The 224,539-nt window shown below is 67.8% G+C and carries 212 protein-coding genes, 2 tRNA genes and 3 pseudogenes (1 of these 217 only partly in view); 145 read left to right on the top strand and 72 right to left on the bottom strand.

The window, feature by feature from the left end; all coding sequences use genetic code 11:
• On the top strand, positions 1-2,769 hold a 2,769-nt coding region (locus ACFOLC_RS09880; RefSeq protein ID WP_386759086.1), incomplete at its 5' end, for an autotransporter domain-containing protein.
• 121 nt (positions 2,770-2,890) lie between these two features.
• Positions 2,891-4,504: a flavin monoamine oxidase family protein gene (locus tag ACFOLC_RS09885; protein WP_386759087.1), complete on the top strand. Its 1,614-nt coding sequence runs from the start codon at positions 2,891-2,893 to the stop codon at positions 4,502-4,504.
• Positions 4,505-4,518: 14 nt separating this feature from the next.
• Here the strand turns inward: ACFOLC_RS09885 and ACFOLC_RS09890 are convergent, their stop codons facing one another.
• The 3 genes and pseudogenes from ACFOLC_RS09890 to ACFOLC_RS09900 all read right to left on the bottom strand — a co-directional run bounded on the left by ACFOLC_RS09890 (position 4,519) and on the right by ACFOLC_RS09900 (position 6,195).
• Positions 4,519-4,791, bottom strand: a complete 273-nt coding sequence (locus tag ACFOLC_RS09890; RefSeq protein ID WP_386759088.1) for an AprI/Inh family metalloprotease inhibitor — start codon at positions 4,789-4,791, stop codon at positions 4,519-4,521.
• 70 nt (positions 4,792-4,861) lie between these two features.
• Positions 4,862-5,146 (bottom strand): annotated as a pseudogene (locus ACFOLC_RS09895) (IS1595 family transposase); the annotation flags it as partial.
• A 116-nt stretch (positions 5,147-5,262) separates the two neighbouring features.
• Positions 5,263-6,195, bottom strand: a complete 933-nt coding sequence (locus ACFOLC_RS09900; RefSeq protein ID WP_386759089.1) for a carbohydrate kinase family protein — start codon at positions 6,193-6,195, stop codon at positions 5,263-5,265.
• Positions 6,196-6,415: 220 nt separating this feature from the next.
• Here ACFOLC_RS09900 and ACFOLC_RS09905 point away from each other — a divergent pair, with 220 nt between their 5' ends.
• The 5 genes from ACFOLC_RS09905 to rodA all read left to right on the top strand — a co-directional run bounded on the left by ACFOLC_RS09905 (position 6,416) and on the right by rodA (position 12,665).
• Positions 6,416-7,462, top strand: coding sequence for a rod shape-determining protein (locus tag ACFOLC_RS09905; protein ID WP_386759090.1), 1,047 nt, complete (start codon positions 6,416-6,418; stop codon positions 7,460-7,462).
• Between the two features lie 174 nt (positions 7,463-7,636).
• On the top strand, positions 7,637-8,923 hold the full coding sequence (mreC, locus tag ACFOLC_RS09910; RefSeq protein ID WP_386759091.1) for a rod shape-determining protein MreC: 1,287 nt from the start codon (positions 7,637-7,639) through the stop codon (positions 8,921-8,923).
• Positions 8,920-9,396, top strand: a complete 477-nt coding sequence (gene mreD, locus ACFOLC_RS09915) for a rod shape-determining protein MreD (protein ID WP_386759092.1) — start codon at positions 8,920-8,922, stop codon at positions 9,394-9,396. The genes mreC and mreD overlap by 4 nt, the downstream gene beginning before the upstream one ends.
• Positions 9,397-9,399: 3 nt before the next feature.
• Positions 9,400-11,556, top strand: coding sequence for a penicillin-binding protein 2 (gene mrdA, locus ACFOLC_RS09920; protein WP_386759093.1), 2,157 nt, complete (start codon positions 9,400-9,402; stop codon positions 11,554-11,556).
• Positions 11,553-12,665, top strand: a complete 1,113-nt coding sequence (gene rodA / locus ACFOLC_RS09925; protein WP_386759094.1) for a rod shape-determining protein RodA — start codon at positions 11,553-11,555, stop codon at positions 12,663-12,665. The genes mrdA and rodA overlap by 4 nt, the downstream gene beginning before the upstream one ends.
• A 90-nt stretch (positions 12,666-12,755) precedes the next feature.
• Here the strand turns inward: rodA and arsB are convergent, their stop codons facing one another.
• On the bottom strand, positions 12,756-13,814 hold the full coding sequence (gene arsB / locus ACFOLC_RS09930) for an ACR3 family arsenite efflux transporter (protein ID WP_386759412.1): 1,059 nt from the start codon (positions 13,812-13,814) through the stop codon (positions 12,756-12,758).
• Between the two features lie 47 nt (positions 13,815-13,861).
• Complete coding sequence (locus ACFOLC_RS09935) at positions 13,862-14,227, bottom strand: ArsR/SmtB family transcription factor (protein WP_386759095.1); 366 nt, start codon at positions 14,225-14,227, stop codon at positions 13,862-13,864.
• 42 nt (positions 14,228-14,269) lie between these two features.
• Here ACFOLC_RS09935 and arsH point away from each other — a divergent pair, with 42 nt between their 5' ends.
• The 5 genes from arsH (at position 14,270) to ACFOLC_RS09960 (ending at position 19,508) form a co-directional block, all read left to right on the top strand.
• Positions 14,270-15,085: an arsenical resistance protein ArsH gene (gene arsH / locus ACFOLC_RS09940; RefSeq protein WP_386759096.1), complete on the top strand. Its 816-nt coding sequence runs from the start codon at positions 14,270-14,272 to the stop codon at positions 15,083-15,085.
• A gap of 13 nt (positions 15,086-15,098) precedes the next feature.
• Positions 15,099-15,518, top strand: coding sequence for an arsenate reductase (glutaredoxin) (arsC, locus tag ACFOLC_RS09945; RefSeq protein ID WP_386759097.1), 420 nt, complete (start codon positions 15,099-15,101; stop codon positions 15,516-15,518).
• Positions 15,519-15,654: 136 nt separating this feature from the next.
• Positions 15,655-16,815 carry a lytic murein transglycosylase B gene (mltB, locus tag ACFOLC_RS09950; RefSeq protein ID WP_386759098.1) on the top strand — a complete coding sequence of 387 codons (1,161 nt, stop codon included), beginning with the start codon at positions 15,655-15,657 and terminating at the stop codon, positions 16,813-16,815.
• On the top strand, positions 16,812-18,218 hold the full coding sequence (locus ACFOLC_RS09955; protein WP_386759099.1) for a septal ring lytic transglycosylase RlpA family protein: 1,407 nt from the start codon (positions 16,812-16,814) through the stop codon (positions 18,216-18,218). Before mltB ends, ACFOLC_RS09955 begins: the two co-directional genes overlap by 4 nt.
• A 63-nt stretch (positions 18,219-18,281) precedes the next feature.
• Positions 18,282-19,508, top strand: a complete 1,227-nt coding sequence (locus ACFOLC_RS09960) for a D-alanyl-D-alanine carboxypeptidase family protein (protein ID WP_386759100.1) — start codon at positions 18,282-18,284, stop codon at positions 19,506-19,508.
• Between the two features lie 121 nt (positions 19,509-19,629).
• Here ACFOLC_RS09960 and ACFOLC_RS09965 read toward each other — a convergent pair whose 3' ends face one another.
• Positions 19,630-19,977, bottom strand: a complete 348-nt coding sequence (locus ACFOLC_RS09965; protein WP_386759101.1) for a hypothetical protein — start codon at positions 19,975-19,977, stop codon at positions 19,630-19,632.
• 266 nt (positions 19,978-20,243) lie between these two features.
• On the opposite strand from ACFOLC_RS09965, the gene ACFOLC_RS09970 reads away from it, so the two are divergent.
• The 5 genes from ACFOLC_RS09970 (at position 20,244) to ACFOLC_RS09990 (ending at position 25,895) form a co-directional block, all read left to right on the top strand.
• The gene (locus ACFOLC_RS09970) at positions 20,244-20,522 is read left to right on the top strand and encodes a DUF493 family protein (RefSeq protein WP_386759102.1); all 279 of its coding nucleotides are present in this window, start codon (positions 20,244-20,246) and stop codon (positions 20,520-20,522) included.
• A complete protein-coding gene (lipB, locus tag ACFOLC_RS09975; protein WP_386759103.1) occupies positions 20,510-21,220 on the top strand; it encodes a lipoyl(octanoyl) transferase LipB in 711 nt (236 codons plus the stop codon). The genes ACFOLC_RS09970 and lipB overlap by 13 nt, the downstream gene beginning before the upstream one ends.
• Positions 21,221-21,360: 140 nt before the next feature.
• Positions 21,361-22,374, top strand: coding sequence for a lipoyl synthase (gene lipA, locus ACFOLC_RS09980; protein WP_386759104.1), 1,014 nt, complete (start codon positions 21,361-21,363; stop codon positions 22,372-22,374).
• Between the two features lie 252 nt (positions 22,375-22,626).
• Positions 22,627-24,867 carry a carboxy terminal-processing peptidase gene (locus tag ACFOLC_RS09985; protein WP_386759105.1) on the top strand — a complete coding sequence of 747 codons (2,241 nt, stop codon included), beginning with the start codon at positions 22,627-22,629 and terminating at the stop codon, positions 24,865-24,867.
• 197 nt (positions 24,868-25,064) lie between these two features.
• The gene (locus ACFOLC_RS09990; RefSeq protein ID WP_386759106.1) at positions 25,065-25,895 is read left to right on the top strand and encodes a bifunctional transcriptional activator/DNA repair enzyme AdaA; all 831 of its coding nucleotides are present in this window, start codon (positions 25,065-25,067) and stop codon (positions 25,893-25,895) included.
• A gap of 14 nt (positions 25,896-25,909) precedes the next feature.
• Here ACFOLC_RS09990 and ACFOLC_RS09995 read toward each other — a convergent pair whose 3' ends face one another.
• Positions 25,910-26,419: an Lrp/AsnC family transcriptional regulator gene (locus tag ACFOLC_RS09995; protein ID WP_386759107.1), complete on the bottom strand. Its 510-nt coding sequence runs from the start codon at positions 26,417-26,419 to the stop codon at positions 25,910-25,912.
• Positions 26,420-26,535: 116 nt separating this feature from the next.
• On the opposite strand from ACFOLC_RS09995, the gene ACFOLC_RS10000 reads away from it, so the two are divergent.
• Genes ACFOLC_RS10000 through ACFOLC_RS10015 form a run of 4 tightly spaced genes read left to right on the top strand, consistent with a single transcriptional unit; the run spans position 26,536 to position 29,560 of the window.
• Complete coding sequence (locus ACFOLC_RS10000) at positions 26,536-27,174, top strand: LysE family translocator (RefSeq protein WP_386759108.1); 639 nt, start codon at positions 26,536-26,538, stop codon at positions 27,172-27,174.
• Positions 27,175-27,190: 16 nt separating this feature from the next.
• Complete coding sequence (gene yedA / locus ACFOLC_RS10005) at positions 27,191-28,126, top strand: drug/metabolite exporter YedA (RefSeq protein WP_386759109.1); 936 nt, start codon at positions 27,191-27,193, stop codon at positions 28,124-28,126.
• Positions 28,123-29,031: an EamA family transporter RarD gene (rarD, locus tag ACFOLC_RS10010; RefSeq protein ID WP_386759110.1), complete on the top strand. Its 909-nt coding sequence runs from the start codon at positions 28,123-28,125 to the stop codon at positions 29,029-29,031. The genes yedA and rarD overlap by 4 nt, the downstream gene beginning before the upstream one ends.
• 25 nt (positions 29,032-29,056) lie before the next feature.
• Positions 29,057-29,560 carry a DinB family protein gene (locus ACFOLC_RS10015; protein ID WP_386759111.1) on the top strand — a complete coding sequence of 168 codons (504 nt, stop codon included), beginning with the start codon at positions 29,057-29,059 and terminating at the stop codon, positions 29,558-29,560.
• Positions 29,561-29,567: 7 nt separating this feature from the next.
• On the opposite strand, the gene ACFOLC_RS10020 is transcribed toward ACFOLC_RS10015, so the two are convergent.
• From ACFOLC_RS10020 to ACFOLC_RS10050, 7 genes are all read right to left on the bottom strand, one after another.
• Positions 29,568-30,662, bottom strand: a complete 1,095-nt coding sequence (locus ACFOLC_RS10020; protein WP_386759112.1) for an alpha/beta hydrolase — start codon at positions 30,660-30,662, stop codon at positions 29,568-29,570.
• Entirely contained in the window at positions 30,659-31,984 is a 1,326-nt protein-coding gene (locus ACFOLC_RS10025) for an ABC transporter permease (protein ID WP_386759113.1), read from the bottom strand. Before ACFOLC_RS10025 ends, ACFOLC_RS10020 begins: the two co-directional genes overlap by 4 nt.
• Before the next feature lie 10 nt (positions 31,985-31,994).
• Positions 31,995-33,161 carry an ABC transporter permease gene (locus ACFOLC_RS10030; RefSeq protein ID WP_386759114.1) on the bottom strand — a complete coding sequence of 389 codons (1,167 nt, stop codon included), beginning with the start codon at positions 33,159-33,161 and terminating at the stop codon, positions 31,995-31,997.
• Positions 33,162-33,176: 15 nt separating this feature from the next.
• Positions 33,177-33,869 (bottom strand): ABC transporter ATP-binding protein, encoded by a 693-nt coding sequence (locus ACFOLC_RS10035; protein WP_386759115.1) that lies wholly within the window; start codon positions 33,867-33,869, stop codon positions 33,177-33,179.
• Positions 33,870-34,074: 205 nt separating this feature from the next.
• Complete coding sequence (locus ACFOLC_RS10040) at positions 34,075-35,328, bottom strand: efflux RND transporter periplasmic adaptor subunit (protein ID WP_386759116.1); 1,254 nt, start codon at positions 35,326-35,328, stop codon at positions 34,075-34,077.
• A gap of 88 nt (positions 35,329-35,416) precedes the next feature.
• Positions 35,417-36,802 carry a leucyl aminopeptidase family protein gene (locus tag ACFOLC_RS10045; RefSeq protein WP_386759117.1) on the bottom strand — a complete coding sequence of 462 codons (1,386 nt, stop codon included), beginning with the start codon at positions 36,800-36,802 and terminating at the stop codon, positions 35,417-35,419.
• On the bottom strand, positions 36,799-37,515 hold the full coding sequence (locus ACFOLC_RS10050) for an HAD family hydrolase (protein ID WP_386759118.1): 717 nt from the start codon (positions 37,513-37,515) through the stop codon (positions 36,799-36,801). Before ACFOLC_RS10050 ends, ACFOLC_RS10045 begins: the two co-directional genes overlap by 4 nt.
• 227 nt (positions 37,516-37,742) lie before the next feature.
• Here ACFOLC_RS10050 and ACFOLC_RS10055 point away from each other — a divergent pair, with 227 nt between their 5' ends.
• Entirely contained in the window at positions 37,743-37,961 is a 219-nt protein-coding gene (locus ACFOLC_RS10055; RefSeq protein WP_386759119.1) for a DUF6289 family protein, read from the top strand.
• Between the two features lie 55 nt (positions 37,962-38,016).
• On the opposite strand, the gene ACFOLC_RS10060 is transcribed toward ACFOLC_RS10055, so the two are convergent.
• The 7 genes from ACFOLC_RS10060 to ACFOLC_RS10090 all read right to left on the bottom strand — a co-directional run bounded on the left by ACFOLC_RS10060 (position 38,017) and on the right by ACFOLC_RS10090 (position 44,016).
• Positions 38,017-39,147, bottom strand: coding sequence for an AI-2E family transporter (locus ACFOLC_RS10060; protein ID WP_386759120.1), 1,131 nt, complete (start codon positions 39,145-39,147; stop codon positions 38,017-38,019).
• Positions 39,144-39,551 carry a hypothetical protein gene (locus ACFOLC_RS10065; protein WP_386759121.1) on the bottom strand — a complete coding sequence of 136 codons (408 nt, stop codon included), beginning with the start codon at positions 39,549-39,551 and terminating at the stop codon, positions 39,144-39,146. The genes ACFOLC_RS10060 and ACFOLC_RS10065 overlap by 4 nt, the downstream gene beginning before the upstream one ends.
• Positions 39,548-40,051: a phage holin family protein gene (locus tag ACFOLC_RS10070; protein WP_386759122.1), complete on the bottom strand. Its 504-nt coding sequence runs from the start codon at positions 40,049-40,051 to the stop codon at positions 39,548-39,550. The genes ACFOLC_RS10065 and ACFOLC_RS10070 overlap by 4 nt, the downstream gene beginning before the upstream one ends.
• A gap of 9 nt (positions 40,052-40,060) precedes the next feature.
• On the bottom strand, positions 40,061-40,423 hold the full coding sequence (locus ACFOLC_RS10075) for a hypothetical protein (protein WP_386759123.1): 363 nt from the start codon (positions 40,421-40,423) through the stop codon (positions 40,061-40,063).
• 191 nt (positions 40,424-40,614) lie between these two features.
• The gene (locus tag ACFOLC_RS10080) at positions 40,615-42,039 is read right to left on the bottom strand and encodes a trypsin-like peptidase domain-containing protein (RefSeq protein ID WP_386759124.1); all 1,425 of its coding nucleotides are present in this window, start codon (positions 42,037-42,039) and stop codon (positions 40,615-40,617) included.
• Between the two features lie 287 nt (positions 42,040-42,326).
• Positions 42,327-43,310: a hypothetical protein gene (locus ACFOLC_RS10085; RefSeq protein WP_386759125.1), complete on the bottom strand. Its 984-nt coding sequence runs from the start codon at positions 43,308-43,310 to the stop codon at positions 42,327-42,329.
• Positions 43,311-43,515: 205 nt separating this feature from the next.
• Complete coding sequence (locus tag ACFOLC_RS10090; RefSeq protein ID WP_386759126.1) at positions 43,516-44,016, bottom strand: hypothetical protein; 501 nt, start codon at positions 44,014-44,016, stop codon at positions 43,516-43,518.
• 120 nt (positions 44,017-44,136) lie between these two features.
• On the opposite strand from ACFOLC_RS10090, the gene ACFOLC_RS10095 reads away from it, so the two are divergent.
• The 7 genes and pseudogenes from ACFOLC_RS10095 to ACFOLC_RS10125 all read left to right on the top strand — a co-directional run bounded on the left by ACFOLC_RS10095 (position 44,137) and on the right by ACFOLC_RS10125 (position 52,794).
• On the top strand, positions 44,137-45,999 hold the full coding sequence (locus ACFOLC_RS10095; RefSeq protein ID WP_386759127.1) for a winged helix-turn-helix domain-containing protein: 1,863 nt from the start codon (positions 44,137-44,139) through the stop codon (positions 45,997-45,999).
• A 423-nt stretch (positions 46,000-46,422) separates the two neighbouring features.
• Positions 46,423-48,585: an adenosylcobalamin-dependent ribonucleoside-diphosphate reductase gene (locus tag ACFOLC_RS10100; RefSeq protein ID WP_386759128.1), complete on the top strand. Its 2,163-nt coding sequence runs from the start codon at positions 46,423-46,425 to the stop codon at positions 48,583-48,585.
• Positions 48,586-48,815: 230 nt separating this feature from the next.
• The gene (locus ACFOLC_RS10105) at positions 48,816-49,520 is read left to right on the top strand and encodes a hypothetical protein (RefSeq protein WP_386759129.1); all 705 of its coding nucleotides are present in this window, start codon (positions 48,816-48,818) and stop codon (positions 49,518-49,520) included.
• Between the two features lie 108 nt (positions 49,521-49,628).
• Complete coding sequence (locus ACFOLC_RS10110; RefSeq protein ID WP_386759130.1) at positions 49,629-50,420, top strand: TSCPD domain-containing protein; 792 nt, start codon at positions 49,629-49,631, stop codon at positions 50,418-50,420.
• Between the two features lie 130 nt (positions 50,421-50,550).
• Positions 50,551-51,189, top strand: a pseudogene (locus ACFOLC_RS10115) (IS1595 family transposase); the annotation flags it as partial.
• A 494-nt stretch (positions 51,190-51,683) separates the two neighbouring features.
• Positions 51,684-51,953 (top strand): hypothetical protein, encoded by a 270-nt coding sequence (locus ACFOLC_RS10120; RefSeq protein ID WP_386759131.1) that lies wholly within the window; start codon positions 51,684-51,686, stop codon positions 51,951-51,953.
• A gap of 157 nt (positions 51,954-52,110) precedes the next feature.
• Positions 52,111-52,794 carry a hypothetical protein gene (locus ACFOLC_RS10125; RefSeq protein WP_386759413.1) on the top strand — a complete coding sequence of 228 codons (684 nt, stop codon included), beginning with the start codon at positions 52,111-52,113 and terminating at the stop codon, positions 52,792-52,794.
• Between the two features lie 904 nt (positions 52,795-53,698).
• Here the strand turns inward: ACFOLC_RS10125 and ACFOLC_RS10130 are convergent.
• Entirely contained in the window at positions 53,699-54,430 is a 732-nt protein-coding gene (locus tag ACFOLC_RS10130; protein ID WP_386759132.1) for a ThuA domain-containing protein, read from the bottom strand.
• Positions 54,431-54,591: 161 nt separating this feature from the next.
• Between ACFOLC_RS10130 and ACFOLC_RS10135 the strand changes: the two genes are divergently transcribed.
• Together ACFOLC_RS10135 and ACFOLC_RS10140 are read left to right on the top strand one after the other, a co-directional pair.
• Positions 54,592-55,569 (top strand): Vgb family protein, encoded by a 978-nt coding sequence (locus tag ACFOLC_RS10135; protein ID WP_386759133.1) that lies wholly within the window; start codon positions 54,592-54,594, stop codon positions 55,567-55,569.
• Between the two features lie 158 nt (positions 55,570-55,727).
• Positions 55,728-55,937, top strand: a complete 210-nt coding sequence (locus tag ACFOLC_RS10140; protein ID WP_386759134.1) for a dodecin — start codon at positions 55,728-55,730, stop codon at positions 55,935-55,937.
• 22 nt (positions 55,938-55,959) lie between these two features.
• Here the strand turns inward: ACFOLC_RS10140 and ACFOLC_RS10145 are convergent, their stop codons facing one another.
• Positions 55,960-56,889: a dienelactone hydrolase family protein gene (locus tag ACFOLC_RS10145; RefSeq protein WP_386759135.1), complete on the bottom strand. Its 930-nt coding sequence runs from the start codon at positions 56,887-56,889 to the stop codon at positions 55,960-55,962.
• Between the two features lie 225 nt (positions 56,890-57,114).
• Between ACFOLC_RS10145 and ACFOLC_RS10150 the strand changes: the two genes are divergently transcribed.
• The gene (locus ACFOLC_RS10150; RefSeq protein ID WP_386759136.1) at positions 57,115-57,501 is read left to right on the top strand and encodes a tautomerase family protein; all 387 of its coding nucleotides are present in this window, start codon (positions 57,115-57,117) and stop codon (positions 57,499-57,501) included.
• A gap of 4 nt (positions 57,502-57,505) precedes the next feature.
• On the top strand, positions 57,506-58,150 hold the full coding sequence (locus ACFOLC_RS10155; protein ID WP_386759137.1) for a 2'-5' RNA ligase family protein: 645 nt from the start codon (positions 57,506-57,508) through the stop codon (positions 58,148-58,150).
• Between the two features lie 6 nt (positions 58,151-58,156).
• On the opposite strand, the gene ACFOLC_RS10160 is transcribed toward ACFOLC_RS10155, so the two are convergent.
• On the bottom strand, positions 58,157-59,698 hold the full coding sequence (locus tag ACFOLC_RS10160) for a phospholipase D-like domain-containing protein (RefSeq protein ID WP_386759138.1): 1,542 nt from the start codon (positions 59,696-59,698) through the stop codon (positions 58,157-58,159).
• Between the two features lie 233 nt (positions 59,699-59,931).
• Here ACFOLC_RS10160 and ACFOLC_RS10165 point away from each other — a divergent pair, with 233 nt between their 5' ends.
• Together ACFOLC_RS10165 and gnd are read left to right on the top strand one after the other, a co-directional pair.
• Positions 59,932-61,569, top strand: coding sequence for a mechanosensitive ion channel family protein (locus tag ACFOLC_RS10165; RefSeq protein ID WP_386759139.1), 1,638 nt, complete (start codon positions 59,932-59,934; stop codon positions 61,567-61,569).
• A 115-nt stretch (positions 61,570-61,684) separates the two neighbouring features.
• Positions 61,685-62,593 (top strand): phosphogluconate dehydrogenase (NAD(+)-dependent, decarboxylating), encoded by a 909-nt coding sequence (gene gnd / locus ACFOLC_RS10170; RefSeq protein ID WP_386759140.1) that lies wholly within the window; start codon positions 61,685-61,687, stop codon positions 62,591-62,593.
• A gap of 11 nt (positions 62,594-62,604) precedes the next feature.
• On the opposite strand, the gene ACFOLC_RS10175 is transcribed toward gnd, so the two are convergent.
• Positions 62,605-63,795 carry a M23 family metallopeptidase gene (locus ACFOLC_RS10175; RefSeq protein WP_386759141.1) on the bottom strand — a complete coding sequence of 397 codons (1,191 nt, stop codon included), beginning with the start codon at positions 63,793-63,795 and terminating at the stop codon, positions 62,605-62,607.
• Between the two features lie 168 nt (positions 63,796-63,963).
• Positions 63,964-65,226: a ferredoxin reductase family protein gene (locus ACFOLC_RS10180; RefSeq protein WP_386759142.1), complete on the bottom strand. Its 1,263-nt coding sequence runs from the start codon at positions 65,224-65,226 to the stop codon at positions 63,964-63,966.
• A gap of 360 nt (positions 65,227-65,586) precedes the next feature.
• Between ACFOLC_RS10180 and ACFOLC_RS10185 the strand changes: the two genes are divergently transcribed.
• The 3 genes from ACFOLC_RS10185 to ACFOLC_RS10195 all read left to right on the top strand — a co-directional run bounded on the left by ACFOLC_RS10185 (position 65,587) and on the right by ACFOLC_RS10195 (position 68,166).
• Positions 65,587-66,096, top strand: a complete 510-nt coding sequence (locus ACFOLC_RS10185; protein WP_386759143.1) for a DUF1993 domain-containing protein — start codon at positions 65,587-65,589, stop codon at positions 66,094-66,096.
• 151 nt (positions 66,097-66,247) lie between these two features.
• A complete protein-coding gene (locus tag ACFOLC_RS10190; RefSeq protein WP_386759144.1) occupies positions 66,248-67,366 on the top strand; it encodes a winged helix DNA-binding domain-containing protein in 1,119 nt (372 codons plus the stop codon).
• Positions 67,366-68,166: an N-acetylmuramoyl-L-alanine amidase gene (locus tag ACFOLC_RS10195; protein WP_386759145.1), complete on the top strand. Its 801-nt coding sequence runs from the start codon at positions 67,366-67,368 to the stop codon at positions 68,164-68,166. The genes ACFOLC_RS10190 and ACFOLC_RS10195 overlap by 1 nt, the downstream gene beginning before the upstream one ends.
• Positions 68,167-68,238: 72 nt before the next feature.
• Here ACFOLC_RS10195 and ACFOLC_RS10200 read toward each other — a convergent pair whose 3' ends face one another.
• Together ACFOLC_RS10200 and ACFOLC_RS10205 are read right to left on the bottom strand one after the other, a co-directional pair.
• The gene (locus ACFOLC_RS10200) at positions 68,239-69,540 is read right to left on the bottom strand and encodes an APC family permease (protein ID WP_386759146.1); all 1,302 of its coding nucleotides are present in this window, start codon (positions 69,538-69,540) and stop codon (positions 68,239-68,241) included.
• Between the two features lie 197 nt (positions 69,541-69,737).
• Entirely contained in the window at positions 69,738-70,271 is a 534-nt protein-coding gene (locus tag ACFOLC_RS10205) for an outer membrane beta-barrel protein (RefSeq protein ID WP_386759147.1), read from the bottom strand.
• Between the two features lie 441 nt (positions 70,272-70,712).
• On the opposite strand from ACFOLC_RS10205, the gene ACFOLC_RS10210 reads away from it, so the two are divergent.
• From ACFOLC_RS10210 to ACFOLC_RS10220, 3 genes are all read left to right on the top strand, one after another.
• Positions 70,713-71,198 carry a hypothetical protein gene (locus ACFOLC_RS10210; protein ID WP_386759148.1) on the top strand — a complete coding sequence of 162 codons (486 nt, stop codon included), beginning with the start codon at positions 70,713-70,715 and terminating at the stop codon, positions 71,196-71,198.
• Between the two features lie 344 nt (positions 71,199-71,542).
• On the top strand, positions 71,543-71,695 hold the full coding sequence (locus tag ACFOLC_RS10215; RefSeq protein ID WP_386759149.1) for a hypothetical protein: 153 nt from the start codon (positions 71,543-71,545) through the stop codon (positions 71,693-71,695).
• 342 nt (positions 71,696-72,037) lie between these two features.
• Positions 72,038-72,820, top strand: coding sequence for a lytic transglycosylase domain-containing protein (locus ACFOLC_RS10220; protein WP_386759414.1), 783 nt, complete (start codon positions 72,038-72,040; stop codon positions 72,818-72,820).
• 100 nt (positions 72,821-72,920) lie between these two features.
• Here the strand turns inward: ACFOLC_RS10220 and ACFOLC_RS10225 are convergent, their stop codons facing one another.
• Complete coding sequence (locus tag ACFOLC_RS10225) at positions 72,921-73,418, bottom strand: hypothetical protein (RefSeq protein WP_386759150.1); 498 nt, start codon at positions 73,416-73,418, stop codon at positions 72,921-72,923.
• A gap of 168 nt (positions 73,419-73,586) precedes the next feature.
• Here ACFOLC_RS10225 and ACFOLC_RS10230 point away from each other — a divergent pair, with 168 nt between their 5' ends.
• The 8 genes from ACFOLC_RS10230 (at position 73,587) to ACFOLC_RS10265 (ending at position 78,644) form a co-directional block, all read left to right on the top strand.
• Positions 73,587-74,096: a hypothetical protein gene (locus ACFOLC_RS10230; RefSeq protein WP_386759151.1), complete on the top strand. Its 510-nt coding sequence runs from the start codon at positions 73,587-73,589 to the stop codon at positions 74,094-74,096.
• 33 nt (positions 74,097-74,129) lie between these two features.
• Positions 74,130-74,318 carry a CPXCG motif-containing cysteine-rich protein gene (locus tag ACFOLC_RS10235; RefSeq protein ID WP_386759152.1) on the top strand — a complete coding sequence of 63 codons (189 nt, stop codon included), beginning with the start codon at positions 74,130-74,132 and terminating at the stop codon, positions 74,316-74,318.
• A gap of 285 nt (positions 74,319-74,603) precedes the next feature.
• Entirely contained in the window at positions 74,604-74,960 is a 357-nt protein-coding gene (locus ACFOLC_RS10240; protein WP_386759153.1) for an EF-hand domain-containing protein, read from the top strand.
• Between the two features lie 125 nt (positions 74,961-75,085).
• Positions 75,086-75,805, top strand: a complete 720-nt coding sequence (locus ACFOLC_RS10245) for an HAD family hydrolase (protein WP_386759154.1) — start codon at positions 75,086-75,088, stop codon at positions 75,803-75,805.
• 130 nt (positions 75,806-75,935) lie between these two features.
• On the top strand, positions 75,936-76,394 hold the full coding sequence (locus ACFOLC_RS10250) for a hypothetical protein (RefSeq protein WP_386759155.1): 459 nt from the start codon (positions 75,936-75,938) through the stop codon (positions 76,392-76,394).
• A 210-nt stretch (positions 76,395-76,604) separates the two neighbouring features.
• Positions 76,605-77,288 (top strand): hypothetical protein, encoded by a 684-nt coding sequence (locus ACFOLC_RS10255; protein ID WP_386759156.1) that lies wholly within the window; start codon positions 76,605-76,607, stop codon positions 77,286-77,288.
• Positions 77,289-77,371: 83 nt separating this feature from the next.
• Entirely contained in the window at positions 77,372-77,875 is a 504-nt protein-coding gene (locus tag ACFOLC_RS10260) for a GNAT family N-acetyltransferase (protein ID WP_386759157.1), read from the top strand.
• Between the two features lie 190 nt (positions 77,876-78,065).
• Positions 78,066-78,644, top strand: coding sequence for a cupin domain-containing protein (locus ACFOLC_RS10265; protein WP_386759158.1), 579 nt, complete (start codon positions 78,066-78,068; stop codon positions 78,642-78,644).
• Positions 78,645-78,665: 21 nt separating this feature from the next.
• On the opposite strand, the gene ACFOLC_RS10270 is transcribed toward ACFOLC_RS10265, so the two are convergent.
• Positions 78,666-79,319: a response regulator gene (locus ACFOLC_RS10270; protein ID WP_386759159.1), complete on the bottom strand. Its 654-nt coding sequence runs from the start codon at positions 79,317-79,319 to the stop codon at positions 78,666-78,668.
• Between the two features lie 12 nt (positions 79,320-79,331).
• Here ACFOLC_RS10270 and ACFOLC_RS10275 point away from each other — a divergent pair, with 12 nt between their 5' ends.
• The 6 genes from ACFOLC_RS10275 to ACFOLC_RS10300 all read left to right on the top strand — a co-directional run bounded on the left by ACFOLC_RS10275 (position 79,332) and on the right by ACFOLC_RS10300 (position 86,308).
• The gene (locus ACFOLC_RS10275) at positions 79,332-81,113 is read left to right on the top strand and encodes a hybrid sensor histidine kinase/response regulator (RefSeq protein ID WP_386759160.1); all 1,782 of its coding nucleotides are present in this window, start codon (positions 79,332-79,334) and stop codon (positions 81,111-81,113) included.
• A gap of 422 nt (positions 81,114-81,535) precedes the next feature.
• Positions 81,536-82,603, top strand: a complete 1,068-nt coding sequence (dusA, locus tag ACFOLC_RS10280; protein ID WP_386759161.1) for a tRNA dihydrouridine(20/20a) synthase DusA — start codon at positions 81,536-81,538, stop codon at positions 82,601-82,603.
• Between the two features lie 7 nt (positions 82,604-82,610).
• Positions 82,611-83,522: an arginine deiminase-related protein gene (locus ACFOLC_RS10285; RefSeq protein ID WP_386759162.1), complete on the top strand. Its 912-nt coding sequence runs from the start codon at positions 82,611-82,613 to the stop codon at positions 83,520-83,522.
• Positions 83,523-83,643: 121 nt separating this feature from the next.
• Positions 83,644-84,030 carry a PepSY domain-containing protein gene (locus ACFOLC_RS10290; RefSeq protein WP_386759163.1) on the top strand — a complete coding sequence of 129 codons (387 nt, stop codon included), beginning with the start codon at positions 83,644-83,646 and terminating at the stop codon, positions 84,028-84,030.
• Positions 84,031-84,095: 65 nt separating this feature from the next.
• The gene (locus tag ACFOLC_RS10295) at positions 84,096-84,779 is read left to right on the top strand and encodes a response regulator transcription factor (protein WP_386759164.1); all 684 of its coding nucleotides are present in this window, start codon (positions 84,096-84,098) and stop codon (positions 84,777-84,779) included.
• A 128-nt stretch (positions 84,780-84,907) separates the two neighbouring features.
• Positions 84,908-86,308, top strand: coding sequence for an ATP-binding protein (locus tag ACFOLC_RS10300; RefSeq protein WP_386759165.1), 1,401 nt, complete (start codon positions 84,908-84,910; stop codon positions 86,306-86,308).
• 129 nt (positions 86,309-86,437) lie between these two features.
• Here ACFOLC_RS10300 and ACFOLC_RS10305 read toward each other — a convergent pair whose 3' ends face one another.
• Positions 86,438-87,205, bottom strand: a complete 768-nt coding sequence (locus ACFOLC_RS10305) for a M90 family metallopeptidase (protein ID WP_386759166.1) — start codon at positions 87,203-87,205, stop codon at positions 86,438-86,440.
• Between the two features lie 102 nt (positions 87,206-87,307).
• The gene (locus ACFOLC_RS10310; protein WP_386759167.1) at positions 87,308-87,568 is read right to left on the bottom strand and encodes a hypothetical protein; all 261 of its coding nucleotides are present in this window, start codon (positions 87,566-87,568) and stop codon (positions 87,308-87,310) included.
• Between the two features lie 514 nt (positions 87,569-88,082).
• On the opposite strand from ACFOLC_RS10310, the gene birA reads away from it, so the two are divergent.
• The 9 genes from birA to ACFOLC_RS10355 all read left to right on the top strand — a co-directional run bounded on the left by birA (position 88,083) and on the right by ACFOLC_RS10355 (position 92,800).
• Positions 88,083-89,087 carry a bifunctional biotin--[acetyl-CoA-carboxylase] ligase/biotin operon repressor BirA gene (gene birA / locus ACFOLC_RS10315; protein ID WP_386759168.1) on the top strand — a complete coding sequence of 335 codons (1,005 nt, stop codon included), beginning with the start codon at positions 88,083-88,085 and terminating at the stop codon, positions 89,085-89,087.
• Complete coding sequence (locus ACFOLC_RS10320; protein WP_386759169.1) at positions 89,084-89,824, top strand: type III pantothenate kinase; 741 nt, start codon at positions 89,084-89,086, stop codon at positions 89,822-89,824. The genes birA and ACFOLC_RS10320 overlap by 4 nt, the downstream gene beginning before the upstream one ends.
• Positions 89,825-89,833: 9 nt before the next feature.
• On the top strand, positions 89,834-90,553 hold the full coding sequence (locus ACFOLC_RS10325; RefSeq protein ID WP_386759170.1) for an SPOR domain-containing protein: 720 nt from the start codon (positions 89,834-89,836) through the stop codon (positions 90,551-90,553).
• A gap of 49 nt (positions 90,554-90,602) precedes the next feature.
• A tRNA-Thr gene (locus ACFOLC_RS10330) sits at positions 90,603-90,678 on the top strand.
• 14 nt (positions 90,679-90,692) lie between these two features.
• Positions 90,693-91,616: an arginase gene (gene rocF, locus ACFOLC_RS10335; RefSeq protein ID WP_386759171.1), complete on the top strand. Its 924-nt coding sequence runs from the start codon at positions 90,693-90,695 to the stop codon at positions 91,614-91,616.
• 109 nt (positions 91,617-91,725) lie between these two features.
• Positions 91,726-91,860 (top strand): entericidin A/B family lipoprotein, encoded by a 135-nt coding sequence (locus ACFOLC_RS10340; RefSeq protein ID WP_386759172.1) that lies wholly within the window; start codon positions 91,726-91,728, stop codon positions 91,858-91,860.
• Positions 91,861-92,081: 221 nt separating this feature from the next.
• The gene (locus ACFOLC_RS10345) at positions 92,082-92,219 is read left to right on the top strand and encodes an entericidin A/B family lipoprotein (protein WP_386759173.1); all 138 of its coding nucleotides are present in this window, start codon (positions 92,082-92,084) and stop codon (positions 92,217-92,219) included.
• A 10-nt stretch (positions 92,220-92,229) separates the two neighbouring features.
• Positions 92,230-92,382 (top strand): entericidin A/B family lipoprotein, encoded by a 153-nt coding sequence (locus ACFOLC_RS10350; protein ID WP_386759174.1) that lies wholly within the window; start codon positions 92,230-92,232, stop codon positions 92,380-92,382.
• A 217-nt stretch (positions 92,383-92,599) separates the two neighbouring features.
• Positions 92,600-92,800, top strand: coding sequence for a CsbD family protein (locus ACFOLC_RS10355; protein ID WP_386759175.1), 201 nt, complete (start codon positions 92,600-92,602; stop codon positions 92,798-92,800).
• Positions 92,801-92,888: 88 nt separating this feature from the next.
• On the opposite strand, the gene ACFOLC_RS10360 is transcribed toward ACFOLC_RS10355, so the two are convergent.
• Positions 92,889-93,683 carry a hypothetical protein gene (locus ACFOLC_RS10360; RefSeq protein ID WP_386759176.1) on the bottom strand — a complete coding sequence of 265 codons (795 nt, stop codon included), beginning with the start codon at positions 93,681-93,683 and terminating at the stop codon, positions 92,889-92,891.
• A gap of 105 nt (positions 93,684-93,788) precedes the next feature.
• Between ACFOLC_RS10360 and ACFOLC_RS10365 the strand changes: the two genes are divergently transcribed.
• The 4 genes from ACFOLC_RS10365 (at position 93,789) to ACFOLC_RS10380 (ending at position 97,691) form a co-directional block, all read left to right on the top strand.
• Positions 93,789-95,129: a tryptophan--tRNA ligase gene (locus ACFOLC_RS10365; RefSeq protein ID WP_386759177.1), complete on the top strand. Its 1,341-nt coding sequence runs from the start codon at positions 93,789-93,791 to the stop codon at positions 95,127-95,129.
• Complete coding sequence (locus ACFOLC_RS10370) at positions 95,126-95,443, top strand: hypothetical protein (RefSeq protein WP_386759178.1); 318 nt, start codon at positions 95,126-95,128, stop codon at positions 95,441-95,443. Before ACFOLC_RS10365 ends, ACFOLC_RS10370 begins: the two co-directional genes overlap by 4 nt.
• 79 nt (positions 95,444-95,522) lie before the next feature.
• Positions 95,523-96,455: an MBL fold metallo-hydrolase gene (locus ACFOLC_RS10375; RefSeq protein ID WP_386759179.1), complete on the top strand. Its 933-nt coding sequence runs from the start codon at positions 95,523-95,525 to the stop codon at positions 96,453-96,455.
• 129 nt (positions 96,456-96,584) lie between these two features.
• Positions 96,585-97,691: a GGDEF domain-containing protein gene (locus tag ACFOLC_RS10380; protein ID WP_386759180.1), complete on the top strand. Its 1,107-nt coding sequence runs from the start codon at positions 96,585-96,587 to the stop codon at positions 97,689-97,691.
• Between the two features lie 132 nt (positions 97,692-97,823).
• Here ACFOLC_RS10380 and ACFOLC_RS10385 read toward each other — a convergent pair whose 3' ends face one another.
• The 6 genes from ACFOLC_RS10385 to ACFOLC_RS10410 all read right to left on the bottom strand — a co-directional run bounded on the left by ACFOLC_RS10385 (position 97,824) and on the right by ACFOLC_RS10410 (position 106,127).
• Positions 97,824-98,210, bottom strand: a complete 387-nt coding sequence (locus ACFOLC_RS10385; protein WP_386759181.1) for a VOC family protein — start codon at positions 98,208-98,210, stop codon at positions 97,824-97,826.
• 109 nt (positions 98,211-98,319) lie between these two features.
• Positions 98,320-99,708 carry a dihydrolipoamide acetyltransferase family protein gene (locus ACFOLC_RS10390; protein ID WP_386759182.1) on the bottom strand — a complete coding sequence of 463 codons (1,389 nt, stop codon included), beginning with the start codon at positions 99,706-99,708 and terminating at the stop codon, positions 98,320-98,322.
• Positions 99,709-99,842: 134 nt separating this feature from the next.
• Entirely contained in the window at positions 99,843-100,229 is a 387-nt protein-coding gene (locus tag ACFOLC_RS10395) for an SH3 domain-containing protein (protein WP_386759183.1), read from the bottom strand.
• 17 nt (positions 100,230-100,246) lie between these two features.
• A complete protein-coding gene (locus ACFOLC_RS10400) occupies positions 100,247-101,278 on the bottom strand; it encodes an alpha-ketoacid dehydrogenase subunit beta (RefSeq protein ID WP_386759184.1) in 1,032 nt (343 codons plus the stop codon).
• The gene (gene pdhA / locus ACFOLC_RS10405) at positions 101,278-102,348 is read right to left on the bottom strand and encodes a pyruvate dehydrogenase (acetyl-transferring) E1 component subunit alpha (protein ID WP_386759185.1); all 1,071 of its coding nucleotides are present in this window, start codon (positions 102,346-102,348) and stop codon (positions 101,278-101,280) included. Before pdhA ends, ACFOLC_RS10400 begins: the two co-directional genes overlap by 1 nt.
• A 185-nt stretch (positions 102,349-102,533) precedes the next feature.
• Entirely contained in the window at positions 102,534-106,127 is a 3,594-nt protein-coding gene (locus ACFOLC_RS10410; protein WP_386759186.1) for a lamin tail domain-containing protein, read from the bottom strand.
• A 193-nt stretch (positions 106,128-106,320) separates the two neighbouring features.
• Between ACFOLC_RS10410 and ACFOLC_RS10415 the strand changes: the two genes are divergently transcribed.
• From ACFOLC_RS10415 to ACFOLC_RS10425, 3 genes are read left to right on the top strand one after another with little or no spacing between them, the layout of a single operon-like run.
• Entirely contained in the window at positions 106,321-107,202 is an 882-nt protein-coding gene (locus tag ACFOLC_RS10415) for a tryptophan 2,3-dioxygenase (protein ID WP_386759187.1), read from the top strand.
• A gap of 4 nt (positions 107,203-107,206) precedes the next feature.
• Positions 107,207-107,443 (top strand): NUDIX domain-containing protein, encoded by a 237-nt coding sequence (locus tag ACFOLC_RS10420; protein WP_386759188.1) that lies wholly within the window; start codon positions 107,207-107,209, stop codon positions 107,441-107,443.
• A complete protein-coding gene (locus tag ACFOLC_RS10425; protein ID WP_386759189.1) occupies positions 107,328-107,621 on the top strand; it encodes an NUDIX domain-containing protein in 294 nt (97 codons plus the stop codon). The genes ACFOLC_RS10420 and ACFOLC_RS10425 overlap by 116 nt, the downstream gene beginning before the upstream one ends.
• Here the strand turns inward: ACFOLC_RS10425 and ACFOLC_RS10430 are convergent.
• Positions 107,538-107,714, bottom strand: coding sequence for a hypothetical protein (locus ACFOLC_RS10430; protein ID WP_386759428.1), 177 nt, complete (start codon positions 107,712-107,714; stop codon positions 107,538-107,540). The two genes, ACFOLC_RS10425 and ACFOLC_RS10430, sit on opposite strands and share 84 nt — an antisense overlap.
• A 100-nt stretch (positions 107,715-107,814) precedes the next feature.
• On the opposite strand from ACFOLC_RS10430, the gene ACFOLC_RS10435 reads away from it, so the two are divergent.
• From ACFOLC_RS10435 to ACFOLC_RS10445, 3 genes are all read left to right on the top strand, one after another.
• The gene (locus ACFOLC_RS10435; protein ID WP_386759190.1) at positions 107,815-109,317 is read left to right on the top strand and encodes a peptide MFS transporter; all 1,503 of its coding nucleotides are present in this window, start codon (positions 107,815-107,817) and stop codon (positions 109,315-109,317) included.
• Between the two features lie 159 nt (positions 109,318-109,476).
• Positions 109,477-110,955 (top strand): peptide MFS transporter, encoded by a 1,479-nt coding sequence (locus ACFOLC_RS10440; RefSeq protein ID WP_386759191.1) that lies wholly within the window; start codon positions 109,477-109,479, stop codon positions 110,953-110,955.
• Positions 110,956-111,071: 116 nt separating this feature from the next.
• Positions 111,072-112,580: a M14 family metallopeptidase gene (locus tag ACFOLC_RS10445; protein WP_386759192.1), complete on the top strand. Its 1,509-nt coding sequence runs from the start codon at positions 111,072-111,074 to the stop codon at positions 112,578-112,580.
• Positions 112,581-112,707: 127 nt separating this feature from the next.
• Here the strand turns inward: ACFOLC_RS10445 and ACFOLC_RS10450 are convergent, their stop codons facing one another.
• Positions 112,708-113,190 (bottom strand): MarR family winged helix-turn-helix transcriptional regulator, encoded by a 483-nt coding sequence (locus tag ACFOLC_RS10450; RefSeq protein ID WP_386759193.1) that lies wholly within the window; start codon positions 113,188-113,190, stop codon positions 112,708-112,710.
• A gap of 101 nt (positions 113,191-113,291) precedes the next feature.
• Here ACFOLC_RS10450 and hppD point away from each other — a divergent pair, with 101 nt between their 5' ends.
• From hppD to ACFOLC_RS10490, 8 genes are all read left to right on the top strand, one after another.
• Positions 113,292-114,383 carry a 4-hydroxyphenylpyruvate dioxygenase gene (gene hppD, locus ACFOLC_RS10455; RefSeq protein WP_386759194.1) on the top strand — a complete coding sequence of 364 codons (1,092 nt, stop codon included), beginning with the start codon at positions 113,292-113,294 and terminating at the stop codon, positions 114,381-114,383.
• A 65-nt stretch (positions 114,384-114,448) separates the two neighbouring features.
• Positions 114,449-114,889: an endonuclease domain-containing protein gene (locus ACFOLC_RS10460; protein WP_449284295.1), complete on the top strand. Its 441-nt coding sequence runs from the start codon at positions 114,449-114,451 to the stop codon at positions 114,887-114,889.
• 14 nt (positions 114,890-114,903) lie between these two features.
• Positions 114,904-116,208, top strand: coding sequence for a homogentisate 1,2-dioxygenase (gene hmgA / locus ACFOLC_RS10465; protein WP_386759195.1), 1,305 nt, complete (start codon positions 114,904-114,906; stop codon positions 116,206-116,208).
• Between the two features lie 76 nt (positions 116,209-116,284).
• Positions 116,285-116,917 (top strand): hypothetical protein, encoded by a 633-nt coding sequence (locus ACFOLC_RS10470; protein WP_386759196.1) that lies wholly within the window; start codon positions 116,285-116,287, stop codon positions 116,915-116,917.
• A gap of 67 nt (positions 116,918-116,984) precedes the next feature.
• Positions 116,985-117,941 (top strand): sodium:calcium antiporter, encoded by a 957-nt coding sequence (locus tag ACFOLC_RS10475; protein ID WP_386759197.1) that lies wholly within the window; start codon positions 116,985-116,987, stop codon positions 117,939-117,941.
• Between the two features lie 51 nt (positions 117,942-117,992).
• Entirely contained in the window at positions 117,993-119,243 is a 1,251-nt protein-coding gene (gene nhaA / locus ACFOLC_RS10480; protein ID WP_386759198.1) for a Na+/H+ antiporter NhaA, read from the top strand.
• Between the two features lie 3 nt (positions 119,244-119,246).
• Positions 119,247-120,122 (top strand): NAD-dependent epimerase/dehydratase family protein, encoded by an 876-nt coding sequence (locus ACFOLC_RS10485; RefSeq protein ID WP_386759199.1) that lies wholly within the window; start codon positions 119,247-119,249, stop codon positions 120,120-120,122.
• A gap of 424 nt (positions 120,123-120,546) precedes the next feature.
• Complete coding sequence (locus ACFOLC_RS10490; protein WP_386759200.1) at positions 120,547-121,098, top strand: MarR family winged helix-turn-helix transcriptional regulator; 552 nt, start codon at positions 120,547-120,549, stop codon at positions 121,096-121,098.
• A 36-nt stretch (positions 121,099-121,134) separates the two neighbouring features.
• Here the strand turns inward: ACFOLC_RS10490 and ACFOLC_RS10495 are convergent, their stop codons facing one another.
• The 4 genes from ACFOLC_RS10495 to ACFOLC_RS10510 form a co-directional block, all read right to left on the bottom strand.
• Positions 121,135-122,022, bottom strand: a complete 888-nt coding sequence (locus ACFOLC_RS10495; RefSeq protein WP_386759201.1) for a DMT family transporter — start codon at positions 122,020-122,022, stop codon at positions 121,135-121,137.
• Between the two features lie 85 nt (positions 122,023-122,107).
• Positions 122,108-122,611 carry an Mpo1 family 2-hydroxy fatty acid dioxygenase gene (locus ACFOLC_RS10500; protein ID WP_386759202.1) on the bottom strand — a complete coding sequence of 168 codons (504 nt, stop codon included), beginning with the start codon at positions 122,609-122,611 and terminating at the stop codon, positions 122,108-122,110.
• 31 nt (positions 122,612-122,642) lie between these two features.
• Complete coding sequence (locus ACFOLC_RS10505; protein WP_386759203.1) at positions 122,643-122,978, bottom strand: DMT family transporter; 336 nt, start codon at positions 122,976-122,978, stop codon at positions 122,643-122,645.
• A 165-nt stretch (positions 122,979-123,143) separates the two neighbouring features.
• A complete protein-coding gene (locus tag ACFOLC_RS10510) occupies positions 123,144-124,085 on the bottom strand; it encodes a phosphoribosylaminoimidazolesuccinocarboxamide synthase (RefSeq protein WP_386759204.1) in 942 nt (313 codons plus the stop codon).
• 315 nt (positions 124,086-124,400) lie between these two features.
• Between ACFOLC_RS10510 and ACFOLC_RS10515 the strand changes: the two genes are divergently transcribed.
• The 3 genes from ACFOLC_RS10515 to rraA are packed head-to-tail and all read left to right on the top strand — an operon-like array spanning position 124,401 to position 125,904.
• On the top strand, positions 124,401-124,733 hold the full coding sequence (locus ACFOLC_RS10515; protein ID WP_386759205.1) for a J domain-containing protein: 333 nt from the start codon (positions 124,401-124,403) through the stop codon (positions 124,731-124,733).
• Between the two features lie 11 nt (positions 124,734-124,744).
• Positions 124,745-125,434, top strand: coding sequence for a ribulose-phosphate 3-epimerase (gene rpe / locus ACFOLC_RS10520; protein ID WP_386759206.1), 690 nt, complete (start codon positions 124,745-124,747; stop codon positions 125,432-125,434).
• On the top strand, positions 125,431-125,904 hold the full coding sequence (gene rraA / locus ACFOLC_RS10525; RefSeq protein ID WP_386759207.1) for a ribonuclease E activity regulator RraA: 474 nt from the start codon (positions 125,431-125,433) through the stop codon (positions 125,902-125,904). The genes rpe and rraA overlap by 4 nt, the downstream gene beginning before the upstream one ends.
• Before the next feature lie 297 nt (positions 125,905-126,201).
• On the opposite strand, the gene ACFOLC_RS10530 is transcribed toward rraA, so the two are convergent.
• On the bottom strand, positions 126,202-126,768 hold the full coding sequence (locus tag ACFOLC_RS10530; RefSeq protein WP_386759208.1) for a hypothetical protein: 567 nt from the start codon (positions 126,766-126,768) through the stop codon (positions 126,202-126,204).
• Between the two features lie 308 nt (positions 126,769-127,076).
• Here ACFOLC_RS10530 and trpE point away from each other — a divergent pair, with 308 nt between their 5' ends.
• The 8 genes from trpE to ACFOLC_RS10570 all read left to right on the top strand — a co-directional run bounded on the left by trpE (position 127,077) and on the right by ACFOLC_RS10570 (position 134,803).
• The gene (gene trpE / locus ACFOLC_RS10535; protein WP_386759209.1) at positions 127,077-128,597 is read left to right on the top strand and encodes an anthranilate synthase component I; all 1,521 of its coding nucleotides are present in this window, start codon (positions 127,077-127,079) and stop codon (positions 128,595-128,597) included.
• Positions 128,598-128,834: 237 nt separating this feature from the next.
• Positions 128,835-129,536: a hypothetical protein gene (locus tag ACFOLC_RS10540; protein WP_386759210.1), complete on the top strand. Its 702-nt coding sequence runs from the start codon at positions 128,835-128,837 to the stop codon at positions 129,534-129,536.
• A 380-nt stretch (positions 129,537-129,916) separates the two neighbouring features.
• Positions 129,917-130,498 (top strand): anthranilate synthase component II, encoded by a 582-nt coding sequence (locus tag ACFOLC_RS10545; protein ID WP_386759211.1) that lies wholly within the window; start codon positions 129,917-129,919, stop codon positions 130,496-130,498.
• A gap of 35 nt (positions 130,499-130,533) precedes the next feature.
• Positions 130,534-131,580 carry an anthranilate phosphoribosyltransferase gene (trpD, locus tag ACFOLC_RS10550; RefSeq protein ID WP_386759212.1) on the top strand — a complete coding sequence of 349 codons (1,047 nt, stop codon included), beginning with the start codon at positions 130,534-130,536 and terminating at the stop codon, positions 131,578-131,580.
• Position 131,581: 1 nt separating this feature from the next.
• Positions 131,582-131,941, top strand: coding sequence for an antibiotic biosynthesis monooxygenase family protein (locus ACFOLC_RS10555; protein ID WP_386759213.1), 360 nt, complete (start codon positions 131,582-131,584; stop codon positions 131,939-131,941).
• 91 nt (positions 131,942-132,032) lie between these two features.
• Positions 132,033-132,824, top strand: a complete 792-nt coding sequence (gene trpC / locus ACFOLC_RS10560) for an indole-3-glycerol phosphate synthase TrpC (RefSeq protein WP_386759214.1) — start codon at positions 132,033-132,035, stop codon at positions 132,822-132,824.
• Between the two features lie 2 nt (positions 132,825-132,826).
• A complete protein-coding gene (locus ACFOLC_RS10565) occupies positions 132,827-133,555 on the top strand; it encodes a haloacid dehalogenase-like hydrolase (protein WP_386759415.1) in 729 nt (242 codons plus the stop codon).
• Positions 133,556-133,681: 126 nt separating this feature from the next.
• Entirely contained in the window at positions 133,682-134,803 is a 1,122-nt protein-coding gene (locus ACFOLC_RS10570; protein ID WP_386759215.1) for an alpha/beta fold hydrolase, read from the top strand.
• Between the two features lie 171 nt (positions 134,804-134,974).
• Here the strand turns inward: ACFOLC_RS10570 and ACFOLC_RS10575 are convergent, their stop codons facing one another.
• The 3 genes from ACFOLC_RS10575 to crp are packed head-to-tail and all read right to left on the bottom strand — an operon-like array spanning position 134,975 to position 136,495.
• Positions 134,975-135,418 (bottom strand): zf-TFIIB domain-containing protein, encoded by a 444-nt coding sequence (locus tag ACFOLC_RS10575; RefSeq protein ID WP_386759216.1) that lies wholly within the window; start codon positions 135,416-135,418, stop codon positions 134,975-134,977.
• Complete coding sequence (locus ACFOLC_RS10580; RefSeq protein ID WP_386759217.1) at positions 135,367-135,828, bottom strand: GNAT family N-acetyltransferase; 462 nt, start codon at positions 135,826-135,828, stop codon at positions 135,367-135,369. Before ACFOLC_RS10580 ends, ACFOLC_RS10575 begins: the two co-directional genes overlap by 52 nt.
• A 1-nt stretch (position 135,829) precedes the next feature.
• On the bottom strand, positions 135,830-136,495 hold the full coding sequence (crp, locus tag ACFOLC_RS10585; protein WP_386759218.1) for a cAMP-activated global transcriptional regulator CRP: 666 nt from the start codon (positions 136,493-136,495) through the stop codon (positions 135,830-135,832).
• A 232-nt stretch (positions 136,496-136,727) separates the two neighbouring features.
• On the opposite strand from crp, the gene speD reads away from it, so the two are divergent.
• Positions 136,728-137,522, top strand: coding sequence for an adenosylmethionine decarboxylase (gene speD, locus ACFOLC_RS10590; RefSeq protein WP_386759219.1), 795 nt, complete (start codon positions 136,728-136,730; stop codon positions 137,520-137,522).
• 124 nt (positions 137,523-137,646) lie between these two features.
• Here the strand turns inward: speD and coq7 are convergent, their stop codons facing one another.
• Positions 137,647-138,291, bottom strand: a complete 645-nt coding sequence (gene coq7, locus ACFOLC_RS10595; protein WP_386759220.1) for a 2-polyprenyl-3-methyl-6-methoxy-1,4-benzoquinone monooxygenase — start codon at positions 138,289-138,291, stop codon at positions 137,647-137,649.
• 9 nt (positions 138,292-138,300) lie between these two features.
• On the bottom strand, positions 138,301-139,473 hold the full coding sequence (locus tag ACFOLC_RS10600) for a (Fe-S)-binding protein (RefSeq protein WP_386759221.1): 1,173 nt from the start codon (positions 139,471-139,473) through the stop codon (positions 138,301-138,303).
• A 170-nt stretch (positions 139,474-139,643) separates the two neighbouring features.
• Here ACFOLC_RS10600 and rplM point away from each other — a divergent pair, with 170 nt between their 5' ends.
• From rplM to ACFOLC_RS10625, 5 genes are all read left to right on the top strand, one after another.
• The gene (rplM, locus tag ACFOLC_RS10605; protein WP_386759222.1) at positions 139,644-140,072 is read left to right on the top strand and encodes a 50S ribosomal protein L13; all 429 of its coding nucleotides are present in this window, start codon (positions 139,644-139,646) and stop codon (positions 140,070-140,072) included.
• A gap of 13 nt (positions 140,073-140,085) precedes the next feature.
• Positions 140,086-140,478, top strand: coding sequence for a 30S ribosomal protein S9 (gene rpsI, locus ACFOLC_RS10610; protein ID WP_386759223.1), 393 nt, complete (start codon positions 140,086-140,088; stop codon positions 140,476-140,478).
• Positions 140,479-140,502: 24 nt separating this feature from the next.
• Positions 140,503-140,577: transfer RNA gene (locus tag ACFOLC_RS10615), tRNA-Gln, on the top strand.
• Between the two features lie 183 nt (positions 140,578-140,760).
• The gene (locus tag ACFOLC_RS10620; protein ID WP_386759224.1) at positions 140,761-141,312 is read left to right on the top strand and encodes an ECF-type sigma factor; all 552 of its coding nucleotides are present in this window, start codon (positions 140,761-140,763) and stop codon (positions 141,310-141,312) included.
• A gap of 24 nt (positions 141,313-141,336) precedes the next feature.
• A complete protein-coding gene (locus ACFOLC_RS10625) occupies positions 141,337-144,087 on the top strand; it encodes a tetratricopeptide repeat protein (RefSeq protein WP_386759225.1) in 2,751 nt (916 codons plus the stop codon).
• A 361-nt stretch (positions 144,088-144,448) separates the two neighbouring features.
• On the opposite strand, the gene ACFOLC_RS10630 is transcribed toward ACFOLC_RS10625, so the two are convergent.
• Together ACFOLC_RS10630 and ACFOLC_RS10635 are read right to left on the bottom strand one after the other, a co-directional pair.
• Positions 144,449-146,368, bottom strand: a complete 1,920-nt coding sequence (locus ACFOLC_RS10630) for a hypothetical protein (protein ID WP_386759226.1) — start codon at positions 146,366-146,368, stop codon at positions 144,449-144,451.
• A 376-nt stretch (positions 146,369-146,744) separates the two neighbouring features.
• Complete coding sequence (locus ACFOLC_RS10635; RefSeq protein WP_386759227.1) at positions 146,745-148,529, bottom strand: serine hydrolase domain-containing protein; 1,785 nt, start codon at positions 148,527-148,529, stop codon at positions 146,745-146,747.
• 205 nt (positions 148,530-148,734) lie between these two features.
• Between ACFOLC_RS10635 and ACFOLC_RS10640 the strand changes: the two genes are divergently transcribed.
• Positions 148,735-149,724, top strand: a complete 990-nt coding sequence (locus tag ACFOLC_RS10640; RefSeq protein ID WP_386759228.1) for a fumarylacetoacetate hydrolase family protein — start codon at positions 148,735-148,737, stop codon at positions 149,722-149,724.
• A gap of 98 nt (positions 149,725-149,822) precedes the next feature.
• Entirely contained in the window at positions 149,823-150,488 is a 666-nt protein-coding gene (gene maiA / locus ACFOLC_RS10645) for a maleylacetoacetate isomerase (protein ID WP_386759229.1), read from the top strand.
• A 19-nt stretch (positions 150,489-150,507) separates the two neighbouring features.
• Here maiA and ACFOLC_RS10650 read toward each other — a convergent pair whose 3' ends face one another.
• Complete coding sequence (locus tag ACFOLC_RS10650) at positions 150,508-151,620, bottom strand: PilT/PilU family type 4a pilus ATPase (protein ID WP_386759230.1); 1,113 nt, start codon at positions 151,618-151,620, stop codon at positions 150,508-150,510.
• A 186-nt stretch (positions 151,621-151,806) separates the two neighbouring features.
• Here ACFOLC_RS10650 and ACFOLC_RS10655 point away from each other — a divergent pair, with 186 nt between their 5' ends.
• The 16 genes from ACFOLC_RS10655 (at position 151,807) to ACFOLC_RS10730 (ending at position 173,071) form a co-directional block, all read left to right on the top strand.
• The gene (locus tag ACFOLC_RS10655) at positions 151,807-152,109 is read left to right on the top strand and encodes a DUF4398 domain-containing protein (RefSeq protein ID WP_386759231.1); all 303 of its coding nucleotides are present in this window, start codon (positions 151,807-151,809) and stop codon (positions 152,107-152,109) included.
• Positions 152,106-152,993 (top strand): hypothetical protein, encoded by an 888-nt coding sequence (locus ACFOLC_RS10660; RefSeq protein WP_386759232.1) that lies wholly within the window; start codon positions 152,106-152,108, stop codon positions 152,991-152,993. The genes ACFOLC_RS10655 and ACFOLC_RS10660 overlap by 4 nt, the downstream gene beginning before the upstream one ends.
• A 391-nt stretch (positions 152,994-153,384) precedes the next feature.
• On the top strand, positions 153,385-153,603 hold the full coding sequence (locus ACFOLC_RS10665; protein WP_386759233.1) for a YdcH family protein: 219 nt from the start codon (positions 153,385-153,387) through the stop codon (positions 153,601-153,603).
• Positions 153,604-153,783: 180 nt separating this feature from the next.
• Positions 153,784-155,160 (top strand): pyridoxal-phosphate dependent enzyme, encoded by a 1,377-nt coding sequence (locus tag ACFOLC_RS10670; protein ID WP_386759234.1) that lies wholly within the window; start codon positions 153,784-153,786, stop codon positions 155,158-155,160.
• Positions 155,161-155,339: 179 nt separating this feature from the next.
• Positions 155,340-156,521 carry a cystathionine gamma-synthase gene (locus ACFOLC_RS10675; protein ID WP_386759235.1) on the top strand — a complete coding sequence of 394 codons (1,182 nt, stop codon included), beginning with the start codon at positions 155,340-155,342 and terminating at the stop codon, positions 156,519-156,521.
• Positions 156,518-157,309, top strand: coding sequence for an ABC transporter permease (locus tag ACFOLC_RS10680; RefSeq protein WP_386759236.1), 792 nt, complete (start codon positions 156,518-156,520; stop codon positions 157,307-157,309). The genes ACFOLC_RS10675 and ACFOLC_RS10680 overlap by 4 nt, the downstream gene beginning before the upstream one ends.
• Position 157,310: 1 nt before the next feature.
• Positions 157,311-158,096 carry an ABC transporter ATP-binding protein gene (locus ACFOLC_RS10685; RefSeq protein WP_386759237.1) on the top strand — a complete coding sequence of 262 codons (786 nt, stop codon included), beginning with the start codon at positions 157,311-157,313 and terminating at the stop codon, positions 158,094-158,096.
• Position 158,097: 1 nt separating this feature from the next.
• On the top strand, positions 158,098-159,534 hold the full coding sequence (locus ACFOLC_RS10690; RefSeq protein ID WP_386759238.1) for a hypothetical protein: 1,437 nt from the start codon (positions 158,098-158,100) through the stop codon (positions 159,532-159,534).
• Complete coding sequence (gene wecC, locus ACFOLC_RS10695; protein WP_386759239.1) at positions 159,531-160,862, top strand: UDP-N-acetyl-D-mannosamine dehydrogenase; 1,332 nt, start codon at positions 159,531-159,533, stop codon at positions 160,860-160,862. The genes ACFOLC_RS10690 and wecC overlap by 4 nt, the downstream gene beginning before the upstream one ends.
• A 76-nt stretch (positions 160,863-160,938) precedes the next feature.
• Positions 160,939-164,106, top strand: a complete 3,168-nt coding sequence (locus tag ACFOLC_RS10700) for a glycosyltransferase family protein (protein ID WP_386759240.1) — start codon at positions 160,939-160,941, stop codon at positions 164,104-164,106.
• Positions 164,107-164,112: 6 nt separating this feature from the next.
• Complete coding sequence (locus ACFOLC_RS10705) at positions 164,113-166,671, top strand: glycosyltransferase family protein (protein ID WP_386759241.1); 2,559 nt, start codon at positions 164,113-164,115, stop codon at positions 166,669-166,671.
• A gap of 3 nt (positions 166,672-166,674) precedes the next feature.
• Positions 166,675-168,621, top strand: coding sequence for a glycosyltransferase (locus ACFOLC_RS10710; RefSeq protein ID WP_386759242.1), 1,947 nt, complete (start codon positions 166,675-166,677; stop codon positions 168,619-168,621).
• A 74-nt stretch (positions 168,622-168,695) separates the two neighbouring features.
• Positions 168,696-169,175: a hypothetical protein gene (locus ACFOLC_RS10715; RefSeq protein ID WP_386759243.1), complete on the top strand. Its 480-nt coding sequence runs from the start codon at positions 168,696-168,698 to the stop codon at positions 169,173-169,175.
• A gap of 34 nt (positions 169,176-169,209) precedes the next feature.
• Positions 169,210-171,639 (top strand): acyltransferase family protein, encoded by a 2,430-nt coding sequence (locus tag ACFOLC_RS10720; RefSeq protein WP_386759244.1) that lies wholly within the window; start codon positions 169,210-169,212, stop codon positions 171,637-171,639.
• 26 nt (positions 171,640-171,665) lie between these two features.
• Positions 171,666-172,364, top strand: coding sequence for a class I SAM-dependent methyltransferase (locus tag ACFOLC_RS10725; RefSeq protein WP_386759245.1), 699 nt, complete (start codon positions 171,666-171,668; stop codon positions 172,362-172,364).
• Positions 172,268-173,071 carry a DUF6270 domain-containing protein gene (locus ACFOLC_RS10730; protein WP_386759246.1) on the top strand — a complete coding sequence of 268 codons (804 nt, stop codon included), beginning with the start codon at positions 172,268-172,270 and terminating at the stop codon, positions 173,069-173,071. Before ACFOLC_RS10725 ends, ACFOLC_RS10730 begins: the two co-directional genes overlap by 97 nt.
• A 9-nt stretch (positions 173,072-173,080) precedes the next feature.
• Here the strand turns inward: ACFOLC_RS10730 and wecB are convergent, their stop codons facing one another.
• The 3 genes from wecB to ACFOLC_RS10745 all read right to left on the bottom strand — a co-directional run bounded on the left by wecB (position 173,081) and on the right by ACFOLC_RS10745 (position 176,014).
• On the bottom strand, positions 173,081-174,223 hold the full coding sequence (wecB, locus tag ACFOLC_RS10735; RefSeq protein ID WP_386759247.1) for a non-hydrolyzing UDP-N-acetylglucosamine 2-epimerase: 1,143 nt from the start codon (positions 174,221-174,223) through the stop codon (positions 173,081-173,083).
• Positions 174,223-175,161, bottom strand: a complete 939-nt coding sequence (locus ACFOLC_RS10740) for an electron transfer flavoprotein subunit alpha/FixB family protein (RefSeq protein ID WP_386759248.1) — start codon at positions 175,159-175,161, stop codon at positions 174,223-174,225. The genes wecB and ACFOLC_RS10740 overlap by 1 nt, the downstream gene beginning before the upstream one ends.
• 106 nt (positions 175,162-175,267) lie before the next feature.
• Positions 175,268-176,014, bottom strand: coding sequence for an electron transfer flavoprotein subunit beta/FixA family protein (locus ACFOLC_RS10745; protein WP_386759249.1), 747 nt, complete (start codon positions 176,012-176,014; stop codon positions 175,268-175,270).
• A 241-nt stretch (positions 176,015-176,255) separates the two neighbouring features.
• Here ACFOLC_RS10745 and ACFOLC_RS10750 point away from each other — a divergent pair, with 241 nt between their 5' ends.
• Positions 176,256-177,668 carry a mannose-1-phosphate guanylyltransferase/mannose-6-phosphate isomerase gene (locus ACFOLC_RS10750; protein WP_386759250.1) on the top strand — a complete coding sequence of 471 codons (1,413 nt, stop codon included), beginning with the start codon at positions 176,256-176,258 and terminating at the stop codon, positions 177,666-177,668.
• A gap of 3 nt (positions 177,669-177,671) precedes the next feature.
• Here ACFOLC_RS10750 and ACFOLC_RS10755 read toward each other — a convergent pair whose 3' ends face one another.
• Positions 177,672-178,592, bottom strand: coding sequence for an ATP-grasp domain-containing protein (locus ACFOLC_RS10755; RefSeq protein WP_386759251.1), 921 nt, complete (start codon positions 178,590-178,592; stop codon positions 177,672-177,674).
• A 142-nt stretch (positions 178,593-178,734) separates the two neighbouring features.
• Here ACFOLC_RS10755 and ACFOLC_RS10760 point away from each other — a divergent pair, with 142 nt between their 5' ends.
• The 3 genes from ACFOLC_RS10760 to galE are packed head-to-tail and all read left to right on the top strand — an operon-like array spanning position 178,735 to position 181,158.
• Complete coding sequence (locus tag ACFOLC_RS10760; protein ID WP_386759252.1) at positions 178,735-179,490, top strand: CoA transferase subunit A; 756 nt, start codon at positions 178,735-178,737, stop codon at positions 179,488-179,490.
• A 30-nt stretch (positions 179,491-179,520) separates the two neighbouring features.
• Positions 179,521-180,153, top strand: coding sequence for a CoA transferase subunit B (locus ACFOLC_RS10765; RefSeq protein ID WP_386759253.1), 633 nt, complete (start codon positions 179,521-179,523; stop codon positions 180,151-180,153).
• Between the two features lie 30 nt (positions 180,154-180,183).
• The gene (gene galE / locus ACFOLC_RS10770; RefSeq protein ID WP_386759254.1) at positions 180,184-181,158 is read left to right on the top strand and encodes a UDP-glucose 4-epimerase GalE; all 975 of its coding nucleotides are present in this window, start codon (positions 180,184-180,186) and stop codon (positions 181,156-181,158) included.
• 87 nt (positions 181,159-181,245) lie between these two features.
• Here the strand turns inward: galE and ACFOLC_RS10775 are convergent, their stop codons facing one another.
• Positions 181,246-182,868 carry an electron transfer flavoprotein-ubiquinone oxidoreductase gene (locus ACFOLC_RS10775; RefSeq protein ID WP_386759255.1) on the bottom strand — a complete coding sequence of 541 codons (1,623 nt, stop codon included), beginning with the start codon at positions 182,866-182,868 and terminating at the stop codon, positions 181,246-181,248.
• A 90-nt stretch (positions 182,869-182,958) separates the two neighbouring features.
• On the opposite strand from ACFOLC_RS10775, the gene ACFOLC_RS10780 reads away from it, so the two are divergent.
• On the top strand, positions 182,959-183,549 hold the full coding sequence (locus ACFOLC_RS10780; RefSeq protein WP_386759256.1) for an alpha-ketoglutarate-dependent dioxygenase AlkB family protein: 591 nt from the start codon (positions 182,959-182,961) through the stop codon (positions 183,547-183,549).
• An 11-nt stretch (positions 183,550-183,560) separates the two neighbouring features.
• Here ACFOLC_RS10780 and ACFOLC_RS10785 read toward each other — a convergent pair whose 3' ends face one another.
• The 4 genes from ACFOLC_RS10785 to ACFOLC_RS10800 all read right to left on the bottom strand — a co-directional run bounded on the left by ACFOLC_RS10785 (position 183,561) and on the right by ACFOLC_RS10800 (position 187,229).
• Positions 183,561-184,220: an ABC-type transport auxiliary lipoprotein family protein gene (locus ACFOLC_RS10785; RefSeq protein WP_386759257.1), complete on the bottom strand. Its 660-nt coding sequence runs from the start codon at positions 184,218-184,220 to the stop codon at positions 183,561-183,563.
• The gene (locus ACFOLC_RS10790; protein WP_386759258.1) at positions 184,217-185,143 is read right to left on the bottom strand and encodes an MlaD family protein; all 927 of its coding nucleotides are present in this window, start codon (positions 185,141-185,143) and stop codon (positions 184,217-184,219) included. Before ACFOLC_RS10790 ends, ACFOLC_RS10785 begins: the two co-directional genes overlap by 4 nt.
• Before the next feature lie 119 nt (positions 185,144-185,262).
• Entirely contained in the window at positions 185,263-186,096 is an 834-nt protein-coding gene (locus ACFOLC_RS10795; RefSeq protein WP_386759416.1) for an ABC transporter ATP-binding protein, read from the bottom strand.
• 14 nt (positions 186,097-186,110) lie between these two features.
• Positions 186,111-187,229, bottom strand: coding sequence for an ABC transporter permease (locus ACFOLC_RS10800; protein ID WP_386759259.1), 1,119 nt, complete (start codon positions 187,227-187,229; stop codon positions 186,111-186,113).
• A 559-nt stretch (positions 187,230-187,788) separates the two neighbouring features.
• Here ACFOLC_RS10800 and ACFOLC_RS10805 point away from each other — a divergent pair.
• A complete protein-coding gene (locus ACFOLC_RS10805; RefSeq protein ID WP_386759260.1) occupies positions 187,789-189,039 on the top strand; it encodes a threonine/serine exporter family protein in 1,251 nt (416 codons plus the stop codon).
• 71 nt (positions 189,040-189,110) lie between these two features.
• Here ACFOLC_RS10805 and ACFOLC_RS10810 read toward each other — a convergent pair.
• From ACFOLC_RS10810 to ACFOLC_RS10820, 3 genes and pseudogenes are all read right to left on the bottom strand, one after another.
• Positions 189,111-189,473, bottom strand: a pseudogene (locus ACFOLC_RS10810) (H-NS histone family protein); the annotation flags it as partial.
• A 132-nt stretch (positions 189,474-189,605) separates the two neighbouring features.
• On the bottom strand, positions 189,606-191,348 hold the full coding sequence (locus ACFOLC_RS10815) for a proline--tRNA ligase (RefSeq protein ID WP_386759261.1): 1,743 nt from the start codon (positions 191,346-191,348) through the stop codon (positions 189,606-189,608).
• Positions 191,349-191,508: 160 nt separating this feature from the next.
• A complete protein-coding gene (locus ACFOLC_RS10820) occupies positions 191,509-191,931 on the bottom strand; it encodes a DUF4124 domain-containing protein (protein ID WP_386759262.1) in 423 nt (140 codons plus the stop codon).
• A gap of 85 nt (positions 191,932-192,016) precedes the next feature.
• On the opposite strand from ACFOLC_RS10820, the gene pssA reads away from it, so the two are divergent.
• From pssA to rimI, 3 genes are read left to right on the top strand one after another with little or no spacing between them, the layout of a single operon-like run.
• On the top strand, positions 192,017-192,793 hold the full coding sequence (pssA, locus tag ACFOLC_RS10825) for a CDP-diacylglycerol--serine O-phosphatidyltransferase (RefSeq protein ID WP_386759263.1): 777 nt from the start codon (positions 192,017-192,019) through the stop codon (positions 192,791-192,793).
• A complete protein-coding gene (locus ACFOLC_RS10830; protein WP_386759264.1) occupies positions 192,790-193,101 on the top strand; it encodes a hypothetical protein in 312 nt (103 codons plus the stop codon). The genes pssA and ACFOLC_RS10830 overlap by 4 nt, the downstream gene beginning before the upstream one ends.
• 53 nt (positions 193,102-193,154) lie before the next feature.
• Positions 193,155-193,592, top strand: a complete 438-nt coding sequence (gene rimI / locus ACFOLC_RS10835; RefSeq protein WP_386759417.1) for a ribosomal protein S18-alanine N-acetyltransferase — start codon at positions 193,155-193,157, stop codon at positions 193,590-193,592.
• 118 nt (positions 193,593-193,710) lie between these two features.
• Here rimI and ACFOLC_RS10840 read toward each other — a convergent pair whose 3' ends face one another.
• From ACFOLC_RS10840 to ACFOLC_RS10850, 3 genes are all read right to left on the bottom strand, one after another.
• A complete protein-coding gene (locus ACFOLC_RS10840) occupies positions 193,711-196,608 on the bottom strand; it encodes a valine--tRNA ligase (RefSeq protein ID WP_386759265.1) in 2,898 nt (965 codons plus the stop codon).
• A 138-nt stretch (positions 196,609-196,746) separates the two neighbouring features.
• Entirely contained in the window at positions 196,747-197,169 is a 423-nt protein-coding gene (locus ACFOLC_RS10845) for a DNA polymerase III subunit chi (protein WP_386759266.1), read from the bottom strand.
• A 4-nt stretch (positions 197,170-197,173) separates the two neighbouring features.
• Entirely contained in the window at positions 197,174-198,652 is a 1,479-nt protein-coding gene (locus tag ACFOLC_RS10850) for a leucyl aminopeptidase (protein ID WP_386759267.1), read from the bottom strand.
• A gap of 179 nt (positions 198,653-198,831) precedes the next feature.
• Here ACFOLC_RS10850 and lptF point away from each other — a divergent pair, with 179 nt between their 5' ends.
• Together lptF and lptG are read left to right on the top strand one after the other, a co-directional pair.
• The gene (lptF, locus tag ACFOLC_RS10855) at positions 198,832-199,926 is read left to right on the top strand and encodes an LPS export ABC transporter permease LptF (RefSeq protein WP_386759268.1); all 1,095 of its coding nucleotides are present in this window, start codon (positions 198,832-198,834) and stop codon (positions 199,924-199,926) included.
• Complete coding sequence (gene lptG, locus ACFOLC_RS10860; RefSeq protein WP_386759269.1) at positions 199,923-201,023, top strand: LPS export ABC transporter permease LptG; 1,101 nt, start codon at positions 199,923-199,925, stop codon at positions 201,021-201,023. The genes lptF and lptG overlap by 4 nt, the downstream gene beginning before the upstream one ends.
• Before the next feature lie 557 nt (positions 201,024-201,580).
• Here lptG and ACFOLC_RS10865 read toward each other — a convergent pair.
• On the bottom strand, positions 201,581-202,054 hold the full coding sequence (locus tag ACFOLC_RS10865; protein ID WP_386759270.1) for an RDD family protein: 474 nt from the start codon (positions 202,052-202,054) through the stop codon (positions 201,581-201,583).
• Between the two features lie 29 nt (positions 202,055-202,083).
• Here ACFOLC_RS10865 and xerD point away from each other — a divergent pair, with 29 nt between their 5' ends.
• The 17 genes from xerD to ACFOLC_RS10950 all read left to right on the top strand — a co-directional run bounded on the left by xerD (position 202,084) and on the right by ACFOLC_RS10950 (position 221,879).
• On the top strand, positions 202,084-203,043 hold the full coding sequence (gene xerD, locus ACFOLC_RS10870) for a site-specific tyrosine recombinase XerD (protein ID WP_386759271.1): 960 nt from the start codon (positions 202,084-202,086) through the stop codon (positions 203,041-203,043).
• Between the two features lie 506 nt (positions 203,044-203,549).
• Complete coding sequence (locus ACFOLC_RS10875) at positions 203,550-204,407, top strand: thioredoxin fold domain-containing protein (protein ID WP_386759418.1); 858 nt, start codon at positions 203,550-203,552, stop codon at positions 204,405-204,407.
• Positions 204,408-204,543: 136 nt separating this feature from the next.
• Positions 204,544-208,512, top strand: a complete 3,969-nt coding sequence (gene purL, locus ACFOLC_RS10880) for a phosphoribosylformylglycinamidine synthase (RefSeq protein ID WP_386759272.1) — start codon at positions 204,544-204,546, stop codon at positions 208,510-208,512.
• 85 nt (positions 208,513-208,597) lie between these two features.
• Positions 208,598-210,316, top strand: a complete 1,719-nt coding sequence (gspE, locus tag ACFOLC_RS10885) for a type II secretion system ATPase GspE (protein ID WP_386759419.1) — start codon at positions 208,598-208,600, stop codon at positions 210,314-210,316.
• A gap of 72 nt (positions 210,317-210,388) precedes the next feature.
• Positions 210,389-210,700, top strand: a complete 312-nt coding sequence (locus ACFOLC_RS10890; RefSeq protein WP_386759273.1) for a GIY-YIG nuclease family protein — start codon at positions 210,389-210,391, stop codon at positions 210,698-210,700.
• 51 nt (positions 210,701-210,751) lie between these two features.
• Entirely contained in the window at positions 210,752-211,969 is a 1,218-nt protein-coding gene (gene xpsF / locus ACFOLC_RS10895) for a type II secretion system protein XpsF (protein ID WP_386759274.1), read from the top strand.
• 371 nt (positions 211,970-212,340) lie between these two features.
• The gene (gspG, locus tag ACFOLC_RS10900) at positions 212,341-212,775 is read left to right on the top strand and encodes a type II secretion system major pseudopilin GspG (RefSeq protein WP_386759275.1); all 435 of its coding nucleotides are present in this window, start codon (positions 212,341-212,343) and stop codon (positions 212,773-212,775) included.
• Between the two features lie 18 nt (positions 212,776-212,793).
• Positions 212,794-213,264 (top strand): type II secretion system protein XpsH, encoded by a 471-nt coding sequence (gene xpsH / locus ACFOLC_RS10905; protein WP_386759276.1) that lies wholly within the window; start codon positions 212,794-212,796, stop codon positions 213,262-213,264.
• Positions 213,261-213,707 (top strand): type II secretion system protein XpsI, encoded by a 447-nt coding sequence (gene xpsI / locus ACFOLC_RS10910; protein WP_386759277.1) that lies wholly within the window; start codon positions 213,261-213,263, stop codon positions 213,705-213,707. Before xpsH ends, xpsI begins: the two co-directional genes overlap by 4 nt.
• Positions 213,704-214,405 (top strand): prepilin-type N-terminal cleavage/methylation domain-containing protein, encoded by a 702-nt coding sequence (locus ACFOLC_RS10915; protein WP_386759278.1) that lies wholly within the window; start codon positions 213,704-213,706, stop codon positions 214,403-214,405. The genes xpsI and ACFOLC_RS10915 overlap by 4 nt, the downstream gene beginning before the upstream one ends.
• Positions 214,402-215,292, top strand: coding sequence for a type II secretion system minor pseudopilin (locus ACFOLC_RS10920; protein WP_386759279.1), 891 nt, complete (start codon positions 214,402-214,404; stop codon positions 215,290-215,292). Before ACFOLC_RS10915 ends, ACFOLC_RS10920 begins: the two co-directional genes overlap by 4 nt.
• Positions 215,289-216,479 carry a PilN domain-containing protein gene (locus ACFOLC_RS10925; RefSeq protein WP_386759280.1) on the top strand — a complete coding sequence of 397 codons (1,191 nt, stop codon included), beginning with the start codon at positions 215,289-215,291 and terminating at the stop codon, positions 216,477-216,479. The genes ACFOLC_RS10920 and ACFOLC_RS10925 overlap by 4 nt, the downstream gene beginning before the upstream one ends.
• Entirely contained in the window at positions 216,469-217,107 is a 639-nt protein-coding gene (gspM, locus tag ACFOLC_RS10930) for a type II secretion system protein GspM (protein ID WP_386759281.1), read from the top strand. The genes ACFOLC_RS10925 and gspM overlap by 11 nt, the downstream gene beginning before the upstream one ends.
• Positions 217,097-217,915: a hypothetical protein gene (locus ACFOLC_RS10935; RefSeq protein ID WP_386759282.1), complete on the top strand. Its 819-nt coding sequence runs from the start codon at positions 217,097-217,099 to the stop codon at positions 217,913-217,915. Before gspM ends, ACFOLC_RS10935 begins: the two co-directional genes overlap by 11 nt.
• Before the next feature lie 10 nt (positions 217,916-217,925).
• A complete protein-coding gene (gene gspD / locus ACFOLC_RS10940; protein WP_386759283.1) occupies positions 217,926-220,169 on the top strand; it encodes a type II secretion system secretin GspD in 2,244 nt (747 codons plus the stop codon).
• Between the two features lie 2 nt (positions 220,170-220,171).
• The gene (locus tag ACFOLC_RS10945) at positions 220,172-221,008 is read left to right on the top strand and encodes a glycosyltransferase family 2 protein (protein ID WP_386759284.1); all 837 of its coding nucleotides are present in this window, start codon (positions 220,172-220,174) and stop codon (positions 221,006-221,008) included.
• Complete coding sequence (locus ACFOLC_RS10950) at positions 220,992-221,879, top strand: glycosyltransferase family 2 protein (protein WP_386759285.1); 888 nt, start codon at positions 220,992-220,994, stop codon at positions 221,877-221,879. Before ACFOLC_RS10945 ends, ACFOLC_RS10950 begins: the two co-directional genes overlap by 17 nt.
• 545 nt (positions 221,880-222,424) lie before the next feature.
• Here ACFOLC_RS10950 and ACFOLC_RS10955 read toward each other — a convergent pair.
• Both ACFOLC_RS10955 and pyrF read right to left on the bottom strand, forming a co-directional pair.
• On the bottom strand, positions 222,425-223,759 hold the full coding sequence (locus tag ACFOLC_RS10955) for an NCS2 family permease (RefSeq protein WP_386759286.1): 1,335 nt from the start codon (positions 223,757-223,759) through the stop codon (positions 222,425-222,427).
• Positions 223,760-223,777: 18 nt separating this feature from the next.
• Positions 223,778-224,539, bottom strand: partial view of an orotidine-5'-phosphate decarboxylase gene (gene pyrF / locus ACFOLC_RS10960; RefSeq protein ID WP_386759287.1) — the 3' portion only. The gene runs 69 nt beyond the window's last position; the window shows 762 of its 831 coding nt (coding positions 70-831); the start codon falls outside the window, past its right edge; its stop codon occupies positions 223,778-223,780.

Genomic DNA, 224,539 nt, shown 5'->3' on the forward strand with positions numbered 1-224,539 from the left:
GCGGGCTTCAATGCCACGGCCAGCTACACGGTCGTGATCACCGCGCCGGCCATCACCATCACGCCGGCCACCCTGCCGGGCGGCACCGCCGGCGTCGCCTACAGCCAGACGCTGAGCAGCAGCGGCGGCATCGCGCCTTACAGCTACTCGATTCCATCGGGCAACCTGCCGATCGGCATGTCCTTCAGTTCGGCGGGCGTCCTCAGTGGCACGCCGACCACGGCCGGCAGCTACACCTTCAGCGTCCGCTCCACCGACGACGCGGGCTTCAATGCCACGGCCAGCTACACGGTCGTGATCACCGCGCCGGCCATCACCATCACGCCGGCCACCCTGCCGGGCGGCACCGCCGGCGTCGCCTACAGCCAGACGCTGAGCAGCAGCGGCGGCATCGCGCCTTACAGCTACTCGATTCCATCGGGCAACCTGCCGATCGGCATGTCCTTCAGTTCCGCCGGTGTCCTCAGCGGCACGCCGACCACGGCCGGCAGCTACACCGTGAGCATCCGCTCCACCGACGATGCCGGTTTCAACACCACGGCCAGCTACACGATCGTGATCACCGCGCCGACCATCACCATCACGCCGGCGACGCTGCCGGGCGGCACCGTGGCGACGGCCTACAGCCAGACCCACAGCGCCAGCGGTGGCACCGCGCCCTACAGCTTCTCCCTCGTCAGCGGCGCCTTGCCGATCGGCACTGCGTTCAGCAGTGCCGGCGCACTGTCCGGCACACCGACCACGAGCGGCAGCTACACCTTCACCGTGCGCGTGACCGACCACCTGGGCTTCAACAGCAGCCAGGCCTACACGGTCGTCATCGCTGACGGGGTGCCGGTCGCCAGCGACGACAGCGCGACCACGCCCGCACAACACCCGATCACGATCGCCGCCACCGGCAACGACACGGGCGTGATCAGCGCGATCGCGATCGCGGCGCCACCGGCGCATGGCACCGCCGTGGTCAATGGGCTCAACGTGGTCTACACGCCGACGGGCGCGTACTTCGGTCCCGATTCGCTGACCTACACCGCGACCGGTCCGGGCGGCACGTCGGCGCCGGCCACGGTTTCGATCGCGGTCACGCCGCTGCCGGTGCCCGTCGGCCAGCCGCACCGCGTGTCCACCCTGGCCGGGCAGGCGGTGACCATCGACACCACCGTGGACGCCAGCGGCGGTCCGTTCACCGGCGTCACCCTGGTCACGCCGCCGGCCACCGGCACCGCCGTTGTCGCCGGGACCCGCATCACCTACACGCCGACGGCCAGTGCCGCGGGCACGGCGTTGATCGTCTACACCTTGAACAACGCCTTCGGTGCGTCGGCACCGATCACCTCGACGGTGGCGGTCAACCCGCTGCCGGTCGCGGTGGCGCAAACGGTGACCACCGTGGCCGGGCTGGCCACCACCGTCGAGCTGACCCAAGGAGCGAGTGGCGGTCCGTTCACCGCGGCGACACTGGTCGCGCTGACGCCTGCCGGTTCGGGCACGGCCGTCATCGCGCCCGCGAGCGGCGGCTACCGGCTGACCTACACACCGGCCATCGGCTTTTCCGGCCAGGCCGTGGCGCAGTTCACCCTGGCCAATGCCTTTGCGACGTCAGCGCCGGCGGGCATTACCTTCGAGGTGGCCCCGCGTCCGGACCCCACCCGGGATGAGGAAGTGCGCGGCCTGCTCGAGGCCCAGTCCGAGTCGGCCCGTCGCTTCGCACAAGCTCAGATCGGCAATTTCCAGCAACGCATGGAGGGCTTGCATGGCGCCGGCGCCCGCGATGCGCGCTTCCGCAACAGCCTGTCGTTCGCGACCAGCCGACCCTGCCTGGACAACCGCCGCCATGGACCGGAGGAGGACTGCCAGCTGGTCGCTTCCAGCGACGATGTCGCCGCTGCCTCGCGCAAGGCCGACAGCGCGAGCGGGTCGACGTCCGAAGGGGCGTCGGACTACACGATCTGGACCGCCGGCGCGGTCCGGTCGGGCAACTACGACGGTCGCGGCGGCGGTGGCGGCCTCGATTTCGAGACGGACGGCATCAGCGTGGGCGCCGACTTCCGCGTGAATCCCGCCTTCGCGCTGGGCGCCGGCCTGGGCTACGGCCGCGACGACAGCGACATCGGGTCGCACGGCAGCCGCGTCGAAGGCGATGCGTACACGGCCGCCCTGTATGGCAGCTACCACCCCGGCGAGACGTACTTTCTCGACGCGCTGGGCGGCTACCAGAAACTGTCGTACGACCTGCGCCGCCACCTCACCGTCAATGGCGGTTCCGTGGCTGGTTCACGCGATGGCTCGCAATGGTTCGTATCGTTGTCCACGGGTGCGGACATCCAGCGTGGCGCGTGGCAATACACGCCCTACGCGCGGCTTGATGTCGCGCGGGCCACGCTGGATGGCTATGCCGAACGGGGCGATCTGGTCTACAGCCTGGTCCATGCCGACCAGGACGTGGATACCAGTACCGGCAATGTCGGCGTTCGCTTCGAGTTCCGTCGCGATACGGCGTGGGGCATGTTCTCGCCGCAGTTGCGCGTGGAATACCAGCGCGACTTCGAGGCCGACAGCAGCGCGACGATGCAGTACCTCGACCTGCTCACCGGCCCGGTGTATCGCGCGGACCTGGACGGTTTCGATCGCAGCCGCTTCATGCTGGGCCTGGGCGCGATGTTCTTGATGGATCGGGACTTCTCGCTGCGCGTTGAATACCGCGGCCTGTTCGGCAACGGCGGCGACCGCGACAACGCACTGCTGTTGAACTTCCAGAAGGGGTACTGACTCTCGCTGGACTCGCCGCGTTTGGCGCTAGTACCTGTCCGGTAATGGGGTTGCCGCAGGCGATCGGACGGGCCGGTCACAACATTGCTGCATAGGGGGAGCTATGAGTCGCACTGGCATGATGGCGCAGCTGCTGCGCCTTGCGCGCTTGGCGGAACGCTGCGAGCGCACCGGAGAAAACGCACAGGAAGCGATCGGGCAGGAATCACTGCACGACGGAGGGCGTCGCCGCCTGATGCAAGGTGCCGTTGCCGGTGTCGCGACCGTCGCTGCGGGAATGATGGCGCCGCCGGCCTGGGCGGCCGCCGCGAAGCTGACGCGCACGGCCTATGCGCGCATGACGAAGACGAGGGGCGTGGCGGTCGTCGGCGCGGGATTGGCTGGCTTGGCCTGTGCTGCCGAACTTGCCCGCAATGGCGTGGCCGCCAAGGTCTACGAAGCGGGCGGTCGCGTCGGTGGCCGCTGCTGGAGCCTGCGCGGTTTCTTCCCGGGGCAGGTGGCCGAACGCGGCGCTGAGTTCATCGGTGCCTCGCACCACACGATGCTCGGGTATGCGCGCGCGCTGGATCTTCCCCTCGAGGAGTTCTCCCGGTATCCAGGCAAGCCGTACTACCACTTCGAAGGTCGCGTCTACACCGAAGCGCAGGTGGTGGAGGAGTTTCGTGCGTTCGCCGCCTGCATTCGCGAGGATCTGTCTGCGCTGAGCTATCCCACGGCCGACCGTTACACCGAGGCCGACAGCCTGTTTGATTTCATGAGCCTGGACGACTACCTGCTCCTCTACGGTGCCGGTGGCCTGTTGCGCGGAATCATTGGCGCGGCCTACGCAGCCGAGTTCGGCGCGGGCCTGGATGAGCTGAGCGCGATCAGTTTCCTGCGTTTCGTTTATGGCGACCGGCGCAGCAAGTTCGGTTCCTACGGTGCTCATGGCAGCGATCATTTCCATGTGGTCGACGGCAACGACCGCATCGCCACCGGGCTTGCCGAGCGGTTGCCGACGCCAGTGCAACTGGGGCACAGGCTGATAGCGGCCCACAAGCTCGCCAGCGGCCGGGTGCGCCTGAGCTTCGACCTTGGCGGGCGCAGCGTGCAGGCCGACCATGACGCGGTCGTGCTCGCGCTGCCCTTCAGCGTGCTGCGCGATGTGCATCTGGACGCGAGCCTCGAGCTGCCGCCGTGGAAGCAGTTGGCCATCGGCAATGCGGCGATGGGCGACAACAGCAAGACGATGGTCGGCTTCAAGCAGCCGTACTGGTATGTCCGGCATGAGTCCAATGGCAGCGGTTGCAGCGACCTCAAGCACCTGCAGAACACCTGGGAAACCAATCCCATCAACGGCAGTGACGGCCGTGCCGTGCTGACCCACCAGAGCGGCGGGGCGCTGGCGCGCCTGCTTCTGCCGACCACCGTGCAAGCCGATGCCAGCGCCTTCCTCGGCGATCTCGAACGAGTGCTGCCGGGCGCGAACGAAACGGTGCGGCGTAACGAACATGGCCAGGTGCTGGCCTTTACCCAGAACTGGTCGCTCAATCCGTTGAGCAAGGGTTCCTACTCGTGCCCCCGGCCGGGCTACTTCACGACCGTGGCCCACAACGAAGCCAAGCCGGTGGATAACGTGCTTTTTGCCGGCGAGCACACCAGCAGCTTCTACGAGTGGCAGGGCTTCATGGAGGGCGCCGCGCTCTCCGGGCTGCGGGCCGCGAACGAGGCGTGCAACCTGATGTGGGGGCGATGACGCACCTAAATCACTCAGCGCCTGTTGAGGTAGAGGCGGGCTCCGTCGGACGCGCGCCGCCCACTCCAGCGGTCGGGGCCGGCAGGCGAGAAGCTGCCCACGACCCGGTTGTCGGAGTCGGTGATCAGTAACCGGTTGCCAGAAATCACCCAGCGGTTAGCGCTGAAGAAGTCCTTGGGGCAGCCCGCCGGCATGTAAGCTTTGTACCCGCCGAACCAGCTGAAGTTCTGCAGCTCGACAGTGCAGGTATCGCCGTTCTCTTCGCCCAGCGTCCATCGGCCGAACATCGCCTCGTCAGGCGGAATCGGGAAATTATTGCCCCATCAACTGTCATTAAGGGGCTGTCCTAGATAAGCATTAGAAGTTCAGCCACAGGCGCAGGGTAGCAAGTTGTTGCCTTGGTGTTCCGTAGTTGAAACGGAACTTGCATTCCTTGAGGAACAGGAAGAAGTGTTTGCGCGGTACGCCGTTGTACTTGCGCAGCACGCGCTTGGATTGGTTCCAGAAGTTCTCGATCCCGTTGATGTGGTTGCCACGTGTGTTCACGAACGTCTTGCTGTGATTGACGCGCCGATGCTTGAAGCCCGACACGTCCAGGATGCTGTAGCTGGCCAGGCTGTCGGTATAGATCACGGAATCGGCCTGCACACGCGTAATGGGAGGGGGGATTACCACCAAACCAGGTAAGGGCGGAGGTCGACATGAAAAAGCCCCGCTCTTGGCGGGGCTTTTTCAGACCGCGGTACTGCAGGCCGTGATCAGAGCGCGTAACCGAACTGCTGCTTGAACTGCTCGGCGAACTCGTCGTAATCGAAGCGCTGGTTCTGCGTGCCGGGGTGCTCGACCTTGAGCGCGCCCATCAGGTTGCCCATGCGGCCGACGGTGAGCCAGTCGTAGCCCTTCTCGATGCCGAAGATCAGGCCGGCGCGGAACGCGTCGCCGCAGCCGGTCGGGTCGGTGACGCGGCGCTCGTGCGCGGGCGGAATGTCGTAGGTCTTGTCCGGGGTGTGGATCAGCGAGCCGTGCGGGCCGCGCGTGGTGATGTAGGCCTTGACCCGCTTGACGATGTCGTTCTCGTTCCAGCCGGTGCGTTCCTGCAGCAGGTTGGACTCGTAGTCGTTGACGGTGACGTAGTCGGACTGCTCGATGAAGTGGCGCAATTCTTCACCGTTGAACAGCGGCATCGCCTGGCCCGGATCGAAGATGAAGGGAATGCCGGCTTCGGCGAACTCGGTCGCGTTCTGCAGCATGCCTTCGCGGCCGTCGGGGCTGACGATGCCGAAGGTCACGCCTTGAACATCGCGCACGTGGTTTTCGTACGAACGCATCATCGCACCGGGATGGAACGCGGTGATCTGGTTGTTGTCGTGGTCGGTGGTGATGAAGGCCTGCGGCGTGAACAGCTCGTCGATCACCTTGACCTGGTCAAGGCGGATGGCCTGCTCCTCGAACCACTCGCGGTACGGACCGAAGTCCTGGCCGACGGTGGCCATCGGGATCGGGTCGCCACCGAGCAGCTTGAGGTTGTAGGCGATGTTGCCGGCGCAGCCGCCGAATTCGCGGCGCATGCGCGGCACCAGGAACGACACGTTCAGGATGTGCACCTTGTCCGGCAGGATGTGGTTCTTGAACTGGTCCGGAAACACCATGATGGTGTCGTAGGCCAAAGAGCCGCAGATCAGCGCAGACATCGGTCGCATACCCCAGAAAAAAAGCGGCCCAGTGCCGCGCGGGCGCTAGGGTAGCCGCTGGCGCCGCGGCGGGCCAGCCGAGCGCTCGGGCAGATTGGCTGGGCGTTGACCCGGAGGGGCAAGAAATGCCCGGAAATGCTGGATTCTTCCTTGCCCGGCGGGGGGGCGGTTGTTAGGCTAGCGAACCCCTCGCACCACCCTTTTGACGGCCCATTCCCCGATGTTCAAGAAGTTCCGCGGCATGTTCTCCAATGACCTGTCCATCGACCTGGGCACGGCCAACACCCTCATCTATGTCCGCGGCCAGGGGATCGTCCTGAACGAGCCGTCGGTGGTCGCGGTCCGCCAGGACCGCCTGATCGGCGGCAACCGCACCGTGGCGGCGGTCGGCGGCGAGGCCAAGCAGATGCTCGGCCGCACCCCCGGCCACATCACCACGATCCGGCCGATGAAGGACGGCGTCATCGCCGACTTCACCTACACCGAGGAAATGCTCAAGCACTTCATCCGCAAGGTGCACAAGTCGCGCTTCCTGCGCCCCAGCCCGCGCGTGCTGGTGTGCGTGCCCTGCGGTTCGACCCAGGTCGAGCGCCGCGCGATCAAGGAATCGGCCGAGGAGGCCGGCGCCCGCGAGGTCTACCTGATCGAGGAGCCGATGGCGGCGGCGATCGGCGCCGGCATGCCGGTGACCGAGGCGCGCGGCTCGATGGTGGTCGACATCGGCGGCGGCACCACCGAGGTGGCGGTGATCGCCCTCAACGGCATCGTCTACTCGGCCTCGGTGCGCATCGGCGGCGACCGCTTCGACGAGTCGATCATCAGCTACGTGCGCCGCACCTACGGTACGTTGATTGGCGAGGCGACCTCCGAGCGCATCAAGATCGAGATCGGCTGCGCCTACCCGCAGACCAAGGCGGCCTCGATCGAGGTCTCCGGCCGTAACCTCGCCGAGGGCGTGCCGAAGATGATCACCATCAACTCCAACGAGGTTCTCGAGGCCCTGCGCGAGCCGCTGGCCGGCATCGTCTCGGCGATCAAGCTGGCGCTGGAGCAGACCCCGCCGGAGCTGTGCGCCGACGTCGCCGAGCGCGGCATCGTCCTGACCGGCGGCGGCGCGCTGCTGCGCGACCTCGACCGCCTGATCAGCGAGGAGACCGGCCTGCACGTGCAGGTCGCCGACGACCCGCTGACCTGCGTCGCCCGCGGCGGTGGCCGCGCGCTGGAGCTGGTCGACATGCACGGCAACGAGTTCTTCGCGCCGGAATAAGCGGGAATGGGGAATCGGGATTGGGGAATCGCAGCGCTCGATAGCTGGCGCGTGACGGATTCCCTGAAGCCGGTTCCCTTCCGGCATTAGTCTGGCGGCGGGCGAGCGGCGTTTCGCAGATCGATTCACGCGCCTTTCCGATTCTCCATTCTCCACTCCCGATTCCCGGCCTCCATGCCTCCTTACGCCGGTCCTCCCACCGCCGCCCGCACGGGCGATGTCGCCGGAACCCTGAAGTTGCTGGCCTATCTGGCCCTGGCGGTGGTGCTGATCGTGCTCGATCACCGCGGCGGCTGGCTCAGCCAGGCGCGCAGGCAGGCCAGCGTGCTGGTGCAGCCGCTGTGGATGGTGGCCGGCTGGCCCGGGCGCATGGTCGAGCGCATCAGTGACGACGCCGGCACACTGACCCAACTCACCGCCGACAACCGTCGCCTGCGCGAGCAGCTGCTGCTCAACCAGGCGCGGATGGCGCGGCTGCAGACCGTCGCCGCCGACAACGCGCGCCTGCGCGGCCTGCTCGACGCCGCCGAGCGCGGCAAGCTCGACGTGGTGCTGGCGCCGATCCTCGACATCGACCTTGACCCAACCCGGCAGCGGTTGGTGCTCGATGCCGGCCGCAGCGACCGCGTCGAGGTCGGGCAGAGCGTGATCGATGCCGGTGGCCTGCTCGGCCAGATCATCGGCACCACGCCGATGCACGCCAGCGTGTTGCTGCTGACCGATCCCTCGCACGCGGTGCCGGTGGCGGTGGCGCGCAACGGCGTGCGTCTGGTGGTGTACGGCGACGGCCGCCGCGATGCGCTGCGCCTGCCGAGCGTGCCGCTGTCCAGCGACGTCAAGGTCGGCGACCTGCTGGTGACCTCGGGGCTGGGCGGGCGTTTCCCGCCGGGGTTCCCGGTCGGCACCATCGCCGGACTGCGGCCCGACGACAGCCGTGCCTTCCTGGTCGGCGAGGTCACCCCGGCGGCGCAGCTCGACCGCGGCCGCGAGGTGCTGGTGCTGCTGACGGTGCCGACGCAGATGCCGGGTCCGGCGGCGCTGATGCCGGCGCCGGCCGACGGTGCCGGGGGCGCGGTGGTGACCACTGCCGTCTCGCCGGCAGGCGCGGCCGCGCAGGGCCCGGCCGCGGCGCCGGTCCAGGCCGGCAGCGCCACGGCGGCCGCTGTTGCGACGCCAGACCGTGCGGCCCGCCCGCCATCGAGTCGGCCGACTACCGGCGCGCCGGCGTCCAGTGCGCCTGCCGCGAGCGCACCGCCCGCGTCGTCCCCGACACGCGCGCCTGCCACCAACGCCCGCCGTCGGCCGGCCGAGGCCGCGCCGGCTCCGGCACCCACCCCGTCCGTGCCCGCGCCCGCGCCCGCGCCGTCGGGTCCGGTCCCGACGGGCACAAGTCCGGCCAGCACGAGTCCGACCGGACCGGTGCCGGCCGGCGCCGCATCGCCACGTGAGGCCCAACGATGACCCGCGTGCGTCCGCAATGGGTGTTGCCGCTGAGCCTGGTGGTGGCGTTGCTGCTCGGCCTGCTGCCGTTGCCGCCGGCGCTGCAGCCGCTGCGGCCGTACTGGCTGGCGCTGGTGCTGGCCTACTGGGTGATCGAGGACCCCGACCACGTCGGCCTCGGTGTCGCGTTCCTGGTCGGCCTGGCCGGCGACCTGACCTTCGGTGGCCTGTTCGGCGAGCAGGCGCTGCGGCTGGTGGTGATGACCTTCATCCTGCAGCGCTTCCGTGCGCGCCTGCGTTTCTTCCCGCTGTCGCAACAGGCGCTGGCCATCGGCGGCCTGCTGCTCAACGACCGCATCGTCACCGCGGCGATCCATGTCGCGCTTGGCGAGCCAACGCTGCCGGGCGCGTTCTGGCTGGCGCCGTTGTCGGGAATGCTGCTGTGGCCGGTGGTGTTCTGGGCCCTGGACACGCTGCGTCAGGGCAGGCCGTAAGCGATGGGTCCGCGTCGCCGCGTCCTCAAGAATGCCGCCGCCGAGGCCAACCAGTTCCGCAGCCGCTCGGCGATCGCGTTCGCCTGCGTGCTGCTGGCGCTGGCCGGGCTGGCGCTGTGGTACTTCCGCCTGCAGGTCTGGCAGCACGCCGACTACGCCACGCGCTCGGAGGCCAACCGCATCAAGCTGCGGCCGGTGGTGCCGGGGCGCGGGCTGATCTTCGACCGCAAGGGCCGGGTGCTGGCCGACAACGTGCCGGCCTACCGCATCGAGGTCACCCCGTTCGAGGCTGGCAAGACCGCGGCCTGGCTGCCGGCGCTGTCGCAGATCATCGCGCTGACGCCGGAAGACATCGAGCGCTTCGAGGACGAGCGCCGCGCCTCGCGCGGCTTCAAGCCGATCACGCTGAAGCTGCGCGTCAGCGAGGACGAGGCGGCGCGCTTCGCCGTCGACCGCTGGCGCTACCCGGGCATCGACCTGGTGTCCTACCTCAACCGCCGCTACCCCCAGGGCGAGCTGATGTCGCACGTGGTCGGCTATGTCGCCCGCATCGACGCCGAGGACATGAAGACCCTCGGCGAAGGCAACGCCGCGCTGACCCATATCGGCAAGACCGGGCTGGAGCGTTATTACGAGGAGGCGCTGCGCGGCAAGGTCGGTTACGAGCAGATCGAGACGAATGTGGACGGCCGGCCGATGCGCCAGGTCGGCCACGTGCCGGCGTCGCCCGGCACCGACCTCAGGCTCAGCATCGACCTGGACCTGCAGCAGGCCATCGTGACCGCCTTCGGCGAGTTCGAGGGCTCGGCCATCGCGGTGGATCCGCGCAATGGCGAAGTGCTGGCCATGGTCAGCCTGCCCAGCTACGACGCCAATCTGTTCGTCAACGGCATTTCCAGCCACGACTTCAAGGCGCTCAACGAAAACCCGTCGCGCCCGCAGTTCAATCGCCTGGTGCTGGGCGGCGTGGCGCCGGGTTCGACCCTGAAGCCGCTGATCGCGCTGGCCGGCCTCGACAGCGGCCTGCGCAAGCCGGAGGACCGGGTGCTGTCCACCGGCATGTTCTACCTGCCCGGCACCAGCCGCGGCTGGGGCGATGCCGCGCGCGGCGGTCACGGCTGGACGGACCTGCGCAAATCCATCTCGCAATCGGTCAACACCTATTACTACCGGCTGGCGCTGGACATGGGCATCGAGCGTTTCGACGACTACATGAGCCGTTACGGGTTCGGCGAGCCGACCGGCATCGACCTGACCGGCGAGATCGGCGGCATCCTGCCTTCGCCGGCGGCCAAGGCCAAGGCGCGCAAGGAGCGCTGGTACCCCGGCGACACCGTCAACGCCAGCATCGGCCAGGGCGACTGGAAGGTGACCCCGCTGCAGCTGGTGCGCGCGGTGGCCGGCATCGCCGACGGGCAGTTGCATGGCCCGCACCTGGTGCGCGAGCAACGCCTCGGCTTTGAAGGCGCCTGGACGCCGGTGGCGCCGCCCCCGGCCCAGCCGATCAGCCCGAATCCCGCCAACGTGCAGGTGGTGCGCGAAGGCATGATGGCGGCGATGCAGCCCGGCGGCACCGGCGCGGCCGTGGCGCGCGGCGCGCCGTACCTGATGGCCGGCAAGACCGGTACCGCGCAGGTGGTCAGCCGGCGTGGCACTGCCGCGGTGCATCCCAAGAGCCTGCCGATGCACCTGCGCCATCGCGCGCTGTTCGTCGGGTTCGCGCCGGCCGATGCGCCGACCATCGCGGTGGCCATTGCGGTGGAAGGCGGCGGCTACGGTGGCAGCACCGCCGCGCCGATCGCGCGCAAGATCTTCGACGCCTGGCTGCTCGGCAAGATGCCCGAGCCGATGCCGAGCGACCCGGCGAGCGGGCCGTCGCCCGCTACGCCAGCGACGGTGAGCCCCTATCCCGCCGGGAGAGGGGCTGGGGTGAGGGCCGAACGAAATGATGGCGCGGCAGGTCCTGCAACGCCGGCGGAGACTGTTGCTTCTGGATCGAACGTACCGGCACATAACGTGAGCGTTGATCCGGCTGTTGAGCGCTCCGCCGTACCCTCATCCGCCCTTCGGGCGCCCGTCGACAACGCTCAGGGCAGGCCTTCTCCCGGAGGGCGAAGGGAACCGCCTGCGCAGCCGCAGGCCCCGGAGCCGACGCGATGAGACTGATCCTGCGCTGGCTGTTCGACCTGCTGCTGCGCTTCGCGCGCACGCTCGACCTGCTGCTGCTCGCCGCGCTGCTGGCGCTGATGGGCATCGGCCTGGCGGTGCTGTACAGCGCCGCCGACCATTCGCTGGGCCTGGTCGTGCGCCAGGGCAGTTTCTTTGCCGTCGGCCTGGGCGTGATGTGGGCGCTGTCGCGGGTGTCGCCCCACCAGTTGCGCAACTGGACGCCGCTGGTGTTCGGCCTGTCGCTGATCCCGTTGCTGCTGGTGCTGGTGATCGGCACCGGCAAGCACGGTCGCCACTGGATCAACCTCGGCGTGTTCTACGTGCAGCCGGCCGAGCTGCTCAAGCTGAGCCTGCCGATGATGGTGGCCTGGTACCTCGACCGGCAGGCGCTGCCGCCGCGGCTGCGCGCGGTGCTGGTCGCCGCGGTGCTGATCGCGGTGCCGACCGTGCTGATCCTGCTGCAGCCGGACTTCGGCACGGCGATGCTGGTCGCGGTCAGCGGCGCGTTCGTGCTGTACCTGGCCGGGCTGCCGTGGTGGTGGTTCGGCGCCGCGTTCGGCGCGGTCGCGGCGGTGGCGCCGGTGGCCTGGTTCTGGTGGCTCAAGCCGTACCAGAAGGACCGCATCCTGACCTTCCTCAACCCCGAGTCCGACCCGCTCGGCACCGGCTGGAACATCATCCAGTCCAAGATCGCGATCGGCGGCGGCGGCTTGACCGGCAAAGGCTGGGGGCAGGGCTCGCAGTCGCACCTGAACTACCTGCCCGAGCACACCACCGACTTCATCTTCGCCGTGCTCAGCGAGGAGTTCGGCTGGGTCGGCGTGGCGGTGACCCTGGCGCTGTACCTGTTCGTGGTCGGCCGCTGTCTGTGGATCGCCGCCGATGCCCGCGACGGCTATTCGCGCCTGATCGCCGGCGCGCTGGGGCTGGCGTTCTGCGTCTATGTAATCGTCAACGGCGGCATGATCGCCGGCCTGCTGCCGGTGGTCGGCGTGCCGATGCCGCTGCTGAGCTACGGCGGCACCTCGGCGGTGTCGCTGCTGGCCGGGCTGGGCGTGGTCATGGCGGTGCGCGCGCACCGGCCGATCTACGCGCGGTGAGTCGCGTTTCCTGTCTAGGGCAACGCTGATCAAATCGCTTTTGCTCGTCATTCCCGCGAAGGCGGGAATCCAAGGACCTTGTTGCTCGGTTTAACGTCCATGATCCCCGCCTTCGCGGGGATGACGATGCTTGGCCTCGTACCAGCCCTTCGAGGCATTGACGATCCGCACCACCGACAGCATCACCGGCACCTCGACCAGCACGCCGACGACGGTGGCCAGGGCGGCGCCGGAGTGCACGCCGAACACGCCGACCGCGGTCGCCACGGCCAGTTCGAAGAAGTTGCTGGCGCCGATCAGCGCCGACGGCCCGGCCACGCAATGGGCGACACCGAGCCGGCGGTTGAGCCAGTACGAGACGCCGGAGTTGAGGTAGACCTGGATCAGGATCGGCACCGCCAGGATCGCGATGATCAGCGGCTGCGCGACGATCTGCCGGCCCTGGAAGCCGAACAGCAGCACCAGCGTCAGCAGCAGCGCCGCCAGCGACAGCGGCCCCAGCCGGGCCAGCAGGCGCTGCAGCCTGGCTTGGCCGCCGCGCGCGAGCAGCACGCGCCGCACGATCACCGCCACCAGCACCGGCACCACGATGTACAGCCCCACCGACAGCAGCAGCGTCGACCACGGCACCGTGATCGCGGAGAGGCCCAGCAGCAGTGCGACGATCGGCGCGAACGCCACCACCATGATCAGGTCGTTGAGCGCGACCTGGCTCAGGGTGAACTCCGGGTCGCCGTCGCACAGCTGGCTCCACACGAACACCATCGCCGTGCACGGCGCCGCCGCCAGCAGGATCAGTCCGGCCACATACGAGTCGATCTGCGCGGCCGGCAGCCACGGCGCGAACACGTGGCGGATGAAGACCCAGCCCAGCAATGCCATCGAGAACGGCTTGACCGCCCAGTTGACGAACAAGGTGACGCCGATGCCGCGCCAGTGCCGGCGCACCTGGCCCATCGCGCCGAAGTCGATCTTCAGCAGCATCGGGATGATCATCAGCCAGATCAGCAGCGCCACTGGCAGATTGACCTGGGCCACCTCCATCGCGCCCAGCGCGGCGAAGGCGCCCGGAAACAGATAGCCCAGCGCGGTGCCGGCGACGATGCAGGCCAGCACCCACCAGGTCAGGTGGCGCTCGAAACCGCCCATGCGCTGCGACAGCGGGGCCGCCTGCGCGGCCAGGGCGATGCTTTCGTTCATGCGCTGCGCTCCGGGTCGATTGCGGCGATGGCCGGTGGCGGCGCGCACGCGACCGCGCCCGGCGCACAGGCCTGGGCGTCGCCGCCGCAGCAATTGCGGGTCAGGAAGCCGATCAGCTCGTTCATGGCGGCGAAGTCGGCGCGGTAGTTGACGTGGCGGCCGCGGGCCTCGCCGTGGATCAGGCCGGCCGCGCCGAGTTCCTTGAGGTGGAAGGACAGGGTGGCGCCCGGCAGGGACAAGGCTTCGGCCAGCTGCCCGGCCATCCGGCCGTCCGGCCCGGCCTCGACCAGTTGCCGGAAGATCGCCAGACGGGTGGTTTGACCCAAGGCGGCGAGCGCGCTGGTTGCGTCTTTTATTTCCATGATTCTAGAATAGTGGAAACATTGGCAACGCAGCAACCTTCAATGACCCTCGACCACTTGCCCCACCTCGCGCCGGCCGCCCTCGAGCGGCCCGACCCCGATCGCCTGGCCGACACCGCCGCCCACCCGCCGCGCATCCTGGTCCTGTACGGCTCGTTGCGGCCGCAATCGTTCAGCCGCAAGCTCGCGCTGGAGGCGGAGCGGTTGCTGCAGCACTTCGGTGCCGAGACCCGCGTGTTCGACCCGCACGGGCTGCCGCTGCTCGACAGCGTGCCGGCCGATCACCCCAAGGTGCAGGAGCTGCGCGCGCTGTCGCTGTGGTCGGAGGGCCAGGTCTGGGTCAGCCCGGAGCGCCATGGCACGATCACCGCGGTGTTCAAGAACCAGATCGACTGGCTGCCGCTGGAGGAGGGCGGCGTGCGTCCGACCCAGGGCCGCACGCTGGCGGTGCTGCAGGTCTGCGGCGGCTCGCAGTCGTTCAACGTGGTCAACGCGCTGCGCGTGCTCGGCCGCTGGATGCGCATGCTCACCATCCCCAACCAGTCCTCGGTGCCGAAGGCTTGGCAGGAGTTCGACGAGCACGGCCGCATGAAGCCGTCGCCGTACTACGACCGCGTGGTCGACGTGATGGAGGAACTGGTCAAGTTCACCCATCTGGTGCGCGGCCGCAGCGACTACCTGACCAGCCGTTACAGCGAGCGCAAGGGCGACCTGGCCGCGCAGGCGCTCGCGGCCGAGTCCGGCGCCGTGGCATTGCCGCCGGTGACGCCGGTCGCCATCGCGCCAGCCAATACCGCCCCCGCCAACGCCGAACGCGCCAGCCCGGCATGTGGCTGCTGCAACAACGCCCAGCGCTGAAGGAACCCTCGCCATGGACGCCGTGATCTACCACAACCCCGCCTGCGGGACCTCGCGCAACACACTGGCGCTGATCCGCCACGCCGGCATCGAGCCGCAGGTGATCGAGTACCTGCTGCAGCCGCCGACGCGCGCGCGCCTGATCGAGCTGATCCGCGACGCCGGCCTGAGCGTGCGCGAGGCGATCCGGCAAAAAGGCACGCCGTACCTGGAACTCGGTCTGGACGACCCGGGCCTGAGCGACGACGCCCTGCTCGACGCGATGCTGCGCGAGCCCAGCCTGATCAACCGGCCGTTCGTGGTCACGCCGCTGGGCGTGCGCCTGTGCCGGCCGTCGGAGGTCGTGCTCGACCTGCTGCCGCCGCTCACGCGTCCCTTCGCCAAGGAAGACGGCGAGGTGGTGATCGACGAAGCGGGGCGGCGCGTGCGCTGATCCGTCGCGAACGCTTTGATACTTCGCCGCAGCGGGCGAAGGCCCGAGTGATCAGCGCAACCCAAGCTGACTCGCGGTTCAGCAGCGCCTGAACACGCGGTTTTTGCGCCTGTATCTGCGTGCTACCCTCGCCGCGATGACCCGACGCCACTTCGCCCGTCGCGCCGTGATCAGCGCGCTCTCGCTCGCGTTGGCCGCCTGCGCCACCCAAGCCACGCCGCCGGCGTCCCAGTCCGCCAAGCCGACCGCCGCTCCCGCTCCCGCGATCGTGGTGCCGGGCACGCAGGCCTTGCCCGCGCCGGTCACGCCGATGCCGCTCGAACAGGCGCGCGCCGCTTTCGTGCGCGACACCGCGGCCCAGTACGGCATCGATCCGGCGACCATCGAGTCGGTGCTGGCGCGCGCGCAGATCCGCGACAGCATCATCACCGCGATGTCGCGACCGGCCGAGGCCAAGCCCTGGCGCGACTACCGGCCGATCTTCATCACCCAGGCGCGCATCGATGGCGGCCGTGCCTTCCTCGCCGAACACCGCGACGCGCTGGCCAAGGTCGAGGCGCAGACCGGCGTGCCGGCGCAGATCATCGTCTCGATCATCGGCGTGGAGACCAGCTTCGGCGCCAATACCGGCAAGTACCCGGTGCTCGACGCGCTGTACACACTGGCCTTCGCCTACCCGCGCACCGGCGACCCGGCCAAGGCCGATCGCGAGAACCGCCGCGAGGCGTTCTTCCGCGGCGAGCTGGGCCAGCTGTTCGCGCTCGGCAAGGAAACCGGCCTCGACATCACCACGCTCACCGGCAGCTACGCCGGGGCGATGGGCTGGGGCCAGTTCATGCCGTCGAGCTACCGCGAGTTCGCCGTCGACGGCGACGGCGACGGCAAGCGCGACCTGTTCAACAACCTCGACGACGTGTTCGCCTCGGTCGCCAACTACTTCGTCAAGAAGGGCGGCTGGGTGCGCGGCGGCCCGGTCACGGTGCGCGCCAACGTCGCCGCCCACGCGCGCCCGATCGAGCCCGAGAACCTGGAGCCGGTGTACACGCTGCCCGACCTGGCCGCGCGCGGCTACCGCCCGCTCACGCCGGTCGCGCCGGGCGAAACCGCCACCGTGCTCAACTTCGACGGCGTCGACGGCAGCGAGTCGTGGTTTGGTTTCCGCAACTTCTACGCGATCACCCGCTACAACATCTCCAAGCACTACGCGATGGCGGTGTACCAGCTCAGCGAGGCGATCGCCGGACGGGAGAATCCCATGGCCAGCCCCAGCAGCAACGCCGGGCAACCGCCGGCATGACGCCGCGGCCGATCGCCGCGACGCTGACCCGGCTCGTCATCGCGGCCCTGCCACTGGCCTTGGCGGCCTGTGCCAGCGCGCCCAGGAAACCCGCGTCCGCGTCCGCGTCCGTCGCCCTGCCGGACCGCGGCAAGGTCCACGGCACGGCGCTGCCGGGCAGCAAGAAGAAGTCGCCGTACGCATCGGCGCAGGAAGACCCGCGCACGCGCGGCGATTACACCGCCGGCGGCCTGTACAAGCCCGGCGTCGCCGACACCACGCCCGATTACGTGCCCGACGTCGACGCCATCCCCGAGCCGGACGTCACCGCCGAGCCGCGTTCGAAGGTCGGCAACCGCCCCAGCTACACCGTGCTCGGCAAGACCTACCGCGTGCTTGCTGACCATAGCGACTACCTCGAACGCGGCACCGCCTCGTACTACGGGCAGAAGTTCCACGGCCGCCGCACTTCCAACCTGGAGGTGTACGACATGTACGCCTTCACCGCCGCGCACAAGACGCTGCCGCTGCCGAGCTTCGCCCGTGTCACCAACCTCGACAACGGCAAGTCGGTGACCGTGCGCGTCAACGACCGCGGCCCGTTCCACGACGGCCGCATCATCGACCTCAGCTACGCCGCCGCGGTCAAGCTTGGCATCACCCAGCGCGGCACCGGCCGCGTCGAAGTGCGTGCGCTGACCGCGGACGAGTCGGGCAAGTCGCGCTACGGCCGCGCCGCGCCCAGCCCGCCGCCTTCCGCCGCGCCGAGCGCGATGGACACGCTGGTCGCGGCGATGCCGGTGGCCAGCGCCAATGCCGGCGAGCTGCCGCCGGGCGTGCATGTCGCCACCGGCAAGCCGGCCCGGCTGAGCGCGGCCCCGACCGCCGCCGCGGCCAAGCCGGTGGCGGGCTCGGAGCACCGCTTCGACATGCTGCAGAACGGCAAGGCGATGACCGCCGAGGAGTTCGATGCCTGGATGAAGGCGCGTCAGGTGCGCGTCGCCACCGGCCAGGCCACCCCGGCCGCGCCGCCGCGCAAGCTGACCCGTGCCGAAGCCCGTGCGCTGGCCAAGCGCGAGAAAGCCGCGGCGCGCGCGCTGGTCGCCGCCGAAGGCGCACCGGCCCAGGCCCCGCCGCCGCCGAGCCCGGCCAAGGCTGCCGCCGTGATGGCGGCCGCCGCGCCGGCCAGCGCCGCCGACGTGGTGCTGCAGGTCGCCAGCTTCTCCGCCCGCGCCAACGCCGACCGCGCGCTGTCGATGTTGCGCGGCGCCGGCATCAACGACGCCCAGTTGCACGACGCCAGCGCCAACGGCCAGAAGGTCTGGCGCCTGCGCGTCGGCCCGCTGCAGGCGACGCGTGCACCGGAACTCGCCGCCCGCATCGTCGGTCTGGGTTTTGGCCAGCCGCAGCGCGTGCGTGACTAGAATTTCCCGCCTCTTTACTTTGACCTTGGCCGGTACGACACCGGCAACCGGAGCAGTTGAACGATGAACCTCAGTTTCACCCGCAAGGCCGTGGCCTTCGCCGCGCTGACCACCTTCGCGGTCGGTCTCGCCATCGCCCAGACCCCGACGCAGCCCGCCACGCCGTCCGCGCGCACCGCGCAGGCACCGGCCAGCGACGCCCTGCCGGTGCCGCCGCCGCCGAAGATCGTCGGCACCGCCTGGGTGCTGATGGACGCCGCCAGCGGCAACATCCTCGCCGGTGAGAACTATGACCAGCAGGTCGAGCCGGCCAGCATCACCAAGGTCATGACCAGTTATGTCATTGCCGCCGAAATGGCCGGTGGCAAGGTCAAGGACACCGACCAGGTGATGATGAGCGAGAACGCCTGGCGCGCCGGCGGTGCCGGCACCGACGGCAGCTACTCCGGTTTCGAGGTCAACAAGACCGCGCCGTTGCTGGAGATGGAAAAGGGCATGGTGGTGCAGTCCGGCAACGACGCCGCGATCGCCCTGGCCGAGCACGTCGCCGGCAGCACCGACGCCTTCGCCGCGCTGATGAACCAGTACGCCGCGCGCATCGGCATGAAGCAATCGCACTTCGTCAACCCGCACGGCCTGTCGGCCGAAGGCCATGTCTCGACCGCGCGCGATCTGGCCCTGCTCGGCCGCGCCCTGATCCACGACTACCCGGTCGCGTACTCGTACAACAAGATCAAGGAATTCACGGTCGGCCCGATCACCCAGCCCAACCGCAACCTGCTGCTGTGGCGCGACCCGTCGGTCGATGGCATCAAGACCGGCCACCACTCCGGCGCCGGCTACTGCCTGATGGCGTCGGGCAAGCGCGGCGACCAGCGCCTGATCTCGGTGGTGATGGGCTCGACCTCCGAGGCGCAGCGCGCCACCGACAGCCAGGCGCTGCTCAACTGGGGTTTCCGTTTCTTCGAGACCCACAAGCTCTACGACGCCGGCAAGCAGGTCGCCAAGCAGAAGGTATGGAAGGGCGCCAGCGACGAAGTGCAGCTCGGCGTCGCCGAGCCGATGCTGGTGACCGTGCCGCGCGGCAAGTACGCCCAGCTCAAGCCGAGCATGGACGTGCCCAAGACCCTGGTCGCACCGATCGCCAAGGGCCAGAAGATCGGCACGGTGAAGGTGATGCTGGACGGCAAGGTCGTCGCCCAGCGTCCGCTGGTGGCGATCAACGCGGTCGAGCAGGGCGGCTTCTTCAAGCGCCTGTGGGACGAGTTCTGGATGTGGTGGGGTGAGTAACCGCGTTCGCAAGCCACTGGCTTGCGCGGTTGCTAACGCCCGATCGCCAGGCGATCGGGCCGGGGCGTGATCCGACGCGATGTTGCATCACGAAAGGCCGGCGCAAGCCGGCCTTTTGTTTTCAGCCGCAGGTGCCCCGGTCGTGTGCGACGAGGTCAACTGAAACGACCCGCCAGCCAGTGGTGTCTCGTCGCATGACCGCCGCGCTGTCCCACCCGTGGTACCCGCCGCTACGCAGGCAGGTGTTATAGGAAAAGGAGACGTCGACATCGCTGTCGGCGCGTGCTTGTGGTGCCTGGATCGATACCGTCGACAGGTCCATCTGCGGGTGGCCCGGTTCCGGGGTATCGATATCGACGAAGACTGTGCCCGGACCCGTCGCTTCTTTCAGCACGGAGGCCGGGATCCGTGTGCGGCCCCCCAGCCCGGTAGCGGCGTAGACGCGATACGAGAACGCGTTGGCAGTCATGTATGAATCCCGGTGGGCTTCGTGGGCTATCAGCGCCAAGGCCAGCTCCAAGCCTTCGCCTGGAGTGGGCGTCGAGGCGCATGACGTGCACGAGGCGAGCAGCAGCACAGCGGATGCAAAGTGGCGCATTCGGACCTCTCCATGGCCTCACGGGTATTGGCTGAGTGTGGCATGCAGCACCTTCCGCACCCATCGTTCCATCACGCGGCCGCCTGTGTCCCACGCCTACGCTTGGGTTCACCCACCCCCGCACCCATAATTCGCCCATGGAAATCAAGTCCGACAACCCCGAGCACGGCTTCCAGTTCCCCGGCACCTTCGAGCTCAGCGCCATGGGCGCGGCCGAGGCTGGCCTCGAGCGCGAACTGCCGCAGCGCCTGACCGACGCCGGCATCGAGGTCGAGTCCGAAACCATCCAGTGGAAGCACTCGTCCAGCGGCAAGTACGTATCGGTGCGGCTGCGTTTCCGCGCCGACAGCCGTGAGCAGTACGACCTGGCGCACCAGCTGCTGCGCGACCATCCGGAAGTGAAGTGGACCCTGTAAGCGCCGGTACCCTGGCCGCGGCCACCGCCGATGACGCGGCCGTGCCACCCGGTCCGCCGCCGACCGCCCGGGTGCGCGACCTCGGCCGTCAACCCTACGAGCCGGTCTGGCGTGCGATGCAGGCTTTCACCGACGCCCGCAGCGCCGACACCCCCGACGAGCTGTGGCTGGTCGAGCACGATCCGGTGTTCACCCTCGGCCAGGCCGGCAAGGACGAGCACGTGCTGATGCCGGGCGACATCCCGGTGGTCCACGTCGACCGCGGCGGCCAGGTGACCTACCACGGCCCCGGCCAGATCGTGTTGTACCCGCTGCTGGACCTGCGCCGGCTCAAGCTCGGCGTGAAGGAGTACGTCAGCCGGGTCGAGCAGGCGATGATCGACACCCTGGCCGACTGGAACATCCACGCGCAGCGCCGCGACGGCGCCCCCGGCGTCTATGTCAACGACGCCAAGATCGGCGCGCTCGGCATCCGCGTGCGCCACGGCTGCACCTTCCACGGCCTGGCGTTCAACATCGCCATGGACCTGGGACCGTACCAGCGCATCAACCCCTGCGGCTTCCAGGGGTTGCAGGTGACCTCGATGCTAGACTTGGGCGGCCCGTCCGGCCTGGATGCGGTCAAGCCGGTGCTGGTCGGACACGTTGCCCACCTGTTCGGGTTGACGGTCGAGCCGGCACCTGCCCCCAGTTTTTGATTCCCCTTCTCCCCTGGTGGGGGAAGGTGCCTCGCAGGGGCGGAAGAGGGCGCTTTTGATTGCTGCCGCAGATCGGAAGCGACCCCTCTCCCCAGTCCTCTCCCACCAGGGGAGAGGGAGTTCAAAGCAGAGCACACACCATGACCGACACCGCCGCCAAGACCATCCCGCTCGCCGTCGTCGGTGGCGATGCCGCCGCATCGCTGCAGCCCGGGGTGAAGCAGCTCGGCGGCGACAAGATCCAGCGTTCGCCGGTGCAGTTCGCCGACGCGCCGGTGCTGCGCAAGCCGTCGTGGATCCGCGTGCGCATCCCGTCCGGTAACTCGGTGGCCCAGCTCAAGGCCAAGCTGCGCGAGAACCGCCTGGTCACGGTCTGCGAAGAGGCCAGCTGCCCGAACATCCACGAGTGCTTCAGCCACGGCACCGCCACCTTCATGATCCTCGGCGAGGTCTGCACGCGCCGCTGCAGCTTCTGCGACGTCGCCCACGGCCGCCCCAAGCCGCCGGATGCGAGCGAGCCGCTGCACCTGGCGACCACGGTCGCCGACATGGGCCTGAAGTACGTCGTCGTCACCAGCGTCGACCGCGACGACCTGCGCGACGGCGGTGCCCAGCACTTCGCCGACTGCATCGGCGCGATCCGCACGCACAGCCCGCGCACCAAGATCGAGGTGCTGACGCCCGACTTCCGCGGCAAGGGCCGCATGGAGCGCGCGCTGGAAATCCTCGCGACCGCGCCGCCGGACGTGTTCAACCACAACATCGAGACGGTGCCGGACCTGTACCGCAACGTGCGTCCGGGCGCCGACTACCAGTGGTCGCTGACGCTGCTGCGCAAGTTCAAGGCCCAGCACCCGGACGTGGCGACCAAGTCCGGCATCATGCTCGGCCTGGGCGAAACCATGGAGCAGGTGCAGGCGACGCTGCGCGACCTGCGCGCACACGACGTCGACATGATCACCATCGGCCAGTACCTGCAGCCGACCCCGCACCACCATCCGGTGCTGCGTTACTGGACGCCGGACGAGTTCAAGGCGCTGGAGGAATACGGCCTGGCGCTGGGCTTCAGCCATGTCGCCTCCGGCCCGCTGGTGCGCTCCTCCTACCACGCCGACCGCTCGGCGATCGAAGCCGGCGTCGTCGCTTCGGCCTGAGTTCAACGCACGTCACGCGCTCATGACCGGGCTTGCCGGAGGCTAACGCTTGCCTAACGGATCCCCGTCGCCCAGCTGAACGCCGGGCATGAATGCGCGATGTTGCGGCGATTGGCACGCTATTTCCCACTGCCGGTGGGGTGACAGCCGCTGCAACTTTCGGCACTGTGAGGCTGTCGGATAACGGTCCATGCTGCTTTCGACTCCCATGACTCAAGATCAGGTCGCATCGGCGGCCGCGAAGCCCCCGCGATGAATGCCAAAACCACGCTGTTTGCGTTCCTGCTGACCATGCCGCTGGCGCTGTTGGCGGCCGACGACGTCAAGAAGACGACGCAGGTCGAATTGCCGCGGCAGGACAAGCCGAGCCTGATCCGCTCGGTCGAGCCGTCGCCGCTGCCGACCGCGCCGACTACCGACCAGACCACCGCCGCCAAGCTGGTCTACGGCCTGCTCTCCGACAGCCGTTACGCCTACCGGCCGCGCGCGCTCGACGACGTGCTGTCGGCCGACATGTACAAGCGTTACCTGGAGTCGCTCGACGGCGGCAAGCAGTTCTTCACCGCGCAGGACATCGCCAAGTTCGACGCCTACAAGACCAAGCTCGACGACGCGATCAAGAGCGGCGACCTTGCGCCGGGCTACGCGATCTTCGCCACCTACAAGCAGCGCGTCGACCAGCGCGTCGGCTACGCGCGCAACCTGCTCAAGCAGGACCTGTTCGACTTCACCGGCAACGACAGCTACGAGTACGACCGCGAGGACGCACCGTGGGCTGCCGACAACGCCGCGCTCGACACGCTGTGGAAGCAGTCGGTGCGCAACGACTGGCTGCGCCTGAAGCTGGCCGGCAAGAAGCCCGAGGACATCCGCAAGACCCTCGACAAGCGCTACGCCAACATGGGCAAGTCGATCGCCGAACTGAAGGGCGAGGACGTGTTCCAGACCTTCGTCAACAGCTACGCCAACGCGATCGACCCGCACACCGACTACTTCACGCCCAAGTCGGCTGACAACTTCAACATGTCGATGTCGTTGTCGCTGGAAGGCATCGGCGCGGTGCTGCAGAAGCAGGACGACGTGGTCGCGATCCGCGAGATCGTGCCCGGTGGCCCGGCCGGCAATTCCGGCAAGCTCAAGCCCGGCGACCGCGTGGTCGGCGTCGGCCAGGGCGACAGCGGCACGATGGAAGACGTGATCGGCTGGCGCATCGACGACGTCGTCGCCAAGATCCGCGGCGCCAAGGGCACCAAGGTGCGCCTCGACGTGATCCCGGCCGAGGCCGGCCTCGACAGCCAGCCCAGCCGCATCGTGCTGGTGCGCGACAAGGTGCGCCTGGAAGACCAGGCCGCCAAGTCCAAGACCCTCACCATCCCGGGCGTCGGCGATGCCCCGGCCAAGCGCATCGGCGTGATCGAACTGCCCGGCTTCTACCAGGACTTCGAAGGCCGCCGCAAGAACGCCAACGACTACGCTTCGGCCACACGCGACGTCGCCAAGCTGCTCACCAAGCTGCGCGCCGACAAGGTCGACGGCGTGGTGCTGGACCTGCGCAACAACGGCGGCGGTTCGCTGACCGAGGCGATCGAGCTGACCGGTCTGTTCATCGATCGCGGCCCGGTGGTGCAGGTGCGCGAATCCGGCGGCCGCGTCAGCGTCGAGGGCGACAGCGACACCGGCATCGCCTGGGAAGGCCCGCTGGCGGTGCTGATCAACCGCGGCTCGGCCTCGGCGTCGGAGATCTTCGCCGGCGCGATCCAGGACTACGGCCGCGGCCTCGTCATCGGCGAGACCAGCTTCGGCAAGGGCACGGTGCAGAACCTGGTCGACCTCGACCGCTGGCCGGCCAACGAGGAAGCGCGCTTCGGCCAGGTCAAGCTGACCATCGCCCAGTTCTTCCGCGTCAGCGGCGGCTCCACCCAGAACAAGGGCGTGGTGCCGGACATCGCCTACCCGGTCTCGGTCGACGCCAGCGAGTACGGCGAGAGCACCTACGACAACGCGCTGCCGTGGACCAAGATCTCGGCGGTGCCGCACACCCGCTACGGCAATTTCGCGCCACTGCTGCCCAAGCTGGAGACGCTGCACACCGCGCGCATCGCCAGCGACAAGGAGTTCGGCTGGTGGTCGGACGACGTCGCGCAGTTCCGCGAGGAGCGCGCCAAGAAGTCGATCTCGCTCAACGAGGCCGAGCGCCGTGCCCAGCGCGATCGCGAGGACGCCAAGCGCAAGCAGCGCCAGGAAGCACGCAAGACGCTCGGCCTGGACCTCGACCCGCTGGCCGACGACTACAGCGACGACGGCCTGGCCGCAAACGAGCGCGACATCGCCAAGGACGCCGAGCGCGAGAAGCTGGCCGACAAGCGTCCGGACCCGCTGCTGCGCGAATCGGCGGCGATCCTGGCCGACGCGGTGCGTCTGCTCAACGCCGACCGCCAACTGTCGGCGCAGGTGCTGCCGACCGCGACGACGGCCGGGCACTGGGCCGACTGAGGCGTTTCCCAGGCCTGCGCCTGGGAAACCCCAAAGTTTGCTTGCGCAAACCTCGGGCCCCGCCACGCGCTGCCACACCCCATTCGCGCCTGCGGCGCGAATCGCCCCCTGACTCAGGGGGCTGTGCGAAGCGGTACAGCAGAGCAAAGCAAGGATCGGATAGCGGGCACCCGCGGGTGCCCGTTACGCTTTGGGCCATGAACACCGCCCGCCAACTGCGCGACAAACTCGACCGGGTCCGCGCGCTGCTCGATGCCGGCGAGCCGACCCTGTCCGAACTGGCCGTATCGGTGGGGCTCAGCGCCTCGCATCTGCAGCGCCGCTTCACCGACAAGTTCGGCCTGAGTCCCGCCGAATACCTCGCCCAGCGCAAGCTCGGCGCGCTCAAGTCGGCGTTGCGCGACGGCAGCGACGTCAGCGCGGCGCTGTACGACGCCGGTTACGGCTCGCCCTCGCGCGTCTACGAAGGCGGCGCCGCGAAGCTCGGCATGACCCCGGCACGCTATCGCGCCGGCGGTGCCGGCGAGCAGATCCGCTGGAGCATCGCCGACACCGCGCTCGGCACCGCGCTGGTGGCGACCACCGTGCGCGGGGTGTGCATGATCGAGCTCGGCGACGACCCGGTCGCGCTGGAGACGCGCCTGCGCCAGGAGTTTCCGCAGGCGCTGCTCGAGCGCGTCGACAGCGGCCGCGACGAGTTCCTCGCACCGCGCCTGCGCGCGGTCGCCGATGCGTTGGCCGGCAAACAGGCGCAGGTACCGGTCGACCTGATCGGCACCGCCTTCCAGAAGAAGGTCTGGGACGCGCTGATGAAGATCCCGCGCGGGCAGACCCGCAGCTACGCGCAGGTCGCCCGCCAGATCGGTCAGCCACGCGCGACGCGCGCGGTGGCGCGTGCCTGCGCCGGCAACCACGTCGCGATCGTGGTGCCGTGTCACCGCGTGGTGCGCGGCGACGGCTCGCTGGGTGGCTATCGTTGGGGGCTGCCGCTGAAGCAGCAGGTGCTGCAGCGCGAACGCGCGGCGTAACGGCCGCGCCCGCGTCAACGGTCGGAGGAGCGCCTGCGCCGACGTGGCGACTGGCGGGTCGGCAGGTTGAGGCCGATCTTGACGGTGTCGAACACCAGGCGCGTGTCGTAGCGCTTGACGTTGCCTTCGTCGACGAACAGGCGCTCGGCCACCTCGCGATAGTGCGCCACGCTGCTGGCAACGAGGATCACCAGGTAATCCCACTCGCCGGCGAGCGCATAGCACTGCTGGACTTCGGGCGCGGCGCGCATGCACGTGCGGAACGCAGCGTGCTGGCGGCGAGTGTCGCGTTCCATCGTCACCCAGACCGTGGCCAGCGTGGTGGCGGGCAGGGCGTTGGCATCGAGCACCGCGATCTCGCGCAGCAGGCCGTGCCGGCGGTAGCGGGTGATGCGCCGCTGCACGGCGCTCGCGGACAGGCCCACCGCCTCGCCCAGGGTCGTCAGCGTCACGCCGCTATCGCGCTGCAGCAGGTCGAGCAGGCGATGATCGAAGTCGTCTAGCGCGAGCGGTGCGGCGGCCATGCAAAAATTTTGCGTGCAGGCGCATTAATTTTCAAGCGTGATGCTGATGCCACGACTAATCTTTTGCCTGCGATCCACGCGCCGGGACGCGGCGCACCTCTCCCCCAGGAGTCCCGATGGTTCCGCTGAGCCAATGGCTGCTGTTCGCTGGCGCCGCACTGTTGATGGTGCTCACGCCCGGGCCAAACATGATCTACCTGATCTCGCGCTCGATCAGCCAGGGCTGGCGCGCCGGGCTGGTGTCGCTGTTTGGTGTCGTGGCGGCGTTCCTGGTGCACATGAGTGCGGCATCGATCGGAATCACCGCGCTGTTCATGGCCGTGCCGCTGGCCTACGAGGGGCTGAAATGGGCTGGCGCGCTGTACCTGCTGTATCTCGCGTGGCAGGCGGTGAAGCCGGGCGCACGCTCGCCGTTCGAGCCCATGGCATTGCCACCGGACTCGCCGGCGAAGCTGTTCCGCATGGGTTTTCTGACGTGCGCGCTCAATCCAAAGGCCGCGCTGCTGTACCTGTCGATCCTGCCGCAGTTCGTGTCGCCGCAGCACGGCTCCGTGTTCGCGCAGAGCATCCTGCTGGGGCTGACCCAGATCGCGATCAGCTTCACCTTAAACCTGCTGATCGCGATGTCCGCGGCCGGCATCGCCTCCTGGTTTGCGCACCGACCGGTATGGCTGGCGACGCAACGCTACTTCATGGCGTCCGTGTTGGGCGGATTGGCGGTGCGCATGGCGCTCGAGCAGCGGCGGTCGACATGAAGACGGAGACGCAACGATGAACACGATTTCTCCGATGGCTTCCCGCGCCGTTCCCGGCGCCCTGGCCGTCGCCTTCGCCCTGGCCTCGGTCTACATCCTCTGGGGCTCGACCTACCTGGCGATCCGCTTCGCGCTGGAGAGCTACCCGCCGTTCCTGCTCGGCGCCGGTCGCATGTTCCTGGCCGGCGCGCTGATGTACGCGGTGCTGCGCTGGCGTGGCGTCGCACCGCCGACCGGCAGGCAGTGGCGCACGCTGTGGCTGCTGTCGATCTGGATGGTGCTGCTGTCGAACGGCCTGGTGAACCTGGCCGAGACCGAAGTCGGCTCCGGCCTGGCCGCGATCGCGGTGGCGTCGATGCCGCTGTTCGCCGGCGTGTTCGCGATGCTGCGCGGCCGCCACCCCTCGAGGATTGAATGGGTCGGCCTGGTGGTCGGTTTTGTCGGCGTGCTCTGGCTCAACGCCGGCAGCGAGCTGTCTTCGTCCACGCTCGGCCTGGTCTGCCTGATCATCGCGCCACTGGCCTGGGCCTGGGGCTCGATCTGGAGCCGCGACCAGGACCTGCCCGAGCCGTTCATGGCCGCCGCCGCGCAGATGTTGACCGGCAGCATCTGGATGCTCGGCGCCGCCGTCGTCACTGGCGAACGCATCACCACCTTGCCGACGATGAGCGCGACCGCGGCGTTGCTGTACCTGGTCGTGGCCGGCTCGATCTTCGGCTTCACCGCCTACATCTGGCTGCTGCACCACGTGCGGCCGGCGTTGGCGACCAGCTATGCCTACGTCAACCCGCCGATCGCGGTGCTGTTCGGCGCGCTGATCGCCGGCGAGCGCTTCACCGCGCACGACCTTGGCGCGATGGCGGTGATCCTGCTCGGCGTCGGCATCATCACCCTGGCCAAGGCGCGCGCGAGCAAGCCCGTGCCATCGCCCGAGACGGAGCAGGCGGCATGAACGACCCAAGTCATGTGCGCAGTGGCCTGTGGGCCGCCGCGGGTTCGTTCGCGCTGTGGGGGCTGATGCCGCTGTACTGGCACTTGCTCAAGACGGTGCCGTCGCTGCAGATCGTCGTGCACCGCGTCGTCTGGAGCGCGCTGTTCGTCGCCGGCTGGTTGCTGTGGAAGAACGGCCGCGGCTGGCTCCGCGCCGCGCTGGCGCGTCCGCACGCGGCGTGGATGCTGGCGCTCAGCGGCACGCTGATCGCCTTGAACTGGGGCCTGTACGTCTGGGCGGTGAACGCCGGGCACGTGGTCGAAACCAGCCTGGGTTACTTCATCAATCCGCTGCTCAACGTGGTGCTGGGCGTGGTGTTCCTGCACGAGCGGCTCAACCGCGTGCAGTGGTTGTCGGTGGCGCTGGCGCTGATCGGCGTGGCCTGGCTGACCTGGCAATACGGCCGGCTGCCGTGGATCGCGATCGGGCTGGCGCTGACGTTCGGCCTGTACGGGTTGCTGCGCAAGCTGCTCCCGATCGAGGCGGTGACCGGGCTGGGCGTGGAGAGCGTGTATCTGTTCCTGCCGGCGCTGGCGGTGCTGGCCTGGGGCGAGACTCACGGCAGCGGCGGCTTTTTCGGTGGTTGGGGACTGGGCGTCGACGTGCTGCTGGTCCTGGCCGGGGTGGTGACCGCATTGCCGCTGGTCGGTTTCGCCTACGCGGTGCGACGGGTGCAGCTGTCGACCATCGGCCTGATGCAGTACATCGCGCCGACGTTGCAGTTCCTGCTGGGCGTGTGGTTCTTCCACGAAGCCTTCGACTACGAGCGCGCGATTGGTTTCGCCTTCATCTGGGTGGCGCTGGTGATCTTTGCCGGCGATGGCCTGTGGCGTTCGCGGCGGGCGACCGCGCTGGCGACTGCCTGACGATATCTGTGAGGTTGCCATGACAATGAACAACACGACCCTCAACGCGCTGGCGCTGTTCCCGTTGCAGCTGGAAGCGCACTACGCCGCCATTCCCGCGCAGTTCAAGCACTGGGCGCCGCCGAGTTGGGACGGCATCCCCAGCGAACCGTTCACGGCCATCGAACAGGTCTGCCATGTGCGTGACATCGAGGTCGAGGGCTATCACGTCCGCTTCCGGCGCACCCTGCAGGAGGCCAACCCCATGTTGCCGTCGATCGACAGCGAGGCGGTCACACGCGAACGAAACTACGCCGCGGAAAACGCCGACGACGCGCTGGCCGCGTTCCGCCAGGCGCGTGCCGGAACGATCGAGCTGATCTCGAGCCTGAGCGCGCAGCAACTCGCGCGCACGGCCGTGTTTGAAGGCTACGGTCCGCTGACGCTGCGCAGCCTGGTGCACTACCTGTGCAGCCACGACCAGCAGCATCTGGCCGGTTTGCAGTGGCTGCTGGGCCAGATCGAGGCCACGCGCGCTGCGCCGAATTGACGCCGCGCTAGTGCCGTGACACCCGCGTTGGATTGCTGATGGCGGGGTCTTCAGGAAGTGCCAGATCGCCGCAGTGGCCCACGTCGGCGATCTGATGCATCCAGTCGACGATGGGTGTGGCCAGCCAGTCCACGCGCACGGCGGCGGTGAGATGATCGTCGTCGGGCAGCTCGGCGTACCGCAGCATCGGCCCACCTGCCAGACCGCGCGCCTGCGCGACAGGAATCGCGCGGTCGTTACGGCCGTGGATCAATGCGGTGCACACACTACTTGCTGCAACCGTGGCGGTGATGTCGACCTGGTGCAGGTCCAGACCGAGCTGGCGGCCGGCATCGTCGATGGCTTGATCGATCGCTGCCGCGTCATAACGCCAGCGCAGCGCGGTACTAACCCAGCGGGCGGGCAGATTGCTGGATGGAGCGTTCAGCAGGAAATCGATCATCCCGCGCACGCCGTCAGCGGCGTTCGCGTACGGCGCGATAGCAATGACCCCGGCCACCATCGGCGCAACCCGATTGGCGGCAAACACAGCCGCAACCGCGCCGTAGGACACACCGAACAGGTACAGCGGGCCCTGGATCGTGCCGTCGGCGCGCCATTGGTGTATCAGGTCGACGATGTCGTCGGCTTCGCGCGTGCCATAACCCGCGGGCGCACGCGAAGAGTGTCCGTGATTGCGTAGATCGACCACCAGACCGCGGTAGCCCTCCTGACCCAGGGCGAGCGCCCAAGGCAGCATGCTGGCGCCGTCGAGGCTCCATCCATGCAGATAGATCACCGTACCGCGTGCCGGAAGCGGTATTGGCGATCGGTAGTCACCGCTATCGAATTTGAATGTCCAATGCTCGGAGTCGCGCTCGAATCGGTATTGCAGGCCACGGTCGGCCGGGTCGACGACGCGATATCCGATGGTGACGCCATCGCGTGTGCGCAGTTGCTCTTGGCGCAACTGCAGCGCACGCTCGAAGTCATTCTGGCCGCATACTCGCAGAGCAGTTGAGTGTGGTGGCTCGGCAATGCGATCGGCCAGGGTGGTGCAACCAGTGCATGCGACGATGCATGCCAACAGCATCGTCACGTAGGTGCAGCGTCCAGGACTCATGCCGCGCGCAACGCCTCCGTCACCGGCAGCCGCGCTGCGCGCAGCGCCGGGAACAGGCCGCCGACGAAGCCGATCGCCAGCGCCCATTTCAGGCCGGTCCACAGCACGGCCGGGGAGACCTTGAACTCGAAGCTGAGCTGGCCGATGCCGCCGGCGATGGTCGAGGCGGTGTAGCCGTTGAAGATCAGCCAGGCCAGCAACCCACCGATCAGGCCGCCGATCAAGGCCAGCAGCATCGTCTCCAGCATCACCGCGACCACCACCGGCACGCTGCGGAAGCCGAGCGCGCGCAGCGTGGCGATCTCGCGCGCGCGCGTGGCGACGGTGGCGAACATGGTGTTGAGCGCACCGAACACCGCGCCGATGGCCATGATCGATCCGACCACGATGCCGATGATGCGGATGATCTTGGTCATCTGCTCGGACTGCTTGCTGAAATAGTCGAGCGTGGTGCTGGCATCGACGTCCAGGCGCGGGTCGGCGGCGAGCGCGGCCTTGAAACCTTTGAAGGCCTGGGCGTTGTCCAGTCGCGCGGTCACCGATGTGCGGGAGCTGCCGCGGCGATAGGTCGTGGCGACGACGTCGGCATCGGCCCACACTTCCGATTCCATGGCATCGCCGGAGCGGAACACGCCGACCACGGTCCAGGTCTCGCTGCCCAGGCGGATCGGTTGACCGACCTCGAGGCCGCGGAACTGGCGCTGCGCGCCGACGCCGACCACCACTTCGCGCATTCCGGTATTGAAGCGGCGGCCTTCGGTGATCTTGACGTCGGGCCGCACCGCCCAGGCCTGCGCGCCGACGCCGCGCAACTGCACGCTGCCGTCCTCATCGGGGGCGCCGTTGCGGATCGGCAGGTTGGCCGCGACGACCAGCTCGGACGAGGCGATCGGGCGGCCCTGCGCGTCGCGGGCAATGCCGGGCGTCTGCGCGACCACGTTGACGCTGTCGTGGCCGAGCGTCGACATCACCTCGGCGGCGGACGCGCCACGCATGACGATGGCGGTGTCCTGGCTGCCGCTCCTGCGCAAGGTTTCGCGATAGCCCTCGGCCATGGCCAGCATAGCCACCAGCACGGCGACGACGCCGGCGATGCCGATCACGATCACCGACGAGGCGCCCAGGCGTTGGGCAATCGTGCTGACACCGACCTGCGTCACCGATCCGGCCTGGCGGCCGCGCCGGGTGAGCAGCATCCACACCGCGAAGGCCAACGCCAGCGCCAGCAGAACGAACCACGGCAGCGACAGCCAGGCGGCGATGCCCAGCACGACCAGCAGGAACAGGCCCAGGCCGCGCAGGAAGGATTTCAATTTGTTCATGAGGTTCTCCCTAGCGCCCGGACAGCGCGTCGACGATGTTCAGGCGCATCGCCCGCATCGCGGGCAGCGAACCGACCAGCAGGCCAATCGCGGCCATCAGGCCCAGCCCGAGCAGCCAGCTGTTCCATCCCACCGGTGGCATGTTGATCATGCCGCCGCTGCCGACGTTGATGATCGGTCCCAGCACGGCCGCCAACGCCAGTCCCAGTACGCCGCCGATCAGCACCAGCAGCACCGACTCGGCCAGCACCAGGCCGAGCACGCTGCGGTTGCTGAAGCCGATGGTCTTGAGCACGGCCAGCTCCGGGATGCGCTCGCGCACCGCCTGCGCCATGGTGTTGCCGGTGAGCAGCAGCAGGGTGAAGAACACCGCGCCCATGATTGAACCGACGATCAGGCCGATGTTGGCGGTCTGCTTCATCCAGTTGGCGAAGGCCGCCTGCTCGGTCATGGTCTTGGTCTCGTACGCGGAGTTGGCCGAGAGCGTGTCGATGGCCTTGGCCACGCGGTCGGCCTGCGCGGGATCGGACACGCGCACCACGTACCAGCCGGTCTCGCCGCGGTTGTAGGACGTGGACTCGTCGAAGTACTTCCACTGCATCAGCACCAGGTTGTCGTACCAGCCGCCGCTCTTCTTGTCCTTGGAGCGCAGGGTGCCGACGATGTCGAAGCTCCAGTTCTTGCTGCCGTCGCGGTTGGGGAAGATGGTCGACTGCAGCGGGATCTTCTGCCCGACCTTCCAGCCGAATCGCTTCATCAGCAGTTCGCCGACCAGGATGCCGGTGCGGGTGTTGTTGAAGGCTTCGCGCTGCGCGGGTGCGACTTCGATCTCCGGATACAGGTCGAGATAGTTGGGGGCGACCGCAAAGCTGAAGATCTGGTTGCGCGGGTCCTGGTAGGCGCCGCCGAACCAGTTGGCGTAGGTGACCGTATCGACACCGTCGACTTGTTTGATGCGCTCGTTCAGCGACAGCGGCAAGGTCTGGATGAAGGACAGCTTGGAGCCGGTCTGCAGGCGCGAGGCGCCGGCGGCGCTCTTGCCGGCTTCGGCGAAACTCTCGCGCACGCCGTTGAGCAGGCCGAACAGCAGGAACGCGGCCAGGATCGACAGCAGGGTCAGGATCGTGCGCGTCTTGCGCCGGAACAGCTCGGCCCAGATCAGGTGCAGGTATTTCATGGCATCGCTCCTCGGTTACGCCGCGCGCTCGACCTGCTCGACCAGCGTGCCCTTGTCGAGATGCAGGGTGTGGGAGGCGTACTCGGCGGCCTTGGGGTCGTGGGTGACCATCACGATCGTCTTGCCGTGTTCGCGGTTGAGCGTCTGCAGCAGCCGCAGAATCTCCTCGGCCGACTGGCGATCGAGGTCGCCGGTGGGCTCGTCGCAGATCAGCAGCTGCGGGTCGGAGACGATCGCGCGCGCGATCGCCACGCGCTGCTGCTGGCCGCCGGACAGCTCGTTGGGCTTGTGCGACTTGCGATCGGCCAGGCCGACCAGGGTGAGGGCGATCTCGGCGTTGCGCTTGCGCTGCGCGCTGCCCAGGCGGGTGAGCAGCAGCGGCAGCTCGACGTTGCGCTGGGCGCTGAGCATCGGCATCAGGTTGTAGAACTGGAACACGAAGCCGACGTGGTCGCTGCGCCATTGCGACAGCTGCCCGGCGCTCATGCGGTCGATGCGCTGGTCACCGACCGCGATCTCGCCCGAGGTCGGCGAATCCAGCCCGCCGATCAGGTTGAGCAGCGTGCTCTTGCCCGAGCCCGACGGTCCCATCAGGGCGACGAAGTCACCCTGGGTGATGTCGAGGTTGATGCCGTGCAGCACGTCGACCTTTTCCGGGCCGCGCTGATAGGTCTTGTGCAGGTTGCGGAGCGAAACCAGGGATGCCATCGCGATACCTCGTGATTCGCCGGGCGACGTCCCGACGGGTTGGAAGACGCTACGGGGACGTCGCCCCGGCCTGCGCTTGCACACTCACGACTGCTCACTGCGACTTGCTTGATACGTGCGTTACACGACTACACGTTTGTTACACGACAACATGTTTGTTACACGACGAATGGGCAGGCCGGTTTTCGACACGCCTGCTGGCGCGCTATGGGCTGTCCGCGGCCGTGCCGATGCGGACACGGGCGCCATCGTGCAGCTCGACCGGTGGATCGAGTACCACGCTGTCGCCGGCGGCGACGCCGCCCAGCACCTGACGGCCGTCGGCCAGGCGGCGACCCAGCTTGAGCGTGCGCTGTTCGACGCGGGGGGCCGAGTCCTCGTCGGCGACCACGAAGGCCACCTCGACGCCGTCGCGCTCGGCGATCGCCGCCTCGACCACGCGCACGCCCTGCGGCTGTGGTGCGGTGGCGGGGCGTGCGGCTTCGAGGAAGCGCACGTTCACGCCCATGTCCGGCACGATGCGCGGGTCTTTCAGTTTCAGTGCGACGCGCACCTTGACCGTGGCCTTGCCGCGGTCGGCGGCGGGGATGATTGCGATCACCTCGGCCGGGATCTTCCAGTCCGGATAGGCGTTGAGCGTGGCCTCGACCGGCATCTTCGGCTGCACGCGGCCGATGAAGGCCTCGCCGACCTCGACTTCGATCTCCAGCGAGTCCATGTCGACGATGGTGCCGATGCCGGTACGGGTGAAACCGCCGCCGGCCGACAGCGGCGAGACGATCTCGCCCGGTTGCGCCGCCTTGGCGGTGACCACGCCGGCAAATGGCGCGCGCACGATGGTGTTGTCGACGCCGATGTCGGTGATGCGCAGGCGATCGCTGGCGACCTTGGCATTGCGTTGCGATGTGGTGAGTTCGGCCCGCAGCGAGTCACGTGCGGCAATGGCCTCGTCGTACTGCGCCTTCGACACCAGCTGCTGGTTGACCAGCGTGGACAGGCGATGGGCGTTGGCTTCGGCTTCGGCCAGGCGCGCGCGCACGCTGTCGACCTGGCTGCGCGCGGCGCCGGCCTGGGCGTTGGCGAGTTCGCGCTCGGCATCGGCATCGATCGGATCGAGTGTGGCCATGACCTGGCCTTGCTCGACGCGCTGGCCTTCCTCGATCAACACCTCGCGCACCTTGCCGGTGATCTTGGCCGAGACCGTGGCCATGCGCCGGGCCACGACATAGCCGGTGGCGTCGAGTACCGAGGCGTTGCCGCCGTTGCCGAGGGCGGTGACGGTGGCGGTCTTTACCTCGACCGCGTCCGCGCGGCCGAACACGGCCCAGCCGGCGAGGCCGAGCAACAACAGCGCGCCGACGACGGCGAGCGCGATCCACAGCCCGCGCCGCGAAGGCGGCGGGGGCGGGGCGCTACGGTCTATGCGCAATTCCCTGAGCAGGTCGGACGAGGCAGTCATATGCAACACCAGACGCAAGACGGCGCCTAGTGTGACCGCAGCTCGCCTCGCGCGCCAACCTGCCGGAAGTCAGCAGACGCAGCGTGGTCTATGCAGACAGTGCCTTGAGCAGCGCGTAGGCGGCACGCAGGCCCTGCGCCTCGCCACCGGCGGGACGGCCGGGGCGGTCGCTGTCGTTCCAGCTGTACACGTCCAGGTGCGCCCACTTCTGCTGCGCCGGTACGAAGCGTTCGAGGTAGATCGCCGCGGTAATCGAGCCGGCCATGCGCGACGGACCACCGTTGGCGATGTCGGCGATCGTGCTGGTCAGGTAGCGCAGGTACGGGCGCCACAACGGCATGCGCCACAACGGATCGCGCTGCTGCATGCCGGCGTCGAGCCACTGCTGGGCGAGGGTGTCGTCGTTGCTGTACAGCGCCGGCAGGTCCGGGCCCAGGGCGATGCGCGCGGCGCCGGTCAGGGTGGCGAAGTCGAGCAGCAACGCCGGCTTGAGCTCGCCGGCGTAGGTCAGCGCATCGCACAGGATCACGCGGCCTTCGGCATCGGTGTTGTCGATCTCCACCGACAGGCCCTGGCGCGTGGCGATCACTTCGCCGGGGCGGAACGCATTCGGGCCGATGGCATTTTCCACCGCCGGCACCAGCAGCGTGATGTGCAGCGGCAGCTTGCGCGTCATCACCAGCTCGGCCAGGGCGATCGCGTGCGCGGCGCCGCCCATGTCCTTCTTCATGTTGCGCATGCCGTCGGCGGGCTTGATGTCGAGGCCGCCGGTGTCGAAGCACACGCCCTTGCCGACGATGGCGACGTGCGGGTGCGATTCGTCACCCCAGCGCAGCGAGATCAGGCGCGGCGCACGATGGCTGGCGCGGCCGACCGCGTGGATCGCCGGGAAGTTGTGGCTGAGCAGGTCTTCACCGCTGACCACCTCGATGTGCGCGCCGAAGCGTTCGGCGATCTCGCACACGGTCTGTTCGAGCTGGTCCGGGCCCATGTGCTCGGTCGGCGTGTTGACCAGGTCGCGCACGCGCACGCACGCCGCGAGCTGGGCGAAGGCGTCGCCGTCGCCATCGACCTGCAATTGCGCCGGTGCGCGCAGCGGTTGCTTGTAGCGGCTGAAGCGGTAGCTGCCCAGGCCCCAACCCAGTTGCAACGCCGACTGCGCACCGGCATCGAGCGCGCCGGCCAGCGTCCATGCGCGCGCTGGCAAGGCGTAAGGCGCGTGGGCATAGGCGTACGGGTCGAGCGGGTCGCCGATGCCGATCACCGCCGCGGCGATACCGCCCTGCGCGCCGGGCAACGTCAAGACGGTGCTGGGCGAGCCGTCGAAGCCCTGCGCGTCGAGCCAGGCGTTGACCGCCGCGCTCTGCGTCGTGCGCCAGTCACCGATCGTGGCACGGGTGACGATGTGCAACGGCAGCGCATCGCTGGCAGTGGCGGCGAATCCAGGGGGCAAGCTGGCAGACGGCAGGTTCATGCGGCAACAGGTTCCGGGTGATGCGACGCGTCCAGCCAGTCGGCCAGCGCGGCGAGGGTGGTGAATTCGAGGTCGGGGCGAAGCTGCGCGTGCGGCCAGGTGGCGCCGTCGCGATTGAGCCAGCAGCTGCGCAGGCCGGCGTGATGCGCGCCGACCACGTCGAGATCGACGTGGTCGCCGACGTGCAGCACCTGGTGCGGGGCGACGCCGAGCTGGGCGCAGGCGGCGTGGAAGATGCTCGCGTCCGGCTTGGCCGTGCCGTGCTCGCGCGATCCGAGCTGGAAGGCGAAGTGATGGGACACGCCGATGCGCGCCAGGTCGGCGTTGCCGTTGCTGACCGCCGCCAGCGGCACGCGCGCGGCCAGCCGTGCCAGCGCCGGCAGGGCATCGGGATAGAACTCGACGCGATTGCGCTCGCTGTAGAAGGTCTCGAATGCGGCCTGCGCGTGCACCGGGTCGTCGCCGCTGAGCTCCATCGCCCGCACCAGGCTCAGCTTGCGCAGCTGGCTGAGGTCGTGCGCCAGCTGCGGGTGCTCGGCGTACACGGCGGCGCGCAGCTCGCGCATCGCCTCGACCGGGAAGCGCTGCGCCGTGCGCGGGCAATGCTGCAGCAACCACGCATGCAGGGTCTGCTCGATCCGGGCGCCGATCGGCGCGAAAGGCCACAGGGTGTCGTCGAGGTCGAGGGTGATCGCGCGGATGGGGAAGGACATGGCGATATTTTAGCCTGCCCGGAGTAGCGGGCCGTGAGCTGGCGGCAATCGGCGAATGTGGCGGGTGTCCCGGTTCGCGGGCGGGCACGGGTGTATGGATGGCGCGGCACGCGCGGAGCCGGCCGTTGTTGCGCACGCGTGCCGCAGGCCTTGATCCACCGGGTGAGCCCAGGACGGCTCGCGCACCCGGTTTCCCGGCGGCTTCGACCGCCCACTGGAGGAAATGTATGCGTCGCGCAAGCAGATTCCTGATCGCAGTCGCCGTGCTGGCCGTCCTGGCAGCCGGCATGGCCACGGCCGGTCGCTGGCCGTACGTGATGACCTTCTATGACGCCGCCGGCACCGCCGTCGGCTGGCAGATTGGCCATTGCGACAACAGCTACAGCTTCCACGGGCAGCGCACCGAGGTGTACACCATCGAACGCCTGCAGTGCCGGGACGACTGAGCGCTCCCTCGCGGAAGTCCCGAAACCCTTCGGGGCTTCCGCGTTGCCTTGGCGGTCACTCCAGCAAGCGCGCCCAGCCTTCCAGGCCCTCGATCCGCGCCAGCACCAGCTTCACGCACACCAGCAGCGGCACCGCCAGCAGCAGACCGACGATTCCCCACAGCCAGCCGAACAGCATCAGTGCCAGGATCAGCAGCAGCGGCGACAGCCGCATGCGTCGGCCGAGCACGATCGGCGTGACGATCTGGCCCTCGATGGTGTGCAGCAGCAGGTACAGCCCGGCCGGCAGCAGCGACGGCCACAGTTCGTCGAAAGCGACCACGCCCATCAGCAGCATGATGACGATGCCGATCAGCGGGCCGACGTAGGGCGCGAAGTTGAGGATCGCCGCCATCGTGCCCCACAACAGCGCCTCGTTGAGCGGCACGCCAAGCCAGTACAGCGCCGCGGCCAGCACCAGGCCGAGCGCGGTGTTGATGATGCTGATGGTCAGCACGTAGCGCGAGATCTCGCGCTCGATCGACTGCAGGATGTCGACGGTGAGTTTCTTCTGCTGGCGCGTCGGCAGCAGCGCGATCGCGTTGCGCTGCAGGCTCTCGCCATAGACCATGAAGAAGAACGTCAGCAGCACCACCGCCAGGATCTGGGCGATGGTCTTGGGCGTGGTGGTCAACGCGCCATAGGGGTCGTTGAGTTCGGTGCGGATCACCTGCACCGGCTTGCCGGTGCTCTCGCCGCCGGCGGCGCGGGCGATGTTCTGCGCGGCCTTGTTGGCGTCGAGCATCGGCTTGGTCAGGTTGCGCAGCTTCGGCGCGATCTGCTTCATCTCGCGCGGCACCTGCCGCACCCATTCGCTGGCCGGCTCGATCAGCTGGTTGCCGAGCGCGCCGGCCGCAGCCAGGCCGCCCAGCAGCACCAGCAGCGCGCCGAGGACGCGCGGCAGGTACAGCCGCTGCAGGCCGCGGAGGATCGGGTTGCCGACCAGAGCGAAGAACCCCGCCAGCAGGATCGGCAGGATCAGCGCCTGCGCCGCCCACAAGGTGTAGCCGACGGCGAGCGTGGCCAGCACCACCAGTGCGGCCGAGGCGCGCGGGCGTGGCGCCGGGGCCGGCGCCAGGCCGGGTTCGTCATCGCCGTCGTCGGACGGCGCGGCGGAGTCGGTGTTCGGCGGAGGCGGCGTGCTCAAGGCTCGGTGGGTTCGACGGCGGCGGCGCGTGCAGCTTGCGCCGTCGCCTCCGTGCGCGCCAGCGCTTCCACCTCGGAGTCGGTGTCGGCTGCGACGACCTGCTCGGCGCTGGCCGCGGCGCGCTCGGCTTCGTCGGCCGCGGCCTGGGCACTGCCGCCGGCGAACAGGCCCGCCAGCGCCGACACGATCTGCACCAGGTTGCCGCTGTTGGCCACGGCGCGCAGCGGTTCGGCGCGACCGACCATAAAGCCGCTGGCCAGACCGGCGATGACAATGCGACCGGGTGTCCAGGCCTCGCGCCAGGAGCCCTTGAGTTGGCGCACGTCGGCGGCGACGCGACGCTCCTGCGACTCGAGCGAGTCCTCGGCCTGGCGGACCTTGGCGATGAGTTGCTCGAAGCTCATGGCGGGGTGATGTCGGCCTCGCGCGCCGATCCGGCGGCGTCGGGCGTGGGTGCGAGGTCGGCCAGTTCGCCGATGCCGAGCCGCGCCAGTTGCCGGCGCGTGGCCTGCAGGCGGGTGTGCTCGAAATAGCGCATCGCCTGCCAGCCGGCGTAGGCGGTCACGGCCAGGCTCAGCGCCGCGCCGATCAGCATCGCCGCGAACCACGACAGGCCGAGGCTGCTGAGGAAGGCGATCAAGGTCGCCACCAGCAGCAGCCAGCTCGACGCGCCGAACGCGATCGCCACGCCGACGAAGGCCAGCGCACGGCCGAAGGCGCTGCGGGCCAGCGACAGGTCGGCGGCGACCAGGCTGCGCAGCGCCCTGGCGGCGCCAGCGGCGGCGCCGAGTCCGGCGCGGCCGTTGGCACCGATCTGGCGCAGCGATTCGGCCAGGTCCGGCGCCGGCCCGCTGTCGGCGGGCCCGGACGTGCCGCGCTCGCCGGCTTCCCCGGTTTCGCTCACGACGCGTGCTTACTTGTCGCCGCTGCGGGCGAGCTTGGCGATGATCCAGCCGGCGGCGAAGGCGACGCCGAACGAGGCCAGCGGCCGCTCGCGGATCAGCTCGGCGGCGCTGTCGATCAGGTCGCGGCCCTTGTCCATCAGCGCATCGACCTGCTCGCGCGCCGCACCGCCGGCTTCTTCGGCTGCGGCGAGGCCGGCCAGTGCGCCGTCGGCCAGGTCGGCCTTGACGTTGGCCTTGCCGAGCTTGAGTTCATCGCCGGCCGCGCTGGCGGCACCGCGCAGGGCCTCGCCGGCGTCGCTGGCGGCCTGCTTGAGGTGGCCGCCGGCCTCGCTGATGTGGGACTTCATGCCGTCGGTCGAGGTGGGATTCATCAAGTGCTTCTCCTTACGAGTGGTGCCGGCGGTGGGCCGGCTTGCGGAGCGGACGTGCGCCCGACCCGCAGGAGCGCGCCCGCGGTGGCGGACGCCCGGTCTACGGTAGCGCGGCCAGCGGCCGTGTCGACCCGCAATCGCGCGAATCGACATCGCGCGAATCGACCGCCACGACCGCAGCAACGCGCCGATCACTGCATCGGCAGGTCGCCGCGTCGGTTGCCGCGCATGATGCGCAGCACCAACTGTGCCGGAGCCTGCGTGAAGCTCGCGCGGAAGCCGGGCAGGTCGGCGAACGAGCCGGTGCTGGCGGCCACCACGACATCGCTCTTCTGCAGGCCGTTCTGCGCGGCCCGGCTGCCGCGCGCGACCGACTCGACCAGGACCCCGGCATAACCCGACTGGCGCAGCTGCTCGGGCAGCTCGGCGAACACCGCACCGGCCAGGCGCGGGTCGAGCTCGAGGCCGGCCAGCGACTTGGGCTGCTCGCGCAGCGTCGCGCTCAGCTGCAGCGGCTTGCCGTCGCGGCGCACGTCAAGCGCGATGCGGCTGCCGACCGCCTGCAGGCCCTCGAAGTTGCGCAGGCCGTCGCGGCCGTCGATGCGCTCGCCGTTGGCGGCGACGATCACGTCGCCCGGCTTGAGGCCGGCGCTGGCCGCGGCGCCGCCGGCAAACACCTGCGTGACCAGCGCGCCGCGCGCCTCGTCCAGGCCCAGGCCCTGCGCCAGGCGCGCGTTGACGTCCTGCGACTCCAGGCCGAGCGTGCCGCGGATCACCACGCCGTTGTTGGCGATCAGCTGGCCCATGATGTTGCGCGCCAGGCTGGTCGGGATGGCGAAGCCCAGGCCGATGTTGCCGGCCATCGAGCCGCGCGGGTTGAAGCTGGCGGTGTTGACGCCGACCAGCTCGCCGTTGAGGTTGACCAGCGCGCCGCCGGAATTGCCCGGGTTGATCGAGGCGTCGGTCTGGATGAAGTGCTGGAAGCCCAGCCCGCGCAGGCCGCTGCGGCCGACCGCGGAGACAATCCCCGAGGTCACCGTCTGGCCGATGCCGAACGGGTTGCCGACCGCGACCACGAAATCGCCGACGCGCAGCGCGCTGGAGTCGGCCAGCGGCAGCGCGCGCAGGTTCTGCGGCGGGATCTTCATCACCGCGATGTCGGTGTCCGGGTCGGAGCCGACGAAGTCGGCCTTGAGCGTGCGGCCGTCGCTGAGCGTCACCGAGACCTCGTCGGCGCCCTCGATCACGTGGTGGTTGGTCAGCACCAGGCCCTGTTGGGCGTCGACGATCACGCCCGAGCCCAGCGACTCGTTGATGCGCTCCTGCGACAGCTCCGGAAACATGCGGCGGAACATCGGGTCGTTGCCGAACGGGCTGACCCGCACCCGCTGCTTGGTGTGCACGCTGACCACCGCCGGGGTGACCTTGGCCAGCATCGGCGCCAGCGAGGGCAGCGGCTGCCCGCCGACCGCGGTCGGCAACGCCGCCATCGGCGTGGCGGCGGCCGGTGCGGCCTCGGCCGGGGTCTCGAGGCCGTCGCGCATCACGGTGGCGGCAAAGCCGCCGAACGCGGCGGCGGCGGTCAGGGCGAGCAGGGTCTTGGTGGCGGTACGCATCGATCCGTTCCGAAGGGTTTGTGTGCTGATCAGTGTTCTAAGTCGTGCCCGTGAGCCGCCTATTCAAGAACCGCGCGGCTGCAAGCCGCCAAGCGTGTCAGGAAACAAGAGCCCGATCCAGACGACGTGAGCCTGCAACTGCGGGCGGGCCGATCGCTGCAGTGTCGGCGACGGCCGTTAAACCGCTGATGAAATCGTGCCGCCCAGCCGTCCACGCAGTCGCGCCGGCGTGCATCGGCACGCCGGCGGCATCAATGCATCAAGACCTCTTGACCGGCCCGAACCGCTTACCACAGCGGTATGAGGTTGAACGGGTAAGTGCGCCAGCGGATGGCGTTGTCGACGCTGGGCGGCGCGTCACCGCCGCCGTGGAGGCACAGCGTCCCATCGCCTTCCAGCTGGAAATCGAAGCGAACCTCCAGCTGAACCAGCAAGGACGCGTTGCGGTCCGGTAAGTCGAAATCAACGCGCGGCATGACGCGGCAGCCCTCCAGCACCGCATCGGCGCAGCCGACGATGAACTCGTTCTCGAGCTTGAACAGCTCCACCACGTGCTCGCCGAAATTAAGCACCTGCGCTGGTTGCCCGGCAGGCTGACGCAGCACGGTGACGCGGGTGACCAGCCAGCACTTGGACCACTTGTCGTCGGCGCCCCACAGCGGGTGGTAGTAGCCAGTGGAGCCTTGCACCATTCCGACCAGTTCAATACTCGGCGTTACGGTGAAGCGGGTCGCGCCGAGCGGAAAGCGACCCGACGGCAGCCCATAGTCGTCGAACCCGCCGGCGCTACAGGAGAACAGTGGATCTTGGGTGTAGCGGATGTGGCCGAAGAGCCGCAGCTCGTCACCGACCACGTCGATGCCGATCTGCGGGGAACAGCAGAACGTGCTGGTGCCGAGATAATCGAAGGTCGTGTCGGGGCTGATCAGGACCGGGCCACCCTCGGGAAAGCGCAGGTAGGGTGGGGTGTAGGCGATCGCTTCCTGCCGCCACTCGCTCAGTGCCGCAATCGCCGGGGCCATGCGCTCACGCTCGGCACCCAGGTCCGGATAGCGCTCCAGCAACTCCGCAAGGGCGCGGCGCTGGGATTGGATGAGCGCTGCCGGACGCAGCGCCGCTTGGCGGCGGAGGTGTGTCTGCAATGCATCAAGCCGCTGTTGCCGCAGCGGCTGCGACGCGGACGTGTCCCCGGCCGCCTGCGTATAGACAATGCGGCGGCTCAGATCCTGCACTTTGAACCCATGGGGCGCTGTGTGCTGCTGGTCGTTCATTTCGTGGCTCCTTGTCGGTAGCTGTGCATCCCCCTCCTAGTCAACGCCGTCGTCAGGTCAGCCGTGCACAGCACGGCGATGCGGTGACGGATAAGGGCGAGTGGCGCCGGTTCACTCGGCGCTGGGCATCAAAGCCGTGGTGCGCAAATGTGGTGCCCGGTACGCGACCGGGCGGCTGCCGTGCCGCCCAGAGCTGCGAGCGCGATTACAGCGAGCGCGTACCGACCTCGTTGCCGCAGGTGTTGGCCAGCACCTCTTCGTTGGGCCCGAGGATCTGTCCCCGGAATTCGCCGGCCATGCCATCGCCGTCGGCGCTCAGCGTCAGCGTCCGCCGGACCTGGTTGACGCCGGCGAAGCCGCCATCCGGGTGGTAGCGGTACAGGCGCATTTCCGTGACGTGCTGGCGCGCACGCGGGTCGTAACTCCACACGCCGAACGCCGGTCCGCGCGAGGTCGGTGGCGTGTTGTTGGTGTCGAGCATGGTGCCGCCGGCATTGAACACGCTGCTGGCGCGGAATCGGCGTAGGGTCTGGCCGGTGTCGCAGCTGAATATGTGGACCTGGAAGTCCCAGACGCCGACGATGCGGTTGGCCGGGGGCAGCAGGAGCAGGGGGCTGCGCTCGGGTAGCGGCGCGGCCTGCGTGGCGCCGGCGAGGACGGCCAGGACGACAGCGAGGAAGGGAGCGGTGTTCATGACGGATTTCATGGCGGATCTCCTTGAGTCAGGGCGTGGCCAGGCGTGCAGCCGCGGTGGCCACCCTCGCCGGCACTGGCCTGAAAGTCCTTGGCCATCCGCTGAAAAAAGCTGAGAACTGCTGAAGGCCCCATGCCCGAGCCCGCCCGCCGCCACTACGCTTTTGCTGGCTACCGTGTCGACACGCAGACCCGCGAGCTGCGCGCCGGCGCCGGCGCGCCGGTGGCGCTGACCGCCAAGGCCTTCGACACGCTGTGCTACCTGATCGAGTATCGCGGCCGCGTGGTCGGCAAGGACGAACTGCTGGCGGCGCTCTGGCCCGGGCGCGTAGTCGAGGAGAACAACCTGACCCAGGCGGTGTCGGCGTTGCGGCACGCGCTCGGTACCGGCGCTGGCGATCACCGCTATATCGTCACCGTGCCCGGCCGCGGCTACCGCTTTGTCGCCGACGTGCTGACCGACGCAGGCGCGGTGGCCGAACCGGGTCCCACTCAGCGAGCAACGGCCACGCATCGCCCCGAATGGGCCGTGGGTGCGTTGTTCGCGCTACTGGCGGTAGCCGCCGCGCTGGCCTGGCGCTGGCAGACGTCCCCGCCGCCGCAGGCCGCACTGGCGGTGCTGCCGTTCCGGGCGCTGTCGACGGGGCCGCGTGACGAATTGCTTGAGCTCGGCCTCGCCGAAACCCTGATCGCCCGACTGAGCCGATCGAGCGCATTGCGGGTCCGCACCCTGGCGTCGGCGCAGCGCGCCGCCGGCGAGCAACCTGACGCGCTTGCTGCCGGCCGCGCGCTGGGCGCCGCCTACGTCATCGAAGGCTCCACCCAGCGCCGCGGCGATCACGTGCGCGTCAACGCCCGCCTGTTGACCGTGCCCGCCGGCGAGACCGTCTGGGCCGACACCTTCGACGAGCGTCTTGATCGCGCGTTCACCCTGCAGGACGGCATCGCCCGTGCGGTTCTGTCGGCGCTGGCACTGCGCGGCGAGGCCGAGTCGCACCGCAGCGGGTGTGACGGTGCCGACGCCGAGGCCTACCGCGCCTACCTGACCGGCCACTATCTGAGCCAGCGCCCCAGTTCCGTGCGATTGCCGCAAGCACTGGCCGCGTTCCGCCGCGCGATCGATCTCGATCCGACTTGCGCGCGCGCCTACGCCGGCCTGGCACATGTCTACCGGTCGCTGGTCATCAGCGGCGACCGCGACCCGCGGCAGATGTTTCCGCTCGCCCGCGCCGCCGTCGAGCAGGCGCTGCGGATCGATCCCTTGTCGGCGCAGGCGCATGGCGCCAAGGGCTACCTCCAGTATTGGTACGACTGGGACTGGGCCGGTGCCGAGGCCTCGACGAAACGCGCGATCGAACTCAACCCGAGCCTGGCCGAGGCGCATTTCGCCTACGCCCACCTGCTGGTCAACCGTGGCCGCTTCGACGAAGGTCTGCGCCACGCCCGGCAGGCGCGCGAACTTGATCCGCTGTCGCCGCTGATTGATGCGATCGAGGCCGGTTTCCTCGGTGCCGCGCGCCGTCCGGACGAAGCCCAGGCACGACTGGCCCACGCCTTCGAGCTGGAGCCGGATTTCTGGATCGCCCTGCTGTTGCGCGGCAGCATGGCCCTGGACCGCCACGATTACCGCGCCGCGATCGCTGACCTTGGCCGCGCCAGCGAGCGCTCCCAGCGCAACAGCCAGGCGCTGGCCATGCTGGGCGTGGCCCGTGCCGCGGACGGTGACCGCGCCGGTGCCGAGACGGTGCTGGCGGCCCTACAGGCACGCGATGCTGCCGGCTACGTGCCGGCCTCCAGTCTGGCGGCGGTACAGGCCGCGCTCGGCCGCGACGATCAGGCGCTCGACCTGCTCGAGCGCGCCTACGACGAGCGCGACGTGCGCCTTATTTTTCTCAAGATCGACGCACGCTGGAACGGCCTGCGCGCGCAGCCGCGTTTCCGCGCCCTGGCGCGGCGCCTCGACCTGGAATCCGAGATCGCCCACGGCCGCTATTGAGTGCCGTCGGCCGCGGCCGGCGATCGTGCCCGTGCGTGCGGGGCTGACGCACTGCACACCGCTTTGCCGATGCCCGTCACATGATGTGACTGCCATCAAAAAAGCGTTGACACTTTTCGGGGGCGGGGGTAGCTTGGACCTTCGCTTTCTCCACTACATCTAGTGGTCATGATGGCGACAGGAGCCCAGATAAGGGCATTCCTGGCTTGGATTTGCTGTACGACGGGCGTCTTTCGGGGAAGGCGCGCAACGGGAGCAAGATGGGCCGAGATCGAGCACAACGTATTGGAACGCGGGCGCGGAAGACGCGCTCGCGGGCATAGCCGTCGGCGGCCGTTACCCGGCCGTTGACGGAGCAGGGCACACCATAAGAATCCACCGGCCGCATGCCCCTGCGGCCCGCAACAAGGAGACAGGACAGGCATGAGCACAGTGCGCCTCGAGGCGGTCAAGACAGCCGGACAAACGGACCTCAACCGGGACATCCCGTTGCAGCCCGCGTCGCAGGACATCTGGGACAAGAAGTACCGGCTCAAGACCAAGACCGGCCAGGCCGTCGACACCGACATCGACGGCACCTACCAGCGCGTCGCCAAGGCGCTGGCCGACGCCGAGCCCACGCCCGAGAAGCAGCAGTACTGGAACGAGCGTTTCGTCTGGGCGCTGCGCCGCGGGGCCATCCCCGCCGGCCGCATCACTTCCAACGCCGGCGCGCTCGAGCACAAGCCGGCGACCTCGACGATCAACTGCACCGTGTCGGGCACCATCGAAGACTCGATGGACGGCATCCTCGAGAAGGTCCACGAGGCCGGCTTGACCCTGAAGGCCGGTTGCGGCATCGGTTACGAGTTCTCGACGCTGCGCCCGCGCGGCGCGTTCGTCGCGGGCGCCGGTGCGTACACCTCCGGGCCGATGTCCTTCATGGATATCTACGACAAGATGTGCTTCACCGTGTCGTCGGCCGGTGGCCGCCGCGGCGCGCAGATGGGTACGTTCGACGTCTCGCACCCGGACGTGAAGGACTTCATCCGCGCCAAGCGCGAAGACGGCCGCCTGCGCCAGTTCAACCTGTCGCTGCTGATCACCGACGGCTTCATGCAAGCCGTCGCCGACGACGGCGACTGGCCGCTGGTGTTCCCGGTCAACATCAAGGAGCGCGGCGACCTCAACCTGGATAACGCCGAACAGGTCGTGTGGCGCGAGTGGCCGAGCCACCGCAACTACATCGTCCGCGACGACGGCCTGGTCGCCTGCAAGATCTACGGCCACATCCGCGCGCGGCACCTGTGGGACATGATCATGGTCTCGACGTACGACTACGCCGAGCCGGGTTTCATCCTGATCGACCGCGTCAACGAGATGAACAACAACTGGTGGTGCGAGACGATCCGCGCGACCAACCCCTGTGGCGAGCAGCCGCTGCCGCCGTACGGCGCCTGCCTGCTCGGCTCGGTGAACCTGACCAAGTTCGTGCGCAACGCCTTCACCGACCAGGCCGAGTTTGACTGGGAGGAATACAAGGAAGTCGTGCGCGTGTTCACCCGCATGCTCGACAACGTGGTCGAAGTTAACGGCCTGCCGCTGGAACAGCAGCGCGCCGAGATCATGCGCAAGCGCCGCCACGGCATGGGCTTCCTCGGCCTGGGCAGCACCGTGACCATGCTGCAGATGAAGTACGGCTCCAAGGCCTCGTGCGAGTTCACCGAGCGCATCGCCCGCGAGATGGCCGTGGCCGGCTGGGAGATGGGCCTGGCGCTGGCCAAGGAAAAGGGCGCCGCGCCGATCATGGAGGAACGCTTCGCCGTCACCGCCGAGATGCTGCGCAAGCGTCCGGAGATGAAGAAGGACGGCTGGAAGGTCGGCCAGGAGATCCCCGGCAAGCTGCTGCACGCCAAGTACAGCCGCTACATGCAGCGCATCGCCTCGGTCGCGCCGGAGCTGGTCGACGAGCTGGCCGACATCGGCGCGCGCTTCACCCACCACAGCTCGATCGCGCCGACCGGCACCATCTCGCTGTCGCTGGCCAACAACGCCTCCAATGGCATCGAGCCGTCGTTCGCGCACCACTACAGCCGCAACGTCATCCGCGAAGGCAAGAAGTCCAAGGAAAAGGTCGACGTCTGGTCCTACGAGCTGCTGGCCTATCGCGAGCTGATCAACACCAAGGCGATGCCGTTCAGCGACGAAGCCGATGCCAGGTTGCCCGACTACTTCATCGCCGCCGACGACATCACGCCGAAGGAGCACGTCGACGTGCAGGCCGCGGCGCAGAAGTGGGTCGACAGCTCGATCTCCAAGACCGCGAATGTCCCCACCGACTACCCGTACGAGGACTTCAAGGACATCTACCGCTACGCCCACGAGCAGGGCCTCAAGGGCTGCACCACGTTCCGCTTCAACCCGGCGGCCTTCCAGGGCGTGCTGGTCAAGGAAGCGGATCTGGAGAACACCACCTACCGCTTCGAGCTGGAAGACGGCAGCGTGCTGGAAGTGAAGGGCAACGAGCAGATCGAGTACGACGGCGAGATGCACACCGCCGCCAACCTGTTCGACGCGCTCAAGGAAGGTTATTACGGCAAGTTCTGATCCATGCTGTCATTCCTGCGTAGGCGGGAATCCATGGACTTTGGAGTTTTGCATCACGGCGGGGGCGACCGCGTCGCCCCACGCGGAGTCCGGGCCGGCTCCGCGCCTTACGTGTCGGCCCCGTGCAGTCGGCGCCACGGCGTATTGATTGCGCGTGCAGCAGGTATAGCATCGCTCCCGTAACACCCAGTAGCGCCCGATTACCTACAAGACGCCCGTCAGGAGGGCACATGAGCAATGGCAATGGAGTGACGGCGACCCTGTCGCAGGCCGCTGAAAACGTCAAAGAAACCGCATCCAACTTTGGCAGCGCCATCGTGCATCGCGCCGAGGACGCCGTGCAGACCGTGAAGAAGACCGCCACCAAGGCGCGCAAGGCCGCCAAGAAGGCCGTCGGCACCGCCAAGAAGAAACTTGCCACGGCCAGCGCCAAGGCCAAGAAGGAGGCCGCTGCGCTCAAGCGCGAGGCCATTGCCGTCGAGAAGAAGGCCAAGAAGAAGCTCGCCGCCGCCAGTGCCAAGGCCAAGAAGGAAGCCGCCAAGCTCAAGCGCGAAGCCAGCGTCGCCAAGAAGAAGGCCGCGAAGAAGGTCAAGGCTGCGCGCAAGACCGGCCAGACCGCCATCGCCAAGGCCAAGGGCACCGTCAAGCGCGATGTCGCCGCCGCCAAGCGCAAGGTCGCCAAAAAGGCGACCAAGGCCACCAAGGCGGTGAAGAAGGCGACCAAGAAGGTCGCCGCGAAGAAGGCCACCAAGAAGACGGTCGCCACCAAGCGCGTTGCCACCCGCAAGGCCGCCGTGCGCAAGGCCGTGAAGAAGTCCGCCGCAACGACGGCGAAGAAGGCGCCGGCCCGCAAGGCCGTTGCCAAGAAGGCAGCCAAGCGTCCCGCCAAGCGCGTGTCCAACAAGAGCGGCGCGAAGAAAGTTGCCAAGAAGTAAGGCCCCGATTGGTCGCCGCGCCCACGCGGCGCGGCGACCGCATTGGCAACACCCATAACTAGAACCACACAGAACCACCGCACCGCGAAGCGGGTCAGGAGCAGGCCGATGGCCGTCAAGATCGACAAGAAAATCAAGGGATACAGCGTTGTCACCCCGGAAGACAAGGCGAAAGAGGCTGCGAAGGTTGCCGCGCCGGTCGCCGTGACGGCCGTAGACGCGTTGCCCACGGCCGACGTCATCCAGATGCACGAGCGCATCGAGCGCCCCGAGATCCTGATCGGCAGCACCTACAAGATCAAATCACCGTTGTTCGAGCACGCGCTGTACGTCACGATCAACGACATCGTGCTCAATGCCGGCACCGAGCACGAGCTGCGCCGTCCCTTCGAGATATTCATCAACTCGAAGAACATGGACCACTTCCAGTGGATCGTCGCGCTGACCCGCATCATGTCGGCGGTGTTCCGCAAGGGTGGCGACGTCACCTTCCTGGTCGACGAGATGAAGGCCGTGTTTGACCCCAAGGGCGGCTATTTCAAGGCCGGCGGCGTGTACATGCCGTCGCTGGTGGCCGAGCTGGGCAGCATCGTCGAGGACCACCTCAAGTCGATCGGCCTGATGCACGACCCGGAAATGAGCGACGCCCAGCGCGCGCTGATTGCCGAAAAGCGCGCCGCTTACGAGCAGCGCTCAAAAAAAAACTCTGACGTAAGCGCGGACTTGTTTCCATCGCCGAAGGTGAAGGGCGACGAGCGCGTCGAGGATGTCGCCGTGACCGGCGAGGGCGCCTCGTTCCCGCCCAGCGCCACCATGTGCCACAAGTGCAGCACCAAGGCCGTGGTGATCATGGATGGGTGTGCGACTTGCTTGAATTGTGGGTATAGCAAGTGTGGCTAATCGCAAAGGCTGAGGCCTTCCAAATCTAGTTGTCCGGGCGCGTAAAAGCTTGGATTCTTAGCCCAAAAGTATGGATTCTTCGCTTAAAACTTTGGGCTGTCCTAGATAAGGAACCGATCTAGGATGGCAAATGATGCTAAGCCGTTGTCGGATTAGCAAAAACCAGCAGTTGAAGCTGCTGGATATGTTTGTGGCACAAGCCACGGCCAGAACGGCAGCCGACCTGGTCGGTATCCATCGCAATTCTGCGGCGCTCTACTATCACAAGCTTCGTATGCTCATTGCCGAGAAGATGGGCGAAGTCGCGCCGGAGCTTGCCGTGTTCGAGTGCGACGAGAGCTATTTCGGCGGCGTGCGCAAGGGCAAGCGCGGACGTGGCGCCGCAGGCAAGGTCTGCGTGTTCGGCATCCTCAAGCGCGGTGGCCGGGTGTATGCCCTGCCGGTGGCTGACGCCACCAGCCAAACCCGGCTGACCGCCCTGAAAACGCGTGTGCAGGCCGATTCCGTGATCTATACCGACAGCCTGGCCAGCTACAACATCCTGGACGTGTCGGGCTTCAAGCATCGGCGCGTCAATCACAGCAAGACGTTCGTGAACACACGTGGCAACCACATCAACGGGATCGAGAACTTCTGGAACCAATCCAAGCGCGTGCTGCGCAAGTACAACGGCATACCGCGCAAACACTTCTTCCTGTTCCTCAAGGAATGCGAGTTCCGTTTCAACTACGGAACACCAAGGCAACAGCTTGCTACCCTGCACCTGTGGGTGACTTCTAATGCTTATCTAGGACAGCCCCAAAACTTTAGAAGGACCTTTCGGGGGCCTTCTGTTCTATGCGTGCGGTCCGGAGAGCCGTTCCTGGCTTGGAGCGCCAAGAGCTACAGGGCTCCTCTAGGGCCAGCGCACAAGTTGTTAAGAATCAGTCGGGGAGTTCGCCGCCGTTACATCGTTGCCTGCTTCCGGCGTGGTGACCGACAGGCACATGGTGAGGCTCAGGAGGAGGCTTTCGCGGCCGAACTGCTGGATGCGTGCGCTGGTATCGAGTTTCAGGACCAGCCGGCCATCATCAGATTCGAAAGGTTGTGATAGTCGATCACATGCTGGCGAGTTTTCGTGGAGACTGATGGATTCAAGCTGCAACTCTCACTAGTTGCCACGTTCACAATCCATCCACGTATTCCAACGTCAGCTGAATACGGGTCATGACTCCGGCAAAAAGACGGCTATATTTCCAACACCCCAGACGAAGGAGGATTGGCATGTTTCTGACCAAGCAACATCTAATGATGGCGCGTCCGCTCGTTGTGGCGATCGTCGCCGCCGTGTGCCTTGGCGCTTGCGCCACCTACAAAGAGGAATTTGCAACGATCAACTCGCGCCTCGATTCACTCGACGCGAAGGTCCAGGGTGCGGCCCAGAGTGCCGAATCCGCCAATCAGTCCGCGCAGCAGGCCAACCAACGGCTGGATCAAATCGAAAGCCGCGTCCAGCAGCTCGAAACGAAGCCGGGCCGCCCGCCGCGCGGTTAGTCGCTTTTGCACTATTTGTGACGAACGGTTTGAATCCGGGACCCGGTGGCCTTTGCTGGCCATCGGTCCCCTTATCTTCACCCCAGTCTTCGTTCTAAGGAATCGTCCCATCCGTACGTGCACACACCCTACAATCCGGGCTGTTAATGGTGCGGCACTGGCGCTGGTGCTGGCATTCGCGAGCTTCGGCGTGGCCAGCGCCGAGGATGCCGCCGCGCAACCTGTCGCCGCCGTCGACCAGCTTCCGCGAGGCCAAGATGTGTCCGGCACGGTGATTGAGCTCGCGGGCTGGGTTGTCTCGGCCAATGACAGTCAAGGCTATCCGTTCGCGGTCATAGACAAGGCCGCCGCACAGATCCTGGTGTTCGGCGGCGACGGCCGGCTTCGCGGCGCGGCACCTGGGCTCTTTGGCTCGGCGGTCGGCGATCATACGGCCCCCGGCATCGCTGGTCTCGCGCTTCGCGAGATTCCGGGGCGGGATCGCACGACGCCTGCTGGTCGCTTTGTGGGCGGTTTCGGTCCGTCAATCGACGCTGGGCGCGTGCTGTGGGTGGACTACGATTCCGCGGTTTCCATCCACCCTACCGCTAACGTCCCGGCCGAGAGACGCGCCGAACGCCTTGCATCGCCTTCGCCGGACGACAACCGCATCACTCACGGCTGCATCAACGTCTCGCCCGAGTTTTACGAGCGGATCATCCGTCCGACGTTCGAGCGGGGCGGGGTGTTCTACATCTTGCCGGATGCGGCGCCTATATCGGAGACGTTCCCGGAGTTCGCGCAAAGTCGCGCGACTACGCAACGCAGTGATGGAAGACGTGCACGGTCCGCCCGCCAGTGAAGGGCGCGTCGGCGTGTTGCCATTGGTATGCGAGGCAGCGCAGCGGATGACGCTGCTCGTGGCCCGGCCTCTTTTGCCAGTGTGCAGCACAATGCCGTGCCTTCCATGCAGTGGGGATCCGGTCAGGCGTTACGTCTGATCTGGGCAGCTCCTCGACCCACCAGGGTCCAGGAGCATGCGTCCTTAACTCAGACATCCGTCTCCTCGGCATTGCTCCGTCCAGTTTGCTCAGTCAGTGTAGCCCGGGCAAGCGAAGCGCACCCGGGGCTTTCCGTGATGTGACGACGTGACCCCGGGTGCGGCCTTTGGCCTTACCCGGGCTACATTAAGGTCGGCGCTGGGATGCGCCGACCGATGAGGGGCCAGGGATGGTGCGCTATCGACGCAACCGCGTTCCGATAGGGCGTATTTCTTCACCGTGACCTTTGCGCAACCGGCGCAGCGATGTGCTGGTTCGGCACGTCGAGGCGCTGCGCGCGTCGTGGCGTGCGGCCAAGGTTCGGGTGCTGTACGAAGTGATCGTGGGGTGATGTTGCCCGATCACCTGCATGCGGTGATCGCGATGCGCGATGGGCCGGCGACTACTCCCGACTGTGGCAGGAAATCAAGAATGGTTTCACCCGCCGCGTGTCGCCTGGTGGGCCGTCGCCGTGGCAGGCGCGGTTCTGGGAGCACACGCTTCGCGATGAGGTCGATCTGCAGGCGCATGTCGACTACGTCCATATCAACCCGGTCAAACATGGCCTGGTGCCGCGTGTGGCGGAATGGCCGCACTCGTCCTTCATCGCTACGTGCGTTGTGGAGATCTGCCGGAGGATTGGGGCGGGAGGCGTAACGACGGCCACGTGCTGGTGATGCGAAGCTGATACGGCCTGGACGCGGCGGATTGAAACGCCGCGTCCGTTCAGCACTCGTCCGATTGCCCAGCCGAATAGCGCAGCCCGCGCCGCAGCTGCGCCAGGAAATTCGGATCGGCGTAGACCGCGGTGTCGTGGCCGAGGCCGGTGTACCAGCTGCGTCCGCCGTCGAAGGCGTGGCACCAGGTAATCGGATGGTCCGCGCCCATGCGTCCGCCGTCGTAGCGGCGTTCGTCGATGGTGGCGACCACCTGCACCTGTTCGCGCGGATTGCTGAGGTAGTTGTAGAGCTCGTCGCGGATTGGCCAGGACGCGCCGACCGCGCGACCGCGGCGCTCGGGCTGCACGCGGGTGGATTGCAGGCCCGGTGGATGGTTGTCGAAGTACGCGCCGGCCAGGCGTCCGTACCACGGCCAGTCGTACTCGGTGTCGGCGGCCGAGTGCACGCCGACGAAACCGCCGCCGCGGCGCACGAACTCCTCCAGCGCCCGCTGCTGCGTCGCATCGAGCACATCGCCGGTGGTGCTGGTGAACACCACCACGCGGTAACGGGCGAGGTGGGTGGCGTTGAAGTCGCCGGCGTCCTCGCTGTGGTCGGCGGCGAGTCCGGCTTCGCCCGCCAGCCGTTGCAGCGTCGCCACCGCGGTGGGAATCGAGTCGTGCCGAAAGCCGGCGGTCTTGCTGAATACCAGCACGCGTTCCGAGGCGGGCGCGCACGCGGCGGCTCCGGCAACAAGCACGGCGAGCGAGCACAGCCACGTCAGGAACGGTCGGCGCATGCCCGGATTCTGCCACTGTCGCGCGCAGCGATGCGAAGCAACTGCCGCTGGCCAGGCGTGGTCTGTGATGCAACTCCCGCTCTGCTGTGGCTGCGTGCTGTGTTGCACCTGCGGCGACTCGGGTCCACGATGCGCCCGGTAATGGCCATGGGAGGACGTCGATGAACCACCTGCTCCTGTCATTCGCGCTGCTGTTGGCTGGCGGCTTCGCGCACGCCGCGGAAGTGAAGTACGACGTGAAGTACTTCGATGTGCCCAAGGGCGCGCATCCGCATGACGTCGCGGCCGACCCGGCGCCGGACGGTCCGGTCTGGTACACGGCGCAGCATCAGGGTGCATTGGGTCGGCTCGATCCGCGCATCGGCAAGGTCGAGCAGATTCCGCTCGGCGAGGGCTCGCGCCCGCACGGCGTGATCCTCGGCCCCGATCGCGGCGTGTGGATCACCGACGGCGGCCTAAACGCGATCGTGCGTGTCGATCCGGTCACGCGTGCCGTCAAGCACTATCCGCTGCCGATCAGCGAGAACGCCAACCTCAACACCGCGACCTTCGACAAGGCCGGCCGTCTGTGGTTTACCGGCCAGGCCGGTTACCACGGCCGGCTCGATCCCAAGACCGGCAAGGTCGAGGTGTGGCCGTCGCCGCGCGGCCGCGGTCCCTATGGCATCACCACCACGCCGGCGGGCGATGTCTATTACGCCTCGCTTGCCGGCAACCACATCGCGCGCATCGACCTGCGCAGCGGCCAGGCCACGCCGATCGATCCGCCGACGCCGCAACAGGGCGCGCGCCGCGTGTGGAGCGATGCGGCGGGGCGGATCTGGGTCAGCGAGTGGCTGTCGGGGCAGGTGAGCGTGTTTGATCCAAAAAGCGCGAAAGACAAGGCGTGGCGCGCGTGGAAGCTGCCGGGCAGCAAACCGCAGGCGTACTCGGTGTGGGTCGACGAACGCGGCAAGGTCTGGCTCACCGACTTCGCTGCCAACGCGATCGTCCGCTTCGATCCGGACAGCGGGCAGTTCGAGAGTTTCCCGAGCGACCGACGCAACGCCGCGGTGCGCCAGATGCTCGGGCGCAAGGGCGAGGCCTGGGGTGCGGAATCGGGTACGGACCGGCTGGTGGTGGTGAAATATTCGCAGTGACGCTGCGGTGACAGCGAGCGGGTCACCTCACCCTGTGTTTGCACGCGACGGCTGTCGCTTGTGCGTGCTTTCCGTCCGGGCTCGCGCCGCTTTACCGTTCTCGAGGACGAAAAAACGAGTGGGCACCGCCGTGGCGCCCGCACAACGGAGCGCCGACCGTGACCGACCACGTCTATAAATCCCTGGAGCTGACCGGCTCGTCCAAGCACAGCAGCGACGAGGCCGTACGTACGGCGATCGAGCGCGCTTCCAAATCGATCCGTGACATCCGCTGGTTCCAGGTCACCGACGTGCGTGGGCACGTGGTGGACGGCGCGGTTGCGCATTGGCAGGTCACGCTGAAGGTGGGCTTCACCCTCGAGGAGTGAGCGGCGTCGCGCGCGGCTGCGGCTATGTCCTGGCCTTTCCTTTGCTGGCGTCACTGCCCCGCAGGCGTCGATCGAACAGCGCCAGCGTGCGCCGCCAGGCGTCGCGGGCGGCGGCCTCGTCGTAACGCGGGGTGGTGTCGTTGTGGAAGCCGTGCTGGGTGTCCGCGGGCTGGTACAGCGTGTAGTCGACGTCGGCGGCTTTCAGTGCGGCCTCGTAGGCGGGCCAGCCGGCGTTGATGCGCTCGTCATGGGCGGCCAGCACCACCAGCAGCTCGGCGCGGATCCTGGGCACGTCCTCCAGCGGTGCGGCGCTGCCATAGAACGGTGCGGCGGCGGCCAGGTCGGGCAGGCGCGTGGCCAGGTAGTTGGCCATGCCGCCGCCGTAACAGAAGCCGATCACGCCGAGGCGGCCGTTGCCGCCGTCGAGGGTCTTGAGCATCTGCGCGGCGGCGAGGAAATCCTCGCGCGTGCGCGCCTGGTCGAGCTTGGGGAACAGCGCGCGCGCCGCGTCCTCGTCGCCGGGATAGCCGCCGAGCGGAAACAGCGCGTCGGGAGCGAAGGCGATGTAGCCGGCCACGGCCAGCCGGCGCGCCACGTCCTCGATGTGCGGATTGAGGCCGCGGTTCTCGTGCACCACCAGCACCACCGGCAGCGGGTCTTTACCGGCGGCCGGCCGGGCCAGGTAGCCACGGCCGCGACCATAGCCCTGCGGCGATGCGAACTCGACGTATTTCGCCGCCAGGCGCTTGTCGTCGGGTTTGATCTGCTGCGCGATCGCGAACTGCGGGGTCAGCGCCGCCAGCAGGCCGGCGGCACCGCTGGCGCCGACTGCGAAGCGCGCGGCGCCGGCCAGGAAGCCGCGGCGGTCGATGACGCCGTGCACGTACTGATCGAACAGCTGCAGCACCTCGGGATCGAAGTCGCTGGCCTTGGAGCGGGGAGTGTTCGGCATGGCAGCCTCCGCAAGATGGAGTGCGCGACGGCCGGGCCGCCGGGCGATGGGAAAGCCGGGACGTGCAGTGCAGTGGACCGGGCTCGTATACACCGCGGCGATGGCGCGGTCAAAACCGCGCGGCGACAGGCCCGGGTCGCTGCGCATCCCGTTGTACGCGCAGCGCACTTGGCGGGTCTGAGCGCAGGTGCTACATCTGCGGCCCCTCACTGCCTAGGAAACGTCATGCCGCTGGTCCGGATCGATCTGCTTGAAGGGAAGTCGGATGCGTATTGCGCCGGTCTCGGCGAGGTCATCTACGAGGCGATGCGCGCGACGCTCAACGTGCCAGAGAACGACCGCTTCCAGATCGTCAACACGCACCCGGACGGGGCCATGGCCATCGACGGCACGTACCTGGGCATCGAGCGCAGCCGCGACTGCGTGGTCATCCAGGTGACCTTGAACCACGGTCGCAGCGTGGCGATGAAGCGCGCCTTCTACCGCGCCGTCGCCGACGGCCTGCACGCGCGGCTGGGGCTGCGCCGGGAGGACGTGTTCATCAGCCTGGTCGAGGTGGCCAAGGAAAACTGGTCGTTCGGCAACGGCGAGGCGCAGTACGCGGATCCGTAATCCGATGAACGTCGAGCCGGCGATCACGCTGACCACGCCGCACGAGGATCGCGATTTCAGCGAATGGCACGGGGGCATCGCGCAGTACGCGTTCTGGGCGGTGCCGGTCGATGGCCCGGCCTGGCACGCGCTGTTCGAGGCCGCGCGGGTGCACGTGGCGCCATTCGTGCACGACAACTACCGGCGTGCACCGCACATCACCCTCGCCGCGGCCGGTCTGCTGGACGAGCGCGATGCCGCGCCGGCGCGACTGCAACGCCAGGCGGCGGCGCTGCGGCAGGCACGAATCGCCGCGTTCGACCTGCACGCCGGCCCGATGGACAGTTTCACGTCGTCGCCGTACGTGGCGATCGAGGACCCGATGGGCGCGCTGCACGCGATCCGTGAGGTGTTGGCCTCGGTGTCCGCCGAGGACAGCCCGTCACGCTATCGCCCGCACCTCACGGTCGGTCTGTACGCTGCGGCGTACGAGTTCAAGTCAGTGATGCGGCTTGTGCAGGCGTTTGAACATCGCGACCTGCCGCCACTGCGGGTCGACGAGGTGATGTTGTGCGCGTACGCGACCCACGACATCCAGGGGCCGTATGCGGTGCTGGAGCGTGTTGCCTTGACGCCGCCATGCGCAACGGCGATGTCCTCCCGCCGGTGAGTCCGCTTACAGCTGCGACTCCACCGGCAGCAGCTTGGTCAGCCAAGCCTGCACGCGGCGGCTGGTGCTGGCCTGCGGGTCGTGGGTCCAGGTCTGGCTGCCGTCGCTCCAACGCAGCCGGCCGTCGACGCGCTGCACGTGCCAGGCGTGCTGGCCCTGCAGGCGCTCCTCGAAGATGCGCGTCAGTTCCTGCGCCAGGCGCGGGTCGGTGATCAGCACGCCCTGCTCGGTGTTGAGCGCGGTCGAGCGTGGGTCGAGGTTGTAGGAACCGACGAACGCGCGGTGTTGGTCGATCACCAAGGCCTTGGTGTGCAGGCTGGAACCGGACGAGCCGCGCAGGCTGAAGCTTGAGGACGCGGTGCCGTCCGGCTTGAGTTCCCACAGTTGCACGCCGCCGGCGAGCAGTTCGTCGCGGTAGCGTGCGTAGCCGCCGTGCACCGCGGCCACGTCGGTCGCGGCCAGCGAGTTGGTGAGGACGCGCACATCGACGCCGCCCCTGGCGGCAGCGAGCAGGTCGTCGGTGCCCTTGCGGCCGGGAACGAAGTAGGGCGAGATCACGCCCAAGGTCTGCCGTGTACCGCGTATCGCCGGCAACAACGTCGCCAGCACCGCCGAGCGTTGCAGCGGTTCGTGCTCATCGTCGAGCTTGAGTGGATCGTCGCTGACGAAGGTCCACTCGCGCGTCCAATGCAGCGCGGTGTCGCCGATGATCAGGCGCTGCACGTCGGCGTCCTCGCGCAACACCTGTGCGTAGGGACTGGCGGCGAGTTCGGCAGGCGTGGCTTCCAGCACGGCGCGCACCTGGGCCAGCGCCTCTGGCGTCGCCGGACCGGCGTTGAGTGCATCGATGGGGTAGTTGCTGGGCGCGTTCCAGAAGCGGTCAAAGCTGGCGCTGACCTCGCGCACCACCGGACCGGCCATCAGCACGTCGAGGTCGACGAAATTGCTGTTCTCGCTGGCGCCGAAGTACTCGTCGCCGAGGTTGCGTCCACCCACCAGCGCGATGCGGTTGTCGGCAATCCAGCTCTTGTTGTGCATGCGGTGATTGAGCCGGCGAAAGCCGGTGCCGAGTTCGCCGATGCGGCTGAGCGTGCCGCTGCGGCTGGCGAAGGGGTTGAACACCCGCACCTCGATGCGCGGGTGCGCGTCCAGCGCGGCGAAGCCGGCGTTCTTGGCGCGTGCGTCCATGTCGTCGACCAGGATGCGCACCTGCACGCCGCGGTCGGCGGCAGCGAGCGCACGCTGGGCGAGCATCTTGCCGGTCATGTCGGCGTGCCAGATGTAGGTCTGGATATCCAGGCTGCGCGCGGCGACCTGCGCGCTGAACATGCGGCTGGCGTAGGCCTCGGTGCCGTTGCTGAGCAGGCGGAAGCCGGATTTGCCGGCGTGGCGTGCTTCGGCCGGTGCCAGGTGCTGCGCCAGCACGCCGTCGGCGGCGGGCGGCGCGGCGTAGGCGGCGGACATCGGCGGCCGCGGCGGCAGCGTGCTGCACGCCGTCAACAAGACCAGCAGGTACGCGCTAAGGGCCGCCAACGTCTTGCGTGTCATCACCGCGTTTCCCCTGGATGGCTCGGGCAACGGATACCACAGGCACGCGGCGCGGACAAACCGCGCCGTGCCGGCGAAACAGCGCCCTGGCCCAAGGGGGCGATCCTTGCCGGCCGCCGCGCCCCGCCGTTACCCTGCGGGCACTGGCGTATGTCCACACACTGCCGCCAACACAGCGTCTGCTTCCACACAGTGTCTACTTGGGGATAAGGATGAGCGGGATGAGAGCGTGTGTGCACAATTGGTGGTCGGTGCTGTGGGTGTTGTTGGCGTGCCTGTCGTGGTCGCCGTGGCTGCATGCGCAGGCATCGGCGGAGCCCGCCACCGAGGCGGCGACGCTGCACTACGCCAACCGCGAAATCGCCACCTTCCATGCCCGGGTAGCCGGGGTGTCACCGCAGGACCGCGCCGAGCGCGCCGCTGACGTGTTGCGAGCGATGGGCGACACCGGACGCCGCGGTGCCGTGACCGTGCAGCGCTTCGTCCACGCGGGGCAGCCGGCCGTGGCGGTGAGGGTCGGCGACCGCGTCGTGTTCTCGCTGCTGCCTGGCGACACCCGCGTCGAGGGACGACCGCTGGAGCAGGAGAGCGAAGTCGTCCGGCAGGCACTGGAAGCGGCGCTGATGGCCGAGCGCGTGCAGCGGCGGCCGGACGTGCTGCTGCGCGGCATCGGCCTGACCGTGGGGGCGGCCGCGCTGGCGCTGCTGTTGTTGTGGGTGGTCGGCCGCGCCGCCAATGCACTGGAGGCCTGGCTGTTGGCGCGGATCACGTCGCAGACGCAAACGCCGGGCGACCATTTCCGCTGGCGTGAGTATGCGCGGCCGCTGCTGATCCGGGTGATCGGCCTGCTGCGCTGGGTGATCTACTTCCTGCTGGTGCTCGGCTGGCTGGTGATCGCACTGGAGGCGTTCCCGCTGACCTACCCCTTGGGTAGCCAGCTGCAGGCCTTCTTCGGCGACAAGCTGCATGAGTTCGCACGTGCCGCGGTCAGTGCCATGCCCGGACTTGTGACCGTGCTGCTGATCCTGTTCCTGACCCGCGCCGTGTCCGAGGGCGTGCAGCTGTTCTTCGACAACGTGCAGTCGAGCCGCATCCGCGCGCCGTTCGTGCACCGCGAGACGGCCTCGGCGACCAAGCGCCTGGTCAAGATCGTGATCTGGGGCATGGGGGTGGCCATCGCCTACCCCTACATCCCCGGTTCGAGCAGCGACGCGTTCAAGGGCGTGTCGGTGATGTTCGGTCTGGTGTTGACCTTGGGTTCGGCCGGCATCGTCAACCAGCTGATGAGTGGGCTGGTGGTGGTGTATTCGCGCGCGCTGCGTCGCGGCGACTTCGTCGAGGTCGACGGCATCGAGGCGCGCGTGGTCGAGGTCGGCGGCCTGGCGACCAAGCTGGTCAACCTCAATCGTCAGGAGATCACCATTCCCAACTCGGTGCTGATCGCCAACTCGGTGCGCAACTACACCAAGCGGGCCGAGTCCGAGCCAATCTACCTGTCGGTCAAGGTCACCATCGGCTACGACGCGCCGTGGCGGCAGGTGCACCAGATCCTGCTCGATGCGGCCGCGGCCACGCCGGAGCTGGCCAAGCAGCCGTCGCCGTTCGTGCTGCAGCGCGCGCTTGGCGATTTCTATGTCGAGTACGAGGTTTTCGCGGCGTTGGACGACCCGATCACGCAGCTGCAGCGCAAGCCGATGGTGATGTCCGGGTTCAACGCCAACATCCAGGACTCGTTCAACAGCCAGGGTGTGCAGATCATGTCGCCGCACTTCGAGGCGCAGCCCGAGCAGGCGGTGACGGTGCCGCGCACGAAGTGGTTCGCCAACGCCCCGGAGGCGGTGCACGCAGCCTCGGAAGACGGCAAGGCTTGACCACGGGGCTGACCCCGAGGCGTGACGGCGACATGCTCGCGTCGTCAGGCCCGGCTTCCCCTGCACGGTGCCGTGCGCCATGCTGGGCCGACGCAGTGATCGAAGGAGCCGTTTCATGGAACTGGGCATGGTGGGTCTGGGCCGCATGGGCGCCAACATGGCGGAGCGGCTGGTGCGCAGTGGCCACCGCGTGGTCGGCTTCGACCCGGGCGCACCGGCCCGCGAACAGGCCGCGGGCCGCGGCATCGAAGCGGCGTCGTCGCTGGCCGAACTCGTCGAACGCTTGCCGTCGCCGCGCGCGGTCTGGCTGATGGTGCCCGCCGGCGAGATCGTCGACCGCACCCTTGCCGATCTGCTGCCGTTGCTGTCGCCCGGCGACGCGGTGATCGACGGCGGCAATTCGTTCTACAAGGACACGATGCGCCGTGCCGCGATGCTGGCCGAGCACCGCATCGAGTGCCTCGACTGCGGTACCAGCGGCGGCGTGTGGGGGCTGGTCGAAGGCTACAGCCTGATGGTCGGCGGCGACGCGGTGGTCGTTGAGCGGCTGCGGCCGATCTTCGCCGCGCTGGCGCCCGCGCCCGACCGGGGCTGGGGGCGGGTTGGCCCGAGCGGCGCCGGCCACTTCACCAAGATGGTCCACAACGGCATCGAGTACGGAATGATGCAGGCCTACGCCGAGGGCTTCGCGATCATGCAGCGCAAGGACGACTTCGCCCTGGACCTGCCGCAGGTCGCCGAAATCTGGCGCCACGGCAGCGTGGTGCGCTCGTGGTTGCTGGACCTGAGCGCGGATGCGCTGAGGAAGAACCCCGCGCTCGATGGCATCGCGCCGTACGTGCAGGACTCCGGCGAGGGCCGCTGGACGGTGGCCGAGGCGATCGACCTCAACGTGTCGGCGCCCGTGATCACGCTGTCGCTGCTGGAGCGGTTGCGCTCACGCGAGGACGATTCGTTCGCCGACAAGTTGCTGGCGGCGATGCGCAACGAGTTCGGCGGGCACGGCATCAAGAAGTCCGGGTAGCGCTGCCTGCTTCACTGGTCGATCGGCTCCGCTGGAAATTCGACCACGGCATTGGGCGCCGGCAGTTCCGCGTGACGACGAGCGTCGTCCGCATTGTCGAGAGATGGCCACCGCCGATTGCCGAATGTATCGAGCGTGTCGTAGCGTCCCAGCAGGTCGAAGCGTTGCAGCACGTACGGCAGGCCTTCGGCGGCCAACGGCGAATTACCGTCGGCCACGTGGAAATGCAGGTGCGGTCCGGTGGAGTCACCGGTAAAGCCGAGCGCGGCGAGCACTTGGCCACGGCGGACCCGATCGCCGGGCTTCACGCGCAAGCTGCCGGGCTTGAGGTGCTCGTAGAACGCATGGCGGCCATTACCGAGATCGAGTGCGATGTAGTTGCCGCTGGCGTCCGCCATGGTGTGCTTGGGATGGGCGGCTACCGAGGCACTTTCCGTGATGCTGTCACGGGTGGCGGCAATCACCCCGTCCGCCACCGCCAGTACGTCCTCGCCGTAGCCGAGCCAGTTGCTGACCTTGTCGTCGTCACCATTGGCGTAGCGGCCATTGGCATCTAGCTTGACCCAGTCGATCGCATGGCGGCCGGGGATGCGCACGCGTCCGTCGACGGCGTAGAGGACACGGCGATGACCGCGCTCCCAGGACGGCTCGTGGATCGCCGCCCATGGTCCACCACGCAGTGGAGGGCCCAGCACCGGGAGTGTTCCGGACTGCACCGGAGTGCGCGCGCCCTCGACCACTTCCGGTTCGCGCGTGCCGGTGTCGGCAGCGGTGTACTCAACGCGATGCTTCAGCGTGCGCGGCAGCACACGCGCATCGAGCACGGGCTCCAGATAGATCACGGCGCGCATGCCGGAAGCAATAACGCGTCTGTCCGTAGCGGCCACTGGCAGGCCAGGTCGACCCAAGCGACGATCCAATTCACCATCGTCGACATCGGCAATGGTGTTGCCATGCTCGGTATCGATGATCTGCACGCGCCTGAGCGTCAGCGCGTCCTGGGCGAAATTGCTCAGGTGCAGCTCATAGAAGAGCCGTGGCGTGCCTGCGACCGTTACCACCGTCGGTGGCATGGGCACCTGGAGGTCGAATGACGAGCGCAGCGGTGGTGCTGCGCCAGCGTTCACGGGGCTGGTGCATGCAAGCACCAGCATGAGTGTGGGCAGGTAACGCTGCATCGTGTCGATGTTGATCGCTCTCATCGGTGGGGGCGTCAGGGGCGGCGATGCGCAACGAGTTCGGCGGCACGCGATAAAGCGCAGCGAGTGAGACAGGCCGCGTGCGCTAGCCGCCTAAGGCAATGCTGAACAAGTGTCGTCATTCCCGCCTTCGCGGGAATGACGAGCAAGGGCGACCTATTCAGCGATGCCTTAACGGAACTCGAACTGTTCGTAGTGCAGTTGCGTGTCGGCGACGCCGTGCTCATGCATGAGCGAGCGCAGCCGCTTCAGAAGCCCTTTGGGCCCGCAGAAGCTGATGCGCACCGGGCTGGCGCCGTCGTCGCCGACGATGCGGGCGAAGCGCTGCACGAAAGACGGAGTGCCGGGTCCGGTCGTTATCGGTATGTACTCGACGCCGCGACGTTGGGCGAGCGTTTCCAGATCGACCGTTTCCGGCAGGCCACGCCCGGGCGTGTAGAAATAGAACAGTGTGACGCGATCCAACCCGTCGGCGCGCTCGTCCTGCAGCCAGGCCAGGAACGGCGTGATGCCGACGCCGCCCGCGACCCAGATTTCACGGGCGCCGTTGCCCGCGCGCTCGAAGCGTCCGAACGGGGCATAGACGCTGGCACGCATGCCCGGGGTCGCTTCGGCCAGCAGCCGCCCGGTGTAGTCGCCGAGCGCGCGGATGACGAAAGCGATGTGACCGTCGGGACGGTCCGCGCTGGCGATCGTGAACGGATGCGGTTCGCGCAGGCCAGGGTGTTGCCACGCCACGAACGCAAACTGCCCGGGTGCGAAGTCGAGCCCGCGTTTGACCGGTGCCAGTTCCAGTCGCGCCGCTGAATCCGATGGCGACACCGCGACCAGACGGTATTCGGCGTGGTTGGACAGCAGCGGATACAGCAGCAGCTTGTACAGCGCGGCCGCGGCACCCAGTGCGCTGACCGTCGCCAGCCACAATCCGGCCGGGCTAAGCAACGCGATCGGCGACTTGAAGGTCAGCCAGTGTGCGATGACCACCAGCAGCGACGGTCCCGACAGTTTGTGCCACCAGCGCCAGACGCTGTAGGGGATCTTGCGGTTGAGCGCCAGCAGCACGATCAGCATCAGCACGACGAAGCTGAGCTGGCGGATCAGACGCGTGGCCGGCCGCGGCAACGGGACGATCGCCGCCGAAGTCCAGGCATCGCTGCTGGCGCTGAACACCAGGTGGAACGACGCGAGTCCCAGCGCCCACACGCCCAGCCATTTGTGCGTCTCGTAGACACGGTCGAGCCCGCCGAAGGCGGCCTCGACGAAGCGCCAGCGTCCGCCGAGTACGGCAGCCCACGCCATCAGCGACAACGCCGCCACGCCCGAGCCCAGGCTCAATGCGGCCGTCGATGCCCACGCGTCGCGCGGAATCTGCAACGCGACCGTGAGAAAACTGATGGCGACCAGCGCAGTAACGGTGGGCCCGGTCTTCAGCATGAGCGGCTTCCCGAACGTGGGGCACCGGCATTGTGGCAGCGATCGGGCAGGCGCGCTTGCGGCCGATCCAACCGCGTCAGCGCGACCGTATTTGTCGAATCGATGCACGGCTGCGCCGTTCTTCCGTGGCTTCAAGCCGTGTCGGTTTCGCCGAGGCCGCACTGGCATTGGCCAGAGCGCGGGAGGCGCGCAGACCGGGCAAACCTATCGCGTCGGTTGGCCGTCGACTACTGCCGCCGTTGGCCCATCCGCGGGACGCGGTTTCCCGTTCGCGCCGGCTAATCGGCGGCGACCGGGGCGACTAACCTGTGCCTGCCCTTTGCGGCGCCACCCTTGTCTTCGTTATTGCCGGAACCCGTCATGTCCCTGTCGATGCACCAGGCCACCGTGCCCGTCTTTGTCCGCTCGCTCAAGAATCTGCGCCGTGTACTGGAAAAGGGCGAGGCCCATGCCCGCGCCAAGAACATCACCCCCGATGCCTTGCTCGAATCACGCCTGATCGACGACATGCTGCCGTTGCGGCGCAACGTGCAGATCGCCACCGACATGGCCAAGAACGGCAGCGCGCGCCTGGCGGCGGTCGATCCGCTGAAGTTCGAGGACAACGAGACTACCTTCGACGAGCTGTACGTGCGCATCGATCGCGCGATCGACTACATCGGCAGCTTCGACACCCAACAGCTGGGCGGCAGCGAACAGCGCACGGTCAGCTTCCGCACGCAGACCTGGGGCGAGTTGCGCTACGAGGGGCCGGCGTACCTGACCGAGTTCCTGCTGCCGAACTTCTTCTTCCACTGCACCACCTGCTACGCGATCCTGCGCAAGGCCGGCGTGGAGCTGGGCAAGAAGGACTATCTGGGCCTGGCCTGATCGCGGTGGTGGTGATGCAAATGGCCGGTGGCGGATAGGGCGGCTGCAACCGGTCGATTGCCGCCGCCGGCGACCCTGCGCGACAGGGGACTTTGGTCTGGCGGCGTGAACGGGCACACTCGACAGCCCTGTCCTGCCCCGGCGACTGCAGATGACGGCTGACACGCTCGACACGCGCCAATTGAACCGCGCCCTGCTTGCACGGCAGGGGCTGCTCAAGCGTCGCCGCACGCCGGTGGCGCAGGCGGTGCACGCGTTGGCGGGATTGCAGTCGCAGGAGCCCAAGGATCCGTTCGTGGCGCTGTGGTCGCGACTGAGCGGCTTCAAGGGCGAACAGTTGCGCGCCGCCGCGCAGCGCCACGAGATCGTGCGCGGCAGCTACCTGCGCGCGACGATCCACACGGTCAGCGCCAGCGACTACCTCGCCTTCCGCCCGCTGTTGCAGCCGGTGATCGATCGCGAGCTGACCAGCGTACACCGGCGCTCGATCAGCGGTGGCTTCGACGGCGCGCAGGTCGAGCCGTTGGCACGTGCGCTGATGGCGCAACGGCCGATGAGCGCGCAGGCGTTGGGTGAGGCCTTGTTGCCGCAGTTTCCCGGGGCCAACAAGGCCGGGCTCGGGCATTGGGTGCGCACGCGCGTGCCGCTGGCGATCGTGCCCAGCGATGACCGCTGGGGTTTCCCGCGGCCGCCGCGCTTCGTGCCGGCCGAGCAGTGGCTGCAGCGGCCACTGGCGCCGGCCTCGCTTGCGCAGTTGCTGCTGCGTGGCATCGCCGCGATCGGCCCGGCCAGTTCCGCCGACCTGCGCGCGTGGTCGGCGCTGGGCGGGATCAAGCCGGTGCTGGAATCGCTGCGGCCGCAACTGCGCGTGTTCCGCGACGAGCGCGGGCGCGAACTGTTCGACCTTTCCGATGCGCCGCGCCCGCGCGAGGACACGCCGGCGCCGGTGCGCTTCCTGCCCGAGTACGACAACGTGTTCCTGTCGCACGACGACCGTGCCCGCATCCTGCTGTCCCGGCACAACCCCCATTTCACCCAGACCAGGAACGGCCGCCGCTTGCGCGCGGTGCTGGTCGACGGCTTCGTGCGCGCGGCTTGGAGCTGGCAGCGCGTGCGCGATGCGGCGACGATCCGGGTGCAGATGTTCGAGACGTTCGCCAAAGCGACGCAGCACGAGATCGGCACGGAGGCCGAGGCGCTGCTGCGTTTTCTGGAACCGGACGCCGACCGCCATGCGGTCGAACTGATTGACGTGACAGGGAGCCGATGATGACCGCACGCACCGCAACCCATCTGCTTGGCCTGCTGTTGCTGGTGGGCCTGACCGCCTGTGCCAGCGCGCCACCGGTGGCGCGCAACCCGCTCGCCGACTGGCGGCCGTCGCCGAACCACAACCCACGCCAGGCATCGCTGATCGTCGTTCACCACACCGAGATGGACAGCGCCGAAGCAGCGCTGCGGACCCTGCAGACGCGCAACTCCGGTGGCCGGGTCAGCGCGCATTACCTGATCGGCAACGATGGCCGGTTGTACCAGCTGGTGGCCGACGGCGAACGCGCCTGGCACGCCGGCGCTTCGCGCTGGGGCGGGCTGGCTGATCTCAATTCGGCCTCGATCGGCATCGAGCTGGACAACGACGGCCGCTCGCCGTTCAGCACCGCGCAGATCGACAGCCTGCTGCGGCTGCTCGACGACCTCACCCGCCGCCTCGACATTCCGCGCCAGCTGGTGGTCGGGCACGGCGACATCGCGCCGACGCGCAAGAGCGATCCGAGTGTGCTGTTCCCATGGCAGCGCCTGGCCGAGGCGGGCTTCGGCCTGTGGCCGCGCGCGCCGCTGGCGCCGGCGCCGGCCGGGTTCGATCCGTGGGCGGCACTGCGCCTGATCGGCTACGACCTGAGCGACCCCGCGGCGGCGCTGCGTGCGTTCCACCGTCACTACCGCGGCCACGAGGCCGAGCAGTGGCAACCGGGGGATGCCGACCTGCTCCACGACCTGCAGCGGCAGCTGATGGCGATGCCGGCCATGGCGCCGGCCGACACCGTCGGCGCCGCGGCCGTCACGCCGTAACGCGGACGGCGGGACTGCCTGGGGGCTTGCACGAACTCCCGTTTTCATCGCACGGCAAAAGCGACAATCCCGCTACGCCCGATCATGCCCACCGGCCGGCTGGCGCCGGAACCGGTAGATCACCGCGCCCAACAGCAGCGCGACCACCGCGGCCAGGAGGTTGACCGCGCTGGCGCTGGCGAGCAGGCCCAGCGCCAGCACGATCGCGGCCACCGGGATCAGCGCGCCGCCGGGCAGGCGCAGGGCCTCGGCGCGATCGCCGTGGCGCGTGCGCAGCACCAGCACCGCACCGGCGGTGCCCAGGTAGGTGCACAGTCGCGACACCACCGACAGCAATGCCAACTGCACGAACGAACCCGACAGCGCCAGCGCCAACGCAATCGCGCCGAGCACGAGGATCGCCACCACTGGCGTGTGGAAGCGCGGGTGGATCGCGGCGAGTGCGCGCGGGCCGTAGCCGTCATTGGCCAGCGCCAGCAGGTAGCGCGGCGCCAGCATCACCGTGTTGCTGCTGGTGCCCAGGATCGACACGCTGGCGCCGATCGTCATCAGCAAGGCCAGGCCGGTGCCGCTGAAGCGCGCCGCGGCCTCGGCCAATGGCGTCGGCGACGTGGCCAGGTTGGGCAAGGTGTTCAGCGCCACCCACTGCACGCTGACATAGACCAGCGTGACCGTGACGATCATCGTCAGCAGCGCAAACGGCACGTCACGGCGCGGATTGCGGTACTCGCCGGCTGCGGCCGGCAGGTTCTCGAAGCCGGCGTAGGCGAACAGCAACAGCAGCGCTGCCTCGCCCAGGGTCTTCGGCGACAGCGGCGCGTGCGCCAGCGCGGCGTCGACAGGCTGCGTGCTGATATGGAGCGCGCCGATGACGACGAACAGCAGCAACGGCAGCAGCTTGGCGATTGCCAGGAACACGCCGGTGCGTGCCGCGGCGCGCACGCCGATCACGTTGATCGCGACCAGCAGCCCCAGCGAGCCGGTGATGATCGCCACGCGCGGTGCGCCGGAAGTGGCCGCCGGCCAGAAGTGCGCAACCGCCGCGGCCAGGCCGTTGCTCAACGCGGCCGCGGTGGCGATGCGGGTCAGCAGCAGCATCCAGCCGACCTCGAAGCCGATGAACGCTCCGAACGCTTCGCGCGCATACAGATAACCGCCACCGGGCTGGTCGAAGTAGCTGGCCGCCTGCGCGTAGCACAGCACCAGCAGGCTTACCGCGAGCCCGGCCAGCAGCACCGCCCACAGGCTGGCCGGGCCAAGCAGCGCGGCCGCGGCCGCCGGCAACAGGTAGATGCCGCTGCCGATCACGTCGTTGATGGAGAGGCCGACGATCTGCCAGCGGCTGACGGCACGCAGCGTGCCGGGCGCGGGCAACGAGGGGGCGGAACGGGGCGGTGTCGGCAGAGCCAAGCGGTCACCCGCGCGGTGGTCTGACCGCGAGAGTGCCTGAGCCGGCCCCTGCGTACCACGACCGGGTTCAACTTCTGGCGGGCGGTGGCGCGACGATGGAAACGACGAAGCCGCCGGCTTGCGCCGACGGCTTCGTCTGAACGGCTTGGTCCGTCAGGCCATCAGAAGTCGTAACGGACCTGCAGCTGCGCCAGGTCGAGGTCGGTGTCCTCGACTTCGAAGCGGCTGTACTCGCCACGCAACGCGATGCTGTCGTTGAAGCGGTATTGCAGGCCGACGCCGTAGGTCGGGTCGGTGCCGTTGTCGTCGTTGTTGCCGACCAGCCCCGGGATCGCCGTGTCCAGGTCCCAGCGCTGGAAGCCGGCCTTGGCATAGGCCGAGAACTTGTCGGTGAAGGGCACGCTGCCGACCGCGGTCAGGTAGACCGAACTGGCTTCCAGATCTGTGCCGGTGCCGCGCGGCTCAAGCTTGCCGAAATCGGCATAGCCGCCTTCGAGGCCGAAGTAGCGATTGAACTGGTAGCCGCCGAACACCGAGAACGCGGTGTCCTCGTCGTCGTAATCGCGCTCGTCGACATAGGACTGGCCGACACCGGCACCGGCATAGAAGCCTTTGTCTGCGGCCTGCGCGCCGAACGCGGCGGCACCGGCCAGGACGGCGATGAGGGCGCTGAAAAGCATTTTGTTCTTGCTCATTGCTGTTTTGACTCCTGCAACGGACACCGCGACCAATCGGGGGAGGGAGCGGTGGCGTCTAGGGCGAAGGGCCCCGGCGGAATGCCTGGACTGCCATCGCTGCAGGACAAAAGTGGGTTCGCCAAATCCAGAACAAAGCCGGATTTCGGGCGATACACAATCCCGCATGTGGAACAAATGCGGCGCCTCGCGTGCCGCACCTTCGGGGCCGACTTGACCGAATCTGGCGAAACGCTGCGACCCGATACGCAAGCGATTGCGGCAGTTTTACGATCGCCATCGCGCGATCGTGATGGGGGGCACGATCGCGAGGGGCCGCCCAGGTGCCGGATCGAATCCTCCGTGACGTGTTTCAAGGGTGGTGCTCGTCTGCGCCGCCCTTCCATGGTTCGTTCGCGGCGCAGTGCTGCGGTCGAACCCTCCATCAGCAGCAAGGGACTCATGCGCATGGTTTCGAAAAATCGGATTTTCAGCGGGCTGTTGCTGGCCCTTGCCCTGTCGTTGTCCTTCGCCGTCGCGGCGGTCGAGACGGCCCAGGTTTTCGATGTGGCGACGGTGAAGGCCAAGCAGGACAAGATCCGTCGCGCGATGCAGTCGGGCACGGGCGGCTACCAGGACCTGCCAGCCGAAACCCGCAGCGAACTGCAAACGCGCCAGGGGGCATTGCTGCAGACCATCGACGGACGCACGTACGCCGACCTCAGCGAGCAGCAGCGTGCCGAAGCGTCACAGAACATCGCCTGGATCGACAAGGTGTCGCAGCAGGCTGAAGACGGCCGCATGATCTGCGAGCGCGTCAAGCCAGTGGGCAGCAACCGCACCGAGCGGGTCTGCAAGACCGCGAAGCAACGGCGCGAGGAACGCGAAGCAGCGCGCGGGTCGGTGGAGAATGCGGGGCGGGGGATCGAGAGAGCCAAGTTGGATTAATTCCGCATGGCGGCTGTTCCAGGAACCGCAGTGCCTCCTGTATGGCATGCAGTGCGCACCGCTCCCATCAAACGCTCCCATCAAAGACGGCGCGAACCTGCCGGTTCGTAAACGTTGTGTTGGGTTCACGCGCAACGGCGTGCGACAGAAGGCGAAGCTTTGATCAGAGTCACGTTTTAATGAAACGTGCTGCCAAATAACGCGTGTGCCTAAAGCCTGCGGCGGATTGGTTGGTTAACTCTCTGTGATTCGTGCAGTTGCAGTGTGGTTCGGGTTCATCACCGTGACGGCAGTGTGCGGTGGTGCGGCCATGACGAGGCACACATCCATTCTTGGAGAGACTCATGAAGACAACCGTTCGCACTGCTTTCTTCGCCCTGCTGACGTTGAGCGTACTGACGCTGGCGGCCTGCGCCACCAAGGAGCCGGCCTCGGAGGCGGCGCCGGCAGCCGAAGCCGCGGCGACCGGCGACGCCAGTGCCACCCCCACGCCGTAACAGGCCTGCCGTAATCGTTATCCGCGACAAGGCACCGTCGCGACAAAGTGACCGGCCCCGCTAGAGGGCAGGCCTTCGAGTTGTTGGTGCGAAAGGCGGCTACGGCCGCCTTTCGCTTGTCCAGCATGCGGAAAATGTGCCCGGCGAAGGCCGGGCCGGTCGTAGCGGTGCAGCAGCTGCGCGGGGAAGCGGGAAGCGGTCGACATGGGCGGGCAGCCTGGGCAACGGCTGCCGCGCCCGCCTTGACCTGGATCAAGGCGACAGGCCGTCACCGCACCATTGCACCGGCGCTCAGCCATCAGGCCTAGAATCCGCGGCATGGTCCGGTTACGCCCTGGTGCGATGATCGCGCTGGCCGTCATGGCGATGGCGAGTACGCCGGTGCAGGCGCGCACGGTCTACCGTTGTGTCCGCGACGGCACGGTCAGCCTGGCCACCGCCCCGGAGCCGGGCTCGCGCTGCACCGCCCGCGAGATCGACGACAACGCGGTCAAACTGCCCAACCTGTGGGGCGCGATGGGCGCAGTCAGCGGCACGCTGTACGAGCGCCAGCAGGACGGCAAGACCGTGTACAGCACGCGCAAGCTGCCCGGCTCGGTGAAGGTGCTGTCGTTCACCGTGCAAACGCCGCCGGGCGAGCCCGCGCACCCTGGCCTGGGCCGCATCGGCCGGCCGCAGTTGGACAAGTACCCGGCGCAGTTCCGTGCCGCGGCCCGGGCCACCGGCGTCGACGACGCCTGGTTGCGTGCGATCGCCCATGCCGAGAGCGGCTTCGACGCCGCCGCGGTGTCGCCGAAAGGTGCCCAGGGCGTGATGCAGCTGATGCCGGCGACGAGTCGCGAGTACGGCGTGGCCGATCCGTTTTCCTCCAGCGAATCGATCAACGCCGGCGCGCGTCATCTCCAGCTTCTGATGAAGCGCTACCGCAACGACCTCACCCTGGTCGCGGCGGCCTACAACGCCGGCATCGGTGCAGTCACCCGCTACGGCGGCGTGCCGCCGTACGCCGAAACCCAAGTCTATATCGCCAAGGTGCAGGCACTGCACGCCGGCTACCGTGCCGCGCTCACCGGCAAAACGGCACCCTCGGCCAAGACCGCGGCCAAGGCCACGACGGCGCCGTAGCCGGCTCGGCTGCGGTTGATCCGAACAGCCGTTGCAACCGCCCACGCGGCACGTATCCGATGCTTGCTGCGCGACTCCTCGCCGCGTGATCGGCGCGAACTCAGGCCATCGCCTTGGTGGCCTCGTACGGCAACGGTGTCGCGCCCGCCTGCACCAGGCTGGGCTCGATCTGCGTGAGCAGTTCCTTGCTGCCGTCCAGGACTACCAGGATGCGGCCGGCCTGGATCTCGGCGTCGAACTTGCGACGGATCGGATCCGGCAGCGACGACCCCACCAGCGCCGATGCCCAGCTGCCGACCAAGGCGCCGGCCACGGCCGCGGCGGCGGCACCGGCCAATGTCAGCCCGATCGGTGTCAGCACCACCGCGGCCAGTCCGGCCAGCAGGCCGGCGCCGCCGCCGTACGCGGCGCCACGCAGGGCTGCGGGTAGCAGATCGGTGTCGGCTTCCTTGCGTTCGTTCGGGATCGCGTCGAGTTCGATGTCGGAGCGCGCGACCAGCAGGATGTCGTCGTCGCGGATGCCGGCGTTGCGGGCGGTGTTCATGACTGCCTGCGCGGCGTCCAGGTCGGGCGTGCTGAAGACATGGCGGAGTTTCATCGTCGCTCCCGGTTGCGATGGGCCGGGCGCGTCGGCACGCGGTGCATGACCACCGTGACGAGTCGACGGTCCAGTCGTTACAGCTTTGTCCGCCTGCGGTTACCGGCGCGTGATGGGGTCCACCGGCGTGGTGCTAAGGTGCTTGCGCCCATCGCACGAGGTTCGGCCATGACCGCATCGCGCAAGCCCTGCCTGTGGACGGCCAGCCTCGTACTGGCCCTGGGGGCGTGCCAGCAGCAGACTCCGCCGACCGAGCCCAACTCGCCCATCGAGGCGCAGACCACGGCCGACACTTCGGCGCAACCGGCGCGGTCGACCGACGCGCCAACGCCGATGGCGGAAACCGCAACGGCGACGCCCGCCGCTGCAGTCGATCCGGCCGCGTTTGTCGGCAAGGTCTGGCGGGTGAAGGAAGCCTCGGCGGTCGAGCCGGGCACCACCTACGCCTTCCTCGCCGATGGCACGCTGGTGATCGATTCACCCAACGGCACGCCGTTGTACGGCCAGTGGACCTTCGCCGACGGCGCGCTGACGCTGGTCGAGGAAGGCCTCTCGTACCCGGCCGACATCCTCAAGCTCGATGCCGGTGCGTTCCACCTGCGCAGCCACAACCCGGGGGGTGCGGTCGATATCCAACTGGTGCCCGCGCCGGACGTGGCACTGCCGACCAGGAAATAAACACGCGGCGTGTCATGCGCGCGAGTCGAGACCATGCTGCCTTCAGCGGAAGTCCAGTGCCCGTACTGCGGCGAGTCGATCGTCCTGATGATCGACGACTCCGCCGGCGCGCAGCGTTACATCGAGGACTGCCAGGTCTGTTGCCGGCCGATCACCGTGGCGGTGCGCTTCGACGAGGACGGCGTGCCGCAGGTCGCGGTGTCGTCCGAGGACGAGGCGTAGCGCACGTTTCGCAGCGGTTGACACGCCGGTTCGTAAACGTTGTGTTGTGTTCAGTGATGCGCGGCCGGTGCATCAAGTGCGAATGACGCTTTGCGTCACGTTTCGACGCGACTGTCATCACCGATTGCCCTGCGGCTTAGCGTCATTGCCGGCCACGGTGGTTAAGCCAACGTAGCTTTAACGCTTGTGACCTCCGGTTCGTTCATGCGTGCGCCGGCAAGGTGCCTGCGTGCGGTACGCAACAGGCAAACAGGCCGCGCAGCACATTCATTCCAGGAGACACGCATGAACCACCTTTCCCGCAAGTCGCTGATCGGCACCTTCGCGCTGGTCGCCACGCTGTCGGCACCGCTGGCCTTCGCGCAGGCGCAATCCGCCGACGCAGCCGCCGAACAGGCCGCCCCGGCCGCGCAGGCCGACACCGCAGCCGCTGGGCCGCAGAAGAAGAGCTGGGCCGACGTTGACGTCGACAAGGACGGCAAGCTGAGCAAGACCGAAGCCGGCACGGTGCCGGCGCTGGGCCAGGTGTTCGACCAGGCCGACGCCAACGCCGACGGTGCGCTCACCGCCGACGAGTACAAGGCCTATGTCGCCAAGGCCCAGACCGGCGGGGCCAAGGTCGGCAGCGGTGGTCAGCGCTAAGCGCTAAGCAGGGCCAGGACTCTTTGCACAGGAAAGGGCGGCCCATCGGCCGCCCTTTCCGTTTCCAGGTGCCACGCTCCAGGCGCCACGTTCTGGACGACACCACGACGCTTCATAATGTGCCGATGAGCATTCAACTGATCGGCTTCGATGCCGACGATACCCTCTGGCGCAGCCAGGACTATTTCGACCAGGCCCAGCTCGAGTTCGAGCGCATCGTCGGCGGTTACGTCGACCTGCGCGATGCGCGCGTGCACGAGCGGCTGTACGACGTCGAGAAGCGCAACATCGCCCTGTTCGGCTACGGCGTGAAAGGCATGGTGCTGTCGATGATCGAGGCGGCGGTGGCGATCACCGGCGAGAAGATCAGCGCCCAGGACGTGCACCGCATCGTCCACCTCGGCAAGGACCTGCTGCAGCACCCGGTCGAGTTGCTGCCCAGCATCCGCGAAGCAGTCGAGGCGATCGCCGCCGATTACGAGGTGGTGCTGATCACCAAGGGCGACCTGTTCCACCAGGAGGCCAAGGTCAGGCAGTGCGGCTTGGCCGGACTGTTCCGTCGCATCGAGATCGTCAGCGAGAAGGACACCGCCACCTATGCGCGCCTGCTCGAGGAGTTCGCCTTGCCGGCCGAGCGCTTCGTGATGGTTGGCAATTCGCTGCGTTCGGACATCGCGCCGGTGCTCGCGCTCGGCGGCTGGGGCATCCACATGCCGTATCACACCGTGTGGGCGCACGAGAACGAGGCTGAGGTGGCCGAGGATGCGCCGCGCCTGCGTCGGGTCGACTCGGCGGCCGGGTTGCCGGCGGCGGTGCGCGATCTGGCGGCCGCGGCGCAGCCCTGAAGCAGCCCGGCAACCCCAACGCCGGCTAAGTGGCCGCGGCGGGCGGCGGCTGGATTAAAAAATGGTTCACGCACGCGGCCGCATCTTCGCTCCGTGCCTGCCGTGGTGCAGGCGATCAAGGAGAGAAGAAATGGCCACTGCCCTGTCCCGCTGGCTTGCCCCGATTGTCCTGGCTGCCGGCTTTGGCGTGGTCGCGTTGTCACCGGGCACCGCCCGCGCCAACGACGGCGATGAGCTGGCCCGGGTCATCGTCGACGTCGCCGACGTGATCTTCCGCAGCGGCACGCCGTACTACCGCCATAGCGATTACGGCTACAACGATCGCCTGGTCGTGGCCCGTGACCGCTACGGCCGCCCGATCTACTACCGCAACGTCTATCGCAACGGCCCGCCTTACGGCAATGCCTATGGCTATTACCGCAACGGCCCCGGCCGCCATGGCAAGTGCAATCACCACGGCAAGTGCAAGACGCAGTACTACGACGCCCGTTACGACCGTCGCTACGACAATCGCTACTACGGTTATGACCGCTACGATCGTCATGATTACCGCGGTGACCGCCGCTGGCGCGATCACGATGACGATTGACACGCAGATGATCGATCTGCACGGATGGCCCGCCCGCGACGGCATCGGCATGTTCGCCGGTGCCGTCGCCAGGGGCATGCGTTGCTATACCCGCAACGGTCTAGACTCGGTCGATCCGATCGGCACCGCAGACCCGCACCGCGCATGGCATTCACCGCCGCCGGCCCCATCCGACGCGGCCGGCCGGCGCCGGTCACAGGAGAAAGCACCATGTCCAGCAAGCTGAAATCCCGCGTCTTCGCGTTTGCCGCCGGGCTGGCCACGCTCGCCGGCGCGGGCGCGGCGAGCGCACAGGATTTCACCTTCGGCTGGAACCCGCGCAGCGGCGACGTCTGGGTCGATACCTGGCTGAGTGACGTCAACCGCTACGGCACGCGCTACCGCGAGCCGTTCGTCGACGAGATGGTGCGCTACTACGGCGCGCCGCGCGATCTGGTCAGCGAGTTGCTGGTGCGCCGCCACTGGGCGCCGGGCGATGTCTACTACGCCTGCGCGATCGCGCAGATCCTCGGTCGCCCGTGCCGGTATGTGGTCGACGAGTGGGACCGCAACCACGGCCAGGGCTGGGGCGCGGTCGCCAAGAACCTCGGCATCAAGCCGGGCTCGCCGGAATTCCACCGCCTCAAGCGCGGCTTCGTGCCGACCTACGACCGCTGGGCGCGGCCGATCACCATCGATGCCGACCTCCACAACGACTTCCCGAACCGGGCCAAGGCCGGCAACAACGGCAAGCTGCCGGATCGGGCGAAGGTGTCGCCGCAGAAGGGCAAGCCGGCGCAGGCGGCCAAGGGAGCGGACAAGAAGTCGACCGGTTCCCAGAAAGGTCCGGGCGACAAGGGGCAGGGCGGCAGCAAGGGCAAAGGCAAGGACAAGGGCGGCAGCGACAAGCATTAGGCGCCGCGGCGAGGCCGGCCGCATCCGCCTTGTCGACACCTATGGCGCGTTGACGTCGCGCCACCCGCCTATCATGGGCGGGCATGGACACCTTGCCTCCCGATATCCGCATCGTCGATTTCGCACTGGCCTGGCGTGCCGACTTCGCCCGCCTCAACCTCGAATGGCTGGAGCGCTGGTTCACGGTCGAGCCGATCGATCGCGAGGTGCTGCACGACCCCGAAACCCATCTGCTCGCCGGCGGCGGCCGCATCGTGTTCGCGATCGCGCGCCAGGCCGACGGTCGCGAGTACGCCGTCGGCACGGTCGCGCTCAAGCACGAAGGCGACGGCGTGTACGAACTGACCAAGATGGCGGTGACGCCCGGATTGCGCGGTGCCGGCGTCGGCCGCCAGCTCATGCAGGCGGCATTGGCCACGTTTCACGCGCTCGACGGCCGCGAGCTGTTCCTGGAGTCGAGCAGCAAGCTCGGCCCGGCGCTGGCGCTGTACGAGAGCGTCGGTTTCCGGCACCGTCCGGCGCCGCGGCCGGGATCGCATTACGCGCGTGCCGACGTCTACATGGTGTGGGAGCCGGTCGCCCCCTGAGCCCACGGCCGACCGCGCCGAGCGCCGCCGTTGGCTCGGACAGGTGAGGTCGGCGCGAATGCCGCGCCGGTCCCGGGACGCGGAGGGTGCGCGCATGTCGTCGGTCACGGTACGAAGGCTCCTGCTGGCGGCATCCGTGCTCATGGCCGCCTGCATGCCGCGGCCGCAGGCGCAGCCCACGGAGCAGCTCGTGCCGGGCGGGTGCCAGCCACTCGGCCTGCAGCGCAGTGGCGAGGTCGGTTGCTTCATCATCGCCAGCCAACCGCTGGGGCGCGTGTCGTTGTCGCCGCTGTACTGGCACATCGACGCCTTTGCCACGCCGCACGCCGCGCGCCTGGCGATGTCGTCCTCCAGCACCGTGGTCGAGGCCTTCGACCGTGTCTGGTTGATGACCATTGCCGCACCGGACTGGCGGGCACGGGATGGGGCGCGCATCGCCCGGATCGGGCCGCTGCCGCGTGGCAGCGCGCAGGACTACACCGCCACCTACATGGAAACCACGTTCGCTCCCGGCATGCAGTCGCGCGTGCATTGGCATCCCGGTCCCGAGGCGTGGTGGGTGCTGGAAGGCGCGCAATGCCTGGAGACTCCGGAAGGGCGGATGGAGGCCAAGGCCGGCGAGGGCATGCTGGTGCACGGCGACCTGCCGATGGTGCTGCACGGCGTCGGCGCGCAACGCCGCCGCTCGCTGGTGCTGGTCCTGCACGACAGTGCCGAGGCGCCGGTGCAACCGGAACGACAGTGGCTGCCGAAGGGGCTGTGCGGTTAGCTGTGAGGTTTCACCCTGCGCCTACCCGGCGGGCAAGCCCAGGCGCACCGCGTATGCGGTCAACTCGGCGGCGCTGTGCAGTTCGAGCTTGCGCATCAGGTTCTCGCGGTGCTTGCGCGCGGTGAGGAGGCTGATGCCCAGCCGCGCGCCCATGTCCCGCGCCGTCACGCCGTGGGCGACCAGGGCCAGCACCTGCAGTTCGCGCGGGGTCAGCGGCACCGGCGACGTGGCCTCGGCCACGGGAGGCTCGCTTGCGCTGTGCAAGGCATCGGACCCGGCAGTCGCGTAACGCATCGACGCGGCGATCACGACATCGCCTTGCTGCACCGCCTCGATGGCGGTGACGAGTTCGGCAGGGTCGCCGTGCTTGGTGAGGTAGCCGGCCGCGCCGGCGTCCAGCGCCGCGCGGATCACCCGCGGTTCGATGTTCGCGGTCAGCACCAGGATCTTCAGCCGCGGAAAGCCGGCCAGCAGCTCGCGGATGAAAGGTGCGCCGGTGACACCGGGCATGCCCAGGTCGAGTGTCAGCAGGTCGACGTCGTGCGTGCGCAGCTGCGCATGGATGTCCCGCGCGCTGCCTGCTTCGCCGACGACACGCAGGTGCGGCAGGGTGGACAGCAACAGCTTGAGGCCTTCGCGCACAATGGCATGATCGTCGGCGAGCAGGACGTTCAAGGGGCGCAATCCATGCAGTCGTACCTCAAGGCCGAAGGGGGCGGTCGGCAGCGCGATGCGCGCACGCACGATGCACTGGTCGGATTGCTGTACCGGCAATCTTACGCGGTCCTGTTCGCCAACCTCGTCATCCCGGCGCCGGTCGCCTATGTGCTGTGGGGGGCGGTGCCCGACGCGTTGCTGCTGGGCTGGGTAGCGCTGATCTTCGCGCTGACGCTGGTACGGATTGGCTTGTCGCGGCGCTATTTCACCGCCGGTACGGCCACGCTCGACACGCCGGCCTGGACGAGGAGTTTCACCGTGTTGTCGTGGTTGTCGAGCGCGCTGTGGGGTGCGCTGGGCTGGTTCGGTTTCCTGCCGGACGCGCCGCACCTGCTCGCCTTTGTCTGCATCGTGTTCACCGGCATGTCCTGCGGCGCGGTGCCTTCGCTGTCGGCGTACCCGCCGGCGTATGCCGGGTCACTGGTGGCGATGCTGGCACCGTTCATGCTGCGCTGCCTGCTTGCCGGCGAGGCGATCTACCACGTCTATCTGGCATTCGCGCTGTGCCTGATCGGCGCCAATCTCTACTACAGCCGCATCACTTACCGGACGCTGCGCGAAAGCGTGCGCCTGCGCTTCGAGAACCTCGCGCTGATCGGTGACCTGGAGCAGGAACGCGACAAAGCGCAGGCCGCCGACCGCGCCAAGTCGCGCTTCCTCGCCGCCGCCAGCCACGACCTGCGCCAGCCGATCCACGCGCTGAGCCTGTTCGTCGCCGCATTGGGCGCGATGGCGCAGCGCGGCGACCTGCGTGCGGACGAGGCGCGCGGCATCGCCGACCGGCTGCGTGCGGTGGTCGGCAACGTCAGTGGCTTGTTGAATGGCCTGCTCGACATCTCGCGTCTGGATGCCGGCGTGGTGGCCGTATCGCGTGAGCCGGTGTCGCTGGCGCGCCTGTTCGACGACCTGCGCCACCAGTACGCCGCGCAGGCGCAGGAACGCGGCCTCGACTGGCAGGTGGTCGGCAGCCGCGTTTGGGTCGACAGCGACCCGGTGCTGCTCAAGCGCATCCTCGACAACCTGCTGTCCAATGCCTTCCGCTACACCAGGCACGGCCGGGTGCTGCTGGGCGTGCGGCGTCGCGCCGGTCAGGTCGAGATCCAGGTCATCGACACCGGCTTGGGCATTGCCGCCGAGCAGCAGGCCGTGGTGTTCGACGAGTTCGTGCAGTTGCACACCTCCGGGCACGACCGCGACCGCGAGCAGGGGCTCGGGCTGGGCTTGGCGATCGTGCGCCGTACCGCCGACTTGCTGGGGCATGAGGTCAAACTGCATTCGCGCGCGGGACGCGGCACGCGGTTCTCGTTGCGCGTGCCGCTGGCGGTGCCGACCGTGCCGGCGAAGCCGATGCCGGCGGCATCTGCGACCCGCACCGCGCTGGGCATCGTGGTGGTGGATGACGAGCGCGACGTGCTCGATGCCGTCGGCCGGCTGCTGCAGGTGTGGGGGCACCGCGTGTACGCCGGGCGCAGCGCGCAGGAGGCGCGCGACGTGCATGCCGCGGCACTGCGCACTGGCCAGGCGCCGGTGCACCTGATCATTGCCGATCACCACCTCGGCGACGGCCACAATGGTGTCGAGGCGATCGGCATCCTGCAGCGCCACCTGGGCGCGGCCGTGCCGGCCATCATCCTCACCGGCGACACCTCGCCGCAGGGGCTCAAGGACATCGCCATCAGCGGCCATCGCCTGTTGCACAAGCCCGTCGACAGCGACGACTTGGAGGCGGCGATCGATGCGGCGAGCGGCTGATCTTCCCGCAGCATTCGACGAAAAGCAGGCAACTACGGCATTTGCCGTTATTACCTCTCGCGGTTCCCGGAAGACCGATCCGGAGCTTCGTCCGAACCGGGCGTGGCGGGACGACGCGCTGTGCGTGGAGATTCGGTGGGTGTGGGATGAGAGCAAGAAGGTTTGCAGCTCGACGACGGTGAGCCTTCTCCAAGAGGTTTCCCGCGGGCGCGCTGCTGATCCAGTTCCGCTTCCCGGCGGTGCATCAGTTGGCGGCGGCCGAGGGTCTCCGACTCGGCATGGATGCGGATCCGGGCCGTGTAATCTAGTGATCCGTCCTTGCGGCGGCGACTGATGATGGCCCTATGTGGCCGATGCTATGCGGCCGTTCGCGTAGCATCCAGCGTAGTAACGAGAGCCCGAAAACTCGCGAGTGGCCGATCATGAGCGCAACTGAGGCGCACGAAAACGCGGGTAAGTCCTTGGATTTGCGCAAAAAATCGCGCTATGAGGCGTCCCTGCGTCTTTCGGTAGCCCCGATGATGGACTGGACCGATTCGCACTGCCGCGTCTTCCATCGCCTGTTGGCGCCGCACGCGCGGCTGTACAGCGAGATGGTCCACGCCAACGCGGTGATCCACGGCGACCGTGATCGCTTGCTGGCCATGGACCCGGTCGAGCACCCGGTCGCGCTGCAACTCGGTGGCAGCGAGCCGGAGCTGCTGGCGCAGGCCGCGAAGATCGGCGCCGAGTACGGCTTCGACGAGATCAACCTCAATTGCGGCTGTCCGTCCGACCGCGTCCAGGCCGGGCGTTTCGGCGCCTGCCTGATGCGCGAGCCAGCACTGGTGGCCGCGTCGGTCGCGGCGATGGTTGAAGCCTGTGACGTGCCGGTCACGGTGAAGTGCCGGCTCGGTGTCGACGACGATCATGACTACGGCACGTTCAGCGCCTTCGTCGACACCATCGCGCAGGCCGGTTGCCGCATGTTCGTGGTCCACGCGCGCAATGCCTGGCTCAAGGGCCTGTCGCCGAAGGAAAACCGCGAGGTGCCGCCGCTGCGTTACGACTGGGCCTACCGGCTCAAGCGCGAGCGGCCGGACCTGCAGATCGTGGTCAACGGCGGCATCGCCACGCAGGACGAGGCTACGCAGCACCTGCAGCACGCCGACGGCGCCATGCTCGGCCGCGCCGCCTATCACGATCCTTACTTGCTGCACCGCCTGGACGTCGCCTGGTTTGGCGGCGAACTGCGCACGCGTGGCGAGTTGCTGCGCGCGCTGCGTCCCTACGTCGAAGACCAGCTTGCGCGTGGGCCGCTGCAAAAAGGCGTGTCCCTCAAGCACATCACCCGCCACCTGCTCGGCCTGTTCGCCGGTGAGCGCGGCGGTCGCGCGTTCCGTCAGGTGCTCAGCGAAGGCGCACACAAACCCGGCGCGAACTGGTCGCTGATCGAGCAGGCATTGGCGCTGACCGAATCGTTCGCCGACGCGCAGGTCGACGCGGCCTGATGCGGCGATGATCACCCGCGACCACGCCGCCTTCCTCGCCTTCGCCCGCGGCGTGCCGGCGGACTTCGGCCCGGCCACCGCGCGCGCGGCGTTTCTGGTCGCGCCCGACGGTTTCCGTCTGGCCGAACAGTCCGCGGCCGACAACCGCTACATGGGGCAGACCATTGCGTTCGACGCCGCGCGTGCCTCCAGCCAGCACCGCGAACTGCAGCGCGCGCTGGCGCAGGTGCTGCCGACCCTGTGTTTCGCCGGCGACCCGGCCACGCCGGACGCGGTGTTCCCGAACAACGTGTTCGCCACCGCCGCCGGTCGCTACCTGATCGGCCGCATGCGCCACCCGGTGCGCCAGCGTGAGGCCGATCGCGCCGACATCCGCGGCTTCTTCGGCGGCGTGCTCGACTACGCCGAGATCGACCTGTCGACGCAGGAGCACCCGTGCGAGCTGACCGGTGCGCTGGTGATCGACCGTGCCCGCGGGCTCGGTTTCGCCGGCCTGTCCGAACGCTGTGACGAAGTCGGTGCGAAGTTGATGCACGACGCGCTCGGCCTGCGCGCGACGCTGCTGTTCGATCTGGCACCGGGCGAGTACCACACCAACGTGGTGCTGGCCGTGCTCGCCGGCCGCGCCGCGTTGATCTGTCCGGGCGGTTTTGCCGATGCGGGCGTGGTCGCGGCGATCGCCGAACTGTACGCGCCGCATGCGTTGCAGCTGGCGCCGGGCGAGCACGCCGCGTTTGCCGGCAATGCGATCGCGCTGTCGGACGAGGCGGTGTGGATGAGTGCGCGGGCCGCGCAGTCGCTGACGGCCGCCAGTCAGGCTGCCCTGGCCGCCGCCGGTTTTGCGGTGCGCGCGGTCGAACTCGACGCGATCGAGGTCGGCGGCGGCTCGCTGCGCTGCTGTGTCGGCGAGATCTTCTGAGCGTGCCCGGCTGCGCTGGGCACGGCAACGGCTGCCGGACTGAATGTCGGCCAGAACCCTGCGGAAAAGTTCAGACCGGATTCACTGCGGCGTTTCGAAAATGCACCCTCGCCGTACGACCGTGCCATATTGTTCCGCCGAGGACACCCGCCAGGCCATGAAGACGCTGTTCGCCCCTGCCATTGCGCTGTCGCTGCTGGCCGTGTCCGCGGTCGCGGGTGGCGATGCCTGGGCGCAGGATCGCGGTCAGGACCGCAGCCGCGACCGCGACCGCAGCGGCAGCGGCCACGATCGGCGTGAGGACCAGCGCGAGCTGTCGGATGCCGTGCGCCGGGTCGAGCGCCGCACCGGTGGGCAGGTACTGAGCGCCGAGCGGGTGCCGTACGATGGGCGCGACGTCAACCGGGTCAAGGTGGTCGACTCCAGCGGGCGCGTCCGGGTCTACATGGACGACCCGCAGTCGCGGGGCCGCGGCGACGACAACCGTACACGCCGCGACGACGACTGACCCGCCACGCTCTGGGGCGACGCTCCCCGGGCGATCAAGACAGACCGACTGACAATGGAGTCCCCATGCGTATTCTGCTGGTCGAAGACGAAGCACCGCTCCGCGAAACCCTGGCCGCGCGCCTGAAGCGCGAGGGCTTTGCGGTCGACGCCGCCCAGGACGGCGAAGAGGGCCTGTACATGGGCCGCGAGGTGCCGTTCGACCTGGGCATCATCGACCTGGGCCTGCCCAAGATGTCGGGCATGGAGCTGATCAAGGCCCTGCGCGACGAGGGCAAGAAATTCCCGGTGCTGATCCTGACCGCGCGTTCGAGCTGGCAGGACAAGGTCGAGGGCCTCAAGCAGGGGGCCGACGACTACCTGGTCAAGCCCTTCCATGTCGAGGAGCTGCTGGCGCGCCTCAACGCGCTGGTGCGCCGCGCCGCCGGCTGGAGCAAGCCGACGCTGGAGTGCGGGCCGGTGACGCTCGACCTGGCTGCGCAGACGGTCAACGTCAACGGTACCAACGTCGACCTGACCAGCTACGAGTACAAGGTGCTCGAGTACCTGATGATGCACGCCGGCGAGTTGGTCTCGAAGGCCGACCTCACCGAGCACATCTACCAGCAGGACTTCGACCGCGACTCCAACGTGCTCGAAGTCTTCATCGGCCGCTTGCGCAAGAAGCTTGACCCGGATGGCGCGCTCAAGCCGATCGAGACCGTGCGCGGCCGCGGCTACCGGTTCGCCATCCCGCGCAGCGGCGAATAAGCCAACACCGTTGCAGAACGGATGACAGGGGCGCGCCGCGCGATGGCGAGTGATCGCCAACGCGCGGTCGCGTTAGTACCCTGCCGGCGCATGTCGATTCCTGTGTTCACCTCCGTCGGGCTGACCCCATGAGCTGGGGCCAGCCGCGCTCGCTGCAGGCCCGCCAGTTGCTGGCGGCCAGCCTGGGCCTGCTCGCGTTCCTGGCTCTGGCCGGCTACGCGCTCGACCGCGCGTTCCTCGAGACCGCCGAAAGCAACCTGCGCCAGCGCCTGCGCAGCTTCGCGCTGTCCTACGCCGACGACATCGACTTCCTGCGCAGTGGCGAGCTGTACTACGAACCCGCGGCCCTGCCGGACCCGCGTTTCGAGCGCCCGGGCAGTGGCCTGTATGCCGAGGTGGTTCTGCCCAGCGGCCATTGGGACTCGCCTTCGGCGCAGGGGCCGCAGCTGCCGGCCGGCAAGATGCTCGCGGCCAACGACGAAACCTTCGAAGGCCCGTTGCCGATCACCGAGATCAACGGCAAGCCCGGCCAGGCCTATCGCTACGGCCGCGGCCTGATCTGGAGTGTCGACGGCCACGCCCAGTCCGAGTTCCCGTACACGATCTACATCCTCGAGGACACTACCGCGCTGAGCCGCCAGGTCAGCGTGTTCCGCGAGGCGTTGTGGCGTTACCTCGGTGGCGCCGGTTTCATCCTGCTGCTGTTGCAGGCGCTGATCCTGCGCTGGAGCCTGCGCCCGCTCAAGCGCGTGGTCGACGAACTCAAGCGCGTGCAGCGCGGCCTGGCTTCGCGCATGAGCGGGCGCCACCCGCGCGAACTTGAACCACTGACCGAAAGCATCAACGCCTTCATCGAGAGCGAGCGCGAGAACCTCGATCGCCAGCGCAACACCCTGGCCGACCTCGCCCACAGCCTGAAGACGCCATTGGCGGTGCTGCGCGCGCGGCTGGACGATCACGCGCCCGAGAACGAGCTGCGCGAGGACGTCGACCTGCAGCTGCGGCGCATGAACGACATGGTCTCCTACCAGCTCGCGCGGGCTGCCAGCGGCGGCCATGCCCTGTTTGCCGCGCCGGTGGCGATCGAGCCGCACGCCGAGCAGATCGTGCGCGGGCTCGAGAAGGTCTACGCCAGCAAGGGCGTGCTGTGCGAGTTCGACATCGCCGACGGCGTGCAGTTCTACGGAGAAGCCGGCGACCTGCAGGAGCTGCTCGGCAACCTGCTCGAAAACGCCTTCAAGTGGGCGCGCTCGCGCGTGCTGCTGACGGTGAAAGTGGGCGAGATCGCGGTCGGCCGCCGCCCCGGCCTGCTGCTGGCGGTCGACGACGACGGCCCCGGCATTCCGCCGGAGAAGGTCGCGCTGGTCCTGCAGCGTGGCGTGCGTGGTGACGAGCGCGTGCACGGCCACGGCATCGGCCTGGCGATCGTGCAGGACCTGGTGCGCGGCTACCGCGGCACCCTCGACGTGCAGGCCTCGGAAGAGCTGGGCGGTGCCCGCTTCGAAGTGAAGCTGCCGCCGGGGCTTTGAAGCTGTGATTCGTGATTGGTGATTTGCAGAAGGCGTGTCTGCGAGCATCGAATCACGAATCACGAATCACGAATCACGAATCACGAATCACGAATCACGAATCACGAATCACGAATCACGAATCACGAATCACGAATCACGAATCACGGCCTCAAACGGTGACGGCCCGTAAAAGCGATCCAGGTGCGCGGCGATGGCCGGCATCGCCTCGCGCAGCCGCTGCGGGTCGCTGAAGTGGTACTCGGTGACCACGGCGAAGAACTCTTCCGGTGCTTCGGCGGCGTAGCCGTCGATGGCGCTGTCCCCGCCAGCGTCGACCTGCGCAGCCAGCGCGTCGTAGGCGGCCTGGAAATCGCGCGCCCACTCGCGCTGCCACGGCCGTGGCAGTGGCGGCGTGCCATCGAGCACACCGTCGAGGACGTCGAGCTTGTGCGCGATCTCGTGCGCGGCGACGCAAAAGCCGGCGCGCGGGTCGCCGCAGTCGGCGACGACGTCGGCCCAGGACAGGATCACCGGCCCCATCTCCCAGGCTTCGCCGATCAATTCGTCCTGCCACTCGTGCAGCACGCCGGCGGCGTCGATGTGGCTGCGATTCACCCGGAACGCGTCGGGGTAGACGATCAACTGCGACCAGCCGCGCAGGCCCTCGTCACCGAAGGCGAGCAGGGGCAGGCAGCACAGCGCGGCGAGGCTGCAACGCTGGGTGGCGTCCAGCGTCAGTTCGCCGATCGGGCTGATGGTCTTCTCGTCGAGGAAGCGCGCGCTGAGTTCTCGCAGGCGGGCCCGACGGGTGTCATCCAGCGCTGGCAGCCACGGCACCGCGGCACACGTGGCGCGCCAGGTCTCATCGGGAATTGCCGCGGGGCCACGTCGCAGGCGCCGGAATAGTCCTAACAAAAGCCGGTCCTAAACGAAGCGGGTTCTGACGAAGCGAGCCTATCGAAATACGGCCTGACGAGATAAGGCCCTAACGAACCCGCCAGCAACGCGAGCATTCGCTCAGCGGAACATGCCCGGCAGGAAGCTGTGCCAGCGCGGCGACTGCATGCGACCACTGCTGCCGGCATCGCTGTGCACGCTGGGTTTGGCTTTGACCTCGCGGGCCGGGGCCGTGGTGCGAGGGGCGGTGCGCACGGTTTCCTTGTTGAGCGAAACCGCGTCCGGGCAGCTGCCGCCATTGGCGGAGCTGAGTTTGATCTCGCGCGCGGCCACGGTCGTGCTGGCGACGACGATCAGCAGGCACAGGCAGATCCGGAGCATGGCGGAATCCTCGGACGGGCCCGGCAATGGTGCTCCCGGGCGATTTCGGACTATAGCGCGAAAACAGGCAGACACTGGGACTGACGGGTGGTGCATTGCAGCAACTCTCCCTGTACGTGCGGATACCGCTCGGGGCGACCCGGTGACCGGGGCGACGCCCCGGATGGCGCCTGCAAAGCGCATCATCTCCTATCGATGCACGCCGATGGCGAAGCGTTGCAACCGTTTGGCGTGCTTTGCCACCGCCCTGCCGATTCCCGGGTCGATGGCGCCCATCCACACTGTGGCGACCCTCGTTGACGTGGCTGCTGCGCGGCTTACGGCGCGATCGCGGGCGTACGGCCAGACGTCGATGGGGCCGGTTCATCGCCGGGCGGTTCGCCATGGCCGGCTCCGGCTCACGCATAATTCGCGCCATGACGCCTGCCGCCCGTTCACCGCTTCAGGAGCGGTCCCACCACGCCCTGTCCGTGTCCGATCGCCGTGCGTTTCAGCGACGGTCGGAACGCGGTTGATGGATGACCGCGCCCTGCTGCTGCAGCTGATCGCCGGCCCGGTCTCGGGCGACGCCCTGGCGCGTGCCAGTGGCCAGACCCGGGCTGCGGTGTGGAAGCGGATCCAGGCCCTGCGCGAAGCCGGGCTGCCGATCGAGGCCCAGGCCGGGCGCGGCTACGCGCTGGCGCAGCCGCTGGACCTGCTGGATGCGACCGCGATCCGGGCGGCGTTGCCGGCCGGCGTGCAGACCGGCCTGGCTGGGCTGGAGGTCGCCTGGACGCTGGATTCGACCAATACCGAGCTGCTGCGCCGACTGGCACCCGAGCACGGTGCCGTGGCCTTGCTGGCCGAGCGCCAGACCGGCGGCCGCGGCCGTCGCGGTCGCGAATGGGCCTCGCCCCTGGCCGCGCATGTGTACCTGTCGGTGGCGCGCCAGTTCAGTGCCGGCCTGGCCCGGCTCGGCGGGCTCAGCCTGGTTGCCGGTATTGCCGGCGCCGAGGCCTTGCAGGCGCTGGGTTTCGGCCGGGTACGCCTGAAATGGCCGAACGACCTGGTCGCGGTCGACGGCGACGGCGGGTTGCGCAAGCTCGGTGGGGTCCTGGTCGAGGGCGGCGGTGAGCACGCCGGCCCGGCGCGGGCCGTGATCGGGCTGGGCATCAATGTGCGCATGCCGGCGGCCGTGGCCGCACGCATCGACCAACCCTGGTGTGACCTGGCCGGGCTGGCAGCCCCGGCGTCGGCGCCGACGCGCAACGCCGTTGCCGCGGCCGTGCTGGCGCGCTTGCTGCCGGCGCTGGAGGAGTTTGACGCCACCGGGCTGGAGCCGTTCCGCGCGCGTTACGCCGCGCTCGATGCGTTGGCCGGCCAGCCGATCAGCGTGCACGGTGCGACGGCCACGCAGCACGGCGTCGCATTGGGCCTGGCCGATGACGGCGCACTGCGCGTGCGCCTCGACGATGGCCACGAGCGCCATTGCCATTCCGGTGAGGTCAGCGTGCGCCGCCATCCCGGGAGCGGCGCATGAATGCCTGGCTGTTCGATCTGGGCAATACCCGGCTGAAATGTGCGCCGCTTGGTGCCGACGGGCGCGCGGGCGCGGCGATCGCCTTGCCGCACCGCGAGGAAGACGTGGCCGAGGCCTTGGCGCAGGTGCTGCCAGAGCGCATCGAGGTGGCCTACATCGCCAGCGTCGCCGGCCCCGGCCTGCGCGTCGCCGTGCTTGACGCGCTGACGGCGCGCAGCCGGCGCATCGCGGTCGCGCGCACGCAGGCCCGCTTCGGCGCGGTGCGCATCGCCTACGCCGACCCGCGCAAACTCGGCGTCGACCGGTTTCTGGCGTTGCTGGCAACGCACGCACGCGGTGCCGGCGCGGCGCTGGTCTGCGGCGTCGGCACGGCCCTGACCGTCGACCTGATCGACCACGACGGCCGTCATCTCGGCGGCCGCATCGCGCCGTCACCGGCATTGATGCGTGAGGTCCTGCACGCGCGCGCGCCGCAGCTGCCGGCCAGCGGCGGTGACTACGTCGACTTCGCCGTCGACACCGAGGATGCGCTGGCATCCGGTTGCGACGGCGCCGCGCTGGCCCTGATCGAGCGCAGCCTGGACGCGGCGCGCGAACGGCTCGGCCAGGCACCGCAGCTGATCCTGCACGGCGGCGGTGCCGACGCATTGGCCGCGCAGCTGCCGAACGCGACGCAGGTCGCAACGCTGGTGCTCGAAGGGCTGGCGCTGTGGGCCGGGGTCGAGGGCGCCGCTTAGAATCGCCGCATGTTCGTCCGCGCACTCCTGGTCCTGCTGCTCGTGCTCAACCTCGGCGTCGCCGCGTGGTGGATGCTGCGTGCACCGCCGCCGGTGCCGGCCGCGATCGAACCGCCGCTGGGCGTGGCCCGCCTGCAGTTGCTCAGCGAGGTGCGGCCCACGCCCGCGCCCACGATCGACGCACCGCCGCCGGCCTCACCGACTGCACCGGCCGCCGCACCGGATGCGCCGGTCTCCGCTTCCGTGGGCACACCGGTGGCACCGGCTGTGCCAGCGCAGTGTTTCAGCTTCGGCCCCTTCGCCAGCGCCGAGGCCGCCGAGGCCGCGCGGGCCCTGCTGCAGCCGGTGGCGCAACGGGTGGTCGCGCGCGCGCAGCGCACCACGCCGGCGCGCGGCTGGCGCGTGTACCTGCCGCCGGCCGCCACCGTGGAGGAGGCACAGGCCAGCGTGCAGCGCATCGCCGCGGCCGGTTTCAGCGATTACTTCATCGTGCGCCAGGGCGCCGAGGCCAATGCGATCGCGCTGGGCCGCTACCGCAACGAGGACGGTGCCCGCAAACGTGCCGAGACCCTGGCCGCGGCCGGTTTCCCGGCGCGCGCCGAGGCCTTGGGCGACGCACGCGCGCCGACCTGGCTCGACGTCGTCGCCGGCAAGGGGTTCGATCCGGTGCGCGCGCAGGCCGCGGTCGTGGTGCCATATCGATCTCTCGACTGCGCTCGGTTGCGCTAGTGCGGTCGATGCCACGCGTCTTGCGCGCGCAAGCTAGAATGTCCGTCTCGCCGGCATAGCTCAGTTGGTAGAGCAACCGCCTTGTAAGCGGTAGGTCGTCAGTTCGATTCTGACTGCCGGCACCAGACGAGGACACAGCATGAGTCGCAGCTATCCCCCGGTCTCGCTCATCGGTGCACCGACCGATGTTGGCGCCGGTCATCGCGGCGCGCGGCTCGGGCCGGAGGCGTTGCGCATTGCCGGCATCGGCGAGGCGCTGATCAGGCGCGGCATCGACGTGGTCGATCGCGGCAATCTCGACGGGCCGCGCAACCCGTGGCAGAAACCGGTCGACGGCTACCGTCACCTGCCGGAAGTCGTCGCCTGGAACCGCGCGGTGATGGACGCGGTCGCGGCCGAGTTGCGGGCGGGCCGGCTGCCGATCCTGCTCGGCGGCGACCACTGCCTTGGCCTGGGCTCGATCACCGCGGTCGCGCGCCATTGCCGCGATACCGGCAAGCAGCTGCGCGTGCTCTGGCTCGACGCCCATGCCGACTTCAACACCAGCCAGGTCACGCCGTCGGGCAACGTCCACGGCATGCCGGTCGCCTGTCTGTGCGGCATGGGCCCGGAAGCACTGACCCGGCTCGGCGGCGAGGCGCCGGCACTGCGGCCCGACGAAATCCGCCAGATCGGTATCCGCTCGGTGGACGAGGGCGAGAAGCGGCTGGTCCAGAAGTACGGCCTCGACGTGTACGACATGCGTTACATCGACGAGATCGGCATGAAGCGGGTGATGGAGGAGGCGCTGGAAGGCGTCGACGGCAACACTCATCTGCATGTCAGCTTCGACGTCGACTTCCTCGACCCGAGCATCGCCCCCGGCGTCGGCACCACCGTGCCGGGCGGACCGAACTACCGCGAGGCGCAGCTGGTGATGGAGATGATTGCCGACAGCGGCCGCATGGGCTCGCTCGACATCGTCGAACTCAATCCGATCATCGACAAGCGCAACCGCACCGCACGGCTGGCGGTGGACCTGGTCGAGAGCCTGTTCGGCAAGTCGACGCTGATGCGCGATTGAGCCTGGCGGGCGCGTGGCTGAATGGCAGCCGATGGCAGTGCGACGCCGGCCACTGCCCGCGGCGTGTCCGTCATGCGATCCTTGTGCCAAACCGATCGCAGGAAAGCCCATGAAACGTGTGATTGTCTTGTTGCTGCTTGTGCTGTTCTCGACCGCGACCCTGTCCGCCTGCAACACCATGGAGGGCCTCGGCAAGGACGTGCAGAAGCTGGGTGGCAAGGTCGAGCAGAAGGCCAAGAATTGATCGGCATCGCCGATCCCATTGCGTGATATGGACAAGGCCGGAGCGATCCGGCCTTTGTTCGTTGTGGCGACGGGTTGGTCGAACGCCCGCTGACCAGCAAGCCGTGCCGTGCACCGGATTGCACACCGGCTTCACATCCGCTCGCGTCTGATGCGGTCAGGGTCGCGCGGCCCCATGGCGCGGACCAGGATACGTGTCCTCAACCGTCCCAGGAGAATTTCATGAAGCGTTTGATTGCCCTGATGCTGTTGGCCCTGTTCTCGATAGGCACTCTGAGTGCCTGCAACACGATGGCCGGTGCCGGCAAGGACGTGCAGAAAGCCGGCGAAAAGGTCGAGGACGCGGCGACAGGTAACTGAGGAGATTCCCATGAAGCGTTTGATTGCCCTGATGCTATTGGCCCTGTTCTCGATGGGCAGCTTGAGCGCCTGCAACACCGTGGCCGGCGCCGGCAAGGACGTGCAGAAGGCCGGTGAAGCGGTTGAAGGCGCGGCCAAGGATTGCAGCGACGGCAAGTGCTGATAGCAACCAACGCGCAAGCAGCAAAAAAAGGCCGGAGCAATCCGGCCTTTTTGTTGGCATTTGTTTGCGCCACTCGCTGAAGCGTTCACCCTGTTCATCGACATCAAGCTGTGCCTAACGCAAAAGTGACCCTGTGCGAATGGCGATGCTGCGAATCTGCGCAGGCGGTGCCGAAGCGATTCGGCGATCCGCTCTCCCCACTAGAGGAATGCATGAGATGAACAAAGACATCATTGCCGGCAAGTGGACGCAGCTGAAAGGCAAGGCCCAGGCTCGCTGGGGCGATCTGACCGACGACGACTTCGATGTCGTGGAGGGAAATTCCGAATACCTCGCGGGTAAATTGCAGGAGCGCTATGGCTGGGAGCGTGATCGTGCCGAAAACGAGGTGCGCGATTTCGAGAAGACGCTCAACTGATTTCATGTGACTTTGCGGCGGCGCGCGCGCCGACAGTGACACAAGCGAGGAGAACGGGCCGGCCCTGCCGGCCCGTTGCCTGTGGCGATCAACCGCCGGGTGGATCGGCGACGAAGCCGTCCGGGAACGCGCGCGGTTCGCCATGGGACACGTGCGGATACGGTCGCAGCACGCCGCGCGCAACCAGGCTGGTGTAGTCGTCGTAACGCAGCTTGCTGAGCTGCGCCGGCCTGCGCGAGGCGCGGACGAAGCCGGTGCGAGCGACCGGTGACCATTCGCGCGCGCCATGACCGGTGCCGATCGACTGTGGCGCGGGTTGCATTGCCCGGTCGGCGTGTGTTTCGGCCGCAGCCGGCGCCTCGGCGCGGCTGCTGGCGCGTTCGCGTTCGTCGCGCGGGTAGGGGGCCGGGTAAGGCGGCGGTTCGAAATAGGTCGGCCGTGCCTCCTCGAACACGGCCACGCCGATCACGCCGACGTGGTCGGGGCGGCCGGTGCGGGCGGCATAACTGTCGGCCAGGTCGGTGAAGACGAACTGGGCGACATCGTCGAGCGACTTGCGCCAGCCGTGGATCTGCGTGCTTTGCCACGGGCCGAGCACGTAGCCGGCCTGCGACGGATGCGCGGTCTCGCCGCTGACCGCGTTGACACCGTCCACCGCCAGCACCGCCAGCACGCGGCGACTGCTGGTGTTGGTCAGCCGCACCGAATAACGGTGGCCGGGCGTGCCGGTGATCCAGTGCTGGCCGCGGTGCGGATGGGGCGGCAACCAGTCGCCACGGTCGCGATCGATGACGGCGACCTCGACCAGCGGCCGCGCGCTCAGCGGCGCGCAGGCGGCGGTGGCGGCCAATACGGCAAACGTTGCGAACAAGGTGCGGAACATGCGGGCTTCTCCGGGGGGCTCGCCGTATTCAACGCCTGGAGGCCGGCCGCGGGGTTGGCGCACGGCGGGTACACTGTCGGGCCGTTTCCGCAGCGTCAGAGTTCGATGAGCCCCACCCGCATCCTGACCGGCATCACCACCTCCGGCACCCCTCATCTGGGCAACTACGCCGGCGCGATCCGCCCGGCGGTGACCGCCAGCCGTGCGCCGGGCGTGGAGAGTTTCTACTTCCTCGCCGACTACCACTCGCTGATCAAGGCGCAGGATGCGGCGCGCGTGCAGCGCTCGACGTTGGAGATCGCCGCCACGTGGTTGGCGTGTGGCCTGGAGCCGGACAAGGTCTGGTTCTACCGCCAGAGCGACATCCCGGAAACCACCGAGTTGATGTGGTTGCTGACCTGCGTGGCCGGCAAGGGCATCCTCAACCGCGCCCACGCCTACAAGGCGGCGGTCGACAAGAACCGCGTCGAGGGCGAGGACGACGATGCCGGCGTCACCGCGGGCTTGTTCATGTACCCGGTGCTGATGGCCGCCGACATCCTGCTGTTCAACGCCGACAAGGTGCCGGTCGGCCGTGACCAGATCCAGCACATCGAGATGGCGCGCGATTTCGGCCAGCGCTTCAACCACCTCTACGGCGAACCGGTTGGCAAGGAGTACTTCACGTTGCCGGAGGTGGTGATCGAGGAGAGCGTCGCCACCTTGCCGGGCCTGGACGGCCGCAAGATGAGCAAGAGCTACGACAACACCATTCCGTTGTTCGCGCCGCGCGAGACCTTGAGGAAACTGATTTTTTCGATCGTCACCGACTCGCGCGCGCCGGGCGAGGCCAAGGACGCCGACAGCTCCAACGTGTTCCAGCTCTACCAGGCGTTTGCCACGCCAGCCGAAACGGCCGAGATGCGTGCCGCGTTTGCCGGCGGCATCGCCTGGGGCGATGCCAAGCAGGCCTTGTTCGAGCATATCGACGCCGAGATCGCCCCCAAACGCGAGAAGTACGAGGCGCTGATGGCCCAGCCTGCCGCGATCGAGGCGGTGTTGCGCGATGGTGCGCAGCGGCTGCGCGAGCGTTACGCGACTGCCACCATGCGCACGCTGCGCGAGGCGGTCGGCCTGCGTGACCTGTCGCAGGTCAGCGTCGGGCCCGACAAGAAAACCACCCGTGGTGCCCTGCCGGTCTTCAAGCAGTACCGCGAGGCCGACGGTCGCTTCTATTTCAAACTCGTCGATGGTGACCGGGTGCTGCTGCAGAGCGTTGGCCACGAATCGGCGCGCACCGCTGGCCAGCTGATCGGCCGCCTCAAGCAGGAAGGCGGCGCCGCGCTGCGCCACGCCGAGGCCAGCGCCGTGCACCTGGGCGATGAGTTGATCGGTCATCTGCACGAGGGCACCGAACTGGTCGACGTGGTCGAGGCGCTGGCGCAGTTCGCGGCCGAGGACGCATGAACCCGCTGGTCGAACTCAACCTGGCACTGATCCTGTTCCTGCCGTGGTTCGCGATCCTGGGCGTGTTGTACTGGCTGTTTCCGCGTCAACCGCGGTTCCTGGCGCGCACGCTGTTCGATAGCGGCGCGCTGATCGCGGCCTTGCTCGCCTTCGTTGCCAGCATGTACTGGTCGCACGCCAACGCCGATCCGGTCTACGGCAAGATGTGGCAGCAGATCCTCGCTACCGCGCTGGGGTATGGCGTGTTTCTCGCGGTGCTGACGCTGGCTTTTTTCGTGCGCCGGTACTGGCTGCGCGGGCGTGCGGCACGCTGACCCGACCAAAGCCGCATCGTCGTCGCTGCGGGCGATGGCTAGACTGGGCACGGATCTCGCAGCAGGGCACGCGTCACGCATGAACGCAGCACACGGCATCGTCACCGTCGACACCGGCTTCCAACGTCCGCAGTTCGACGCGGCGTACCTGATCGTCGAAGCCGGCCGTGCCGCATTCGTCGACTGCGGCACCCAGCACTCGATTCCGGCATTGCTCGCCGCGTTGGCGGGGCAGGGCCTGACGCCGGCATCGGTGGACTGGTTGATCCTCACCCATGTCCATCTCGATCACGCCGGCGGCGCCGGGGCATTGATGCGGCAGTTGCCGAACGCGACCCTGGCGGTGCACCCGCGTGGCGCGCCGCACATGGTCGATCCGGCGCGGCTGGTGGCCGGCGCGACCGCGGTCTACGGCGAGGACGAAATCGCACGCAGCTACGGCGAGATCGTGCCGATCGCGGCCGAGCGCGTGCGCGTCGTCGAGGACGGCGACACGATCGACCTGGCCGGGCGGGCGCTGCAGTGCCTCGATACCCCCGGCCACGCCCGCCACCACCTGTGCGTGTGGGATGCGCGCAGCCGCGGCTGGTTCACCGGCGACACCTTCGGCCTGTCGTACCGCGAGTTCGACAATGCCGACGGCGCACCGTTCGTGATCCCCACCTCCTCGCCGGTGCAGTTCGAGCCGGAGCCGCTCAAGGCCTCGATCCGCGCCCTGCTGGCGCGCGATCCGCAGGCGATGTACCTGACCCATTACGGCCGCGTCGGCGACGTGGCGCGCCTGGCCGATGAGTTGATCGTGCAGATCGATGCGATGGTCGCGTTGGCGCGCGCGGCCGACGGCCACGCCGATCGCCACGCGCGCCTGGTCGCCGCGCTGACCGCGCTGTACACCGAGCGCGCGTTCGCGCACGGCAGCCGCCCGGACGCGGCGCAGGTGCAGGAGTTGCTGGCCATCGACATCGAGCTCAATGCGCAGGGCCTGGCGGTCTGGCTGGACCGCGGCGGTTGAGCTGAACGAAGTGGGGCGACGACCGCAGCTGCTGGCTGAACGAAGGCTTGGAGAGTCCGTAGCTGTGGAGACCGTCACAGGTTGCCCGAGGGCAGCGGGGTAGCCTGAGCCGCCCCGAATACCGCCCCGATGTCCGCCGTACGCCCCCTGCCGCTGCCGCCCCCAGACGACGACGAAGCCCGCCGCCAGGCCGCGCTCGATGCGTATGCGATCGTGGACACGGTGCCGGAGTTGGCCTATGACGACATCGTCCGGCTGGCCGCGACCCTGTGCGACGTGCCGGCGGCGGCGATCTCGCTGATCGACCATGAGCGCCAGTGGTTCAAGGCGCAGTACGGTTTCGACCGATGCCAGACCCCGCGCGAGGAGGCGATCTGCGACCGCACAATCCGCCATCCCGGGCAGATGCTGGTGATCGAGGACCTGCGCGCGCAATCGGAATTTGCGCCGCCGTCGCTGCGGATCGGTGAACAGTCGCTGCGGTTCTATGCCGGGATGCCGTTGCTCAGCCCGGACGGCCACGCGCTCGGTGCGATCTGCGTGCTCGACAGCAAGCCGCGGGCACTGAGCGCCGCGCAGCGCGAAGGGCTCGAGGTGCTGGCGCGGCAGACCCAGCACCTGTTCGAACTGCGCCGTTATGCACTGGAGCAGCGGCGCCTGCTGTCCGAGCGCGAAGCGTTCGCGCAGCGCCTGGAGGATGCGCGCGCCGACCTGCAGCGTCGCAACGACCAGCTCGAGCACAACGCCACCCACGACGCGCTGACCGGCCTGCTCAATCGCGCCGCGCTGGCGCAGCTGCGCGACAATCCGGCCGCGATGCGACAGCTGCAGCACGCGCCGTACACGCTGATGCTGCTCGACATCGACCACTTCAAGCAGGTCAACGACCGCCACGGCCACCTGCTCGGCGATCGCGCGCTGCGCGCCGTCGCCGACGCGGTCGCCGCTTCGATCCGGCAGCACGACATCGCCGTGCGTTATGGCGGCGAGGAGTTCCTGGTGCTGTTGCCCGACACGCGTCTGGCGACGGCGGCGCAGGTCGCCGAGCGTATCCGCCAGCGCATTGCCCACGTGGCCTTGCCGTTTGCGCTGACCGTGTCGATTGGTCTGGCCGCCAGCGAGCCGACGCGCGACTGGTCGGAGCGGGTGTTCGACCGCGCCGATCAGGCGCTGTATCGGGCCAAGTCCGCCGGCCGCAACCGCGTGGTGGTCGACGACACGCCGTTGCACGAGTGAGGCAGGCCGCTCACGCGGCAGTGCTGTGTAGCCGGATGCGTCGCGCCATGGATGGCGGTGTGAGCATCGGCGCTCACCACCTCAACGATGAAGACGGCCGACGAAGCCGGCCATGGAAGGACACGGTGGTCCTCAATCCCATTGCTTCGCCGGCGTGCCGCGCTCCGGGTGCTTCATGCGCACCACGCAGAAACGCTGGCCGGTTGGTGCTTCCATCACCCACCAGCGCTTCACGAACGCGATCTTCCTGGCGCCCAGTGTCTCCAGGCGCGTAGCTTCGGCGTCGATGTCGTCGGCTTCGATGTCCAAGTGCACGCGCGAGGGGTGGTCGACCTTCTGCACCTCGATGTGCAGGTCGTCGCGGGTGTCGCCGAATTGCTGGTACTCGACGGTGTCGTCGCCGGCATGAGGATCGGCGATGGTCACACCGAGCGCCTGGCTCCAGAACGAGGCGGCGGCATCGAGATCGTCGGTCTGGCAGTCGATGATGAATCCGGCGAGGCGGCTGCGGTGGGGCATGGGAAAGGCCGTGATTGGTGAATCGTGATTTGTGATTCGAGTCGGACGTGAAGGTGATGGAGAGGCGTCCTGCTCCAGCTTCTCCCAATCACGCATCACCTATCACGAATCACTGCGGTAATGCCATGTCGTCGAGCAGCGCCTTGAGGAAGCGCGCAGCCTCGCCACCGGTGCAGGCGCGGTGGTCGAAGGTCAGCGAGATCGGCATGCGCCGGTGCACCTCGATGCCGCCGATCACCGCCACCACGTCATGGCTGAGCTTGCCGGCACCGACGATCGCCACCGTCGGTGGCACCACCACCGGTGTGGCATAGCGGCCGGCGAACATGCCGAAGTTGGACAGCGAGATCGTGAAGCCGCTGAGCTCGCTGGCCGGGATCGAACGGTCCTCGACCTGCGCGCGCAGGCGCCCGATGGCGGTGCGGATGCCGGCGCCGTCGAGCATGTCGGCATTGCGCAGCGCCGGTACGAACAGGCCGTCGTCGGTGTCCACGGCAATCCCGATGTCGACGTGTGGGTGCAGCGTGCGCAGCAGTTGCTCGCCGTCGAACCAGGCGTTGAGCGCCGGCACGGTCTTGCAGGCGGTGACGATCGCACGCACCAGGCGCGCGGTGATGTCCTGCTTGCCGAGCCAGGCGTGCAGGTCGGCGTCGTCGCACAGCGTGGTCGGCACGACCTTGGCGTGCGCGTCGGCCATCACCCGCGCCATGTTGCGACGCACGCCCTTGAGCTGCTCTGGTTGGCCGCTGGTGGCCACGCCCGGTGGCTGCGTGCGCATCGGCTTGCCGGCCTGCGACAGCGTGCTGCGGGACGGCGCGGCCGTCGGGGTCGCCGATGCGGCCGGTGCGCCCGCGGCCACCACACGCGCGGTCGGCGCGCTGCCGGCCTTGGCCGAGCCGTCGGCGGCGGCGCGCTTGACGTCGTCCATCGTCACCACGCCTTCGCCACCGCTGGCACGCACGCGCGACAGATCGACGCCGAGCTTGCGCGCCAACGCGCGCACCGCCGGCATCGCCTTGACGCCACCCACTGCCACCGCCTGCTCGCTGCGCACCGCGTCGGAGGACTGCATGGCGCCGACCACGGTGCCGGCGTCGTCGCGCTTGGCCTCGCCCTGCGGCGCAGCCGTGCCGGCGGCACTGATCGTGCCGCCGTCGTCGGAAGCGATCACCTTGTCGCCGTCGCTGGGCGCGTGGCTGCCGGCACCGTGGTGGTGACCGGTGTCCTGGCCCTCGGCGCGCTGCGGCTGCGACGGGTCGATCTCGAATTCGGCCAGCACCGTGCCGGTGACGATCACGTCGCCGGCGCCGCCGGCGAGCCGCAGCACCTTGCCCGAGACCGGCGACGGCACCTCGACCACGGCCTTGGCGGTCTCCATCGACACCAGGTTGTCGTCGAGGCGGATCGTGTCGCCGACCTTGACGAACCATTCGACGATGGTCGCGTCGGGCAGGCCCTCGCCGAGGTCGGGAAGCAGGAAGCTCTTCTTTGCGGTCATGACTGCGTTGTCTCGTCTTGAATACAGTGGTGTTTGAATGGGTCAGGTGAGGCGATGGTGGCTTCCCTCAGGTCCGATCGCTCGGATCCCTGCTCGGCGCGGATGATCGTGCCGACGCGTGGGGACGCCGGGGCTCATGTCGGTGGGCCATCGTCGTCGAACAGGTCGTCGTCGGGCAGGTCGTCGAGCAGTTCGAGCGCGCGGGCCGGCACCCAGCCTTGCTCGCCGCGCGCGTTCTCTGCCCACCACCACTGAGCGAGCTCGTAATGCAGGCGCAGGACTTCGTCGGCGTCGGCATCGAGTTCGCGCGTGTCGTAATCCGACAGCGCGGTCGCGTGCCCGTGTTCGCGGTCGAACAACGCCGCCGGCACCCAGCCGCCATGGCCTTCGGCAAGCGTGGTCCAGACGAACTGCGGCCAGTCGACGTCACGGTTGCCCAGCGTCACCGTGGCGCCGCGCGCGACCTGGATCGCGGGGCGGTCCGGGGCGCGGTGCGCGACGACGACGCGGGCGCGACGCATGGCTCAGCGGCTCCTCTTCAACTGCCGGCCAACGCCCGCCTGGCCGCCGCGACGATGCGGTCGACGCTGGGCAGGTACTTCATCTCCAGCCGGAACAGCGGGATGTGCGTGTCGTAGCCGGTGACGCGTTCGACCGGCGCGAGCAGGTCGTACATCGATTCCTCGGCCAGGCGCGCGGCGATCTCGGCACCGAAGCCGGCGGTCTTGGGCGCCTCGTGCACGATCACGCAGCGGCCGGTCTTGCTGACCGACTCGGCGATGGTGACGAAGTCGAGCGGTTTGAGCGTGGCGACGTCGATGACCTCGGCGCTGATGCCTTCGCTGGCGAGCTTCTCGGCCGCCTCCAGCGTCTCCTTGACCTGCGCACCCCAGGTGACCAGGGTGATGTCGCTGCCGTCGCGCAACACGTAGCACACGTCCAGCGGCAGCGCTTCGCCGTCGTCGGCGACGACTTCCTTGTACTGGCGGTAGATGCGCTTGGGCTCCATGAAGATCACCGGGTCCGGGTCGCGGATCGCGGCGAGCAGCAGGCCGTAGGCGCGCGCCGGCGACGACGGCATCACCACGCGCAGACCCGGCACGTTGGTGAAGATCGCTTCGTTGGCTTCGCTGTGATGCTCCGGCGCGCGGATGCCGCCGCCCCACGGCACGCGCAGCACCATCGGGCAGGTCAGGCGCCCGCGCGTGCGGTACCGGAAGCGCGCGGCGTGGCAGATGATGTGGTCGACCATCGGGTAGACGAAGCCGTCGAACTGCGATTCGGCGACCGGCTTCATGCCCTGTGCGGCCAGGCCGACCGTGAGTCCGGCAATCGTGGTCTCGTCCAGCGGCGTGTCGAGCACGCGCTCGGAGCCGAACTGCTGTTGCAGGCCGGCGGTGGCGCGGAACACGCCGCCGTTGACACCGACGTCCTCGCCGAGCACCAGCACGGTGCTGTCGTGCCTCATCTCGTACGCCAGCGCCTGGGTGATCGCTTCGATCAGGGTGATTGCAGCGGGCGCGGCAGCGGACTTGCTCGTATCGAGCTTCGGAGTGTTCTCGGCGTTCATCAGCGGCCCTCCTGAGCGAGTACGGCGGCGCGTTGCGCGGCCACGTCCGGTGGCATGTCGGCGTAGAGGAAGTCGAACATCGCCTCGACCGGCTGCACCGGCGTTTCCAGGTAGGCGTTGATCTCGACGTCGACCTTCTTGCCGCATTCCTCGGCCCAGGCCTTCTCTTCGGCTTCGCTCCACAGACCCTGCGCGGTCAGGTAGGCGCGCAGGCGCGGGATCGGGTCACGCGTCCAGGCATCCTTGACCTCGGCCTCGTCGCGGTAACGGCGCGCATCGTCGGCGGTGGTGTGGTCGTGCAGGCGGTAGGTCATGAACTCGATCACGCTGGCACCGATGCCGTTGCGCGCGCGCTCGGCGGCGCGGCGCATGCCTTCGAGCACCGCGATCAGGTCGTTGCCGTCGACCTGCAGGCAGTGCAGGCCACCGGCCAGGCCCTTCTGTGCCAGCGTTTCGGCGCCGGTCTGGGCCGAGCGCGGCACCGAGATCGCCCAGCCGTTGTTGATCACGCACAGGACCAGCGGCAGCTTGTAGGCGCCGGCGGAATTCACCGCGGCGTAGAAGTCGGTCTTGGACGAACCACCGTCGCCGCAGCAGGCCACGGCGAGGTTCTCTTCCTTGCGCAGCTTGAACGCCAGCGCCGCGCCGGCGGCGTGCAGGCATTGGGTCGAGATCGGCACGCACCAGGAGAAGTCTTTCTTCGGTCCGGAAAAATCGTTGCCGCGTTCGTCACCGCCCCAGTACAGCAGCACTTCGCGCGGCAGCACGCCGCGCATGAACTGCGCGCCGTACTCGCGGTAGCTGGGGGCGAATACGTCATCGGGCTGCATCGACGCGCCAATGCCGACGTGGGTGGCTTCGTGGCCGAGGCTGGCGGCATAGGTACCAAGCTTGCCGGTGCGCTGCAGGGCGATGGCCTTGCTGTCGAAGGTGCGCACGAACAGCATCTGCTTGAACAGCGGCAACAGCGCCTTGGCATCGCGGAACGCGGGCGGCAGCTCGGCGACCGGCGTGCCGTCGGGGCCGAGGTATTGCAGATATTCGATTTCGAAACGTGCGGCGACAGTCATCGCGTGGAAATCCTGGCGGTCGATCAAGCCCTAAATCATACCCACGCGGTGTAAATCTCCCGTTGCGCGCTGCGGCAAAGCGGCGGCGTACGGTCGAAAAAAAGCGCGGCCGAAGCCGCGCTTTGCAGATGCTGGCAACTGGCTGCACCGAGCGCGGGGGCGTGGGCCGCCCGCGTCGGTGGCGGTCAGTGCGGGCGACCGATCAGCCGCACGCTGTGACTCGCGTGGTTGTTGTGCGCATGCGGGTCGCGCACCGGCGCGGAGACCTGCGCGGTCACGGTCAGGCGCTCGTCGCCCTCGCGCGGGGGCGCGACGATCGCCAGCGCGAACGGGCGGATGGTATTCGCCGCGAGCGTCGCGCCGCTGCAGCTGGCCTCGAAGCCGGCGCCGGCCGCTGTGACGTCGCAGGTCCAGCCTTGTGGTGCGTCGATCGCGACATTCGCTGCCGGCGCGTCGCCGCTGAGGGTCAGGCGGGTTTGCGGGGCGATGTCGGCCCCGGCGTTGCCGAGCGTCACCAGGTACGAGCCGACGGTGCCGCTGCGCAGGTGCTTGCCCGGGCCGAGCAGGCTGACGGCGAGGTCGGCGACGGCGAACACTTCGGCGCTGGTGCTGGCCTGGTCATTGCTTGCCACCGGGTCGAACGACTGCGCGTCGGCGGCGACGGCCAGGGCCACGGTGGCGCCGACCTGCGCCTCGGTGGCGGTGGCGGTGACCACGAACGTGGCGGCCGCGCCGTCGGCCAGTGTCGACGCGGTGCAGGCGACCGAGGTCTTGCCGGCGTCGACCTGCGGGGCGTCGCAGTTCCAGCCAGCCGGCGCGACCACTGCCATCGTCGGCAGCGCGCCGTCGAGGACGAAGCCGATGCCGGGGAAATCGGCGGCCTCCGGGCCGTGGTTGGCCAAGGTGGCGTCGAAAGCGATGGCTTCACCGACGCGGGTCGCGGCGCTGGTCGCCGTGGCGGTCACGCCTAGATCGGCGTGGCTGCGCGGGACGAACGTGGCCAGCACCGGGTCGTGGTCGGACAAGCGCGACGGCGATGCGGCATCGTTGCGATTGATCTCCGGGAAGTCGGCGTTGATGCGTGCATGGTCGAGCGCGATGCTGCTGGTGTGGACGACCAGTTCCTCGTTGACCAGCACGTGATCCAGCGTCTGCGCGTTGCCACCGAACAGGAACGAGTAGCGCTCGGCGGCCGGTGTCAGTCCACCAAGATTGACCAGGTTGGGCTCGACCAGGTCCGCACCATCGCCGGGCACCGCCGTGGCCTCGTCGGCGCTGGGGGTACCGGTCACCACGTTCATCGCATCGACCAGGCCGTCGTTGAACTCGAAGGCGTTGAAGTCGCCCAACACCACCAGGCGCGCGCCCGGCGTATCGGCCTGGCGTCGGTTGAGGTCAGCGGCGAGGAATTCGGCCTGGTATTGGCGCTTGTGGCGGATGCGGTCGCCATCGGCATCGTTGGCATCCGCGCCGCTCAGCGAGCGCTGGTGCACCAGCACCACGCCGAGCGGGAACGCGCGGCCTTGAGCGTCGTGGATCATCGCCTCCAGCACCAGCGGCGGGCGGTCGTTGAGCAGGCTGCTGGAGCCGTTCGGCTCGACCCAGGTGGTGTCCTTGCCAATCTGGGCGACCGACTGCACCTCGACCCGGGCGACGCCGGCCTGTACGTCGGCGGTCTTGACCAGGAAGCCGACGTCGATGCCGCCGACGTCATTGCCTTCGAGCAGGTAGGGGACGTAGCGCGGATCCGGGTCGCCGGCAGCCACGGCGTCGGCGTTGATGCGCGAGGCCAGGGTCTGCAGCGTCGACAGGTTCTCGACCTCGATGGCGCCGAGGATGTCCGGTGCGTGCAGGTACTTGCGGATGCCCAGCGAGGCCTTGGCCAGGCGACGTTCGAACGCCGCCGCGGTCAACACCGGTTCGCCGATGGATGGATCGTTGGTGGTGTCGAAGAAGCGTTCGAGGTTGTAGCCGGCAACGGTGAACGCGGCCGGGTCGGCAGATGCGGCGGCTGGACGTGGTGCGAACTCCGGTGACCGAAGAATGGTGGTTGGCAACAACTGGTCGGGGAGGAGGGTGTAGCGGCGGAAGCCGTAATCCAGTGGGCCGATCATATTGCCGATCTGGGCGCCGAACGAGACGTCCCAGCGCTCGCCGCCGAGCGCATCGCTGTCGACGGTAAGCAGTTCGGGGTTGAAGTCCCAGCGCGGGATCGGCGGTGCGGTGCCGCCGTCGGGCGGGTTGTCGGGCGCCTGGATGCCGGGCTCGCGGAACGGGCGTGGCACGCCAGCGACGACCACGTTGAACACGCCGTTGCTGCTGCCGGTGGCGTTGGGCTCATTGGTGCTGCCCTGGGTCGGTGCGACCACGGTGGCGCTGGTGATCTGCACGCGCATGCCTTCCACGCGCTCGAGCTGGTCGAGCGGACCGTTCGGGTCGGGGAAGGTGGATGTCAGCTGGACCGGCGCCGGCAGCGAGAACCACGGTGGCAGGTCAGGGTTGGCGACCGCGACCAGCGCCACTACCGGCGAGCCGCCGATTTCGGTCAGCGGCGCCTGGCCGGGGTCGGCCGACGGCACGAACTCGAACACGGTGCCGGTCACCCGCACGCGGTTGCCGATCGCGGCGACGGCCGGCGCAGCGGCGCCGGTGAACACGAACACGCCCTCGGAAGTTGTCGGGTCGGCGTCGGGCTGGGTGGACTGGATGAAGAAGCCGTTGTTCTTGCGGCCGGTGACGACGCCTTCGGTGGAAACCATCTGACCGACCATCGGCGAGCTCGCACCGTTGCCCTGGATGTGATGGATCGCGCTCAGCGCGAGCAGGTCGTCGTTGTCAATGCTGCCCTCGGCCTGCGCATCGCCGGCGATGGCGCCGGCGATGTTGGTCAGGTTCAGGAGCACGATTTCGCTGGGTTCGTAGCGCGTGTCGCCGTTGACGGTGATCGCGATCACCGCCTGGCGACCGGCACCCCCAAGTTGCAGGCTGCCGCTGGCGGCCGAGTAGTCGCCGTCGGCCACGGTGGCGGTGCCATCGACCGTGGCGTAGTCGAAAGTGACTTGGCGATTGTCATCCGGCGTGCCCGACAGGGTGACGGGGAAGTGCAGCGTGGCCTGGCCATCGTTGCCTTCGACGACGACGGCATCGCCGACGCTGAGCACCGGCAGGTCCGACGCGATGCAGACATGCAGCGGGCTTGCACCGTTGCGAGGCAGCGGGGTGCCGGCCACGAGGTCGGCGCCGTTGTTGTTGGTGTCGATGCAGCCGCTGTCGCCGCGCAGGGCGGCGGTGGCATTGCCCAGGTTGGCGGTCGGCGCTGCGCCTTCGGCGCAGGTGGCGGTGGCGCCGAAGCCGACGAAATCCACGTTGCCGGTCGGGCAGGCACCGCTGAGGACGGCGGTGCTGTTGACCAGCGCGACCTTGCCGGCGCTGCCGGCCATCGGGATGGTGCCGACCGCGTCGGGTGTCGGCAGCGTCGGCGCATCGGCGTTGGCGCCGGCGGCCTGCTGGATCAGGTAATAGGCGCCCGGGGCGATGCTGCCGCTCAGCTCGGTGCGCTGCCAGCTGGTACCGGCGGCGGAGGCGTACTGCACCGACCAGCCGCTGAGGTCGACCGCACTGGCGCCGTTGTTATGCAATTCGATGAAGTCGTTGCGCAGCGGCGCACCGTTGTTGCCGCCGCCGCCGTACACCTGGCTGATCACCACCTGCGCGGGCGACGCGCCAGCCAATGCGAACGCCAATACCCCGGCCGCGATGCGGCCTGCGAACTTGTCCATAAGTTTCCCCGTGTGAGGCCGTTGTGGTGAGCGCTGCCGGACTCCCGTGCGGGTGTGCCCGCGTCCGTGAGCGCGATTATGGGGGCAATCCTGCCCGCGCGGGATTGCAGGCCGGTGACGCCGTCAGCGTTGCGGCCTGTGGCTGGCAGGAGGCGATGCGCTACCCTTTACAACTTGGCCGAGAGAGCGATTGATGACCGTCGAGAAGAACCAACGCGAGCTGGAAACCGGCATCCACACCGACCTGTCGGGGCGGATGACCTACTCCGGCTACCTGCACCTCGACCGCCTGCTGTCGGCGCAGCAGGGCCTGTCGAACCCGCCGCATCACGATGAGCTGCTGTTCATCGTCCAGCACCAGGTGTCCGAGCTGTGGATGAAGCTGCTGATCCACGAGCTGCGCGCGGCGATCGGCCACCTGCAGCGCGACCAGGTCTGGCAGTGCGGCAAGACCCTGGCCCGCTGCAAGCAGGTGCTGCGCCTGTTGACCGAGCAGTGGTCGGTGCTGGAGACGTTGACGCCGTCGGAGTACATGGGCTTCCGCGACACGCTGGGGCCGTCGTCGGGCTTCCAGTCGCTGCAGTACCGCACCATCGAGTTCATGCTCGGCAACAAGAACGCGGCGATGCTCAAGGTGTTCGCCTACGACCCCGCCGCCCAGACCGGGCTGGCCGAGGTGCTGGCGCTGCCGAGCCTGTACGACGAATTCCTGATGTACCTGGCGCGCTTCGGCCACGCAGTGCCGGCGCAGCACCTGCAGCGCGACTGGGGCCAGGCGCACGTGTCCGACGCGGCGCTGCTGCCGGTGTTCGAACGGATCTACGAGGACACCGCCCGTTACTGGCGCGAGTACGAGCTGTGCGAGGACCTGGTCGACCTGGAATCCCAGTTCCAGCTGTGGCGCTTCCGCCACATGCGCACGGTGATGCGCATCATCGGCTTCAAGCGCGGCACCGGCGGTTCCAGCGGCGTCGGCTTCCTCAAGCAGGCGCTGGAGCTGACCTTCTTCCCGGAGCTGTTCTCGGTGCGCACCTCGATCGGCACCGGCAGCGACTACGGCGCCACGCCGGAGTAACGTCGTGACGGCGCGCGTGCACGATTGTGTCGGCGCGCTCATCGTCCACGACGGCAAGGTGTTGCTGGGCCGGCGCAGTGCCGACCGAGAGTGGCTGCCGGGCGCTTGGGACGTGTTCGGCGGCCATGTCGAGGCCGGCGAGAGCGGGCCGCAGGCGCTGTGCCGTGAGCTGGACGAGGAACTCGGCATTGTCCCCACCCGGATCGAGTACCTGGCCAGCCCTCGACGGCACCGCGCCTGAGCCATGGCGGCTGCGCCTCTACACCGTGACTGCCTGGCAAGGCACGCCGGAAAACCGCCAGCCGCAGGAGCACGAGCGACTGCGCTGGTGCGCGCTAGATGAGGCGCAGCGGCATCTGAGCGCGGCTCATGCCGAATTCCCGCGCCTGCTCGCTCTCGCGGTTGGCCAGCGTGGCTGAATAGGGCGCAGTGACCCATCCACGTGGCCCAGGCAGCAGATGCGGCAAAAAGCCGGACAATGCTGCATCGCAGCAAGAGGTGTCGGCCTTCACGCCGGTTTGACGTGACCGACCTGTGTCGGTAAATCTCCCCGGTCCCGTGCCACCCGGCGTGGGTTTCCATCAGTACTCGAACCACACGGGGGCACACCGCATGAGCGGAACCGCGACACCTACGCCGGCCATTCCGGAATTCAAGCAGACCCTGGGGCATCCCAAGCCCTTGTGGATGCTGTTCATGACCGAGTTCTGGGAACGCTTCGCGTTCTACGGCATCCGCTGGGCGCTGGTGCTGTACATCGTCGCCCAGTTCTACGGCGGTGATGCCACTGGCGAGGCGCCGGCCAACCGTGTCTACGGCGCCTACCTGGCGCTGGTCTACGCCGCGGCGATCTTCGGCGGCTACATCGCCGACCGCGTGCTCGGCTACCAGCGCTCGATCCTGCTCGGCGCGGTGATCATGGCCGCCGGCCTGTTCATGATCGCCTTGCCCAACGAGCAGATCTTCAAGCTCGGCCTGGCCACGATCGTGGTCGGCAACGGCCTGTTCAAGCCCAACATCTCGACGATGGTCGGCAAGCTCTACAGCACCGGTGACGAGCGCCGCGACTCGGGCTTCACCATCTTCTACATGGGCATCAACGCCGGCGCCTTCATCTCGCCGATCCTCACCGGCTTGCTCGCCGAAAAGGTGTTCGGCACCAGTGTCATGCCGGCCTACAAGATGGTCTTCATGGCCTCCGGCATCGGCATGCTGATCAGCCTGGTGTGGTTCTGGTTCGGCCGGCGCGAACTCGCCGGCATCGGCCGGCCGCCGGCCGACAGCAGCGAGAAGCGCAAGGTGCTGTACGTGCTGATCGGCGCGCTGGTGGCGATCCCGGTGGTGTACCTGCTGCTGGCGGTGGGCGCGACCACGCTGCAGTGGATCCTGCTGGCGATGTTCGTGGCGTTGTGCGCGATGCTGCTGGTCGAGGCCTTCCGTGAGGGCTCCGTGCAGCGCGACCGCTGCATCGCCATGCTGATCATCTTCACCTTCAACATCCTGTTCTGGATGTTCTTCGAGCAGGCCGGTAGTTCCTTCACCTTCCTCGCCGACAAGATCGTCGACCGCGACCTGTTCGGTGCCGGCGGCTTCGTGTTCCCGAATGCGTGGTTCCAGTCGGTGAACTCGCTGGCGATCATCACGCTGGCGCCGATCATCGCCTTGATCTGGGTGAAGATGCGCTCGGCCAACCCGTCGATCCCGCGCAAGTTCGGTCTCGGCCTGATCTTCAACGGTCTGGCATTCCTGCTGTTGATGTTCGCGCTGTCGAGCCTGGTCAACGACGCCGGCAAGATCCCGTTCTGGACCCTCTTCATGGTCTACGTGATCCAGTCCATCGGCGAGCTGTGCCTGTCGCCGATCGGCCTGTCGATGGTGACCAAGCTGGCACCGATGCGCCTGGTCGGCTTCGGCATGGGCGGCTGGTTCCTGTCGACCGGCATCGGCAACAACCTGTCGGGCATCTTCGCCGGCATCGTCAGCGGCGAAGGCGGCATGACGGTGCAGTCGGCGCACTCGGGCTACACCTTCGGCTTCTGGGCCCTGGTCGGCGCGGGCGTGTTGCTCTTTCTGATCGCGCCGCTGGTGCAGAAGCTGATGCACGGCGTGAAGTGACGCATCGGCCGGCCCGCGCGACGCGCGGGCCGCTTTGCCGATGCGTCATCCCCGCGAAGGCGGGGATCCAGTGACTTCGCTTTCAAGCGCCTTGCTGTTTTCCTGCACGCCACGGCCCGGCCGGCCCGGTCCGTGGCGTTGCTGCATCTGGAGACGAGAATGACCGAGAAACCACACGTCGAGCCCGCCTTCCTGCCACCGCCGCCCGGCGAATTCGTCGGCCACCCGCGTCCGCTGTGGATGCTGTTCGGCGCCGAGTTCTGGGAGCGCTTCGCCTACTACGGCATGCGCGCGCTGCTGGCGGTGTACGTGGCCACCACCTTCTTCGGCCTGCTGCCCGAAGGCGAGGCGCGTGCCCAGGCCAGCCTGACCTACGGCGCCTACACCGCGCTGATCTACGCCACCGGCCTGTTTGGCGGCTTCGTCGCCGACCGCTATCTGGGGTACCGCTCGTCGATCATGCTCGGCGGCACGTTGATGGCGGGCGGCCTGTTCCTGCTGCTGATTCCGGACCTGACCTGGTTCCTGTTGGGCCTAGCGGTGATCGTGGTCGGCAACGGCCTGTTCAAGCCGAACATCTCGACCATGGTCGGCCAGCTCTACGCGCCGGGCGACGCGCGCCGCGACTCGGGCTTCACCATCTTCTACATGGGCATCAACGCCGGTGGCGCGGTCGCGCCGTTGATCTGCGGCACGCTGATCGGCGCCAGGTACGGCTACGAGTGGGGCTTCTTCAGCGCCGGGCTGGGCATGATCGCCGGGCTGATGCTGTTCCACTGGCTGCGCGGCTGGCTCGGCCACGTCGGCGAGGCACCGGTGCCGGCGCGCAATGCCTCGCGCGTGTTCAAGGTGCTGCTGGGCTGCATCGCCGCGGTGCCGGTGGCCTACCTGATGCTGAGCCAGGCCAAACTCGTTGGCTACATCCTGCTGGCGCTGTTCGTGGTGCTGGCGGTGTACTTCATCGGTAGCGGCGTGCGCAGCGGCGACAAGGTGCAGATGCACCGCTACATGGCGATGCTGCTGCTGTTCCTGGCCAAGATCCTGTTCTGGGGCATGTTCGAGCAGGCCGGTACGTCGCTGAACTTCTTCGCCAAGGACCACGTCGACGCGCCGTTCGATTTCACCTTGTTCCAGTCGGCCAATCCGATCTTCATCATCGCCCTGGCGCCGCTGTTCGCCTGGCTGTGGCCAAAGCTGGAGGCGAGCCGCCTCAACCCCTCGATCCCGCGCAAGTTCGCGCTGGCGCTGATCCTGGTCGCGATCGGCTTCACCACGCTGGTGCTGAGCATCGGCCACCTGCAAGACAGCGCGGAGCGCATCCCGTGGGGGATGCTGGCGTTGGCTTATGCGATCAACACCATGGGCGAGCTGTGCCTGTCGCCGATCGGCCTGTCGATGGTGTCCAAGCTGGCCGCGCCGAAGGAAACCGGCATGGCGATGGGCGCCTGGTTCATGTGCTCGGCGATCGGCAACTACGTCGCCGGCGTGATCGCCTCGGTGGCCTCCGGCAGCACCGGCGCCGGCATCGCCCAGTACGCCGAGACCTACACCCACATCGCCTGGGCCGGTTTCATCATGGGCGCGGCGTTCCTGTTGTTTGCACCGTTGATCAACCGGTTGATGCACGGGGTGAAGTGACGCAAGGGCAAGCGGCGGCCTGCGGGCCGCCGCTTGTGTTGCGCTGTCACCACAGCGCCAAGGCAAAGCGCGGGGAGGGGCGGTAAGGTAGCCGCTTCGCCTTCACGGACCTCGCCATGACCCAGCCGGCTCCGATCACCCGCGCCGAAAGCAGCGACTACAGCGAAACCTCGCGCCATGCCGACGTCATGGCGTTCATCGACGCGCTGGCCGCGCACAACGACCCACGGCTGCATATCACCGACTTCGGTGTCACGCCAGAAGGACGCACGCTGCCGCTGCTGGTGCTGTCGGCCAGCGGCGTCACCACTCCGGAGCAGGCGCGCGCTGCCGGCCTGCCGGTGGTGCTGGTGTTGTGCGGCATCCACGCCGGTGAAGTCGAGGGCAAGGAAGCCGGCCTGATGTACGTGCGCGACCTGCTCGATGGCCGGCACGGCGACGTGCTGACGCGCATGACCCTGCTGCTGGTGCCGCTGTTCAACGCCGACGGCAACGATCGCATCGACCCGGCCAACCGCAAGCTCGACATCGCCCACCTCAGCGGCCAGCTCGGCCCCAACAGCGGCGTCGGCACGCGCGTCAACGCCGCCGGCATCAACCTCAACCGCGACTACATGCGCCAGGACGCGCCGGAGATGCGCCTGCTGCAGACACGGGTGATGCACCCGTGGAGCCCGCACCTGACGATCGATTGCCACGCCACCAACGGCTCGATCCACCGCTTCGCGTTGACCTACGACATTCCACACACCGTGCACAGCGGCCGGGCCGAGCCGATCGCCTACCTGCGCGAGCAACTGCTGCCGGCGGTGAGCGCGGCGGTGAAGGCCAACGACGGCCTCGACACGTTCTACTACGGCAACTTCCTGCGCGACGAGGGCGGGCAGGGCATGGGCTGGATCACCTATACCCACCACCCGCGCTTCGGCGGCAACTACCGCGGCCTGACCAACCGCCTCGACCTGCTGCTGGAGACCTACGCCTATCTCCCCTTCGCCGAGCGCGTGCGCACCACTTACGCGTTCGTGCGCGAGGCATTGGCCTACGTCGCCGCACACGCAGAGGAGATCGTCGAGTTGCTGGCCGGCTGCGAGATGCCGCCGGACGAGATCGCGGTGCGTTATCGGCTGGACGCTTTCCCCGATCGCGAGGTCGAGATCCTCACGCGCGAGCCGTACACGCTGCAGGGCGACCCGATCAGCGTGAAGGTGCCCTACCTCGGTCGCTTCGTCGCCGAGCACGCCGTGCAGCGTCCGCTGGCCTATGCCGTGCCGGGCGACATCGCCGATCGCCTGGAAGGCCACGGCCTGGTGATCGAGCGGCCGCCGCTGCCGCCGACGTTGGATGCCGAGATCGCCACGGTCACCGCGCACGAGGTCGAAGCGGGCCGCGACATCCTCGAAGCGAACGTCACTGCGTTCCTGCAAACCGAGCACCGCCGCGAGAAACGACCGCTGCCCGAAGGTTGGGCGCTGGTGCGCACCGAGCAGCAGCGCGGCGCGATCGCGGTGTACCTGTGCGAGGCCGGCAGCGACGACGGCCTGCTGGCCTGCGGCTGGATCGACACGCCGGCGGTGGGTGCGGAGTTCCCGGCCTGGCGCGTGCTGGTGATCGAGCATGCGTAGCGGCCAGGAACCGCTTGAAGCCGCGCTCGAATGAGCGCCGTCATTCCCGCCTTCGCGGGAATGACGAGTAAAACGACTTCAGTCAGTGGTTACCGCGCGCCAAGGATGACGCGCCCGCGAAACTGCCCTAGGGCGACGACGGTGACTCCGTCTCGGCGCGCAATTCCAGCTCGTCGAGGCGATCGAGCAGGCGGAACAGCACGGCGCGCTCATCGGCGTCGATGCCGTCGAGCAGGCGCCGTTCAAATGCCAACGCCAGCGGCGCGACCTCGTCGTAGATCCGGTAACCGGCCTCGGACAGACACAGCACCGAGCGGCGGCGGTCATCGCCGTGGGTTTCGCGCTGCAGGCGGCCGGCCTCCAGGAGCCGCGCCACGGCACGGCTGACTGCCACCTTGTCCATCGCCGTGCGCTGAGCCACCTCGTTGGCCGACAGGTCCGGGTAGCGGCCGAGCACGGCCATGACCCGCCATTCGGTGATGCCCAGGGCGAAGCGTTCGGTGTAGATGCGGGCGATCGTGCCGCTGACCCGGTTGCTCAGCACCGACAGGCGGTAGGGCAGGAAATGCTCGAGGTCGAGTTCGGCGTGGCCCGGGCGGGGCTGGTTCATGTTGCGCTGTACCTTGATTATGGTTTCATTTGAAACTATAAAGTGGCCTTCTGATCCAAGGCCGTCCGCAGCGGGCGTCGCCGCTATCTGAGAACAATGCCATGAATGCGCAGCCCAACCTCGGCATGCAGGTCACCACGTTCGAGAACCCGCTCGGCATCGACGGGTTCGAGTTCGTCGAATTCGCCGCCCCGACCGGCCAGGGCGAACTCCTGCACGACTATTTCCGCAAGCTCGGCTTCACCGCCGTGCTGCACCACAAGACCCGGCCGATCACGGTCTACCGCCAGGGCGGCGTCAACTTCCTGGTCAACGAGGATCCGGACAGCTTCGCCGCCGATTTTGCCGCCCAACACGGCCCCTGCGCCTGCGGTTTCGCGATCCGCTTCAAGAAGCCGGCGCAGGAGGTGTTCGACGCGGTCATCGGCAACGGCGGCGAAGCCATCACCGACCAGGCCGCCACGCGCGCCGTCGACGCGCCGGTGGTCAAGGGCATCGGCGATTGCATGCTGTACCTGGTCGACCGTTACGGCGACACGGGCAGCGTCTACGAGGACTATCTGCCGGTGCAGGGCGCGCAGCAGAACCCGGTCGGGTTCGGCCTGACCTTCATCGACCATCTGACCCACAACCTGTTCTTCGGCAACATGCAGAAGTGGTCGGATTACTACGAACGCCTGTTCAATTTCCGCGAGATCCGCTACTTCGACATCAAGGGCGCCAAGACCGGCCTGGTTTCGAAGGCGATGACCGCGCCGGACGGCATCGTGCGCATCCCGCTCAACGAGTCGAGCGACCCGAAGTCGCAGATCAACGAGTACCTCGACGCCTACAAGGGCGAGGGCATCCAGCACATCGCCTGCTTCACCGACAACATCTACGACACCGTCGAGGCGATGCGTGCGCAGGGCGTGGAGTTCCTCGACACGCCCGAGACCTATTTCGACGTGATCGACCAGCGCGTGCCCAATCACGGCGAAGACGTGCCGCGTTTGGCCCGCAACAAGATCCTGATCGACGCCGACCTGGAAACCCACCAGCGCAAGCTGCTGCAGATCTTCACCCAGAACGCGATCGGCCCGATCTTCTTCGAGATCATCCAGCGCAAAGGCAACGAAGGTTTCGGCGAAGGCAACTTCCAGGCGCTGTTCGAGAGCATCGAGCGCGACCAGATGCGTCGCGGCGTGCTGTAAGCGGCTTTGAGCCCCTCTCCCGCCGGGAGAGGGGTTGGGGTGAGGGTTCGGCGAAGTCATGATGCTTGGCTTACGATCTGCCAACAGGACTCGCGGAACTGAAGTGCCGTGCCAAGGACGATCAAGCCGCCGTTGCCGACCGTTTCACTGACGCGTGCCAGGTCGCTGCGCAAGGAAATGACGGAGGTCGAACACAAGCTCTGGCGATGCCTGCGGGGTGGCCAGCTGGGGAATTCAAGTTTCGCCGGCAACACCCGGTTCCCCCGTACATCGTCGATTTCTGCTGCGCCGACGCAAGGCTCATCGTCGAACTGGATGGTTCGCAGCATTCGCACGAAGTGAACGCTGCGAGAACGAAGTATCTGGAATCGCAAGGCTGGCGTGTGATCCGCTTCTGGGATAACGACGCGCTGACGGCGACCGAAGCGGTGATCGAGGCGATCTTCGACGCACTCGGGCACCGTACCCTCACCCCAACCCCTCTCCCGATGGGAGAGGGGCTTTGAGCAAAGCGCTGCATATGACGATCACCAGCAACGGCTTCCAATCCGGCTTCGGCAACGAGTTCGCGACCGAGGCGGTCGCCGACAGCTTGCCGCAAGGGCGCAATTCGCCGCAGCGGGTGGCCCACGGGCTCTACGCCGAGCAGTTGTCGGGCACGGCGTTCACCGCGCCGCGTGGCGCCAACCGCCGCAGCTGGCTGTACCGGGTCCGGCCGGCGGCGATGCACGGCACGTTCGAGCGTTACGAGCAGCCGCATCTGCACAGCGACTTCGGCGATGGCCCGGTCACCCCCGACCAACTGCGCTGGAACCCGCTGCCGCTGCCGCAGGCCCCCACCGATTTCGTCGACGGCCTGTACACCATGGCCGGCAATGGTTCGCCGGCCGCCCAGCACGGCGTCGGCATCCACCTGTACGCCGCCAACCGCGACATGCAGGGGCGTTACTTCTACGACGCCGACGGCGAATTGCTGATCGTGCCGCAGCTCGGCCGCCTGCACATCGCCACCGAGCTGGGCGTGCTCGCGGTCGAGCCGCAGCAGATCGCGGTGATCCCACGCGGCGTGCGTTTCACGGTGTCGCTGCCGGACGGGGAAGCGCGCGGCTACGTCTGCGAGAACTTCGGCGCGTTGCTGCGCCTGCCCGACCTCGGCCCGATCGGCAGCAACGGCCTGGCCAATCCGCGCGACTTCCTCACGCCTCATGCCGCGTATGAGGACCGCGAAGGTCAGTTCGAGCTGATTGCCAAGTTCCAGGGCCACCTGTGGCGCGCTGACATCGGCCACTCGCCGCTCGACGTGGTTGCCTGGCACGGCAACTACGCGCCGTACCAGTACGACCTGCGCCGCTTCAACACGATCGGCTCGATCAGTTTCGATCACCCCGATCCGAGCATCTTCCTGGTGCTGCACTCGCCCAGTGACACGCCGGGCACCAGCAACCTCGACTTCGTGATCTTCCCGCCGCGCTGGCTGGTGGCACAGGACACGTTTCGGCCGCCGTGGTTCCACCGCAACATCGCCAGCGAGTTCATGGGCCTGGTGCACGGCGCCTACGACGCCAAGGCCGAGGGCTTCGCGCCGGGCGGCGCGTCGCTGCACAACTCGATGACCGGGCACGGCCCGGACGCGGCCACGTTCGAGAAAGCCAGTGCCGCCGACCTCGCCAGGCCGGACGTGATCGCCGAGACCATGGCCTTCATGTTCGAGACGCGCGCGGTGATCCGGCCGACGCAGCAGGCGCTCGATGCCGCGCACCGGCAGCGCGACTACCAGGCCTGCTGGGCCGGCCTGCAGAAGCACTTCGCGCCGCCGCGGGGCTGATTTGCGACACAGTTCGCATCGTTTTCACGGCTTCGGGTTAGGCTGCGCCCCCGACCTTGACGCGAAAACAGGCGAGATGACGGGCCGAATCAAGCTGTGGTTGCCGACGATGCTGTTGGCGCTGGCTGCCTGCGGCGGCGACCGCGCCGGCGACGCGCCGAGCGCGGCCGTGCCGGCGCCGGAGCAGGAGCAGGACGCGCCGGTGCAGGACGTGCCGCCGGCGACCGCGCCGCAGACACCCGGTGCGATGCCGGCGCCGGGTACGATCGGCTTTGCCGGTTTCGGCCCGGCCCGATTCGGTGCCGATCAGGAGCAGGTGCGCATGGCCTGGGGGGCCGACCTCGGCGATGCCAAGCCGGCTGAGCCCGGCGGCTGCTATTACCTGATGCCACGGCCCGTGCCTGCCGGTGGCTACCGTATCGCCTTCATGATCGAGCACGACAAGTTCGCCCGCATCGACGTTGAAAGCACCGACATCATCGCGCCCGGCGGAGGCAAGGTCGGCATGAGCGCCGACGAGATCGGCAAGCTTTACGCCGGCCGCATCCAAACACGACCGCACAAGTACGCCGAGGGCGGCCAGTACCTGCGCATCCAGGACGCGGCTGCCGGCAACGGCGTGCTGCTGTTTGAAACCGATGCCGGCAAGGTCACCGGTTGGCGCATCGGCGTGCCACCACAGATCGACTACGTTGAAGGTTGCTCCTGATCGGCGCGGAACGCGCGCCATCAGGGCAGGCATAGAATCACCGGCTTGACCGGGGAGGGGGGATGCAATGCTCGAAGCCATCGGTTTATTCGTGCTGGGTCTGGTGCTGTTGGCGCTCGGCGGCGATTCCATCGTCAAGGGCGCCGCCGGATTGGCGCAGCGCTTCGGCGCCTCGCCGTTTGTGGCTGGCCTGGTCCTGGTTGCGTTCGGCACCTCGCTGCCGGAACTCGCGGTCAACCTGCAGGCGGTCGCGCGCGGGCAGCAGGCGCTGGCGCTGGGCAACGCGGTTGGCAGCAACGTCGTCAACTTCGGTCTGACCCTGGGCCTGGCGGCGATGGCCGCGCCGCTGCTGGTGCGCTGGCGGGCGTTATCGCCGCTGCTGCTGGTGCTCATCGCCGGCACGTTGCTGGTGATCGCGCTCGGCCTCGATGGCGTGCTGACCCGGTTTGAAGGCTTTGGCCTGTTGATCGTCTTCGTCGCGGTGGTGGCCTTTGCCGCGGTGCGCACGCGCCGCGAGGCACCGGAGTTGCAGGACGCGATCGCCGCGTTCGCGCGCACCAGCACCGACCTCGGCCTCAACCTGCTGCGTTTCGCCATTGCCGCGGTGCTGCTGTCCTACGGCTCCAAGCTGGTGGTAGGCAGCGCCCCGGCGCTGGGCGCCGGATTCGGGCTGACCCCGTTGCTGACCGGCCTGTTGCCGGTGGCGATCGGCACCGCACTGCCGGAAGCGGCCGCTGCCATCGCCGCAGCACGGCGCGGGCAGAGCGACCTGGTTGCCGGCCATGTGATCGGCTCGAGCCTGTTCAACCTGCTGGTGGTGGTTGGCGGCATGGCCGCGCTCGATGGCGCGTTGCCGTTGCCGGAGTCGTTCGTTCGATTTGAACTGCCGGCCGCCGCGGTGTTCGCGCTGATGCTGTACCCGATGCTGCGCGGCGACCTGCGCGTCAGCAAGACCGAAGGCGCTGCGCTGCTCATCGCCTTGCTGGCCTGGGTCGCGTTCGAGTTGCTGATGCTGCAACACTGAGTGCAGCGATTCTCGGCCCGGTCGTAAAAATCGTGTCGGTATACTGAGCGTATGACCGAGCACCGACCCTCGCTGACGCGGCCCCTGCCGCGGCGCGCACTGCGCGCGCTGAGCGAATTCTTCCGGCTCGAAGCCGCCGGCGGCATCATGCTGATCGCCGCCGCGGCACTGGCGATGATCGCCGCCAACTCACCACTGTCGCCGGCCTACGAGGCGTTCCGCGAGCTGCCGGTGCAGGTGCGCATCGGTGAGCTGGAGATCGCCAAGCCGCTGCTGCTGTGGATCAACGACGGCTTGATGGCAGTGTTCTTCCTGCTGGTGGCGCTGGAGATCAAGCGCGAGACGTTGAGCGGGCAGTTGGCCAGCCGCGACCAGTTGATCTTGCCGCTGGTCTGCGCCATCGCCGGCGTGGCCGTGCCGGCGTTGTTGTTCACCGCATTCAATCGCGGCGATGCCGGCGCGATGCGTGGCTGGGCGGTGCCGACCGCGACCGACATCGCCTTCGCCTTGGGCGTGCTGGCGCTGCTCGGTTCGCGCGTGCCGGTCGGTATGAAGCTGCTGCTGTCGACGATCGCGGTGGTCGACGACCTGATCGCGATCCTGATCATCGCGCTGTTCTACTCGCACGGCATGTCGCTGGCCGCGCTGGCCTGGGCCGGTGCCGCGCTGGCGGGCATGTGGCTGCTCAACCGCCGTGGCGTGACCCGGTTGGCGCCGTACCTGGTGCTGGGCGTGGTGCTGTGGGTGTGCGTGCTGAAGTCCGGCGTCCACGCGACCCTGGCCGGCGTTGCTACCGGCCTGATGATTCCGCACACTCAGAGCAGGCACATCGACAAACACAACGCGGTGCCGGACGAGACCGAGCATTCGCCGCTGGAAACGCTCGAGCATGCGCTGCACCCGTGGGTCGCCTACGCGATCCTGCCGGTGTTCGCCTTTGCCAACGCCGGCCTGGTGCTGCATGGCTTGAGCATGGACGACATGCTCTCGCCGCTGCCGATGGGCGTGGTGATCGGCCTGCTGCTCGGCAAGCCAGTGGGTATCGTCGGCGCGGCCCTGGCGATGCGCGCGCTGGGCTGGGCGCGCTTCCCTGACGGCATGGACCTGCGCGCGATGCTCGGCCTGGGTTTGATGTGCGGCATCGGCTTCACCATGAGCCTGTTCATCGCGTCACTGGCCTACAGCGAACCGCTGCACTACGAAGAAGCCGTGCTCGGCATCCTCGCCGCCTCGGTGTTGTCGGCGCTGATCGGCTACGGCTGGCTGCGTGCCGTACTGCCGACCCGATCGAAGGTCGACTGATCCATGCGACATGCCCTGGTGTTTGGCGGCAGTGGCCAGATCGGGCGGCCGTTGCTGGGCCTGTTGCAGCGCAACGGATGGCGCGTGACTGCGGTGTCGCGCCACGCGCAATCCGATCAGCCCGGCTTGCAGTGGTTGCGCGGTGATCTTGCCGGCCTGGGCGGCGCGCCGACGCGGGTTGACGCGATTCTCAGCTGCGGGCCGCTCGACGGATTCGCGCGCTGGTACGCCGCGGCCACGATTGAATGTGGACGCGTGATCGCGTTCGGTTCGACCAGCGTCGATACCAAGCGCGGCTCGGCCGATGCCGCCGAGCGCGATGTCGCCCGGCGTCTGCGCGAAGGCGAGGACGGCGTCTTCGCCACCGCGCGCGCGCGCGGTGCGGCGGCGACACTGCTGCGGCCAACGCTGGTATACGGCGCCGGCCGCGACGCGACCTTGACCCGGATCGCGCAACTGGCGCAACGCTGGGGGCGCTTCCCGCTGCCGCGCAACGCCAACGGCCTGCGTCAGCCGGTCCATGTCGACGACCTCGCCGCGGCCGCGTTCGCCTGCCTCGGCAGCGCTGCCGCGCACGGCCAGGCGTATGCGCTGCCTGGTGGCGAGACCCTGGGTTACCGCGACATGGTCGCGCGCGTGCTGGCGGTGCTGCAGCCGCCACCGACGCTGATCGAGCTACCGTCGCCGTTGTTCAACGCCGCGTTGCTGGCGGCCCAGCTGACCGGCCGCGCTACCGGACTCGGCGAGGCCGCGGTGCGGCGCATGCGCAGCGATCTGGTGTTCGACCTGGCGCCGGCGCAGCGCGATTTCGGCTATGCGCCACGGCCGTTCCGGCCGCGCGCGGACATGTTCGCGCTCGATCCGGTCGCCGGGGACTAGTCGAAGCGACTGGCGCCGGGCACCGATCGTCCTCCTGTGAGGACAGCGGGGAGTGTGGCCACTGCGCCGATAGCCCGCATGCCCACCCGGGCGCATGACCGATCCGGTGCCCGCCAGAAGCAGAATTCATATCGTCGGCAACGGTTGACAGCGATGAGCGCGGCATGGTGTTCTCACCGGCAATGAATCTCTCTTTCGCCCCGCGCAAACCGGTCGCCCCTGCGTCGTACGACGCGGCGACTCCGTGCGGGCGTGCCCAGCCCGCAGGTTCGATTGGGTTTATTACCTTTACCTGGGCATATCGCGCGGGGATCGGGCACGTGTAGGCAACGCCAACAGCCCAGCAACAGACCGAACCCCGCGGCCGACACCGCGGGGTTTTTTGTTTTTGGGCCTGACATCCATTCAACCGAGGAAGCCGTCCATGACCATCACCGCTGCACACGACAGCCCACCGGCAAGCGCGGGTTGCGTCGCCGCGCCGCACAGGCGCACGAACTGGGCGCCGGCCTTGGCGCCGTTGCGCGCTGTCGAGGCAGTGCCCACCCTTGCCGGCGAGCCGTTGCTGGGCCACTGGCTGGCCCTGGTGTCGCGCAGCCGTCACCTGCGGCTGGAGCGCGCCGCACGCAAGCTGCGCATCACCGTCACCGAATGGGTAGCGCTGAAGCAGCTGCAGCACGGCAGCGGCATCAGCCAGTGCCGGCTGGCCAGCGCGGCCGGGCTCACCGCGCCGTCACTGTCGCGCGCATTGGCCTCGCTCGAGGACACGGGATATGTGACCCGCAGTGCCGATGCCGGTGACCTGCGTTCGGTGCGCGTCGACATCACCGACGCCGGCCGCGCGTTGGTGCCGCGATTGCTGGAAACCGAAAGCGAGGTCGATCGCGAGCTGTTCGCTTGCCTGGGACCGGTCGCACGCGAGGAGCTGGCGACGGCGCTGCGTGCGGTGGCCGCAGTGCGCGGCGGCGCGGCCTGAGCGAGGAGCGAGGTTCGGTGGTGGGGCAGGGCCGCCTTACAGCTCTTCCGCCGGCGCAGCGGTGCGCGACGTGATCAGCGTGCGCAGTGCGATCACCAGTACCCCGCCGAGCACCATCGCGCCGCCGAGCAGCAGGCGCGGGCCCGGCCGGTCGCCCCAGAACGCGATGCCCAGGCCGATCGCGAACACTGGCACCAGCAGCAGCCACGGCGTCACCTGCGCCACCGGGTGGCGCTGCACCAGCACGTAGTACAGGCCATGGCCGAGCAGTGAGGAGATGAAGGCGGCGTAGACCGCGCCGAACCAGCCGACCCCGCTCACCGACGGCAGGCGCGCCAGTCCACCGGGTTCGAACGCCACGCTGAGCGCGAGCAGCGGCAGCACGCTGAGCAGCGCGGTCCAGCCCTGCTGGCTGTAGGCATCGAGCCCACGCAGGCCCTTCATCAACACCGTGCCGACGGCGAGGAACGCGGCCGAGACCAGCATGGTGACCAGCGCCATCGGCCGGTCCAGCACCAGCGGGTCGAAGCCGAGCACCAGCACGCCGGCGAAGCTGATCGCGATGGCGACGCCGGTGCGCCAGGCGAAGCGTTCGCCGAGCCACCACCAGGCCAGCAACGTGGTCATCGGCACGTAGCTCTGCATCACGATCGCCGGCGAGGACAGGTCGCCGGCCAACTTGAGCGCGGTGAAGCTCAGGCCGAAGTGCAGCACGCCGATGCACAGGCACACCGCGACCAGGCGCGGCCACTGGCCTGGAGCCGGCCGCTTGAGGAAGAACGCCAGTGGCAGCGCCAGCAGGGCGAAGCGCAACGCGGTGAACAGGATCGGTGGGATCTCGCGCAACGCCAGCGCCGAGGTCAGGAAGTTGCCGGCCCAGGCGAGCACGACGAGCAGGACGAGGACGAGATCGCGGGCGGGCATGGACGCTGGTTCTTGAAATGCAATGCACCGCCGTCCCCGCTTGCACGGGAGCAACGGCCGGGAAACACACACGGTTACCGGTGCGTCAGTACGACCAGCCCAGCTTGCGGTACAGCTTGGACAGCACCCAGGCCGGGCCGATCAACAGGTAGGTGAGGTCGGTAAGGAAGCTCGGGCGCTTGCCCTCGAAGCGCTTGCTGTGGCCGATGAACTGGCCGATCCAGGCGATCACGAACACGCCGATCGCCAGCGCCAGCAGCGCCTGGGTGCCGTAGCTGTCGTGCAGCCAGCGCGTGAGCAGGCCCATCAGCACAAACACCACGACCATGCCCAGGCCGAGTGCGCGCGAGGCGCGGTAGTAGAACAACGCCGTGGCCAGCATCGCCAGGCCGGCCCAGAAGCCGGCGCGGAACCAGGTGCCCGGTGCCGGGATGCACCACAGCAGGGCGATCACGCTCCACAGGATCGCCGGCACGCAGATCACGTGGAGAAGTTGGTTGGTGGCATTGCGGTGGTCGCCGGAGTAGTGGGCGAACCAGCGGTCGATCGGGCGTTGCGCGGAATGCGAGGACTCGGCGACGGTGCTCATGGCAGTCTCCCCCGGTACGGTAGCCGGCCGCTCAGTGTGCGGCCGACTGGGAGAATAGCTGGATTACGGCCACGCCGGCGACGATCAGGGCGATGCCGGCCAGGGCGGCCGCGTCGAGCGGCTGCTTCAGCACCAGCCAGCCGATCAACGCGATCAGCACGATGCCGACGCCCGACCAGACCGCGTAGGCGATGCCGACCGGCACGCTCTTGAGCACCAGCGACAGGAAGTAGAAGGCGACGCCGTAGCCGGCGGCGACGATCAGCGACGGGCCCAGCCGGGTGAAGCCTTCGGAGGCCTTGAGCGCGCTGGTGGCGACCACTTCGGCGGCGATCGCGATGCCCAGGTAGAGGTAGCCGGGGTTCATGTCTGCTCCTGCGATGTGGGGTGCCGATGTCGTCGATGCGGCACGCCATGCGCACGCGGCTGATCGCGTGCAGCCGTCGGTTGCATGCATCCGCCCGGCGGTGCGCCACTGCCTCGCACAATCGCCACCGGCAAGGCGGGCCTTGCCGGTGGGACGCGCTTGCGCTCAGTCGATCGAGATGCCGGCGAGCTTCTGCAACGCCTCGGCGTACTTGGCGCGCGTGCGTTCGATCACTTCCGCCGGCAGCCTCGGGCCGGGCGGGGTCTTGTCCCAGTCCAGCGTCTCCAGGTAGTCGCGCACGAACTGCTTGTCGTAGCTCGGCGGGCTGGTGCCGACCTCGTACTCGTCGGCGGGCCAGTAGCGCGAGGAGTCCGGCGTCAGCATCTCGTCCATCACGTACAGGTGGCCGTCGGCGTCGAGGCCGAACTCGAACTTGGTGTCGGCCAGGATGATGCCGCGCTGCGCGGCGTAGTCGCGCGCGTAGCTGTACAGCCGCAGCGTGGCGTCGCGCACCTGCTCGGCCAGTTCGGCGCCGACCGTGCGCACCGCGGTGTCGAAGTCGATGTTCTCGTCGTGGTCGCCGACGGCGGCCTTGGTCGAGGGGGTGAAGATCGGTTCGGCCAGTTGCTCGGCCTGGCGCAGGCCGGAGGGCAGGCCGATGCCGCTGATGCGGCCGGTGCGCTGGTAGTCCTTCCAGCCGCTGCCGATCACGTAACCGCGCGCGATGCACTCGATCGGCACCGGCTTGAGGCGCTTGGTCACCACCGCACGCCTGGCGTACAGCGCGGCGTCGACGCCGGCCGGCAGCACCGCGGCCACGTCGATGCCAGTGAGGTGGTTGCGGACGATGTGCTCGGTCTTGCCGAACCAGAAGTTGCTGATCTGGCAGAGCATCTCGCCCTTGCCCGGAATCGGGTCCGGGAGGACCACGTCGAAGGCGGAGAGGCGGTCGGTGGCGACCATCAGCAGGTAACCGAGTTCAGAGGCGGCGCCAGCGGCCGGGCCGGGCGGCAGGTGTTGCGCGGGCAGGTCGAAGACGTCGCGGACCTTGCCGCGATGGCGCAAAGGCAGGCCGGGCAGGTCGGACTGGAGCAGTGTCGTGGACAACGCAAAACCCCCAAGGTGTGCACGGATCGCCCCCGCCGCACCGTCGCCTTGGATCGCGCGCGGGCGCGACAGGGCCGGGCAGTGTACGCCGGCCGGGCGCGGGCTGCAGGTAAACTGTGCATCTAGAGGGCCTGAACAAATCCATCCTGGATTTTTCAGGCCTCGCCCGTCCGGTGCACGCCCGGACGGGCTCACGCGGATCAAGCACTTGCGTGCATGATCCGCGAGCGCGCCATCCTTGGCGCGCGAACCTCTGAACAGGTTCAAAGGTTCCTAAACCCACGGAGACGGCCGCATGACGCAGCGGGGATGGCGATGAAACGCTGGTACGGCAAGCTACTGGGCTTCTTCGCCGGGGCCGCGCTGATGCGTGCCAATCCGTTCCTGGGCGCCATGATCGGGCTGCTGATCGGCCACGCCTTCGACACCGACTGGTTCAAGCTGCGCCGCGACAACCCCTATGCCACCCTCGGCCTGACCGCCGACGCCAGCGATGCCGAGGTCGACCAGGCCTATCGCCGGCTGATCTCGCAATACCACCCGGACAAGCTGGCTGGCGCCGCCACCGAGCTGCGCCAGCACGCCGAGGTCAAGGCGCGCGCGATCAACAACGCCTACGACCGCATCAAGACCCTGCGCAAGAAGTGAGCCCCAACAGCATGCAGCCCACCGTCATCGCCCCGTCCATCCTCTCGGCCAACTTCGCCAAGCTCGGCGAAGAGGTCGACCACGTCCTGGCGGCTGGCGCCGACTGGGTCCATTTCGACGTGATGGACAACCATTACGTGCCCAACCTGACCATCGGCCCGATGGTGTGCGAGGCGCTGCGCAAGCACGGCGTGACCGCACCGATCGACGTGCACCTGATGGTCGAGCCGGTCGACCGCATCGTTCCCGACTTCGCCAAGGCCGGTGCCAGCATCATCAGCTTCCACCCCGAGGCCAGCGCGCACGTGCACCGCACCGTGCAGCTGATCAAGTCGCACGGCTGCCAGGCCGGCCTGGTACTGAACCCGGCCACGCCGATCGAGGTGCTGGACTGGGTGCTGGAAGACCTCGACTTGGTGCTGCTGATGTCGGTCAACCCGGGCTTCGGTGGGCAAAGCTTCATCCCTTCCGCGCTGGAAAAACTGCGTCGCGTGCGCGAGCGCATCGACCGCAGCGGCAAGGCGATCCGCCTGGAGATCGACGGCGGCGTCAAGGCCGACAACATCGCCGAGATTGCTGCCGCCGGCGCCGACACCTTCGTGGCCGGCTCGGCGATTTTCAATGCGCCGGGCTCTGGCAAGCATGGATACGCAGAGGTGATCGGACGGATGAAGGCGGCCGTGGCCGCGGTGCGGGGATGAACACCTGCGACCTGTGCGATCTGCACGACGCGCAGGTCCGCGTGCTCGACCTGCCGCTGCGCGACTACGGCGGGCGGCTGGCGTTCAACGGCCTGGTCAGCACCGTGCGCGCGTTCGAGGACAACTCGCGCGTGCGCGAAGCGGTGGCCGAGTCCGGCCAGGGCCGCGTGCTGGTGATCGACGGCAACGGCTCGACCCGGCGCGCGCTGCTCGGTGACCTGCTTGCCGCACAGGCGGTGGAGAACGGCTGGGCCGGCGTCGTCGTGTTCGGCGCGATCCGCGACAGCGGTGCGATCGGCGCGCTCGACTTCGGCGTCAAGGCGCTGGCGACCTGCCCGCGCAAGACCGACAAGCGCGGCCTGGGCGAGCGCGATGTCGAGGTCGGGTTCGGCGGGGTGACCATCCGCCCCGGCGACTGGCTGTGCGCCGACGAGGACGGCGTGGTGATCGCCGACACCGATCTGCGCTGACGGCGCTCTTTCCCTTCTCCCATCGGGAGAAGGTGGCCCGCAGGGCCGGATGAGGGTGCGCAGACGCGATGACGCTTGAACCTCTCTCGCTTCGCCGAACCCTCACCCCAACCCCTCTCCCGGCGGGAGAGGGCTTTAAAAGTCGAAAACGGAAACGGCCAGCCGTTGCCGGCTGGCCGTTGGAAGATTTGGAGGCAATCCCGCCTCCGCCCGTCGTCCTTGGTATGGACTCCCATGTTCCGGGACGACGATGACGAAATGATGACCTGCGGGTAACTCGGACGAGTTGCGGCGAATTCAGTCGCTCGCGATCGCGATCACCCGCAAGCCGGCGGCTGCGATGTCGCCGCGCACCCAGCCGCTCCAACCGTGTGGTGCGGTGCCGCGATCGGGCACGGCCAGGCCGATCGCACGGCCACCGGCATCGACGATCACCAGCCTCTGCGCCGGCGTGTCGGCCGCAAACGTGACGTGCGCGCCGGGGCCGTCCAGGCGGTTCTCGACGGGCTGCACCTGCCAGTTGCGGGCCGCAATCACCGTGCCCTCGTCGCGGCCCGGTACGCGGCCGAGCAGGCGCGTCTGCGGCCACGCGTACATGGCCGCTTGCCGCGCGCGCAACGACGGCAGCGCGGCGGTCACCTCCTCGGGCAGTGTTTCTCCCAGCGGCTGCGTGGTCGCCAGTACGCCGACGGCGACGCCGAGCGCGGTCTGGTCGGCGATCTGTTGGGTGTGCCGCGCCAGCTGCCCCATCCACAGTTGGCTCGGCAGCATCGCGATGGCCAGCACCGCGACCGCGCTGCGCGCCAGCCGCGGGCGTGCGGTCATGGCTACGGTGGCCAGCAGGGCACCTTCGGTGACAGCCACAGCATCGCCGCCATGCCACTGGCGACATAGCAAGCGGCGAGGAAGAACAGCAGGAAGGCAAGGCGGGGCGAAGGCGCGGGTCGGGCGTCCATGCAGGCAGATGCGAGGGAAGGCCGGAATCTTAGCCGCAGCCGGTCGGCTGTGGTCGAGAGCAGCCTGTCCAGCCATCGCGTCGCCCGCGCGAAGCCGCTACAGTAACCGCATGAAGTTCCGGGCGAACCCGCAATTCCTTGCTGCCGACGTGGGTTGGCGATGGTGGCCGTTGGCTGTCGTCGTCCCTGCCCTCCCGTCTTCCAAGGAAACGCCGCGTGATCTCCGCAGAACAGTTCCAGCAGCAGGCCGCTGACGGCCACACCCGCATCCCCGTCGTCCGCGAGGTGCTGAGCGACCTCGACACGCCGCTGTCGGTCTACCTCAAGCTGGCCGACGGCCCGCACACCTACCTGTTCGAGTCGGTGGAGGGCGGCGAACGCTTCGGCCGCTACTCGATCATTGGCCTGCCGGCGCGGCGCGTGTACGCCTTCGCCGGGCACACGCTGTTCGTCACCGAGGACGGCGAGCTGGTCGAGTCGCGCGTGGTCGCCGACCCGTTCGCCGAGGTCGAGCGCCTGCGTGCCGCGCATTCGGTGCCGAAGATCGACGGCCTGCCGGGTTTCACCGGTGGTCTGGTCGGCTGGTTCGGCTTCGAGTGCATCCAGTACATCGAGCCGCGCCTGGCCGGTTCGCAGGCAGACGGCACGTACAAGCCGGACGAGCTCGGCACGCCCGACATCCTGCTGATGCAGAGCGAGGAGCTGGCGGTCTTCGACAACCTCAAGGGCCGCCTGTACCTGATCGTCCACGCCGACCCGCGCGAGCCGCGCGCGTATGCGCGTGCCAGCCGCCGTCTCGACGAACTCAGCCATCGCCTGCGCCACGGCGGCGCCGGTTACCCGGAAACGCGCGATCCGAACGGGCTGGAGGAGGGCGACTTCGTTTCCGGCTTCACCAAGGACGGCTTCATCAAGGCGGTCGAGCGGTCCAAGGAGTACATCCGCGCCGGCGACATCTTCCAGGTGGTGCTGAGCCAGCGCCTGAGCGTGCCGTTCAAGGCGCGACCGGTGGACGTGTACCGCGCGTTGCGCGCGCTCAATCCCTCGCCATACATGTATTTCCTCGATGTCGGCGACACCCAGGTGGTGGGCTCGTCACCGGAAATCCTGGTGCGCTTGCAACACACCGAGTCGGGGCAGGGCCAGATCACCGTGCGCCCGATCGCCGGCACGCGTCCGCGCGGCGCCACACCCGAAGAAGACGCCGCGCTCGAGGCCGAGCTGTTGGCCGACCCGAAAGAGCGCGCCGAGCACCTGATGCTGATCGACCTCGGCCGCAACGACGTCGGCCGCGTCAGCGAACCGGGCACGGTAGAAGTTGGCGAACAGTTCGTGATCGAGCGCTACAGCCACGTCATGCACATCGTCAGCGAGGTCACCGGCACACTGAAGCCGGGCCTGAGCTACGCCGACGTGCTGCGCGCGACGTTCCCGGCCGGCACGGTCAGCGGTGCGCCGAAGATCCGCGCGCTCGAGGTGATCCGCGAGCTCGAACCGATCAAGCGCAACGTCTATGCCGGCAGCATCGGATACCTGGGCTGGAGCAGTCCGGGCCGGAGCGGCGACGCCGACACCGCCATCGCCATCCGCACCGCGGTGATCCAGGACGGCCGTCTGACCGTGCAGGCCGGCGCCGGCATCGTCTACGACTCCGACCCGCAAAAGGAGTGGGAGGAGACGATGAACAAGGGCCGGGCGCTGTTCCGCGCGGTGGCGGAGGCGGCGCGAGGGTTGTGAACTCGGATTAGCCGTTCATCGCGCGCTTGCCGGCGCGCGTCCGCGCACTGCGTGGACGCTGCAGTTGCGTCACCACACCATCACACGCATTGCGCAGGCCGTGTCCGCACGGTCGCGCGCTGTCGGCGTGGCCGTGGACATTTGCTCTCAACGTTTTATTCACAAGACCCGGTATTCACTGGGGGCCATAGGTCGGGTGCCTCAAGGATCCGGGATTCCAGCGAGGAGAAAGCCGCGATGCAAGTCGTCCATGACAGCCAGGTGCAGTCCCGGTTTTCCAATACCTTCCCGCGCACGGTCGAGATGATCTGCCCGCATTGCCTGAAGGAGGCGCTGTTCGAGGCGCGCTCCTGGCAGGAACACGGGCGCCAGGTCTCCGCCAGCGAGCTGTTGTGCTCGCGCTGCGAGGAAGCGGTGCTGTTCGTGCAGTTGCTCGACCGCGACGGTGTCAGCAAGGCCGGGGCCTTGTACTGCCACCCGCGTTCGGGCGGACGCGAGACCATGGCCGGAGTCGGTCACTTGCAGGCGTTGTCCGGGCCGCTGGCGCGGACCTACGACTCGGCGGTCAAGCTCTACAACCGTGCCGAATGGGGGGCGGCGGCGTTGACCGTGCGCCACCTGCTTGAAGGCCTAGCTGCGCGCCTGATCGCCGACGACAAACGCGAGCTGCCGCTGATCCGCCAACTCGAGGCGCTGCCGCACGAGATGGATCTGGCGCGGCCGTTGCAGGACATCGCGCAATTGCTCGCGCCGGCCGGCACCTTCGGCCGCCAGTTCGAGGACGAGGCGACCATCGACAAGGTCACCGCCGAACAGCTGCTGGAACTGGTCGAGCAGCTGATCACCTACCTGGTGGTCCTGCCCGGCACGATGGCCGAGCTGAAGAGCCGCATCGCCACCGCACCGGTGCCGCTGCGGCGCGGCAGCGGCACTGCTTGATCGCGGCCTGCACGCGCTGCCACCGGTTGCGCTGGACGATCGTGTCGAAGCGCGGTCGCGTCGAAGCGGGCGAGCCGGTACAGTAGGGCCATGATCGCGCGCACGACCCCGCACTTCCTTGCTGCCGACCTGGGTTGGCGATGGTGGCCTCTGGCTGCCGTCTCCGTTGCCCCGTCGTTCTCCAAGGAAGCCTTGCGTGACTCCCGCGTTCCCAGCTGATCTGCCCCCGGCCTGCGTCCGACACCGTCCCGCCGCCAGCGGCGACATGATTTCCTCTCCGTCACGATCCCCTCGGCCCAGCCGAAGGCGGGATAATCGTGCGTTGATGGCGGTCCGGCGGCGGGCGCGATCCTCCCTACGAATCCAGCGAGTCAGCCCCGATGCTGCTGATGATCGACAACTACGACAGCTTCACCTACAACCTCGTGCAGTACCTGCAGGCGCTCGGGGCTGAAGTGAAAGTGATCCGCAACGACGAGTTGTCACTGGCGCAGATCAAGGCGCTGGCGCCCGAGCGCATCGTGATCTCGCCGGGGCCGTGCACACCCAACGAGGCCGGTGTCTCGGTCGAGGTGATCCGCGAGCTTGGCCCGCGCATCCCGACCTTCGGCGTGTGCCTCGGCCACCAGAGCCTGGGCCAGGCCTACGGCGGCGACGTGGTCCGCGCCAAGACCATCATGCACGGCAAGACCTCGCGCATCCGCCACGAAGGCCACGGCGTGTTCGCCGGCCTGCCGGACGGCTACGAGGCCACGCGCTACCACTCGCTGGTGGTGTCGCGCGAGACGCTGCCGCCGTGCCTGGAGATCACCGCCTGGACCGATCATGAGGACGGCTCCTTCGACGAGATCATGGGCCTGCGCCACCGCGAGCACCCCGTCGAGGGCGTGCAGTTCCACCCCGAATCGATCCTGACCGAGCACGGCCATGCCCTGCTCAAGAACTTCCTGGAGCGGGCGTGAGCCGTCCGGGCGCGCGCCAAGAGGTCATCGTCCCCATGCCCATCACCCCACAAGAAGCCCTGCAGCGCAGCATCGAACACCGCGAGATCTTCTTTGATGAGATGGTCGAGCTGATGCGCATGATCATGCGCGGCGAGGTCTCGCCGACCATGACCGCGGCGATCCTGACCGGCCTGCGCGTCAAGAAGGAAACCGTTGGCGAGATCGCCGGCGCGGCGACGGTGCTGCGTGAGTTCGCGCGGCCGGTGGTGGTGGCCGACCGCAGTCATCTGGTCGACATCGTCGGCACCGGCGGCGACGGCGCGCATACGTTCAACATCTCCACCGCCAGCATGTTCGTGGTCGCTGCGGCCGGGGCCAAGGTCGCCAAGCACGGCAACCGCAGCGTGTCGTCCAAATCGGGCAGCGCCGATGTGCTGGAAGCGCTGGGCGCGGCGATCGAGCTGCAGCCCGAACAGGTCGCGCAGTGCATCGACGGCTGCGGCATCGGCTTCATGTTCGCACCGGTGCACCATCCGGCGATGAAGGTGGTGGCGCCGGTGCGACGCGAGATGGGCGTGCGCACGCTGTTCAACATCCTCGGGCCGCTGACCAACCCGGCCGATGCGCCGAGCATCCTGATGGGCGTGTTCCACCCCGACCTGGTCGGCATCCAGGTGCGTGTGCTGCAGGAGCTGGGTGCACAGCGTGCGCTGGTGGTGTGGGGCCGCGACGGCATGGACGAGCTTTCGCTCGGTGCCGGCTCGCTGGTCGGCGAGCTGCGCGACGGTGTGGTACGCGAGTACGAGGTGCATCCCGAGGACTTCGGCATCCCCATGGCGCACAGCCGCAACCTGCGCGTCGGCGATGCCGGCGAATCCCGGGCCATGCTGCTGCAGGCGCTGGACAACCGCGACGGCCTGCCGCGCGAGATCGTCGCGCTCAACGCCGGCGCGGCGATCTACGCCGCCGGCGTCGCCGACAGCATCGCCGAGGGCATCGAGCGCGCGCGCGCGGCGCTGGCTTCGGGCGCGGCCCGGGCCAAGCTGGACGAGTTCGTCGCTTTCACCCGACAGTTGGCCGGCGTGCCGGCAGGCGTCTGAGATGAGCGATGCCTTTGCCGCCCTGCCCAAGCCGCCGTATTACGCGGTGATCTTTTCCTCGCAGCGCAACGGCGAGGACGATACCGGCTACGCCGCGGCCGCGCAGCGCATGGTCGAGCTGGCCGCGCAGCAGCCGGGCTACCTCGGCGTCGAATCCACCCGCGGCAGCGACGGCTTCGGCATCACCGTGTCGTACTGGGACAGCGAGGCGGCGATCGCCGCCTGGCGCCAGCATGCCGAGCACGCGGCGACGCGCGCCCACGGCCGCACGCACTGGTACGACCATTACGAACTGCGCGTGGCGAAAGTCGAGCGCGCCTACGCCAAGTCCGCCCTCGACCCAGCGAGGCAACGGGATTGACGAATGCCGCGCGCGCGGCTGGCCAAGTGGGCCAGCAGGGCTTTACCGCAAGCAACCCGTAAATCTTCAGCACGGCCTTAGAATTCTCCCCATGAGCGACATCCTCCACACCATCCTCGCCCGCAAGGCCGAGGAGATCGAACAACGCAGCCGCGTGCGTTCGCTCGCCGACCTGCGCGCGCGTGCCGCCAACCAGCCGCCGACGCGCGGTTTCGTCAATGCGATCCAGCGCAAGCTCGGCGCCGGTGGCGCCGCGGTGATCGCCGAGGTCAAGAAGGCGAGCCCGTCGAAAGGATTGATCCGCAAGGACTTCCATCCCGCCGATATCGCCCGCAGCTACGAGGCCGGCGGCGCGGCCTGCCTGTCGGTGCTGACCGACGTGGATTTTTTCCAGGGCAGCAATCTCTACCTCGGTGAGGCACGCGGCGCCTGTTCGCTGCCGGTGCTGCGCAAGGATTTCACCATCGATCCGTACCAGGTCTACGAGGCGCGCGTGATTGGCGCCGACGCGATCCTGCTGATCGTCGCCGCGCTCGAGGACGCCCCGCTGGTCGAAATGGCCAACCTGGCGATGGAGCTGGGCATGGACGTGCTGGTCGAGGTCCACGACATCGACGAGCTCGAGCGCGCGCTGCAGACCGGTTGCGAGCTGATCGGCGTCAACAACCGCAACCTGCGCAACTTCGAGGTCTCGCTCGACACCACGCTCGCGCTCAAGGATGCGGTGCCGCGCGACCGCACCCTGGTCACCGAGAGCGGCATCGCCACCCCCGCCGACGTGGCCAGGCTGCGCGCAGCCGGCATCGATGCCTTTTTGATCGGCGAGTCGTTCATGCGCGAGCGCGACCCGGGCGCGGCGCTGCAGCGGCTGTTTGCGGTATGAGCATGCCGGATGAGGGCGCACCGGACGAGTGCGCACGGCCGTACGCGCCGCTGGTGGTGTTCGACTTCGATCACACGCTCTATGACGGCGACTCGGGCAGCCACCTGGTGCTGTGGTTGATCCGCCGGCATTGGGCGCGCCAGCTGGCCGCGTTGCTGCTGATGCCGCTGCTGCTGCCGATGATTGCCTGGCTGCCGACGCGGCGCCGCGCGATCTCGGTGTTCGTGTGGATCGGCACGGTCGGTACCCACCGCCGGCGCGACATGGACCGCTTGATCGACCGCTACGTGCAGACCCACGCCGCGCAGATCCGCCCCCGGCTGCTGCCGGCCGCGCTCAAGGTGTTGCAGGCGCACCGTGACGCTGGCGACCGCGTGATCATCGCCACGGGTGCCTCGCCCGAGCTGGCGCGCGCGATCCTCGACTTCGTCGCCCACGAGGACCTGCCGGTGATCGGCAGCATCAGCGGGCCGTTCCTCGGCGGCATGATCACCGTCGAGCACTGCCACCACCAGAACAAGATGCGGATGATCTGGGATGCCGGCTACGACCAGATCGCGATCGCCTATTCCGACAGCAGCGCTGACCTGCCGCTGCTCAAGGCCGCGCGCCGGCCGGTGGTGGTCAATCCCAAGCGCAGCCGCGTGGCGATGTTCCGGCGCGTGCTGCCGGAAGGCACGCCGATCCTCAACTGGGGTTGTGTCGGCCGGGGTGGCGATCCGGTCGCGTAGCGGGCTCCGCTCGTTCCGGCTCGTGGGCACACCGCAATCGGCCATGCCACTCCGACGGGATCCGCCGGAACCAACCAAACAACGAGGCGACGCGCGGCAGACGCCTGCAAGGGGAAAGTGTCGATGATGAGAGTGCTGTTCGTCGTCCTGATCTTCATCGTCGGGTGCCTGCACGCGAATGCGCAGGACTGTCCGGACCGCTCGTCCTACCAGCCGGCGCGGGAGGTCATCCAGGACCTGGGCAGGATCGTCGCGCCGTCAGGCGTGCAGGAGGCCTACAAGACCCGCATCGGCGGCATCGATCAATGGCTCAACGTCCGCGGTCAGGACCGCGACAACCCCGTCATCCTGTTCGTCCACGGCGGCCCGGCATCGCCGGTCACGCCGACGCTCTGGCAGTTCCAGCGCCCGCTCGAGGAGTACTTCACGGTCGTCAACTGGGACCAGCGCGGCGCTGGCAAGACCTACAACGAAGCCAGCCCGCCGGAGTCCATCGCCGACAGCATCCACATCGCGCGCTACGCCGACGATGCCATCGAAGTGGCCGAGTACGTCCGCAAGCGCTACGGCAAGGGCAAGCTGATCCTGATGGCGCACAGCTGGGGCACCATCCCGGGCATGACGGCCGCGCTGAAGCGTCCGGACCTGTTCCATGCCTACGTTGGCATCGGACAGGTCATCAACGTCCGCGACAACGAGCAGATCAGCTTCGACTACGGGCTCAAGCAGGCCCAGGCACACGGCAACCAGGAAGCCCTGCGCGAACTGAATTCGATCGCGCCGTACCCGGGCGATCAGCCGATCACGCGCGAGCGGATCATCCTGGCCCGCAAGTGGCCCCAGTTCTACGGCGGCTTGACGGCGTTCCGCGACAACTCCGACTACTTCTACCGTGGGCCGCGCCTATCGCCGGAGTACGACGACCGCGACCGTTGCGCCATCAACCTCGGCAGCATCTTCACCCTCGGAAGGGTGCTGGACGAGTTCCTCAAGGTCGACTTCAAGGGCGTCCGCTCGTTCCCCATTCCCGTGGTGATGTTCATGGGACGCCACGACTACACCACGCCATCGCAACCGACCGAGGCTTGGCTCCAGCGCGTGGATGCGCCGTACAAGCAGGGCGTCTGGTTCGAGCGCTCCGCCCACATGATGCCGTGGGAAGAGCCCGGCAAGGTGCTGACCAGCCTGCTGCAGTACGTGCGGCCCCTGGCCGCTGAGGGCGGCGCCCCGGGCCGACCAGATCGCTGACGGACAACGTTTACCGTCATCTCCGCGAAGCGGAGATCCTTCGACGCCTTGCCAAAACCCGAAGTCGCGGGTTCCCGCCTGCGCGGGAACGATGGGCCAGGGCAAGGTCGGTGTTCAGGTGGCCGGAGCCGCGGGCAGGTCCCGGGTCGTGCTCGCGTATGGCCGCGCCGGTCAGTCGCGCGCGGGTGCGTCGAGGTCCTGGAAGAACTCGAGCAGGGTGTGTTCGGCGTAGTCGCGGAACTCACCGGCGTCGTAGAAGCGGCCGAAGCAGAACTTGCAGCTCTCGAACCAGATGTGCGGCTGCTGCGGGTCGACCATGCGGATCAGCTGGCTGTCGACGCAGCTCGGGCACTTGATGCGCTCGACGCGGTTGTAGCGCTCGCCGGCCGCGGCGTCACCGCTGTCGATGATGTCGGCGGCGTCCTTGAGCAGGCGGTAGTCGCCCAGCGCGAACCACAGCCCCCGGCACTGGGTGCAGCGCTGCGCGTGGGCAGCCAGGTGGTCGATCCGTTCCATCGGTGAGCTGCATTTCGGGCACTGCATGGGGCGTCCTGTGGGGTGGGTCAGTCGCCGAGCGCCTTGAGGAAGCGCAGCGAGCTGTCGGCATAGCCGCATTGGCGGTAGAAGGCGTGGGCGTCGGTGCGGCGGGCGTTGCTGGTGACCTCGATGCGGGCGACGCCGTTGCGGCGCGAGATCAGCTCGACCTCGCGCAGCAGGCGCCGGCCGACGCCCTGGTGCTGGCAGGCCGCGGTCACCACCAGCGCGGTGATGCGGGCCAGCTCGCTGCCGTGGACCACCGAGTAGAGGCTGTAGAGCGCGACCAGGCCGCAGGCCTCGCCGTCGATCTCGGCCAGCAGCAGGTGCTGGCGCGGGTCGTGGCGGACCAGGGTGATGCGTTCGGCGGCCTCGTCGCGGCTGCAGGGGTAGCCGAGTTCGCCGAGCAGGCGGGCGACGTCGCTGGCGTCGCCGAGTTCCGCCGCCCGCACCCGCGGCGCAGTCCCGGCGGACGCGGCGCCGCGGCCCATCTCAGCGCGTGCCGAAGAGGACGACGGTCTTGCCGCGGGCGTGCAGCTTGTCGTCGGCCTGCAGTTTCTTGAGGACGCGGCCGGCCATCTCGCGCGAGCAGCCGACCAGGCGCGACAGCTCCTGGCGCGACACGCGCAGCTGGGTGCCCTGCGGATGGCTCATCGCCTCGGGCTCCTTGGCCAGGTCGTGCAGGGCGCGGACGATGCGGTCGGTGACGTCGAGGAAGGCCAGGCGGCCGGCTTTCCTGCTGGTGTCGAGCAGGCGCCGCGAGATCTGCGCGCCGATCGCGTACAGCAGCTTGGGCGCGTCCAGCGACAGCCGGGTCAGCAGCAGGTCGTAAAGGCGCTCGTGGCCGATCTCGGCCAGCTCGCAGGTGCTGCGCGTGCGCAGGATCACCTCGCGCTGGTCGCTGGCGATGAACAGGCCCAGCTCGCCGACGAACTCGCCGGGGCCGAAGTAGCCCAGCACCAGCTCACGGCCGTCGTCTTCCTCGGTGATGATGCTGACCGAACCTGAGACCACGTAATAAAGCGTACTGGCCGGGTCGCCGGGCCGGAACACGTCGGTGCGCGACGGGTAGCGGCGACGGTGGCAATGCGCCAGGAAGCGTTCGATGGTGGCGCCGTCCGGCAACAGCGGACTGTTGGTACGACGCATGGCAGTCATGGGTGCAACCGGATTGGCGGACATGGGCGTGAAGGCGATGTGATCGGTCGAGCTTAGGACGAACTAACGCATTGGGCAAATATCCGCCGTGCAGCGTCACCCGGCCGCGGATGGATCCTGTGACGCAGTGCCGATTCGGCGCCGATGCCAGCCCGGCGCCGGCGCGCGTTCCCCCGTCACCACAATTGCCGCATAATCGCGTCCCTCGCCGCCCTACCGGGACTTCACCATCGTGGTCAAGCCGTTGCCTCGCCTGAGGTTGCAAGGTTTCAACAACCTCACCAAGGCCCTCTCGTTCAATATCTACGATGTCTGCTTCGCCGCCTCCGAAGACGAGCGTCGCCGCTACATCGAGTACATCGACGAGGCCTACAACGCCGACCGCCTGACCCAGATCCTGACCGATGTGGCGGACATCATTGGCGCCAACATCCTCAACATCGCGCGCCAGGACTACGATCCGCAGGGCGCGTCGGTGACGATCCTGATCTCGGAAGAGCCGGTGATCGACAAGAAGGACGCCGGCAAGGAGATCATCTCCGACGCCGTGGTCGCGCACATGGACAAGTCGCACATCACCGTGCACACCTACCCGGAGACCCATCCTGACAACGGCATCGCCACGTTCCGCGCCGACATCGACGTCGCCACCTGCGGCGTGATCTCGCCGCTGAAGGCCTTGAACTACCTGATCGAGAGCCTCGAGTCCGACATCGTCATCATGGACTACCGGGTGCGCGGCTTCACCCGCGACATCAAGGGCCGCAAGCACTACATCGACCACAAGATCAACTCGATCCAGGACTACCTGGCCAAGAACGTCAAGTCGCGCTACGAGATGCTCGACGTCAACGTCTACCAGGAAAACATCTTCCACACGAAGATGCACCTGAAGGAGTTTGACCTCGACACCTACCTGTTCGAGGAGAAGGCCAAGAACCTCTCGTTCAAGGAGCGCATGAAGATCGAAGCGCGCCTGAGGCGTGAGATCGAGGAGCTCTATCACGGCCGCAACCTGGCTGATTGAGGCCGTGAGTGGTCATTCGTGATTGGTGATTCGTAGAAAAAAAGGGCCCGCAATGCGGGCCCTTTTTTGGTCGTCGACTTTTTACGAATCACCAATCACCAATCACCAATCACGAATCGCCAAATCACAGCCTGTAAGCCACTGTCTTCATCAGCTTCGACGCCGCCGCCATCAGGCTCGGGACGGGCGGTGGCAGGACGCGCGCGCCGGCCGCCTCGGCGTTGTCGGCGTGGCGGGCCTCGTCGGCCTTCATCACCTCCAGGATCGCGCGGCTGCGCGCGTCGGCGGCGGGCAGTGACTCCAGGTGTTCGTCGATATGCGCCTCGACCTGGCGCTCGGTCTCGACCACGAAGCCGAGGTTCCAGCCATCGCCACGCAGGCCGGCGACAGCACCGATCGCGAAGCTGCCGGCGTACCACAACGGGTTGAGCAGGCTCGGCCGGCTGTCGAGCTCGCGCAGGCGGTCGGCGCACCAGGCCAGATGGTCGGCTTCCTCCTGCGCGGCCTCGAGCAGGTGGGCGCGGGTGGCGGCGTCGCGGGCAACGGCGGCCTGGCCGCAGTACAGCGCCTGCGCGCAGACCTCGCCGACATGGTTGACCCGCATCAGCCCGGCGGCGTGGCGGCGCTCGTTGTCGTCGAGCTCGATCTGGGCGATGTCGGCGGACGGGTTGGCGCGAACCGCGGCGGGCGCGCCGAACACGGTGTCGAGTGCGCGCTGGGTGTCGGTCAGGAAGCGGTCGAGCGGCGTGAGTTCGCGGGTGCTGGTCATGGCGCCAGTTTACGGCGCGGCGAGGGCCGGGGCCGGTGAAGGAAGTGGCTCGAGCCGCTCGGCGAGGAATTCGAGTGGATGCTGCACCGGCACGCCGGCGGCGCTGGCCAGGTGCAGGCGGCAGCCGATGTTGGCGCTGAGCAGGCGGGTCGCACCGCTGGCGACCAGCTGCCGCAGCAGCGGCTCGCGGTAGTCGGCGGCGCGGACCGGGTCATCGAGCATCTGCAGACCGGCGGCGCCGCAACAACCGTAGCCGGCATCGAGCTCGATCACCGTCAGCCCCGGCACCTGCGCGAGCAGCCGGCGCAGGGCCGGCACCGACTTGACCACGTTGCGCTGGGTGCAGGGCAGGTGCAGGGCGACCCGCTCGGCACCGCCGCGCAAACGCAACCGGTCGGCGTGCTCGGCGAGGAAGGCGATCGCATCGACAGTACGAGTGTTGTCCGGCAGCGCCTGGGCCAGGGCCTCGTGGCAGCCGCTGGCCAGGGTCAACACGGTGTCGGCACCGGCGAAGGCGGCGCGGTTGCGCCCGGTCAGCCGCTGGGCGCCGGCGCCGGCATGCGCCAGCACGCTGCCGCAGCAGGTCTGGCCGGCGGGCTCGGTCACCGCGACGCCGAGAGCGGCGCAGCAGCGCGACACCGCCGCGCGCAGGTCGGTCTCGTAGGTGGCGGCGACACAGCCGACAAAGAGCGCGACCTCGCGGCCGTGGGGCGTGGGGGCGCTGGCGCCCGCCGCCCGCAGCGGGCGCGGAGGACGGGGCAGCGGCCGCCAACGGGCGGGCAGCCACGGGTGTGCGTATCGGTACAGGGCGAGCAGTCGCGCCAGTGCCCGCGGCCGGGCCACCAGCCGTTCGATCCAGCGCTGCCGCCACGTCGCCGGGCGCCGCTGGCGTTGCTGCAGGCGCGCGGCGGTGAGCAGTTCGCCATACTGCACGCCCGCCGGGCACACGGCCTCGCAGCTGCGGCAGCCCAGGCAGTGGTCGAGGTGGGCGTCGCCGAGGGCGGTCGGTTCGATGGTGTTCAGGGCCCAGGCCCGCGCCAGGGCGATGCGGCCGCGCGGGGATTCAGCTTCGAGGCGGTCGTGGCCGTAGGTCGGGCAGGCCGGCAGGCACAGGCCGCATTGGACGCAGCGGTCGGCCAGTGCCACCACAGGATCGGCGGAGGGCGGACGAACGGCGGGCATGGCGGGCGATGCTAGCACGCGGGTCCCGGCGACTTGCGGCCGGTTTGGAAGCCCGCTATCATTCCGCCTCTTTCGTTCCACATTCACAACGCGCGGCGAAATTCCGACGCGACGCCCACTCGGGTCGCACGCGGAATCAGCCCGACCAGGCACCCAATAGCAGATCCTTCATGAAGACTTTTAACGCCAAGAACGAGACCGTCCAGCGCGACTGGTACGTCGTCGATGCGTCGGGCAAGACGCTCGGCCGCTTGTGCTCTGAACTCGCGCGCCGTCTGCGCGGCAAGCACAAGCCTGTTTACACCCCTCACGTCGACACCGGCGATTACCTGGTGGTCATCAACGCCGAGAAGATTGTCGTCACCGGCAACAAGCTCGCCGACAAGAAGTACCACCGCTTCACCGGTTACGTCGGCAACCTCAAGACCGAGACCCTCGGCCAGGCGCTTGAGCGCCACCCCGAGCGCGTCATCGAGATCGGCGTGAAGGGCATGCTGCCGAAGAATCCGCTCGGCCGTGCCATGTACCGCAAGCTCAAGGTCTACAAGGGCTCCGAGCATCCGCACGCCGCCCAGCAGCCGCAGCCGCTGGACTTCTAAGGTAGAGACATCAATGGCACTCCAGCAGAATTACGGCACCGGCCGCCGCAAGTCCTCCACCGCGCGCGTGTTCCTGCGCAAGGGTGACGGCAAGATCACCATCAACCAGCGTTCGATCGAAGACTTCTTCGGTCGCGAGACTGCGCGCATGATCGTGCGCCAGCCGCTCGAGCTGACCCAGTCGACCGACAAGTTCGACGTCACCGTTACCGTCGCCGGCGGCGGCATCACCGGCCAGGCCGGTGCGATCCGCCTGGGCATCGCCCGCGCGCTGGTCGAGTACGACGAGACGCTGAAGTCCGACCTGCGCAAGGCCGGCTTCATGACCCGCGACGCCCGCGAGGTCGAGCGCAAGAAGGTCGGTCTGCACAAGGCCCGCCGCGCTACCCAGTTCTCCAAGCGCTAATCCTTGCGTTAAAATCAGCTGCATAGCCCCGTCGCCAAGCGGTAAGGCACCTGACTCTGACTCAGGCATTCGGTGGTTCGAATCCATCCGGGGCTGCCAGATCCAAACAAAAAACCCGCCGCAAGGCGGGTTTTTTGTGTCCGCGGCCGGTGACAATCGCGGGCCGAAGCGCGCCGTGGCGATGTCGCCTCGAATTGCCGGGCTGGCGCGATGCCCGGGGCCGGCTCGGGTAGCATCCGCAGGCGGCACCCCTCATGCGCGGCGACAAGGAGTCGGACGGCAATGAGCGAGAACCTCACCCGGTTGTTGCAGGACTGGCGCGGTGGCGATCAGGCCGCGCGCGATGCCCTGCTCGAACAGGTCTATGACGCCCTGCGCGAGATGGCGGCCGCCCGGCTCGGCCGGGGTCGGGACCGCACACTGCAGCCCACCGCCGTCGTCAACGAGGCGCTGATGCGCCTGCTCGGCAGCGACACCGACTGGCAGGACCGCGCCCACTTCTTCGCGCTGGCGGCGCTGAAGATGCGCGCCGTGCTGGTCGACCATGCCCGCGCGCGTGCCGCCGAGAAGCGCGGCGGCGACGTCGCCATGCTGACGCTGTCGCATGTCGACCGGGAAGCGGCCGGTGACAGCGTCGAGTACGACGTGCTGGCGCTGCACCAGTCGCTGGAGCGTCTGGCCGAGCACGACCCGCGCGCCGCCAAGGCATTGGAGCTGGCCTATTTCGGCGGCATGGAGCGCGACGAGATCGCCTGCGTGCTCGGCGTGTCCGTGCCCACGGTCGATCGTGACCTGCGCTTCGCCAAAGCCTGGTTGAACAAGCAGCTGGCATGACCGGTCGCCCCGGCGCGGAGTGACATGAGCACCGCGAATGCGAAGACGCTGCGAGAACTGTTCGACGCTGTCTGCGACCTGCCGCCAGGGCAATGGCGCGCCCGGGTGCGTGAGCTGAGCAGCGACCCCGCGCTGATCGAGGAAGTGCTGGCGCTGCTGGAGGCGCAGACCGTCAGCTTCAACCGCGCGTTGAAGCCGCTCGGCGAGTTGATGGCCTCGTTGCCCGAAGTCGAGCTGCAGCCGGGTGACCGCTTGGGTGCCTGGCAGCTGGTCGCGCGCCTCGCCAGCGGCGGCATGGGCACGGTGTTCGTGGCCGAGCGCGCCGACGACCTGTTCCGTCAGCGCGTGGCGATCAAGCTGTTGCACGTCACCGTGGCCAACCTGATCACGCAGCAGCGTCTGGCGGCGGAGCGGCAGATTCTCGCCGAACTGCAGCACCCCAACATCGCGCGTCTGTTCGATGGCGGTACCACGCCGTCCGGCCACCCCTATCTGGTGATGGAGTACATCGACGGCCTGCCGCTGGACCGGCATTGCGCGCAGCACCGCCTCGACTTGCCCGAGCGCCTGCAACTGTTCCTGCGTGTCTGCCGCGCCGTGCAGGCGGCGCATCAGCGCCTGGTGGTGCATTGCGATCTCAAGCCCAGCAACATCCTGGTGCGCGACAACATCGCGCCGGTGCTGCTCGACTTCGGTATCGCGCGCGTGCTCGACGAGGCGCAGAGCGATGAGGGTCATGATTTCTGCACGCCGGCCTACGCCAGCCCGGAACAACTCGATCGCGGCCACGTCGGTGTGGCCAGTGACGTGTTCAGCCTGGGCATGGTGCTGACCGAGTTGCTGGCCGGCCGGCGTGCAGAACGCACCATGGCCGACCGTGATCGCGCGGTGCCGCCACCGAGCAGCCTGGCCGGCCCCGAGTGCCGCTGGCAAGCGAACTTGCCCGGTGACCTGGACGCAATCGCCGGCAAGGCCTGCGCGCTTGCACCGGAGCAGCGCTACCCCTCGGTGGAAGCGTTGGCGCGGGACATCGAGCGGCACGTCGCCTGCAAACCGGTGCGAGCACGCAAGCCCACCCTGCGCTACCGGACCGGGCGTTTCCTGCGGCGGCACTGGCGCGAGAGTGCGGCGGCGCTGGCGCTTCTGTCGCTGGCCGCCGGCTTTGTCTGGCGCCTGGACGCGCAGCGTGAGCAGGTCGAACGGGAGGCGGCCACGGCGCGCGAGGTCGGTGACTTCCTGGTGGCCGCCTTCAATGCCGCCGACCCGCGCATGCGTGGTGCCGATGGCACGCAGCAACCGAGTGCGCGCGACGTGCTCGATCTGGGCGCGGCAAAAATCGACGCGGAACTGGCCGATTCGCCACGCGTACTGGCCCGCATGCGCTTCGTGCTGGGGCGGGCATACCGCAACCTCGGCCAGCCGCAGCAGGCCGAGGCTCTGCTGGCCCAGGCTGCGGAAGGTTTCCTGGATGCGCGCATCGACCAGCCCGAGCAGGCCGTGCAGGCCCTTTGCGAGCTGGCGCTGCTGCGGGTCGAACAGATGCGCGCCAGCGAGGCCTTGCCGGTGGCGCAGCGCGCGCTGGTGTTGAGTCGCACGCTGGAGAATGCTCCGGCCCTGGTGGCCGATGCCTACGCCGCGCTGGGGCGCGCCCTGCAGGGGACCGCGGCATTCGACCGCGCCCGCGATGCATTGGAGCAATCCCTGGCCTTGCGCCGCACGGCATTCGGTCCGGGCTCGCAGGAGGTGGCCGCGACGCTGCACTGGCTCGGCCTGCTCCATCGCGACCAGAGCGACAACCTCCGCGCTGAACGCTACCTCCGCCAGGCGCTGGCGATCCGGCGCCAGTACGGCGCGCGCAGCGTCGACGTGCAGCTCAGCTTGCAGGGGCTGGCGGCCACACTGACGGCGCTGGCCCGTTATGACGAGGCGATCGCCCTGCGGCGGGAAAACCTTGAACTGGCCCGGGCGCTGTACGGCGCCCACAGCAACCGCACCGCCGCCGCGCATGGCGAGCTGGCCGGCGCGTTGGCCAACACCGGCCGGTACGTCAAGGCGCGCGACCACTACCTGCAAGCCATGGCCATCCATGCCCGCGTATCGGGAGAGGACAGCCTCGACCACGCGATGACCTCCAACAACCTGGCGCGACTGGAGGAGGCGCGTGGCCACTATGCCGAGGCGATGCGTCTGGACCGGCGTTCGCTGACGATCCGGCGCCTCCACCTGCCGGCCGATGACCGCCTGGTGTTGCGTGCGCAAAGCAACCTGGGGCGGGTGCTGGCGCGCATGGGCGAGCTGGCGCAGGCGCGGCCGTTGCTCGAGCAGGCACTGGCACGGTGGGAGCGCCACTACGGCGACGATCGCCGGGGGCTGTACGCGGCGCGCATGAACTGTGTTGACCTGTGGTTGCGTGAGGGCCGATGGGACGCGGCCGAGGCGGCACTGCGTCCGTTGCCGGCCAAGGACGAGCCGACGCTGATGCTGCGCCGCCAGTCCCTGCTGGCGGAGCTGGCGCAGCGGCGGCGCGTCTGGGGCCAGGCGCGGTCGCAATGGCAGGCCTTGGTGGCGCTGTCCAGCGGCCGGAACGGCATCGATCCGGTGTCCGTCGCCAAATGGCGCGTGCCGTATGCCGAGGCCCTGGCCGCCACCGGCGATGCCGGGCTGGCGCAAGAACAACTGCGCCTGGCGCAGCCGTTGCTGCAGCGCGAACTGACCCCCGGTGCCGAATGGCTGCAACGGCTGGACGCCGTGCAGCGCAGCCTGGCCGGCCGCTGAGACGGGTAGGGCCATTGCCGTGGATCGATGCGATGAAGTGCAGCGTCACGCAGCTTCGTGGCGATGGTCGGTCGCGGCCGAGCCGGGCGGGTAGAAGCCGCCGAACATTCGTCGCGCTGGGATGGGGAAAATGATCGCAAGTGAAAACTGGCTGGAGCTGCGGCAACTGTTCGATGCGGTCTGCGACCTGCCGAGCACGCAATGGAAGGCGCAGACCGCCAGCTTCGATCGGGCGCTGCAACGGTAGAAGTCGAGGACCTCCTCGGCCCGGCCACGTAGTGACGATGTATTCCAGTTTCACGACGGCACCCTGATTGTCGCTGTCCCGGTGGACGTGCGCCGCCCGCCGGGACGCGCCTCTTCACAGATCGACGCCGAAGCCGATGCCGGCGGCCTTCTCGCCGCCGCCGAACGCGCCGCCCAGCGAGAACGAGCCGCGTGTGCCGATGCGCTTGCCGTAGCCGACCGACAGAGCCTTCTCGCCGCCCTGGAAACCGGCACCGACCGCCAGGCGTCCACGTGGGCCGGTGCCGTTGGCGGCGTTGGCGCTCATCTGCACCATCGCCGAACTCAAGGCGCCGACCTGGCTGATGCGGCGGTTCTGCTGATGGAAGCGGTCGTCGACCGAATCGCGGAAAGTGTTGAAGTCGTCGGCAAAGCCGGTGATCGCGGCGACCTTGCCGTCGGTATAGGCGTTGGCTGCGGTCAGCGTCTGGGCATCGCCGGCATCGGCGTAGCCCTGCGCCGACTGCAGCGTGGCGGTATCGGCATCGCCCATGTCGTTGCGGATCGCGGCCTCGCGGTTGTCGGTATAGGCGTTGGCCGCGGTGCCACCGGTGGCGACCGCGGTATCGGTGTAGGCATTGGCCGTGGTCAGCGTGGCCTGCAACTGCGAGAGGTTCACCGCATCGGTGAGCGCAGTGCCTTCGGCCACGTTCACTATGCGCCGTTCGCTGCCAGCGCTGCCGACGGAAACCGTGTCGGCCTGGTCGGCGAGCGAACCATTGCCCAATGCAACGCTGTTGTCGGCAGTGGCCGCCGAAAATGCACCCAGGGCCAGCGATTGATACGCGGTCGCTTCGCTCAAGTCGCCGTAAGCGCCGCTGCCATAGCCGCTGGCGACGCTCAGCGCGCCGACCGCGATGCTGCCTTCGCTCGTGGCGTGGCCGCCTTCGCCGATCGCGATGCTGAATTCGCCGCTGGCCACACTGAAAGCACCCACCGCCGTACCGGCCAGCGCCGTCGCCTGGCTGCCATAGCCCAATGCGGTTGCGCTGCCTTCGCTGGCGACGCTGTTCGCACCGAAGCTGGAGGCTTGCAGTTCGCTGGCTGCGCTGCCCGCGCCGATGGCGGTGCTGTACTCGCCGCTGGCATTGCTGGTGGTGCCGACGGCCGTGCCTTCCAGGGCTTGCGCAGTACTGCCCGCGCCGATGGCGGTGGCATGCTCCGCGGTGGCCTGGCTACCTTGGCCATTGGCGGTGCTGCCCACGCCGCTGGCGTTGCTGCCGGCGCCGGTGGCCGTGCTGGCGACGCCGGTGGCGGTGCTTTCGGTACCCAGCGCCGTGCCCAGATTGCCGGAGGCCATGCTGCCGGCGCCCAAAGCAGTGGCGATCTGCCCGCTGGCCTCGCTCTGATAGCCGATGGCCGTGCTGAAATCGCTGCCCGCCACGCTTTCCGCGCCGAAAGCCGAACTGTTGTCGCCGCTCGCGCTGCTGAAGAAGCCGATCGCCGTGGCGTCTGCACCGCTGGCCGAACTGAGCGCGCCGTTGGCGGTACCGCCGGCACCGCTGGCCGAGGACTGGGCGCCCGTGGTGGTGGCGAACGCCGCGATAGCCTGGCTCGAGGTGCCGACCGCGGTGCTGTCATTGGCGCTGGCCTGCGCGGCGGCGCCGATGGCGACGGTGCGGTCGAGGACGGCGCGGGTGTACTCGCCGGTGTTGACCGAGCCGTCGTTGTTCTTGTCCAGCCAGCCTCCTATGGCGAGGCTGTGCGCACTCTGGGCGTAGGCATTGCCGCCCACCGCCAACGCCGACTGGCCGACGGCCCAGGCGCCATGGCCGAAGGCATTGGCGTTGTCACCCTGGGCATTGGCGCCGTAACCGCAGGCGAAGGCGTCGACGCCGGGTGCGTTGGCGCCGGCGCCGTCTTCGCCGGCCTGTGTCGTGTCGCAGACCTCACCGGCGAAAGCGCTGCCGGCGACGGCGAAGCACAGCGACAGCGCTAATGCCAACGCGCGCTTGCGTTGCGGGTGGAGGTGGGGGTTGGAATCGAAGCGGTGCATCGGTGTTCTCCCAAGGGGTGTGGTGGAATCGCACGGGCATGGCGCGTCGTGCTCAGGGAGCTAACCGGCAAAGGTGCTGCAAACCCATCACGTGGCTGCGATGCGGGATTTGCCGAGGTAGTGACCTGCGACGCAGGCGAGACGAGCGCGCAAAAAAAGTAGGGCGGCGATGCGCTCGCCGCCCTGCCGCCGGTCCGCCCACGGGCGGCGACCGGACTTTGAAGCGAAATCAGAAGTCGAAGCCCGCGCCGCCACGAACCATCGCGCGGCGCAGCGTGCACCGGCTGGCCGCCGCGGAATCACCGCGCGACGGAAACAGGAAGTGCCGCGTACCGCGGCACTTCCTGGGCCAGTAGGCCACCGTCGAGGGCGCGCGTTACTTGACCGCCGCGACCTTGGTCGCGATCTCCTCGGCCAGCGCGTAATCGGCCGCGTCGTTGTTCCAGCGGTTGGCGGCGATGGCGACGTGGATGCCGGTCATGTCGAGGCCGCCGTCGGTCTTGTAGCCGTCGGGGTACAGCAGCACCAGTGCGTTGCCGCCATCAAGGGCGCCTTCGTGGCCGAGCCGGCCGTCACCGGCGGGCAGCCAGCCCATGTTGCGCAGCTCGCCCCAGCCCCACTGGCCCAGCAGGCTGCTGCTGATCCGGGTCAGCGAGCGGGCCGAGGCACGGAAGCCGCCGGCGGCCGGGCTGCTGGTCTCCTTGAACGGCAACGCCTTGTAGTTGCCATTGCCGTCGAGCGTGTAGCCGACCGCATCGTTCGCCGCCGGCGTCGCGCTGGCGACGACGACGCGCTTGTCCATGCCCATCGGCTTGAGGTAGTTGTCGCGCGCGTAATCGAGGAACGGCTTGCCGGCGATGACTGGCATGATCAGCGTCCACAGGCCGAAGCCGTGATTGGAGTAGTTGTACTTGGTGCCGGGCGCGGCCAGCAGCGGACGGGTGCGCAGCATGTGGCGATGGGCTTCCTCGTAGGTCACGTCCTCCACGTCCTTGCCGAACATCACGGCCGCACCGGCCAGGTCGCCGCTGTGGGTGAACCCGGCCTCGTGGCGCAGCAGGTCCTGCAGGGTCATGTCGGCGTACCACGCGTACCAGTTGTCGCCGCTGTAGCCCGACGCCGGCACCTGGTACGCGTACGGGGCGAGGTAGTGGTCGAGCTTGGCGCTGTAGCCGCTGCTGGCCTTGCCGTTGCGGTACCAGGCGTAGACGTGGTCGTTGCCGGCGATGTCGATCTCGCGGATGTCATAAGGGGTGAGGCCGGCCGGGGTGGCGAACGCCTTCGGCGCGGCGTGGTAGTCCAGGTCCAGCGAGTAGCCGACGCTGTAGGTGCCGTCGTCGTACCAGGTGTAGACATGGTCGTTCGACTTGGCGATGCCGATGCCGACAATGTTGTAGAAACTGCGCCCGCCGGGCAGGTCGATGTCCTTGCAATCGGGCGCCGGGTTGTCGACCTTGCAGGAGGTGGTCTGCTTCTCGTACTGGTCCAGGTCGGTGGCCGTGCCGACGGAGCGCGTCAGCTCGCCGCCGTTGCGGTACCAGGTGTAGACCATGCCGTTGCTGGCGATGGACATGCCGATGATGTCGGCGGGCTTGCGGCCGGCCGGCAGCGAATACGGCACCGGCGGCTCATACTGGTCGAGGTGGTTGCTCGCGCCGACGCTGACGGTCCCGTTCGCGTACCAGGTGTGGACCTTGTTGTCCTTGTTGATGCCGATGCCGACGATGGGCGTGTGCCGCTGCACGCCGACGGTGAGGTCGGTGGCGAACTTCTGTCCGAACACGGCGCCGGTGCCATAGAGGCGGCTGGCCAGCGAATAGCTGGGCGACTGCGCGAGTGCCTGGTAGCCGCTCGGGCCGGTGACAGCGGCCTTGGTGACGCTGCCGATCATCGTGCGGGTATCGGCGCTCATCGCCGTGGTGTCACTGGCAATGCCATAGCCTTTGGCGAACAGTTCCATGCCGTCGCGGGTGACGGAGACCGTCAGGCCCGGAATCTTGTAGGTGGTCCGATATTGGTTGACGAGTTGCTGGATTTCCGTCTCGAGCGGATCGGCGGCCAGCGCCGGGCAGGACAGGGCCAGCAGGGCGGCGAGCGCCGGCAGTCGGCAGGTGGTGCGGGGCGGGTGGGCGGCCATGCGGGGAAGGCGGTAGCGATTCATCTGGGGTGATCCTGTGCGGGAAGGGTGTGCCTGGGCGGCGGTTGCCATCGGTCACAGGAACAACACCGGACAATCCGGGCCAAACCCATCACGCCTACGACACGCCTACGATCAGGTAGCGCGCCGGGCGCGATCTGGCCCGCCGCATCGGGTCGGTTACAATTGAAACCATCACGCCGGCCCATGCCGGCACGCTGAGGACCCCATGAAGCTTGGTTCCCTGAAGGAAGGCGGCCGCGACGGCACGCTGATCGTTGTCTCCCGCGACCTGGCCCGCGCCGTGCGCGCCACCGGCATCGCCGACACCCTGCAGCGCGCGCTGGAGGACTGGTCGAACACGGCGCCGCGCCTCAATGCGCTGTCCGACGCGCTCAACGCCGGCGCCGCCGACGGCGCCTTCGAGCTCGACCTGGCCGCGCTGGCGGCGCCGCTGCCGCGCGCCTACGAGTTTGTCGACGGCTCCGCCTACCTGCCGCACGTCGAGCGCGTGCGCCGTGCGCGCGGCGCCGAGGTGCCGGAGAGCTTCTACGTCGACCCGCTGATGTACCAGGCGGTCAGTGCCGGCTTCTACGGCCCGCGCGATCCGGTGCGCGTGCCGAGCGAGGACTACGGCATCGACCTGGAGGCCGAGGTCGTGATCGTCACCGACGACGTGCCGATGGCGGTGACGCCGGCGCAGGCCGCATCGCACATTCAGCTGATCGGGCTGGTCAACGACGTGTCCCTGCGCAACCTGATTCCCAACGAGCTGGCCAAGGGCTTCGGCTTCCTGCAGTCCAAGCCGCGCTCGGCGCTGAGCCCGGTGTTCGTGACACCGGACGAGCTCGGCGCGGCCTGGCTGGACAGCAAGGTGCACCTGCCGCTGCTGACGCACATCAATGGCGAATGGTTCGGCGCGCCCGAGGCCGGCGTCGACATGCAGTTCGACTTCGCCCAACTGGTCGCGCACGCGGCCAGGACGCGGCCGCTGTCGGCCGGCACGATCGTCGGCTCCGGCACCGTCGCCAACCAGGACACGTCCTTGGGCGCCTCGTGCTTTGCCGAAAAGCGCACCGTGGAGACGCTGGAACGGGGCAAGCCGCAGACGCCGTTCATGAGCTATGGCGACGTCGTGCGGATCGAGATGCTCGACCGCGACGGCCATGACGTGTTCGGCGCGATCGAGCAGCGCATCGAGCGCCCGGCCACGCCCTGACCGGCGGGCCCGGTGGCCGGCGGAAGGTCGTCATCGGCGCCTGGGGCGGGCTAAGGTGCGCGCTCGACAGGGCGCAACACAAATCGGGATCGACACGCGTGGCTGAGCAACTGCGGCTGTATTCGTACTGGCGTTCGAGCGCGGCCTATCGCGTGCGCATCGGCCTCAACCTCAAGGGCCTGGCCTACGAGACCGTGCCGGTGCACCTGGTGCGCGACGGCGGCGAGCAGCACGGCGCCGCGTTCCGCGCCGCCAACCCGCAGGGACTGGTGCCGGTGCTGCAGCACGGCGACCGCGTGTTGCGGCAATCGCTGGCGATCCTCGAATACCTCGACGAAACCTGGCCCGAGCCGGCCCTGCTGCCGGCGGCGGCGTACGACCGCCAGCGCACGCGCGCGCTGGCACAAAACGTCGCCTGCGACATCCACCCGCTCAACAACCTGCGCGTGCTGCAGTATTTCGAGCGCACCTGGCACGTGCCGCAGCCCGAGCGCGACGAGTGGGTCAAGCATTGGGTCGGTGAAGGCTTCACCGCGATCGAGGCGATGCTGTGCGGCGATGCAGGCCGTGGCCGCTACTGCGTGGGCGACACGCCGACGCTGGCCGATTGCTGCCTGGTGCCTCAGCTCTACAACGCGCGCCGTTTTGGCGTGGCGCTGGAGACATTCCCGACACTGTTGCGGATCGAGCAGGCCTGCCTGGCATTGCCCGCGTTCGACGCGGCCCGCCCGGAGCGGCAGCCGGACTGCCCGCCGCCGCAGTAACCCGGTGCCGCTGCCGCGCTCAGTGCGCGGCAGCCTCGTAGACGTCGGCGTAGGGGTCGTGCTCGCCGGTGCCGCCTTCGGACAGGCGGAACTTCAGCGCCAGGCCGTCGCGCGAGTCGGCCGCCTTCAACGCCTCCTCCATCTCGATCCGACCTTCCTTGTACAGGCGGAACAGGCACTGGTCGAAGGACTCCATGCCTTCCTCCAGCGACTCCTCCATCGCCTGCTTGATCTCGTGCACCTGGCCGCGGCGCATCAGGTCGCGCACGTGCGGGGTGTTGATCAGCACTTCGGCGGCGGGCAGGCGGCGGCCGTCGGTGCCGATCACCAGGCGCTGGCTGACCACCGCGCGCAGGTTCAGCGCCAGGTTCATCAGCACGTTCTTGTGCGCGGCCTCGGGGAAGAAGTTGAGGATGCGCTCCAGGGTCTGGTCGGCGTTGTTGGAATGCAACGTCGCCAGGCACAGGTGGCCGGTCTCGGCGAAGGCGATCGCCGCCTCCATCGTCGTGGCGTCGAGGATTTCGCCGATCAGGATCACGTCCGGCGCTTCGCGCATCGCGTTCTTCAGCGCGTTGTGGAAGGCATGGGTGTCGAGGCCGACCTCGCGCTGGTTGACGATCGATTTCTTGTGCTTGTGCAGGTACTCGATCGGGTCCTCGATGGTGAGGATGTGACCGGAGATATGGCTGTTGCGGTGGTCGATCATCGACGCCAGCGTGGTCGACTTGCCCGAACCGGTCGAGCCGACGATCAGCACCAGGCCGCGCGGGGCCATGATGATGTTCTTCAGCACCTGCGGCAGCTGCAGCTCCTCGATCGAGGGGATCACGCTGCGGATCGCGCGGATCACCATGCCGACCTCGCCACGCTGCTTGAACACGTTGATGCGGAAGCGGCCCGCGTCGGGCAGCGCCAGCGCCATGTTCAGTTCAAGCTCACGCTCGAACGTGGGTACTTGGCCCTCGTCCATCAGCGAGTAGGCGATTTTCTTCACCATGCCCGCGGGCAGGCCGGTGTTGCCGAGCGGGTAGAGCCTGCCTTCGACCTTGATGTACACCGGCGCGCCAGTCGTCAGGAACATGTCCGACGCGTTCTTTTCCGTCATCAGCTTCAGGAAATAGCCGATGTCCATGCAGAAACCCCTTGTTGACGGTAGCGTATCGTTGCGACATACCGTTGCAACCCCGCCACCGGCTTCCGACAATGGCCGCGCGACACCCTCATCGTCACGGCACCCCCAATGAGCCCAAGCTTCGCACAATTTCGTTTCCCACTGCTGGCCGCAGTTCTCGCTTCCGCACTGTGCGCGTGCGCATCGTTGCCACCACCGACCAGCGAGCTGGCTGCCGCGCAGCAGGCGGTGACGCGGGCCGAAGGCGCCGACGCCGACCAGTACGCCGTGCAGGAGCTGGGCGTGGCCCGCAACGCGTTGTCGCGGGCGCAGGCGGCGATGGCCGAAGGCCGCGAGGACGACGCGCGCCGGCTGGCCGCGGCCGCCGACGCCGATGCCGACCTGGCCTACGCCAAGAGCCGCGACGCCCTGACCACGGCCGAGCTCAACCAGCGTCGCGCCGAGGTGGCCGAATTGCACCAGCGCCTGCAGACGGGGGGGCGTCGATGAACCTGCATCGCCTGATCGCGCCGTTGGCGCTGAGCGCCGCCTTGATCGCCGCGCCTGCACTGCAGGCCGCCGACAATCCCGACCTCGCCCGCCTGGCGCAGCGCCTGACCGCGTTGGATGCCAACCCCGAGATCAACAGCTTCGCCGCCTACGAGCGGTTGCAGGCGCGGCACGCGCTGGACGCCCTCGCCGCGGCCTCCAGTCGCGAGCGCGATGCCGCGCTGTACGTCGCCGAGCGCCGCGTGCAGATCGCCGAAGTCAGTGCCCGCAGCCAGGCCGCGCAGCGCGAGGTCGATCGCCTCGACCGCGAGCGCAGCGATCTGCTGGTCGAGGCCAGCCGCCAGGATGCCGCGAGCGCCCGCGCCGAGGCCGAGCGCCTGCGCCTGCAGGCGCAGATGCAGGCCGAGGAAACCGAGCGCCTGCGCCTGCAGAGCGAATCCGATGCGGCCGCGATGCAGGACGTGGAAACCGCGCTCAAGGGCGTGGCCGGCGCGCAGACCGCTCGCCTCAGTGCCGCGCGCGAGCGCGAAGCCAAGCTGGCCCGCCAGGAAGCCGAGCTGGTGGCCGGCGGCAAGTTGCCGGCCTCCAAGCGCGACAGCCGCGGTGAAGTGTTCGCGCTCGGCAAGGACAGCTTCGCCGCCGGCAAGGCCGGCCTCAGCGGCGGTGGCGACAGCGCCGTGCGCACCGTGGCGGCCTACGCGGAAGCGATCTCGGCCGGCTCGGTCAAGGTCGAGGTCAGCGGTGCCGACGCCAAGCTGGCCCAGCGTCGCGCCGATGCGATCCGCGATGGCCTCGTCGCCGGCGGCGTGGTGGGGTCCAAGGTCCAGGCGACCGGGCGGACCGGTAAGGCCGAGCGCGCCGAGGTCGTGTTTCCAGGTAAATAATTCGTAAATAAATCAACCGCTTGCTGGGTCGGTGGCGCGCAGCGTGGGTCGATGGAGGTCGCGCGCCATGCCCTGGATGCGCCGCTGGCGAGGCCCCGCTGCAGTCGCTTGCCGGTCGCTTTTGAGAGGAGTAGGGTCGGATACCCAAGCGGCCTGATTTCCGCTTGGCGATGAGTCAGGTCGATGACGCCAACGCCCCTCACGCAGGATCCCGCCACCGCACGCTTGCAGGTGGCCGGTCTGTGTGAAGCCGGCCCCGCCTTCCGCCTGATACCCCACGACCCCGCGCGACGCCCTGGTCTTCCGGCCGGGGCGTTTTCGTGTGCGGGGCCTTCCGCAAGAGCCCGGTCATGACGCCCGGACTCCTCGAAAACGCTGAAGGAGGCTTTACATGTTCGAAGAACGACCGCAGCCAGAGATCGACGCGCTGATCAAGAGCAACCCCGAATTCAAGCAGCTCTACCAGCGCCACAAGGATCTCGACAAGAAGGTGATGGACGCCGAACTCGGCGTATTGCCGATCGATGACACCACCCTGGCGCAGATGAAGCGCGAGAAGCTGGCTGCGAAGGACCGCCTGGTCCGCCTGTACGACACCCAGCACCACTGAGTTCCTCGCCGCGGGCGACCGGCCTCCTCGTCGGCCTCCGCCCGCGTCATTCGGAACCGGGGCGGCTGCGCAACGCAGCCGCCCCGGTGCGATGGCGGTTTCGTCCCGCAGCACGGTGCCCGCGTGCGGCCCCGCAGTTAGAATCCGGTGATGCCGCGCCGTTCGCGGGCCAGGATTCGCATGACCATCCACTCCTCCGTACTCGAACTGATCGGCGACACGCCGATCATCAAGGCGCAGCGCCTCGACACCGGCGTGTGCGAGCTGTATTTCAAGCTCGAATCGCAGAACCCGGGCGGCTCGATCAAGGACCGCATCGGCCTGTCGATGATCGAAGGCGCCGAGAAGGCCGGCAGGATCAAGCCCGGCGACACCCTGGTCGAAGGCACCGCCGGCAACACCGGCATCGGCCTGGCCCTGGTCGCGCAGCAGAAGGGCTACCGGCTGATCCTGGTCGTGCCCGACAAGATGAGCCGCGAGAAGATCTTCAACCTCAAGGCGATGGGCGCGCAGGTGGTGCTGACGCGTTCGGACGTGGCCAAGGGCCACCCCGACTATTACCAGGACCTGGCTGAGCGCCTCGCCCGCGAGACCCCGGGGGCCTACTTCATCAACCAGTTCGGCAACCCGGACAACCCGGCTGCGCACGAGTTCGGCACCGGCCCGGAAATCCTCGAGCAGATGGCGCAGGTCGGCGGGCTGGACGCGATCGTGTTCGGCTGTGGCAGCTCCGGCACCATGACCGGTCTGTCGCGCTGCTTCGCCGAGAAGTCGCCGCACACCGAGCTGGTATTGGCCGACCCGGTCGGTTCGATCCTCGAGGAATACATCAACCGCGGCACGCTGTCGGACAAGTCGGCCAGTTGGATGGTCGAGGGCATCGGCGAGGATTTCCTGCCGCCGATCTCCGACTTCACCCGCGTCAAGAAGGCCTACGCGATCACCGACAAGGAAAGCTTCCTGACCGCGCGCGAGCTGCTGGAGAAGGAGGGCATCCTCGGCGGCTCCTCGACCGGCACGCTGCTGGCCGCGGCACTGAAGTACTGCCGCGAGCAGACCACGCCCAAGCGGGTGCTGACGCTGGTGCCCGATACCGGCAACAAGTACATCTCCAAGATGTACAACGATTACTGGATGCTCGACAACGGCTTCCTCGCGCGTGAACCCAGCAACGACCTGCGCGACCTGATCCTGCGCCCGTACTCGCAGCGCGACACGGTGGTGGTGGCGCCCACGGACCTGCTGGTCACCGCCTACCAGCGCATGAAACTCTACGACGTCTCGCAGCTGCCGGTGATGGAGGGCGACCAGATCGTCGGCATCGTCGACGAGAGCGACGTGCTGCTGCATGTTTATGGCGACGAAGCGCGCTTCCGCGATCCGGTGTCCACCGCCATGGTCAGCAAGCTCGACAAGATCGACGTGCGCTCGCCGATCGAAACGCTGCTGCCGGTGTTCGACCGCGGCCATGTCGCCATCGTCGTCGACGGCGACAGGTTCCTCGGCCTGATCACCCGCATCGACCTGCTCAACTACCTGCGCCGGCGCGTGCAGTAATTGGTGCGCCGGGCGATGGTTTCCCGAGGCTGCCGTGGCGTACGGTGCCGTCCCTGCACGGTCCGGTGCCGGATTTGCCCCGCCTGCATATGCCCTGAAGCCGAGTCCCCGCGGCCGGGCCGAGGGGGCGGGCGATGCTAGACTTTGCGGTCGCGTGAGAGCGGAACTGGAAGGACGCAATGACTGAACGAAAGCCGGATGGCGAGACGCGCAAGCCCGGTTTGGGCACCCTCGCGATCCACGCGGGCCAGTCGCCCGACCCGAGTACGGGCGCGGTGATGACGCCGATCTACGCCACCTCGACCTACGCCCAGAGCAGTCCGGGCGTGCACCAGGGCTTCGAGTACTCGCGCAGCCACAACCCGACCCGTTTCGCCTACGAGCGCTGTGTCGCCGGCCTCGAGGGTGGCAGCCGCGGTTTCGCCTTCGCCTCGGGTCTGGCCGCCACCTCGACGATCCTGGAACTGCTCGATTCGGGCAGCCATGTGATCGCGATGGACGATGTCTACGGCGGCACCTACCGGTTGTTCGAGCGCGTCCGCCGCCGCTCCGCCGGTCTGGATTTCAGCTGGGTCGACCTCAGCGACGCCGCGGCGTTCGAAGCCGCGATCCGCCCCGAGACCAGGCTGGTCTGGATCGAAACCCCGACCAACCCGCTGCTCAAGCTGGTCGACATCGCCCAGATCGCCGAGATCGCGCGCAAGCGCGGCCTGATCGTGGTCGTCGACAACACCTTCAGTTCGCCGATCCTGCAGCGCCCACTTGAACTCGGCGCGCACATCGTCATGCATTCGGCGACCAAGTACCTCAACGGCCACTCCGACATCGTCGGCGGCATGGTCGTGGTCGGCGACAATGCCGAACTCGCCGAGCAGATGGGCTTCCTGCAAAACGCCATTGGCGGCGTGCAGGGACCGTTCGACAGTTTCCTGGCGTTGCGTGGACTCAAGACGTTGCATCTGCGCATGAAGGCGCATTGCGAGAATGCGCAGGCGCTGGCCGAGTGGCTGGAGACGCATCCGGCGGTCGAGAAGGTGATCTACCCGGGGCTGAAGTCACATCCGCAGCATGAGTTGGCCAAGCGACAGATGCACGGCTTCGGCGGCATGGTGAGTATCTACGTCAAGGGTGGCGAAGCTGCCGCTCGCCGCATGATGGAACGCTGTGAGTTGTTCGCCATCGCCGAGTCGCTTGGCGGCGTGGAAAGCCTGATCAACCACCCGGCGATCATGACGCACGCGTCGGTGCCGGCCGAGCGCCGCGCCGCACTGGGCATTGCGGATAACCTGGTTCGGTTGAGCGTGGGCGTAGAAGACCTCGGCGACCTCAAGCGGGAGTTGTCGAGAGCGTTGCCTGCATGAGTCGCTCGCTCGTTCGAGATTATCGCGACAGCCTGCGTTACCCGGAGTTCTGGATCTACGCCACGTGGCTGGAAATCGTCACCAAGTATCGACGTTCCAGGCTCGGGCTGTTCTGGGCGTTGATGCCGCCGGCGTTGTACGCCTTCGGTGTCGGTGGATTCTTTTCCTACATCCAAGGGCAAAATCCGCGCGATTTCATCGCCCACCTAGGTATCGGCTACATCGTCTTCCGATTCATCACGGTGTCGCTCAGCGAGGCCACAACGGCCTGCACGGGGCACGCCAGCTTCATCCTGGATGGCCGTGTGCGCCTTACCGATTACGTGTTGCGCGTGGTCGCCAAGGCGATGTTCTACCTCATCGTGTCATTGCCGGTCGCTGCCGCCGCGTTGGCGGTGAGCCCGCAATTCCAGTGGATGGGGCTGGTGACCCTGCTTCCCGCGCTGCTCCTGGTAGTTCTCAATGTTGCCTGGATGGGGGCGATCGTCGCAGTCATCGGCGCGCGCCTGCCGGATGTGCACGAGCTGATAGGCAGCATCCTGATGATCAGTTTCCTGTTCACCCCGATCTTGTGGCACGCCGACCAGACCCCGGCCGACACCCTGCGTGGTGCGATCGCGCGCGCCAATCCGCTATACCACATGGTGGAAATCGTCCGTGCACCGCTGTTGGGGGAGCCCATCGAACGACTGACCTATGTGTACCTGGCGACCATGCTCGTCGTCGGTGGGCTGCTCGCGGCTTGGGTGTACCGCCGCTTCGCGCGCTATGTGCCGCTGTGGGTCTGACATGAATGTATTTCTGGAAGCGCAACACCTGGGCCTGGACCTGCCGATCTTCACGCAGGAGCAGCGCAACGTTAAGGCGACCGTGGGCCTGTTCCTGCGCTCCGCCTTCCAGCCGCCCAAGCGCGAACTTCGCACCACGCTTGATGACGTTTCCTTCCGCCTCGAGCCGGGTGACCGGGTCGGCGTGGTGGGCCGCAACGGTGCAGGCAAATCGACCCTGCTAAAAGTGCTTGTGGGCGCTTACCCGCCCTCGCGGGGGGGGCTCGAGGTCAACGGCAGCAGGCAGGCTTTGCTCAATCTGGCGCTTGGCTTCAACCAGGAAGCCACGGTTGTCGAGAACATCATGCTGCGAGGGATCGCCATGGGCCTTCGTCCTGCACAGGCCGCGGCGGTCATCGACGAAGTACTCGATTTCTCCGAGTTGGGCGAAAAGGCCGGACACCGCCTGCGCACGCTGTCATCTGGCCAGCGCATGCGACTGGGCTTTGCACTGGCGACGGCCGTGCAGCACGAGATACTGATCATGGACGAGTGGATCGGTACGGGCGATGCATCGTTCGTCGACAAGGCGAAGAATCGCATCCGCTCGCGCGTTGACAACGCCCAGATCGTCGTCTTGGCGAGCCACAATTTCTCGCTGCTGCGCAGTGTGTGCAACAAGGCGATGCTGCTGGAAGGCGGCAAGCTGCTGGCGCTGGGTGACGTCGATGAAGTCCTGAAGGGCTACGACGAACTACTCCACATGCCGCATGGTGACGCATCGCCGGCGGTCCAGGCGATGGTGTGACATGCGCATCGTCCTGATCGCCTACGATTTCCCGCCCGTGCCATCGCCGCAGAGCCTGCGCTGGGCCTACCTGGTGCGTGAGCTCGCCCTGCAGGGCCATGAGATCCATGTCCTTACGCCGGACTTGCCTGGCTATGGCGTCGGTGGGCTGCCAGTGATCCCGGCGACGGTGACCATTCACCGTGTATATCCGGGGCCATTTTCGGCGTTTCTGCGCGGTCGCCAGACTAGGAGCATCGCGCCTGCTCCCGCCGGAACGGTCGCGACGGAGGTCGTTCAGCAGGCGCCGCCGCCCGGTCAGTCTGGACACGCTTTCCATGAGCTGAACTGGAAGGGGCGGGTTCGCTATCGCCTGGAGAACGGTTTTTCGGAGCGGCCTGTATCGTCGCTCAACTGGAAGGGCCGGCTGGCCGAGAAGTGCAAGGCCGGGCTGTCGTACTTCCTGTTCCCCGACTATCGGGCCGAGTGGCTGCCGTGGGCTCGAAAGTGTCTGCATGCATTGCTCGAGGACGTCAGGCCGGAGATCGTGGTGACATCGCACGAGCCTGCCTGTTCGCTGCCGCTGGGCCTGGAAGCCAAGCGCCTGGGTTACAAATGGGTCGCCGATCTCGGCGATCCGGTGCTTGCCACGTACACGCCGGCGCGGTGGCAGGATCGCGCCGGCGAACTCGAGCGCGACGTCTGCCTGAAGGCCGACCTGTTGTGCGTGACGACCGAGAAGACCGCGGAGTTGCTGGAACACCGTCATGGCGCCGGCATCGCGCGGCGACTCGTCGTGACCCAAGGCTACGACGCCAGTTTCGTCGATGAGCCATCGCTGGCTGCATCGGTGACCTTTGACGCCGACAAGCTCGAGTTGCTTTATACCGGCAGCTTCTACAGTTTCCGACGGGCGGATGCGCTGATCGACGCCGTGGCTTCGGTGCCGGGCATGCGCCTGTCGATCGGCACGATCAATGCACCGGACTACATCCATCGCGCAGTCGCTGAGCATCCGGGCAAGTTCCGACTGCTCGGCTTCCTTTCGCACCGGACGGCCCTCAGCGCGCAGCGTCGCTGCGATGTCCTGGTGAACATTGCGAATGCGGACCCGGTACAGGTTCCGGGCAAGGTTTACGAATACCTGGGTGCAAAGCGGCCCATCGTCCATATGCGCGGTGCAGACGAAGACGCGACTAGTGAGCTGATCGATGCCGTGGGCGGCGGTTGGCATGCCTCTGCCCAGTCAGGGGAGCTAGCGGAGATGCTGCGCGCGTTGAAGGTCATGAAGGATGCGGGCCAGCTGCCGGAAGGGGCCGGCAATCCGGAAAGGCTGGTTTCACATAGTTGGCAGCGGCTGGCGAGCCTGTGGAGCTCGGAGGCGTTGCGACTGTCGAACGTGGCCGACGTGGATATCGGCGGGAGAGTGGTCTCCCAAGTAATTTCAACGAGGAAATGAAGGTGTCGAAGGGCTTTCCAAGTAGTGTTTCTGTGATCGGTCTGGGTTATATCGGGCTGCCGACTGCCACAATGTTTGCATCGCGCAAGGTCAATGTAGTCGGCGTCGATATCAATCAGAAGGCAGTCGACATCATCAACGACGGGCGCATCCATATCGTCGAGCCGGAACTGGACATTCTTGTCCACGCCGTGGTTACCGAGGGTTACCTGCGCGCGACCACCAAACCGGAACCTGCCGACGCATTCCTCATCGCCGTCCCGACGCCGTTCAAGAACGGTCACGTCCCGGATCTGTCGTATGTCGAGGCTGCGGCAAAGTCGATTGCGCCCGTGCTTAAAGCCGGTGACCTCGTCGTGCTCGAGTCAACCTCGCCGGTGGGCACCACCGAGAAGATGGCGTCGTGGCTGGCCAATGCACGCCCGGACTTGAAGTTTCCGATACCGGGCGTGGAGACGCCCGACGTCCACGTCGCCTATTGCCCGGAGCGGGTTTTGCCGGGCCAGGTGGTGCATGAACTGGTCGTCAACGACCGCATCATCGGCGGCCTGACCGCGAAGTGCGCAGAACTTGCCGCCAAAGTCTATGAAGTATTCGTCGAAGGGCAGTTGGTCCGGACCGACGCGCGCACCGCCGAGTTGTGCAAGTTGACCGAGAACTCATTCCGCGACGTCAACATCGCGTTCGCGAACGAACTGTCGATTATCTGCGACCGGTTGGGGATCAACGTGTGGGAGCTGATCAAGCTCGCCAATCACCATCCGCGGGTCAACATTCTCAAGCCCGGCTGTGGCGTCGGCGGGCACTGCATCGCAGTGGACCCCTGGTTCATCGTCGACAGCGCACCTGAGGAGGCGCGCATGATCCGAATGGCCCGCGAGATCAACAACGACAAACCGCATGTCGTGTTGCGTTGGATCAACGAAGCGGTTCAGTCCGTCGTCGTGAGCGGCAAGCGCATCGAGGATGCATCCATCGCCATCCTGGGTCTTGCCTTCAAGCCGGACATCGACGATCTGCGCGAAAGCCCGGCGCTCGGAATTGCCGAGAAGGTGGTGTCTACCTGGAGCGGAGATCTGCTGGTGGTGGAGCCCAACATCGACGAACTGCCTGCTTCGCTAGGCAGCGCCACCATGGTGGACTTGCGTACCGCCCTGAATCGTGCCGACATTCTTGTGACACTGGTCGCGCACCGCGAGTTCGCCGAGATTTCCCGCAATGTCCGACCAGGAGTGATAATGGTCGACGCAGTGGGTATACGTGATGTGGAGAATGACGGCAGCGAGATTATTGCGCCGTGGCAGGAAGCCCGGCGGGCCATCCGTTGAGATCCATGGCTCTCAGGGCGCCTGCCAATGGTGGCTGCCTGGCGGAAGTGTCCCAGTGAGCGAGGGTGAAACGAACATGCACGACAAGCACGAAGACAAAGCCGCCCATGACGCCAATCCGTGGCCAGACCGGATTAATGAGGCGTACTACGACAAAATGGGCGCCGATTTCGGCCGTCAGACCCGCGACCGGATCAACTGGATGTGCTCTCAGGCGCGTGGCACGACCGTGCTGGACGTGGGCTGTAGTCAGGGCATAGCGGCCGTGTTGCTCGCTCGGGAAGGGTTTCATGTGCTTGGCCTGGACATTTCCGAGCCTGCCATCGAATACGCAAATCGGGAGCGTGGCAGCGAAATCGAAACTGTCCGCGAGCGCCTGACCTTCCGTTGCGGCGAACTAGCCTCGCTGGAGGACGCATGTTACGACACCGTGCTTATGGGCGAGGTCGTCGAGCATCAGACTAATCCGGTGCGCTTCATTCGTGTCGCTGCCTCCCATGTGGCGCCAGGTGGGCGCATCGTCATCACCGTGCCGTACGGCCTCCACCCATGGCCGGACCATAAGTCGACGATCTTCCCGCGTGACCTGCACGAAGCGCTCGCTGGGGAGTTCGCGCCGCAGACGATCGAGGTCACCGACGACTATATTCGCGTCGTTGCCGACCGCCGCCGCGCCGACGAGGTCGTGGGCAACGATATGGACGTACTGCTGCGTGCGACCGAAACGGGCGCCCTTGACGCGCAGTCCAGCTACTACGCGGCTAACGCTACTGCGCAGGAGCACGCGAAGGCGAGGGGTGCGCTCGAGAGCAGCCTTAAGGCGATGCGTGAGGAGCACGGCAAGCTCGCGGTGCGCCACGCCGAGATCGAACGCGATCTCGCGGTCGGCGCCGAGCATGCCAACGGCTTGAGGGACGCGCTCGAGCGCGCGCGACAGACCATCGTCGATCGCGGCACCGAATATGCCGAGGCGTTACGCGGGCAGAGAGAGGAGCAGATGCGGGTGCAGGAAGCGCTCACCGACGCACACGCGCGGCGCGTCGACGAGTTGCTTCAGCAGGTCACCGCCCTGCAGATGAGTACGGCCGAGCTCCAAGCCACCGAGCGCATGGTGGCCGGCAGCGTGGAAGCATTGCAGCAGGAAGTCGAGCTCCTGCGTGCTGCTGAGGGGGAGCGTCCGCGCGCGCTGCACGAGGCCCTGGAGGCTGCGCATGCGCGTGCGCAGGAGTTGCAGGGGGCGGCGGACGAGTTGAAAGGCCGCATGCGTAAGCTGACGGAAGAACTCGTGGACGCGCAGGCAAAGCGCTCCGGACACTGGGCGAAGCTCGAAGCCGAGCAGGCGCGTTCGAAGCAGCTGATAGAGCTTGCGCAGAGCCTGCACGAGGAGAGCCAGCGCTACGAACATTCGATCGCGTTAGCGATTGGGCGCGCGATACTGGGACTCGGAAGCGTGCGTGGCATCATCGGCTTTCCGCGCGCGATGGCGCGCGTCGTACGCTTGTACCAGCGGCGCCGCGATGGCACCCTGCAGATGGCACAACTTGCGCTGCCGTCGCTGCCGAATCCCAAGCCCGTCGCAACGGTGGCTGATGACGGCGCCGCACGCGGCCTGACCCCCATGGAAGAAGCTCCCCGGCCTCGCAACGAGGAGCAAAAAAAAAAGCTGGCGATGATCGGGTGGGAGCAGGAGAATTCGCGCGGTTCCCTCCCAGTCATGAGCGTGCTGGATGAGTTCTCGCGCGCCTGCTTCGCGCCCCACGCGAACCTGATCGAAGCTCGCCCCGACAACTGGGATGGTCTGCTCGAGAAATTCTCACCGCGCTTCCTGCTGGCCGAGTCGGCGTGGCGCGGCAACCGTGGCACGTGGTGCTACCGCGTGGCCAGTACCGAGTATGCGCCGGGCAACGAGTTCGCGCAGATGGTTGAAGGCTTCCGCAAGCGTGGCGTGCCGACGATTTTCTGGAACAAGGAAGACCCGGTGCACTTCGATGCGTTCATTGAGTCGGCCAGCCGTTGTGATGTAGTCCTGACCACGTCCGCCGAATCAATCGAACGCTATCGATCGAAGACCAAGGCCCGCGTTGAAGTGATGCAGTTCGCCGCCGAGGACAGTTTGCACAACCCGCAGGGGTCTTCGCGCCGGAACGGCAAGGTGTGCTTCGCCGGCAGCTACTACGCGCAAGGCTTCGAGGCGCGGCAGCACTCGCAGTCGATGCTGCTCGAAGCAGCGAAGGCACACGATCTCGACATCTACGACCGCAACCATCGCGCTGTCGGTGCGCGCAGCGAGTTCGCGTTCCCCGAGGACTATGCACCGTACATCCGTGGCCGCCTCGGCTACGAGGACCTTTCGCGCAAGTACCGCGAGTACCAGGTATTCCTCAACGTCAACTCGGTGGACGATTCGTCCACGATGTTCTCGCGGCGCGTGTTCGAGTTGCTCGCCTGCGGCACGCCCGTCGTCAGCACATGGTCGCGAGGGATTGCTGAGACCTTCGGCAACGATATCGTCTGGCAGGTCAGGAGCCAGGCTGAAGCCGAGGAGGCGCTGCGCATGCTCACCACCGATCCGGTGGAATGGCGCCGCCGCAGTCTCGCCGGCATCCGTGCGGTGCTCGCGCGGCATACATACCGTCATCGCTTCGACCGGATACTGTCGTTGGTCGGTGAACGTGCGGGGCAGGGCGTGCAGTTGATCGCGATCGCCGAGGTCGCCGACCAGGCGGAGGCCAACGCCGCGTTAGTCTCGTTCCGTCGCCAGCAGACCACCGACGACATCCGCAGGCAGCTTCTGCTCGTGTGCCGGAACGGCTTCCGCCTCGAAGGCCAGTGGCCCGACGTGCGCACGATGTCCGACACTCAGGTGCCGCTGGCGCAGCTCATCGACTGGGAACGCGAATCCGCCCCCGGAGCAGTGGTCGCCGTACTGTCGCCGCACGCCGTGTACGGCTGCCACTATCTGCAGGACGCGATGCACGCCGTGCGCTACAGCGGTGCGCTGGTCGTCGGCAAGGCCGTCGACGGCACCGAGTACGAATGGGGCCAGGCGCTGGATCCGCGCACACTGGTCGTCAATACGGCCGCGCTGGGCGCGACAGGCACAAAGGCCGGCGGGTTGCTGGACGCACAGGGCGGTCTTGCTCCTTCCTTCGTGTCGAAGACCTATGCGTCCGATTCGGCGAACTTCGCCGCAGTGCATGCAGATGCTGACCGCGACGCGTTGCTGCAGAAGATCGAGGTCTAGGGGGGGATGGTGCGTAAGATCCGTGTAGCGGTCATTGGCCACGACCTGAAGTTCTGGCGCGCCATCCAGGCACAGCTCGAACGGACGGGTCATTATGAATTCCGCGAGGACGAATGGGAAAACCATGACGTCCACGATAGCGAGCGCACGCTGTCGGCGATGGCGTGGGCCGATGTCGTCGTTGCCGAATGGGCGCTGGGCAACGCGGTCTTCTGTTCGCACCACAAGCTGCCGCACCAGAAGCTGGTCATCCGCCTGCACCTGCAGGAACGCGGGACCGCATATCCCGCGCAGGTCGACTGGGCGAACGTCGACCAGGTCGTGTTCGTCGGCCCGCACATCCTGCGCGAGTGCGTGGATAAGTTCGCGATCCCGCCGGGAATCTGTCGCGTGCTGGGCAACTTCGTCGACTGCGATTCCTACGCACTGGCCAAGCTGGACGGTGCCGAGTTCACACTGGGTATGATCGGCACCGCGCCGTCACGCAAGCGCTTGGATCGGGCGCTTGACGTGCTCGAAGTGCTCATGACGAGGGACGATCGCTACACGCTGCGTGTGAAGGGCGAAAGTCCGGCTGGGCATGAATGGCTGTGGGAACGTCTGGACGAACGGGCGTACTACGAAACGGTGTATCGCAGAATCAATTCCAACCCGGTTCTTCGCCATCGCGTAATCTTCGACCCGCCTGCCAACGATGTGCAGCACTGGCTGCGTCTGGTGGGCTCGGTAGTGTCGTCCTCCGACTTCGAAAGCTTCCACATGGCGGTGGCAGAAGGCGCGGCATCGGGTGCACTGCCCATCGTGTGGCGATGGGAGGGTGCGGAGGAGATCTACCCGGAGCTGGCGTTGGTGGACTCCACGGAAGTCGCCGCCGACCAGGTCGAGTCGGTGTTGAAGAACGAAGCTGGCGACCGAATCAGTGCGATCCGCGATGCGGTGCGCGCCCGCTACGGCGTCGAGACGGTGATCGGCGAATGGGACACTATGCTGCGCGCGCCGGCGTCTGGCAGCGGCTACATGCCGTCGACGGAAATGCGCGTTCACATGACCGCGCCGCGTGCGAACCGGCACCACGTTGTCGCCAAGGAGCTGTCTGGGCTGAAGGTCGCGCTGCTATGCGACGAGTTCACCTACAATAGCTTCAAGGACGAGTTCCAGTCGATCGTCATCGAACCGGATAACTGGCGCGCGCTGTTTGAGCGCGACAAGCCGGACCTGTTCTTCTGCGAATCGGCTTGGTCAGGCGTGGATTCGGTGCGCCGCCCGTGGAAGGGGCGTGTCTACACGAGCACCAATTTCAAGAACGAGAACCGCGGCGAGCTGCTGGCTATCCTTGAATACTGCAGGGAGAACGGCATCCCGACGGTCTTCTGGAACAAGGAAGATCCGTCGCACTACGACGACAAGATTCACAATTTCGTCGATACCGCCAGGTGCTTCGATGTCGTGTTCACCACCGACGTGCAGTGTGTGGAACGCTACAAGCGGGACCATGGCCTGCGCCATGTCTATTGCCTGCCGTTCGCGACCAACCCGCGGATCTTCAATCCGGTGGAGGTGGGCCCACGTAGCGATGACGTGGTGTTCGCCGGAAGTTGGTACGCATACCACGTCGATCGCAGCACCGTCATGCGGCAGATCTTCGACGCGGTGATCGCGAGCGGGCGGGGTCTGGTCATCTACGACCGCTTCTTCGGCGGCGATGACCCAAACCACCTGTTTCCCGAGGAGTACCGGCAATACACACGCCCGGCGGTGCCTCACTCGGAGATTGACAAAATATACAAATCGAGCGTCTTCGGCTTGAACCTCAACACCGAGACACAGTCGCCGACGATGTTCGCGCGCCGCGTGTTCGAGTTGATGTCGTGCAACACGCTATGCCTGACGAACCATTCAGTCGGCATGGAGCGAATGTTCGACGACACGGTGGTCTTTCTCGATCGTGATCCGGATGCGCTGGCTGGTCTCTCGCTCGGGGAAATCGACGATAAGCGCACCCGCGCGCTCCGCGACGTGCTACGAAATCACACTTACAAAGAACGCTTCAAGACCATCCTGCGCGCAGTTAATATCCCGTTTGTCGACCGCGGCGCGCAGCTGACGGTCGCCTGTGTCGTGGATTCGCATGCCGCGGCGCAGACCGCCATCGCATACTTCAACAGGCAGGCGCCGTCGATTCCGGAGGCTGGCCTGCTGCTCGTGCTTGCCGAGTCGATCCTCGAGATTGAAGCGGCGCACTACTACGAAAAATATAACCGCCTGGGTGTGGCGGTACTGTCCTGGAACTGCCTGGAGCGCTACATGGAGAAGCCTGCGGCGGCGATCAAGACTAATCACTTTGCACTTGTCGACCCGGCCAAGTCGGTGGTGCCGGACTACATCGGCAATGCCTTCCTGCACACGAGCTATGCGGGCGATGCCATCCTCGCGATGGGTCAAGACGGGAAATACCGGTACACGCCTGACGGGGAGGTAGGAGACGTGATCGCGGATAGTCGCTGGTTCCTGCACCTTCTCAGGAACCGCGGCAAGACCCTGCAATCGCGCTTCTACGCGGTCTGAATCATGAAAGTCTCCATCATCGTTCCGTGCCATAACGCCATCGGGAAGGTCGAGCGTTGCATCGCCTCCCTGCGGGCGCAGGATTTTGCGCATCCGCATGAAGTAATCTTCATCGACGACTGTTCCGACGACGGCACCCATGCTTTCCTCGAGGCCGAGGTGGCCCGCCATCCGGATTGGCGGGTGTTGCAGACCGAGCGAAATAGTGGCTCCCCTTCGCATCCCCGCAACCTTGGCGTCCAGGTCGCGCGCGGCGACTACGTATTTTTTCTCGATTGCGACGACCGTATCTTCGAGGACACGCTGACCGTCCATCACGCCCATGCCGTCGCAAGTGACTGCTGCGTGGTGCGCGGCTTTCTGATCGTGGATGACGGCAAGTCCCTTGTCGAGATGAACCGCGTCACAGACTTCAGTCAGGCGAGCAGCAATAAGCAGCGCATCGAACTGATCATTCGAAAACAAAGCACGACGGTGCCTTCGCTGATAAAGCGCGACCTGCTTGTGCGCCACGGTATCGTCTGGAACGAAGGCCTGCGCATGGGCGAAGACACAGTCTTCCTCATCGACGTACTCACCGCGTGCGAACGAATCGGCTACATCGACCACCCGACCTTCGTTTATAACAAGGCAGTGTCTCGCGTCACGTCATCCACGCGCACCTATGGTGCGCGCGAGCTTTGCAATCACCTGGAGGTCTGGAGCACGGCCGAGCGTATGCTCGAACGACAGGGCATCAGCTACGTTACCATCCGCTTCCAGGTCGGCTTGCAGACCGTGTTGCAGGCCCTGATCCACTATTCCCGCGGCGACATTGATGAAGCCCTGTTCAAGCGCTTCTCCGACTTCGTGTCCGAGCGCTGGCGCGCGGTGTCGGCCTATCGCCTCAATGCGCGCCTCGCGTCCTTGCTGGATTTGCTCCGGGCGAACGACTACACCGGTTTCTTCGAGGAAGCCAAGCCGCGCCTGCTCATCGCTGGCTACGATCTGAAGTTCATCGAGAAATTGGTGCCAGTGCTTTCGCGCAGGTTCCAGGTGCGAGTGGATGAATGGGTCGGCCACAACGCGCACGACACCGCTGCATCGAATGAAGCACTCGACTGGGCGGAGTTTATTTTCTGCGAATGGTTTCTCGGGAACGCGGTCTGGTACGCGCGTAACAAGCGGAAAGACCAGCGGCTGGTCGTTCGTACGCATCGCTTTGAGCTTTCGCGCAAGTTCGGCCACGTCGTCGCGGACGACAACGTGGATATCTACATCGCGGTGTCCGTCCTGTACTTCGAGCGCCTGGTCGAGACCTTCAACATCGATCGTGCCAAGGTCCGCCTGCTGCCGAACCACGTGGACTTTGACGGCTACGCATCGCTTGATGCCCCTTCGCGCGTGTTCAACCTCGCACTCGTCGGTTCGCTGCCGTCGCGCAAGGGGCTACTGAAGGCGCTCGAGCTGCTGCGCTCGCTCGTCGCGCTCGACCCCCGCTACAACCTGGTGGTCTACGGTAAGAGCGCGTGGGAAACGGCTTGGGTCACGCGCGACCCGGTTGAGTTGGCGTACTTCCAGCGGTGCGACGAGTACATCCAGGCCAACGGTCTGTACGACCACGTGAAGTTCAAGGGCCACGTCGATGTGACGCGGGCCTTGGCCGACATCGGCTTCGTGCTGTCGACCAGCGATGATGGGCACCTGCCGGAGAGCTTCCACATCGCCCCGGCTGATGGATTCGCCGCCGGCGGGCAGGGCCTGCTGCTGGACTGGTCGGGGGTCGAATACATCTATCCGGCCGAGTTCGTCTTCCCCTCGCTGGACGCGATGCGCGACCACATTCTGCACAACGCGGACTACGAGCTGTTCCGGGAAGGCGCCCGCAAGGGGCGCGAATTCGTCGCGCACGAATACTCGGTCTCGCAGTTTCTCGACCGTCTCGACCGGATCTTCCGTGACCTCCTCTGACTTCGCGACCAGGGAGGTGTCCGCCCTCCCGGGCTGTATACTGCCCGGCCCAGAATTTCGTTGGAGTTCCAAGGATGCGTCGTTTCATCGGTTTGGTCGCCGCCGCCCTGTTTCTCACCGCCTGCAACCAGCCTGCGCAGCAGGCCCCCGCCGATAGCACCGCCGCGGATGCCGCGGTGCCGGTCGATTCGCCGACGGTCCAGGCTGCGGCCCCGGCCGCATACAATCCCGACTTCCCGACGGGTTTCGTGCCCGCGTTCAAGTACTCGATCCGTTCGCGCTCGGTCGAAGACGCGGCCGGCGGCAAGCAGCGCAGGCTCGTCATCGAGTACAAGGACGGCGATGCGCCCGCCATCGACAAGCAGATCGAAGAGCTCCTGGCCGCCAAGGGTTACAAGCGCTACAAGACGTTCGAGCGCGGCGACGACCTCGTCGGCGACTACGGCAAAAGCGGCAAGCGCATCACCGTGACGACCACGCCCGCGAACGACAACCTGAAGATGAAGCTCGCTGCCGATTCGCTGGGTACGGTGTATTTCGTCTGGCAGGAATGACGGCCTGAAGGCCATGGGAATGTCCGGAGTGGCAGTGGCGGCGCCCGCGAACGCGGGCGTCGAGCAACGCGCGACCGTGGCCGCAATGCGGAGGGCGGAGACCGTTTACCGGCCCGACATCGATGGCCTGCGCGCCGTTGCCGTCCTCAGCGTCGTCATCTACCACCTCAACAAGGCATGGATGCCCGGTGGTTACGTTGGCGTCGACATCTTCTTCGTCATCTCCGGCTACCTGATCACCCGCAACATCTGGGGCGAGATGGAGGACAACCGGTTCTCCTTCGCCAACTTCTACCTGCGGCGCATCCGCCGCATCGCGCCTGCATTCCTGGTGATGACCGCGGTCACGCTGGCCGCGGGCGCACTGACGCTGCTGCCGGAAGACCTGCTCGCGCTGGGCAAGTCCGCGTTGTGGGGCGTGTTCTCGCTCTCGAACGTCTACTTCTGGCGTTACCTCGACACTGGTTACTTTGCGGACTCGGCCGACGAAGTGCCGCTGCTGCACACCTGGTCGCTGGGCGTGGAAGAGCAATTCTACTTTCTCTGGCCGAGCGTGCTGCTGCTCGCCTCGATGGCGCGAAGCCGGCGTGCCGCGGCGCTGTCCATCGCGGCGGCGATCTGCGTAGCCTCTTTCGCCATCGGCGAGATGACCAACCTCTCGGCGCAGAAGTTTGCGTACTACATGCTGCCCGCGCGCGCGGGCGAGTTGATGGTGGGTGCACTGCTTGCGTTATGGATGCGCAATCCCTGGAGCCACGCGGACGACGCGCGGCGCGCGGGCGCGGAAGTCCTCGCAGCTGCTGGCTTCGGGCTGATCGCCTGGTCGCTGTACGCGCTCGACGACAACTCGGCGTTCCCGGGGATCAACGCGATCTACCCCTGCCTCGGCGCGGCGCTGCTGATGCTGGCCGGTGGGATGGGGTCGCGCCTGGTAGGGTTCGTGCTGACACCGCGACCGATGGTGTTCGTCGGCCTGATCTCGTATTCGCTCTATCTCTGGCACTGGCCGATCCTCGCCTTCCTCCGCTACTTCCTCGGTGAAGTGGAGGGTTGGTGGATCGTCGGTGCCGTGGTCGCGATGTTCGCGCTGGCGTATGCGAGCTACCGCTGGGTCGAATTGCCCGCACGGCACTGGCGCGGCGGCCGGCTGAAACAGGCAATCGTGTTGTATGCGGCGCCAAGCGCCGTGTTGTGCGCGATGGCCGGGACGATCTGGTACAGCGGCGGCCTACGCGCGACGATCGAATCCGCGCCGGGCTATCGCGAAGGGCGCGCACGCCTGGCTGCGTATACCTCGCCGGCAAACGAGTCGGTGTCCTACAACTGTATCGTCAACGAAGTCGATGAGAAGATCCTCGACGATGCTCGCTGCCTGACCGGTGACTTGGAAGCCAACGAAGGTCGTCCCGACGTGCTGCTCTGGGGCGACTCGCTGGCTGCGGCCTACCTCGGTACGATGTCCGTATTCGCGAAGGAAGAACGCCTGCTCGTGCGCAATGCCACGCATTCGGCGTGTCCGCCGGTGTTCGGTGAGATTGAGTACGGTATGCCGCGCTTCCATGCGAGCTGCTCGAAGTTCCGTGCGAACATGCAGCCGCACATCCTGTCCGGCAGCTACCGTGTTGTCGTCATCAGTGGCGGCTGGGCGCAGTACGACAAGGACGCGCGCTTCCGCGAAGACTTCCGCGCGACAGTGGTCGCGATGACGTCTGCCGGCATCGACGTCGTGATCATTGGCCAGATGCCGTGGATGCAGAACTACAATCGCGAATGCGACTCGCGCGGCGTGCGTCTCGGCCTGTCGTCGTGCGAAGCGCGAATGTCCAATCGGGACACCGGTGGAGCTGACATCGAAGGCTGGCTTGAGGGTCTCGCGCAAGCCACTCCTCGTGTCACGTACCTCACGCCGCGCAACGTGATCTGCAGGTCGGGATTGTGTTCACCCTACCTCGATGGCCGTCCCGTCTACTACGACAAGTCGCACCTGAGCATGAGCGGTTCGTGGGCCGTCGGCCGTCACCTTCTCGTGGGGCCGGAGCGGACGGCCTGGTCCACTGCGGTGTCGCGTGGAAACCGGATGGGGGCGAATGACATGCGCGCGGTCACGACAGCTGAGCCGGTCGCGGAAGCATTCAGGCCACGCCTGTTACCTTTCGCTCTCGGTGGCTATTATCCAAGTTTCCCCTATCACGTACGTTCGCAACAGGGACTCGATTCCACGCGCGGTCCGGCGGCAGCCGTCCTCGAATACTGGGGCGTGAATGAGGGGGAGGTGCTCGCTTCGATCGAGCGCGATATGGGTAGCCTGGGCTTCACGCCCGTTGCCCGGCGCGCATCTGGCGGAGCGACCCGGCTGGATTTCGAAAAGCCCGGCGTCCCCCGCGTCTCCGTCAGCGTCGGACCGCTTGGTATGCTGCAGCCCCAGGCGCCGAAGGTGGCTGGGGTCGTTTACCTGCGATGGTGACCTGACACGCGGATACGGAGCGGTGCATGTGGGATGAACTACAGCCTTACCTGCCGAAAGACACCGCGGCGCAATACAGCGCAACGCAATACGCGACGAAGCTTGCGCCACTGCTACCTGCCGGGGCCCTCGTCATCGACCTGGGATGCGGCTCCGGTGTTTCGATAGACCTGTTCAAACGCGCCGCGCCGCATGCGAAGTGGATTGGCGTCGACATCGAGCATTCGCCGGAAGTCGACGCACGTTCGCGCGAGGACGCCGAGTTTCGCACCTACGACGGCGTGAACATTCCCGTCAAAGCGGACTCGATCGACATGATCTACAGTCGCCAGGTGTTCGAACATGTCCGCTATCCCGAGCAGGTGTTGGCCGACATCAAGCGTGCACTGAAACCGGGCGGTGTGTTCATTGGCTCGACGTCGCACCTGGAGCCGTACCACTCTTTCAGCTTCTGGAACTTCACCCCGTTCGGTTTCAAGCGCCTGGTGGATGCGTCGGGGCTGCGACTGGTCGAGATCCGCCCCGGTATCGACGGCGTCACCCTCATTACTCGCGCGTACCGCAACAACGACCCTGCGATGAATCGTTGGTTCGGGGAGGAATCGCCGATGAACCAGGAGATCGATGCGTGGGCGAAGGAGAACAACTACAGCGTCCAGCAGGCGGCATTCCGCAAACTCGCCTTTTGCGGGCAGTTCGTATTCTGGGTCAAGAAGCCGGAATGACGCAACGCGTTTTCATCTTCGGGAGTTGCGTCTCCCGGGATGCGCTGGAGCAAGTGCCAAGCGTGTTCGAATTGACCGGGTATCTCGCACGCACGTCGATGGCGAGCATCGGCATGCCGATGGTCGACGAGACGGAAGTGCGCGAGGTTGTGGCGGGGTTGGCGAGCCCGTTCCAGCGTCGCATGGCCACCAACGACCTCGACAAGGGCACGTTATCGGCGATCGTGTCGACGCCGCACGACGTGCTGCTCATCGACTTCATCGACGAGCGGTTTAACCTGCTGGCGACGGGCTCGTCGTTCTTCAGCCACTCGGGCGAACTGCAGCACGCAGGCATCGAGCCCGGCGAACGCGCCGTGATCGCGCCGGGCAGCGACGCTTTCATGTCGCTGTGGGTCGCCGGTTTCGAGCGATTCCTCGCCACGGTCGACGTTTCGACAGTAGTGCTCAATCGCGCGTACTGGGCCGAGCGATTCCAGGATGGATCCGATGCATCGAGCCTACGCTGGATCCGCGACAGCAACGCGATGCTGCAGCAGATCTACGACAAAGTGGATGCGCGCTGGTCGTTGCGCGCCATCGACTATCCCGAAGACATCGTCTTTGCCGACCCCCAGCACCGCTGGGGGAAGGCGCCGTACCACTACGCGCAGCCCTTCTACGAGCACACCGTCCATTCGCTGCAGGCATTGGCCCGCAGCGAATGACGTATACAGTCAGGCGCCTTTGTCGAACGCCTTGGCGATGAGATCAGCGATGCGGTGCGAGGCGAGGCCGTCGCCGTAGGGATTGTGGGCTTCCGACATCCGGGCATATTCGGCCTGGTCGTCCAGCAATTGTTCTACCGCGGCAACGATGCGCGCGTCGTCCGTGCCGACCAGACGCACGGTGCCGGCCTCGACTGCTTCCGGTCGTTCGGTCGTCTCGCGCATCACCAGCACCGGCTTACCGAGCGAAGGTGCTTCTTCCTGCACGCCGCCGGAGTCGGTGAGGATCAGGTGGGCCTGCTGCATGAGATAGACGAACGGCAGGTAGTCCTGCGGTTCGATCAGGTATACGTTGTCCAACTGCGACAGGTGGCGGCGCACCGGTTCCTGTACGTTCGGATTGAGGTGCACGGGGTAGACCACCTGCACATCCTCGCGGTGCGCGATGCGGGCCAACGCCTTGCAGATCCGTTCGAAGCCCGCGCCGAAGTTCTCGCGACGGTGACCGGTGACCAGCACGAGTTTCCGCGACGCGTCGAGGAATGGGAAGCGCTGGTGCATCGCCTCGCTTAGGGTTGCATCGTCCTTCAGACGCGCATCGACCTCCAGCAGCGCATCTATGACGGTGTTTCCGGTCACGTGGATGTGGTTGGCGGCGATGCCTTCCTGCAACAGATTAGTGCGTGAGCCACCGGTGGGGGCGAAGTGTATCGCGCACAGCGGCGCGGTCAGGCGCCGGTTCATTTCCTCGGGCCACGGCGCATGCATGTTGCCCGTGCGCAGGCCCGCTTCGACGTGCCCGATGGGGATGCGCGCGTAAAAGCCAGCAAGCGCCGCCGACAGTGTCGTGGATGTGTCGCCATGGACCAAGATCATCTGCGGTTGCAGTTTGTCAAATACCGGTGTCATGCCCTGCAGGATGCGCGCGGTGATGTCCGGTAGCGTCTGGCCAGGCTGCATGATGTCAAGGTCCGCATCCGGGTGGATCTCGAAGATCGCCAGGACTTGGTCGAGCATCTGGCGATGCTGCGCGGTTACTACTACCTGCGCCTGAAGTTCCGGATGTGCCTGGATCGCGTGCACGACGGGGGCCATTTTAATGGCTTCGGGGCGCGTCCCGAAGACCACCATGATCTTCTTCTTCGCAGGCATCAAAGCGCGGCCTGCAGTTCCGGCAGCAGTTGGAACAGATCCCCTGCCAGCCCGATATCGGCAATCTCGAAGATCGGCGCGTCGCCGTCCTTGTTGATCGCCACGATCGTGCCTGCGTCCTTGATGCCGGTCAGGTGCTGAATCGCGCCGGAGATGCCGACTGCGATGTACAGCTCAGGCGCGATGATCTTGCCGGTCTGGCCGACCTGCAGCTCGTTGGGTACATAGCCGGCGTCGACTGCAGCGCGCGATGCGCCGACCGCGGCGCCGAGTTTGTCGGCGAGGTCGTAGATGATCTTGAAGTTCTCGGCCGAGCCTACGCCGCGCCCGCCGGACACCACACGGCGGGCCGACTGCAGGTCGGGGCGGTCGGACTTGCCGGCGGCCAGGCCGACGTAACGGGTGTGCGACGGCAGGGTGGCTTCGACCGATACGGCCTCGACAGCAGCGCTGCCGCCCTTGGCCGCTTCCGGCCAGGAGGCGGTGCGCACGGTCGCGACCACGGCGTGGTCGGCCGGGGCCTCGACGGTGATGATCGCATTGCCGGCGTAGATCGGGCGCTTGAAGGTGTGGGAGCCTTCCACCGCCATCACGTCCGACACCTGGGCCACGCCAAGCAGGGCGGCCACGCACGGCATCAGGTCCTTGCCGAAGGTGGTGCTGGGGCCGAATACGTGGCTGTAGCCGGCGGCGGCCTTGGCCACCTGCGGTGCCAGCACCTGGGCGATGGCATGGGCGTTGGCGGCATTGGCGACGGTCAGTACCTTGCCGACGCCAGCGATCTGCGCGGCCTGCGCGGCGACGACGACGGGGTCGGCCGCCAGCACGACGATGTCGATGGACTCGGGCTTGAGCACCTGCGCGGCGGACACGCACTTGGCGGTGGAGGCGTTGAGCTTGCCGTCCAGATGTTCGGCGACGATGAGGACTTTGGACATGTCTAGTTCCCTTGTTCCGTCGTTCCCGCGTAGCCGGGAACCCAGTGTCTTTGGTTTGGATGGCGACAAAGTCGCTGGATTCCCGCCTTCGCGGGAATGACGAGCGTCAAAGCAGGCCTTTCTGCTTGAGTGCGGCAACCAGTTCAGCCGCGTCCTTGACCATCACGCCGCGGCTGCGCTTGGCCGGCGCGGCGTAGTGGGTGGTCTTGAGGGTGTCGCCGGTGTCGACGCCGAGATCGGCGAAATTGATCGACTCCAGCGGCTTGCTCTTGGCCTTCATGATGTCGGGCAGCTTGATGAAGCGTGGCTCGTTCAGGCGCAGGTCGGTGGTGACCACGGCCGGCAGATCGACTTCCAGCGTTTCCAGGCCGGCGTCGACTTCGCGGGTGACGGTGGCCTTTCCGTCGGCGACCTCAAGTTTCGAGGCGAAAGTAGCCTGCGGGCGGCCCCACAGCGTGGCCAGCATCTGCCCGGTCTGGTTGGCGTCGTCGTCGATGGCCTGCTTGCCCAGGATCACCAGGTCCGGCTGCTCCTTCTCGATCAGCTTGAGCAGGGTGCGGGCGGCTGTCAGTGGCTGGATCGGGGCGTCGCTGACCACGTGGATGGCGCGGTTGGCGCCCATGGCCAGGCCGTTTCGCAGGTGCGCCTGGGCGTCGGCGGGGGCGATCGTGGCGACCACGACCTCGGTGGCGATGCCCTTGTCGCGCAGGCGCAGGGCTTCTTCCAGGGCGATTTCGTCGAACGGGTTGGGCGACAGCTTGACGCCGTCGGTGACCACGCCGGAGCCGTCCGGCTTGACCTGGATGCGGACATTGAAGTCCACCACGCGCTTGTAACCGACGAGGATCTTCATCGTTCGGGGGTCCTGTGGAGTTGCGCGGCCGATTGGGCCGAGAGCCGCCAATTCTAGCCGAGAGCCGCCCCCTACGCAGGCGCACGGTGCCGACGTCCGTACCTGACCCGGTCTGTCGTCGGTTGGTCGCCGATTACGTTTTGCAGGTATATGGGCAAGTATGGGCAAGGAAAATGGGAGCCGAGGAGATTCGAAGCCCGATCCGGTACCCTTCAGGCCGCTCTATCCATGCGGAGTCGAAATGCTTCATCCGGTCATTCTCAGCGGCGGCAGCGGGACCCGGCTGTGGCCGTTGTCGCGGCAGAACCAGCCCAAGCAGTTCCTTGCCCTGATCGGCGATCACTCGCTGTACCAGGAGACCGTCCTGCGGGCCAGCAAGCTTCCTGGCGCGCAGGCGCCGGTGACCGTGTGCAGCGAGGACCATCGCTTCATGGTCGGCGAGCAACTGCAGGGCATCGGCGTCGCCAGCGGCGGCATCCTGCTGGAGCCGGTCGCGCGCAGTACTGCGCCGGCGATCGCCCTGGCTGCCTTGCATGTGCTGGCGCGCGATCCTGCGGCGACCTTGCTGGTGATGCCGGCCGATCACCTGATCGAGGACGAGGTCGCCTTCCGCAGTGCAGTCGAGGCCGCCACCAGCCTGGCCGAACAGGATTGGCTGGTCACCTTCGGCATCACGCCTGAGTACGCCGAAACCGGCTACGGCTACATCCTGCGTGGCGAGTCACTGGGCGATGGCGGCTACCGGGTGCAGCGCTTCGTCGAAAAGCCGGACCTGGCTACGGCCGAGGGGTATCTGGTCGAAGGCACCTACGCCTGGAACTCGGGCATGTTCCTGTTCCGCGCGCAGCGTTATCTCGATGAGCTGGCGCGCCATGCACCGACGGTTCTGGAGGCGGCACAGGCCGCCATGGCGGCTTCCACGTCCGATCTGGATTTCATCCGCGTCGGTCACGATGCACTTGCCGCCAGCCCCAGCGATTCGATCGATTACGCGGTCATGGAGAAAACCGACCGCGCCGCCGTGGTTCCGGTCCGCTGCGGCTGGAGCGACATCGGCTCGTGGTCGTCGCTGTGGTCGGTGGCGCAGCGCGACGACGACGGCAATCGCTACGAAGGCGACGTGATCGCGGTCGACACGCGCGACAGCCTGGTACGTGCCTCGGAGCGGCGGATGATCGCCACCATCGGGGTCGAGGATCTGGTCATCGTCGACACCGCCGACGCCACGCTGGTCGCGCGCAAGGACCGGGTGCAGGACGTCAAGGCCGTGGTCGATCGCCTCAAGGCCGCCGGTCGCCAGGAGCATTTGTTCCACCGCAAGGTCTACCGCCCCTGGGGCAGTTACGATTCGATTGGCGTGGGTGCGCGGTTCCAGGTGAAGCGGATTGTGGTCAAGCCGGGTGCCGCGTTGAGCCTGCAGAAGCATGCTCATCGCGCCGAGCACTGGGTGGTCGTGTCGGGAGTAGCCGAGGTCACCTGCGACGACAAGGTGTTCGACCTGCACGAGAACCAGAGCACCTACATCCCGCTTGGCAGCGTGCATCGCCTGCGCAACCGCGGCAGCGAGCCGGTCGAGCTGATCGAGGTGCAGTCGGGCCATTACCTGGGCGAGGACGACATCGTCCGGCTCGAGGACGTGTACGGACGTTCCTGAGGCCTAACCGGTGCGGGCGCTTGCTCCCAGCGTCCGCATCAGCAGCGTGGCGAAACGGTCCGCGCTGCTGGCGGCGTGTTCGAAGAACAGCGACGGCTCGCACAACTCCAGTTCGAGCAGCTGCGGCCTGCCGTCGTGGGCGCGGATCAGGTCGACGCGTGCATAGTTCAGCGGTGCGTCGAGACCCAGTGCCTGTGCAGCCACGGCAAGCACGCGTTCGGCGAGGGCGACCTCGTCATTGCCCGGCGTGCGCGGCACGATGGTTTCTGCGGTCAACAGGTGCGGGGTGGGGCCCTCGTCGCGCTGTAACAAGGCGCCTTTGCGGATGGCGTGGCTGAAGCGGCCGCCGAAATACATCAGCGCCGTTTCGCCATCGCGGTCGACCGATGCCAGGTACGGTTGCAGCAGCGCGCTGCGTCCGGCCTCGAGCAGGCGCCTGAGGTGATTGGTGGCGCCGAATTCCTGTCCGCGGGCGTAACGCTGGGTGTCGGAAGAGCCGGCGCCGACCGCCGGCTTGACCACGAACTCCCCGGCATCGGCGTACTCGGCGAGAAAGGCCCGCAAGGTCGGCAACGGCTCCTCGTCCGGTTCGACAAAGCGCGTCGGAACAATGGGAATGCCGGCTGCTGCCAGATCGGCGAGGTAATGCTTGTCGGTATTCCATGCAATCACGTGCAGTGGATTGATCAATCGCGTCTGCGCCGAAATGCGCTCGCACCAATCAAGAAACTCGGGCAGGCGGGTGGTGTAGTCCCAGGTCGAGCGCAGCAGCACCGCGTCGAATCGTCCCCATGCCACGGTCGGGTCGTCCCAGGCGCGCGCCTGAGCGTGAATGCCGGCGCGCGCGCAGGCATCGAGCAGGGGGATGAGATCGTCGTCGAGTCCAGCGGCGACAATCGCGGTGGCAAGGGCAAGACTGGGCATGGGCGCAGTCTAGACGCAGCCGCGGTGTCTGGGTCGCGCAGGGCATGCCCGAAGGTACGGTGGCCGTGCCGGGCCGGCACGGTAAACTGCAGGGGTTTCGCAGTCCCGAATCCCGCAGCTCTCTCCCGATACGGAGTCTTCCATGGCCCAGGCCATTGCCGCGACGCCAGCCGGCGCGACCCATAAGAACAAGGCGCCCAAGAACAAGGTGTTCCCCAGCGCACGCGAGGCGCTCGCCGGAGTCGTCGCCGACGGACAGACGCTCGCCGTCGGCGGCTTCGGCCTGTGTGGCATCCCGGAAGCACTGATCGCGGCCTTGCGCGATTCCGGGGTCAAGGACCTGACCGCGATCTCCAACAACGCCGGCGTCGACGGTTTCGGCCTCGGCCTGCTGCTGGAGACTCGGCAGATCAGGAAGATGATTTCGTCGTATGTCGGCGAGAACAAGGAGTTCGAGCGCCAGTTCCTGTCGGGCGAGCTCGAACTCGAGTTCAACCCGCAAGGCACGTTGGCCGAGCGCCTGCGCGCCGGTGGCGCCGGCATCCCGGCGTTCTTCACCCGCACCGGCTACGGCACGGTCGTGGCCGAAGGCAAGGAGACGCGCGAGTTCGATGGCCACCATTACGTGATGGAAACCGCGCTCAAGGCCGACGTGTCACTGGTCAAGGCGTGGAAGGCGGACCGGGCCGGCAACCTGGTGTTCCGCAAGACCGCGCGCAACTTCAATCCGGCCTGCGCGATGGCCGGCAATGTCTGCATTGTCGAAGCCGAGCAGATCGTCGAGATCGGCGCGATCGATCCCGATCATGTGCATCTTCCGGGCATCTATGTCGATCGCATCGTGCTCAATGCGACCCCCGAAAAGCGCATCGAACAACGCACCGTGCGCGCCGCGTAAGCGCCGCCGAACCCTTCAAGGAACCACGACATGCCCTGGACCCGCGACCAGATGGCGCAACGCGCCGCGCAGGAACTCACCGACGGCGCCTACGTCAATCTCGGCATTGGCCTACCGACGCTGGTGGCCAACTTCATTCCCGAGGGCATGGACGTGTGGCTGCAGAGCGAGAACGGTCTGCTCGGTATCGGCCCGTTCCCGCTTGATGCCGAGGTCGACGCCGACCTGATCAACGCCGGCAAACAGACCGTGACGGCGCGGGCGGGCGCCAGCTATTTCGGCAGCCACGATTCCTTCGCGATGATCCGCGGCGGCCACATCGACCTGGCGATCCTGGGTGCGATGCAGGTGACCGACAAGGGCGATCTGGCCAACTGGATGGTGCCCGGCAAGATGGTCAAAGGCATGGGCGGGGCGATGGACCTGGTTGCCGGCGTCAAGCGCGTCGTCGTGCTGATGGAGCACACCGCCAAGGGCGGTGAGCACAAGATACTGTCCGAATGCACGCTGCCACTGACTGGTGTGGGGGTGGTCAACCGCATCATCACCGAGCTGGCGGTGCTGGATGTCACACCGCAGGGCCTGCGCTTGATCGAGCTGGCGCCGGAGGTCAGCGAGAACGACCTCAGGGAAAAGACCGGCGTGACTCTGGTCGAGGTCTGATCGGCCTCGGGACAGCGAAGGACTCCTTAAGTGAAGATCCTGGTTTGCGGCGGCGCGGGCTATATCGGCTCGCACATGGTGCGCACGCTTGTCGCGAACGGTCACGAGGCCGTGATCTTCGACAACTTGTCGACCGGACACCCGGAGTCCATTCCCGGCCTGCCGTTGGTGCAGGGCGATTTGCTTGATTCACGCGCGCTGCTGCAGGCCTTTGAGCATCATTCCGTCGATGCGGTGATGCATTTCTGCGCGCGTTCGCTGGTGAGCGAGTCGATGAGCGAGCCCAATGCCTATTACCAGAACAATGTCGCAGGCACCTTGAACCTGCTCGACGCGATGCGCCGTGCCGGTGTCGACAAACTGGTGTTTTCCTCGACGGCGGCGATCTTCGGGCAGCCGCAGTCCGATGTGATCGATGAAACCCATCCGACGGTGCCGATCAATCCGTACGGGGCGAGCAAGCTGATGGTCGAACGGATGCTGGCCGATGCGGCATCGGCTTACGGCTTGCGTTCGGTGACCCTACGCTATTTCAACGCTGCTGGTGCAGACCCGGATGGCGACATCGGCGAATCCCACCAGCCGGAAACGCATCTGATTCCGAACGTGCTGCGTTCCGTGCTCGGCAGGGGCGATGGGTTGAAGGTGTTCGGAACGGATTACCCCACGGCCGACGGCACCTGTGTCCGCGACTATATCCACGTCAATGACCTGACTTCGGCCCATTTGTGTGCGCTGCAGTTCATGCGCGCGCACACCGGAGCGCACGCCTTCAATCTGGGCAATGGCTGCGGATTCTCCGTGCTCGAGGTGATCGAATCCGCGCAGCGCGTGACCGGCGCGCGCATCGAGTTCGAGCGGGCGCCGCGCCGCGCCGGTGATCCGGCGGTACTGGTGGCCTCGAGCGCCAAGGCGCGGGAGCAGCTGGGCTGGGAGCCCGTCTATACCGGCATGGACGAGATCATCGCCACGGCCTGGCGGTGGCATCGGGATCAGCGCTACTAGCGGTCAGGCTTCGGTCTTGCCTGGACGATGCCGGGCAATCACGGTCACGGCCACCGATGGCGCGGGCCGCACTCCAGCGCCTTGACGTTACAGGTTCTGGTAATTCGGCCCCGAACCACCTTCCGGCGTCACCCAGTCGATGATCTCGTAGGGGTCCTTGATGTCGCAGGTCTTGCAGTGCACGCAGTTGGCGGCGTTGATCTGCAGGCGCTTGCCCGCTTCGTCGGTGACGATCTCGTACACCGCGGCGGGACAGAAACGGGTGCAGGGGTTGTCGTACTCCTCGACGCAGCGGGTCACGCAGATCGAGGTGTCGCGTACTTTCAGGTGCACCGGCTGGTCTTCGTCGTGTTCGGTCGCTGCGAAGTAGACGCTGGCGAGGCGGTCACGCGGGGCGAGGGTGCGATCGACGTAATCGCGCTTGGGCTGCTCGTGCGTGCCGAGCTTGTCCAGCGACGACCAGTCCGGTTTGTTCTTCAGCGTCCATGGCGAGCGGCCGCCAGTGATGGTTTCCCAAGCCGCATTGAGCATGCCGAACCACAGGCCGCGCTTGAAGCCGGGCTTGATGTTGCGGACCTTCTTCAGCTCGGCCATCGCCGCGGAGGCGCGCAGCTTGGCGTCGAAGCCAACGGGCGACAGCTGCGATTGCACCAGGTGCTCGGCGGCGAGCATGCCGCTGCGGATCGCCTGGTGGGTGCCTTTCACCTTGGGTACGTTCAACAGGCCGGCGGTGTCGCCGATCAGCAGCGCGCCGGGCATCTCGACCCTGGGCAGTGACTGCCAGCCGCCGGTGACGATCGCGCGCGCGCCGCCCGAGACGATGCTGCCGCCTTCGAGCAGCGGCTTGATCATCGGGTGGTTCTTCCATTGCTGGAAGGCTTCCCACGGCTTGTATTCCGGGTCCTGGTAGTCGAGCCCGCTGACATAACCGAGCGCGATCCGGCCCTTGTCCAGGTGATACAGGAAGCTGCCGCCGTAGGTTTTGCTGTCGGCCGGCCAGCCGAAGCTGTGCACGATCTTGCCCGGCGAGACACGGTCTTCGGGCACCTGCCAAAGCTCCTTGATGCCGATCGAATACCCCTGCGGGTCGCTGTCGGCATCGAGCTGGAACTGCTTGATTAGCCGCTTGGTGAGGTGGCCGCGCGCGCCTTCGGCGAGCACGGTGACCTTGGCGTGGATGTCGATGCCGGCGGTGTAGCCGGGCTTGTGCGATCCGTCCTTGGCCACGCCCATGTCGCCGATGCGCACGCCGATCACGGCACCGTCGGTATCGTGCAGCGTCTCGGCGGCGGCGAAGCCGGGGTAGATCTCCACGCCCAGTGCTTCGGCCTGCGGCGCCAGCCACGCGCACATCGCGCCGAGGCTGACGATGACGTTGCCGCGGTTGTGCATGCCCGGCGGCACCGGCAGCTTGCGGCCGCCGGTCTTGCTGAGCAGCCAGAACTCGTCGTCGGTGGCCGGCACGCAGATCGGCGGCGGGTTGTCGCGCCAGTTCGGCAGCAGCGCGTCGAGTGGGCCGGTCTCGATCACCGCGCCGGAAAGGATCTGCGCGCCGATCGTGCTCGCCTTCTCGATCACACACACCGAGATGGCCGGGTCGAGTTGCTTGAGGCGGATCGCGAACGCCAGGCCGGCCGGGCCAGCACCCACCGTGACGACGTCGTACTCCATCACGTCGCGTTCGATGGCGGTGTTGTCGGGTTGGCTCATGCTGGCGGCTCCACGGCGGGCGGCTGACTACAACCGTGAATTGTCGCGGGTTGCGGCAGGGGCGGCAAATCGCCGTGCTAGCGTGGGCGTATGGCCCTGATTCCGCTGCCGCTGGACGATGCCGCGCTGGCCTTCGACCCGCATTGGCTGGCGCCGGACGAGGCCGACGCGCTGCGGCAGGCATTGCACGTGCGGATCGCCTGGGAGGTGCATAGCATCCGCTTGTTCGGACGTGAGGTCGCTTCGCCGCGGCTGAGCTGCTGGATCGGCGATCCGGGCACGGCCTACCGCTATTCCGGCGTCGTGTTCGAGCCGCGCCCCTGGCCGGCGGCCCTGCAGCCCGTGCGCGAGCGGCTGGCGCAGGCGTTGGGTGGCGACTTCAACAGCGTGCTGGCCAACCGCTACCGTGACGGCCGCGATGCGATGGGCTGGCACAGCGACGACGAGCCCGAACTGGGGCCGGCACCGGTGATCGCCTCGTTGAGTCTGGGTGCCACACGACGTTTCGCGCTCAAGCACCGTCAGCGGCCCGAGCAGCGCCTGACGCTGGACCTGCCCAACGGCAGCCTGCTGGTGATGTCCGGGCCGACCCAGCGCTGCTACCGTCACGCCCTGCCGCGTACCGCGCGGCCGGTGGGCGAGCGCCTCAACCTCACGTTCCGGCGCCTGCAGCCGCGCTGATCCGGGTTGGTTCAGCGCCGGTGCGTGGCCTCGTGGGCGTTGCCGCTGGCCAGCGTCCAGCCGGTGATGTCGTGGCTCATCGTGCCCAGGGCCTGCTCGAAGGCCACCACCACGTCCGGCACGGCGCTGCTGCGCGGCGGCTGCTTCTGCTCGAAGGTGCGTGTCGCGACGATCTGCTGGTCCTGGTTGTGCAGCAGTTTGGCGACGACCTCGATCGTGGCGACCGGCGCGGCGGTGCCGGCGTAGTCGGATTCAAAGCGGCGGATTTCCATCACCAGCTTGTACTGCGCGCCGACGCCGGTGCCCTGGCGCGCCACGGCCGGGATGCGCCCGGAATCCTCGAGTGCACGCAGCACCGTGTCTTCCAGCATGCCGCTGGGCAGGCGCGACCAGCGGGCGCCCTTGTAGGCCTGGATCTCGTTCGGCACCGGCCGCACCGCGATGCGCAGGCTGTCGATGGTGCGCGAGGCTTCCGGCGAGGTGAGCGCCAACTGCCATTGCGCCGATGGCCATGTCGGGTCCGCCGGCACGCGCGGGTCGAGGATGTAAGTGGTGCTGCGATCGCTGGGCTTGTCGCTGAGGATCGAGCAGCCGGCCAGGGCCAGCAGCGCGAGTGCGGTACCGAGCGTACGCCGCCATGGCCGGGAGCAGGACATCTGACGCGTCGTCATTGCGGTTCGAACTCCTTGGGGGCGTCGCGGCCGAGCAGGAACCGGGTCGGGCTGCCTTCGAGGCGATCGCTCAGCCGGCGCAGGTCGCGCACCAGCGAACGCAGCTCGCCCAGCGTCGGGCCCAGCTGCGACAGCCCGTCGTGGGCGAAGCTGCGGATGGCGGTGCGGTTGTCGTCGAGGATGCCGTTGGCGTTGTTGGCTGCTGAATCCAGCCGCGTCAGCGTGCTGTCGAGTTTGGCGATCAGCCCCGGCAGCTTGGCAACCAGCTCGCGGTCGACGTTCTCCACCGCGCGGTTGGTGGTGTCGAGCGTGGTCGTAAGCTGCTCGCTCGACTTGCGCGCATTGACGATCAGGGCGCGCAGGTCCTCGCGCTGGTCGGCAATCGAGCCGGTCATCGCCTCGATGTTGGCCAGGGTGTTGGACACCCGCTTGACGTTCTCGTCGCTGAGCACCTGGTCCAGGCGCGCCACCAGGCGGTTGGCGGTGTCGGCGATGTTCTGCAGCGCCGAGGCCTCGGTCTGGATCACCGGCACTTCGCGCCGGTCGACATTGGCCAGCGGCGGGCTGCCGGGGTTGCCACCGGTGAGCTGGATGAAGGGACTGCCGGTGATGCCCTGGATCGACAGCTTGGCACGGGTGTCGGTCTTGATCGGCGCGTCGGATTGCAGGCGCAGCAGCGCGATCACCCGGCGCGGGTCGTCCGGGGCCAGGCGCAGGGTCTGCACGGTGCCGACCGAGATGCCGTTGTACTGCACCGAGCCGCCTTCGCTGAGGCCGGTCACCGGCTCGTTGAAGATCACCGCGTAGTTGCGCCAGTCCTTCTCCGACGTGTACTTGGCCGCCCACAGCGCGAACAGCAGCAGGAACAGCGTCACCAGGATGGTGAACGCACCGATGAGGACGTAATTGGCCTTGGTTTCCATGGCTAGGGCCGGGAATGGGGAGTCGGGAATCGGGAGTCGCGGTTCATTGGCGGATCACTCCTGTCGGCAAGCCGACTGCATGGTGGCGCAGGCATCGAGCCGGAATAGGGTTCGCGGTTTCATCGATTTCCGATTTCCGAATCCCGATTCCCGGACTGCTGCGCGGCGCGCGCGCGCGGACCGTGGAAATATTCCTGTACCCAGGGGTGGTCGAAGCGCTCGACCTCGGGCAGAGGCGCGCAGACGATCACCTTGCGGTCCGCCAGCACCGCAACGCGGTCACAGATAGCGTATAGCGTGTCGAGGTCGTGTGTGATCAGGAACACGGTCAGGCCCAGGGCCTGCTGCAAAGTGCGGATCAACCGGTCGAATGCGGCCGCGCCGATCGGGTCGAGGCCGGCGGTGGGTTCGTCGAGGAACAGCAGCGGCGGGTCCAGCGCCAGCGCACGCGCCAGGCCGGCGCGTTTGCGCATGCCGCCGGACAGCTGCGACGGCAGCTTGTTGAGTGCGTCGGCGGGCAGGCCGGCGAGCTTGACCTTCAGCAGCGCCAGCTCGTAGCGCAGCGAGTCGGCCAGGTCGCTGTGGTACTCCTTGAGCGGCACCTGCACGTTCTCGCCCACGGTCAATGACGAGAACAGCGCGCCGTCCTGGAACAGCACGCCGGTGTTGCGTTCGATCGCGCGGCGCTGCCCGGCGTCGTCGCTGCGCGCGTCGATGCCGAGCACCTCGATCTCGCCTTCGTCCGGCCGGCGCAGCCCGATGATCGAACGCATCAGCACCGACTTGCCGGTGCCCGAGCCGCCGACCACGCCGAGGATCTCGCCCGGCCGCACGTCCAGGTCGACACCGTCGTGCACGACCTGCTCGCCGAAGCGGTTGACCAGGCCGCGCACCCGAATGATCGGCGTGCCGAGCGAGGTGGCATCGGTGCTGGTGTCGTGCGGATCGTGCAGGGTGGGAGACGTGTTCAGAACCCCATCTCCATGAACCAGATCGCGAAGAACGCATCGAGCACGATCACCAGCGAGATCGCCTGCACCACGCTGGAGGTGGTGCGCTCGCCGACCGATTGCGCGGTGCCTTGGACCTGCAGACCCTCGAGGCAGCCGATCAGGCTGATCAACAACGCGAACACCGGCGCCTTGGCCATGCCGACCAGGAAATGGCGCAGCTCCATGGTCTCGTGCATCCGCGCCAGGTACTGCGGCGGCGGGATGTCGAGGCTGTAGGCGCCGACGGTGAGACCGCCAATCAGACCGAAGATCATGCCGATGAAGGTCAGCAGCGGCAGCATCACCAGCAGCGCCAGCATGCGCGGGATCACCAGCAGGTCGATCGGGTCCATGCCGAGGGTGCGGATCGCATCGACCTCCTCGCGACTGACCATCGCGCCGATCTGCGCGGTGAAAGCGCTGGCGGTGCGCCCGGCCAGCACGATCGCGGTCAGCAGCACCGCGAACTCGCGCAGGAACGAGATGCTGACCAGCTCGACCACGAAGATCACCGCGCCGAAATCGCGCAGCACGGTCGCGCCGAGGAAGGCCACCACCGCGCCGACCAGGTAGCACAGCAGCGCGATCAACGGCACCGCGTCCAGGCCGACCTGCTCCATGTGGTGCACGGTCGCGGTCGGGCGGAACCGGCCCGGCTCCTTGAACATGCGCAGCAGCTTGACCAGCGTTTCGCCGAAGAACGCCAGCAGCGCCAGGAACTCTTTCCAGTTGTCGGTGACCGCATGGCCGAGGCGCGCCAGCGCTGCGCCGACGCCGTACTCGCGCTTCTTCTTCGGGCGATCGTCGGCGACGTCTTCGATCGCACTGACCAGGGCGCGGTGGTTGTCGTGGAAAGTGAAGGTGTTGAAGTCGAGGTCGCGGCGGCGGGCGAAGCGCATCAGCTGCAGCACGCCGACCGAGTCCAGTCGTTCGACCGTCGTCGCGTCGATGGTGCCGACCTCGCGTGGCGCCGCGGTGAGGGCTTCGCCGATCTGGGTGGCGTATTCGAGGGTCCAGCGCCCGGACAGACGCAGCCGCGAAGGCGCGGGGCCATCGGTGGCGATCTGCGGCGTGTGCGCGTTCGATACGGTCATAAGGCCTCGAACGCGAGGATACAGGGTGAGCCGATGTGCTTGCGAGCCACTGGCTCGCGCATCGGCGAACGCCCGGCCATGGATGGCCGGGCTGGGGTATCCGAAGCCGGAAGTGTGTCGCCATGGATGACATCGAGTTCACCCAACGAAGCGAGTGCGCTTGCGATCCGCTGGCTCGCGCGTCGACGAACGCCTGGCCATGGCTGAACGCCCCGCGCGCTGCGCAGGGTAGGCAAGCCAGGCCGGGGTGTCCGAAGCCGGAAGTGTGCCGCCATGGATGGCATCGGCGCGCGTAACGATGCCGATGCGCTTGCGCACCGCTGGCTCGCGCATTGGCGAAACGCAAAGCTAAGGAACGTCTGACAATTGTCGTCATCCCCGCGAAAGCGGGGATCCAGCGACTTCATCTGTTGAGCTCAAAGACACTGGGTTCCCGCCTTCGCGGGAATGACGGACAAAAGCAGAGTTGTTCAGACCTTGCCGAAGACCATGGTGCACCGGTCGCGAATCCCGATCGCCCCGCTGCCACCGGCCGCGAGCGCATGCGATGCTATCGCGGATGTCGACCCCCATGCCCCTGAGCGCCGCCAGTTACGCCGCACGCATCGGCTTCGTGATCGAGCTGGCCGAGCGCCTGCACGCCTACGGCACCACCGCGCAGCGGCTGGAAGGCGCGATCAGTGCGGTCGCGCAGAAGCTGCGTCTGGAGTGCGAGCCGTGGTCGAACCCGACCGGCATGATCCTGACCTTCAGCGACCCGCAACGCGCGCCCGGCGAGAGCGACACCACCCGCGTCATCCGCCTGCCGCCGGGCGAGAACGACCTGTACCGCCTGGCCGAGACCGACCGCATCGCCGAGGAGGTGATGGCCGGCCATCTGGGTCTGGCCGAGGCACACGCGGCGATGAGCGCGCTCGACCGTCCGCCGAGCGCGCGTTACCGCGCGATGCAGGTGCTCGGCTATGGCCTGGCCGCGACCGCGATCGCCGGCGTGCTGCGCCTGCCGTGGCTGGACATCGGCGTGGCCGGCATCAACGGCCTGCTGATCGGTTTGTTCGTGCACCTGTCCGAGTCGCGGCCGCGCTTCAAGGAAGCACTGGAGGCGGTGACGGCGATGTTCGCCGCCGGCGTGACGATCCTGGTCGCCGACTACGTCGCGCCGCTCAACCAGAACACGGTGATCATCGCCTCGCTGATCGTGCTGCTGCCGGGCATGGCGTTGACCAACGCGGTCAACGAGCTCACCAGCCAGCACCTGGTCTCGGGCACCGCGCGTTTCGCCGGTGCGGTGACCACCGTGCTCAAGCTCGCGGTCGGCACGGTGATCGCGTTGTACCTGGCCGATCTGCTCGGCCTGCAGCCGCAGGTACGCGCCTCGCGGCCACAGTCGGAGTGGGTGGAATGGGCCGCGCTGATGGTGGCGGCGTTCGCGTTCGCCGTGCTGTTCCGCGCGCAGCGCCGCGATTACCCGAAGGTGATGGCGGCGGCGGCGGGCGGTTACCTGATCTCGCGTTTCGGCGGGCAGACCTTCGGCAGTCCGGCCGGTATTTTCCTGGCCGCACTGGTATTGACCGCGGCCGGTAACGCCTATGCGCGCTGGTGGCACCGCCCGGGCGCGATCATCCGCGTGCCCGGCATCATCATGCTGGTGCCCGGCAGTGCCAGCCTGCGTGGCCTGCTCACGTTGATCCAGCAGCAGGACGTCGATGCCGGGCAGGTGGCGTTGCTGGCGGTGCTGAATATCCTGCTGGCGCTGATCGCCGGCCTGCTGTTCGGTAACCTGTTATTGCCGGCCAGGCGTAATCTGTAGTCCAGACAAAAACGCCGGCACAGGGCCGGCGTTCTGCATCGAATCGGCGGATAACCCGCGGTCGATTACTGGATCAGGAAATCCTCAAGCTTGCGCCCACCGCTGGTATGGGCAGCCAGCCAGCGCGGCTGCTTGCCGCGGCCGGTCCAGGTCTCGGCGGCATTGGCCGGGTTGCGGTACTTGGGCGCGACCTTGCCCAGCGGCTTGCGGCCTTTCCTGGCTGCCGCCTTGGCGGGTTTGCCCGCACTGCGCGCCGGCGCCGCGCCGCCGAACAGCTCGGCGACGCTGTAGCCCTCGGCCTTGGCCAGCTGGGTCAATTTCTTGCGGACCACGGCGATCGGCTTGCGCTTGTTCAGCGTGCTCTTGCGCTTCTTGGCCTGATTGATCAGCGATTCGAGTTCTTTCGCGGACAACGAGGTGATATCGATCGACATGAAACCTCCGAAACTGTGGGGAGTAATATCGGCCAGTCCATGGCGGATCGCGGGATCATAATCCCGCGATACTGTTGTCGTAAATGCGGCGTATATGACAGTTAATGCATTAACTGCCGAGCCGGCATCAAATCATTTGCCGAATCTGGCGAACACGCCGGCGTGGTCGATATTTTCCGCTTCGCTGGCGCGGCGGTGGCGGTATTCGAACGTGCCGGCGGCCAGGCCGCGCTCGGAGACCACGATCCGGTGCGGGATCCCGATCAGTTCGATATCGGCGAACATCGCGCCCGGGCGCAGGCCGCGGTCGTCGAGCGCGGTTTCCACGCCGGCGGCATTGAGCTCGCGGTAAAGCGCGTCGGCGGCTGCGGTCACGGCGGCATCGTTTTTCGGATTGATCACGCACACCACCGCCTGCCACGGCGCCATCGCCTCGGGCCAGACGATGCCGTTGGCATCAAAGTTCTGCTCGATGGCGGCGGCCACGATCCGCGACACGCCGATGCCGTAGCAGCCCATCGCCGGCATCACCGCCTTGCCGTTGGCGTCGAGCACGGTCAACTTCATCGCCTCGGAGTACTTGCGGCCAAGCGCGAACACGTGGCCGACCTCGATGCCGCGGGCGATGGCGAGCGTGCCGCGGCCGTCGGGCGAAGGATCGCCTTCGACGACGTTGCGGATGTCGGCCACAACGTCCGGTTCGGCCAGGTCACGGCCCCAGTTGACACCGGCGAGGTGGTAACCGGCCTCGTTGGCGCCGACGACGAAGTCCGCCATCGCCGCGACGCTGCGGTCGGCGACGATGCCGATGGCCTGCTTCGGATTCCCGGTGGCGCTCTTGGCGCCGCCAACAAGTACCGGGCCGAGGAAGCCGGGTTCACTGCCCAGGTGCGCGTCGATTTCTGCTTCGGTGGCCAAGCGGTATTCGGCCAGGCCCGCGAGCTTGGACAGCTTGATCTCGTTGACGACGTGGTCGCCGCGCACCAGCGCCAGCACGAACCGGGCGTTGCCGTCGGCATCGACGCCCATCACCGCCACCGACTTGACCGTGCGCTGCAGGTCGATGCCCATCAGCGCGGCAACGTCTTCGCAGGTCTTCTGCGTCGGCGTGTCGACCTTGCGCAGCGCCTCCGCCGCCGCGGCGCGCGGGCCGGGCGCGACGGCCTCGGCCAGCTCGACGTTGGCGGCGTAGTCCGAACCGGTGGAGAAAAAGATCGCGTCCTCGCCGGAGTCGGCCAGCACCTGGAATTCGTGCGAGGCGCTGCCGCCGATCGCGCCGGTGTCGGCGGCCACGGCGCGGAACTTCAGACCCAGGCGGGTGAAGATGCGGCCGTAGGTGTCGTACATGTTCTGGTATTCGGCGGCGAGCGATTCGTCGTCGACATGGAACGAGTACGCGTCCTTCATCAGGAACTCGCGCGCGCGCATCACGCCGAAACGCGGGCGGATCTCGTCGCGGAACTTGGTCTGGATGTTGTAGAAATTGACCGGCAGCTGCTTGTAGCTGGACAGCTCCTGGCGCGCGAAGTCGGTGATGACCTCCTCGGCGGTCGGGCCGTAGCAGTAGCCGGCCTCCTTGCGGTCCTTGATCTTGAGCAGCTGGCCGCCGAACTTCTCCCAACGGCCGGTTTCCTCCCACAGTCCCTGCGGCTGGATGGTCGGCATCAGCAGTTCGACCGCGCCGCTGGCGTCCATCTCCTCGCGCACGGCGCGCTCGACCTTGCGCAGCACGCGCAGGCCCAGCGGCGACCAGGTGTACAGGCCGGCGGCGAGCTTGCGGATCATGCCGGCCTTGAGCATCAGCTTGTGACTGATGATTTCGGCCTCGGCGGGGGTTTCCTTGCTGGTGTGGAGATGGAACTGCGACAGGCGCATCGGCTCGGCTTCGGACGTAGGGAAGCGGGCATTTTGCCATGCGCGGCGCGGGCTGCCGGCGCCGCGGGCATGGCAACCGCGCCAGCCATCGCCGTTTGCAGGCGTATGTGTGGGTCAGGTCCGGCGTGGGGGGCCGGGTTCGCCCCGGCCTGCGTTGCGATCAGGCGCCGCTGGCGACGCTCGCGCCTTCGCAATAGGTCTTGATCTGCGCCTCGGCCAGGGTGGTGCGGTTGGCGCGCTCGCTGTCGTTGAGGGCGCGATCGGGCTTGCCGTCCTTGTCCTCGTCGATGTTGACCGTCGTACTGCCCTGGAGCACGGTCAGGTTGCTGCGCGCGTTGCTGCAGTTGGCGTTGATCGCCGGCTTGGCGGCCGCGGTAGGTGCGACGCTGCCGCCCTTGTCGTTCATCGTGCGCCCCTTGATCGCCTGGTCCGGCGGTGGCGAGTCCGAGTAGTGGCTGACGCCCTTGGCGTCCTTCCACTGGTAGACCTTGGCGGCGAAGGCAGGCAGGGCGAAGACCAGGCACAGGCCGGCGAGCAGCCCGGGCAGCAGGCGAAGCGTCGGGCGGGTCGGCATACGGGACATGGCAGGCTCCGGACTGGAACGGCGGGGCGGGGGAGCCCGATTGCAGCACCGCGTCGGCGTGCAGGCAAGCGTTAAACTCCCAAACATGGACGAAACGCAACAAACCCCACGCCCGCGCGGACGCGGCATCTACCTGCTGCCGAACCTGTTCACCACCGGCGGCCTGTTCGCCGGCTTCTACGCGATCATCGCCGCGACCCAGGGCCGTTTCGACGACGCCTGCATCGCGGTGTTCATCGCCGCGATCCTCGACGGCGTCGACGGCCGCGTCGCGCGCCTGACCAACACCCAGAGCGAGTTCGGCGTGCAGTACGACTCGCTGGCCGACCTGATCAGCTTTGGCCTGGCGCCGGCGCTGGTGATGTACCACTGGGCGCTGGTGACGATGAAGTACGACGGGGCGATGCCCGGCAAGATCGGCTGGATCGCGGCGTTCCTGTACGCGGCCTGCGCGGCGCTGCGGCTGGCGCGCTTCAACTCGCAGGTCGGCCAGGTCGACAAACGCTGGTTCATCGGTCTGGCCAGTCCGGCCGCGGCCGGCGTGGTGGCGAGTTTCGTGTGGACCTTCCACGAGCTGGGCTACACCGGCGAGCAACTTCGCTACGCCGCGCTGGCGGTGACGGTGGCCGCCGGCGGGCTGATGGTCAGCCGCCTGCGCTATTTCAGCTTCAAGGGGGCTGGCCCGCGCCACGACCGGGTGCCGTTCCTGGCCATCATCGTGGTGCTCGCAGCGGTAATCGCGATCGCGATCGACCCGCCCAGCGTGCTGCTGGCAATCGGCACGCTGTACGCGCTGTCCGGCCCGGTCTACGCGGCCTGGCGTCGCCTGCATCGGCCGGCTTCGCCGGAGGCCGGGGCATGAGCGCCTTGTGGAGCCAGGAGCAGCACGAATGGTTGCGGGCGCTGGGCCACCCGGTGCTGACGCTGGCATCGGCGACCACCGCCAGTGCCGATCCGGTGCCGATGGCACGCAGTAGCGCCGCCGAGGCGACACCCGACAGCCCGTTGTGGCGCGCGCTGCTGTGCGCCGCCGGGCGGCCGCCCGGCGCGGCGGCCGATGCCGCACTGGCGGGCCTGCCCGATCCGGCGGCGCTGCGCGGCAACGCCGCCGCCAAGCGCGCGTTGTGGCCACGCTTGCGCGCCCTGCGCCGGCAGGTCGGCCCGCGGTGAGCGCGCTGGCGGTCGACACCGGACTGGTCGCGCCATCGCCGGCGCTGCGGCCGATGCGCGAGGACGATCTCGATGCCGTGCACGCGATCGAGATCCGCGCCTATGAGTTCCCGTGGACGGTCGGCATCTTCCGCGACTGCCTGCGCGCCGATTACCCGTCATGGGTGCTGCTGGCCGATGGCCGCATCGTCGGCTATTTCCTGATGAGCATCGCCGCCGGCGAGGCGCACGTGCTCAACGTCTGCGTCGACCCGGCGCGGCACGGCCATGGCCATGGCCGCAAGCTGCTGCTGGCGCTGCTGCAGATCGCGCGCGGTCGCGGCGCGCAGCGCGTGTTCCTCGAAGTGCGGCCGTCCAACATCGGCGCGATCGCGCTCTACCACTCCGAGGGCTTCAACGAGATCGGCCGCCGCCCGCGCTATTACCCGGCCAAGGACGGGCGCGAGGACGCGCTGGTGATGGCGATCGAGCTGCTGCCGCCGGAGTCGTAAGGGTCGCAGGCAGCCAGTAGCCCGGGTAAGGCCAAAGGCCGCACCCGGGATGGCGGTTGCGGCTGCCTGAAAGCCCCGGGTGCGGCTTTGCCTTACCCGGGTTACGCAGAGGTTCCGATTACTGCAGCTTCGCGCGCTGCGTCGCCAGCGCCTCGCGCTGCAGGTTCCAGTCGGCCAGGCGCTTGCGTTCCTGCTCGACCACCGCCGCCGGTGCGTTGGCGACGAAGGTCTCGCTGGCGAGCTTGCCGTGGCACTTGCCGATCTCGCCGTCGACGCGCTTGAGTTCCTTGTCCAGGCGCGTGCGCTCGGCGTCGAGGTCGACCAGGCCTGCCAGCGGCACCAGCAGCTTGAGTTCGCCGACCAGGGTGGTGGCCGCGGCCGGCGCGGCGCCGGCGTCGGCGAGCACGTCGATGCGGTCGAGCCTGGTCAGGAAGCGCAGCTGCGAGTCGAAACGGGCGACGCGGGCGCGATCGACCGGGCTGCAGTCGGCCAGCAGCAGCGGCACCGTCTTCGATGGCGCCACGTTGAGCTCGCTGCGGATCTTGCGCAACGCGGTGACCATCGCCTTGAGCCATTCGACGTCGGCTTCGGCGGCAGCGTAGTCCTGGGTGGCGAAATCGCCGGCCTGCGGGTACGGGCGCAGCATGATCGTGGTTTCACTGATGCCGAGCTTCGGCGCGACCTGTTGCCACAGCTCCTCGGTGACGAACGGGATCAGCGGATGCAGCAGCGACAGCAGGCGCTCGAGCACGTACAGCAGGGTGTGACGGGTGCTGTCGGCGGCCGCGCGGCCTTCATCAGTGGTGATGTCGCCGTTCAAGGCGGGCTTCGCCAGCTCGACGAACCAGTCGCAGAAGTCGTTCCAGGCGAATTCGTACAGCGCCTGCGTCAGCAGGTCGAAGCGGTAGGCGGCGAAATGCTGCTCGACCTCGCGCGTGGTCTTGGCCAACTGCGCCAGGATCCAGCGCTCGGCGTCGGTTTTCGGGCTTGGAGCCCCTCTCCCCTCGGGAGAAGGGTTGGGGTGAGGGTGCGGCGAAGTGGAGGCGTTGCTGTTCTCCGAACCCTCATCCGTCGCTTCGCGCCACCTTCTTCCGGAGGGAGAAGGAATTTCAAAGCCCTCGGTGTTCATCAGCACGAAGCGCGTCGCGTTCCACAGCTTGTTGCAGAAGTTCTTGTAGCCCTCGGCGCGGCCGAGATCGAACTTGATGTCGCGGCCATGGGTGGCCAGCGCGGCGATGGTGAAGCGCAGCGCGTCGGCACCGAAGGCCGGGATGCCCTCGGGGAATTCCTTGCGCGTGGCCTTCTCGATCTTCTCGGCCATCTTTGGCTGCATCAGGCCGCCGGTGCGCTTGGCCACCAGGTCGTCGAGCGAGATGCCATCGATCAGGTCGAGCGGGTCAAGCACGTTGCCCTTTGATTTCGACATCTTCTGGCCGTGCGCATCGCGCACCAGGCCGTGGATGTAGACGTCCTTGAACGGTACGCGGCCGGTGAAGTGGTCGGTCGCCATGATCATGCGCGCGACCCAGAAGAAGATGATGTCGAAGCCGGTGACCAGTACGCTCGACGGCACGTAGCGATCAAAGCCACGTTCTTCCATCAACTGTTGGTTGGGCCAGCCCATGGTCGAGAACGGCCACAGCTGCGAGGAAAACCAGGTCTCGAGCACGTCGCTGTCCTGCGACAGCGCGACGTCGTGGCCGAGTCCATGCTTCGCGCGCACCTCGGCCTCGTTGCGGCCGACGTAGATGCGGCCGTCGTCGTCGTACCAGGCCGGGATGCGGTGGCCCCACCACAGCTGGCGGCTGATGCACCAATCCTGGATGTTCTCCATCCAGTGGCGGTAGGTGTTGATCCAGTTGGCGGGGACCAGCTTGACCTCGCCCTTCTCGACCAGCTCGAGGCCGCGCTTGGCCAGGCCGTCCATCTTCACGAACCACTGGTCGGTCAGGTACGGCTCGATCACCTGGCCGGTGCGGTCGCCGCGCGGCACCTGCAGCTTGTGCGGCTTGGTCTCGACCAGGCGGCCTTCGCTTTCGAGGTCGGCGAGCACGGCCTTGCGGGCATCAAAGCGATCCAGCCCGCGGTACTTTTCCGGCGCATTGCCGTTGACCGCGGCGGCATGGGTGAAGATGTTGATCAGCGGCAGGCCATGACGTTGTCCGACCTGGTAGTCGTTGAAGTCGTGCGCCGGCGTGACCTTGACCACGCCGGTGCCGAACTCGCGGTCGACGTAGTCGTCGGCGATCACCGGGATCTGCCGGCCGGTCAGCGGCAGGGTCACGGTCTTGCCGATCAGGTGAACGTAGCGCTCGTCCTGCGGATGGACCATGACCGCGGTGTCGCCAAGCATGGTTTCCGGGCGCGTGGTGGCGACGATGAGGTCACCGCTGCCGTCGCTGAGCGGGTAGCTGATCGACCACAGGAAGCCGTCTTCCTCCTCGTTGACGACCTCCAGGTCGGAGATCGCGGTCTTCAGCACCGGGTCCCAGTTGACCAGCCTTTGCCCACGGTAAACCAGGTCCTGCTCGTGCAGGCGCACGAACGCCTCGACCACCGCGTCGGCGGCCATCGGGTCCATGGTGAAGACGCTGCGCGTCCAGTCGCCGGACGTGCCGAGGCGGCGCATCTGCCGCTCGATGGTGTCGCCGGAGTGCTGCTTCCACTCCCAGACCTTTTCGATGAAGCCGTCGCGGCCGAGGTCGTCACGGGTCAGGCCGTCGCGGCTGAGGTTGCGCGCCACCACCATCTCGGTGGCGATGCCGGCGTGGTCGCTGCCCATCTGCCACAGCGCATCAAAGCCGCGCATGCGGTGATAGCGGATCAGCGCGTCCTGCAGGGTGTGCTGGAAGGCGTGGCCCATGTGCAGGGTGCCGGTGACGTTCGGCGGCGGCAGCAGGATGGTGTACGGCTCGCCCTCGCCGCGCGGCTTGAATACGCCACTGCGCTCCCACTCTTCGTACAGGCGGGTTTCGAACTGCTTGGGGTCGTAGCTGGGGGCGAGGGTGTCGGTCATGTCCGAGTCTTTGTTTCTTTTGCCGTCATCCCCGCGAAGGCGGGGATCCATGGACTTTGTGTTTTACGGGTTCAACGTCCTTGGATTCCCGCCGGAGCCTGTCCTGAGCGGGCCGAAGGGCGGGAATGACGCAGGGCGTTACATGTCGTATTTCTTCAGCTCCAGGCCGCGTGCCTGGTACTGCTTCCAGCGCTCGCGCAACGGGCCACGCGCGCTGTCGTCGGCCGGCACCACTTCGAGCACGCGCTCGAAGCCATCGCCGACAGGCTCGTCGCGCAGGTTGATCACCAGCGGGCGCATCGGCGTGTCGGTGTCGGGCGCGGCGATCAGCACCGGTGCGAGTTCGTCCTCGTCGTCGCCGGCGATCTGGTGCGGGATGTAGGCGTCCTCGTCGAACGCCCACAGCAGCTCGTCGATCTGCTCGGCCTGTTCGGCATCGCGCGCCAGCACCAGCGTCCACAGGTTGGCATCGTGCGCCTTGCGCGCGAGTTCGCAGACGAGCAGCAGAGGCTCCTCGCGGAACCGCTCCTTCTGGATCAGGTAGAAGTCCGCGCGCGCCACGCGATCAGGCCGCGCGGTCCAACAGCCACTGGCTCAGCAGGCCGACCGGGCGACCGGTGGCCATGCCGCGCTTGCCTTCATCGCTGGCGCTGCCGGCGATGTCCAGGTGTGCCCAGCGCTGGCCCTCGGCGAAGCGCGCCAGGAAGCAGCCGGCGGTGATCGCGCCGGCCCAGCGGCCGCCGATGTTGTAGACGTCGGCAAAGCTGGACTCCAGCAGGGTCTGGTACTCGTCCCACAGCGGCAGGCGCCAGGCGCGGTCGAACACGTTCTCGCCGGCGTCGAGCAGTTCGGCGGCGAGGTCGTCGTGCTTGCTCATCAGGCCCGAGGCGTACTTGCCCAGCGCGACCATGCAGGCGCCGGTCAGTGTGGCGACGTCGACCAGCGCAGCCGGCTCGAAGCGCTGCGCGTAGGTCAGCGAGTCGCACAGGATCAGGCGGCCCTCGGCGTCGGTGTTGCCCACTTCAATCGTTTTGCCGGACATGCTGGTGAGCACGTCGGACGGGCGGTAGGCGTCGGCGTCGGGCATGTTCTCGACCGCCGGCACGATCACCACCAGGTTGATCGGCAGCTGCATGCCGACCGCGGACACGAACGTGCCCATCACGGTGGCGCCGCCGCACATGTCGTATTTCATCTCCTCGATCCCGCCCTGGGTCTTGAGGTTGATGCCGCCGGTGTCGAAGGTGATGCCCTTGCCGACCAGCACGAAGGGTTTGGCGTCGCCACCGTTGCTGTACTTGAGCACGATCAGCTTGGGCGGATTGGCCGAGCCGCGGCCGACCGCGAGCAGCGAGCCCATGCCCAGCTCGGTCATCTGCGCCACGTCGAGCACCTCGCACGAGGTGGTGGCGAAGCGGCCGGCGAATTCCTGCGCCTGCTGCGCCAGATAGGCCGGGTTGCAGATGTTCGGCGGCAGGTTGCCCAGCTCGCGCGAGAACTGCACGCCGGCGGCGATCGCCTGGCCCTGGGCCAGCGCAACCGGGTCGCTGCCCAGGACGGCGAAGGTGCGCAGGCCCGGTTCGTCCTTTTTCTTGCCGTTGGCGCCGAGCGTGGCGGTGTAGCGGTAGCAGGCGTGATCGGCGGTGATCACGGCCTGGCGGATCGCCCAGGCGGCATCGCGGCCGGCGACCGGCACTTCGCTCAGGGTGAACAGCGCGGTGGCGACCGGGCCGGACTTGAGGGCGCGGGCGGCATCGCCCACGGCCTTGAGGTACTGCGGCACGCCGAACTTGCCGGCCTCACCGAGGCCGACCACCAGCACCCGCGGCGCGGCGACGCCGGCCAGGTCGTGCAGCAGCGCGGTCTTGCCGGTCTTGCCGCTGAGGTCGCCACGCTCCAGCAGGGCGCGCAGGCGGCCACCGCTGGCGTCGTCAAGCGCCTGCGCCGTCGGCGTCAGGCTGTGGTCGGCGAAGGCGCCTACCACGATGCAATCGGTGTGGGCGGCGGCGGGGGCGTCGCGGTTCAGGGTGAATTCGAGGGCCATCCAACAGATTCCCGTGTAATGAAAGCAGGCGGAGATAAAGCAACCAAGTTCCGTACAATCGAGCGGTGGTGAGTGGGTGCAATGCCCCGGGCCGCGCATGCGCAGCCAGCTCACGCCCTCGGACGAATCTCCGATTTTAGAACAAGTTCCCAGATCAAGCCGCCCCGAAGCCCAAATCGATGCCCAAGCTGGACCGCTACCTGCTGAGCGAATTCGCCCAGGCGATCTTCGCCACCCTGGTGGTGCTGCTGATCGTCACCGTCGGCGGCGCCTTCACCGACGTGCTGCAGGACATCGCCCGCGGGCGCGTGCCGGCCGGGATGATGCTGGCCCAGCTCGGCCTGGTGCTGATCAAGTGGCTGCCGCTGATCCTGCCGCTGGCGCTGATGCTGGGGCTGATGATGGGGGTCGGCCGGCTCTACCGCGACTCGGAGATGCCGGTGATCGCCTCGATCGGCGTCGGTCCGCGCCGGCTGCTCAAGCCGCTGCTGCTGGCGGTGCTGCCGATCGTGGCGGTGGTCGCGGCCTGCTCGCTGTGGCTGGGGCCGTGGGCCGACCGCATGTCCAAGCAGATGGTCAACGAGGCGAACCGCAACCTGATCATGGCCGGTCTGGAGCCGGGCAGCTTCACCTGGCTCCCCGGCGGCGACGGCGTGATCTACGTTGGCAGCATGTCCAAGGACGGCAGCCAGCTGCAGCGCGTGTTCGTCTACCGTGATTCCGGCGACCGCATCGACATCACCTCCGCCGCCAGTGGCGCACTGACCGTCGGCGACAGCGGCGACCGCTACCTGACCCTGCAACAGGGCTTCCAGGTCGAAGGCCCGCACTACGTCGGGCGCGATTTCCGCCTGATGCGCTATGCCAGCAACCAGGTGCTGCTGCCGGTCAATGAAATGAAATACGACCCGGATGCGCCGGAAATGCTGCCGACCACGGCACTGTTCGGCGACGCGCGGCCCGAGGCCAACGCCCAGTTGCACTACCGGCTGGCGCCGCCGTTGCTGACCCTGGCCTTTGCGCTGATGGCGGTGCCGCTGGCGCGCAGCATGCCGCGCCAGGCGCGCTACGGTCGCATCCTGATGGGGTTTCTGGCCTACCTGATCGGGCAGAACCTGATGATGGCCGGGCGCGGCTGGCTGGAGGACGGCAAGATCGCCGGCTTCCTCGGCCTGTGGTGGCTGGTGCTGCCGGCGCTGGCGATCGCGCTGTGGCTGTACTTCCGCGACGGCCGGCTGGGGCGGGCCAAGGGCGTGAGCGGAGCGACGCCATGAGGCTGCTGCCGAAGATCCACGACGTCTACGTCGGCAAGACCGTGCTCGGCACCGTGCTGCTGACCTGGGCGGTGCTGCTGGGGCTGGATTTCATGCTGAGCTTCGTCAGCGAGTTCGGCGACGTCGGCAAGGGCAAGTACGGCTTCGTGCAGGCCCTGACCTACATGATCTACACCGTGCCGCGGCGCTTGCATTACCTGTTCCCGTACGCGGCGGTGATCGGTTCGCTGATGGCGCTCGGCCAGCTGGCGGCGACCTCGGAGCTGACCGCGCTGCGCGCGCTGGGCCTGTCGCGGCGCCGGCTCAGCCTGGCCGTGGCCGGCGCGCTGGCGCTGCTGACCGCCTTGATGGTGCTCAACGGCGAAAGCTTCGGCCCCTGGGGCCAGCATCGCGCCGAGGCGCTCAAGGCGGCGGCGAAGTCCGGCAACACGGTGGTGGCGCAGTACACCGGGCTGTGGGCGCGCGAGGGCGAGATCATCCTGCACGCGCAGGGCGGGCAGGAGCGCGAGAAGGACGGCGACAGCTGGCTTGAGCTCAACAGCGTCACCTTCTACGAGTTTGCCGACGACGGTCGCCTGCAGTCGATGGCGTTCGCCAAGGTCGCCGAGCACCGCCCGGGCGGCTGGCAGTTGCGCGACATCACCCGCACCCATTTCGATGCCAAGTCGGTGCGACAGGAGCAGGTCAAGCAGGAGCGCTGGGAGTCCAAACTCGACGCCGCCGCGCTGTCGGCCGGCACCGAGCGGCCGCGCTACCTGTCGTCGCTGGACCTGCGCAAGGCCATCGAATACCGCCTGCGCAACGGCCTGGACGCGTCCGAGTTCCAGGAGCATTACTGGGGCCGTTGGTTCTATCCGATCAACGTGCTGGCGTTGTGCCTGGCGGCGGTGCCGTTCGCGTTCGGCTCGCTGCGCAGCGGCGGCATGGGCAAGCGCTTGTTCATCGGCATCGTGTTCGCGCTCGGCTTCTGGCTGCTGCAGACGCAGTTCGTGAAGCTGGCGACGGTGTACAAGTTCGACTACCGCATCGCCTACCTGTTGCCGACGCTGATCATGATTGGCGTGTCGGCTTATCTGTTCAAGAAACGGAGCGGTTGAGGCGGGTCTTCCCTTCCGCGATCTTGATCGTCATCCCAGTGAAGGCGGGGATCCAGGGATGCTGGCTCTGATCGTTTGTTGTTGAAAGCCAAAGCTTCCGTCCGCTGCCGCGGCCGGGTCACTTTCTCTTGCTGGCCCAAGAGAAAGTAACCAAAGAGAAGGGCTTTCCTCGACACATCAGTCCCACAACCGGAGCGGTTGAGGGGATTTTCCGACTCGCCATCCATGGCTCGGTCGGAAAACGGCGCACATCCTGTGCGCCGCCCTTTGGGTCTGGAGAAGTGGTGGGCTGCTCAAAAGCCGAAGGCAATGCTGATCAAGTCCCCTTTGCTTGTCATTCCCGCGAAGGCAGGAATCCAAGGACGTTGTTGTTCAAGGGGCTGACGTCCATGGATCCCCGCCTTCGCGGGGGTGACGGTACATATTCAGCGTTGCTCTAAAGCCGACGGAAAAGCAAAAAAAAGCGCACCCGCATCCTCGCTCTTCATCCTTAAGCGTAGCGCCGCGCGGAGTCAAAGAACGAAAGGGTTTATTTGTGGCTGATGGCGCTCCGAGCCTTACTTCACCCGCTTCGGCAACCGCACCATCCGCGTTCCGCTGGCGCGGTCGTGCCACGTCAATCGGTCGCGGTCGAGCCACGCCCACCAGAAGCCGAGGCCGCCCAGCAGCAGTGACAGCGTGCCGACCGCGTAGCGGATCGAAAGCGCGTGCCACGTCGGGGTCGACGCGCCCTGGCTCGCAACCACGCGCAGGCGCCATGGCCGCATGCCCAGTGTCTGGCCGCCGCGGTGCCAGCTGACGATCGCGTAGGCGGCGGTGAGCAGCCAGCACGCCAGCCACAGCAGCCACTGCAATGGACTGAGCGGGGCGATGTTCTCGCGCGCGGCGTGGCCGGTCAGGTAATAGGCGAGCGTGAACGCGCCCGACGCCAACATCCACAGCGCCAGTGTCGGCCACAGGTCGTACAGCAACGCGAGCAGGCGCCAGCCGATCAGCGCGTTGGGCTTGGAAGGTGCGTCGTTGGATGCCATCGCATCAGGATAGCCGCTAAGCTGAAACGATGAGCTCGAAAACCCCCGCCGAACGCCGCAGCCGCGCGATGGCGCTGCCGCCGCTGGCCGATGCCGACGAGCGCGCGATCAGCAGTTTCCTCGACGCGATCTGGGCCGAGAGCGGACTCGCGCAGCAGACGCTGCACAGCTACCGCCGTGATCTCGAAGGCCTCGCGCGCTGGCGCGACGGTCGCGATGGCGGCCTGGCCGGGGCCGATCGCGCCGCATTGTTCGATTACCTCGCCTGGCGCACCCGGCAGGGCTATTCGCCGCGCAGCAATGCGCGCCTGCTGTCGGCGTTGCGCGCGTTCTACGCGCTGCGCGTGCGCCGCGGCGAGCGCAGCGACGACCCGACCGCGCTGCTGGAGCCGCCGAAGCTGCCGCGGTCGCTGCCCAAGGCGCTGGCCGAAAGCCAGATCGACGCCCTGCTGGCGGCGCCCACGGTCGACACGCCGCTGGGCCTGCGTGATCGCGCCATGCTCGAACTGATGTACGCCGCCGGGCTGCGCGTGAGCGAGCTGGTGAACCTGCCGGCGACCGCGGTCAACCTGCGTCAGGGCGTGCTGCGGGTGATGGGCAAGGGCAACAAGGAACGGCTGGTGCCGCTGGGCGAGGAGGCGCAGCACTGGCTGGAGCGCTACCTGGCACAGGCGCGACCGCAACTGGCCGGCAAACAGGCGCTGAAACCCCTGTTCGTCGGTGGGGCCGGTGACGAAGGCGCTCCGACGCGGCAGCAGTTCTGGGGACTGGTCAAACGCTACGCCGGCGCGGCCGGCATCGACCCCGTCAGGGTCAGCCCGCACGGCCTGCGCCACAGCTTCGCCACGCACCTGCTCAACCATGGTGCCGACCTGCGCGCGCTGCAGATGCTGCTCGGCCACAGCTCGCTGTCGACCACGCAGATCTACACGCTGGTGGCGCGCGAGCAGCTCAAGCAACTCCATGCCAAACACCACCCGAGGGGGTGAGGCAGGCCGCTTGCGCGGCACTGCCGCGCGGCCTGCCGAACGCCCGGGCATGGATGCCCGGGCCGGATCGATCCGAAGCCGGTAACGCAGCGTCATGGATGGCAGCCGTGGACTCATCGCCCCCCAGCCCAGCGGCACTGCCGCGCGGCCTGCCGAAAGCCCGGGCATGTGTGAGCCCGAGGCGTTTGCGAGACATTGCCTGATGCCTTGGGTAACGCTGAATAAGTGCCGTCATCCCCGCGCAAGCCGGGATCCAGTACCTTCAATCCATTGAAAGAGGCAAGGTCCTTGGATAGTGCCGCCGTTCGCCGGCCCAAAAGACCCCGCCTTCGCGGGAATGACGACAGAGCGGCTTGATCAGCGCTGCCCTTGGTGAACGCCCTGCGCGTTGCCCTTGCCTCTCCACTCCGCGACCGATGACACTGGCCGTACAGGGGTGGCATGCCACAATCCCGAAACAATCCCCCGTTCGAGCGGTCCCAATGACCGCCCCTGCCAGGAATCCCCTGATGAAGCGCACCCTCCTCGCCGTGCTCGGCGCGATCAGTCTTTCCGCCTGCGCCCAGGCACCGGAGGCCGGTAAGGCCGCGCAGGCGCCCAGCGCCAGTGCGGCCGCCACCGCGGCCAAGCCCGCTGCGGGTACGCCGGACGCGCGCGCGATCGCGGCGGTACGCCAGCTCAACCCGCAGGTCGAGGTCGAGCGCGTCGGCGCGTCGGCGCTGCCAGGCTTCCGCGAGGCGATCGTGGCCGGACAGGTGGTCTACGTCAGCGACGACGGCCGTTATCTGTTCCTGCCCGGTTCCGGCGGCGCCCTGTTCGACGTGGCTGCCAAGAAGAACCTGAGCGAGGCCGCGATGGCGGCGATGCGCAAGCAACTGCTGCAGACCATCCCCGCCAGCGAGCGCATCGTGTTCGCGCCGGCCAAGCCCAAGCACACCGTCACCGTCTTCACCGACGTCGAGTGCGGCTACTGCCGCAAGCTGCACAGCGAGATCGCCGAGTACAACCGCCAGGGCATTGCCATCGAGTACCTGGCGTTCCCGCGCATGGGCCTGGGCAGCGAGGACTACAAGAAGATGGTCTCGGTGTGGTGCGCCGCCGACCGCCGCAAGGCGCTGACCCAGGCCAAGGCCGACGGCCGCGTGCCGAGCAAGGACTGCAAGAGTTCGGTGAACATGCAGTACGACATCGGCCAGCGCGTCGGCCTGGCCGGTACGCCGATGATCCTGGCCAGCGACGGCACCCAGCTCGGCGGCTACGTGCCGCCGGCGGCGCTGCGGGCGGCACTGGACAAGCTGGCCGCCGGCGACGGGGCCGCCCCGGCGGCAACCACGGCCGCCGATCCGGTCGCCCCGGGCGCCTGACCTCCTCGGTCGCCTGCCATGCCGCCGCCGACCGCCGCCTCCGGGCGGCGGTCGCACATGCGGTTGTGCTCATGACGGGCGTGGGTGCGGGCGCTTGGTTACAATGGCGGGCCCGACGTAGCACGGTTCCCCGGACATGATGGTCCTCGAGGGCGCATCCGCCCTGTCGCCGTTCCGCCGCGAGCGGCTCCAAGCCCGCCTGCAAGCCCTCCATCCGTCCGTGCGCCTCCTCGGCGCCTGGCCTGTCTACTGGGTTGAGCCCGAAGCGGCCGGCCCGACACCCGATGCCCCGACCCTGGGCCGCATCCTGCAGGCACAGGCCGAGCCGGCACCGCGCGAGGCCGGGGCAGTTTCGCGCTACGTCACCCCACGCCTGGGCACGCTGTCGCCGTGGGCGAGCAAGGCCACCGAGTTGCTGCGCGGCGCCGGGCAACCGGTCAAGCGCGTCGAGCGTGGCACCCGCTTCGACTTGAGCGGCTGGCCGAGCGATGCGCTCACGCAGGGCGCACTGGCCAAAGCGCTGCACGACCCGATGACGCAGTCGCTGCTGGAATCGCGCGACGACGCGGCCGCGTTGTTCGCGGTGCCGGCGCGCGGCGAGCTCGAGCGCATCGCCCTGGCCGATCTCGAGGCCGCCAACGGCCGCCTCGGCCTGGCCTTGGCCGACGACGAGATCGCCTACCTGCGCGAGCGTTACGCCGCCCTCGGCCGCGAGCCGTCGGACATCGAACTGATGATGTTCGCGCAGGCCAACTCCGAGCACTGCCGGCACAAGATATTCAACGCCTCGTGGACCCTCGACGGCCGGGATCAGCTTGTTAACGGCGCGCCACAGTCGCTGTTCAAGATGATCAAGCACACCCACGCCACCACGCCCGAGCACACCCTGTCGGCGTACAGCGACAACGCCGCGGTGGTCGAGGGCTACGCCAGCCGGCGCTTCCGCCCGGACCCGGCCACGCGCGCGTACCGCGCCGAGGCGCAGGTCGATTCGGCGTTCTGCATCAAGGTCGAGACCCACAACCACCCGACCGCGATCGCGCCGTTCCCGGGTGCATCCACCGGCAACGGCGGCGAGATCCGCGACGAGGGCGCGACCGGCCGTGGCGGCAAGCCCAAGGCGGGCTTGTCCGGCTTCAGCGTCTCGCACCTGCGCATTCCGACGCTGCCGCAGCCATGGGAGGCGTCGCGCACGCTCAACCCGCGCATGGCGCCGGCGCTGGAGATCATGCTCGACGGCCCGATCGGCGCGGCCGCGTTCAACAACGAATTCGGCCGGCCCAACCTGGTCGGTTACTTCCGCAGCTTCGAGCTGGACGAAGGCAGCGCCCCCAATGCAGCGCTGGCACGCGCCTACGACAAGCCGATCATGCTCGCCGGCGGCCTCGGCGCGATCGATCGCGTGCAGGTCGACAAGCTCGGCCTCAAGCCCGGTTACGCGGTGATCGTGCTCGGCGGCCCGGCGATGCTGATCGGCCTCGGCGGCGGCGCCGCCAGCTCGGTCGCCTCCGGCGACAGCCATGAAGACCTCGATTTCGCCAGCGTGCAGCGCGACAACCCGGAGATGGAGCGCCGCTGCCAGGAAGTGATCGACCGCTGTGTCGCGCTCGGCGAAAACAACCCGATCGCCAGCGCCCACGACGTCGGCGCCGGCGGCCTGTCCAATGCGATCCCGGAACTGCTGCACGACTCCGGCCTCGGCGGCGTGATCGACCTGGCGCAGGTGCCGAGCGACGACCCGTCGCTGTCGCCGATGCAGCTGTGGTGCAACGAATCGCAGGAGCGCTACGTGCTCGGCCTGCCGGCCGACCGCGTCGACGAGTTCGCCGACATCTGCAAGCGCGAGCGCTGCCCGTTCGCGGTGGTCGGCTATGCCACGGCGGAGGAGCACTTGGTCGTCGGCTACGGCGCGACCGTGGCCAACGCGCGTGAGCCCGGCCGCGACTGGTCGATCGACCTGCCTATGGACGTGCTGTTCGGCAAGCCGCCGAAGATGCACCGCGATGCCGTGCGCCCGCCGCCGGCGCCGTGGCCGGTACTGCAGTGGGAAGGGCTGGACCTGCATGCGGCCGCGCTGCGCGTGCTGGCGCACCCGACCGTCGCGGCCAAGAACTTCCTGGTCACCATCGGCGACCGCAGCGTCGGCGGCCTGACCGCGCGCGACCAGATGGTCGGGCCGTGGCAGCTGCCGCTGGCCGACTGCGCGATCACGCTGTCGGGCTTCGACGGTTTCGTCGGCGAGGCGATGGCGATCGGCGAACGCACGCCGCTGGCGCTGCTCGATTCCGCCGCCGCTGCACGCATGGCGGTGGGCGAGGCGATCACCAACCTGTGCGCCGCGCCGGTCGAGTCGCTCAACCGCATCAAGCTGTCGGCCAACTGGATGGCCGCCGCCGGCCACCCGGGCGAGGACGCATTGTTGTTCGACGCGGTCAAGGCGGTCGGTCTGCAACTGTGCCCGGAGCTGGAGTTGTCGATTCCGGTCGGCAAGGACTCTCTGTCGATGCAGGCGCAGTGGCAGCACGCCGATGAAAGCGGGAACGTCGCCGCGCACAAGTCGGTGTCGCCGGTGTCGCTGATCGTCACTGCGTTCGCGCCGGTGGTCGACGTGCGCCAGCAGCTGACGCCGTTGCTCGCGCGCGAGGAAGAGTCGGAGCTGTGGCTGATCGGGCTCGGTGCCGGCAAGCAACGCCTCGGCGGCTCGGTGCTGGCGCAATGCCATCCTCATGCCGTCGAACCGGTCGCCAACGAGGGCGCGGCGTTGCCGGCTTTCGCCGGCCCGCTCGGCGTGCCCGACCTCGACGATCCGCAGCGTCTGCGCGACTTCTTCGAGTTGATCCGCGACGCGCGCGAAATGAACCTGCTGCAGGCCTATCACGACCGGTCCGACGGCGGCGCGTTCGCGGCGCTGTGCGAAATGGCGTTCTGCTCGCGCCTGGGCCTGGACATCAATCTTGACGGTTGGGGCGACGACCCGTTCCGAACCCTGTTCAACGAGGAACTGGGCGCGATCGTGCAGGTGACCGTCGAGGACCGTGCCGAATTCGCCGACCTGGTCGCACGCCATGGCCTGATCGACTGCGCGCAGCGCATCGCCAGGCCGACCACCGCGCCGGCGATCCGCGTGCGCGAGGACGGCAAGACCCTGGTCGAGTGGCGTTGGGATGAATTGTTCGACGCCTGGTGGTCAACCAGCCACGCGCTGCAGAAGCTGCGTGACAACCCGGAGTGCGCCGACGAAGAGCGTCTGGTCGCGCGCGATTTCAATGCGCCCGGCCTGAAGCCGAAGCTGACGTTCGATGCGGCCGAGGACATAGCGGCACCGTTCGTCCACACCGGCGCACGGCCGAAGGTGGCGATCCTGCGCGAGCAGGGCGTCAACGGCCAGATCGAGATGGCGACGGCGTTCGACCGCGCCGGCTTCGAGGCCTTCGACGTGCACATGAGCGACCTGATCAGCGGTCGCGTCGCGCTCGACCAGTTCAAGGGCTTCGCCGCCTGCGGCGGCTTCAGCTACGGCGACGTGCTCGGTGCCGGCCGTGGCTGGGCGACCTCGGTGCTGGAGCGCAGCGCCTTGCGCGATGCTTTCGCCGAGTTCTTCGCGCGACAGGACAGCTTCGCCCTGGGTGTCTGCAACGGCTGCCAGATGCTGTCCCAGCTCAAGCCGATTATCCCCGGCGCGACGCACTGGCCGAAGTTCCTGCGCAACCGCAGCGAGCAGTTCGAGGCGCGCCTGGGCCTGCTGGAAGTGGTGGAGTCGCCGTCGCTGTTTTTCCGCGGCATGGCCGGCTCGCGCCTGCCGGTGTCGGTCGCGCACGGCGAAGGCCGGGCCGAGTTCGACAGCACGCTCGATCAGACCGCCGCGCACGTCGCGCTGCGCTACATCGACGGCCACGGCGCGGTCGCGACCGGCTACCCGCTCAACCCGAACGGCTCGCCCGACGGCATCACCGGCCTGACCACCGACGACGGCCGCGTCACCATCCTGATGCCGCACCCGGAGCGCACCCTGCGCAGCGCCAACCTGAGCTGGGCGCCGCGCGAATGGGGCGAGGATTCGCCGTGGCTGCGGATGTTCCGCAACGCGCGGGTTTTCGTTGGCTGAAGCTGGGCGCGCACCGCATCGGGACCGCCATCCGACCTGATACAGTCAAGCGCTCACGGCTCTGGAGGGCGACGTGAACGCAGTGATGAATCCCAGCGACACGGACGCCGGCAACACCGGCGTCGATGTGCGCATCGTCGAGGCCTTGCTGGCCAAGGGGCGGCTCAAGGAGGCCGACCTCGCCCGTGCGCGCCGCCTGCAGGAGGAGACCGGTGGCAGCCTGCTGGCGTTGCTGGCACGGCTGGGCCTGGTGTCCGAGCGTGACCATGCCGAGACCGTGGCTGCGGCGCTCGACCTGCCGCTGGTCAGCGTCAAGGACGCGCCCGAGTTGCCGCCGGAAGGCGTGGCGCTGACGCCGAAGTTCATGAAACAGTTCGCGGTCTGCCCGCTTGCCGAAAGCGACACCGCGGTCGATGTGCTGATGGCCGACCCGCAGGACGCCTACACCCTCGACGCGCTGCGCCTGGCGACCGGGCGCGAAGTGCGGCCGGTGGTGGCGTTGCGCTCGGAGATCGGCGACCTGATCGAGCGCTGGTACGGCCAGGGCCGCAGCGCGATGGGCGCCATTGTCGAGACCGCCGAGGGCGAGGGCAGCGGCGGCGACCTCGACGACGTCGAGCACCTGCGCGACCTCGCCTCGGAAGCGCCGGTGATCCGCCTGGTCAACCTGGTGATCCAGCGCGCGGTCGAGTTGCGCGCTTCCGACATCCACATCGAGCCGTTCGAGAACCGGCTGAAGGTGCGCTACCGCGTCGACGGCGTGCTCGCCGAAGGCGAAAGCCCGCCGGCCAACCTGACCGCCGCCGTGATCAGCCGCATCAAGATCATGGCCAAGCTCAACATCGCCGAGCGCCGCCTGCCACAGGACGGCCGCATCATGCTGCGCGTGCAGGGCAAGGAGCTGGACCTGCGCGTGAGCACGGTGCCGACCGCGCACGGCGAGAGCGTGGTGATGCGTCTGCTCGACCGCGAGACGGTGGTGTTCGACTTCCACCGGCTCGGCTTCACCGACCACTTCCTGCCGCAGTTCCAGAAAGTGCTCGACCAGCCGCACGGCATCTTGCTGGTGACCGGCCCGACCGGCTCGGGCAAGACCACCACGCTGTACACCGCGCTGAGCAAGCTCAACACGCCCGACGTCAAGATCATCACCGTCGAGGACCCGGTCGAGTACCAGATCGAAGGCATCAACCAGATCCAGGCCAAGCCGCAGATCGGCCTGGATTTCGCCCATGCACTGAGGTCCATCGTCCGCCAGGACCCGGACATCATCATGATCGGCGAGATGCGCGATCTGGAGACCTGCCGCATCGCGATCCAGTCGGCGCTGACCGGTCACCTGGTGCTGTCGACGCTGCACACCAACAACGCCGCCGGCGGCATCACCCGCCTGCTCGACATGGGCGTGGAGGACTACCTGCTGACCTCGACGATCAACGGCATCCTCGCCCAGCGCCTGGTGCGCCGGCTGGAGCCGACCCACGCCGAGCGCTACCCGGCTTCGCCGGAAGAGATCGACAAGTTCAGCCTGCGCCGTTACCAGCCGCAGGGCGAGATCCACCTGTACCGCCCGCGCGGCTCGGCGCTGGCGCCGACCGGCTACCACGGCCGCACCACGATCATGGAATTCCTGGTCATGAACGACGAACTGCGCCGCGCGGTGATGCGCCACGCCGGCATGGGCGAGATCGAGCAGATCGCGCGCGAGGCCGGCATGCGCACCATGTACGAAGATGGCATCGCCAAGGCGCTGACCGGGCTGACCACGATCGAGGAGGTGTTGCGGGTGACGGAGGACGCGTAGCTGGCTCGTAAGACCCGATAACCCGTCATTCCCGCGAAGGCGGGAACCCAGCGACTTGGATTTCCATGGCCTATGGACAGGCAACCGACGGTTTACATGCTGGCGAGTCGTCGCAATGGCACGCTATACATCGGCGTGACCAGCGACGTTGTCGCCCGGATCTGGCAGCACCGGCAACATCTGGTTGCAGGCTTCACCCAGTCGCATGGCGTCACCTTGCTGGTCTGGTATGAGCAACACGAAACCATGGAAACGGCGATTGAGCGCGAGAAGAGACTCAAGAAATGGAATCGCGCATGGAAGATTCGGTTGATTGAAGAGATGAATCCGTATTGGAATGACTTGTGGCCGGATATGTGTGGCTGCAAAAGCGAAAGTCACTAGGTTCCCGCCTGCGCGGGAATGACGGTCATGAGCCATCCAGGCGGAGACTAGATGCCCCTCTACCACTACAAAGCCCTCAACACGCGCGGTGAAATGCTCGACGGCCAGATGGAAGCCGCCAGCAACGCCGAAGTGGTCGCGCGGCTGCAGGAGCAGGGGCATCTGCCGGTCGAGGCCAAGCTTGCCAGCGAGGGCGGCGGTACCTCGCTGTGGAAGGGCCTGTTCAAGCCCAAGCCGTTCGCCGGGGCGCGGCTGGTGCAGTTCACCCAGCAGCTGGCGACCCTGCTCGGTGCCGGCCAGCCGCTGGATCGTGCCTTGACCATCCTGCTGGAGTTGCCCGAGGACGAGACGGCTCGACGCACCATCGGCGACGTGCGCGATGCGGTGCGCGGCGGCAGTTCGTTGTCGGCGGCGCTGGAGCGCCAGCACGGCACGTTCTCGCGGTTGTACGTGAACATGGTGCGCGCCGGCGAGGCCGGCGGCAGCCTGCACGAGACCCTGGCGCGGCTGGCCGAATACCTGGAACGCTCGCGCGCGCTGCAGGGGCGCGTGATCAACGCGCTGATCTATCCGGCGATCCTGCTGGTGATGGTCGGCCTGAGCCTGTTGTTCCTGCTCGGCTACGTGGTGCCGCAGTTCGCCGCGATGTACGAAAGCCTCGACGCCGAGTTGCCCTTGTTCACGCAACTGGTGCTTGGTGTCGGCCTGTTCGTGCGCGACTGGTGGATCGTGCTGCTGGTGGTACCGGCGCTGGCGCTGTGGTGGTTCGATCGCAAGCGTCGCGACCCGGCGTTCCGCGAAGCGTTCGATGCCTGGCTGCTCAAGCGCAGGCTGGCCGGCGCGCTGGTGGCCAAGATCGAGACCGCGCGTTTGGCGCGCACGCTCGGCACGCTGGTGCGCAACGGCGTGCCGCTGATGACCGCGCTCGGCATCGGTCGCAACGTGCTTGGTAACCGCGTGCTCGCCGCCGACGTCGAAGCCGCCGCCAACGAGGTCAAGAACGGCGTAGCGCTGTCGACTGCGCTCGGTCGTGGCAAGCGCTTCCCGCGGCTGGCGCTGCAGATGATCCAGGTCGGCGAGGAGTCGGGTGCGCTCGACGCGATGCTGGTCAAGACCGCCGAGACGTTCGAGCAGGAGACCGCGCTGGCGCTGGACCGGATGCTGGCCGCGTTGGTGCCGGTGGTGACGGTGGTGCTGGCCGGCGTGGTCGGCATCGTCGTGCTGGCGGTGCTGACGCCGCTGTACGATCTGACCAATGCGATTGGGTGAGGCGCGACCGTTTGCGCGGCATGCCGCGCGGTCGCGCCGAACGCCCGGCGCGCTGCGCCGGACCGGGGTTGCGAGGTGAGCGCGCAGCGCGAGCCCGCAACGGCCCACGAGGCGAAGCCGAGTGGACAGGCACCGTTTGCGCGGCATGCCGCGCGGTCGCGCCGAACGCCCGGCGCGTTGCGCCGGGCCGGGGTTGCGAGGTGAGCGCGCAGCGCGAGCCCGCAACGGCCCACGAGGCGAAGCCGAGTGGACAGGCACCGAGCGGTGCCGGAACACCGCGCGACCTCCAAGGAACTGAACGCCCGTCACCGCAGTCAGCCCATCGGCCATCGAATTCAGGTAAACATTCCCTTTTGCAAAGGACCCGTCCCATGCGTAACCGTCGTTCCCTCACCCGTTCCCCCGCCGGTGCACTACAGCGCGGCATGAGCCTGATCGAGATCATCATCGTGATCGTGCTGATCGGCGCGGTGCTGGCCTTCGTCGGCAGCCGCGTGCTCGGCGGCAAGGACCGCGGCGACTACAACATCGCCAAGGCCCAGGTGCAGACGCTGGCCGGCAAGGTCGAATCGTTCCAGATGGACACCGGGCGCCTGCCGAGCGCGCTCGACGAGCTGGTGACCCAGCCCGGCGACACCAGTGGCTGGCTCGGGCCGTACGCGAAGGCCGCCGAGCTCAAGGACCCGTGGGGGCATCCGATCGAGTACCGCGCTCCGGGCGAGAGCGGTCCGTTCGACCTGGTGGTCCTCGGCAAGGACGGCAAGGTCGGCGGCACCAGCGTCGACGCCGACATCAAGTACGAGTAAGCCGGGCGGCGATCGGCCATGCAGCCTGCGCGCATGCGGCACCGGATCGGCGGCGCATCGTTGCTGGAGATGCTGCTGGTGATCGCCTTGGTCGCCGCGATCAGCGTGCTCGCTGCCGCGGCGCTCAGTGGCGGCTTCCGCGGTATCCAGTTGCGCGCCAATGCCAAGGAAATCGCCGCGCAGCTGCGCTACACCCGCACCCAGGCGATCGCGAGCGGCCGGCCGCAACGCTTCACCCTCGACCCGGCGGCCCATGCCTGGACCGCGGCGAACGGGCGCAGGGGCGAGATCCCGGCGGCGCTGCGGGTGAGCTTCACCGGTGCGCGCGAGGTGCAGCCGCGACGCGGCGAAGGCGCCATCGTGTTCTTCGCCGACGGTGCCAGCACCGGTGGCCGCATCCAGCTCAGCGCCCAGCGCGCGGCCTGGAACGTCGATGTCGCCTGGCTGACCGGTGAGATCCGGCTGCGTCGTGTCGAGGCCACGCGATGAGCCGGCCGGAGTCCCGGTCGCGACGTCGTCAGCGCGGCTACACGCTGCTCGAGGTGATCGTCGCGTTCGCCCTGCTCGCGCTCGGGTTGACCCTGCTGTTGGGCACGCTGTCGGGTGCGGCACGGCAGGTGCGCTGGTCGGGCGATGCCGGGCGCGCGGCGTTGTACGCGCAATCCTTGATGGCGCAGGTCGGTGTCGGCGAGTCGCTGGCGGCCGGGCAGCGCAGCGGCGAGTTCGAGCAGGGCCGCTACCGCTGGAGCCTGGGCGTGGCGCCGTGGACGGACCGCGTGGCCGCCGCGACGCAGCAGCCGGTCGGCCTCGCCGAGCCGCGTCTGTTCGAGATCACCCTGGCGGTGGAGTGGGGCGACGGCAACTCCGGTCAGCGCCTGCGCCTGCGCACGCTGCGCAGCGCCGCGGCCGGCAGCGAGGCGGTGCTGCCATGAGCCGCAACGCGCGCGGCGGTGCGGCGATCCATCGGTCTGGCGGCCGTGGCGGCAACGCGCGTGGCTTCACCCTGGTCGAGGTGCTGCTGGCCACGGTGCTGCTGGCGGCGGGCCTGGCCCTGGCCTTCGCCAGCCTCGGCGCGGCCAGCAAGACCGCGGCGCGCGGCGAGGCGATGGCGCAGCGCGGTGAACGCGAGCGCGCCGTCGAGGGCTTCCTGCGCAAGCGTCTGGCGGCGACACGGCCGGTGCCGTTCGCCTTCGATACGACCAGCAATCTGCCGCAACGCTTCATCGGCGAGCCCGAACGCCTGCGTTTTGTCGCCGACCTGCCCGATTACCTCGGGCGCGGCGGTCCTTACCTGCACGACCTGGCCGTCGAGGACGACGGCGACGGCGTGCGCCTGACCCTGGTGCTGGCGATGGTGCTGGCCGGGGAAGTCGTCGAGGAGCGCGAGCCGCGTCCGCCGGAGCACCTGGTCGACGGGCTGCGCGAGGCGCGTTTCCGTTACCGCACGCTCGACGAGAGCGGTGCGCTTGGCGACTGGCAGGAGCGCTGGGAGGCGGTCGACCGCTTGCCGCTGTTGGTCGAGGTGACGCTGACCGACCGCGACGGCCGCCACTGGCCGCCGCTGGTGGTGGCGCTGCCGCTGGCCGGCAACGCACCCGGCGGCGTGATCGGCCCGGTGCTCACGCAATGAGCCGGTCTGCTGCCCTCGGCCAACGCGGCGCCGCGCTGTTGCTGGTGCTGTGGCTGATCGTGCTGATGACCGCCCTGGTCGGCGGTTTCGCCCTGGCGGCGCGGGTCGAGAACCTGCAGGCGCGGGTGCTGGTGCGCGGCCTGGTCGCCAGCAACGCGGCGCGGGCGGGGCTCGAGTACGCGCTGACCCGGGTGGCGTTGTCCGACCCGCAACTGCAGTGGCGCCCCGACGGCCGCAGCTATCACTGGCGCTACGACGGCGCAGAGGTCGAGGTGAGCCTGATCGACGAGAACGGCAAGGTCGATCTCAACCAGGCCGATCTGCCGCTGTTGACCCAGCTGGTGCAGGGCAGCGGTGTCGAGCCGTCGCAGGCGGCGCGGCTGGCGGCGGCGATCGTCGACTGGCGTGACCCCGACACCCTGACCCAGCCCGCCGGCGGCGGCGAGGATGCGGACTACGCCTCCGCCGGGCTGCCTTACGGTGCCAAGGACGCCGAGTTCGAAAGCGTGGCCGAGCTTGAGCAGGTGCTCGGCTTCACCCCGGCCCTGTATGCGCGGCTCGAGCCGCACCTGACCGTGTACAGCGGCCGCGCCCGCCCGGATCCGACGTTCGCTTCGGCACCGGTGCTGGACGCATTGGGGATGAACGGCGACGAGGTCATCGCGCAACGGCGCGGCGCCGGAGCGGGCGCGCCATCACAGGCCGGCGCACCGGAATGGGCCGGCATGGCCGGGGAAAGCAGTGGCACCTATAGTATCGACAGCCGTGCACGGCTATCGGATGGCCGCGAGTCGTTGCTGCGGGTGGTGGTGCGGGTCGGCGGCAATGCCGTGCCGGGCACGGCCTACACGCCGCTGCGTTGGGAGGAGGGAGCTTCACCACGATGAATTCGCCAAGCGACAGCCAGCCGGCAGGCCTGGCGCAGGACCGGCTGCGGCGTCTGGGCGCGCGGCTGGCGCCGGGGGCGGGCGGCTTCCTGCGCTGGTGGGGCCACCACCTGGCCGCGTGGCTGCCGCTGCGCGTGCGCCGGGTGCTCGGCCTTGATCGCGGCCGCCTGCTGCTGCAACTGGAAGGCGAGACATTGCAGTTGCGCCTGCAACATGGCGGCGATGTGCGCGACCTCGGCTCGGTGCCCGCTCCGGCTACCGCCGCGTCCGATGCGATTGCGGTCGTTGACCCGTTGGCGTCGTTGCTGCCGCCGCGCCTGCTCGACCTGCCGCGCTGGTTGCTGTTGCCGACGGCGAGCAGCCTGCGCCGGCGTCTGGTGCTGCCGGCCGCGGCGGCCGAACGCTTGCGCGACGTGGTCGGTTTCGAGATCGACCGGCAGACCCCGTTCACCGCCGAGGCGGTGGCCTTCGATGCGCGCGTGCTGGCGCGTCGCGACAGCGACGGCCAGCTCGATGCCGAGCTGGTCGCGGTGCCGCGCCAGGTGCTGGACCCGCAATGGGCGGCACTGGGGCCGCTGGCGACGACCCTGGCCGGGGTCGACGTCGCCGCCAATGACGGCGCGCCGCTCGGCGTCAACCTGCTGCCGCCGGCGCAGCGACGCCGCCACGGCGACCCGTTGCGTTACTGGAACCTGGCCCTGGCCGCGATCGCGCTGATCGCCGTGGTCGCCACGCTGTGGCAGTTGCTCGGCAACCGCCGCGCCGCCGCCGACGCACTGGAGCAGAACATCGCCAACAACGCCGCCGCGGCGCGCCGTGCCGCGGTGCAGCGGCAAGCGCTGGTCGATCTGATCGAGGGCCAGGCCTTCCTCGACCGCCTCCGCGCCGAGCGCCCGACCGCGGTCGAGGTGATCGACGAGCTCAGCCGCCGCCTGCCCGACAACACCTATCTGGAGAAGCTCGCGATCGAGGACAGCAGCGTGCTGCTGATCGGCCTCAGCCGCGAGGCGCCGTCGCTGATCCAGCGCCTGCAGGGCTCGCCGTTGTGGCGCTCGCCGGCGTTGACCGGGGCGTTGCAACCGGACCCGGGCAGCGGCCGCGACCGCTTCACCCTCACCGCCGAACTGGGGCCGGCGAAACCGGCAGCGGCGGCGCCGACGCGAGCGGGGGCCAGCGATGGCGAATGACCTGCGCACCTGGGCCGTCGGCCGCGAACGCTGGCTGGCCCTGGGCCTGCTGCTGGCGGTGCTGCTGCTGGGCTATTTCACCCTGATCCATCCGTGGTGGACGGTGCCGATGCTCGAGGCCAATGCGCGCATCGACGCCCTGCAGCAGCGCGAATTGCGCCAACGCATGCAACTGCGGCAGGCGCCGCTGGTCGAGCAGCGCCTGACGCAGGTGCGCGCGCAGTTGGCGCGCAGCCCGGGCTTCCTGTCCGAGGCCAGCGCCGAACTCGCCACCGCCGGTCTGGTGCAACGGCTCGAAGCCGTGGTCGCTCAGGCCAGCCCCGGCAATCGCAGCTGTGCGATCAGCAACCGCTCGCCATTGGCCGAGCCGCGCCGCGACCGTTACGCGCGCGTGGTCGTGCAGGTGCGCCTGCGTTGCGGCAGCGGCGAGCTTGCCAGCGTGTTGTACGCGCTCGAGGGCGGCACGCCGCGATTGTTCGTCGGCAACCTCAACGTGCTGTCCTCGCGCGGCTACTTCCTGCCCGGCAATGCACGCCCGAGCGGCGACGGCGGGCTCGATGTCAGCTTCGATCTCTACGGTTACCTGCGACCGGCTGCAGGCACGACGGAGGTGACGCGTGCGCCTTGACGATGCCGGCCCTCGCACCTGGTTGCTGGCCACGCTTGCCGGCTGGGCGCTGCTGGCGTGGCTGCTGGCCGTGGCCGGCATGGGCCGGCGCACCCAGGTGCTGGAACCCGACCCGTCGCTGCTCAAGCCGCTGCCGCAGGCCCGTGCAGTGGCGGCGGCACGGCTGAAGCCGCTGCCGCAGTACGACCAGATCGCAGCGCGGCCGCTGTTCACGCAGGACCGCCGGCCCAAACCGTTCTTCCTGCCCGGCCAGAGCGGAGATGAGAGCGGCGCGGCGGCATTCGATTATGTGCTGACCAGCGTGTTGATCGCGCCGAACCTGCGCATGGCGATCCTGCAGCCGGCCGACGGCAGCGAGTCGGTGCGGGTCAAGCTCGGCGAGGTGCCCGAGTCGCACCCGGCCTGGCGCCTGACCGCGCTGGATGCGCGCAGTGCCGTGTTCGAGGGACCGGAAGGGCGTCGCGAGATGGACCTGCGCGTGTTCGATGGCCAGGGCGGTCAGCCGCCGACGGCGTTGGCCGCGCCGGCGCGCGCGGGCACTGCGACGTCGGCGCCGATCGTTGCGCCGGGACAGCCGCCTGCGAACGCGCCAGCGCCACCCAAACCGACGGCGACGCGTCCGGCCACCGGCAATGCCAACGCGCCGGCGGCGGCGAACACGCCGCGGCCCGCGACCCCGGCTGAAACGGCCGACGACGCACCGCTCACCGAGCAGGCCCAGATGGAAGCGATCCGCAAGCGGATCGAAGCGCGTCGTGCGCAACTGCGGCAGCAGCAAGCTGCACAACCCCCGGCCAAGACGCCTTAGAGTGATCCGCATGAAGCCACATGCCCGTCAGTACGCCGCCCAGGCGATCGTGACCGCCACCATCGCCAGCCTGCTGGCGGCGTGCGCCACCGCACCGACCCCGAACGTGCGCCGCGACGGCAACCCCGCCGCGCTGCGCGGTACCGGCGGGGACAGCGGCACGGCCGATGCAGCCGCGGTGCAGGCGCAGCCCCTGCCGGAAACCACGACCGGCGGCGACGCGCGCCCGCAGATCCGCCGCGGCACCGGTCAGGTCATCAACCGCAGTGCCGCCTCGGCGCCGCCGCCGGGGCTGGGCGCCACTTCCGGCTCGGCCACCTTCAACTTCGAAGGCGAGTCGCTGCATGCGGTGGTCAAGGCGATCCTTGGCGACATGCTCGGCCAGAACTACGTGATCGCGCCGGGCGTGCAGGGCACGGTGACCCTGGCCACGCCCAAGCCGGTGAGCCCGGCCGAGGCGCTCAACCTGCTGGAAATGGTGCTGGGCTGGAGCAACGCGCGCCTGGTCTACAGCGGCGGCCGCTACAACATCGTGCCGGCCGACCAGGCCCTGACCAGCGGCGCCGTCGCACCGCGCACCGGCGGCGCGACCAACGCGCGCGGCTACGAAGTGCGCACGGTGCCGCTGCGCTACGTCTCGGCCACCGAGATGGAGAAGATCCTCAAGCCCTACGCGCGGCCCAACGCGATCGTCGACGTCAACAACGCGCGCAACGTCATCACCATCGGCGGCAGCCGCACCGAGCTCGAAAACTACCTGCGCACGATCGAGATCTTCGACGTCGACTGGCTGTCGGGCATGTCGGTCGGCGTGTTCCCGCTGCAGTCGGGCAAGGCCAGCAAGGTCGTCGCCGACCTGGAAAAGGTGTTCGGCGAGCAGAGCAAGTCGCCGGTCGCGGGCATGTTCCGCTTCATGCCGCTGGAGGGCGCCAACGCGGTGCTGGTGATCACGCCGCAGGCCAACTACCTCGACGACATCCAGCAGTGGCTGGACCGCATCGACAGCGCCGGTGGCAACGTGCAGCTGTTCTCCTACGAGCTCAAGTACATCAAGGCCAAGGACCTGGCCGACCGCCTGGCCGACGTGTTCGGCAGCGGCCGCGGTGGTGGCGGTGGCGACACCGGCGGTACGCCGTCGTTGATGCCGGGGCTGGAGTCGGTGGAGCTTCAGGACAGCGACAACGGCAGCGGCAGCACCGCCACGCTGGGCAATGACAAAGCCGGTGGCGATTACGGCAGCAGCAATGGCAGCGGTTCCGGCGGCTCGCTGTCGCTGGGGGCACGCCAAAGTGGCAACGCCGCGCTCACCCTCGAGGTCGATGGCGATCGCGTCGGTGTCTCGGCGGTCGAGGAAACCAACTCGTTGCTGGTGCGCAGCAGCCCGTCGGCATGGAAGTCGATCCGCGACGTAATCGACCGTCTGGACGTCATGCCGATGCAGGTGCATATCGAGGCGCAGGTGGTCGAAGTGCAACTGCAGGGCGACCTGCAGTACGGCGTGAACTGGTTCTTCGAGAAGGCGGTGACCGACGCCGGTTTCCCCGATACCTCGACCCACGGCAAGTGGAGCACGCTGGGCGCCAGCGTGCAGTCGGCCGCCGGCAACCCGGCCGGCGTGGCCTGGACCCTGCTGGGGAAAAACGCTGCCGCAGTGATCAGTGCGCTCGACCAGATCACCGACCTGCAACTGCTGCAGACGCCGTCGGTGATGGTGCGCAACAACGCCGAGGCCACGCTCAACGTCGGCAGCCGCATCCCGATCTCGTCGGTCACGTTCAACCCGAACGGCAGCAACGACAATACTTACAGTCAGGTGCAATACCTCGACACCGGCACCATCCTCAAGGTGCGCCCACGCGTAGCCAAGGACGGCATGGTGTTCCTCGACATCGTGCAGGAGGTCAGCACGCCAGGTACGGAAGAAGACCGCAACGGCAACGTTCGCATCGACAGCCGCAAGCTCAAGACCGAGGCGGCGGTGCAGAGCGGCGACACGGTGATGCTGGCCGGCCTGATCAGCGATGGCGTCACCCGCGGCTCGTCCGGTTTCCCGGGCTTGAGCCGGATTCCGGTGATCGGCGGTCTGTTCGGTACGCAAAGCTCCAAACAATCGCGCAACGAAGTGATCGTGCTGCTGACCCCGACCATCGTGCGCAACCCGCAGGAAGCGCGCGACCTCACCGACGAATACGGCCGCCGCTTCCGCGCGATGGAGCCGCTGCAGCGCAAACCGCGGAACCCCGGCCAGCAGTGACGGTGCCCGCCGCCTCGCCGGTCGTGGTGGTGCCGGTCGGCGCCGACGACGGCACGCTCGATGCCTGCCTGGCCGCGCTCGATGCCTGCACGCCGCCGGCCACGCCGGTGTGGCTGGCCGACGACGCCCAGGCCGGGCCGCGCGGCTACGCCATCATCGAACGCTGGATCGCACGCACCGCGCTCAAGGCCGACTACACCCGCCGTCAGCGCAGCGTCGGCGAGGTGGCGCACCTCGACGAGGTGCTGGCCGCCTGCGGCGAGGCCGACGTCGTCGTGCTCGCCGCAGACGCGATCCCGGCGCCGGGCTGGTTGCACCGGTTGGCGGGTTGTCTCGCCAGCGATGGCGCGATCGCCACCGCGACGCCGTGGAGCAACGCTGGCGAAGTCGCGGCCTGGCCGCGTATCGGCGAGATCGATCCGGTTCCCGACGACCTCGAGCGCCTGGCCCGCGCGGCCGCGCGCATGCCGGCACTGCATCCGGAGCTGCCCGCTGCGGTCGGCCACGCGGTGATGTTGCGTGGCAGCGCCCGTCGTCGCGCCGGTGGCCTCGATGCGGCCAGTTTCGGCTCCTGGTACGCGGCGCTGACTGACCTGTCGCTGCGCCTGGTCGGCCTGGGTTGGCGCAACGTGCTGTGCGACACCGCCTTCGTCGCGCGCCGTGGCGAAGGCGCGCCGTTCGAGGGCGACATGAACCGCCTCGCCGTGCGCTGGCCGGATTGGCACGCGCGCCTGGCCCATTACCTGATGCACGACCCGTTGCGTGCATCGCGCACGCAACTCGCCGCGCTGCTCGACAGCGTCGGCCCACCGGAACCGCAGCGTGACCTCTTTGTCTGACCCGCATGCCGCCGACCCGCATGGCGGCATCGTCGCGGTGGTGGTGACCTACCGCAGCGCCGCGACCATCGACGACTGCCTGCTGCGCCTGCGCGTGGGCGAGGGCGTGGCCGCGATCCGCGTCGTCGACAACGACTCCGACGACGGCACCCTGGAGATCGTGCAGCGCCATGCCACCGCCGATCCGCGCGTGCGCTTCATCGCCAACCCCGACAACCCCGGCTTCGCCGTGGCCTGCAACCAGGGCGCGGCCGATGCCGGCGATGCCGCGCCGTGGCTGGCCTTCGTCAATCCCGACTGCCTGGTCGAGGTGGACACCTTGTCGCGCCTGCGCGCGCTGGCCGCATCGCGCGGCGAGGCCCTGCTCGGCGCCGATCTGGTCGACGAGCACGGCGCGCGCGATGGCGCCGCGCGTCGCCGCGATCCGGACTTCGGCGCGATGCTGCGCGCTGCCTTGGGCAGCGCGTCGGCGCCGAAGCTGGAGTTGCCCATCGACGATGCCCAGGAGCTGCAACCGGTGCTGGCGGTTTCTGGCGCGCTGATGCTGATGCCGCGCGCACTGTTCGCGCGGATCGGCGGTTTCGACGAAGGCTATCGCCTGCACGCCGAGGACCTGGACCTGTGCCGCCGCGCGCGCACGGCAGGCGCATTCCTGGCCGTGGCCAATCGCGTGCGCGTGCTGCACGTGCGCGGGGTGTCGAGTCGCTCGCGCCCGCTGTTCGTCGAGTGGCACAAGCACCGCGGCCTGTGGCGCTACTTCCGCAAGTTCGAGGCACCGCAGCGCGGAGTGGCGACCTGCCTGGGGGTGTTTGCGGCGATCTGGCTGCGGTTTCCGTTGGCGGTGGGGCGGGCGTGGTTGCGAGCCCGGTAGCACTGATCTCAACTCTTAACCAGCAACTAACAGTCGTGGCCTGATCGCGGTCAGTCAGTCGTCATCCCCGCGAAGGCGGGGATCCATGGACGTTGCTTTTGCTTGGCTTGAATGCTTCAGGCACAGCTTCCGTCCGCTGCCGCGACCGGGTCACTTTCTCTTGCTAAGCCCAAGAGAAAGTAACCAAAGAGAAGGGCTTTCCTCGACAAATCAGCCCCACGACTGGAACGTTTGAGGGGATTTTCCGACTCGCCTTTGGCCTGTGGCCAAAGTCCGGCCCGCGCTTGCGGCGCGGGCGTTCGGTCGATGCGCGAGCCGATGGCTCGCAAGCGTGCATCGCCCTCACCCCTGGCTAGGTCGGAAAACGGCGCACATCCATGTGCGCCGCCCTTCGGGCCTGGATACGTGATCGGCTAATCGAGAGCTCAAAGCTCAAAGCTCAAAGCTCAAAGCTCAAAGCTCAAAGCTCAAGGCCAATCTATTTCCGGTCGTCCTGAGCGTAGGCGCGCAGCGCCGGAGTCGAAGGATGAACGGGGCGCGTAGCCTCAGGCCAATGCGAAGCGCAACACGAACAACCCGGCCACCAGCCACACCGCCGCATGCACCTCGTGCGCGCGACCGGTGAACAGCTTCAGCACCGCGTAGGCGATGAAGCCGAAGGCCAGGCCGTTGGCGATCGAGTAGGTGAACGGCATCGCCAGCGTGCACAGCGCGGCCGGGATCGCCTCGCTGAGGTCGTCCCAGTGCACGTCGCCAAGTTCGCGCAGCATCAGACCGGCGACGAACAGCAACGCCGGTGCCGTGGCGTAGGCCGGCACCATCGCCGCCAATGGCGAGAACAGCAACGCCAGCAGGAACAGCGCAGCGATCACCAGCGCGGTCAGGCCGGTGCGGCCGCCGGCCTGCACGCCCGAGGCGCTCTCGATGTAGGCGGTGGTGCTGCTGGTGCCGAGTACGGAGCCGGCGAGGATCGCGGTGCTGTCGGCGAGCAATGCGCGCCCGAAACGCTTCTGCTGTGCTGCCGAGGCATCGTCGGGCGGCAACAGGCCGGCGCGGCGCGCCACGCCCATCAACGTGCCGGTGGCGTCGAACACCTCGACCAGCACGAACACGATCACCACGTGCAGCATCGCTGACAGCGACAGGCCGTTGCCGCCACCGAGCGCGCCGGGGATGTCGAGTTGCAGGAAGGTCGGTGCCAGGCTGGGCGGCAGGTCGACGATGCCGCGGTAGTCGACCAGGCCCAGCAGCAGTGCGGTCGCGGTGACCGCGAGAATGCCGATCAGGATCGCGCCGCGCACACGCCAGGCCTCCAGCACCGCGATCAGCAGGAAGCCGGCCACGGCCAGCAGCGGCTCCGGTTCGCGCAGGTCGGCCAGCGCCACCAGCGTGTCGGGGTTGCCGACGATCACCTGCGCCTTCTGCAGCGCGATGATCGCCAGGAACAGGCCGATGCCGGCGGTGATCGCGCTGCGCAGCGAATGCGGGATGCCGGCGATCAGCCAGGCGCGCGCGCCGGTGATCGTCAGCAGCAGGAACACGACGCCGGAGACGAACACCGCGCCCAGCGCCTGCTGCCAGCTGTAGCCCATCGCCCCGACCACGGTGAAGGCGAAGAAGGCGTTCAGGCCCATGCCCGGTGCCATGCCGACCGGGTAGTTGGCGGCGAAAGCCATCACCAGTGAGCCGATCGCCGCGGCCAGGCAGGTGGCGACGAACACCGCGCCGGTGTCCATGCCGGTGCTGCCGAGGATGCTCGGGTTGACGAAGACGATGTAGGACATCGTCAGGAACGTGGTCAGCCCGGCAACCAGTTCGGTACGCACGTCGCTGCCGTGTTCGCGCAGCTTGAACAGGGATTCCAGCACGCGTGCGGGCATGGCGGCGTCTCCTTGGGCTCAGCGGTGACGGTTGATCTCGTCGCGCAGCGTGCGTGCCGCCTGCGCGGCGGCCTCGGCGTAATCCGCGCCGGTCGAAGCGTACAGCACCGCACGCGAGCTGCTGATGATCAGGCCGGTGCCGTCGGCGGTCTTCGCATTGGTCACCACCGCCGCGACGTCACCGCCCTGCGCGCCGACGCCGGGCACCAGGAACGGCACGTCGGAACCGACAATCGCGCGCACTTCGCGCAGTTGCGCCGGCCAGGTCGCGCCGACCACCAGCGCGCAGTTGCCGTGGCCGTTCCACTCGCGCGCGACCTTCTGCGCGACGTGCTGGTACAGCGGGCGGGCCACACCGTCATCATCCTGGACGAGTAGATCCTGCAAGTCGCCAGCACCGGGATTCGAGGTGCGGCACAGGATCACCACACCGCGGTCGGCGCGGTCGAGGAACGGCTGCAGTGAATCGCGGCCCAGGTACGGATTGGCGGTCACCGCATCGGCGCGATAACGGTCGAAGGCCTCGGTCGCGTAGTGCTGCGCGGTGCTGCCGATGTCGCCACGCTTGCTGTCGAGGATCACCGGGATGCCCGGATGTGCGGCATGGAGGTGGGCAATCAGTCGCTGCAGGGCATCCTCGACAGCGAGTGCGGCGAAGTGGGCGATCTGCGGCTTGAACGCGCACACGTACGGCGCGGTGGCGTCGGCGATGTCGCGGCAGAAGGCGAACACCGCATCGGGGTCGCTGCTGAACTTCGCCGGAAACTTGGCTGGCTCCGG

The sequence above is a fragment of the Lysobacter cavernae genome (assembly GCF_042648505.1).
GTDB lineage: Bacteria > Pseudomonadota > Gammaproteobacteria > Xanthomonadales > Xanthomonadaceae > Lysobacter_L > Lysobacter_L cavernae.

Excerpts from the sequence above, each read along its gene's own strand:
- ACFOLC_RS09885 (WP_386759087.1), top strand. The coding sequence starts at position 2,891 with ATGGCGCAGCTGCTGCGCCTTGCGCGCTTGGCGGAACGCTGCGAGCGC.
- ACFOLC_RS09890 (WP_386759088.1), bottom strand. The coding sequence starts at position 4,791 with ATGTTCGGCCGATGGACGCTGGGCGAAGAGAACGGCGATACCTGCACT.
- ACFOLC_RS09900 (WP_386759089.1), bottom strand. The coding sequence starts at position 6,195 with ATGTCTGCGCTGATCTGCGGCTCTTTGGCCTACGACACCATCATGGTG.
- ACFOLC_RS09905 (WP_386759090.1), top strand. The coding sequence starts at position 6,416 with ATGTTCAAGAAGTTCCGCGGCATGTTCTCCAATGACCTGTCCATCGAC.
- mreC (WP_386759091.1), top strand. The coding sequence starts at position 7,637 with ATGCCTCCTTACGCCGGTCCTCCCACCGCCGCCCGCACGGGCGATGTC.
- mreD (WP_386759092.1), top strand. The coding sequence starts at position 8,920 with ATGACCCGCGTGCGTCCGCAATGGGTGTTGCCGCTGAGCCTGGTGGTG.
- mrdA (WP_386759093.1), top strand. The coding sequence starts at position 9,400 with ATGGGTCCGCGTCGCCGCGTCCTCAAGAATGCCGCCGCCGAGGCCAAC.
- rodA (WP_386759094.1), top strand. The coding sequence starts at position 11,553 with ATGAGACTGATCCTGCGCTGGCTGTTCGACCTGCTGCTGCGCTTCGCG.
- arsB (WP_386759412.1), bottom strand. The coding sequence starts at position 13,814 with ATGGGCGGTTTCGAGCGCCACCTGACCTGGTGGGTGCTGGCCTGCATC.
- ACFOLC_RS09935 (WP_386759095.1), bottom strand. The coding sequence starts at position 14,227 with ATGGAAATAAAAGACGCAACCAGCGCGCTCGCCGCCTTGGGTCAAACC.
- arsH (WP_386759096.1), top strand. The coding sequence starts at position 14,270 with ATGACCCTCGACCACTTGCCCCACCTCGCGCCGGCCGCCCTCGAGCGG.
- arsC (WP_386759097.1), top strand. The coding sequence starts at position 15,099 with ATGGACGCCGTGATCTACCACAACCCCGCCTGCGGGACCTCGCGCAAC.
- mltB (WP_386759098.1), top strand. The coding sequence starts at position 15,655 with ATGACCCGACGCCACTTCGCCCGTCGCGCCGTGATCAGCGCGCTCTCG.
- ACFOLC_RS09955 (WP_386759099.1), top strand. The coding sequence starts at position 16,812 with ATGACGCCGCGGCCGATCGCCGCGACGCTGACCCGGCTCGTCATCGCG.
- ACFOLC_RS09960 (WP_386759100.1), top strand. The coding sequence starts at position 18,282 with ATGAACCTCAGTTTCACCCGCAAGGCCGTGGCCTTCGCCGCGCTGACC.
- ACFOLC_RS09965 (WP_386759101.1), bottom strand. The coding sequence starts at position 19,977 with ATGACTGCCAACGCGTTCTCGTATCGCGTCTACGCCGCTACCGGGCTG.
- ACFOLC_RS09970 (WP_386759102.1), top strand. The coding sequence starts at position 20,244 with ATGGAAATCAAGTCCGACAACCCCGAGCACGGCTTCCAGTTCCCCGGC.
- lipA (WP_386759104.1), top strand. The coding sequence starts at position 21,361 with ATGACCGACACCGCCGCCAAGACCATCCCGCTCGCCGTCGTCGGTGGC.
- ACFOLC_RS09985 (WP_386759105.1), top strand. The coding sequence starts at position 22,627 with ATGAATGCCAAAACCACGCTGTTTGCGTTCCTGCTGACCATGCCGCTG.
- ACFOLC_RS09990 (WP_386759106.1), top strand. The coding sequence starts at position 25,065 with ATGAACACCGCCCGCCAACTGCGCGACAAACTCGACCGGGTCCGCGCG.
- ACFOLC_RS09995 (WP_386759107.1), bottom strand. The coding sequence starts at position 26,419 with ATGGCCGCCGCACCGCTCGCGCTAGACGACTTCGATCATCGCCTGCTC.
- ACFOLC_RS10000 (WP_386759108.1), top strand. The coding sequence starts at position 26,536 with ATGGTTCCGCTGAGCCAATGGCTGCTGTTCGCTGGCGCCGCACTGTTG.
- yedA (WP_386759109.1), top strand. The coding sequence starts at position 27,191 with ATGAACACGATTTCTCCGATGGCTTCCCGCGCCGTTCCCGGCGCCCTG.
- rarD (WP_386759110.1), top strand. The coding sequence starts at position 28,123 with ATGAACGACCCAAGTCATGTGCGCAGTGGCCTGTGGGCCGCCGCGGGT.
- ACFOLC_RS10015 (WP_386759111.1), top strand. The coding sequence starts at position 29,057 with ATGAACAACACGACCCTCAACGCGCTGGCGCTGTTCCCGTTGCAGCTG.
- ACFOLC_RS10020 (WP_386759112.1), bottom strand. The coding sequence starts at position 30,662 with ATGAGTCCTGGACGCTGCACCTACGTGACGATGCTGTTGGCATGCATC.
- ACFOLC_RS10025 (WP_386759113.1), bottom strand. The coding sequence starts at position 31,984 with ATGAACAAATTGAAATCCTTCCTGCGCGGCCTGGGCCTGTTCCTGCTG.
- ACFOLC_RS10030 (WP_386759114.1), bottom strand. The coding sequence starts at position 33,161 with ATGAAATACCTGCACCTGATCTGGGCCGAGCTGTTCCGGCGCAAGACG.
- ACFOLC_RS10035 (WP_386759115.1), bottom strand. The coding sequence starts at position 33,869 with ATGGCATCCCTGGTTTCGCTCCGCAACCTGCACAAGACCTATCAGCGC.
- ACFOLC_RS10040 (WP_386759116.1), bottom strand. The coding sequence starts at position 35,328 with ATGACTGCCTCGTCCGACCTGCTCAGGGAATTGCGCATAGACCGTAGC.
- ACFOLC_RS10045 (WP_386759117.1), bottom strand. The coding sequence starts at position 36,802 with ATGAACCTGCCGTCTGCCAGCTTGCCCCCTGGATTCGCCGCCACTGCC.
- ACFOLC_RS10050 (WP_386759118.1), bottom strand. The coding sequence starts at position 37,515 with ATGTCCTTCCCCATCCGCGCGATCACCCTCGACCTCGACGACACCCTG.
- ACFOLC_RS10055 (WP_386759119.1), top strand. The coding sequence starts at position 37,743 with ATGCGTCGCGCAAGCAGATTCCTGATCGCAGTCGCCGTGCTGGCCGTC.
- ACFOLC_RS10065 (WP_386759121.1), bottom strand. The coding sequence starts at position 39,551 with ATGAGCTTCGAGCAACTCATCGCCAAGGTCCGCCAGGCCGAGGACTCG.
- ACFOLC_RS10075 (WP_386759123.1), bottom strand. The coding sequence starts at position 40,423 with ATGAATCCCACCTCGACCGACGGCATGAAGTCCCACATCAGCGAGGCC.
- ACFOLC_RS10080 (WP_386759124.1), bottom strand. The coding sequence starts at position 42,039 with ATGCGTACCGCCACCAAGACCCTGCTCGCCCTGACCGCCGCCGCCGCG.
- ACFOLC_RS10085 (WP_386759125.1), bottom strand. The coding sequence starts at position 43,310 with ATGAACGACCAGCAGCACACAGCGCCCCATGGGTTCAAAGTGCAGGAT.
- ACFOLC_RS10090 (WP_386759126.1), bottom strand. The coding sequence starts at position 44,016 with ATGAAATCCGTCATGAACACCGCTCCCTTCCTCGCTGTCGTCCTGGCC.
- ACFOLC_RS10095 (WP_386759127.1), top strand. The coding sequence starts at position 44,137 with ATGCCCGAGCCCGCCCGCCGCCACTACGCTTTTGCTGGCTACCGTGTC.
- ACFOLC_RS10100 (WP_386759128.1), top strand. The coding sequence starts at position 46,423 with ATGAGCACAGTGCGCCTCGAGGCGGTCAAGACAGCCGGACAAACGGAC.
- ACFOLC_RS10105 (WP_386759129.1), top strand. The coding sequence starts at position 48,816 with ATGAGCAATGGCAATGGAGTGACGGCGACCCTGTCGCAGGCCGCTGAA.
- ACFOLC_RS10110 (WP_386759130.1), top strand. The coding sequence starts at position 49,629 with ATGGCCGTCAAGATCGACAAGAAAATCAAGGGATACAGCGTTGTCACC.
- ACFOLC_RS10120 (WP_386759131.1), top strand. The coding sequence starts at position 51,684 with ATGTTTCTGACCAAGCAACATCTAATGATGGCGCGTCCGCTCGTTGTG.
- ACFOLC_RS10130 (WP_386759132.1), bottom strand. The coding sequence starts at position 54,430 with ATGCGCCGACCGTTCCTGACGTGGCTGTGCTCGCTCGCCGTGCTTGTT.
- ACFOLC_RS10135 (WP_386759133.1), top strand. The coding sequence starts at position 54,592 with ATGAACCACCTGCTCCTGTCATTCGCGCTGCTGTTGGCTGGCGGCTTC.
- ACFOLC_RS10145 (WP_386759135.1), bottom strand. The coding sequence starts at position 56,889 with ATGCCGAACACTCCCCGCTCCAAGGCCAGCGACTTCGATCCCGAGGTG.
- ACFOLC_RS10150 (WP_386759136.1), top strand. The coding sequence starts at position 57,115 with ATGCCGCTGGTCCGGATCGATCTGCTTGAAGGGAAGTCGGATGCGTAT.
- ACFOLC_RS10155 (WP_386759137.1), top strand. The coding sequence starts at position 57,506 with ATGAACGTCGAGCCGGCGATCACGCTGACCACGCCGCACGAGGATCGC.
- ACFOLC_RS10160 (WP_386759138.1), bottom strand. The coding sequence starts at position 59,698 with ATGACACGCAAGACGTTGGCGGCCCTTAGCGCGTACCTGCTGGTCTTG.
- gnd (WP_386759140.1), top strand. The coding sequence starts at position 61,685 with ATGGAACTGGGCATGGTGGGTCTGGGCCGCATGGGCGCCAACATGGCG.
- ACFOLC_RS10175 (WP_386759141.1), bottom strand. The coding sequence starts at position 63,795 with ATGAGAGCGATCAACATCGACACGATGCAGCGTTACCTGCCCACACTC.
- ACFOLC_RS10180 (WP_386759142.1), bottom strand. The coding sequence starts at position 65,226 with ATGCTGAAGACCGGGCCCACCGTTACTGCGCTGGTCGCCATCAGTTTT.
- ACFOLC_RS10185 (WP_386759143.1), top strand. The coding sequence starts at position 65,587 with ATGTCCCTGTCGATGCACCAGGCCACCGTGCCCGTCTTTGTCCGCTCG.
- ACFOLC_RS10190 (WP_386759144.1), top strand. The coding sequence starts at position 66,248 with ATGACGGCTGACACGCTCGACACGCGCCAATTGAACCGCGCCCTGCTT.
- ACFOLC_RS10195 (WP_386759145.1), top strand. The coding sequence starts at position 67,366 with ATGACCGCACGCACCGCAACCCATCTGCTTGGCCTGCTGTTGCTGGTG.
- ACFOLC_RS10205 (WP_386759147.1), bottom strand. The coding sequence starts at position 70,271 with ATGAGCAAGAACAAAATGCTTTTCAGCGCCCTCATCGCCGTCCTGGCC.
- ACFOLC_RS10210 (WP_386759148.1), top strand. The coding sequence starts at position 70,713 with ATGCGCATGGTTTCGAAAAATCGGATTTTCAGCGGGCTGTTGCTGGCC.
- ACFOLC_RS10215 (WP_386759149.1), top strand. The coding sequence starts at position 71,543 with ATGAAGACAACCGTTCGCACTGCTTTCTTCGCCCTGCTGACGTTGAGC.
- ACFOLC_RS10220 (WP_386759414.1), top strand. The coding sequence starts at position 72,038 with ATGATCGCGCTGGCCGTCATGGCGATGGCGAGTACGCCGGTGCAGGCG.
- ACFOLC_RS10225 (WP_386759150.1), bottom strand. The coding sequence starts at position 73,418 with ATGAAACTCCGCCATGTCTTCAGCACGCCCGACCTGGACGCCGCGCAG.
- ACFOLC_RS10230 (WP_386759151.1), top strand. The coding sequence starts at position 73,587 with ATGACCGCATCGCGCAAGCCCTGCCTGTGGACGGCCAGCCTCGTACTG.
- ACFOLC_RS10235 (WP_386759152.1), top strand. The coding sequence starts at position 74,130 with ATGCTGCCTTCAGCGGAAGTCCAGTGCCCGTACTGCGGCGAGTCGATC.
- ACFOLC_RS10240 (WP_386759153.1), top strand. The coding sequence starts at position 74,604 with ATGAACCACCTTTCCCGCAAGTCGCTGATCGGCACCTTCGCGCTGGTC.
- ACFOLC_RS10245 (WP_386759154.1), top strand. The coding sequence starts at position 75,086 with ATGAGCATTCAACTGATCGGCTTCGATGCCGACGATACCCTCTGGCGC.
- ACFOLC_RS10250 (WP_386759155.1), top strand. The coding sequence starts at position 75,936 with ATGGCCACTGCCCTGTCCCGCTGGCTTGCCCCGATTGTCCTGGCTGCC.
- ACFOLC_RS10255 (WP_386759156.1), top strand. The coding sequence starts at position 76,605 with ATGTCCAGCAAGCTGAAATCCCGCGTCTTCGCGTTTGCCGCCGGGCTG.
- ACFOLC_RS10260 (WP_386759157.1), top strand. The coding sequence starts at position 77,372 with ATGGACACCTTGCCTCCCGATATCCGCATCGTCGATTTCGCACTGGCC.
- ACFOLC_RS10275 (WP_386759160.1), top strand. The coding sequence starts at position 79,332 with ATGCAGTCGTACCTCAAGGCCGAAGGGGGCGGTCGGCAGCGCGATGCG.
- dusA (WP_386759161.1), top strand. The coding sequence starts at position 81,536 with ATGAGCGCAACTGAGGCGCACGAAAACGCGGGTAAGTCCTTGGATTTG.
- ACFOLC_RS10285 (WP_386759162.1), top strand. The coding sequence starts at position 82,611 with ATGATCACCCGCGACCACGCCGCCTTCCTCGCCTTCGCCCGCGGCGTG.
- ACFOLC_RS10295 (WP_386759164.1), top strand. The coding sequence starts at position 84,096 with ATGCGTATTCTGCTGGTCGAAGACGAAGCACCGCTCCGCGAAACCCTG.
- ACFOLC_RS10300 (WP_386759165.1), top strand. The coding sequence starts at position 84,908 with ATGAGCTGGGGCCAGCCGCGCTCGCTGCAGGCCCGCCAGTTGCTGGCG.
- ACFOLC_RS10310 (WP_386759167.1), bottom strand. The coding sequence starts at position 87,568 with ATGCTCCGGATCTGCCTGTGCCTGCTGATCGTCGTCGCCAGCACGACC.
- birA (WP_386759168.1), top strand. The coding sequence starts at position 88,083 with ATGGATGACCGCGCCCTGCTGCTGCAGCTGATCGCCGGCCCGGTCTCG.
- ACFOLC_RS10320 (WP_386759169.1), top strand. The coding sequence starts at position 89,084 with ATGAATGCCTGGCTGTTCGATCTGGGCAATACCCGGCTGAAATGTGCG.
- ACFOLC_RS10325 (WP_386759170.1), top strand. The coding sequence starts at position 89,834 with ATGTTCGTCCGCGCACTCCTGGTCCTGCTGCTCGTGCTCAACCTCGGC.
- rocF (WP_386759171.1), top strand. The coding sequence starts at position 90,693 with ATGAGTCGCAGCTATCCCCCGGTCTCGCTCATCGGTGCACCGACCGAT.
- ACFOLC_RS10340 (WP_386759172.1), top strand. The coding sequence starts at position 91,726 with ATGAAACGTGTGATTGTCTTGTTGCTGCTTGTGCTGTTCTCGACCGCG.
- ACFOLC_RS10345 (WP_386759173.1), top strand. The coding sequence starts at position 92,082 with ATGAAGCGTTTGATTGCCCTGATGCTGTTGGCCCTGTTCTCGATAGGC.
- ACFOLC_RS10350 (WP_386759174.1), top strand. The coding sequence starts at position 92,230 with ATGAAGCGTTTGATTGCCCTGATGCTATTGGCCCTGTTCTCGATGGGC.
- ACFOLC_RS10355 (WP_386759175.1), top strand. The coding sequence starts at position 92,600 with ATGAACAAAGACATCATTGCCGGCAAGTGGACGCAGCTGAAAGGCAAG.
- ACFOLC_RS10360 (WP_386759176.1), bottom strand. The coding sequence starts at position 93,683 with ATGTTCCGCACCTTGTTCGCAACGTTTGCCGTATTGGCCGCCACCGCC.
- ACFOLC_RS10365 (WP_386759177.1), top strand. The coding sequence starts at position 93,789 with ATGAGCCCCACCCGCATCCTGACCGGCATCACCACCTCCGGCACCCCT.
- ACFOLC_RS10370 (WP_386759178.1), top strand. The coding sequence starts at position 95,126 with ATGAACCCGCTGGTCGAACTCAACCTGGCACTGATCCTGTTCCTGCCG.
- ACFOLC_RS10375 (WP_386759179.1), top strand. The coding sequence starts at position 95,523 with ATGAACGCAGCACACGGCATCGTCACCGTCGACACCGGCTTCCAACGT.
- ACFOLC_RS10380 (WP_386759180.1), top strand. The coding sequence starts at position 96,585 with ATGTCCGCCGTACGCCCCCTGCCGCTGCCGCCCCCAGACGACGACGAA.
- ACFOLC_RS10385 (WP_386759181.1), bottom strand. The coding sequence starts at position 98,210 with ATGCCCCACCGCAGCCGCCTCGCCGGATTCATCATCGACTGCCAGACC.
- ACFOLC_RS10390 (WP_386759182.1), bottom strand. The coding sequence starts at position 99,708 with ATGACCGCAAAGAAGAGCTTCCTGCTTCCCGACCTCGGCGAGGGCCTG.
- ACFOLC_RS10395 (WP_386759183.1), bottom strand. The coding sequence starts at position 100,229 with ATGCGTCGCGCCCGCGTCGTCGTCGCGCACCGCGCCCCGGACCGCCCC.
- ACFOLC_RS10400 (WP_386759184.1), bottom strand. The coding sequence starts at position 101,278 with ATGAACGCCGAGAACACTCCGAAGCTCGATACGAGCAAGTCCGCTGCC.
- pdhA (WP_386759185.1), bottom strand. The coding sequence starts at position 102,348 with ATGACTGTCGCCGCACGTTTCGAAATCGAATATCTGCAATACCTCGGC.
- ACFOLC_RS10410 (WP_386759186.1), bottom strand. The coding sequence starts at position 106,127 with ATGGACAAGTTCGCAGGCCGCATCGCGGCCGGGGTATTGGCGTTCGCA.
- ACFOLC_RS10415 (WP_386759187.1), top strand. The coding sequence starts at position 106,321 with ATGACCGTCGAGAAGAACCAACGCGAGCTGGAAACCGGCATCCACACC.
- ACFOLC_RS10425 (WP_386759189.1), top strand. The coding sequence starts at position 107,328 with ATGTCGAGGCCGGCGAGAGCGGGCCGCAGGCGCTGTGCCGTGAGCTGG.
- ACFOLC_RS10435 (WP_386759190.1), top strand. The coding sequence starts at position 107,815 with ATGAGCGGAACCGCGACACCTACGCCGGCCATTCCGGAATTCAAGCAG.
- ACFOLC_RS10440 (WP_386759191.1), top strand. The coding sequence starts at position 109,477 with ATGACCGAGAAACCACACGTCGAGCCCGCCTTCCTGCCACCGCCGCCC.
- ACFOLC_RS10445 (WP_386759192.1), top strand. The coding sequence starts at position 111,072 with ATGACCCAGCCGGCTCCGATCACCCGCGCCGAAAGCAGCGACTACAGC.
- ACFOLC_RS10450 (WP_386759193.1), bottom strand. The coding sequence starts at position 113,190 with ATGAACCAGCCCCGCCCGGGCCACGCCGAACTCGACCTCGAGCATTTC.
- hppD (WP_386759194.1), top strand. The coding sequence starts at position 113,292 with ATGAATGCGCAGCCCAACCTCGGCATGCAGGTCACCACGTTCGAGAAC.
- hmgA (WP_386759195.1), top strand. The coding sequence starts at position 114,904 with ATGACGATCACCAGCAACGGCTTCCAATCCGGCTTCGGCAACGAGTTC.
- ACFOLC_RS10470 (WP_386759196.1), top strand. The coding sequence starts at position 116,285 with ATGACGGGCCGAATCAAGCTGTGGTTGCCGACGATGCTGTTGGCGCTG.
- ACFOLC_RS10475 (WP_386759197.1), top strand. The coding sequence starts at position 116,985 with ATGCTCGAAGCCATCGGTTTATTCGTGCTGGGTCTGGTGCTGTTGGCG.
- nhaA (WP_386759198.1), top strand. The coding sequence starts at position 117,993 with ATGACCGAGCACCGACCCTCGCTGACGCGGCCCCTGCCGCGGCGCGCA.
- ACFOLC_RS10485 (WP_386759199.1), top strand. The coding sequence starts at position 119,247 with ATGCGACATGCCCTGGTGTTTGGCGGCAGTGGCCAGATCGGGCGGCCG.
- ACFOLC_RS10490 (WP_386759200.1), top strand. The coding sequence starts at position 120,547 with ATGACCATCACCGCTGCACACGACAGCCCACCGGCAAGCGCGGGTTGC.
- ACFOLC_RS10495 (WP_386759201.1), bottom strand. The coding sequence starts at position 122,022 with ATGCCCGCCCGCGATCTCGTCCTCGTCCTGCTCGTCGTGCTCGCCTGG.
- ACFOLC_RS10500 (WP_386759202.1), bottom strand. The coding sequence starts at position 122,611 with ATGAGCACCGTCGCCGAGTCCTCGCATTCCGCGCAACGCCCGATCGAC.
- ACFOLC_RS10505 (WP_386759203.1), bottom strand. The coding sequence starts at position 122,978 with ATGAACCCCGGCTACCTCTACCTGGGCATCGCGATCGCCGCCGAAGTG.
- ACFOLC_RS10515 (WP_386759205.1), top strand. The coding sequence starts at position 124,401 with ATGAAACGCTGGTACGGCAAGCTACTGGGCTTCTTCGCCGGGGCCGCG.
- rpe (WP_386759206.1), top strand. The coding sequence starts at position 124,745 with ATGCAGCCCACCGTCATCGCCCCGTCCATCCTCTCGGCCAACTTCGCC.
- rraA (WP_386759207.1), top strand. The coding sequence starts at position 125,431 with ATGAACACCTGCGACCTGTGCGATCTGCACGACGCGCAGGTCCGCGTG.
- ACFOLC_RS10540 (WP_386759210.1), top strand. The coding sequence starts at position 128,835 with ATGCAAGTCGTCCATGACAGCCAGGTGCAGTCCCGGTTTTCCAATACC.
- ACFOLC_RS10545 (WP_386759211.1), top strand. The coding sequence starts at position 129,917 with ATGCTGCTGATGATCGACAACTACGACAGCTTCACCTACAACCTCGTG.
- trpD (WP_386759212.1), top strand. The coding sequence starts at position 130,534 with ATGCCCATCACCCCACAAGAAGCCCTGCAGCGCAGCATCGAACACCGC.
- ACFOLC_RS10555 (WP_386759213.1), top strand. The coding sequence starts at position 131,582 with ATGAGCGATGCCTTTGCCGCCCTGCCCAAGCCGCCGTATTACGCGGTG.
- trpC (WP_386759214.1), top strand. The coding sequence starts at position 132,033 with ATGAGCGACATCCTCCACACCATCCTCGCCCGCAAGGCCGAGGAGATC.
- ACFOLC_RS10565 (WP_386759415.1), top strand. The coding sequence starts at position 132,827 with ATGCCGGATGAGGGCGCACCGGACGAGTGCGCACGGCCGTACGCGCCG.
- ACFOLC_RS10570 (WP_386759215.1), top strand. The coding sequence starts at position 133,682 with ATGAGAGTGCTGTTCGTCGTCCTGATCTTCATCGTCGGGTGCCTGCAC.
- ACFOLC_RS10575 (WP_386759216.1), bottom strand. The coding sequence starts at position 135,418 with ATGCGGCTATGCCGACAGCTCGCTGCGCTTCCTCAAGGCGCTCGGCGA.
- ACFOLC_RS10580 (WP_386759217.1), bottom strand. The coding sequence starts at position 135,828 with ATGGGCCGCGGCGCCGCGTCCGCCGGGACTGCGCCGCGGGTGCGGGCG.
- crp (WP_386759218.1), bottom strand. The coding sequence starts at position 136,495 with ATGACTGCCATGCGTCGTACCAACAGTCCGCTGTTGCCGGACGGCGCC.
- coq7 (WP_386759220.1), bottom strand. The coding sequence starts at position 138,291 with ATGACCAGCACCCGCGAACTCACGCCGCTCGACCGCTTCCTGACCGAC.
- ACFOLC_RS10600 (WP_386759221.1), bottom strand. The coding sequence starts at position 139,473 with ATGCCCGCCGTTCGTCCGCCCTCCGCCGATCCTGTGGTGGCACTGGCC.
- rplM (WP_386759222.1), top strand. The coding sequence starts at position 139,644 with ATGAAGACTTTTAACGCCAAGAACGAGACCGTCCAGCGCGACTGGTAC.
- rpsI (WP_386759223.1), top strand. The coding sequence starts at position 140,086 with ATGGCACTCCAGCAGAATTACGGCACCGGCCGCCGCAAGTCCTCCACC.
- ACFOLC_RS10620 (WP_386759224.1), top strand. The coding sequence starts at position 140,761 with ATGAGCGAGAACCTCACCCGGTTGTTGCAGGACTGGCGCGGTGGCGAT.
- ACFOLC_RS10625 (WP_386759225.1), top strand. The coding sequence starts at position 141,337 with ATGAGCACCGCGAATGCGAAGACGCTGCGAGAACTGTTCGACGCTGTC.
- ACFOLC_RS10630 (WP_386759226.1), bottom strand. The coding sequence starts at position 146,368 with ATGCACCGCTTCGATTCCAACCCCCACCTCCACCCGCAACGCAAGCGC.
- ACFOLC_RS10635 (WP_386759227.1), bottom strand. The coding sequence starts at position 148,529 with ATGAATCGCTACCGCCTTCCCCGCATGGCCGCCCACCCGCCCCGCACC.
- ACFOLC_RS10640 (WP_386759228.1), top strand. The coding sequence starts at position 148,735 with ATGAAGCTTGGTTCCCTGAAGGAAGGCGGCCGCGACGGCACGCTGATC.
- ACFOLC_RS10650 (WP_386759230.1), bottom strand. The coding sequence starts at position 151,620 with ATGGACATCGGCTATTTCCTGAAGCTGATGACGGAAAAGAACGCGTCG.
- ACFOLC_RS10660 (WP_386759232.1), top strand. The coding sequence starts at position 152,106 with ATGAACCTGCATCGCCTGATCGCGCCGTTGGCGCTGAGCGCCGCCTTG.
- ACFOLC_RS10665 (WP_386759233.1), top strand. The coding sequence starts at position 153,385 with ATGTTCGAAGAACGACCGCAGCCAGAGATCGACGCGCTGATCAAGAGC.
- ACFOLC_RS10670 (WP_386759234.1), top strand. The coding sequence starts at position 153,784 with ATGACCATCCACTCCTCCGTACTCGAACTGATCGGCGACACGCCGATC.
- ACFOLC_RS10675 (WP_386759235.1), top strand. The coding sequence starts at position 155,340 with ATGACTGAACGAAAGCCGGATGGCGAGACGCGCAAGCCCGGTTTGGGC.
- ACFOLC_RS10680 (WP_386759236.1), top strand. The coding sequence starts at position 156,518 with ATGAGTCGCTCGCTCGTTCGAGATTATCGCGACAGCCTGCGTTACCCG.
- ACFOLC_RS10685 (WP_386759237.1), top strand. The coding sequence starts at position 157,311 with ATGAATGTATTTCTGGAAGCGCAACACCTGGGCCTGGACCTGCCGATC.
- ACFOLC_RS10690 (WP_386759238.1), top strand. The coding sequence starts at position 158,098 with ATGCGCATCGTCCTGATCGCCTACGATTTCCCGCCCGTGCCATCGCCG.
- wecC (WP_386759239.1), top strand. The coding sequence starts at position 159,531 with ATGAAGGTGTCGAAGGGCTTTCCAAGTAGTGTTTCTGTGATCGGTCTG.
- ACFOLC_RS10700 (WP_386759240.1), top strand. The coding sequence starts at position 160,939 with ATGCACGACAAGCACGAAGACAAAGCCGCCCATGACGCCAATCCGTGG.
- ACFOLC_RS10705 (WP_386759241.1), top strand. The coding sequence starts at position 164,113 with ATGGTGCGTAAGATCCGTGTAGCGGTCATTGGCCACGACCTGAAGTTC.
- ACFOLC_RS10710 (WP_386759242.1), top strand. The coding sequence starts at position 166,675 with ATGAAAGTCTCCATCATCGTTCCGTGCCATAACGCCATCGGGAAGGTC.
- ACFOLC_RS10715 (WP_386759243.1), top strand. The coding sequence starts at position 168,696 with ATGCGTCGTTTCATCGGTTTGGTCGCCGCCGCCCTGTTTCTCACCGCC.
- ACFOLC_RS10725 (WP_386759245.1), top strand. The coding sequence starts at position 171,666 with ATGTGGGATGAACTACAGCCTTACCTGCCGAAAGACACCGCGGCGCAA.
- wecB (WP_386759247.1), bottom strand. The coding sequence starts at position 174,223 with ATGCCTGCGAAGAAGAAGATCATGGTGGTCTTCGGGACGCGCCCCGAA.
- ACFOLC_RS10740 (WP_386759248.1), bottom strand. The coding sequence starts at position 175,161 with ATGTCCAAAGTCCTCATCGTCGCCGAACATCTGGACGGCAAGCTCAAC.
- ACFOLC_RS10745 (WP_386759249.1), bottom strand. The coding sequence starts at position 176,014 with ATGAAGATCCTCGTCGGTTACAAGCGCGTGGTGGACTTCAATGTCCGC.
- ACFOLC_RS10750 (WP_386759250.1), top strand. The coding sequence starts at position 176,256 with ATGCTTCATCCGGTCATTCTCAGCGGCGGCAGCGGGACCCGGCTGTGG.
- ACFOLC_RS10755 (WP_386759251.1), bottom strand. The coding sequence starts at position 178,592 with ATGCCCAGTCTTGCCCTTGCCACCGCGATTGTCGCCGCTGGACTCGAC.
- ACFOLC_RS10760 (WP_386759252.1), top strand. The coding sequence starts at position 178,735 with ATGGCCCAGGCCATTGCCGCGACGCCAGCCGGCGCGACCCATAAGAAC.
- ACFOLC_RS10765 (WP_386759253.1), top strand. The coding sequence starts at position 179,521 with ATGCCCTGGACCCGCGACCAGATGGCGCAACGCGCCGCGCAGGAACTC.
- ACFOLC_RS10775 (WP_386759255.1), bottom strand. The coding sequence starts at position 182,868 with ATGAGCCAACCCGACAACACCGCCATCGAACGCGACGTGATGGAGTAC.
- ACFOLC_RS10780 (WP_386759256.1), top strand. The coding sequence starts at position 182,959 with ATGGCCCTGATTCCGCTGCCGCTGGACGATGCCGCGCTGGCCTTCGAC.
- ACFOLC_RS10785 (WP_386759257.1), bottom strand. The coding sequence starts at position 184,220 with ATGACGACGCGTCAGATGTCCTGCTCCCGGCCATGGCGGCGTACGCTC.
- ACFOLC_RS10790 (WP_386759258.1), bottom strand. The coding sequence starts at position 185,143 with ATGGAAACCAAGGCCAATTACGTCCTCATCGGTGCGTTCACCATCCTG.
- ACFOLC_RS10800 (WP_386759259.1), bottom strand. The coding sequence starts at position 187,229 with ATGACCGTATCGAACGCGCACACGCCGCAGATCGCCACCGATGGCCCC.
- ACFOLC_RS10805 (WP_386759260.1), top strand. The coding sequence starts at position 187,789 with ATGTCGACCCCCATGCCCCTGAGCGCCGCCAGTTACGCCGCACGCATC.
- ACFOLC_RS10815 (WP_386759261.1), bottom strand. The coding sequence starts at position 191,348 with ATGCGCCTGTCGCAGTTCCATCTCCACACCAGCAAGGAAACCCCCGCC.
- ACFOLC_RS10820 (WP_386759262.1), bottom strand. The coding sequence starts at position 191,931 with ATGTCCCGTATGCCGACCCGCCCGACGCTTCGCCTGCTGCCCGGGCTG.
- pssA (WP_386759263.1), top strand. The coding sequence starts at position 192,017 with ATGGACGAAACGCAACAAACCCCACGCCCGCGCGGACGCGGCATCTAC.
- ACFOLC_RS10830 (WP_386759264.1), top strand. The coding sequence starts at position 192,790 with ATGAGCGCCTTGTGGAGCCAGGAGCAGCACGAATGGTTGCGGGCGCTG.
- rimI (WP_386759417.1), top strand. The coding sequence starts at position 193,155 with ATGCGCGAGGACGATCTCGATGCCGTGCACGCGATCGAGATCCGCGCC.
- ACFOLC_RS10840 (WP_386759265.1), bottom strand. The coding sequence starts at position 196,608 with ATGACCGACACCCTCGCCCCCAGCTACGACCCCAAGCAGTTCGAAACC.
- ACFOLC_RS10850 (WP_386759267.1), bottom strand. The coding sequence starts at position 198,652 with ATGGCCCTCGAATTCACCCTGAACCGCGACGCCCCCGCCGCCGCCCAC.
- lptF (WP_386759268.1), top strand. The coding sequence starts at position 198,832 with ATGCCCAAGCTGGACCGCTACCTGCTGAGCGAATTCGCCCAGGCGATC.
- lptG (WP_386759269.1), top strand. The coding sequence starts at position 199,923 with ATGAGGCTGCTGCCGAAGATCCACGACGTCTACGTCGGCAAGACCGTG.
- ACFOLC_RS10865 (WP_386759270.1), bottom strand. The coding sequence starts at position 202,054 with ATGGCATCCAACGACGCACCTTCCAAGCCCAACGCGCTGATCGGCTGG.
- xerD (WP_386759271.1), top strand. The coding sequence starts at position 202,084 with ATGAGCTCGAAAACCCCCGCCGAACGCCGCAGCCGCGCGATGGCGCTG.
- purL (WP_386759272.1), top strand. The coding sequence starts at position 204,544 with ATGATGGTCCTCGAGGGCGCATCCGCCCTGTCGCCGTTCCGCCGCGAG.
- gspE (WP_386759419.1), top strand. The coding sequence starts at position 208,598 with ATGAATCCCAGCGACACGGACGCCGGCAACACCGGCGTCGATGTGCGC.
- ACFOLC_RS10890 (WP_386759273.1), top strand. The coding sequence starts at position 210,389 with ATGGACAGGCAACCGACGGTTTACATGCTGGCGAGTCGTCGCAATGGC.
- xpsF (WP_386759274.1), top strand. The coding sequence starts at position 210,752 with ATGCCCCTCTACCACTACAAAGCCCTCAACACGCGCGGTGAAATGCTC.
- gspG (WP_386759275.1), top strand. The coding sequence starts at position 212,341 with ATGCGTAACCGTCGTTCCCTCACCCGTTCCCCCGCCGGTGCACTACAG.
- xpsH (WP_386759276.1), top strand. The coding sequence starts at position 212,794 with ATGCAGCCTGCGCGCATGCGGCACCGGATCGGCGGCGCATCGTTGCTG.
- xpsI (WP_386759277.1), top strand. The coding sequence starts at position 213,261 with ATGAGCCGGCCGGAGTCCCGGTCGCGACGTCGTCAGCGCGGCTACACG.
- ACFOLC_RS10915 (WP_386759278.1), top strand. The coding sequence starts at position 213,704 with ATGAGCCGCAACGCGCGCGGCGGTGCGGCGATCCATCGGTCTGGCGGC.
- ACFOLC_RS10920 (WP_386759279.1), top strand. The coding sequence starts at position 214,402 with ATGAGCCGGTCTGCTGCCCTCGGCCAACGCGGCGCCGCGCTGTTGCTG.
- ACFOLC_RS10925 (WP_386759280.1), top strand. The coding sequence starts at position 215,289 with ATGAATTCGCCAAGCGACAGCCAGCCGGCAGGCCTGGCGCAGGACCGG.
- gspM (WP_386759281.1), top strand. The coding sequence starts at position 216,469 with ATGGCGAATGACCTGCGCACCTGGGCCGTCGGCCGCGAACGCTGGCTG.
- gspD (WP_386759283.1), top strand. The coding sequence starts at position 217,926 with ATGAAGCCACATGCCCGTCAGTACGCCGCCCAGGCGATCGTGACCGCC.
- ACFOLC_RS10955 (WP_386759286.1), bottom strand. The coding sequence starts at position 223,759 with ATGCCCGCACGCGTGCTGGAATCCCTGTTCAAGCTGCGCGAACACGGC.